The organism is Streptomyces sp. 12E (assembly GCF_055633275.1).
Genome location: NZ_JBVNCJ010000001.1, coordinates 678,458 through 909,143, shown reverse-complemented (window position 1 = coordinate 909,143; position 230,686 = coordinate 678,458). Strand labels below are relative to the sequence as shown.

194 protein-coding genes, 3 tRNA genes and 16 pseudogenes (2 of these 213 cut by a window edge) are annotated in these 230,686 nt (G+C 72.1%); 128 read left to right on the top strand and 85 right to left on the bottom strand.

Translation table 11 applies throughout. The annotated features are described in order from the left end of the window. From lnt to ACZ8ZB_RS04190, 3 genes and pseudogenes are all read left to right on the top strand, one after another. On the top strand, positions 1-591 hold the 3' portion of the coding sequence (gene lnt, locus ACZ8ZB_RS04200) for an apolipoprotein N-acyltransferase (RefSeq protein WP_470736369.1). Its footprint begins 1,023 nt before the window's first position; 591 of the gene's 1,614 nt are visible here — the last part of the coding sequence; the start codon falls outside the window, past its left edge; the stop codon is at positions 589-591. Positions 592-656: 65 nt separating this feature from the next. Next, positions 657-1,136 (top strand): NUDIX hydrolase, encoded by a 480-nt coding sequence (locus ACZ8ZB_RS04195; protein ID WP_470736368.1) that lies wholly within the window; start codon positions 657-659, stop codon positions 1,134-1,136. Between the two features lie 55 nt (positions 1,137-1,191). Beyond that, positions 1,192-1,308: pseudogene (locus tag ACZ8ZB_RS04190) on the top strand (3-hydroxybutyrate dehydrogenase); the annotation flags it as partial. 883 nt (positions 1,309-2,191) lie between these two features. Here the strand turns inward: ACZ8ZB_RS04190 and ACZ8ZB_RS04185 are convergent. Then, positions 2,192-3,172, bottom strand: a complete 981-nt coding sequence (locus ACZ8ZB_RS04185) for a phosphotransferase family protein (RefSeq protein WP_470736367.1) — start codon at positions 3,170-3,172, stop codon at positions 2,192-2,194. A 473-nt stretch (positions 3,173-3,645) separates the two neighbouring features. Continuing rightward, positions 3,646-4,944, bottom strand: coding sequence for a glycosyltransferase (locus ACZ8ZB_RS04180; RefSeq protein ID WP_470736366.1), 1,299 nt, complete (start codon positions 4,942-4,944; stop codon positions 3,646-3,648). A gap of 463 nt (positions 4,945-5,407) precedes the next feature. Between ACZ8ZB_RS04180 and ACZ8ZB_RS04175 the strand changes: the two genes are divergently transcribed. From ACZ8ZB_RS04175 to ACZ8ZB_RS04140, 8 genes are all read left to right on the top strand, one after another. Then, entirely contained in the window at positions 5,408-5,785 is a 378-nt protein-coding gene (locus ACZ8ZB_RS04175) for an ASCH domain-containing protein (protein WP_470736365.1), read from the top strand. A 283-nt stretch (positions 5,786-6,068) separates the two neighbouring features. Beyond that, positions 6,069-8,201 carry a cellulose binding domain-containing protein gene (locus ACZ8ZB_RS04170; RefSeq protein WP_470736364.1) on the top strand — a complete coding sequence of 711 codons (2,133 nt, stop codon included), beginning with the start codon at positions 6,069-6,071 and terminating at the stop codon, positions 8,199-8,201. 160 nt (positions 8,202-8,361) lie between these two features. Beyond that, positions 8,362-8,754, top strand: a complete 393-nt coding sequence (locus ACZ8ZB_RS04165; RefSeq protein ID WP_470736363.1) for a VOC family protein — start codon at positions 8,362-8,364, stop codon at positions 8,752-8,754. Between the two features lie 34 nt (positions 8,755-8,788). Next, positions 8,789-9,334, top strand: a complete 546-nt coding sequence (locus ACZ8ZB_RS04160; protein WP_470736362.1) for a hypothetical protein — start codon at positions 8,789-8,791, stop codon at positions 9,332-9,334. 278 nt (positions 9,335-9,612) lie between these two features. Continuing rightward, complete coding sequence (locus ACZ8ZB_RS04155; protein ID WP_470736361.1) at positions 9,613-12,045, top strand: sensor histidine kinase; 2,433 nt, start codon at positions 9,613-9,615, stop codon at positions 12,043-12,045. After that, a complete protein-coding gene (locus ACZ8ZB_RS04150; protein ID WP_470736360.1) occupies positions 12,042-12,488 on the top strand; it encodes a roadblock/LC7 domain-containing protein in 447 nt (148 codons plus the stop codon). Before ACZ8ZB_RS04155 ends, ACZ8ZB_RS04150 begins: the two co-directional genes overlap by 4 nt. Beyond that, positions 12,485-12,883: a DUF742 domain-containing protein gene (locus tag ACZ8ZB_RS04145; RefSeq protein WP_470736359.1), complete on the top strand. Its 399-nt coding sequence runs from the start codon at positions 12,485-12,487 to the stop codon at positions 12,881-12,883. Before ACZ8ZB_RS04150 ends, ACZ8ZB_RS04145 begins: the two co-directional genes overlap by 4 nt. After that, complete coding sequence (locus ACZ8ZB_RS04140; RefSeq protein ID WP_470736358.1) at positions 12,864-13,454, top strand: GTP-binding protein; 591 nt, start codon at positions 12,864-12,866, stop codon at positions 13,452-13,454. The genes ACZ8ZB_RS04145 and ACZ8ZB_RS04140 overlap by 20 nt, the downstream gene beginning before the upstream one ends. A gap of 156 nt (positions 13,455-13,610) precedes the next feature. On the opposite strand, the pseudogene ACZ8ZB_RS04135 reads toward ACZ8ZB_RS04140, so the two are convergent. Further along, positions 13,611-13,775 (bottom strand): annotated as a pseudogene (locus tag ACZ8ZB_RS04135) (alpha-L-rhamnosidase C-terminal domain-containing protein); the annotation flags it as partial. A 146-nt stretch (positions 13,776-13,921) separates the two neighbouring features. Then, positions 13,922-15,127, bottom strand: coding sequence for a S8 family peptidase (locus ACZ8ZB_RS04130; RefSeq protein WP_470736357.1), 1,206 nt, complete (start codon positions 15,125-15,127; stop codon positions 13,922-13,924). A 224-nt stretch (positions 15,128-15,351) separates the two neighbouring features. On the opposite strand from ACZ8ZB_RS04130, the gene ACZ8ZB_RS04125 reads away from it, so the two are divergent. The 8 genes from ACZ8ZB_RS04125 (at position 15,352) to ACZ8ZB_RS04090 (ending at position 21,664) form a co-directional block, all read left to right on the top strand. Further along, complete coding sequence (locus ACZ8ZB_RS04125; protein WP_470736356.1) at positions 15,352-15,936, top strand: helix-turn-helix domain-containing protein; 585 nt, start codon at positions 15,352-15,354, stop codon at positions 15,934-15,936. A gap of 32 nt (positions 15,937-15,968) precedes the next feature. Beyond that, entirely contained in the window at positions 15,969-16,514 is a 546-nt protein-coding gene (locus ACZ8ZB_RS04120) for a GNAT family N-acetyltransferase (protein WP_470741414.1), read from the top strand. 30 nt (positions 16,515-16,544) lie between these two features. After that, positions 16,545-16,931, top strand: a complete 387-nt coding sequence (locus tag ACZ8ZB_RS04115; protein WP_470736355.1) for an MmcQ/YjbR family DNA-binding protein — start codon at positions 16,545-16,547, stop codon at positions 16,929-16,931. An 81-nt stretch (positions 16,932-17,012) separates the two neighbouring features. Beyond that, positions 17,013-17,086: transfer RNA gene (locus ACZ8ZB_RS04110), tRNA-Pro, on the top strand. A 334-nt stretch (positions 17,087-17,420) separates the two neighbouring features. Next, positions 17,421-18,701 (top strand): ABC transporter substrate-binding protein, encoded by a 1,281-nt coding sequence (locus ACZ8ZB_RS04105; protein WP_470736354.1) that lies wholly within the window; start codon positions 17,421-17,423, stop codon positions 18,699-18,701. A 5-nt stretch (positions 18,702-18,706) separates the two neighbouring features. After that, the gene (locus ACZ8ZB_RS04100; RefSeq protein ID WP_470741413.1) at positions 18,707-19,627 is read left to right on the top strand and encodes a carbohydrate ABC transporter permease; all 921 of its coding nucleotides are present in this window, start codon (positions 18,707-18,709) and stop codon (positions 19,625-19,627) included. Beyond that, complete coding sequence (locus ACZ8ZB_RS04095; RefSeq protein WP_470736353.1) at positions 19,627-20,460, top strand: carbohydrate ABC transporter permease; 834 nt, start codon at positions 19,627-19,629, stop codon at positions 20,458-20,460. Before ACZ8ZB_RS04100 ends, ACZ8ZB_RS04095 begins: the two co-directional genes overlap by 1 nt. Before the next feature lie 25 nt (positions 20,461-20,485). Beyond that, positions 20,486-21,664 (top strand): ABC transporter ATP-binding protein, encoded by a 1,179-nt coding sequence (locus tag ACZ8ZB_RS04090; protein ID WP_470736352.1) that lies wholly within the window; start codon positions 20,486-20,488, stop codon positions 21,662-21,664. Between the two features lie 6 nt (positions 21,665-21,670). On the opposite strand, the gene ACZ8ZB_RS04085 is transcribed toward ACZ8ZB_RS04090, so the two are convergent. From ACZ8ZB_RS04085 to ACZ8ZB_RS04065, 5 genes are all read right to left on the bottom strand, one after another. Beyond that, on the bottom strand, positions 21,671-22,207 hold the full coding sequence (locus ACZ8ZB_RS04085; RefSeq protein ID WP_381229902.1) for an NUDIX hydrolase family protein: 537 nt from the start codon (positions 22,205-22,207) through the stop codon (positions 21,671-21,673). Between the two features lie 22 nt (positions 22,208-22,229). Continuing rightward, positions 22,230-23,039, bottom strand: coding sequence for an SAM-dependent methyltransferase (locus tag ACZ8ZB_RS04080; protein WP_470736351.1), 810 nt, complete (start codon positions 23,037-23,039; stop codon positions 22,230-22,232). A gap of 360 nt (positions 23,040-23,399) precedes the next feature. Then, positions 23,400-23,570 carry a hypothetical protein gene (locus tag ACZ8ZB_RS04075; RefSeq protein WP_470736350.1) on the bottom strand — a complete coding sequence of 57 codons (171 nt, stop codon included), beginning with the start codon at positions 23,568-23,570 and terminating at the stop codon, positions 23,400-23,402. Between the two features lie 59 nt (positions 23,571-23,629). Continuing rightward, positions 23,630-23,962: a DUF3140 domain-containing protein gene (locus tag ACZ8ZB_RS04070; RefSeq protein WP_470736349.1), complete on the bottom strand. Its 333-nt coding sequence runs from the start codon at positions 23,960-23,962 to the stop codon at positions 23,630-23,632. A gap of 43 nt (positions 23,963-24,005) precedes the next feature. Continuing rightward, positions 24,006-24,488, bottom strand: a complete 483-nt coding sequence (locus ACZ8ZB_RS04065; RefSeq protein WP_470736348.1) for a Dps family protein — start codon at positions 24,486-24,488, stop codon at positions 24,006-24,008. A 436-nt stretch (positions 24,489-24,924) separates the two neighbouring features. Here ACZ8ZB_RS04065 and ACZ8ZB_RS04060 point away from each other — a divergent pair, with 436 nt between their 5' ends. Further along, positions 24,925-26,112, top strand: coding sequence for a thiolase family protein (locus ACZ8ZB_RS04060; RefSeq protein WP_470736347.1), 1,188 nt, complete (start codon positions 24,925-24,927; stop codon positions 26,110-26,112). A gap of 76 nt (positions 26,113-26,188) precedes the next feature. Further along, entirely contained in the window at positions 26,189-26,962 is a 774-nt protein-coding gene (locus tag ACZ8ZB_RS04055; protein ID WP_470736346.1) for a sulfite exporter TauE/SafE family protein, read from the top strand. Here the strand turns inward: ACZ8ZB_RS04055 and ACZ8ZB_RS04050 are convergent. Beyond that, positions 26,948-28,351, bottom strand: a complete 1,404-nt coding sequence (locus ACZ8ZB_RS04050; RefSeq protein WP_470736345.1) for a diacylglycerol/lipid kinase family protein — start codon at positions 28,349-28,351, stop codon at positions 26,948-26,950. The genes ACZ8ZB_RS04055 and ACZ8ZB_RS04050 overlap by 15 nt on opposite strands. 121 nt (positions 28,352-28,472) lie before the next feature. On the opposite strand from ACZ8ZB_RS04050, the gene ACZ8ZB_RS04045 reads away from it, so the two are divergent. Continuing rightward, positions 28,473-29,222, top strand: a complete 750-nt coding sequence (locus tag ACZ8ZB_RS04045; RefSeq protein WP_470736344.1) for a cobalt-precorrin-6A reductase — start codon at positions 28,473-28,475, stop codon at positions 29,220-29,222. A gap of 261 nt (positions 29,223-29,483) precedes the next feature. Here ACZ8ZB_RS04045 and cobF read toward each other — a convergent pair whose 3' ends face one another. Next, positions 29,484-30,257 (bottom strand): precorrin-6A synthase (deacetylating), encoded by a 774-nt coding sequence (gene cobF, locus ACZ8ZB_RS04040; RefSeq protein ID WP_470736343.1) that lies wholly within the window; start codon positions 30,255-30,257, stop codon positions 29,484-29,486. Between the two features lie 55 nt (positions 30,258-30,312). Next, positions 30,313-30,846, bottom strand: coding sequence for a DUF309 domain-containing protein (locus tag ACZ8ZB_RS04035; RefSeq protein WP_470736342.1), 534 nt, complete (start codon positions 30,844-30,846; stop codon positions 30,313-30,315). 100 nt (positions 30,847-30,946) lie between these two features. On the opposite strand from ACZ8ZB_RS04035, the gene ACZ8ZB_RS04030 reads away from it, so the two are divergent. Further along, positions 30,947-31,020 (top strand) — tRNA-Pro (locus ACZ8ZB_RS04030). Between the two features lie 81 nt (positions 31,021-31,101). Here ACZ8ZB_RS04030 and ACZ8ZB_RS04025 read toward each other — a convergent pair. Continuing rightward, complete coding sequence (locus ACZ8ZB_RS04025) at positions 31,102-32,025, bottom strand: endonuclease/exonuclease/phosphatase family protein (protein ID WP_470736341.1); 924 nt, start codon at positions 32,023-32,025, stop codon at positions 31,102-31,104. A 207-nt stretch (positions 32,026-32,232) separates the two neighbouring features. On the opposite strand from ACZ8ZB_RS04025, the gene ACZ8ZB_RS04020 reads away from it, so the two are divergent. Continuing rightward, positions 32,233-33,213 (top strand): aldo/keto reductase, encoded by a 981-nt coding sequence (locus tag ACZ8ZB_RS04020; protein ID WP_470736340.1) that lies wholly within the window; start codon positions 32,233-32,235, stop codon positions 33,211-33,213. Positions 33,214-33,281: 68 nt separating this feature from the next. Continuing rightward, the gene (locus ACZ8ZB_RS04015) at positions 33,282-34,088 is read left to right on the top strand and encodes a DUF427 domain-containing protein (RefSeq protein ID WP_470736339.1); all 807 of its coding nucleotides are present in this window, start codon (positions 33,282-33,284) and stop codon (positions 34,086-34,088) included. Here ACZ8ZB_RS04015 and ACZ8ZB_RS04010 read toward each other — a convergent pair. From ACZ8ZB_RS04010 to ACZ8ZB_RS03990, 5 genes are read right to left on the bottom strand one after another with little or no spacing between them, the layout of a single operon-like run. Then, positions 34,078-34,863 (bottom strand): GntR family transcriptional regulator, encoded by a 786-nt coding sequence (locus ACZ8ZB_RS04010; RefSeq protein WP_470736338.1) that lies wholly within the window; start codon positions 34,861-34,863, stop codon positions 34,078-34,080. The genes ACZ8ZB_RS04015 and ACZ8ZB_RS04010 overlap by 11 nt on opposite strands. Positions 34,864-34,895: 32 nt before the next feature. Then, positions 34,896-36,767 (bottom strand): 3D-(3,5/4)-trihydroxycyclohexane-1,2-dione acylhydrolase (decyclizing), encoded by a 1,872-nt coding sequence (iolD, locus tag ACZ8ZB_RS04005; RefSeq protein WP_470736337.1) that lies wholly within the window; start codon positions 36,765-36,767, stop codon positions 34,896-34,898. Continuing rightward, positions 36,764-37,681 (bottom strand): 5-deoxy-glucuronate isomerase, encoded by a 918-nt coding sequence (iolB, locus tag ACZ8ZB_RS04000; protein ID WP_470736336.1) that lies wholly within the window; start codon positions 37,679-37,681, stop codon positions 36,764-36,766. The genes iolD and iolB overlap by 4 nt, the downstream gene beginning before the upstream one ends. Before the next feature lie 28 nt (positions 37,682-37,709). Beyond that, complete coding sequence (locus tag ACZ8ZB_RS03995; RefSeq protein WP_470736335.1) at positions 37,710-38,588, bottom strand: Cgl0159 family (beta/alpha)8-fold protein; 879 nt, start codon at positions 38,586-38,588, stop codon at positions 37,710-37,712. A gap of 13 nt (positions 38,589-38,601) precedes the next feature. Further along, positions 38,602-39,594, bottom strand: coding sequence for a PfkB family carbohydrate kinase (locus ACZ8ZB_RS03990; protein ID WP_470736334.1), 993 nt, complete (start codon positions 39,592-39,594; stop codon positions 38,602-38,604). 316 nt (positions 39,595-39,910) lie between these two features. Between ACZ8ZB_RS03990 and ACZ8ZB_RS03985 the strand changes: the two genes are divergently transcribed. From ACZ8ZB_RS03985 to ACZ8ZB_RS03965, 5 genes are read left to right on the top strand one after another with little or no spacing between them, the layout of a single operon-like run. Next, complete coding sequence (locus tag ACZ8ZB_RS03985; protein WP_470736333.1) at positions 39,911-40,930, top strand: sugar ABC transporter substrate-binding protein; 1,020 nt, start codon at positions 39,911-39,913, stop codon at positions 40,928-40,930. After that, positions 40,930-42,006, top strand: a complete 1,077-nt coding sequence (locus ACZ8ZB_RS03980; RefSeq protein ID WP_470736332.1) for an ABC transporter permease — start codon at positions 40,930-40,932, stop codon at positions 42,004-42,006. Before ACZ8ZB_RS03985 ends, ACZ8ZB_RS03980 begins: the two co-directional genes overlap by 1 nt. 5 nt (positions 42,007-42,011) lie before the next feature. Continuing rightward, on the top strand, positions 42,012-42,923 hold the full coding sequence (locus ACZ8ZB_RS03975) for an ATP-binding cassette domain-containing protein (protein ID WP_470736331.1): 912 nt from the start codon (positions 42,012-42,014) through the stop codon (positions 42,921-42,923). A gap of 1 nt (position 42,924) precedes the next feature. Continuing rightward, positions 42,925-43,827 carry a sugar phosphate isomerase/epimerase family protein gene (locus tag ACZ8ZB_RS03970; RefSeq protein ID WP_470736330.1) on the top strand — a complete coding sequence of 301 codons (903 nt, stop codon included), beginning with the start codon at positions 42,925-42,927 and terminating at the stop codon, positions 43,825-43,827. 22 nt (positions 43,828-43,849) lie between these two features. Beyond that, positions 43,850-44,869 carry a Gfo/Idh/MocA family protein gene (locus ACZ8ZB_RS03965; protein WP_470736329.1) on the top strand — a complete coding sequence of 340 codons (1,020 nt, stop codon included), beginning with the start codon at positions 43,850-43,852 and terminating at the stop codon, positions 44,867-44,869. 60 nt (positions 44,870-44,929) lie between these two features. On the opposite strand, the gene ACZ8ZB_RS03960 is transcribed toward ACZ8ZB_RS03965, so the two are convergent. The 4 genes from ACZ8ZB_RS03960 to ACZ8ZB_RS03945 are packed head-to-tail and all read right to left on the bottom strand — an operon-like array spanning position 44,930 to position 48,977. After that, entirely contained in the window at positions 44,930-45,952 is a 1,023-nt protein-coding gene (locus ACZ8ZB_RS03960; protein ID WP_470736328.1) for a Gfo/Idh/MocA family protein, read from the bottom strand. Next, positions 45,949-46,953: a Gfo/Idh/MocA family protein gene (locus tag ACZ8ZB_RS03955; RefSeq protein ID WP_470736327.1), complete on the bottom strand. Its 1,005-nt coding sequence runs from the start codon at positions 46,951-46,953 to the stop codon at positions 45,949-45,951. The genes ACZ8ZB_RS03960 and ACZ8ZB_RS03955 overlap by 4 nt, the downstream gene beginning before the upstream one ends. Before the next feature lie 52 nt (positions 46,954-47,005). Next, positions 47,006-47,782, bottom strand: coding sequence for an SDR family oxidoreductase (locus tag ACZ8ZB_RS03950; RefSeq protein WP_470736326.1), 777 nt, complete (start codon positions 47,780-47,782; stop codon positions 47,006-47,008). Between the two features lie 19 nt (positions 47,783-47,801). Continuing rightward, positions 47,802-48,977, bottom strand: a complete 1,176-nt coding sequence (locus tag ACZ8ZB_RS03945) for a phytanoyl-CoA dioxygenase family protein (protein WP_470736325.1) — start codon at positions 48,975-48,977, stop codon at positions 47,802-47,804. A gap of 107 nt (positions 48,978-49,084) precedes the next feature. On the opposite strand from ACZ8ZB_RS03945, the gene ACZ8ZB_RS03940 reads away from it, so the two are divergent. Next, positions 49,085-50,119: a LacI family DNA-binding transcriptional regulator gene (locus ACZ8ZB_RS03940; RefSeq protein WP_470736324.1), complete on the top strand. Its 1,035-nt coding sequence runs from the start codon at positions 49,085-49,087 to the stop codon at positions 50,117-50,119. Between the two features lie 53 nt (positions 50,120-50,172). After that, positions 50,173-50,787, top strand: coding sequence for a TMEM175 family protein (locus ACZ8ZB_RS03935; RefSeq protein WP_470736323.1), 615 nt, complete (start codon positions 50,173-50,175; stop codon positions 50,785-50,787). A 206-nt stretch (positions 50,788-50,993) separates the two neighbouring features. Here the strand turns inward: ACZ8ZB_RS03935 and ACZ8ZB_RS03930 are convergent, their stop codons facing one another. Continuing rightward, a complete protein-coding gene (locus tag ACZ8ZB_RS03930; RefSeq protein WP_470736322.1) occupies positions 50,994-52,145 on the bottom strand; it encodes a Gfo/Idh/MocA family protein in 1,152 nt (383 codons plus the stop codon). A gap of 455 nt (positions 52,146-52,600) precedes the next feature. Between ACZ8ZB_RS03930 and ACZ8ZB_RS03925 the strand changes: the two genes are divergently transcribed. From ACZ8ZB_RS03925 to ACZ8ZB_RS03915, 3 genes and pseudogenes are all read left to right on the top strand, one after another. Continuing rightward, positions 52,601-52,674, top strand: a tRNA-Pro gene (locus ACZ8ZB_RS03925). Between the two features lie 154 nt (positions 52,675-52,828). Beyond that, entirely contained in the window at positions 52,829-53,029 is a 201-nt protein-coding gene (locus ACZ8ZB_RS03920; RefSeq protein ID WP_470741657.1) for a hypothetical protein, read from the top strand. Between the two features lie 52 nt (positions 53,030-53,081). Then, positions 53,082-53,231: pseudogene (locus ACZ8ZB_RS03915) on the top strand (LuxR C-terminal-related transcriptional regulator); the annotation flags it as partial. A gap of 144 nt (positions 53,232-53,375) precedes the next feature. Here the strand turns inward: ACZ8ZB_RS03915 and ACZ8ZB_RS03910 are convergent. Beyond that, positions 53,376-55,943 (bottom strand): CHAT domain-containing protein, encoded by a 2,568-nt coding sequence (locus ACZ8ZB_RS03910; protein WP_470741412.1) that lies wholly within the window; start codon positions 55,941-55,943, stop codon positions 53,376-53,378. Positions 55,944-56,109: 166 nt separating this feature from the next. Between ACZ8ZB_RS03910 and ACZ8ZB_RS03905 the strand changes: the two genes are divergently transcribed. Genes ACZ8ZB_RS03905 through ACZ8ZB_RS03895 form a run of 3 tightly spaced genes read left to right on the top strand, consistent with a single transcriptional unit; the run spans position 56,110 to position 58,639 of the window. Beyond that, the gene (locus ACZ8ZB_RS03905; protein WP_470736321.1) at positions 56,110-57,540 is read left to right on the top strand and encodes a S8/S53 family peptidase; all 1,431 of its coding nucleotides are present in this window, start codon (positions 56,110-56,112) and stop codon (positions 57,538-57,540) included. 59 nt (positions 57,541-57,599) lie between these two features. After that, the gene (locus ACZ8ZB_RS03900) at positions 57,600-58,175 is read left to right on the top strand and encodes an RNA polymerase sigma factor (RefSeq protein ID WP_470736320.1); all 576 of its coding nucleotides are present in this window, start codon (positions 57,600-57,602) and stop codon (positions 58,173-58,175) included. Positions 58,176-58,180: 5 nt separating this feature from the next. Next, entirely contained in the window at positions 58,181-58,639 is a 459-nt protein-coding gene (locus ACZ8ZB_RS03895) for a hypothetical protein (protein ID WP_470736319.1), read from the top strand. Positions 58,640-58,798: 159 nt separating this feature from the next. Here ACZ8ZB_RS03895 and ACZ8ZB_RS03890 read toward each other — a convergent pair whose 3' ends face one another. From ACZ8ZB_RS03890 to ACZ8ZB_RS03875, 4 genes and pseudogenes are all read right to left on the bottom strand, one after another. Beyond that, positions 58,799-59,596 (bottom strand): N-formylglutamate amidohydrolase, encoded by a 798-nt coding sequence (locus tag ACZ8ZB_RS03890; protein WP_470736318.1) that lies wholly within the window; start codon positions 59,594-59,596, stop codon positions 58,799-58,801. A 134-nt stretch (positions 59,597-59,730) separates the two neighbouring features. Beyond that, complete coding sequence (locus ACZ8ZB_RS03885; RefSeq protein WP_470736317.1) at positions 59,731-61,950, bottom strand: NADP-dependent isocitrate dehydrogenase; 2,220 nt, start codon at positions 61,948-61,950, stop codon at positions 59,731-59,733. A 333-nt stretch (positions 61,951-62,283) separates the two neighbouring features. Then, positions 62,284-63,381 carry a mechanosensitive ion channel family protein gene (locus ACZ8ZB_RS03880; protein WP_470736316.1) on the bottom strand — a complete coding sequence of 366 codons (1,098 nt, stop codon included), beginning with the start codon at positions 63,379-63,381 and terminating at the stop codon, positions 62,284-62,286. Between the two features lie 185 nt (positions 63,382-63,566). Next, a pseudogene (locus ACZ8ZB_RS03875) lies at positions 63,567-63,947 on the bottom strand (lysylphosphatidylglycerol synthase domain-containing protein); the annotation flags it as partial. A gap of 150 nt (positions 63,948-64,097) precedes the next feature. On the opposite strand from ACZ8ZB_RS03875, the gene ACZ8ZB_RS03870 reads away from it, so the two are divergent. Further along, entirely contained in the window at positions 64,098-65,981 is a 1,884-nt protein-coding gene (locus ACZ8ZB_RS03870; protein ID WP_470736315.1) for an ABC transporter ATP-binding protein, read from the top strand. Positions 65,982-66,044: 63 nt separating this feature from the next. On the opposite strand, the gene secD is transcribed toward ACZ8ZB_RS03870, so the two are convergent. Genes secD through ACZ8ZB_RS03850 form a run of 4 tightly spaced genes read right to left on the bottom strand, consistent with a single transcriptional unit; the run spans position 66,045 to position 70,455 of the window. Beyond that, entirely contained in the window at positions 66,045-68,357 is a 2,313-nt protein-coding gene (secD, locus tag ACZ8ZB_RS03865; RefSeq protein WP_470736314.1) for a protein translocase subunit SecD, read from the bottom strand. Between the two features lie 42 nt (positions 68,358-68,399). Then, positions 68,400-68,798, bottom strand: a complete 399-nt coding sequence (locus ACZ8ZB_RS03860) for a hypothetical protein (protein WP_470736313.1) — start codon at positions 68,796-68,798, stop codon at positions 68,400-68,402. Beyond that, positions 68,795-69,481 carry a response regulator gene (locus tag ACZ8ZB_RS03855; RefSeq protein ID WP_470736312.1) on the bottom strand — a complete coding sequence of 229 codons (687 nt, stop codon included), beginning with the start codon at positions 69,479-69,481 and terminating at the stop codon, positions 68,795-68,797. Before ACZ8ZB_RS03855 ends, ACZ8ZB_RS03860 begins: the two co-directional genes overlap by 4 nt. Beyond that, positions 69,478-70,455 (bottom strand): HAMP domain-containing sensor histidine kinase, encoded by a 978-nt coding sequence (locus ACZ8ZB_RS03850; RefSeq protein ID WP_470736311.1) that lies wholly within the window; start codon positions 70,453-70,455, stop codon positions 69,478-69,480. Before ACZ8ZB_RS03850 ends, ACZ8ZB_RS03855 begins: the two co-directional genes overlap by 4 nt. Positions 70,456-70,726: 271 nt before the next feature. Here ACZ8ZB_RS03850 and ACZ8ZB_RS03845 point away from each other — a divergent pair, with 271 nt between their 5' ends. The 6 genes from ACZ8ZB_RS03845 to ACZ8ZB_RS03820 all read left to right on the top strand — a co-directional run bounded on the left by ACZ8ZB_RS03845 (position 70,727) and on the right by ACZ8ZB_RS03820 (position 75,408). Next, positions 70,727-71,050 carry a TraR/DksA family transcriptional regulator gene (locus ACZ8ZB_RS03845; protein WP_470736310.1) on the top strand — a complete coding sequence of 108 codons (324 nt, stop codon included), beginning with the start codon at positions 70,727-70,729 and terminating at the stop codon, positions 71,048-71,050. A gap of 40 nt (positions 71,051-71,090) precedes the next feature. Further along, positions 71,091-71,462: a TraR/DksA family transcriptional regulator gene (locus ACZ8ZB_RS03840; RefSeq protein ID WP_470736309.1), complete on the top strand. Its 372-nt coding sequence runs from the start codon at positions 71,091-71,093 to the stop codon at positions 71,460-71,462. Beyond that, positions 71,459-72,262, top strand: a complete 804-nt coding sequence (locus tag ACZ8ZB_RS03835) for a rod shape-determining protein (protein WP_470736308.1) — start codon at positions 71,459-71,461, stop codon at positions 72,260-72,262. Before ACZ8ZB_RS03840 ends, ACZ8ZB_RS03835 begins: the two co-directional genes overlap by 4 nt. Positions 72,263-72,304: 42 nt before the next feature. Continuing rightward, positions 72,305-72,928 carry an Rv1733c family protein gene (locus tag ACZ8ZB_RS03830; protein WP_470736307.1) on the top strand — a complete coding sequence of 208 codons (624 nt, stop codon included), beginning with the start codon at positions 72,305-72,307 and terminating at the stop codon, positions 72,926-72,928. Between the two features lie 433 nt (positions 72,929-73,361). Beyond that, positions 73,362-74,366, top strand: coding sequence for a glycoside hydrolase family 11 protein (locus tag ACZ8ZB_RS03825; RefSeq protein ID WP_470736306.1), 1,005 nt, complete (start codon positions 73,362-73,364; stop codon positions 74,364-74,366). Between the two features lie 28 nt (positions 74,367-74,394). Then, entirely contained in the window at positions 74,395-75,408 is a 1,014-nt protein-coding gene (locus ACZ8ZB_RS03820) for a polysaccharide deacetylase family protein (protein WP_470736305.1), read from the top strand. Positions 75,409-75,459: 51 nt separating this feature from the next. On the opposite strand, the gene ACZ8ZB_RS03815 is transcribed toward ACZ8ZB_RS03820, so the two are convergent. Next, the gene (locus ACZ8ZB_RS03815; protein ID WP_470736304.1) at positions 75,460-76,104 is read right to left on the bottom strand and encodes a dienelactone hydrolase family protein; all 645 of its coding nucleotides are present in this window, start codon (positions 76,102-76,104) and stop codon (positions 75,460-75,462) included. 14 nt (positions 76,105-76,118) lie between these two features. Further along, entirely contained in the window at positions 76,119-76,511 is a 393-nt protein-coding gene (locus ACZ8ZB_RS03810) for a DUF2267 domain-containing protein (RefSeq protein WP_470736303.1), read from the bottom strand. A 146-nt stretch (positions 76,512-76,657) separates the two neighbouring features. On the opposite strand from ACZ8ZB_RS03810, the gene ACZ8ZB_RS03805 reads away from it, so the two are divergent. Continuing rightward, complete coding sequence (locus tag ACZ8ZB_RS03805; RefSeq protein WP_470736302.1) at positions 76,658-76,993, top strand: DUF6343 family protein; 336 nt, start codon at positions 76,658-76,660, stop codon at positions 76,991-76,993. Between the two features lie 109 nt (positions 76,994-77,102). On the opposite strand, the gene ACZ8ZB_RS03800 is transcribed toward ACZ8ZB_RS03805, so the two are convergent. Next, positions 77,103-77,423, bottom strand: a complete 321-nt coding sequence (locus ACZ8ZB_RS03800; protein WP_470736301.1) for a DUF2795 domain-containing protein — start codon at positions 77,421-77,423, stop codon at positions 77,103-77,105. A 79-nt stretch (positions 77,424-77,502) separates the two neighbouring features. Beyond that, positions 77,503-78,516 carry a LacI family DNA-binding transcriptional regulator gene (locus tag ACZ8ZB_RS03795; RefSeq protein ID WP_470736300.1) on the bottom strand — a complete coding sequence of 338 codons (1,014 nt, stop codon included), beginning with the start codon at positions 78,514-78,516 and terminating at the stop codon, positions 77,503-77,505. Positions 78,517-78,818: 302 nt separating this feature from the next. Between ACZ8ZB_RS03795 and ACZ8ZB_RS03790 the strand changes: the two genes are divergently transcribed. The 4 genes from ACZ8ZB_RS03790 to ACZ8ZB_RS03775 all read left to right on the top strand — a co-directional run bounded on the left by ACZ8ZB_RS03790 (position 78,819) and on the right by ACZ8ZB_RS03775 (position 83,675). Next, positions 78,819-80,126 (top strand): ABC transporter substrate-binding protein, encoded by a 1,308-nt coding sequence (locus ACZ8ZB_RS03790; protein ID WP_470736299.1) that lies wholly within the window; start codon positions 78,819-78,821, stop codon positions 80,124-80,126. A 92-nt stretch (positions 80,127-80,218) separates the two neighbouring features. Beyond that, the gene (locus ACZ8ZB_RS03785; protein ID WP_470736298.1) at positions 80,219-81,214 is read left to right on the top strand and encodes a carbohydrate ABC transporter permease; all 996 of its coding nucleotides are present in this window, start codon (positions 80,219-80,221) and stop codon (positions 81,212-81,214) included. Between the two features lie 12 nt (positions 81,215-81,226). Beyond that, entirely contained in the window at positions 81,227-82,150 is a 924-nt protein-coding gene (locus ACZ8ZB_RS03780) for a carbohydrate ABC transporter permease (RefSeq protein ID WP_470736297.1), read from the top strand. 88 nt (positions 82,151-82,238) lie between these two features. Continuing rightward, positions 82,239-83,675 carry a GH1 family beta-glucosidase gene (locus ACZ8ZB_RS03775; protein ID WP_470736296.1) on the top strand — a complete coding sequence of 479 codons (1,437 nt, stop codon included), beginning with the start codon at positions 82,239-82,241 and terminating at the stop codon, positions 83,673-83,675. Between the two features lie 283 nt (positions 83,676-83,958). Here the strand turns inward: ACZ8ZB_RS03775 and ACZ8ZB_RS03770 are convergent, their stop codons facing one another. Continuing rightward, complete coding sequence (locus tag ACZ8ZB_RS03770) at positions 83,959-84,912, bottom strand: LacI family DNA-binding transcriptional regulator (RefSeq protein ID WP_470736295.1); 954 nt, start codon at positions 84,910-84,912, stop codon at positions 83,959-83,961. Between the two features lie 207 nt (positions 84,913-85,119). On the opposite strand from ACZ8ZB_RS03770, the gene ACZ8ZB_RS03765 reads away from it, so the two are divergent. The 10 genes from ACZ8ZB_RS03765 to ACZ8ZB_RS03720 all read left to right on the top strand — a co-directional run bounded on the left by ACZ8ZB_RS03765 (position 85,120) and on the right by ACZ8ZB_RS03720 (position 100,984). Next, positions 85,120-86,424 (top strand): ABC transporter substrate-binding protein, encoded by a 1,305-nt coding sequence (locus ACZ8ZB_RS03765; RefSeq protein ID WP_470736294.1) that lies wholly within the window; start codon positions 85,120-85,122, stop codon positions 86,422-86,424. Positions 86,425-86,434: 10 nt separating this feature from the next. Continuing rightward, on the top strand, positions 86,435-87,391 hold the full coding sequence (locus tag ACZ8ZB_RS03760; protein ID WP_470736293.1) for a carbohydrate ABC transporter permease: 957 nt from the start codon (positions 86,435-86,437) through the stop codon (positions 87,389-87,391). Further along, positions 87,388-88,206, top strand: a complete 819-nt coding sequence (locus ACZ8ZB_RS03755; RefSeq protein ID WP_470736292.1) for a carbohydrate ABC transporter permease — start codon at positions 87,388-87,390, stop codon at positions 88,204-88,206. The genes ACZ8ZB_RS03760 and ACZ8ZB_RS03755 overlap by 4 nt, the downstream gene beginning before the upstream one ends. Continuing rightward, positions 88,203-90,584 carry a beta-xylosidase/alpha-l-arabinosidase gene (locus ACZ8ZB_RS03750; protein WP_470736291.1) on the top strand — a complete coding sequence of 794 codons (2,382 nt, stop codon included), beginning with the start codon at positions 88,203-88,205 and terminating at the stop codon, positions 90,582-90,584. The genes ACZ8ZB_RS03755 and ACZ8ZB_RS03750 overlap by 4 nt, the downstream gene beginning before the upstream one ends. A 187-nt stretch (positions 90,585-90,771) precedes the next feature. Next, the gene (locus ACZ8ZB_RS03745; RefSeq protein WP_470736290.1) at positions 90,772-90,930 is read left to right on the top strand and encodes a hypothetical protein; all 159 of its coding nucleotides are present in this window, start codon (positions 90,772-90,774) and stop codon (positions 90,928-90,930) included. A 135-nt stretch (positions 90,931-91,065) separates the two neighbouring features. Next, positions 91,066-92,433, top strand: a complete 1,368-nt coding sequence (locus tag ACZ8ZB_RS03740; RefSeq protein WP_470736289.1) for an erythromycin esterase family protein — start codon at positions 91,066-91,068, stop codon at positions 92,431-92,433. A 118-nt stretch (positions 92,434-92,551) separates the two neighbouring features. Then, complete coding sequence (locus tag ACZ8ZB_RS03735; protein ID WP_470736288.1) at positions 92,552-94,162, top strand: TIGR02677 family protein; 1,611 nt, start codon at positions 92,552-92,554, stop codon at positions 94,160-94,162. Continuing rightward, on the top strand, positions 94,162-95,499 hold the full coding sequence (locus tag ACZ8ZB_RS03730) for a TIGR02678 family protein (RefSeq protein WP_470736287.1): 1,338 nt from the start codon (positions 94,162-94,164) through the stop codon (positions 95,497-95,499). The genes ACZ8ZB_RS03735 and ACZ8ZB_RS03730 overlap by 1 nt, the downstream gene beginning before the upstream one ends. Then, positions 95,496-99,689 carry a TIGR02680 family protein gene (locus tag ACZ8ZB_RS03725; RefSeq protein WP_470736286.1) on the top strand — a complete coding sequence of 1,398 codons (4,194 nt, stop codon included), beginning with the start codon at positions 95,496-95,498 and terminating at the stop codon, positions 99,687-99,689. Before ACZ8ZB_RS03730 ends, ACZ8ZB_RS03725 begins: the two co-directional genes overlap by 4 nt. Next, positions 99,686-100,984 (top strand): TIGR02679 family protein, encoded by a 1,299-nt coding sequence (locus tag ACZ8ZB_RS03720; protein WP_470736285.1) that lies wholly within the window; start codon positions 99,686-99,688, stop codon positions 100,982-100,984. Before ACZ8ZB_RS03725 ends, ACZ8ZB_RS03720 begins: the two co-directional genes overlap by 4 nt. Before the next feature lie 2 nt (positions 100,985-100,986). On the opposite strand, the gene ACZ8ZB_RS03715 is transcribed toward ACZ8ZB_RS03720, so the two are convergent. Continuing rightward, complete coding sequence (locus tag ACZ8ZB_RS03715) at positions 100,987-102,984, bottom strand: N-6 DNA methylase (protein ID WP_470736284.1); 1,998 nt, start codon at positions 102,982-102,984, stop codon at positions 100,987-100,989. Between the two features lie 152 nt (positions 102,985-103,136). Between ACZ8ZB_RS03715 and ACZ8ZB_RS03710 the strand changes: the two genes are divergently transcribed. The 4 genes from ACZ8ZB_RS03710 (at position 103,137) to ACZ8ZB_RS03695 (ending at position 113,149) form a co-directional block, all read left to right on the top strand. After that, the gene (locus ACZ8ZB_RS03710) at positions 103,137-104,078 is read left to right on the top strand and encodes a serine/threonine-protein kinase (RefSeq protein WP_470736283.1); all 942 of its coding nucleotides are present in this window, start codon (positions 103,137-103,139) and stop codon (positions 104,076-104,078) included. A gap of 104 nt (positions 104,079-104,182) precedes the next feature. After that, a complete protein-coding gene (locus tag ACZ8ZB_RS03705) occupies positions 104,183-105,445 on the top strand; it encodes a serine/threonine-protein kinase (RefSeq protein ID WP_470736282.1) in 1,263 nt (420 codons plus the stop codon). Positions 105,446-105,581: 136 nt separating this feature from the next. Continuing rightward, on the top strand, positions 105,582-108,833 hold the full coding sequence (gene drmD, locus ACZ8ZB_RS03700; protein ID WP_470736281.1) for a DISARM system SNF2-like helicase DrmD: 3,252 nt from the start codon (positions 105,582-105,584) through the stop codon (positions 108,831-108,833). Further along, positions 108,830-113,149 (top strand): Eco57I restriction-modification methylase domain-containing protein, encoded by a 4,320-nt coding sequence (locus tag ACZ8ZB_RS03695; protein WP_470736280.1) that lies wholly within the window; start codon positions 108,830-108,832, stop codon positions 113,147-113,149. The genes drmD and ACZ8ZB_RS03695 overlap by 4 nt, the downstream gene beginning before the upstream one ends. A gap of 85 nt (positions 113,150-113,234) precedes the next feature. Here the strand turns inward: ACZ8ZB_RS03695 and ACZ8ZB_RS03690 are convergent, their stop codons facing one another. The 3 genes from ACZ8ZB_RS03690 to ACZ8ZB_RS03680 all read right to left on the bottom strand — a co-directional run bounded on the left by ACZ8ZB_RS03690 (position 113,235) and on the right by ACZ8ZB_RS03680 (position 115,653). Then, complete coding sequence (locus ACZ8ZB_RS03690) at positions 113,235-113,441, bottom strand: DUF397 domain-containing protein (protein ID WP_470736279.1); 207 nt, start codon at positions 113,439-113,441, stop codon at positions 113,235-113,237. After that, positions 113,438-114,298, bottom strand: coding sequence for a helix-turn-helix domain-containing protein (locus tag ACZ8ZB_RS03685; RefSeq protein WP_470736278.1), 861 nt, complete (start codon positions 114,296-114,298; stop codon positions 113,438-113,440). The genes ACZ8ZB_RS03690 and ACZ8ZB_RS03685 overlap by 4 nt, the downstream gene beginning before the upstream one ends. A gap of 440 nt (positions 114,299-114,738) precedes the next feature. Further along, positions 114,739-115,653, bottom strand: a complete 915-nt coding sequence (locus ACZ8ZB_RS03680; RefSeq protein WP_470736277.1) for an NmrA/HSCARG family protein — start codon at positions 115,651-115,653, stop codon at positions 114,739-114,741. 101 nt (positions 115,654-115,754) lie between these two features. On the opposite strand from ACZ8ZB_RS03680, the gene ACZ8ZB_RS03675 reads away from it, so the two are divergent. After that, complete coding sequence (locus ACZ8ZB_RS03675) at positions 115,755-116,387, top strand: TetR/AcrR family transcriptional regulator (RefSeq protein WP_470736276.1); 633 nt, start codon at positions 115,755-115,757, stop codon at positions 116,385-116,387. A 183-nt stretch (positions 116,388-116,570) separates the two neighbouring features. Further along, positions 116,571-117,289, top strand: a pseudogene (locus ACZ8ZB_RS03670) (transposase). Between the two features lie 36 nt (positions 117,290-117,325). Here the strand turns inward: ACZ8ZB_RS03670 and ACZ8ZB_RS03665 are convergent. Then, the gene (locus ACZ8ZB_RS03665; protein ID WP_391663498.1) at positions 117,326-117,772 is read right to left on the bottom strand and encodes a DUF6086 family protein; all 447 of its coding nucleotides are present in this window, start codon (positions 117,770-117,772) and stop codon (positions 117,326-117,328) included. A 324-nt stretch (positions 117,773-118,096) separates the two neighbouring features. On the opposite strand from ACZ8ZB_RS03665, the gene ACZ8ZB_RS03660 reads away from it, so the two are divergent. Then, entirely contained in the window at positions 118,097-118,384 is a 288-nt protein-coding gene (locus ACZ8ZB_RS03660; RefSeq protein ID WP_470736275.1) for a hypothetical protein, read from the top strand. Positions 118,385-118,403: 19 nt separating this feature from the next. Here the strand turns inward: ACZ8ZB_RS03660 and ACZ8ZB_RS03655 are convergent, their stop codons facing one another. Then, a complete protein-coding gene (locus tag ACZ8ZB_RS03655; RefSeq protein WP_470736274.1) occupies positions 118,404-118,610 on the bottom strand; it encodes a DUF397 domain-containing protein in 207 nt (68 codons plus the stop codon). Further along, positions 118,607-119,464 (bottom strand): helix-turn-helix domain-containing protein, encoded by an 858-nt coding sequence (locus ACZ8ZB_RS03650; RefSeq protein ID WP_470736273.1) that lies wholly within the window; start codon positions 119,462-119,464, stop codon positions 118,607-118,609. The genes ACZ8ZB_RS03655 and ACZ8ZB_RS03650 overlap by 4 nt, the downstream gene beginning before the upstream one ends. Positions 119,465-119,640: 176 nt before the next feature. Here ACZ8ZB_RS03650 and ACZ8ZB_RS03645 point away from each other — a divergent pair, with 176 nt between their 5' ends. Next, a complete protein-coding gene (locus ACZ8ZB_RS03645; protein WP_470736272.1) occupies positions 119,641-120,111 on the top strand; it encodes an ATP-binding protein in 471 nt (156 codons plus the stop codon). 185 nt (positions 120,112-120,296) lie between these two features. On the opposite strand, the gene ACZ8ZB_RS03640 is transcribed toward ACZ8ZB_RS03645, so the two are convergent. The 6 genes from ACZ8ZB_RS03640 to ACZ8ZB_RS03615 all read right to left on the bottom strand — a co-directional run bounded on the left by ACZ8ZB_RS03640 (position 120,297) and on the right by ACZ8ZB_RS03615 (position 126,472). Continuing rightward, complete coding sequence (locus tag ACZ8ZB_RS03640) at positions 120,297-120,869, bottom strand: SUKH-4 family immunity protein (RefSeq protein WP_470736271.1); 573 nt, start codon at positions 120,867-120,869, stop codon at positions 120,297-120,299. Between the two features lie 17 nt (positions 120,870-120,886). Continuing rightward, complete coding sequence (locus ACZ8ZB_RS03635; protein ID WP_470736270.1) at positions 120,887-122,425, bottom strand: WXG100-like domain-containing protein; 1,539 nt, start codon at positions 122,423-122,425, stop codon at positions 120,887-120,889. 73 nt (positions 122,426-122,498) lie between these two features. Next, complete coding sequence (locus tag ACZ8ZB_RS03630; protein WP_470736269.1) at positions 122,499-123,062, bottom strand: SUKH-4 family immunity protein; 564 nt, start codon at positions 123,060-123,062, stop codon at positions 122,499-122,501. Between the two features lie 9 nt (positions 123,063-123,071). Beyond that, the gene (locus ACZ8ZB_RS03625; protein WP_470736268.1) at positions 123,072-124,652 is read right to left on the bottom strand and encodes a WD40 repeat domain-containing protein; all 1,581 of its coding nucleotides are present in this window, start codon (positions 124,650-124,652) and stop codon (positions 123,072-123,074) included. Positions 124,653-124,750: 98 nt separating this feature from the next. Next, positions 124,751-125,629, bottom strand: a complete 879-nt coding sequence (locus ACZ8ZB_RS03620) for an SUKH-4 family immunity protein (protein ID WP_470736267.1) — start codon at positions 125,627-125,629, stop codon at positions 124,751-124,753. Positions 125,630-125,809: 180 nt separating this feature from the next. Next, a complete protein-coding gene (locus ACZ8ZB_RS03615; protein WP_470736266.1) occupies positions 125,810-126,472 on the bottom strand; it encodes a hypothetical protein in 663 nt (220 codons plus the stop codon). Positions 126,473-126,617: 145 nt separating this feature from the next. Here ACZ8ZB_RS03615 and ACZ8ZB_RS03610 point away from each other — a divergent pair, with 145 nt between their 5' ends. Next, positions 126,618-126,968 (top strand): deoxyxylulose-5-phosphate synthase, encoded by a 351-nt coding sequence (locus tag ACZ8ZB_RS03610; protein WP_470736265.1) that lies wholly within the window; start codon positions 126,618-126,620, stop codon positions 126,966-126,968. A gap of 100 nt (positions 126,969-127,068) precedes the next feature. On the opposite strand, the gene ACZ8ZB_RS03605 is transcribed toward ACZ8ZB_RS03610, so the two are convergent. Then, positions 127,069-129,090 (bottom strand): serine/threonine-protein kinase, encoded by a 2,022-nt coding sequence (locus ACZ8ZB_RS03605; protein ID WP_470736264.1) that lies wholly within the window; start codon positions 129,088-129,090, stop codon positions 127,069-127,071. 284 nt (positions 129,091-129,374) lie between these two features. Between ACZ8ZB_RS03605 and ACZ8ZB_RS03600 the strand changes: the two genes are divergently transcribed. Together ACZ8ZB_RS03600 and ACZ8ZB_RS03595 are read left to right on the top strand one after the other, a co-directional pair. Continuing rightward, the gene (locus tag ACZ8ZB_RS03600) at positions 129,375-129,767 is read left to right on the top strand and encodes a hypothetical protein (protein ID WP_470736263.1); all 393 of its coding nucleotides are present in this window, start codon (positions 129,375-129,377) and stop codon (positions 129,765-129,767) included. Further along, on the top strand, positions 129,764-130,342 hold the full coding sequence (locus tag ACZ8ZB_RS03595; RefSeq protein WP_470736262.1) for a hypothetical protein: 579 nt from the start codon (positions 129,764-129,766) through the stop codon (positions 130,340-130,342). The genes ACZ8ZB_RS03600 and ACZ8ZB_RS03595 overlap by 4 nt, the downstream gene beginning before the upstream one ends. A 142-nt stretch (positions 130,343-130,484) precedes the next feature. Here the strand turns inward: ACZ8ZB_RS03595 and ACZ8ZB_RS03590 are convergent, their stop codons facing one another. The 3 genes from ACZ8ZB_RS03590 to ACZ8ZB_RS03580 all read right to left on the bottom strand — a co-directional run bounded on the left by ACZ8ZB_RS03590 (position 130,485) and on the right by ACZ8ZB_RS03580 (position 134,711). After that, positions 130,485-131,195, bottom strand: a complete 711-nt coding sequence (locus ACZ8ZB_RS03590) for an 8-oxoguanine DNA glycosylase OGG fold protein (protein WP_470736261.1) — start codon at positions 131,193-131,195, stop codon at positions 130,485-130,487. A 1-nt stretch (position 131,196) separates the two neighbouring features. Continuing rightward, entirely contained in the window at positions 131,197-133,746 is a 2,550-nt protein-coding gene (locus tag ACZ8ZB_RS03585; protein WP_470736260.1) for a GmrSD restriction endonuclease domain-containing protein, read from the bottom strand. 122 nt (positions 133,747-133,868) lie between these two features. Then, the gene (locus ACZ8ZB_RS03580; RefSeq protein ID WP_470736259.1) at positions 133,869-134,711 is read right to left on the bottom strand and encodes a ParB N-terminal domain-containing protein; all 843 of its coding nucleotides are present in this window, start codon (positions 134,709-134,711) and stop codon (positions 133,869-133,871) included. Positions 134,712-134,997: 286 nt separating this feature from the next. Here ACZ8ZB_RS03580 and ACZ8ZB_RS03575 point away from each other — a divergent pair, with 286 nt between their 5' ends. Next, the gene (locus ACZ8ZB_RS03575; protein WP_470736258.1) at positions 134,998-140,817 is read left to right on the top strand and encodes an AAA domain-containing protein; all 5,820 of its coding nucleotides are present in this window, start codon (positions 134,998-135,000) and stop codon (positions 140,815-140,817) included. A 99-nt stretch (positions 140,818-140,916) separates the two neighbouring features. On the opposite strand, the gene ACZ8ZB_RS03570 is transcribed toward ACZ8ZB_RS03575, so the two are convergent. After that, a complete protein-coding gene (locus ACZ8ZB_RS03570; protein WP_470736257.1) occupies positions 140,917-143,088 on the bottom strand; it encodes a UvrD-helicase domain-containing protein in 2,172 nt (723 codons plus the stop codon). 179 nt (positions 143,089-143,267) lie between these two features. Between ACZ8ZB_RS03570 and drmA the strand changes: the two genes are divergently transcribed. The 9 genes from drmA (at position 143,268) to ACZ8ZB_RS03525 (ending at position 154,862) form a co-directional block, all read left to right on the top strand. Further along, complete coding sequence (gene drmA, locus ACZ8ZB_RS03565) at positions 143,268-147,098, top strand: DISARM system helicase DrmA (RefSeq protein ID WP_470736256.1); 3,831 nt, start codon at positions 143,268-143,270, stop codon at positions 147,096-147,098. Continuing rightward, on the top strand, positions 147,095-148,987 hold the full coding sequence (drmB, locus tag ACZ8ZB_RS03560) for a DrmB family protein (RefSeq protein ID WP_470736255.1): 1,893 nt from the start codon (positions 147,095-147,097) through the stop codon (positions 148,985-148,987). Before drmA ends, drmB begins: the two co-directional genes overlap by 4 nt. Further along, positions 148,984-149,748: a DISARM system phospholipase D-like protein DrmC gene (drmC, locus tag ACZ8ZB_RS03555; protein WP_470736254.1), complete on the top strand. Its 765-nt coding sequence runs from the start codon at positions 148,984-148,986 to the stop codon at positions 149,746-149,748. The genes drmB and drmC overlap by 4 nt, the downstream gene beginning before the upstream one ends. Positions 149,749-150,512: 764 nt before the next feature. After that, the gene (locus ACZ8ZB_RS03550; protein ID WP_470736253.1) at positions 150,513-150,977 is read left to right on the top strand and encodes a hypothetical protein; all 465 of its coding nucleotides are present in this window, start codon (positions 150,513-150,515) and stop codon (positions 150,975-150,977) included. Positions 150,978-150,985: 8 nt separating this feature from the next. After that, positions 150,986-152,500, top strand: coding sequence for a hypothetical protein (locus ACZ8ZB_RS03545; protein WP_470736252.1), 1,515 nt, complete (start codon positions 150,986-150,988; stop codon positions 152,498-152,500). Continuing rightward, entirely contained in the window at positions 152,497-153,183 is a 687-nt protein-coding gene (locus ACZ8ZB_RS03540) for a hypothetical protein (RefSeq protein WP_470736251.1), read from the top strand. Before ACZ8ZB_RS03545 ends, ACZ8ZB_RS03540 begins: the two co-directional genes overlap by 4 nt. A gap of 113 nt (positions 153,184-153,296) precedes the next feature. Then, positions 153,297-153,683 (top strand): hypothetical protein, encoded by a 387-nt coding sequence (locus ACZ8ZB_RS03535; protein ID WP_470736250.1) that lies wholly within the window; start codon positions 153,297-153,299, stop codon positions 153,681-153,683. After that, positions 153,658-154,317 carry a ParA family protein gene (locus ACZ8ZB_RS03530; protein WP_470736249.1) on the top strand — a complete coding sequence of 220 codons (660 nt, stop codon included), beginning with the start codon at positions 153,658-153,660 and terminating at the stop codon, positions 154,315-154,317. The genes ACZ8ZB_RS03535 and ACZ8ZB_RS03530 overlap by 26 nt, the downstream gene beginning before the upstream one ends. Next, complete coding sequence (locus ACZ8ZB_RS03525; protein ID WP_470736248.1) at positions 154,314-154,862, top strand: hypothetical protein; 549 nt, start codon at positions 154,314-154,316, stop codon at positions 154,860-154,862. Before ACZ8ZB_RS03530 ends, ACZ8ZB_RS03525 begins: the two co-directional genes overlap by 4 nt. Before the next feature lie 24 nt (positions 154,863-154,886). Here the strand turns inward: ACZ8ZB_RS03525 and ACZ8ZB_RS03520 are convergent, their stop codons facing one another. Continuing rightward, positions 154,887-155,480, bottom strand: a complete 594-nt coding sequence (locus ACZ8ZB_RS03520) for a hypothetical protein (RefSeq protein WP_470736247.1) — start codon at positions 155,478-155,480, stop codon at positions 154,887-154,889. Between the two features lie 182 nt (positions 155,481-155,662). On the opposite strand from ACZ8ZB_RS03520, the gene ACZ8ZB_RS03515 reads away from it, so the two are divergent. Then, the gene (locus ACZ8ZB_RS03515; RefSeq protein ID WP_470736246.1) at positions 155,663-155,899 is read left to right on the top strand and encodes a hypothetical protein; all 237 of its coding nucleotides are present in this window, start codon (positions 155,663-155,665) and stop codon (positions 155,897-155,899) included. A 225-nt stretch (positions 155,900-156,124) separates the two neighbouring features. On the opposite strand, the gene ACZ8ZB_RS03510 is transcribed toward ACZ8ZB_RS03515, so the two are convergent. The 3 genes from ACZ8ZB_RS03510 to ACZ8ZB_RS03500 all read right to left on the bottom strand — a co-directional run bounded on the left by ACZ8ZB_RS03510 (position 156,125) and on the right by ACZ8ZB_RS03500 (position 157,988). Further along, the gene (locus ACZ8ZB_RS03510) at positions 156,125-156,385 is read right to left on the bottom strand and encodes a hypothetical protein (RefSeq protein WP_470736245.1); all 261 of its coding nucleotides are present in this window, start codon (positions 156,383-156,385) and stop codon (positions 156,125-156,127) included. A gap of 725 nt (positions 156,386-157,110) precedes the next feature. Further along, a complete protein-coding gene (locus tag ACZ8ZB_RS03505; protein WP_470736244.1) occupies positions 157,111-157,413 on the bottom strand; it encodes a hypothetical protein in 303 nt (100 codons plus the stop codon). After that, the gene (locus ACZ8ZB_RS03500) at positions 157,410-157,988 is read right to left on the bottom strand and encodes an RNA polymerase sigma factor (protein ID WP_470736243.1); all 579 of its coding nucleotides are present in this window, start codon (positions 157,986-157,988) and stop codon (positions 157,410-157,412) included. Before ACZ8ZB_RS03500 ends, ACZ8ZB_RS03505 begins: the two co-directional genes overlap by 4 nt. A gap of 243 nt (positions 157,989-158,231) precedes the next feature. Here ACZ8ZB_RS03500 and ACZ8ZB_RS03495 point away from each other — a divergent pair, with 243 nt between their 5' ends. Next, positions 158,232-158,372, top strand: coding sequence for a hypothetical protein (locus ACZ8ZB_RS03495; protein ID WP_470741656.1), 141 nt, complete (start codon positions 158,232-158,234; stop codon positions 158,370-158,372). Between the two features lie 170 nt (positions 158,373-158,542). On the opposite strand, the pseudogene ACZ8ZB_RS03490 reads toward ACZ8ZB_RS03495, so the two are convergent. The 4 genes and pseudogenes from ACZ8ZB_RS03490 to ACZ8ZB_RS03475 all read right to left on the bottom strand — a co-directional run. Beyond that, positions 158,543-158,818: pseudogene (locus ACZ8ZB_RS03490) on the bottom strand (IclR family transcriptional regulator domain-containing protein); the annotation flags it as partial. Positions 158,819-159,188: 370 nt separating this feature from the next. Further along, positions 159,189-159,620, bottom strand: coding sequence for a hypothetical protein (locus ACZ8ZB_RS03485; protein WP_470736242.1), 432 nt, complete (start codon positions 159,618-159,620; stop codon positions 159,189-159,191). Positions 159,621-160,510: 890 nt separating this feature from the next. After that, entirely contained in the window at positions 160,511-161,161 is a 651-nt protein-coding gene (locus ACZ8ZB_RS03480; RefSeq protein ID WP_470736241.1) for a response regulator transcription factor, read from the bottom strand. Beyond that, complete coding sequence (locus ACZ8ZB_RS03475; RefSeq protein WP_470736240.1) at positions 161,158-162,339, bottom strand: sensor histidine kinase; 1,182 nt, start codon at positions 162,337-162,339, stop codon at positions 161,158-161,160. The genes ACZ8ZB_RS03480 and ACZ8ZB_RS03475 overlap by 4 nt, the downstream gene beginning before the upstream one ends. 156 nt (positions 162,340-162,495) lie before the next feature. Between ACZ8ZB_RS03475 and ACZ8ZB_RS03470 the strand changes: the two genes are divergently transcribed. Beyond that, positions 162,496-163,131, top strand: coding sequence for a VanZ family protein (locus tag ACZ8ZB_RS03470; protein WP_470736239.1), 636 nt, complete (start codon positions 162,496-162,498; stop codon positions 163,129-163,131). A 125-nt stretch (positions 163,132-163,256) separates the two neighbouring features. On the opposite strand, the gene ACZ8ZB_RS03465 is transcribed toward ACZ8ZB_RS03470, so the two are convergent. Beyond that, positions 163,257-163,745: a carboxymuconolactone decarboxylase family protein gene (locus ACZ8ZB_RS03465; protein WP_470736238.1), complete on the bottom strand. Its 489-nt coding sequence runs from the start codon at positions 163,743-163,745 to the stop codon at positions 163,257-163,259. A gap of 335 nt (positions 163,746-164,080) precedes the next feature. Between ACZ8ZB_RS03465 and ACZ8ZB_RS03460 the strand changes: the two genes are divergently transcribed. Next, the gene (locus ACZ8ZB_RS03460) at positions 164,081-165,451 is read left to right on the top strand and encodes a cellulase family glycosylhydrolase (RefSeq protein ID WP_470736237.1); all 1,371 of its coding nucleotides are present in this window, start codon (positions 164,081-164,083) and stop codon (positions 165,449-165,451) included. Between the two features lie 223 nt (positions 165,452-165,674). Further along, positions 165,675-166,592 carry an RNA polymerase sigma-70 factor gene (locus ACZ8ZB_RS03455; RefSeq protein WP_470736236.1) on the top strand — a complete coding sequence of 306 codons (918 nt, stop codon included), beginning with the start codon at positions 165,675-165,677 and terminating at the stop codon, positions 166,590-166,592. Between the two features lie 12 nt (positions 166,593-166,604). Here ACZ8ZB_RS03455 and nhaA read toward each other — a convergent pair whose 3' ends face one another. Next, a complete protein-coding gene (nhaA, locus tag ACZ8ZB_RS03450) occupies positions 166,605-168,482 on the bottom strand; it encodes a Na+/H+ antiporter NhaA (RefSeq protein WP_470736235.1) in 1,878 nt (625 codons plus the stop codon). A 46-nt stretch (positions 168,483-168,528) separates the two neighbouring features. Beyond that, positions 168,529-168,669: a hypothetical protein gene (locus tag ACZ8ZB_RS03445; protein ID WP_470736234.1), complete on the bottom strand. Its 141-nt coding sequence runs from the start codon at positions 168,667-168,669 to the stop codon at positions 168,529-168,531. A 291-nt stretch (positions 168,670-168,960) separates the two neighbouring features. Here ACZ8ZB_RS03445 and ACZ8ZB_RS03440 point away from each other — a divergent pair, with 291 nt between their 5' ends. Continuing rightward, entirely contained in the window at positions 168,961-170,880 is a 1,920-nt protein-coding gene (locus ACZ8ZB_RS03440; RefSeq protein ID WP_470736233.1) for an ABC transporter ATP-binding protein, read from the top strand. A 121-nt stretch (positions 170,881-171,001) separates the two neighbouring features. After that, positions 171,002-171,919, top strand: a complete 918-nt coding sequence (locus ACZ8ZB_RS03435) for a helix-turn-helix transcriptional regulator (protein WP_470736232.1) — start codon at positions 171,002-171,004, stop codon at positions 171,917-171,919. Positions 171,920-172,064: 145 nt separating this feature from the next. Here the strand turns inward: ACZ8ZB_RS03435 and ACZ8ZB_RS03430 are convergent, their stop codons facing one another. Further along, positions 172,065-172,634 carry a DUF6328 family protein gene (locus ACZ8ZB_RS03430; protein WP_470736231.1) on the bottom strand — a complete coding sequence of 190 codons (570 nt, stop codon included), beginning with the start codon at positions 172,632-172,634 and terminating at the stop codon, positions 172,065-172,067. Between the two features lie 277 nt (positions 172,635-172,911). Then, the gene (locus tag ACZ8ZB_RS03425; protein WP_470736230.1) at positions 172,912-173,220 is read right to left on the bottom strand and encodes a hypothetical protein; all 309 of its coding nucleotides are present in this window, start codon (positions 173,218-173,220) and stop codon (positions 172,912-172,914) included. A gap of 226 nt (positions 173,221-173,446) precedes the next feature. On the opposite strand from ACZ8ZB_RS03425, the gene ACZ8ZB_RS03420 reads away from it, so the two are divergent. Continuing rightward, positions 173,447-173,692 (top strand): hypothetical protein, encoded by a 246-nt coding sequence (locus ACZ8ZB_RS03420; RefSeq protein ID WP_470736229.1) that lies wholly within the window; start codon positions 173,447-173,449, stop codon positions 173,690-173,692. A gap of 60 nt (positions 173,693-173,752) precedes the next feature. Here the strand turns inward: ACZ8ZB_RS03420 and ACZ8ZB_RS03415 are convergent, their stop codons facing one another. The 3 genes from ACZ8ZB_RS03415 to ACZ8ZB_RS03405 all read right to left on the bottom strand — a co-directional run bounded on the left by ACZ8ZB_RS03415 (position 173,753) and on the right by ACZ8ZB_RS03405 (position 176,542). After that, positions 173,753-174,523, bottom strand: coding sequence for an ANTAR domain-containing protein (locus ACZ8ZB_RS03415; RefSeq protein WP_470736228.1), 771 nt, complete (start codon positions 174,521-174,523; stop codon positions 173,753-173,755). A 109-nt stretch (positions 174,524-174,632) separates the two neighbouring features. Then, positions 174,633-175,076 (bottom strand): hypothetical protein, encoded by a 444-nt coding sequence (locus ACZ8ZB_RS03410; protein WP_470736227.1) that lies wholly within the window; start codon positions 175,074-175,076, stop codon positions 174,633-174,635. A gap of 500 nt (positions 175,077-175,576) precedes the next feature. Next, positions 175,577-176,542, bottom strand: coding sequence for a helix-turn-helix transcriptional regulator (locus ACZ8ZB_RS03405; protein ID WP_470736226.1), 966 nt, complete (start codon positions 176,540-176,542; stop codon positions 175,577-175,579). Between the two features lie 63 nt (positions 176,543-176,605). Here ACZ8ZB_RS03405 and ACZ8ZB_RS03400 point away from each other — a divergent pair, with 63 nt between their 5' ends. Next, positions 176,606-176,992, top strand: coding sequence for a VOC family protein (locus ACZ8ZB_RS03400; RefSeq protein WP_470736225.1), 387 nt, complete (start codon positions 176,606-176,608; stop codon positions 176,990-176,992). A 116-nt stretch (positions 176,993-177,108) separates the two neighbouring features. Here ACZ8ZB_RS03400 and ACZ8ZB_RS03395 read toward each other — a convergent pair whose 3' ends face one another. From ACZ8ZB_RS03395 to ACZ8ZB_RS03380, 4 genes are all read right to left on the bottom strand, one after another. Then, positions 177,109-177,936: an SDR family NAD(P)-dependent oxidoreductase gene (locus ACZ8ZB_RS03395; protein ID WP_470736224.1), complete on the bottom strand. Its 828-nt coding sequence runs from the start codon at positions 177,934-177,936 to the stop codon at positions 177,109-177,111. A gap of 297 nt (positions 177,937-178,233) precedes the next feature. Next, the gene (locus ACZ8ZB_RS03390; protein ID WP_470736223.1) at positions 178,234-179,127 is read right to left on the bottom strand and encodes a glycogen/starch synthase; all 894 of its coding nucleotides are present in this window, start codon (positions 179,125-179,127) and stop codon (positions 178,234-178,236) included. A gap of 13 nt (positions 179,128-179,140) precedes the next feature. Further along, on the bottom strand, positions 179,141-180,064 hold the full coding sequence (locus ACZ8ZB_RS03385) for a carbohydrate kinase family protein (RefSeq protein ID WP_470736222.1): 924 nt from the start codon (positions 180,062-180,064) through the stop codon (positions 179,141-179,143). After that, on the bottom strand, positions 180,061-180,840 hold the full coding sequence (locus ACZ8ZB_RS03380; protein WP_470741411.1) for a sugar phosphate nucleotidyltransferase: 780 nt from the start codon (positions 180,838-180,840) through the stop codon (positions 180,061-180,063). Before ACZ8ZB_RS03380 ends, ACZ8ZB_RS03385 begins: the two co-directional genes overlap by 4 nt. Before the next feature lie 501 nt (positions 180,841-181,341). Between ACZ8ZB_RS03380 and ACZ8ZB_RS03375 the strand changes: the two genes are divergently transcribed. Both ACZ8ZB_RS03375 and ACZ8ZB_RS03370 read left to right on the top strand, forming a co-directional pair. After that, positions 181,342-182,289: a tyrosine-type recombinase/integrase gene (locus ACZ8ZB_RS03375; RefSeq protein ID WP_470736221.1), complete on the top strand. Its 948-nt coding sequence runs from the start codon at positions 181,342-181,344 to the stop codon at positions 182,287-182,289. Next, positions 182,277-182,477 carry a hypothetical protein gene (locus ACZ8ZB_RS03370; RefSeq protein ID WP_470736220.1) on the top strand — a complete coding sequence of 67 codons (201 nt, stop codon included), beginning with the start codon at positions 182,277-182,279 and terminating at the stop codon, positions 182,475-182,477. Before ACZ8ZB_RS03375 ends, ACZ8ZB_RS03370 begins: the two co-directional genes overlap by 13 nt. A gap of 788 nt (positions 182,478-183,265) precedes the next feature. On the opposite strand, the pseudogene ACZ8ZB_RS03365 reads toward ACZ8ZB_RS03370, so the two are convergent. After that, positions 183,266-183,487 (bottom strand): annotated as a pseudogene (locus ACZ8ZB_RS03365) (thiamine pyrophosphate-requiring protein); the annotation flags it as partial. Positions 183,488-183,868: 381 nt separating this feature from the next. Here ACZ8ZB_RS03365 and ACZ8ZB_RS03360 point away from each other — a divergent pair. From ACZ8ZB_RS03360 to ACZ8ZB_RS03300, 13 genes and pseudogenes are all read left to right on the top strand, one after another. Further along, a complete protein-coding gene (locus tag ACZ8ZB_RS03360; RefSeq protein ID WP_470736219.1) occupies positions 183,869-184,432 on the top strand; it encodes a hemerythrin domain-containing protein in 564 nt (187 codons plus the stop codon). A 478-nt stretch (positions 184,433-184,910) separates the two neighbouring features. Then, entirely contained in the window at positions 184,911-185,957 is a 1,047-nt protein-coding gene (locus ACZ8ZB_RS03355) for a glucose 1-dehydrogenase (RefSeq protein WP_470736218.1), read from the top strand. 27 nt (positions 185,958-185,984) lie between these two features. After that, positions 185,985-186,494: a gluconokinase gene (locus ACZ8ZB_RS03350; protein WP_470736217.1), complete on the top strand. Its 510-nt coding sequence runs from the start codon at positions 185,985-185,987 to the stop codon at positions 186,492-186,494. Positions 186,495-187,192: 698 nt separating this feature from the next. Further along, a complete protein-coding gene (locus tag ACZ8ZB_RS03345) occupies positions 187,193-187,645 on the top strand; it encodes a DUF4383 domain-containing protein (RefSeq protein ID WP_352379498.1) in 453 nt (150 codons plus the stop codon). Between the two features lie 863 nt (positions 187,646-188,508). Then, positions 188,509-188,817 carry a hypothetical protein gene (locus ACZ8ZB_RS03340; protein WP_470736216.1) on the top strand — a complete coding sequence of 103 codons (309 nt, stop codon included), beginning with the start codon at positions 188,509-188,511 and terminating at the stop codon, positions 188,815-188,817. A 220-nt stretch (positions 188,818-189,037) separates the two neighbouring features. Then, positions 189,038-190,012: pseudogene (locus ACZ8ZB_RS03335) on the top strand (SDR family oxidoreductase); the annotation flags it as partial. Between the two features lie 378 nt (positions 190,013-190,390). Further along, the gene (locus ACZ8ZB_RS03330; protein ID WP_470736215.1) at positions 190,391-190,801 is read left to right on the top strand and encodes a four-helix bundle copper-binding protein; all 411 of its coding nucleotides are present in this window, start codon (positions 190,391-190,393) and stop codon (positions 190,799-190,801) included. 421 nt (positions 190,802-191,222) lie between these two features. After that, positions 191,223-191,726 carry an STAS domain-containing protein gene (locus tag ACZ8ZB_RS03325; RefSeq protein ID WP_470736214.1) on the top strand — a complete coding sequence of 168 codons (504 nt, stop codon included), beginning with the start codon at positions 191,223-191,225 and terminating at the stop codon, positions 191,724-191,726. Positions 191,727-191,827: 101 nt separating this feature from the next. Beyond that, positions 191,828-192,588 (top strand): annotated as a pseudogene (locus ACZ8ZB_RS03320) (IS5 family transposase); the annotation flags it as partial. 103 nt (positions 192,589-192,691) lie between these two features. Further along, on the top strand, positions 192,692-193,516 hold the full coding sequence (locus tag ACZ8ZB_RS03315) for an alpha/beta fold hydrolase (RefSeq protein ID WP_470736213.1): 825 nt from the start codon (positions 192,692-192,694) through the stop codon (positions 193,514-193,516). 66 nt (positions 193,517-193,582) lie between these two features. Beyond that, entirely contained in the window at positions 193,583-193,906 is a 324-nt protein-coding gene (locus ACZ8ZB_RS03310; RefSeq protein ID WP_470736212.1) for a putative quinol monooxygenase, read from the top strand. A 124-nt stretch (positions 193,907-194,030) separates the two neighbouring features. After that, positions 194,031-194,246: pseudogene (locus ACZ8ZB_RS03305) on the top strand (SDR family NAD(P)-dependent oxidoreductase); the annotation flags it as partial. Between the two features lie 211 nt (positions 194,247-194,457). Then, positions 194,458-194,715, top strand: coding sequence for a hypothetical protein (locus ACZ8ZB_RS03300; RefSeq protein WP_470736211.1), 258 nt, complete (start codon positions 194,458-194,460; stop codon positions 194,713-194,715). Positions 194,716-195,225: 510 nt separating this feature from the next. Here ACZ8ZB_RS03300 and ACZ8ZB_RS03295 read toward each other — a convergent pair. From ACZ8ZB_RS03295 to ACZ8ZB_RS03280, 4 genes and pseudogenes are all read right to left on the bottom strand, one after another. Beyond that, positions 195,226-195,885, bottom strand: a pseudogene (locus tag ACZ8ZB_RS03295) (cytochrome c oxidase assembly protein); the annotation flags it as partial. 94 nt (positions 195,886-195,979) lie between these two features. Continuing rightward, positions 195,980-196,243 (bottom strand): hypothetical protein, encoded by a 264-nt coding sequence (locus tag ACZ8ZB_RS03290; RefSeq protein ID WP_470736210.1) that lies wholly within the window; start codon positions 196,241-196,243, stop codon positions 195,980-195,982. A gap of 82 nt (positions 196,244-196,325) precedes the next feature. Next, positions 196,326-196,883, bottom strand: a complete 558-nt coding sequence (locus tag ACZ8ZB_RS03285; RefSeq protein ID WP_470736209.1) for a hemerythrin domain-containing protein — start codon at positions 196,881-196,883, stop codon at positions 196,326-196,328. Between the two features lie 252 nt (positions 196,884-197,135). After that, entirely contained in the window at positions 197,136-198,800 is a 1,665-nt protein-coding gene (locus ACZ8ZB_RS03280) for a RecQ family ATP-dependent DNA helicase (protein ID WP_470736208.1), read from the bottom strand. 249 nt (positions 198,801-199,049) lie between these two features. Between ACZ8ZB_RS03280 and ACZ8ZB_RS03275 the strand changes: the two genes are divergently transcribed. The 9 genes and pseudogenes from ACZ8ZB_RS03275 (at position 199,050) to ACZ8ZB_RS03235 (ending at position 208,188) form a co-directional block, all read left to right on the top strand. Then, positions 199,050-199,625 (top strand): hemerythrin domain-containing protein, encoded by a 576-nt coding sequence (locus ACZ8ZB_RS03275; protein ID WP_470741410.1) that lies wholly within the window; start codon positions 199,050-199,052, stop codon positions 199,623-199,625. A gap of 303 nt (positions 199,626-199,928) precedes the next feature. Continuing rightward, positions 199,929-200,495, top strand: coding sequence for a hypothetical protein (locus ACZ8ZB_RS03270; RefSeq protein ID WP_470736207.1), 567 nt, complete (start codon positions 199,929-199,931; stop codon positions 200,493-200,495). After that, positions 200,488-201,300 (top strand): SDR family NAD(P)-dependent oxidoreductase, encoded by an 813-nt coding sequence (locus ACZ8ZB_RS03265; RefSeq protein ID WP_470736206.1) that lies wholly within the window; start codon positions 200,488-200,490, stop codon positions 201,298-201,300. Before ACZ8ZB_RS03270 ends, ACZ8ZB_RS03265 begins: the two co-directional genes overlap by 8 nt. 70 nt (positions 201,301-201,370) lie before the next feature. Continuing rightward, positions 201,371-202,599 (top strand): annotated as a pseudogene (locus ACZ8ZB_RS03260) (cytochrome P450). A gap of 832 nt (positions 202,600-203,431) precedes the next feature. Then, a pseudogene (locus ACZ8ZB_RS03255) lies at positions 203,432-204,322 on the top strand (IS256 family transposase); the annotation flags it as partial. 344 nt (positions 204,323-204,666) lie between these two features. Further along, positions 204,667-205,360 (top strand): annotated as a pseudogene (locus ACZ8ZB_RS03250) (CBS domain-containing protein). Between the two features lie 125 nt (positions 205,361-205,485). Beyond that, positions 205,486-206,478, top strand: a complete 993-nt coding sequence (locus tag ACZ8ZB_RS03245) for an Acg family FMN-binding oxidoreductase (protein WP_470736205.1) — start codon at positions 205,486-205,488, stop codon at positions 206,476-206,478. A 484-nt stretch (positions 206,479-206,962) separates the two neighbouring features. Then, positions 206,963-207,412: an aspartate 1-decarboxylase gene (gene panD / locus ACZ8ZB_RS03240; RefSeq protein WP_470736204.1), complete on the top strand. Its 450-nt coding sequence runs from the start codon at positions 206,963-206,965 to the stop codon at positions 207,410-207,412. 116 nt (positions 207,413-207,528) lie between these two features. After that, positions 207,529-208,188 carry an aspartate/glutamate racemase family protein gene (locus ACZ8ZB_RS03235; RefSeq protein ID WP_470736203.1) on the top strand — a complete coding sequence of 220 codons (660 nt, stop codon included), beginning with the start codon at positions 207,529-207,531 and terminating at the stop codon, positions 208,186-208,188. Between the two features lie 388 nt (positions 208,189-208,576). On the opposite strand, the gene gndA is transcribed toward ACZ8ZB_RS03235, so the two are convergent. Continuing rightward, complete coding sequence (gene gndA / locus ACZ8ZB_RS03230; RefSeq protein ID WP_470736202.1) at positions 208,577-210,016, bottom strand: NADP-dependent phosphogluconate dehydrogenase; 1,440 nt, start codon at positions 210,014-210,016, stop codon at positions 208,577-208,579. Positions 210,017-210,370: 354 nt separating this feature from the next. Here gndA and ACZ8ZB_RS03225 point away from each other — a divergent pair. Further along, a pseudogene (locus ACZ8ZB_RS03225) lies at positions 210,371-210,661 on the top strand (transglycosylase family protein); the annotation flags it as partial. A gap of 174 nt (positions 210,662-210,835) precedes the next feature. Continuing rightward, positions 210,836-211,666, top strand: a pseudogene (locus ACZ8ZB_RS03220) (M23 family metallopeptidase); the annotation flags it as partial. Here ACZ8ZB_RS03220 and ACZ8ZB_RS03215 read toward each other — a convergent pair. Next, positions 211,656-212,750 carry a DMT family transporter gene (locus ACZ8ZB_RS03215; RefSeq protein WP_470736201.1) on the bottom strand — a complete coding sequence of 365 codons (1,095 nt, stop codon included), beginning with the start codon at positions 212,748-212,750 and terminating at the stop codon, positions 211,656-211,658. The pseudogene ACZ8ZB_RS03220 and the gene ACZ8ZB_RS03215 overlap by 11 nt on opposite strands. Before the next feature lie 210 nt (positions 212,751-212,960). On the opposite strand from ACZ8ZB_RS03215, the gene ACZ8ZB_RS03210 reads away from it, so the two are divergent. The 7 genes from ACZ8ZB_RS03210 (at position 212,961) to ACZ8ZB_RS03180 (ending at position 222,994) form a co-directional block, all read left to right on the top strand. Next, positions 212,961-213,716, top strand: a complete 756-nt coding sequence (locus ACZ8ZB_RS03210) for a (2Fe-2S)-binding protein (RefSeq protein WP_470736200.1) — start codon at positions 212,961-212,963, stop codon at positions 213,714-213,716. Between the two features lie 39 nt (positions 213,717-213,755). After that, the gene (gene glgA / locus ACZ8ZB_RS03205; RefSeq protein ID WP_470736199.1) at positions 213,756-214,907 is read left to right on the top strand and encodes a glycogen synthase; all 1,152 of its coding nucleotides are present in this window, start codon (positions 213,756-213,758) and stop codon (positions 214,905-214,907) included. Between the two features lie 51 nt (positions 214,908-214,958). Beyond that, a complete protein-coding gene (gene glgC / locus ACZ8ZB_RS03200; RefSeq protein WP_470736198.1) occupies positions 214,959-216,179 on the top strand; it encodes a glucose-1-phosphate adenylyltransferase in 1,221 nt (406 codons plus the stop codon). Between the two features lie 205 nt (positions 216,180-216,384). Next, positions 216,385-219,015 (top strand): PA14 domain-containing protein, encoded by a 2,631-nt coding sequence (locus ACZ8ZB_RS03195; RefSeq protein ID WP_470736197.1) that lies wholly within the window; start codon positions 216,385-216,387, stop codon positions 219,013-219,015. A gap of 233 nt (positions 219,016-219,248) precedes the next feature. Beyond that, positions 219,249-220,676: a wax ester/triacylglycerol synthase family O-acyltransferase gene (locus ACZ8ZB_RS03190; protein ID WP_470736196.1), complete on the top strand. Its 1,428-nt coding sequence runs from the start codon at positions 219,249-219,251 to the stop codon at positions 220,674-220,676. A gap of 105 nt (positions 220,677-220,781) precedes the next feature. Beyond that, positions 220,782-222,275, top strand: a complete 1,494-nt coding sequence (locus ACZ8ZB_RS03185) for an SDR family NAD(P)-dependent oxidoreductase (RefSeq protein WP_470736195.1) — start codon at positions 220,782-220,784, stop codon at positions 222,273-222,275. A 545-nt stretch (positions 222,276-222,820) separates the two neighbouring features. After that, entirely contained in the window at positions 222,821-222,994 is a 174-nt protein-coding gene (locus ACZ8ZB_RS03180; RefSeq protein ID WP_470736194.1) for a hypothetical protein, read from the top strand. A gap of 217 nt (positions 222,995-223,211) precedes the next feature. Here ACZ8ZB_RS03180 and ACZ8ZB_RS03175 read toward each other — a convergent pair whose 3' ends face one another. After that, complete coding sequence (locus ACZ8ZB_RS03175) at positions 223,212-223,865, bottom strand: MerR family transcriptional regulator (protein WP_470736193.1); 654 nt, start codon at positions 223,863-223,865, stop codon at positions 223,212-223,214. Positions 223,866-223,951: 86 nt separating this feature from the next. Between ACZ8ZB_RS03175 and ACZ8ZB_RS03170 the strand changes: the two genes are divergently transcribed. Then, a complete protein-coding gene (locus ACZ8ZB_RS03170; protein WP_470736192.1) occupies positions 223,952-224,380 on the top strand; it encodes a DUF3291 domain-containing protein in 429 nt (142 codons plus the stop codon). A 281-nt stretch (positions 224,381-224,661) separates the two neighbouring features. Here the strand turns inward: ACZ8ZB_RS03170 and ACZ8ZB_RS03165 are convergent, their stop codons facing one another. Beyond that, positions 224,662-225,363: a FadR/GntR family transcriptional regulator gene (locus ACZ8ZB_RS03165; RefSeq protein WP_470736191.1), complete on the bottom strand. Its 702-nt coding sequence runs from the start codon at positions 225,361-225,363 to the stop codon at positions 224,662-224,664. A gap of 180 nt (positions 225,364-225,543) precedes the next feature. Here ACZ8ZB_RS03165 and ACZ8ZB_RS03160 point away from each other — a divergent pair, with 180 nt between their 5' ends. From ACZ8ZB_RS03160 to ACZ8ZB_RS03145, 4 genes are read left to right on the top strand one after another with little or no spacing between them, the layout of a single operon-like run. Continuing rightward, positions 225,544-226,890 (top strand): enolase C-terminal domain-like protein, encoded by a 1,347-nt coding sequence (locus ACZ8ZB_RS03160; protein ID WP_470736190.1) that lies wholly within the window; start codon positions 225,544-225,546, stop codon positions 226,888-226,890. Then, positions 226,887-227,642: an SDR family NAD(P)-dependent oxidoreductase gene (locus tag ACZ8ZB_RS03155; protein WP_470736189.1), complete on the top strand. Its 756-nt coding sequence runs from the start codon at positions 226,887-226,889 to the stop codon at positions 227,640-227,642. The genes ACZ8ZB_RS03160 and ACZ8ZB_RS03155 overlap by 4 nt, the downstream gene beginning before the upstream one ends. Continuing rightward, positions 227,639-228,616 (top strand): aldo/keto reductase, encoded by a 978-nt coding sequence (locus tag ACZ8ZB_RS03150; protein WP_470736188.1) that lies wholly within the window; start codon positions 227,639-227,641, stop codon positions 228,614-228,616. The genes ACZ8ZB_RS03155 and ACZ8ZB_RS03150 overlap by 4 nt, the downstream gene beginning before the upstream one ends. After that, positions 228,613-229,452, top strand: a complete 840-nt coding sequence (locus ACZ8ZB_RS03145) for an amidohydrolase family protein (RefSeq protein ID WP_470736187.1) — start codon at positions 228,613-228,615, stop codon at positions 229,450-229,452. Before ACZ8ZB_RS03150 ends, ACZ8ZB_RS03145 begins: the two co-directional genes overlap by 4 nt. Here ACZ8ZB_RS03145 and ACZ8ZB_RS03140 read toward each other — a convergent pair. Further along, a protein-coding gene (locus tag ACZ8ZB_RS03140; protein ID WP_470736186.1) for a lipase maturation factor family protein crosses the window boundary here: on the bottom strand, positions 229,440-230,686 show its 3' portion. 175 nt of this gene lie beyond the right edge of the window; 1,247 of the gene's 1,422 nt are visible here — the last part of the coding sequence; the start codon falls outside the window, past its right edge — the gene reads right to left on this strand; its stop codon occupies positions 229,440-229,442. The two genes, ACZ8ZB_RS03145 and ACZ8ZB_RS03140, sit on opposite strands and share 13 nt — an antisense overlap.

The following is a 230,686-nucleotide window of genomic DNA, read 5'->3' as shown; positions in this document are numbered from 1 at the left end:
GACCCGGCGAAGGGCCCCGTCGACACCTACGACAAACGGCAGATCCAGCCGTTCGGCGAGTACCTCCCGCTGCGCTCACTGGTGGGGGCGATCAACGAGGACTGGACGTCGATGGTCCGCCGGGACTTCAGCCGGGGCGGCGAGCCGGGCGTCTTCACCATGAACGGTGCCGGCGTCGGCCTGGTCACCTGCTACGAGGCCGCCTTCGACTGGGCGGTGCGCGACACGGTCACCGCCGGCGCCCAGCTGATCTCGGTGCCCAGCAACAACGCCACCTTCGGCCGCAGCGAGATGACCTACCAGCAGCTCGCCATGTCCCGGGTCCGCGCCGTGGAGCACAGCCGCGCCGTCACCGTGCCGGTGACCAGCGGGGTCAGCGCGATCATCATGCCCGACGGACAGATCACGCAGAGGACCGGCATGTTCGTCGCCGACTCGCTGGTGCGGGAGGTGCCGCTGCGCACCTCGCAGACCCCCGCCACCCGCCTCGGCGTCCTCCCGGAGACCGCCCTCCTCCTGGTCGCCGCGGGCGGACTGGGCTGGGCCGTCGCCGCCGGGGTGCGCGGGCGACGCGCCGGTGACGTGCGGTAGTACGCCCGACGCACGCCCCCTGAAGTGAGGGGGAAGGCCCTGACCGGCCGGTTAGGGTCGGGGACATGGCTACTCCTGACTTCATCCGCACCCTGCGCGCCTCCGCCGGTCATCAGCTGCTCTGGCTCCCCGGGGTCACCGCACTCGTCTTCGACGACGAGGACAGGGTCCTGCTGAACCGCCGGACCGACACCCGCAAGTGGTCGGTGATCGGCGGCATCCCCGATCCCGGGGAGCAGCCCGCGGCCTGCGCCGTGCGGGAGGTCGAGGAGGAGACCGCGGTGCGCTGCGCCGTCGAGCGGGTCGTGCTGGTCCAGGCGCTGGACCCGGTGACGTACGGCAACGGAGACGTCTGCCAGTACATGGACATCACCTTCCGCTGCCGTGCCCTCGGCGGCGAGGCACGGGTCAACGACGACGAGTCGCTGGACGTCGGCTGGTTCGCCGTGGACGCGCTGCCGGAGCTCGACGAGTTCGCGCACTTCCGGATCAAGCAGGCCATGTCCGACGCGCCCACATGGTTCGACCCCACTGGGCTTGGCTGAACTGCAGGGCCTGACCACACGGGGCGGCATGGGGGTGCTGCCCAGGGCGCGGGACATGACCGCGTCCCGTGCCCTCCCGGCCCTCCACGCCACCCCGCTCGACCCCGGTGGCCGTGCCGCCCTCGTCACCGGTGCCGCCGGCGGCACCGGCCGCGCCTGTGCGCTGCGGCTGGTCCGCTCCATCGAGGAGTTCCCGCCCGACGCCTTCCATACGGGTCTGCCCCGGGTCGGCGCCGAGCCGGGGCAGCGTCGTGGTGGATGACCACCGCGGCAGACCCCGGGGTCCGTGGAGGGTCACCGACGTGCCGGTACCGACCGGACACGCGGCGGCGGTCGCCAGGGAAGGGGGCGAGGATCTCCGCCGCATTTTGCTAGCCTGCCCGCCCGCCATCAGCGGGAGACGACCTCCGATCCCAAGGCGGTGCGCCGTGCCTCGTGCCCAGTCGTCTCCGAAGGATCTCCCATGGCTGCGCTGACCCGGAAGGAAGGACAGCGCACCACAGGCCCGCGAGCCGTCCCTGATCGGTGGGACCGTCCGGCTTTCCGGCTCGATCCTGGTGGGACTGCTGGCGGGACTGGTGCTGCAGGTGTGGACTCTGGCCTTTCTCGGCCGACTGGGCAGCGGGGCTCCGTACATTCGCGCCATTTACGCCCCAGCGGGATTCCTCGTGCTCGCGGTGACCGAGGGACTGGTGGTCGCCGCGCAGGTCTGGTCAACCACGGAGACACACCGGTGACCGCCCGGGACGACGGTCCCCCTCGAAGCGAAGGGCTGGCGCGTGGTGGACCGGCTGGGCACCCTCGATCGGGAGGGGTGAAGGCTCGCGGACGGTCTTCGCGGCATTCGGTGCCGCTGCGGCGTCTCCGGAGTGCTACTGGGAAAGGGCCTGGGCGAGAAGGGCGGCTTCGCTGACGGGTGGTGTGCGGGTGGCCCGCGGCGATGTGCGCCGGGCTGCCCCGGATCCACCTTCTCCGGCCGCCGCGCTCCCCCATCGGGCTCCGAAGGGTTCTCGCACTCCGTGGCCGCGCAGCGTCGAGGGGACCGTCTCCGTTCCTCACCCGCCAAGCAGGGCCACGGTCTCCTGCAGCCGCTCGCACGCCCAGTCGTACTGCTCGGTGCCGGTGTGTGCCCGGAAGTCCGTCTCGATGATCTGGACCAGAGCGAGGTGAAGGTTGTACAGCCGTCGACGGGTCCGCTCGGTGGTGGTGAGCGGCCGGTGGCCGTAGCCGCGGATGAAAGCCGTGGCGTCCCCGAACGCGGCCGACTCACTCGCGGTGAAGCCGAACTCCATCAGCGGATCACCGTAGAACGCCCGCTCGTGATCGAGGATCGCCACGACCTGGCCGTCACGCACCATGCAGTTGCCCGGCCACAGGTCCCACTCGACGAACCGGGGTTCTGTTACCTCGTCCAGCGAATCGGCGTGGGCGGCCACGACTTCGCGGATCACGTCGTAGCCGTGCGGGAGGACGACATTGCGTCGCTTGCCGTCGTCCAGCAGCTCCTCGACCATCCGCAGGAAGGCCGCACGCCACGTGCCTTCGCCCGGTCCGGCCAGCGGGCCGAAGGCGGTGCCGGGGATGGTGTTGAGCTCGCGGGTGATCGCGCCGAGCGCCTCGTCGTACGCGTCGATCTGCGTCTGGGTCAGGGTGTCCCTGATGACGTGGAGGTTGTCCGCATCGACGTACGTCATGAAGAAGTAGTCGGCGTCGCACACCTCATGGGTCCGATCGGCGAACTCGACCTCCGGCACGGGAACCTTCGTGTGCTCTCGGATCAGCCGCAGGGCCTTCAGCTCGGTGGCCATGGCGCCGCGCTCGTAGGTCATGACCTCGACATCCGGTGGCGGCGCGATCTTGAGGACAACCTGCGTGCCGGATCGCAACCGGATCCGGTAGGCCACGTTGAACCAGCCGTCGCTCAGTTCGCTGACCCAGTCCTCGCCCGCGTCGCACACCTCTTCCGGGCCGTAGGCGCGGGCGACCATGGTGCGAAGTACCTCAACGGGCTGCCGGTTCTTTGTGATGCTCTCCATCAATCCTCCGCCCCAAGCATGATCGGACGGTAGCACCAGGGCGCAGTTGTGCACTCGGCCCCCCGGGGGCGCCTTGCTGCTGGTCCCTCGACGTCGTCGACTGTCGACGTGGCGATGATCCTCTCCTCAGCAGCCGTACCACCCCTGCCGCACGATGTCGGTGACGTCCGCACCTCACCGTGTCCGGACGGAGCTTGCCGTGCCGGTACCCGCGGCACTGCCCGGCGCCGCGGAGGCGCAGGCGACACGTTGCCGGAGCAGGCGACGCCATGGCTCGATGGAGTGACACCCGGAATCCCGGTCGCAGGGTCGCGGAGAGGCGACCCTGCGATGGTTCTGGCCGACGGCCGACGCCCTCCGGCTGCGGCCGGGGAGGCTTCGAGAGCCCCGCGCCGCGCGGGTACGCCGGCAGTGCGCCGCGGGACGTGAGCGGGCGGGGGCAGGGGACTCGGTGCGTCCGAGGGCCGGTGGGATCAGCCCGTGGCGGCCCGCTCGATCAGGTCCGCGGCCTTGTGCAGTCCGTCGCGCGCCCGGATCGTCTCACCGGCCTCGGTGAGGGTGCGCCGCAGAGCCGGGTCGCCGAGCAGACGGTCGATCGCGCCGTGGAGCCGGGCGTCGGTGAAGCGGTACGGGTCGAGCCGGACGCCGTAACCCAGTTCGTCCATGCGCTGGGCGTTGTCGTGCTGGTCCCAGAACAGCGGCAGCAGGATCATGGGCTTGCCGAAGTGGAGGGACTCGGTGGTCGTGTTGTTGCCGCCGTGCGTGATGACGAGGTCGACGAGCGGGAGGATCCGGGTCTGCGGCAGGAACTCCTCGCCCCACATGTTCGGAGGCAACTCGATCTCCTCGTGCAGCGGGCCCTTGGAGACGATGTAGCGGTGCGGGGTGCGGGCGAGCGAGGCGATGACCCTGCGCATGAGGTCCACGTCGGCCGAGCCGAGCGAGCCGAGGCTGAAATAGATCAGCGCGCCGCCGACGTCGGCCAGGGCGGGCGGCAGCGTGAAACTCTCCCGCGTCTCACGGACCGAGGAGTCCAGCCGGTGCCAGGCGGGGCCCAGCGGACGGGCGTCCGTGTAGTCGGCCGACTCGGGATAGACGTACAGGTTCAGATCGCCCTCGTGGATGAACTCCAGGTCGGGCAGCGGGCGTGCGCCCTGCTCGGTCACCCAGGCGCTGAAGTCGCTCCACAGGCTCCGGTGCGTGCGGTCGTACTCGGCGCGGAACGCGTCCCACTCGCTCCGGTCCCCGGCCGGGTGTCCGGAGAACGGCGGCGGAACACGCTCGCCCTTCATCTCCAGCGGGTTGCACGAAACGATCCGTACGAAGGGAACGCCCGCCGTGGTCAGCGCCGGGAAGCACACGACGTTGTCCTCGACGATCACATCCGGCCGGACCCGGTCGATGATCTCCTTCAGCCGCGGCTCGCAGTACCGGGCGCCGGAGACCAACTCCTCCCACACCGGCTTGATCCAGGTGCCCAGCTGCTCGATGGTCGGCTTCCGGAACTCGGGCGCGGTGTCGCGTACGAAGTCCTTCCAGAACTGGCCCGCGTCCTGGGGCTTCTCGGACGGCGGGGCCAGGTCGACCAGCTCCTCCTCGAAACCGAGCGGTGCGAGACGGCCCTTCCAGGACGCCTCCGCGGCGAACACCACGCGGTGCCCCCGGCGGCGCAGGACGTCCCCGATCCCCACGCAGTTGTTCGTCGGCCCGTACGCGCTCTCCGGTGCGAAGAGGATGGTCAGGGGCCGTAACGGCCCTCCCGTAGGCGGCAAGCCCAACTCCTTTACACGTGAAGGACGTTCCGGAGTCTCGCACCGGATCCGAGCGTCGGGCAAGACCTCCGGGGCCGCCGTCCGGCGGCGGTCCTCGGTCCGCTCGCCCTCCTGCTCGGCCAGGACGGACGGCGGCGCCGCAGCTCGCGCTGCGGTGAGTGACGGTCATCGGCCCCTGCCACTCGATGCGGTGCCGATGAGATGAGGGGTGCGGCGACGACGCACCGGGGACGTCCGGGGCCGGCGTCACCTGGTCGGTCGTCGACGTCCTCGGCGCACGCGGCGCGTTCGCTCTGTGCACCGGCGTGCTCGACGCAGTCGGCGAAGGCGGTGTGGTGTTTGTTCCTCATGCGGTTCGCGGGGGTGGTGTGCCGGGGCGCATAATGATCGTTTCGAAGTGACCAACGTCCGTAGTGCGGGCGATCGAGTGAGGCGATGAGCTGTGTGGCCACGAGTCGACGGTATGCGCACGATGGAGCTCGGCACCCCGGGCGGGCTGCGGGGCCGGCTCAACTCGCTGGTCCTGGCCGGACGGAAGACCGCCACGACCTGCCTGCTGGCCGAGTACGTCGAGGAGACCGAGGGCCTCGAGTTCGTCGGTGAGCGGCTGGCCCTCCTGGACGACGACGGTCACGCGATCGCCACCCTGGAGATCACGGGGGTGGAGCAGAAGTCCTTCGCCGAGGTCACGTGGGAACACGCTGCCGCCGAGGGCGAGGGCGACGCTTCCCTCGAGGAGTGGCGCACGGTGCACCGTGAGTTCTGGAAGAGCGAGGGCACGCCGGTCGAGGACGGCTCTCCCCTCGTGTGCCTCACCTTCCGTGTCGTGGAGACCTTCTGACCGCAGGCCTCGGCACCGGCGGGACACGGCCGTCACGGGCGGCCGGTGCTCCCACGGGCGGCCCGTCTGTTGACAGGACGTCACACCCCTCCCATCATGGGAGCGCTCCCATCGGCGGGATCCGCCATGCGCAGCCCGTGCACGACCGCACCGCATCCACGCACCGCTTCCTGTGCCGCCGGCGCGGAACGTCCTGCTGCCGCGCCGGCGCTCCGCCCGTCCGGCCGCACGGTCCGGCGTCCGCCGACCCGCCCGCGCCGCCGGACCCCGAGGGAGGACCCCCATGTCCTTGCCGCAGAGATCCGGCCGGCCGGCCGGTACCGGCGTCCGCCACCTCGCACGCGCCGCCGCCGCCCTGGCCGTCGCGCTCGCCCTGCTGTCCCCGCTGAACACCGCCGGTGCCGCGTCGGCCGCCGTGCCCGGGGAACCCGCCGCGGACGTCGACGTCCGGGTCAACGCGCAGGCGTCGCTGGGCCGCATCTCCGACACCGCGCGCGGGGTCAACACGGCCATCTGGGACTCGCACATGAACGATCCCGAGGTCGCCGACCTGATGAAGGCGGCCGACGTCGGGGCGATGCGCTACCCCGGCGGCTCGTACGCGGACATCTACCACTGGGAGACGCACACGGCGCCCGGCGGATACGTCGCCCCCGGCACCGGCTTCGACGCCTTCATGGGCACCGTCCGCGCCGCCGGCGCCCAGCCGATCCTGATCGCCAACTACGGCTCCGGCACGCCCGAGGAGGCGGCCGGCTGGGTCCGGTACGCCAACGTCACCAAGGACTACGACGCGCGGTACTGGGAGATCGGCAACGAGATCTACGGCAACGGTCACTACGGCAACGGCTGGGAGCACGACGAGCACGAGGACAAGAGCCCCCGGGAGTACGCCCGTCAGGTCCGCGCCTACGCCGAGGCCATGAAGGCCGTCGACCCCACCGTCAAGATCGGCGCGGTGCTCACCACCCCGGGCCACTGGCCGGACGGCGTCGTCGGCGAGGGCGATCCGGGCGACTGGAACCACACCGTGCTCTCCGAGGTCACCGACGTCATCGACTTCGTGAGCGTCCACTGGTACGCGGGCGGCGCCGACACCACCGCCGAGGACGCCATGACGAGGCTGACCAGGCTGCCCGGCGAGCTGCGGGAGGTGCGCAACCAGCTCGACCGGTACGCGGGCGCCGACTCCCCGCGCATCGGCATCGCCCTCACCGAGATCAACACCAACACCGGCGGCGCCATGCTCACCGCCCGCCCCAACGGCCTGTTCGCCGCCGACGCGTTCCTGACGGCCCTGGAGAACGGCGTCTTCACCGTCGACTGGTGGAACACCCACAACGGCGTCGGCCGGATCACCACCGTCGACGGCGAGACGGACTACGGCGACATGGGGATGCTCTCCAGCGGCGCCTGCGCCGGCGACGTCTGCGAGCCGGCGCCCAACACGCCGTTCCACCCCTACTACGGCATGAAGATGACCGGCGAACTGGGCACCGCGGGCGACACCCTGGTCGCCGCCTCGTCCTCCGCGCAGGACGTCTCCGCGCACGCCGTACACCGCCGGGACGGACGGCTGAGCGTCCTGCTGATCAACAAGGACCCGGACGCCGCCCGCACCGTGGACCTCGCGTACACGGGCTTCACCCCCTCCGCCGCCGCACCCGAGGTCAGCCGTTACGCGCGCGGCGACACCGACGTCACCGACGTCACCGGCGGCACGGCGTCCGCCTCCCGGGTCACCGTGCCGCCGTACGGGATGCTCGCCGTCACGCTCTCCCCGCAGGCCGGCACCGGGCCGGGCGCCTCCGGCGCCGAGCCCCCGGGAGCGCCGCGGCTGGAGGCGGTGACCGGCACCACCGCGAGCCTGTCCTGGGAGGGCGCCGCGGGCGCCACCCGCTACCTGGTCCAGGAGCGCGACGGCGCGCACACCCACGTGGTGGGCGAGACCACCGGCACGTCGGTGACCCTGCGGAACCTGCCCCCGGGCAGCACCCACACGGTCAACGTGCTGGCGGCCGACGCCTCGGGCCGGCTCTCCGCGCCGTCCACCCCGCTGACCTTCACCACCGGCACTCCGCCGGACGCCCCCTGCGCGGTGACCTACCACCGCGACACGAGCTGGGGCAACGGCTTCGTGGCCACGGTCACCGTCCGGAACCTGTCGGACACCCCGATCACCGGCTGGACCGTGGACTGGGACTGGCCGACCGACCGCCAGTCGGTGTCCTCCGGCTGGAACGCCACGTTCCACCAGACCGGCCGGCACGTACGGGTGACCGCCCCCGAGGGCGCCGGGCCGCTGGCCCCCGACGGCGGGTCGGCGGCCTCGTTCGGCTTCGTCGGCGCCAACGACGGGCCCAACCCGCAGCCGACGGCCTTCCGCCTCAACGGCGCCGTCTGCTCGGGAGGCTGACACCCGGTCCGCCCGGGACCGGTGGCGGGGTGATCCGCTCCCGGACGGACCGGTCTCCCGAGGGGTGAAGGACGTACGACCGTCCGGCCGCCGCCCGCGTGGCGCGCACGGTGTGACCTGGGACGTGCAGGACGGTCCACCCGCGGAGGAGACACGGAGCATGTTCGCTCAAACACAGGCGTTCAGCGGTTTCTCGGTCGACGACCTCGGCGAGGCCCGCCGGTTCCACGGCGGGACCCTGGGCCTTCCGGTGGAGGAGACCGGGCAGGGGGACATGCGGGTGCTGTCCCTCACCCTCGGCGGCGGCGCGCGGGTCTTCGTCTACCCGAAGGAGACGCACACCCCCGCGACGTTCACGATCCTCAACTTCCCCGTCGACGACATCGACGCCGCCGTCGCCGAACTGGAGCGGCGCGGCGTCCCGCTGGAGCGTTACGCGGAGTTCGAGCACGACGAGAAGGGCGTCGTCCGGGGCGCCGGCGAAGGCCCCGCGGCGATCGCGTGGTTCACCGACCCGGCCGGGAACGTCCTCTCCGTGCTCCAGGAGGACTGACCGGGACCGACCAGCGGCACGGTACGGACCGCGCGTGCCGCCCCTCGCCCATGGGGCGTCCGCCGGTCCCGCGGTACGGCGAGCGACGTGTCTCCCGAGTCAGCAGGAACTGCCGCAGGACGACGAACTGCTCCCGCACGACGAGGAGCCGCTCCCGCACGACGACGAACTCCCGCAGGAGGAGGAGCCGCTCCCGCAGGACGCGGAACTGCCGCTGGAACCGCCGCCGGCGCAGTCGCTCGGCGAGCCTCCGCTCGCGCCCGACTCCCACCAGGACGGCTGGTGGAGCGTGCTGCCTGCGTCGTGCGCCGACGCTCCGCCGTGCGTGGCACCGGTCCCGGCCGGCCACGTTCCACGGCCGGGCCCGGCGCCCGGGCCGTACGCGGTCGCCCGCATGCCCAGATCGTCCCAGGCGCGGCGCCACGCCCGGCGCACCATCCAGGTGACCCCCGTGACGAGCACCAGTGCGCACCCGCCCACCCACACGAACACGATCCCCATGACGTCCCCCTTCCGCCGGGCCTGCGCACCGACTGTCCGCAGGCTGCCCCGCCCGCCGGTGACCCGAAGCGCCTTTTGAGCAAGTCCAGAGGTTCGGCGCGGTCGCGCGGGCCGGTGCGGCCGGTCCGGCGGCACCCGCGGGGTCGGCCGGTCGCGGTCGTGGTGACGGGGATGCCGGAACCAAACATTCCGTTACGGGGTGACAGGTCCGTTTCCGTAGGCCGCGTTCCCTCTCGTCGTCGAATGCGCTTTCGGTATTCGCGCGCTGTATGGCTAATATCAAGCCACCAACCGCTACTGTCTGGCGCGTTCTCGTCACCGGTGCGGCAGACCGGTGACGAGGAGGGTGTCCAGCGGGTGAGCGGATCGAACAGGAACGGGCGGCGCGGAAGGAACGGCGCGCGGGCCGCCCGCCGGCACGGGGGCGCGACGGACGAGCGGACGCGGACGGCCGGTGAACGGCGTCTACCGCTGCGCACGATGCTGCTGGTGCTGCTGCTCGTGCCGAGCGTGGCGCTGGTCGGACTGTGGGGCCTGGCCACGTACGAACTGGGCAACGAGTACCGGGTGCAGGCCGCCCAGCACGACCTGAAGACGACCGTGGGCCCGCGCAACGCGGCCCTGTTCAACGCCCTGCAGCGGGAACGGCGGCTGACCCAGGAGGTGCTGGCCGCGCCCGGGGCGTCCCGGACCGCCCTGGCCGGGCAGCGCGTGGTCACCGACCGGGCCCTGCGCGCCTTCGAGCCGCTGGCCTCCGCGGACACCAGCGACGGCCAGCAGGGCCTGGCCGCCGCGATCTCCCGGACCGTGCGGGTGACCGGCAGGCTCGCGCAGGAGCGCCGGGCGGTGGATGCCGGGACCGCCGACGAGGAGCGGGCGTTCACCTACTACACCGAGGCCATCGCGGCCGGCACCGAGGTCTTCGCGGCGATCTCCCGCGGCGCCAACGGTGAGGTGACCGGCCTGTCGCAGGTCCTGTTCGACCTGAACGGGGCCGTGGACATGATCAATCGCGAGGACGCGGTGCTGGCTCGGGGCTGGCCCTCGGGCAGGCTGTCCGACGAGGACCACGACCTGGTCACCGACGCCGTCGGCACCCACGAGTACCTGCTCAAGTCGCGTGTGGCGCCGAACCTCAACGCCGAGGAGAGCCGGCTCTACACGGCGATGACCAAGAGCGAGGAATGGCGGACGCGGGTCGAGCTGGAGGAGCGGCTGCAGGCCTCCGGCGGCGGAGGCGTCGAGCTGTCCCCCGCCCGCGCCAAGGAGTGGCGGGCCTCGGCGGACTCCTCGATCGCCCGTCTCGAGGAACTCATCGGCGTGCACAGCCAGGTCTCCGACGCCGCCGGCGCCGCCGCCGTGCGGCAGCTGAAGCTGTACCTGTACTCCGTCGCGGCCCTCGGCCTGTTCGCCGTCGTCCTGGTCGTGCTGATGACCTGGCGGCTGACCACGCTCCTGCGCCGGCGCGTCCTCGCCGTGCACGGCCAGGCGCAGGACCTGGAACAGCGGCTGCCGCAGGTGGTCACCCGGCTCGTACAGGGCGAGAACGTGGACGTGGACGCCGAGGTCCCGGAACTGTCCCCGGCCGCGGACGAGCTCGGCGAGCTGAGCCGGGCGCTGAACCTGGCCGGCCGCACCGCGGTGCACACCGCGGTGCGCCAGGCGGAGCAGCACCGCGGCTTCGAACGGCTGCTGCAGCGCATCGCGCGCCGCACCCAGCTCCTGATCGGCCTGCAGCTGAAGAAGCTGGACGAGCTGGAGCGCCGGCACGAGGACCCGCAACTGCTGGAAGACCTGTTCGACCTGGACCACCTCACCGCCCGGCTGCGCCGCTACGAGGAGAACCTGGTGATCCTCGCGGGCGGCCAGCCCCGGCGCCGGTGGCGCAAACCGGTGCCGCTGCTGGACGTCCTGCGCGCCGCGCAGGGCGAGGTCCAGGACTACCGGCGCATCGAGATCGACGTCGAGGGCCGGCCGTGGATCTCCGAGCGGGCGGTGGGGCCGTTGATCCACATCCTGGCCGAGCTGATGGAGAACGCGACCGCGTTCTCCAAGCCGCCGGCTCCGGTCGAGGTCAAGGCGGCTCCGGTCAGCCGGGGTGTCGTGGTGGAGATGGAGGACCGCGGGCTGGGCATGGAGGCCGAACAGTACGAGGCCGTCAACGCCCTGATGCAGGAGCCCCCGCAGATGGACGTGATGACCCGCGCCGACGACGTGCGCCTGGGCCTGTACGTGGTGGCCCGCCTGGCGGCGGGCCTGGGCCTGCAGGTGGAACTGCGGCCCTCGGCGTTCGGCGGCACCCGCGTCATCGTCCTCGTCCCGCAGGACCTCGTGGCCGAGCGGCCCCGATCGGTGCCGGACGCGGCCGACGGCCCGTCGCCGGAGGACGTCGGCACCCCCCTCGCCCCGTCGCGCCGGCCCGGCGGACCCCGTCCCGCGGAGGTCTCCCGCCCCGCGGACGGCTCGGACGACCTGCCGGTACGGTCGCGGGGACGGGCGATGGCCGACGTCACCGCACCGGCGCCGCCCCCCGCGGGCTCGTCGGCCCCGCAGACCGGGCCCGTACCCCTGCCCCGCCGGACGCGCCAGGCCAGCCTGGTGGCCGAACTGCGCGCGCCGGCCCCGCAGGACACCCCGGTCTCCCCGACCCCGTCCAGCGCCCCGGCCCGCTCCGGCGCCACCATCGGCGCCTTCCAGCGGCAGTCCCGCAAGAACCGCGCCGCCGGCGCGCGGCCGTCCGCGCCCGGCACCGACCAGTCCGAACCGTCCACGAGGGAAGACCGAGGATGACTCAGCGAACCACCGCCACCGACGCAGACCTGGACTGGCTCCTCGACGGACTGGTCGACCAGGTCGCCGGCGCCCGGCATGCCATCGTGCTGTCCGACGACGGCCTGGTGATCAGCCGCTCGAAGACCGTCGAGCGCTCCGACGCCGAGCGCCTGGCCGCGATCGCCACCGGTCAGCAGAGTCTGGCCCGTGGCGTCGGACAGCTCTTCCAGGGCGGTCCGGTCCACCAGGTCATCGTCGAGATGGCGGACCTGTGGCTGTTCGTCACCGCGGCCGGCCGGGGCACCCACCTGGCCGTGGTCGCCTCCCAGGAGGTCGACGCCGAAGTGATGGCGGTCGCCATGCACACCCTGGTCCAGCAGGTGGGCCAGAGGCTGGGCACCGACGAACGCACCCCGCGGTCCGACCCGCCCCCGCCCGCCGGCGCCGGGGCCGGCGCATGAGGCACTGGACGGAGGACCTGGAGGACGACGCGGACGAACCGCTGGTCCGCCCCTACACCATCACCGGCGGACGCACCACCGCCGGCCGTGACGACCTGACCCTGATCACCCTGATCACGGTACGGGCCACGTCCGGTGCGGACAGCGCGGCCGGCCGGCCCGCACTGCAGCCGGAACACCGCGCCGTCCTGCGCCTGTGCGCGCGCAGGCCGGTCGCGGTGGCCGAGATCGCCGCCGAACTGGACCTGCCGGTGTCGGTGACCAAGATCCTCATCGGCGACCTGATCGACGCCGGCCGGGTACGGGCCAGGCCGCCCCTGGCCTTCGCGCACAACGGCACCCACCCCGACATGACGATCCTTGAGGCGGTGAGAGATGGGCTCCGCGGGCTCTGATCCGGCACAGACGGCCCAGGCCGTGAAGATCCTGGTCGCCGGCGGCTTCGGCGTGGGCAAGACCACCCTGGTCGGCGCGGTCAGCGAGGTCGCCCCCCTGCACACCGAGGAGTACCTGACCCGGGCCAGCGTCGGCGTGGACGACCTGGTCGGCATCGACGCCAAGACCACCACCACCGTCGCCCTGGACTTCGGGCGCATCACCGTCAGCGACGAACTGGTGGTCTACCTGTTCGGGACCCCCGGCCAGGAACGCTTCTGGTTCATGTGGAACGACCTGGTGCTCGGAGCCCTGGGAGCGGTGGTGCTGGTCGACACCCGCCGGCTGGAGGTCAGCTTCGCCTCCATCGACTTCTTCGAGAGCCGCGGTGTCCCGTTCGTGGTCGCGGTCAACTGCTTCCACAACGTCCGCGACCGCACGCCCCAGGAAGTCCGCAGCGCCCTGGACCTGGACCCGCAGGTTCCCCTGGTGATGTGCGACGCGCGCGAACGGACCGACGGCAGGGACGTCCTGCTCACCCTGATCGAACACCTCATGGCCCGCCGCTCCGCACCCCAGCCGACCACGTGATCCCTGCCCGTGCCGCCCCTCCCGGAGCGCGGCACGGCCCCGGCCCCCTGCCGGAACGGGAGGGAGCCGGGACCGGCGGGGCGGAGCGGCACCACCACCGCCTCCCGGCCACTCCCACCGCTTCGTGAACGTGTGCGTGCCCGGCCCGGCCGTCGTCCGTGTTCCACCGGGCAGACGTGTCCCGGCCTCGGTGCCCGGCGGGACGTCCACGGTCAGCCGCGGAGCGCTGCCGCCGAGCCGCCACGCCGAGCGGATGGCGCCGTGCGGACAGATGGGCCGTGCCGACGCCGACGTCAGGCCGCCGCCGGGCCGCGGGGCGATCGTGGTGAACCTGCCCGGGCTGTGCGCGCTCGGGGCCGGGGACGCCCGACCGGCACGGGTGTGCCCCGCGGGCGGGCGGGCCGGCCCGCGGGGCGCCGCGGTTCAGGCCCGGCGGATCACGACGTCACCGCCGGGCCGGGGAACCGTCAGGGGACGAGCTTCAGCAGCCGGTTCGGCGAACCCGAGCCGGGGCCGGTCACCTTGCCGGTGGTCGCGCCGTTCACCAGGGCCGAGGCGACCTGGGCCGGGGTGGCGGAGGTGTGGCCGGCCAGGTAGACCGCTGCCGCTCCGGCGACGTGCGGGGTCGCCATCGAGGTGCCGGAGATGGTGCTGGTCGCGGTGTCACCGGTGTGCCAGCCGGCCGTGATCGAGGAACCCGGGGCGAAGATGTCCAGCACCGAGCCGTAGTTGGAGTAACTCGCCCTGGCGTCCGTGCTGGCCGTGGCGCCCACGGTGATGGCCTCGGTGACCCGGGCCGGTGAGGAGGAGGAGGCGTTGGCGCTGCTGTTGCCCGCGGCGACCGCGTACGTGACGCCGCTCGCTATGGAGTTGCGCACCGCCGTGTCCAGGGTGGTGGACGCGCCGCCGCCGAGCGACAGGTTGGCGACCGAGGGGCCGGAGTGGTTCTTGGTCACCCAGTCGATGCCGGCGATGACCCCGGCGGTGGTCCCGGACCCGTTGTTGTCGAGCACCCGTACGGCGACGATCTTCGCCTTCTTGGCCACTCCGTAGGTGGATCCGGCGATGGTGGTGGCCACATGGGTGCCGTGACCGTTGCCGTCGGAGGCGGTGGTGTCGCCGTCCACGGCGTCGTAACCGTAGGAGGCGCGACCGCTGATCTGCTGATGGGTGATGCGTACGCCGGTGTCGATGACATAGGCCGTGACACCACTGCCCGCGCTGTCCGGGTAGGTGTAGGTGCCGGACAGCGGGAGCGAGGTCTGGTCGATGCGGTCCAGGCCCCACGGCGCGTTGGACTGCGTGGCGGTGACGCTCACCCGCTGGTCCTGCTCGACGGAGGCGACCGCGGGGTCGGCGGCCAGGCGGCCGGCCTCGGTGGCGGAGAGGGTGGCGGTGTAGCCGTTCAGCGCGCTGCCGAACGTCTTCCGCACGCTGCCGCCGTACCGCTCGACCAGGTCCCTGCCCGCGTCCGAGGACGCCTTGAACCCGGCGGCCTTCTTCAGCGTCACGATGTAACTGTCCTTGACCGCGGTGGGGGAGCCGGCGGCGAGCACCGTGCCCTCGGCGGGGGCGGCCTGGGCGGGGGTCGAGGTCAGTCCGGCGGCCAGGGCGGCCGTCGCGACACCGGCGATCGCCGCGAACCGTGTTCTCTTGCTGCGCAGTCGTGCCATGGCGGGGGAGTCCTCCTCCGGGCGGCGCGCCCGGGTGGAGCGCGCGTCTGTGGGGGCGGGTGCGCGTGATCGCACACCGCTGCCTGGAGCGTGGTGTTCCGCTCCCGGCTGCAAGCAAGGCTCATCCATGACTCCCGTGTGGAACAAGGGAGTTGAGCACCTGTCAACAATGTCGTCATGGGCACGACACACAATGATCTCGAATTCGGGATATCGTCCCGGATGTGAGAAACGAGAAGGCCGGGATCGCCCCGGACCCCGTCGACGTCCGGCTCGGCGCGCGACTGGCCGAGCTCAGGGGCGAGCACGGCTGGTCGCTCGGGGAGCTGGCGGAGCGCAGCGGGATCAGCCGGTCCACCCTGTCCAGGGCCGAGCGGGCGGAGACCAGTCCCACCGCCTCCCTGCTCAACCGGCTGTGCGCCGTCTACGGACGGACCATGTCCCAGCTGCTCAGCGAGATCGAGGCGGAGCCCGCGCCGCTGGTGCGGGCCGCCGACCAGCCGGTGTGGCAGGACAGGGCCTCCGGTTTCGTCCGCCGGTCCGTGTCCCCGCCGCACGGCGGGCTGCGCGGCGAGCTCGTCGAGGGCCGGCTCGACGCCGGTGCGGACATCGCCTACGACCGGCCGCCCGTGCCCGGCCTGGAACAGCACATCTGGGTTCTGGAGGGGGCCCTCGCCGTGACGGAACGGGACGTCGAGCACCGTCTCGGCGACGGTGACTGCCTCAGACTCCGCGTCTGGGGACCCACCCGGTTCCGCTGTCCCGGCCCGGAAGGCGTGCGCTACGTACTGGCGGTGGTGCGGCCGTGAACGCCGTGAACGCCGTGAACGCCGTGAACGCCGTGAACATCGAGAGCCTGGACGCCGCTCGGCTCCAGGACCGGATCCAGGGGTTGGCCGAGCTGCTGGCCGACACGGTGGACGGCGGCGCCTCCGTCGGCTTCCTCGTCCCGCTCGACCGTGCGGAGGCGGCCGCCTGGTGGCGGGAAAGGTCCGCGGCCGTCGCCGCCGGCCGGCTCGAGGTGTGGGTGGCGCACGAGGAACCCGGAGGGGTGCTGGGCACCGTGAGCCTCGCCCTTTCCGACAAGCCCAACAGCACCCACCGTGCGGAACTGGTGAAGCTGATGGTGCACCGCGCGGCCCGTGGCCGGGGCCTCGGCCGGCGGCTGCTGGCCGTCGCGGAGGAGGCGGCCGCCGCGCGGGGCATCACCCTGCTGCACCTGGACACCGAGACCGGCAGCCCGGCCGAGCACCTCTACCGCTCCGCCGGCTGGACCCCCGTCGGCTCCATCCCCGACTACGCGGCGGACCCCGCCGGGGTGCTGCGGCCGACGACGATCTACTACAAGCGTCCGGAAGCGGGCCCCGTGCCGGCCGGCCCCGGATGAGTGTCAGTGCCGGCCGCTACGGTGCCTGCCATGCCGGATGCAGAAGACGTACGACGGATCGCCCTGTCCCTGCCGGACACCACGGAGAAGGTCGCCTGGAACATGCCCACGTTCCGGGTGGCGGGGAAGATGTTCGCCACCCTGCCCGAGGACGAGACCTCCATCGCCGTGCGCTGCCCCAAGGAGGAGCGTGACGAACTGGCCCTCGCCGAACCGGAGAAGTTCTGGATCGCCGGTCACGAGGCGCAGTTCGCCTGGGTCAGGGTCCGCCTCGCCGCCCTGGAGGACGAGGGCGAGCTGCGCGACATCCTCGCCGACTCCTGGCGCCAGGCGGCCCCGCCCCGGCTCCTCGAGGCGCACCCCGGGCTGGGCCTGCCGCCCGCGGACGCGCCCGTCGGGGAAGCCCTGCGGCCGTAAACGGGCGCGCGATCCCCGCCTGGAGTGCGGTATGGTTTCCGTGCGCGTTCGGCCCGGGGAACTCCCAGGTCAGACGGGCAACGGGACGTGGCGCAGCTTGGTAGCGCACTTGACTGGGGGTCAAGGGGTCGCAGGTTCAAATCCTGTCGTCCCGACTTGTCGAGCAGCAGGTCGGCAGGCCGTATCGGGAATGCCCGATACGGCCTTTCCGTCGTTTCCCCACGCGCGGGCCGGAAGGGCCACCGGCGCTCCCCGGCGCCCACCGCCCGGGAGCGCGGGGTGCCGCAGCTCGCGGCGAGAGGGCCGTCCCGCGCCGGGATCGCCGGAAGGCTCCACCGGCTGAACCGGCACCCGTACGCCGAACACCGTGAGCGATTCACAAGCGAATGTCCTTGATGTAGGCGTATGTCCTGTTTAACGTTCGCCGGGTAGGCACCGCCGCGGGTTCGGACACCCGCGCCGCGATCCGGGAAGCGAGGTGGGGAGCGCGTGCACGCGAGGCGCGGACGTACCGGGGGGCCGCGACGGACGCGGGCGCTGGTCGCGCTGACCCTGCTGGCATCGACGCTCGCCGCCTGCGGCGACGAGGACACCTCCCGGCCCACCCTCAACTGGTACAACTTCCCCGACGACTCCGGCGCCCTGCAGAAAGCCGCCGACCGCTGCAGCCGGGCGTCCGGCGGCCGCTACCGCATCAGCTACAACAAACTGCCCCGGGGCGCCGACGGCCAGCGCCAGCAGTTGGTGCGCAGGCTCGCCGCCGAGGACGACTCCCTCGACATCCTGGGCCTGGACGTCACCTGGGCCGCGGAATTCGCCGAGGCCCGCTGGATCCGGGAGTGGACCGGCGAGCCGAAGCGCCGGGCCACCGAGGGCACGCTCCGTGTCCCCCTGCAGACGGCCACCTGGAAGGGCAGGCTGTATGCCGTCCCGTACAACACCAACACCCAGCTCCTGTGGTACCGCGAGGACCTGGTGCCCACTCCGCCGAAGACCTGGTCCGAGATGCTGAACATGTCCCGCGGCCTCGCCCGGCAGGGCAGACCGCACTACGTGGAGATCCAGGGCGCCCAGTACGAGGGCCTCACCGTCTGGTTCAACTCGCTGATCAACAGCGCGGGCGGCACCATCCTCGACCCGAGCGCCACCGGGCCCTCCCTCGGCCCGCCCGCCGTACGGGCCGCCTCGATCATGCGGGAACTCGCGAACTCCCCGGCCGCCGACCCCTCCCTGCCCAACCAGATGGAGGACCAGAACCGCCTGGCCATGGAGTCGGGCGTGGCGGCCTTCGAGCTCAACTACCCGTTCGTCTATCCGTCGATGAGGACGAACAACCCGCGGTTGTTCGAGAACTTCCGCTGGGCGCCCTACCCCCGTGTCGACGCCGACCGTCCCGCCCGCCCCACCATCGGCGGCATCGACCTCGCCGTCAGCGCCTACTCCCGCCACCCCGACCTGGCCTTCGAGGCGGCCCTGTGCCTGCGGAACCGGGAGAACCAGCTCACCGCCGCGCTCGAGGGCGGACTGCCGCCCACCCTGCGCGCCCTGTACGACGAGCCCGCCTTCATGAAGGAGTACCCCTTCTCCCAGGAGGTGCTGGCCGCCCTGGAATCGGCGAGCGTACGGCCGCTCACCCCCGTCTACCAGAACGTGTCGACCGCCGTCTCCCACGCCCTGTCCCCGCCGTCGGAGATCAAGCCCGAGAGCGCGGTCGACACCATCGGGGAACAGATCGGCCAGGCCCTGCGATCCGAGGGTGTGATCCCGTGAGCACGATGGCGGAGCCCACCGAGGGCAAGGCGAAGGGCGGGAAGGCCCTCTCCGCCGGCGCCAGGCAGGAGCGCCGCCTGGGCTGGCTGCTGTGCGCGCCGGCCGTCCTCGTCATGACCGCCGTGACCGCCTACCCCATCGGCTACGCGGTCTACCTGTCCCTCCAGCGTTACGACCTGCGCTTCCCCGCACGGGCCGAGTTCGTGGGCCTGAGCAACTACGGCGCGGTGCTGTCCTCCCCGTTCTGGTGGGACGCCTTCTGGGTCACGGTGTTCCTGACCGCCGTGTCCGTGGCCATCGAGCTCGTCCTCGGCATGGGCCTCGCCCTGGTGATGCACCGCACGCTCTTCCTGCGCGGCACGGTGCGCACCGCGGTCCTCATTCCGTACGGCATCGTCACCGTCGTCGCCGCCTTCTCCTGGCAGTACGCCTGGACCCCCGAACTCGGCTACCTCGCGGAGCTGTTGCCCAGCGGCGACGCCCCGCTCACCGAACAGTGGCCGGCGCTGTGGCTGATCGTCCTCGCCGAGGTGTGGAAGACCACCCCGTTCATGGCGCTGCTCCTGCTGGCCGGCCTCGCCCTCGTCCCCGAGGAGACCCTGAAGGCGGCCATGGTCGACGGCGCCACCCCCTGGCAGCGGTTCACCAAGGTCGTGCTTCCGCTGATGAAACCGGCCATCCTGGTCGCGCTGCTCTTCCGGACCCTGGACGCGTTCCGGATCTTCGACAACATCTACGTCCTGACAGCGGGCGCCCAGGGCACCGGCTCCCTGTCGATCCTCGGCTACGACAACCTGTTCACCGCGCTGAACCTGGGCATCGGGTCGGCGATCTCGGTGCTGATCTTCCTCTGCGTCGGGATCATCGCCTTCACCTTCGTCAAGCTGTTCGGCGCCGCCGCGCCGGGCGCGGAGGTGAAGCGCTGATGGCCGCCGTGGGCACGTCGCACGCCACCCGATGGGGCGTCGTCAACGTCGTGGTGGTGCTGTACGCCCTGTTCCCGGTGTGGTGGATCGTCGCGCTGTCGTTCAAGGACCCCGGCACCCTCACCGACGGCAACTACATCCCGCGGGACTGGACCTGGGAGAACTACCGGGGCATCTTCGAGACCTCCGAGTTCACCCGGGCGCTGGTCAACTCGATCGGCATCGCCCTGATCGCCACCGTGATCGCGGTGATCCTCGGCACCATGGCCGCCTACGCGGTGGCCCGGCTGCGGTTCCCCGGCAAACGGCTGCTGATCGGCATGTCGCTCCTCATCGCCATGTTCCCGCCGATCTCCCTGGTTTCCCCGCTGTTCGACATCGAGCGGATCATCGGGATCTTCGACACCTGGCTCGGGCTGATCATCCCGTACATGACCTTCTCGCTGCCACTGGCGATCTACACCCTGTCGGCGTTCTTCCGTGAGATCCCCTGGGACCTGGAGAAGGCCGCCAAGGTGGACGGGGCCACGCCCGCACAGGCCTTCCGGCTGGTCATCGTGCCGCTCGCCGCACCCGGCGTGTTCACCACCGCCATCCTCGTGTTCATCTTCTGCTGGAACGACTTCCTGTTCGCGATCTCGCTGACCTCCACCGAGTCCGCGCGCACGGTCCCCGCCGCGATCGCCTTCTTCACGGGCAGCTCGCAGTTCCAGCAGCCCACCGGGTCGATCGCCGCGGCCGCCGTGGTGATCACCGTCCCGATCATCATCTTCGTCCTGCTCTTCCAGCGGCGGATCGTCGCCGGACTGACCTCCGGGGCGGTCAAGGGATGAGCGTGAAGGCAAGGAGGCGCCACCCATGGCCGAGATCGTCCTAGAGGGAGTCACCAAGCGCTATCCGGACGGATCCCTCGCCGTGCGGGACGTGGACCTCGACATCGCCGACGGCGAGTTCGTGATCCTGGTCGGCCCGTCCGGCTGCGGCAAGTCGACCACCCTGAACATGATCGCCGGGCTCGAGGACATCACCGAGGGCACCCTGCGCATCGGCGGGCGGGTCGTCAACGACCTCGCCCCCAAGGAGCGCGACGTCGCCATGGTGTTCCAGAGCTACGCCCTGTACCCGCACATGAGCGTGCGGGAGAACATGGGCTTCCCGCTGCGGCTGGCGAAGGTGGACAAGGCCACCGTCGACAGCAAGGTCGAGGAGGCCGCCCGGGTCCTCGACCTGAGCGAGTTCCTGGACCGCAAGCCCGCCAACCTCTCGGGCGGACAGCGCCAGCGGGTGGCGATGGGGCGGGCGATCGTCCGCGACCCCGAGGCGTTCCTCATGGACGAGCCGCTGTCCAACCTGGACGCCAAGCTCCGGGTGCAGATGCGCACCCAGATCTCCCGCCTCCAGCGCCGCCTGGGCACCACCACCGTGTACGTCACCCACGACCAGACCGAGGCGATGACGCTCGGCGACCGGGTCGTGGTGATGCGGCAGGGCCTGGTCCAGCAGGTCGGCACCCCCGCCCGGCTCTACGACATGCCGCGCAACCTGTTCGTCGCGGGCTTCATCGGCTCCCCGGCGATGAACTTCCTGGGCGCCTCCCTGTCCGGCGGCGTCCTGCGCACCCCGCTGGGCGACCTGCCGCTCGACGACCGCGTGCGCCGGGAGCTGGAACGGCGGGACGCGCCGCGCGAGGTGATCGTCGGGCTGCGTCCCGAGGCCTTCGAGGACGCGAGTCTGGCGCACGGGACGGGCGGTCCCGTCGTCACCGCGACCGTGGACGTGCTGGAGTCGCTGGGCTCCGACGCGTACGTCTACTTCAGCGCGGAGGGCGGGCCGGTGACCACCGCCGAACTGGAGGAACTCGCCACGGACTCGGGCGCGCGCGACACCGGGGCCCAGGGGGCCCAGCAGGTCGTGGCCCGGCTGAACGCCGCCACCCGGGCGCGCGAGGGCGCACCCGTCGAGCTCCGGGTCGACATGGGCAAGGCCCATGTCTTCGACCCGTCGACCGGCGCCAACCTCACCCGCACGGAGGGCTAGCCGGCGTCAGATCACGCAGCCCGCGTGGGCCAGCGCCTGCTTCAGCAGCACCCCGTGGCCGCCCGGCATCTCGCTCTGCACCGCCTGCGACAGGGCCTCCCGCGGGCTGAACCACACCAGGTCGAGGGCGTCCTGCCGGGGCCGGCAGTCGCCCGTCACCGGCACGATGTACGCCAGCGACACCGCGTGCTGACGAGGGTCGTGGAAGGGGGTGATGCCCTGCGTGGGGAAGTACTCCGCGACCGTGAACGGCTGCAGCGACGCCGGGACGCGCGGCAGCGCCACCGGGCCGAGGTCCTTCTCCAGGTGGCGCAGCAGGGCGTCCCGGACCCGTTCGTGGTGCAGCACCCGGCCGGAGACCAGAGTCCGGCTGACCGTCCCGTCGGGCCCGATGCGCAGCAGCAGGCCGACGCTGGTGACTTCACCGCTGTCGTCGACGCGCACGGGCACGGCCTCGACGTACAGGATCGGCATCTGGGCGCGTGCCATCTCCAGATCGTCGGAGGACAGCCAGCCCGGCGTGGTTTCGGTCATGTCAGACATTGTTTGATCATACTTTCAGCGGTCAGGGCTTCACGGCCACCGCGCCGTACTGCGGCACCGCGGCGGAGTCGGACGCGGCACGCCACTGCGAGCAGGACACCAGGCCGGGCTCGACCAGGTCCAGTCCCTCGAAGAACGCGGTGATGTCCGCGGCGCTCCGGGCGGTGATCGGGGGAGTGGCGTTCTCGTTCCAGAACTCCATGGCCGGGACCTGCAGTTCGCCGCCGACCTCGGGGTCGTACGTGGGGTGCGTGAGGACCAGGAAACTTCCGGAGGGCACCGCCGCCATGATCCGGCGGACGATCTCCCGGGCCTTGTCGGTGTCGAGCACGAAGTTGAGGATCCCCAGCATCATCACCGCGACGGGCCGCGTGACGTCCAGGGTCTGGGCGGCGCGTTCCAGTATGGCGTCCGGGTCGTGCACGTCGGCGTCGATGTAGGCGGTGGCGCCCTCGCGCGTGCCGGTCAGCAGGGTGCGGGCGTGGACGAGGACGATCGGGTCGTTGTCGACGTAGACGATCCGCGAGTCCGGCGCGATCCGCTGCGCGATCTCATGGGTGTTGTCGGCCGTCGGCAGGCCGGTGCCGACGTCGAGGAACTGCCGCACGCCGCGCTCGGCGGTCAGGTGCGTCACCGCCCGGCGCAGGAAGTCCCGGTCCGCGCGGGCGATGTCGCGCACGACCGGGTTGATCGAGGCGACGTGGTCGCCGACCCGCTGGTCGACGTCGTAGTTGTCCTTGCCGCCGATCCAGTAGTTCCACACGCGCGCGTTGTGCGCCACACCGGTGTTCAGCCTCGCCGAGCCGCTCGGCGGGGTGTGGCTCTCACTCACGGTCTCTCCCTCTCCCTCGCCCGTACGGCCGCGATCGGGCCGCCGCGGCCATTGTGCCGCGTGATGATCACGTTGTCCCGTGAACGGGGGAGCGGGAAATCCCCGCCGACGCGAGGACACGTGGAACCGGCCCGGCCGAGGGGCCGGCCCGGGACGCGCGGCAGCCCCAGCCGCCGCGCGTCCCGCGGGGCCTCGGCGTCCAGCCGTCAGCCGTGACGCCGCCTCCGTGCGGACGCGCTGGACCTCGCGCAGGAAGATATCGGCGCCGACCGGACCCACGCCGGGGAACTCCTGCAGCGGACGGCGCAGTTCGCCGACGTCGCCGTCCGCCTCTTCGCGGAGCCTGCGCGGGTCACCGCCTCAGCGCTTGGCCAACTGCGCCGCTCGTCGACGCAGTCGGGCCTCGGTGCGTTCGTCGCGTTGCCGGCAGCCGTCCCGGCCGAGTGCGTCCGCCCGTTCCTGCCCGGCCGCCCCGGCCGTGCGGAGGGGACCGCGCAGCCCCGCCTCGTGCAGGGCACGGGCGGAGGCCACGGCGATCGGCCTCCTGATCCGGGCGCGGGCCGCCCGCCCGTCCCGCCCGGCCGCGGCGGTTACGGCTTGAGCGGGTCGTGGCCGAGGGTCATCAGGCGGTGCCGGCGGGGTGCGTCCTCGGCCACGGGCTCGTTCTCCGGGTCCGTCTGCGCCGTGACGGTGTCCACGACCTCCTCCATCACCCGCAGGTCGTCCTCGGTGAGGTCGGTACGGCGTTTCTGGAGGATGGCGAGGACGTGCTGCCCCGTCTCGCTGCCCGCCCGGTCCGGCAGCGGCTCGGTGGTCTCGTCGGCGTCGCTCACCCGCAGCCAGGCCGCCAGTTCCGCCGAGGTCATGTTCACCACGCGGTGGAAGTCCTCCCACAGCGCGTCCATCTCGAGGGCGTCGCTCATGATGTGCCCCTCACGTGCGTACGGTTCTCCGGTGCCGGGGCGGTCAGGACTCGCCCGGGAAGTTCTCCGCCTCGAACATCCAGCGCTGCTTCTCCAGGTCCGCGGTGATCGAGATCAGCAGGTCCTGGGTGACCAGGTCCGCCTTCTCGGTGGCGTCGATGCGCTCACGCAGGCGCGTGACGGCCGTGCCGAGCGCCTCCGTCATCACCTCCACGGCCGCCGAGTCGCGCAGCCAGCCCTCCTTCGGGGCCGGCAGCGAGAAGACCTTGGCGATGGTCTCCGGACGGCCGTCCGGCGGCACGCCGAGCGCCGCGGCCCGCTCCGCCACCGTGTCGGCGTGGGCGCGCGCGGCGGAGACCACCTCGTCCAGCTGGAGGTGGACGGAGCGGAACCGCGGACCCACGACGTTCCAGTGCGCCTGCTTCCCGATCAGTGACAGCCCGAGCAGGTCCACCAGGGTGTCCTGGAGGGCCTCGCAGGAAACCCGGCGGGCCTCGTCGGGCAGGGTGCTCCTCACAACGGTCATGGGGTGCTGTTCCTCCTTCTCGAATCGTCCGTGGTCCCGCGGAGCGGTGTCCCGCGCCCGTCCCCGCCTGCGCCGCCCCGGACGCCCGGGGCGGGACCGGCGTCGGGCACGGAGCCGGGACGCCGCGCGGTCATCCGCAGCCGTGCGCGGACGCGCCCGGCGGCGACGAGGCCCCGCGACGCCGGCCCCGTCGATCCGACGGGAGGGACGCCTCCGGGTCCTCTCCCGCAAGGGCCGCGCTCCGCAACCACTTCATGAACGCGCGGGTGCCCCCGGCCCCCCGGCACAAACACGGCCCCGGCCGCGGGGCGCGACCGCGGCCACGGGATCTTCCCAGGGGGCCGATCCGCGGTCTATAGTCCAAAACTAGCGGTGCTAATTAAGAGTAGTCGTCGATCCCGCAGCGCAGCCATCGGCATCGGTCAGGAGTCCCCTCGTGCGTCCCGTCCACTTCGCGGCCGCCCGCCGCACCCCCATCGGCAGACTGCGCGGAGCCCTCTCCCCGGTACGGCCCGACGACCTCGCCGCCGCCGTGATCCGCGGCCTGGTCGCCGACGTGCCCGCGCTGGACCCGGCCCGCGTCGACGAGGTCTACTGGGGCGCCGCCAACCAGGCCGGCGAGGACAACCGCAACGTCGCCCGCATGGCCGCCCTCCTCGCCGGGCTCCCCGAGTCCGTCCCGGGCGCCACGGTCAACCGGCTGTGCGCCTCCGGCCTCGAGGCCGTCACCGCCGCCGCCCGCACCATCGCGTCCGGCGAGGCCGACATCGTCGTCGCCGGCGGCTCCGAGTCGATGAGCCGCGCCCCCTTCGTCCTGCCCCGCCCCGACGAGGCCCTCCCGCACCGCATGGAGACCACCGACACCCGCCTCGGCTGGCGGCTGGTCAACCCCGCGATGAAGGAGCTCCACGGCGTGCTGGCCATGGGCGAGACGGCCGAGGAGGTCGCCGCCCGGTACGGCATCGCGCGCGAACGGCAGGACGAGTTCGCGCTGCGCAGCCACCGGCGTGCCGCCGAGGCCCGGAGGAACGGCCACTTCGACGACGAACTCCTGCCCGTGACCCGCCCGGACGGGGTGGTCGTCGACACCGACGAGTGCGTCCGCGAGGACACCTCGCTCGAGAAGCTGGGCCGGCTGAAGCCGGTGTTCCGCGCGGGCGGCTCGGTCACCGCGGGCAACGCCTCCCCGATGAACGACGGCGCCGCCGGACTGATCCTGGTCAGCGAGGAGGCCCTGGACGAGCTGGGGCTGGAGTCGCTCGGCCGCTACGTCGCCGGCGCCTCCGCCGGTGTCCACCCGGACGTCATGGGCATCGGCCCCGTCCCCGCCACGCGCAAGGTGCTCGCCCGCGCCGGCTGGTCGGCCGGCGACCTCCAGGAGGCCGAGTTCAACGAGGCGTTCGCGGCACAGGCCCTGGCCTGCGTCGACCAGCTCGGCATCGACCCCGGCCTGGTCAACCCCAGCGGCGGCGCGATCGCCCTGGGCCACCCGCTGGGCTGCTCCGGCGCCCGCATCCTCACCACCCTGCTCCACCGCATGCGCCGCACCGGCGCGGAGCGCGGCCTGGCGACCATGTGCGTGGGCGTGGGACAGGGGAGCGCGGTCCTGGTCGGGAGGCACTGACCACCGCCCCGGGGCGCCGTCGGGCGAGACGGCCCTCACCGGCGTCGTTTGCCTGGGCATAGCATCTGTCCTCGCAATGAACACGATGACGCTCTGGCACCTCGACGGCTGGGAATTCGCCGCGCTCGCCTTCGCCGCCCTGCTCGTCGGCTTCTCCAAGACCGCCGTCAGCGGGGCCAACACGGTCAGCCTCGCCGTCTTCGCCGCCGTGCTGCCCGCCAAGGCCTCCACCGGAGTCCTGCTGCCCATCCTGATCGCCGGGGACGTGCTCGCCGTCCTCACCTACCGCCGGCACGCCCACTGGCCCACGCTGTGGCGGCTGTTCCCGGCGGTCGCGGCGGGCGTCGTCGTCGGGACCCTGTTCCTGGTGTGGGCCGACGACGGGACCGTCCGGAGCTCCATCGGGGCGATCCTGCTGCTGATGGCCGGGGTGACGGTGTGGCGGCGGCGGACGGCCGACGCGGACCGGGAGCCCGACGCGGTCGCCACCCGGGCGGGCCGCGCCAAGGCCCGCTCCTACGGCGTCCTCGGCGGCTTCACCACCATGGTCGCCAACGCGGGCGGCCCGGTGATGTCGCTGTACCTGCTCTCCGCGGGCTTCCGGAAACTCGGCTTCCTGGGCACCTCGGCGTTCTTCTTCCTGATCGTCAACACCTCCAAGCTGCCCTTCAGCGCCGGTCTCGGCCTGATCGACGCCGACTCGCTGCTCCTCGACGCGGCGCTGGTGCTGTTCGTGGTGCCCGGCGCGCTCCTCGGCACGTGGGCGGCGAGCAGGATCGACCAGCGGCTGTTCGAACGGCTGGTGATCGCGGCGACGGTGGTGGGCGGCGTACAGCTACTGGTGCCCTGAGCGGGGACCGGACGGCCGCTGCGGCCCGTGGGGCGCCTCGTGGGAGTGGTGCAGCCGGCTCGGCGCGGCGGTACGGCCGACCGTCGCCGCCAGCTTGCGCAGCCGCCGCCACTCCAGCCGCGGCGGGGCCTGCGTGACGCCGGGCCGCCTGCGCGGGACCCGGACGCGCAGCGCGCCGGGCGCGATGCGGCAGTGGACGGGGGCGGGCAGCACCATGGCCTCCCCGTCGACCCCGGCCTCGATCTCCGCGCGGTCCGCCTCGACGACGACCTCGGTGGCGGTCGTGATGGTCAGCCCGCCCGGCTCGGGGTTCAGCAGCAGGGCGGCGGCGCTGATGGCCCCCTCCAGCCTCACGCCGAGGACACCGAGCACGGCGGAGTCGAGCCGCTCCCGCCGGCCGAGGCCGAAGGGGTCGCCGGTGCGGTAGGGATTGTTGCTGACCAGCACGGCCTGCGGTGCGACGAGCGTGGTGTCCCCCGCGCGGGCGACCAGCCGGGGCCCCTGCTGGCCGGTGAGCAGACCGGGCAGCATCTCCAGGCTGGTGCCGATCTTGTCGTCGCGGTAGGCGGGGCTCTGCACGATCGCCGCGTACGCGCCGAAGGAGGCGTTGTTCACGAACGGCTGCTCACCCGCGAAGCCCAGGTCGACGCGGAGTTCGACGCCGTCCGTGAGCGCGTCGAGACAGGCGGCCGGGTCGCCGCGGTCCAGGCCGAGGTCCAGGGCGAAGTGATTGCGCGTCCCGGCGCTGATCACCAGGAACGGGATGTCGTGCTCGGCGGCCACGGCCGCTACCAGCGCCTGGGTGCCGTCCCCGCCGGCCGCGCCCAGCAGGTCCGCGCCGTCCGCGACGGCGGCCCGGGCCAGCGCGGTGACATCGTGCTGCCTGCCGGGTTCGAGCAGCACCACCCGGGCGCCCAGGCGTTCCGCCTTCTCCCGCAGCCGGAACCGGCCCACCTTGCCGCCGCCCGACCGGGGATTCATGATCAGCACCGGCTTCCGGGGCGGCGGCAGCCGCCGCTCCCGCACCTGGACCTGCCCGCCGCCCGTGCCCCGCAGCGCGAACCTGCCGCTCCACACCGCCAGCCCCCACAGGGCCAGGGACACCAGCAGCGCCCAGAACAGCGTCACCGCGAACAGGGCGACCAGACCGGCCGGCACGCACACGGCGACCAGCGCGGACCCCCACCGCAGCGGGCCCCGCAGGGTCAGCGTCCACCACACGGCGGCCGCGCTGAGCCCCAGCCCCGCGACCCCGCACACCAGCAGCAGCAGACCGCGCAGCCCACCGTAGACAAGGGGGGTCGCCACCGCGAGCACGGCGGCGGCCAGCGCCCCCCGCGCCGCCCACCGCTGGGCGTGATAGCCCCGCCCGCTCCAGTCCACGGTCATGCTTCCTCCCGTCACCCGGCGTCATCGTAGGACGTGCGCGTACGTGCGCGCGGCCGGACGGTGATCTTCGTCGGGCGGCCCGGCGCCGGACGTGGCGCCCGGGCCCCGTACCCTCGGCGTCATGTCCCCCCACGTCCTGCTCCTCGGCGGCACCACCGAGGCACGCGAACTGGCCGGCGAGCTGTCAGCACGCCCCGGAGTCCGGGTGACGACCTCCCTCGCCGGACGCGTGTCCCGGCCGGGCGCGGTCGCCGGAGAGGTGCGCGTCGGCGGCTTCGGCGGCGCGCGGGGACTGGCGGACTGGCTGCGCGAGCGGCACGTGGACGCGGTGGTCGACGCCACGCACCCCTTCGCGCGGACCATTACGGCGAACGCGGCACGGGCCGCGGCCGCCACCGGGCTGCCCCTGGTGGTCCTGCGCCGCCCCGGCTGGCAGCCGGGCCCCGGCGACCGCTGGCACCCGGTCCCGTCGCTGGCGGCGGCGGCCGGTCTGCTGCCGCACCTCGGACACCGGGTCCTGCTCACCACCGGCCGCCTCGGCCTCGCGGTTTTCGCCCACCTGACGGACCTGCGCTTCGTCGTCCGGTCGGTCGAACCCCCCGAACCGCCCGTGCCGCCGCACACGCACGTGCTGCTGGCCCGCGGCCCCTTCACCGTGGCCGACGAGACGGCCCTGCTGCGCGAGCACCACGTCGACGTCCTGGTGACGAAGGACAGCGGCGGCGCGGCGACCGCCGCCAAACTCACCGCGGCCCGCGACCTCGGCCTCCCGGTCGTCGTGGTTCGGCGCCCGCCGCTGCCGGACGGCGTCACGGCGGTCGAGGACGTGCCGGCGGCCCTGCGCCGACTGGACAGCCTCACCCGGCCCTGAGCCGGACGGCTCACCTCGTGCCCGGCCGCGCGGGACGCGGCCCACCGTCGCCTCCACCGAGGCCCGCAGCCCGGGTCCCCGGGCCGTCGTGGTGCGCCGTCCGCCTGTGCCGTGCGGTGCGACCGCGTCGACGGCGCCCCGGGCCCCGCGCCGGACGGACGCCTCCGGCCGGTCGTGACCGGCAGGCCGTGCCCGGCGGCCCGGCACCCCGCCCGGGTGTGCCCCGGCGGGTCGGCGGCCGGGTCACACCCGGGCGGACGCTCAGCCCTCGGCCGGCCTGCGGCGCAGCAGGTACGTGTCCATGATCCAGCCCTTGCGCTCACGGGCCTCCGTGCGGAGCCGCTCGATCCGGGGAGCCGCCTCGGCCAGCGGCCCGGAGACGAGGATCTCGTCCGGCGTGCCGATGTAGGCGCCCCAGTAGATGTCGACGTCCTGGCCGGCGTACGCGCGGAAGGCCTGGTGGGCGTCGAGCATCACCACCACGTCGTCCACGCCCTCCGGGAACCCCTCGGCGAGCCGCCGCCCCGTGGTGATCTGCACCGGACGGGCGACCCGGTTGAGCCCGGTCCGGTGCCGGGCGACGAGCGCCGACACACTGCTGACGCCCGGCACGACGTCGTAGTCGAAGGCGACACGGCCGCGCTCCAGGACCTCCTCGAGGATGCCGATCGTGCTGTCGTACAGCGACGGATCGCCCCACACCAGGAACGCCCCGGTCTGGGACTCACCCAGTTCCTCGGAGATCATCCGCTCGTAGAGGTCGGCACGGGCGCTGCGCCAGTCCCCGACGGCGGGGGAGTAGGCCGACCCGCCGGCCGTCCGGTCCCGCTCCGGGTCGCGCGCTTCGACGACGCGGTAAGCGCCCCCCGGCACGTGCGCGTCGAGCATGTCCCGGCGCAACCGGGTCAGGTCCGCCTTCGCCTCGCCCTTGTCCAGGATGAAGAACACGTCCGTGCTCCGCATGGTCTTGACCGCCTGCAGGGTCAGCTGGTCGGGGTCGCCCGCGCCGATACCGATGACATGAATCTCTCGCACGCCCCGAGTCTGCCGCACGTCACCGACAGCGCGTGCACCGCACCCGGTCCCTCCGTCAGGAGACGGTCCCCCGCAGCCGGGGTGCCCGCGCCCCCGCGTCCACCGGAACGCCCGCCTCCACCTCGGCGGCCAGCTCCCGGGCCCAGGCGATCACCCCGGAGAGGTCGATCCCGTGCGGCCGGTGACCGGCCCCCGCTCCCGCGGCCCACGTCTCCGCCGCGCCGGCCCCGCGCCGCAGCAGCCGCGCCCCGCCGGTGACGTTCCCCCGGGCGGCGTGGGTGAGCCCCACGGCGAGCTGGGCCAGCCCCCGCCAGAGCTCGCGCTCCTCCTGCGGCCCCGACTTCCAGGCGTCCTCGAACACCTCGTGCGCGTGGAACGGCTTCCCCTCGTCCAGCAGCCGCTGCGCCTCCCCGACGCTCTCCTCCGGCCGCCGCACCACCCCCTCGGGCTGCCGGGGCACTCCCGGCGCGCCGTACGGCAGGGGCCGCCCGAGGCCGTCCCGCGGCCGGGCGTTGCGCGCCCGCCCCTCACTGTCCCGGTCCCGCGCGGCGGCCGTCCGGCCCGACGACCTGCTCTCCATGCTGCCCATGTGCCGATTGTCCCGCGCCCGGCCCGATTCGGGCCCTCCCCGGGGCGTGGGGTAAAGTGCTGTTCACGCGATCACGCGGATTCACCCCACGCGATCGCACCGGGACGTGGCGCAGCTTGGTAGCGCACTTGACTGGGGGTCAAGGGGTCGCAGGTTCAAATCCTGTCGTCCCGACTTGCGACACAGCAGGTCGTCGGGCCGTATCGGAGATCTCCGATACGGCCTCTCGTTCTTTCCCCGCCGGGGACCGCTTCCTCATCGCAGGGTGACCCGCGCGGCGACCGGCAGGTGGTCGCTGCCGGTGGCGGGCAGGGCGCGGATGCGGGCGACGGTCGCCGAGCGGGCCATGACCTGGTCGATCCGGGCCAGGGGGAGGGCGGCGGGGAAGCTGAGGGCGAAGCCCCGCCGCGCCACGTTCATCCGTGAGGTGAGCGGGGCCAGCCCGCGGTCGTCGACCGTGCCGTTGAGGTCGCCCAGCAGGATCACCCTTCTCAGTGACTCGGCGGCGACGGCCCCGCCCAGCAGGCCTGCGCTCTCGTCGCGCCAGGAGGACGCGAGGCCGCTCGCCCCCACACGGACCGAGGGCAGGTGCGCGACGTACGCCGCGATCTCGCCGTGCGGTGTGCGGACCGCGGCCCGCAGTCCGCGACTCCAGGGCTCCGTGATGCCCCGCGGTCTGATGTCCAGGTGACGGACGCCGACGAGCGGATGCTTCGACCACAGTCCGACGGTGCCCCGGACCGCGTGGTACGGGTAGTCCGGGGCGAGCGACTTCTCGTAGACCGCGAGCGCCGGGGGCACCAGCTCCTGCAGCGCGATGAGATCCGGCCCGGCGCCGGCCAGGGCGCGGGCCGTGCCCGCCGGGTCGGTGTTCTCGTCGCTGACGTTGTGCTGCACCACCACCAGGTCTTGCGGGCCGGACTCCCCGCCGGGCAGGAGCAGCCCGCCGAAGTGGTGCGTCCAGGCCGCCGCCGGCAGGAGCAGGGCCACCAGGGCGGTGGCCGAACGGCGCAGCAGGGCCCAGCCGAACAGCACGACGAGCACCAGGCCGAGCCATGGCAGGAACGTCTCCAGCAGACTGCCCGCACGGCCCACGGAGTTGGGCACCGCCCGGTGGAACGCCAGCAGCCCGGCCGTCAGTACCGCGAGGGCGGCGGGCGCCCGCCCCCACGTCCACACCCACCGGTGCCACGCCCCTCGGGACGCTGTTGCCGCTCGCTCCACCTGGTTTCCCGTCCGCTCGACTCGTCGTCCAGGACGAATCGCGGGACGGACCGGTTGCCGTCGGCCCGATGGGACGCGGGAAGGCTTGACTTGGAGCGCTCTTCAAGCGGAAGACTCCCGGTCCGTGCCCCGACGACGGGGTGCGAACGGGAGGGAGCACCCATGAAGTACCGCACCATCGGCACCGGTCCGCACAGCCGTCGCGTGAGCGTGCTCGCGCTCGGGGCGATGCTGTTCGGGTCGGTGACCGACGAGAAGACCTCCTTCGCCCTGCTCGACCGCTATGTCGAGGCCGGCGGGAACTTCGTCGACACGTCCGACAACTACGCCTTCTGGACCGACGGCGGCCAGGGCGGACAGAGCGAGGAACTGCTCGGCCGCTGGCGGCGCAGCCGCGGGGTCGGCGACGAGATCGTCCTGGCGACCAAGCTCGGCGCCCGCCCCCTCGCCCCCGGCACGAGCTACACCGACAACGCCGAGGGCCTGTCCGCGAAGGTGATCCGGGAGTCGTCCGAACGCAGCCGTGAGCGACTCGGGCTGGAGCGGCTGGACCTGCTGTACGCGCACATCGACGACCACACCGTCCCCCAGCGCGAGACGGTCGAGGCCTTCGGGGCCCTGGTCGCCGAGGGCGCGGTGGGGCTGCTCGGGGTGAGCAACCAGGCCGTGTGGCGGGTGGAACGGGCCCGCGCCCTCGCGGCGGCGGCCGGCCTGCCCGGTTACGAGGTCCTGCAGTACCAGCACAGTTACCTGCGGCCCCGTACCGACGTCCCCGAGGACCTCTTCCCCGACGGCAGCCTCGGCCACGCCGGAGCGGAACTGGCCGGCTATCTCCGCGCCGAGCCCGCACTGACCCTGGTCGCCTACTCGCCGCTGCTCAAGGGCGCCTACGCCCACCCCGGACGGCTGCCCCACGACTACGACCACCCGGGCACCCCCGCCCGCCTCGCGGTGCTGCGGGAGGTCGCCCGGGAGACCGGGGCGACGCCGGGCCAGGTGGTGCTGGCCTGGCAGCTCGGCCACGAGCTGCCGATCCTCCCGCTGGCCGGGGTGTCGTCCCTGGCCCAACTGGAGGAGAACCTGGCGGCGGTGGACCTGGAACTGTCGGCGGAACAGCGGGCCCGGCTGAACGCGGCGCACTGAGGCGGACATCCGCGTCCGCCGGTGGGACGGTGGAAGGGGTACCCGCACATCCGGAGGGAGCCCCGGCCATGATCACCCATCCCGCCGCCCGTTCCACGCGGGCGACCCCCGAAGGCCTGCTGTGGGAACCCAGCGAGCGCTGGGTGCGCGGCACCGCCGGTGACGTCACCGTCGTCGACAGCCGCCACCCGGTCCTCGTCTGGGAACCCCGGCTGCCGGTCCCGCAGTACGCCTTCCCCCGTGAGGAGGTGCGCACGGACCTCCTCCGCCCCGCCCGGCGCCCCCGGACGGGCAGCCACACCGGTTCCACGGTCTTCTACGACCTCCACGCCGACGGCGGCCCGCGCCCGAACGCCGCCTGGACCTTCCCCGCCGACGACCTGTCCGGGTACATCGCCTTCGCGTGGTTCGGGCGCACCGACACCGGCCTCGACCACTGGTACGAGGAGGACGAGGAGATCTTCGTCCACCCTCGCGACCCGTACAAACGGGTGGACGCGATGCCGAGCAGTCGTCGCGTCCGGGTCGGGATCGAGGGCACCGTCGTCGCCGACTCGGCGGACCCGGTCCTGCTGTTCGAGACCTCGCTGCCGACCCGTTACTACCTTCCGCGCGAGGACGTCCGCCTGGACCTCTTCGAAGCCGCGGACCACAGCACCCGGTGCCCGTACAAGGGCACGGCCGACGCCTACTGGTCCTGGCGCGGCGGGGGAGCCGTACCACCGCACATCGTGTGGAGCTACCCCGACCCGCTGCCCGCGGTCGCCGTGATCAAGGACCGCCTCGCCTTCTACAACGAGGCGGTCGACCTGACCGTGGACGGTGAGCGCCTGCCGCGCCCGGTCACCCCGTTCAGCGCGGGCCTCAGGACCTGACCAGCAGCTGGAAGTCGAACGAGTACCGGGACGCGCGGTAGACGTGGGTGCCGTACTCCACCGGCCGGCCGGTGTCGTCGTAGGCCGTGCGCTCCATGGTGAGCAGGGCGGCGCCCTCCTTCTCGTCCAGCCGGCCGGCCTCCGCCGCGGTGGCCGCGCGGGCGCCGACGGTCTGGCGGGCGCTGTGCAGGGTGATGCCGGCCGAGCGCATCATCCGGTACAGGCCGGTCGACTCCAGGCGGTCGCCGTCGAGGCCGAGCAGGCCCGACGGGAGGTAGTTGCGCAGCAGGGCGACCGGCCGGCCGTGGGTGCGGCGCAGGCGTTCCAGCAGGACCACCTCGCCGCCCCCGGCCAGTCGCAGGGCGGCCGCCACGTCCGGGGGCGCGGGGACCGTCTCGTTGCGGACCACCTGCGTGGTCGGCTCCTGTCCGGCCGCCTCCAGGTCGTCGTAGAGACTGCTCAGCTCCAGGGGACGCCTGACCTTGCTGTGCACCACCTGTGTGCCCACCCCGCGCCGCCGGACCAGGAGTCCCTTGTCGACGAGGGACTGGATGGCCTGGCGGACGGTGGGGCGGGACAGGCCGAGCCGCACGGACAGGTCGACCTCGTTGCCCAGCAGGTTGCCGGGGGCGAGGACGCCCTGCTCGATTGCCGCCTCCAGCTGCTGTGCGAGCTGGTGGTACAGCGGCACCGGACTGCCCCGGTCCAGGGCGAAGTCCAGGGAGCTGAGCGCGGGTCCGGTCGCGGCACGTGCGGGGTCACCGGTCTTCGCCATGGACGTACCTTCCTGTAGCGGCGCGGACGGGTTCACAGGTGCCGGCGGCGGCCGGCGGCCTCGGAGTCGTACCGTGCGCGGGCCCGCACGGCCGCCTCGCGGGCGGACACCTCGGCCACCGGCACGTCCCACCAGGCCTCGGCCGGGGGAGCGGTGGGAGCGGGGTCGGTCTCGACGTACACGCACGTCGGACGGTCGCAGGCGCGCGCCTGGGCCAGCGCATTCCGCAGCTCCCGCACGGTCTTGGCGCGCAGCACCTCCATGCCGAGGCTGGCCGCGTTCGCGGCGAGGTCCACGGGCAGCGGGGCGCCGGTGAAGGTGCCGTCGTCGGCCCGGTGACGGTAGGCGGTGCCGAAGCGTTCGGCGCCCACCGACTCCGACAGGCCGCCGATGGAGGCGTACCCGTGGTTCTGGACCAGGACCAGCTTGACCGGGAGGTTCTCCTGGACGGCGGTGACGATCTCCGTCGGGTTCATCAGATAGGTGCCGTCGCCGACCAGCGCCCACACCGGTGTGCCGGGCGCGGCCTGCTGCACGCCGAGCGCGGCCGGGATCTCGTAGCCCATGCAGGAGTAGCCGTACTCCAGGTGGTACTGGCGGGGGCTGCGCGAGCGCCACAGCTTGTGCAGGTCGCCGGGGAGCGAACCGGCCGCGTTGATCACCACGTCCGCGTCGCCGACGACCGCGTCGAGCGCGCCGAGCACCTGCGTCTGCGTCGGTACGGCGGTGTCGTCGTCCGCGCGGTAGGCGGTCTCGACGACCCGCTCCCAGCGCTCCTTGCCGGCCCGGTACTCCGCCTCGTACGCCGGTTCCACGCGGTGCCCGGCGAGGGCCCCGGCCAGCTGCTCCAGACCCGTGCGCGCGTCGCACACCAGGGTGCGCGCCGCCAGCTTGTGCGCGTCGAAGCCGGTGATGTTGACGTTGAGGAAGCGCACGTCCGGGTTCTGGAAGAGGGTGCCGGAGGCGGTGGTGAAGTCGGTGTAGCGGGTGCCGACGCCGATCACCAGGTCGGCGGTGCGGGCGAGCCCGTCGCTCACCGCCGTGCCGGTGTGACCGATGCCCCCGAGGTCGGCCGGGTGGTCGTGGCGCAGGGAGCCCTTGCCGGCCTGGGTGGAGGCGACCGGGATGCCGGTGGCGTCCACGAACGCCTTCAGCGCCTCCTCGGCCTCGCTGTGGTGGATGCCGCCGCCCGCGACGACCAGCGGCCGCCGCGCCGTCCGTACGGCCTGCGTGGCCGCCGCCAGCTCCACCGGGTCGGGGGCGGGACGGCGCACGGACCAGACGCGCTCGGCGAAGAACTCCTCCGGCCAGTCGTACGCCTCCGCCTGCACGTCCTGGGGGAGGGCCAGCGTCACCGCGCCGGTCTCGGCCGGGTCGGCGAGCACCCGCATCGCGTTGAGCGCGGAGGGGATCAGGGCCTCCGGGCGGGTGACGCGGTCGAAGTACCGCGACACCGGGCGGAGGGTGTCGTTGACCGACACATCGGCCTCGACCGGGTGTTCCAACTGCTGGAGCAGCGGGTCGGCGACGCGTGAGGCGAAGTAGTCGCCGGGCAGCAGGAGCACCGGCAGCCGGTTGACGGTGGCGAGGGCGGCGCCGGTGACGAGGTTCGTGGCGCCGGGGCCGATGGAGGTCGTCACCGCCTGTGCCGACAGCCGGTTCAGCTGACGGGCGTACCCGACGGCGGCGTGCACCATCGCCTGCTCGTTGCGGCCCTGGTGGTACGGCATGACCCCGGCGTACTCGACGAGCGCCTGCCCGATCCCCGCCACGTTGCCGTGGCCGAAGATGCCCCAGGTGCCCGCGATGAGCCGGCGGCGCACGCCGTCGCGTTCGGTGTACTGGGCGGACAGGAACCGCACCAGGGCCTGGGCGGTCGTCAGTCGACGGGTGGCGGCGCTCATGCGGACCTCTCCGGTGCGGTGTAGAGGGGGAGTCGGGGGTCGACGGACTGGTCCGGCCAGGTGTCGCGGACCCAGGCGTGGTCGGGGTGGTCGCGGATCAGCCAGGCGCGTTCGGCCTCGGGGCCCGCCATGACGTTGAGGTAGTACATGTGGTGGCCGGGCACGGCCATGGACGGGCCGTGCCAGCCGTCCGGGATGAGGACGACGTCGCCGTCGCGCACCTCGGCCAGCACGTCCGTCTCGCGTCCCGGACCGGACGGGGAGACCCGCTGGTAGCCGAGGCCGGGGGTGCCGTCGTGGCCGGCGAACTCGAAGTAGTAGATCTCCTCCAGCACGGACTCCTCGCCGGGCCGGTGCTCGTCGTGCTTGTGCGGCGGGAAGGACGACCAGTTGCCGCCCGGGGTGAGCACTTCGACCGCGATGAGCCTGTCGCACTCGAAGCCCTGTCCGTCACCGCCTCCGGCGGGGGCCGCCGCAGCGAAGTTGTTGACCTGTCGTGAGCAGTTCCCGGTGCCGCGCAGCTCGACGGGGACGCCGGAGGCCGGCCCGTGGCGGGCGGGCAGCCGGCGGGTGCAGCGGGCGCCGGTGAGCGCGAACCGTCCGCCGTCCGTCGAGGCGAGGGTCGCGCGGGCGTCGCGCGGGACGTAGGCGAAGTCGGTGACGCCGTCGAACACGCTGGTGCGGCCGGTGAGTTCGAAGGTGTCGTGACCGAAGTCGTCGTCGGCGGTGACCGTGCAGCCGCCGCTCAGCGGCAGCACGATCCACTCGCTGTCGCCGGTGTCGAAGGTGTGCGACCCACCGGGCGGCAGTCGCAGGACGCGCAGGCTGGAGTACCCCCAGCCGGCGGTCTGTGGGCTCACGTCGACGGCGTAGGGGCCGGCGAGGGCCTTGCCCGCGGGAAGGTGATGTGTCATGCCGTGCCTCCGTCTTCGAACGGGCTTCTCACAACAGGCCGACGGCCGTGTCGACCGCCGTCTCCACACTGCCCTCGGCCGGGTAGAGCAGCGAGCGGCCGACGACCATCCCCATCACGGTGGGCAGTCGCAGCGCCTTGCCCCACCGCTCGTACGCCGCCTCCTGGTCGCCGACCTCGCCGCCGAGCAGGACGACGGGCAGCGTGGAGGCCTCCAGCACCTCCGGCATGGCGTCGACGTCGTCGGTGACCGGCAGCTTCAGCCAGGTGTAGGCGGAGGTGCCGCCCAGACCGGAGGCGATGGCGATGGAACGGGTGACCGCCTCGGCGGACAGGTCGTTGCGGACCCGGCCGTCCCCGCCCCGGCGCGAGATGAACGGCTCCACGAACACCGGCAGCCGGCGTTCGGCCATGGCGTCCACGGTGCGGGCGGCGGACTCCAGGGTGGCCAGCGAGCCCGGGTCGTCGTAGTCGATGCGGACCAGCAGCTTGCCCGCGTCGAAGTCCAGCCGGGCGATGTCCTCCGCGCGGTGGCCGGTGAAGCGGTCGTCCATCTCGAAGGAGGCGCCGGCCAGGCCGCCCCGGTTCATCGAGCCCATGACGACCTTGTTCTCCAGCACTCCGAGGAGCAGCAGGTCCTCCAGGATGTCGGCGGTGGCCAGCACCCCGTCGACGCCCGGCCGGGACAGCGCGGTGCAGAGACGTTCCAGCAGGTCGGCGCGGTTCGCCATGGCCAGTCGGCGGTCGCCGATGCCGAGCGCGCCCCGGGCGGGGTGGTCGGCGGCCACGATCATCAGCCGGCCGCTGTCGCCGATCAGCGGGCGCCGTGCCCGGCGGGCGGCGGCCTCGGCGACGGCCTCCGGATTGCGGGCCCGGACCGTGGTGAGGTCGGGGATGCTGAGGTTCAAGGAAGGGCTCCGTTCAGGACTGGCTCGGCAGGCCCGCCGCGTCCGGCGAGACGGCACGCGCGAGGAGGTCCGCGACCTCCGGCTCGGTCGGCAGGGCGGACGAACAGGCGAGGCGGGAGGCGACGACGGCTCCCGCGGCGTCGGCGTGGCGCATGGTCCGCTCCGGGTCCCGGCCGGGGAGCGGGCCGTGGCGGAGCGGGCCGCCGAAGGCGTCGCCCGCGCCGGGACCGTTGACCACCTCGACCGGCGCCGGGGGCGCCCCGGCCCGGGTGCCGTCGCGGTGCGCGGCGAGCACGCCCTTCGGACCCTGCCCGACCACGGCCGGTTCCGCCCCGGCCGCCGGCAGTGCCTCGGCGGGGGCCCCGGTCTCGCGCACCCCGGCGGCGGCCTCGCACTCGTCGAGGCCGCCGACGGCGACCGTGGCGTGCCGCAGCGCCTCGCGGTGACAGGGGCGGGCCCGGTCCGGGTTCCGCCGGAACACCGGGCGCCGGTCCAGGCCGAAGAGGGTGGTTCCGCGACGGTCGCGGACCTCCGGCGCGCCGGGAGCGGCCGAGCGGCCGGGCTCCTCGCTCAGGCCGGTGCCGGTGGTCCAGGAGGTCCCGGCCGTGCGTACGGCGGTCAGGTCCGGTGCGCCGACGCGGATCTCCGGATCGAGGACCCCGGGGTGGCGGCGGAAGTGCGGCGGGAAGCCGTCCGGCGGGAAGACCCCGCGGAACGTGAGCGGGGCGGGACGGGCGGGGGCCGGCGTGACCCAGCGGCCGTCCGCGCCGAACCGCTTCGGCGCCCCGTGCGGAAAGGCGCTGGAGGAATCCTCACCGGTGCGGGTGATGACCGCCGCGGAACGGCCCGTCCGGGCGGCCGCCACCGCGACATTCGCGGCCGATCCGCCCGGGAATTTCCCGAACGTCTCCACACGTGCCAATGGAACGCCGGTCTCCGGTGGATAAAGATCGACCCCGGTGCGACCCAAGGTGATCGGGTCGAAATACTGTGGTGGGACGGCCATTGAGCGACGCTCCTCGAACTGCAGGGGATGCGGGTCCCGGGGCTCCCTGCCACGGTGGGGGCGTGGATTCCAGGGACCTGCCGCCTCACAGGTGTAGGTCTCGGAGGGCGGCGATGTCAATAGTTTGTACTTACATTCGGACTAGTTAGTGAAATGATGTCTTAACAAAGTATTGACAGCGGGCGGTTCTGGGGATTGGATCGCGTCCCAGCATGACCGCCGTGTTCCATGGCACACCCCGGACTTCCGAGGCTCCGGGCACCGGATCCTCGGATTCCCGCCCTTTCCCCGCGTAGCACAGTGAGGTGCAGGACAGATGGACCGCTCTTCGCACACCCGCTCCCGCAGAACCGCGCCGCTCGTCGCGGTCGCTGCGGCAGCCGCCCTGACCCTCGCCGGCTGCTCCAGCGGTTCCGGTGGCAAGGAGTCCGAGGAGGGCGGAGCGGACGCCTCCGCGGGCAAGGCGAACACGCCCCGCATGAAGGTCGCCCTGGTCACCCACCAGGCGCCCGGCGACACCTTCTGGGACATCGTGCGCAAGGGCGCCGAGGCCGCCGCGGCCAAGGACAACATCGACCTCGTCTACTCCGCCGACCCGAACGCCGGCAACCAGGCCACCCTGGTGCAGAACGCGATCGACCAGAAGGTCGACGGCATCGCGGTCACCCTCGCCAAGCCGGACGCGCTCAAGGAGGCCATAGCCAAGGCGAACGCGGCCGGCATCCCCGTCGTCGGCCTCAACTCCGGGCTGAGCGACTGGAAGGACCTCGACCTGCTGGAGTTCTTCGGCCAGGACGAGTCCGTGGCGGGCGAGGCGTTCGGCAAGAAGCTGAACGAGGTCGGCGCGAAGAACGCCGTCTGCGTCGTCCACGAGCAGGGCAACGTCGGCCTGACCCAGCGGTGCGACGGGGTGAAGGAGACCTTCGAGGGCGAGACCCAGATCCTCAACGTCAACGGCACCGACATGCCCTCGGTGAAGTCGACGATCACCGCGAAGCTGAAGCAGGACTCCTCCATCGACTACGTCGTCACCCTCGGCGCTCCCTTCGCGCCGACCGCGGTGCAGTCGGTGGGCGACGCGGGCAGCAAGGCGAAGGTCGCCACCTTCGACCTCAACAAGGAGCTGACCAAGGCGATCGAGGCCGGTGACATCCAGTTCGCCGTGGACCAGCAGCCCTACCTGCAGGGCTACCTCGCCGTGGACGGCCTGTGGCTCTACAAGAACAACGGCAACTACAGCGGCGGCGGTGAGCAGCCGGTGCTGACCGGCCCGGCGTTCGTCGACGAGTCCAACGTCGACGCGGTCTCCGAGTACGCCGCGAAGGGCACTCGGTGATGAGCATGGCCCCACAGGCTGAGCCGGCGGTGACCCCACCGCCGGCCCCCGGCCCGAGACAGAGCGACGGCCGCACCGTGCGGCGCCCGCTGGCGCTGCGTCTGCTCGCCCGGCCCGAGGTCGGCGTGTTCCTCGGCGCCGTGGCCGTCGTGGTGTTCTTCCTGTTCGCCGCGCCGCCGGTGCGGGACGGCAGCTCCATGGCGAACATCCTGTACCAGTCGTCGGTCATCGGGATCATGGCGCTGCCCGTGGCCCTGCTGATGATCGGCGGCGAGTTCGACCTCTCGGCCGGTGTCGCCGTCGTCACCTCGGCGCTGACCGCGAGCATGCTCAGCTACCAGCTCACCCTGAACGTGTGGACGGGCGTGATCGTCGCCCTGGCGGTCTCCCTGGGGATCGGCGCGTTCAACGGCTGGATGCTGGTCAGGACCGGGCTGCCCAGCTTCCTGGTCACCCTCGGCACCTTCCTGATCCTGCAGGGCGTGAACCTGGCGGTGACCAAGCTGGTCACCGGCAACGTCGCCACCGACAGCATCAGCGACATGGACGGTTTCGACCAGGCCAAGGCGGTCTTCGCCTCCGGCTTCGACGTCGCCGGCGTCCAGGTGAAGATCACCGTGGTGTGGTGGCTCGTCTTCGCGGCCCTCGCCACCTGGGTGCTGCTGCGCACCAAGTACGGCAACTGGATCTTCGCCGTCGGCGGCAACAAGGACAGCGCCCGCGCGGTCGGCGTCCCCGTCACCTTCACCAAGATCTCCCTGTTCATGCTGGTCGGCTTCGGCGCCTGGTTCGTCGGCATGCACAACCTGTTCTCCTTCAACACCGTGCAGTCCGGCGAGGGCGTGGGCCAGGAGCTCATCTACATCGCCGCGGCGGTCATCGGCGGCTGTCTGCTGACCGGCGGGTACGGCTCCGCGATCGGCCCGGTCTTCGGCGCCTTCATGTTCGGCATGGTGCAGCAGGGCATCGTCTACGCCGGCTGGAACCCCGACTGGTTCAAGGCCTTCCTCGGCGTGATGCTGCTCGGCGCCGTCCTCATCAATCTGTGGGTCCAGCGCACGGCGACCCGGAGGTGACCGCAATGACCGACGAGACCACCGGCACCCACGGCTCCGTCCGCGAGGACACCGCGCCCGACGGCGACCGCCCCCTGATCGAACTCCGCTCGGCCGGCAAGTCCTACGGCAACATCCGCGCCCTGCACGGCGTCGACCTCACCGTCCACCCCTCCAAGGTGACCTGTGTCCTCGGCGACAACGGCGCCGGCAAGTCCACCCTGATCAAGATCGTCTCCGGGCTGCACCAGCACACCGAGGGCGAGTTCCTCGTCGACGGCGAGCCCGTGCGGTTCTCCACCCCGCGCGAGGCCCTCGACAAGGGCATCGCCACCGTCTACCAGGACCTCGCGGTCGTCCCCCTGATGCCGGTGTGGCGGAACTTCTTCCTCGGCTCCGAGATGACCAAGGGGCCCTGGCCCGTCCGCCGCCTCGACATCGACCGGATGAAGCGGACCGCGGACGAGGAACTGCGCAACATGGGCATCGTCCTGGACGACCTGGAACAGCCCATCGGCACGCTCTCCGGCGGCCAGCGCCAGTGCGTCGCCATCGCCCGCGCCGTCTACTTCGGCGCGCGGGTGCTGATCCTGGACGAGCCGACCGCCGCCCTCGGCGTCAAGCAGTCCGGCGTGGTCCTGAAGTACATCGCGATGGCCCGCGACCGCGGCCTCGGCGTCATCTTCATCACCCACAACCCGCACCACGCCTACATGGTCGGCGACCACTTCAGCGTACTGCGCCTGGGCACCGTGGAACTCAGCGCCGACCGCAGCGAGGTCGGCCTCGAGGAACTGACCAACCACATGGCCGGCGGCGCCGAACTGGCCGCCCTCAAGCACGAGCTGGCACAGGTCGGCGGCGTCGACACCGAGGAACTCCCCGAGGAGGGCGACCTCCAGGCCCCCGCAGCCGCAACTCCGGAAGGAAAGCCCTGACATGGCAGTCGCGCTCGACCGCATCCGGGTCGGTTCCGCCCCCGACTCCTGGGGCGTCTGGTTCCCCGACGACCCGCAGCAGGTGCCCTGGCGGCGCTTCCTCGACGAGGTCGCCGAGGCCGGCTACTCCTGGATCGAACTCGGCCCCTACGGCTACCTCCCCACCGACCCGGCGCGCCTCGGCGACGAGGTGGAGAAGCGCGGCCTCAAGGTCTCCGCCGGCACCATCTTCTGCGGACTGCACCGCGGCCCGTCCGAATGGGACGCCACCTGGGAGCAGGTCGGCCGGGTCGCCGCACTCACCCGGGACATGGGCGCGAAGCACCTCGTCGTCATCCCGTCCTTCTGGCGCGACGACAAGACCGCGGAGATCCTCGAAGCCCCGGAACTCACCACCGAGCAGTGGGGCCACCTCACCAAGGGCATGGAACGCCTCGGCCGGCAGGTGAAGGACGCGTACGGCCTGGACATCGTCGTCCACCCGCACGCCGACACCCACATCGACACCGAGGAGCACGTCGAGCGCTTCCTCGACTCGACCGACTCCGGCCTGGTCAACCTCTGCCTGGACACCGGCCACTACGCCTACTGCGGCGGCGACAGCGTCAAGCTGATCGAGACCTACGGCGAACGCATCGGCTACCTCCACCTCAAGCAGGTCGACCCGGAGATCCTCGCCGACGTCGTCGAGAACGAGGTCCCGTTCGGGCCGGCCGTGCAGCGCGGGGTGATGTGCGAACCGCCCGCAGGCGTCCCCGAACTGGGCCCGGTGCTCACGGCCGCGCAGAAACTGGGCGTGGACCTGTTCGCCATCGTCGAGCAGGACATGTACCCCTGCGAGCCGGACAAGCCGCTGCCGATCGCCGTCCGCACCCGCGCGTTCCTCCGTTCCTGCGGCGCCTGACCACCCGAGGGGGAGACGAGGGATGAACCGGCGCGAACCGCTCGGCATCGCCGTCATCGGCACCGGCCGCATGGGCGCGGACCACGTACGCCGTATCGACCGGGTCGTCAGCGGCGCACGGGTCACCGCCGTCGTGGACACCGACGCCGAACGGGCCCGGGCCGTCGCCGCGGGCGTCGACGGCTGCACCGCCCACACCGACCCGGCCGCCGCGATGGCGGCGGCCGACGTCGACGCCGTCCTCGTCGCCTCCCCCGGACCGGCTCACGAGGCCGCCCTGCTCGCCGCGTTCGAGCACGATCTGCCCGTCCTGTGCGAGAAGCCGCTCACCCCCGACGCGGCCTCCGCGCTGCGCGTCATGGAGGCCGAACAGGCCCTCGGCCACCGCAGGGTCCAGGTCGGCTTCATGCGCCGCTACGACGCCGAGTACGTGAAGCTGAAGGCCCTGCTGGAGACCGGCCGGCTGGGCCGTCCGCTGATGCTGCACAACCGCCACCGCAACGTGGCCAGCCCGCCCTTCTTCACCAGCTCCATGCTGATCAGCGACTCCGTCGCCCACGAGGTCGACGCCACCCGCTGGCTCCTCGGTCAGGAGATCACCGCCGTGACGGTGCTGCGCCCCACCCCCTCCTCCGGCGCCCCCGCCGGGCTGCGGGACCCGCAGTTCGTCGTCCTGGAGACCGACGGCGGCGCGCTCTGCGACGTCGAGATCTTCGTCAACTGCGGCTTCGGCTACCAGGTGCAGGCCGAGGTGGTCTGCGAACGCGGCACCGCCCGCATCGGCGACGCCCACTCCCTGGTCACCCATGCGGCCGGCCAGTGGGGCGGCGCCGTCGCCCAGGACTGGACCGACCGCTTCGCCCAGGCCTACGACGACGAGATCCGGACCTGGGTCGACACCACCCGCCGCGGTGAGGTCACCGGGCCCAGCACCTGGGACGGCTACGCCGCGGCGGCCGTCTGCGAGGCGGGGGTGCGGGCGCTGGAGGAGGGCGGCCGGGTGGAGGTCGACCTGGTGGAGAAACCGGCGCTGTACCACTGACACCGCGCGGTACGGCCGCCCCCTCGGGGGGCGGCCGTACCGCGCGTGCCCTGCGGCGTCTCAGCCGCCGAGTGCGGTGCGCGGGCGCGGGCCGAGCCCGGCGGCCTCGTAGCACGCGTCGATCAGCCGCATCGTCGCCACCGCGTCGTCCGCGTCCAGCGGGAGCGCCGCGCCCTCCCGCACCCGGGCGGCGAACGCCTCCAGCTGGTACGCGTACGAGGACCGGGTGCCGAGGTGTTCGGTGCGTCCGCCGTCCGGAGTGCGGATGACGACACGGTCGTCCCGCTGCGGGAGCACGAAGTTGGGGGCCGTCGCCTCGCCCCGGCTGCCGACGACCCGCATGCTCATCTCCAGCCGGCCGTACGCCATGTGGCAGCGGGCGCTGCCCGTCGCGCCGTCCGGGAACTCCAGGTCGGCGTCCAGCCACTCGTCCACGCCCGGCGCCCCCTCCCGCTCACCGGCCCGCGCGGACAGCAGGCGCGGGGCGCCGCCCGCCCAGGGGGCGAGCATGCGCAGCGCGTGCACGCCGTAGCAGCCGAGGTCCATCAGGGCGCCGCCGGCCAGGGGCAGCGACCAGCGCGGGTCGGTCGCCTCGGGGGCGGGGGTCGCCACCATGGCCTCCACCCGGCGGAGTTCGCCCAGCTCACCGGAGGCCAGCAGCTCGTGCAGCCGCCGGGTGACCGGGTGGAACAGGTAGTGGAAGGCCTCCGCGAAGACGGTGCCGGACTTCGCCGCCGCCTCCCGCACCTTCGCCGCCTCCTCGGCGTTGCTCGCCGACGGCTTCTCGCTCAGGACGTGCTTGCCGGCCGCCAGCGCCGCCAGGTTCCACGGGCCGTGCAGGCCGTTGGCGAGCGGGTTGTAGACGACGTCGACCTCGGGGTCGGCCAGCAGTTCGGCGTACGAGCCGAGGGCCCGCTCCACGCCGTGGGCCGAGGCGAACGCCTCGGCGCGGGAGCGGTCGCGGGCGGCCACGGCGACCAGGCGGTGGCCGCCCGCCCGGGCCGGGGCGACGAGGGAGCGCTCGGTGATCCGCGCGGTCCCCAGGACGCCGATGCGCAGGGGCTCCCGCCCGGACTCGCTCATGACCGCCGTACCTCCTCGATCGTGACGGGACGGTGCTCGTGCAGGGACAGTGTGCACGCCTCGGCGATCCAGCCCGCCTCCAGGGCGTCGGAGACCGTGCACGGCGAGGGCAGGGAGCCGGCCACGACCTCGGTGAACGCGGTCAGTTCGGCGCGGTAGGCGGCCGCGAACCGGTCCATGAAGAAGTCGTGCGGGGTGCCCGCCGGGAAGGCCGTGCCCGGCTCCACCGACCGCAGCGGCAGCTTGTCCTCCAGACCCACCGCGACGGAGTCCGCGAAGCCGTGGATCTCCATGCGGACGTCATAACCCCGGCCGTTGTGGCGGCTGTTGGAGACCACGGCGAGAGTGCCGTCGTCCAGGGTGAGGACCGCGCCGACGGTGTCGGCGTCGCCCGCCTCCCTGATGTAGCCGGCGCCCCGGTTGCCGCCGGCCGCGTACACCTCGGTCACCTCGCGGCCGGTCACCCAGCGGATGACGTCGAAGTCGTGCACCGAGCAGTCCCGGAAGATGCCCCCGGACGCGCCGATGTACGCGGCCGGCGGGGGCGCCGGGTCCAGCGTGGTCGAGCGCACGGTGTGCAGCGTGCCGAGCTCCCCGCTCCGTACGGCCGCCCGCGCGGCGGCGAAGCCCGCGTCGAAGCGGCGGTTGAAGCCGATCTGGACCGGCACGTCACGGCCCTCGACCGCCTTCAGCACCGCCACGCCCTCGGCCATGGTGCGGGCCACCGGCTTCTCGCAGAAGACGGGCACGCCCGCCTCCACGCAGGCCAGGATCAGCGCCGGGTGCGCGTCGGTCGCGGCGGCGACGACCACACCGTCCACCCCGGCGGCGAGCAACGCCTCGGGGGAGTCCGCGACCTCGGCGCCGAACCGCTCGGCGGCGGCCTTCGCGGCGTCCGTGAACGGGTCGGAGACGACGAGGGACTCGACGGCGCCGAGCCCGGAGAGGGTCTCGGCGTGGAAGGCGCCGATACGGCCGAGGCCGAGGATTCCGATGCGCATGGGGGCGGTGCTCCTTGCTTGCGGGTTCGTACGAGCGGGGCGTGCGGGGAGGTCAGTCGAGGCCGCCGAGGACGTTCTGGTCCCAGTCGATCACGGAGCCGGTGACCACCCCGGAACGGTCGGAGAGCAGCAGGACCACGAAGTCGGCGATCTCGTCCGGCCGGCCGAGCCTGCCCATCGGCAGCCGCGCGGCGGCCTGTTCGCGCCAGTCGTCCCCGGCGCCGTGGAAGGCGCGCTGGGTGGCGTCCTCGCCCTCGGTGGCGGTCCAGCCGATGTTCAGGCCGTTGATCCGGATCCGGTCCCAGCGGTGGGCGTGCGCCGCGTTCCTGGTCAGGCCGATCAGCCCGGCCTTCGCCGCCACGTACGGGGCCAGGAACGGCTGCCCGCCGTGCGCGGAGGAGGTGATGACGTTGACGACCGTGCCGGGCGCCGCGCGCCGCACCATGTCCGCGACGGCGGCCTGCATGGCGAAGAACGGCGCCTTGAGGTTGACCGCGATGTGCTGGTCGAACAGTTCCGGGGTGGTGTCCAGCAGCGTGCCGCGCGACGTCAGGCCCGCGGAGTTCACCAGGCAGTCGATCCTGCCGTACGCCTCCACCACCCGCGCGACACAGGCCTTGGCCTGCTCGGCGTCCGCCAGGTCGGCCCGCAGGAACATCGTCTTGCCGCCCGCCGCGGCCAGCTCGGCCACCAGCGCCTCGCCGGGCTCCGGGCGCCGCCCGCTCACGGCGAGGACCGCCCCCTCGCGGACCGCGGCCCGGGCGACGGCCGCGCCGACGCCCTGGCTGCCGCCGTTGACGAGGACGACCTTGTCGTCGAGGAGTCCCATGTCGGTGTCCGGGTTCCCCTCAGCTCTCGCGCCGCTTGGCGCCGGCCCGCAGTTCGGCCCGCAGGGCCCGGGCGCTCCACCCCTCGTGCAGGGCCCGGCGTACGACGTCGGCCTGCGAGGGCGGGGCCAGGCCCTCGACCGGCGGGTCGCTGTCGAGGTTGGTGGGGAAGGGGTAGCCCTCGGCGCTCGCCGCGATCACGTTCTCCAGCCACCGCTCGCCGGCGCCCTCGGCCCTGCGCTTGAGGAGCACCGGATAGACGGCTCCCGCCACGGCCTCGCGGTCCACCGTCTCCATCGCCCGGCCGAACGCCGAGGACACCTGGAGCAGGTTGGCCATGCGCCGGATGTCCGTCGAGTGGTTGGCGCCGGCGGCGTGGAACAGCGCCGGGTTGAAGAACACCGCATCGCCCTTGGCCAGGGGGAGTTGCACGTGGTGCTCCTCGAAGTACGCCCGGAACTCCGGCAGCCGCCAGGCGAGGTAGCCCGGCTCGTACTTCTGCGAGTGCGGCAGGTACAGCGTGGGCCCGGACTCGACGGGCATGTCGCAGTGGGCCACCGCGCCCTGGAGGGTGAGCACGGGGGAGAGGCGGTGCACGTGCGCCGGGTAGGCGGCGGCGGCCTCGTCGGAGAGGAAGCCGAGGTGGTAGTCGCGGTGCACGGTCTGTGCCGCGCCGCCCGGGTTGACCACGTTGACCTGGGAGGTGATCTGGTAGCCGGGGCCGAGCCAGGCCGAGGAGACCAGCGCGATCACCTCGTTGCCGTAGTAGTCGGCGAACGCCTCGGGGTCGTACAGGGCCGCCTTCTCCAGGGCGTTCCACACCCGGTCGTTGGCGCCCGGCCTGGCGAAGTGGTCGCCGGCGCCGGCGCCCGAGGCGCGCTGTTCGGCGATCAGGGCGTCGAACACGGCGGTGGTCCGGTCCACCACGGCCGGGTCGGCGAAGGCCCCGCGGATCACCACGATGCCGGGGCCGTCCGCGAACGCGCGCACCAGCTCGGCCTGGACGGCACGGCGGTCGGCGAGGGCGAGCCGGTCGGCGTCGTACAGCGGTACGTTCCGCTCGACGGCACTGGCGTGCGGGTGGTCGGCGAGGTCGGTCGACCGTTCCACCAGTGCGCGGAAGGCGTCGAGGTCGCAGTCCTGCTCGGACAGCCGGACGGCCGGTGCGGGCGTCTGCTGGGAGGCGGAGGCGGACATGGGGCCGTCCCTTCGGGTCACGGAGCGACGCGGCTGATGTCATTCTTGTCAGTACAAACCCTTCGAACAACCAGCAGGAAGCCATCAAAAACCCCTCAGGAGCCGATGTGGGCCATCCCTTCCCCATCCGGGAAATCGCACGTCAGGCCGGGTTGAGCGAGGCCACGGTGGACCGGGTCCTCAACGGCCGGGGAGGAGTGCGGGAGAGCACCGCGCGGGAGGTGCACCAGGCGATCGCGGACCTGGACCGGCAGCGCACCCAGGTCCGGCTGGTCGGCCGGACCTTCATGGTGGACATCGTGATGCAGTCGCCGGAGCGGTTCTCCACCGCGGTCCGGGCCGCCCTGGAGGCCGAACTGCCCTCCCTGCACCCGGCGGTGGTCCGTTCCCGCTTCCACTTCCGGGAGACCGGCCCGGCGGGCGAACTGGTCGCCGTCCTGGACCGGATCGGCCGGCGCGGCTCCCAGGGCGTGCTCCTCAAGGCCCCCGACGTCCCCGAGGTCACCGCGGCCGTCGGCCGGCTCGCGGCGGCCGGTGTCCCGGTGGTGACCCTGGTGACGGACCTGCCCGCGAGCGCCCGGATCGGCCACGTCGGCAGCGACAACCGCGCGGCGGGCGCGACCGCCGCCTACCTCATGGGGCAGTGGCTGGGCGACCGCCCCGGCAATGTGCTCACCAGCCTCTCCAGCGGCTCCTTCCGCAACGAGGAGGAGCGCGAGATGGGCTTCCGCGCCACCATGCGCGTCCTCCACCCCGGGCGGAGCCTCGTCGAGATCGCCGAGGGGCAGGGCCTGGACGCCACCCAGTACGACCTGGTCCGGGCCGCGCTGGAACGCGACCCGGAGATCCGCGCGGTCTACTCGATCGGCGGCGGCAACATCGCCACCCTGCGCGCCTTCGAGGACGCCGGACGCGAGTGCGCGGTGTTCGTGGCGCACGACCTCGACCACGACAACACCCGGCTGCTGCGCGAGCACCGGCTGTCCGCCGTGCTCCACCACGATCTGCGGCACGACCTGCGCGAGGCCTGCCACCTGGTGATGCGCGCCCACGGCGCCCTGCCGCCCGCGGGGCCCACCCTCCCCTCCGCCGTCCAGGTCGTGACCCCCTACAACATGCCGCCCCCGACGTCGGCGGGGTGACGGCCGGGCGTGTAACCCCGTGCCGTGGGCCGGGCCCGCCTACCGTCGTGCACATGAGGAAACCGACCCCGGAAGGCGGGCCCGAGCGGCTGATCGCGCTCGCCGACGGAGTGTTCGCCATCGCCATCACCCTGCTGGTCCTGGACATCTCCGTGCCGCAGGGGCTGGACTCCGAGGAGTTCCACCAGGCCCTGAGCGACACGCTGCCCAACCTGGGCGCCTACGGGATCAGCCTGGCGGTGCTGGCCGGCTTCTGGCGCGACCACCGGGCGATCTTCCGCACGGTCCGGCAGGTGGACGGGCAGGTGATCTCGCTGACCATGCTCGGTCTGGGCCTGGCGGCCCTGCTGCCGTTCCCGACCGCGCTGGTCTCCGAGTACGGCGACGAACGCGCCTCGGTGGTCATCTACGCGGTGGCGGTGGCCTCGCTCGGCGCCGTCCACCTGGCGCTGGCCACCCTCGTCGCCCGGCGCCCCTGGCTGCGCGGCGGAGCCGGACCCGTACGGGACGAGCTGCTCTACGCCGTCGACCTGGGGGCGACGGTGGCGGTGTTCCTGGTGACCGTCCCGCTCGCCCTGGCCGTCGGACCCGCCGCCATGTGGTGGTGGCTGGTCCTGGTACCGGTGAAGGTGTGGCTGGGCCGGCGCGAGAACGCACGGGCGGAGTGACCGCTCCTTTTCTCCGCCCCCGCCGCCCCTTCCCGTCCCATCCCTGGGGGCGCTGCCCCCAGACCCCCCTCGCGCAGTTCCCCGCGCCCCTCAAGGGGCGCGGGGAACTGCGCGAGCAACCACACACCCACCCGCACGTCCGGGGTCAAAGGGACAGCGCCCCTTGAAGGACGGGACGGGAAGGGGCCGGGGGGGGCGGGGGAGTGTCAGAGCACCACCCAGGCCCCGCTCTCCGCCGACCGCTCCATCGCGTCCAGCACCACCGCACTGTGCACGGCGTCCGCGAGCCCCGCACCGTACGGAACCCCTTCCGCGACGGAGCGCAGGAAGCGGTACGCCTCGATCACCTTCAGATCGTCGTAGCCCATGGCGTTCGCGGCGCCGGGCTGGAAGGCGCCGAACTCGCCGTGGGCCGGGCCGACGTAGACCGTGCTGACGGGCTGGTCCTGGTAGGCGGCGCCCCGGCTGACGCCCAGTTCGTTCATCCGGCGGAAGTCCCAGAACACCGCCCCCTTGGTGCCGTGCACCTCGAAGCCGTAGTTGTTCTGCTCGCCGACCGACACCCGGCAGGCCTCCAGCACCCCGCGCGCACCGGAGGCGAACCGCAGCAGACAGCTGACGTAGTCCTCGTTCTCCACCGGGCCGAGTTCACCGCCGGCCGCCCGGGAGTGACCGGCCGTGGCGCCCGCCGGACGGGCCCGCTCGGGCACGAAGACCGCCGTGTCCGCGGTCAGCGAGGCGATGTCGCCGAGCAGGAAACGGGCCAGGTCGGCGCCGTGCGAGGCCAGGTCGCCGAGCACCCCGCTGCCCCCGCGCTCCCGCTCGTAGCGCCAGGTCAGCGCCCCTTCGGGATGAGCCGCGTAGTCACTGAGGAGGCGGATGCGGACATGGGTGACGGTGCCGATGTCACCGGAGGCGATCAGCTCGCGGGCCGCCTCCACGGCGGGCGCGTTGCGGTAGTTGAAGCCGACCGCCCCCTGGACTCCGGCCCCGGCGACCGCGTCCGCGACCGCGCGGGCGTCGTCCGCGCCCAGGCCCACCGGCTTCTCGATCCAGATGTGCTTGCCGGCCTCGGCCATCGCCACGCCGATCTCGCGGTGCAGGAAGTTCGGGGCGGTGATGCTGACGGCCCGCACCCGGGGGTCGGCGGCCACCTCCCGCCAGTCGCGGGTCGTCGAGGCGAACCCGAACTGCGCGGCGGCCTCCGCGGCCCGGCCCGGCACCTCCTCGGCGACCGTGACCAGCTCGGGTCGGAGGGCGAGCCGCGGATAGTGGTGCCGCACGCGTGCGTACGCCTGGGTGTGCACCCGCCCCATCCAGCCGAATCCGACGACGGCGACGCCCAGCGCATCCACCATGAAAGCCTCTCTCCGGCCCGGTCCGTGTCCTGTCCGCTCACCTTCTGTGGAGACCCGGCGTCATGTCAACCTTTTGACAGGACAAGCGACGCACCGGAAGCGGTGCCCGCGATACGGCGAACAGAATCACGGCAGCCGGCTGCCACCGGCTGAGCCGTCCCGCCCGCACGGCGCTCCGCGCCCCTGACTCCAGAGGCGCGGAGCGCCGTGCGTTCCAGGGGCCGGTGCCTTCCGGCGGGCGGTTCCACCGTGCGTTCCGGGAGGGGCGGGCTCTCCCGCTTCGCCGGTGGCCTCACCGGCGGTACGGCGGACTTCGCCGCGGCCGTCGACACCGTCCTGTTCGTCAGCCGCCGGCTGCGCGGACGCCGTCGGCCGCGTACCTCCGTCCCCGTGCCACCGTGCACATGAGGTACTGTTGACCTGCGTGATCACGCGGTCCACCGCGCGAACCGCATCGGGACGTGGCGCAGCTTGGTAGCGCACTTGACTGGGGGTCAAGGGGTCGCAGGTTCAAATCCTGTCGTCCCGACGTGCAAGGGGCCATCGGCCCCGATCAGGGTCCTGTCCCACTTCGGTGGGGCAGGACCCTTCGATCGTTCGAGGGACCGTCGATCGGGGGAGCCGGTGGCACGGGCCGGGGACGCCGCCCGGCCCGGCACCACGTCCTGCGGCGACCGTCCGGTGTGCGCACGCTGTTCGTCGACGACGCACATCTGTTCGACGACGCCTCCGCCGCCCTGGTCCACCGGCTCGCCGTGCACGGACGCACCCGGCTGCTGGTCGTCGTCGCCGACGGCGAGCCGGCGCCCGCCGCCGTGTCCCGGCCGTGGACCGGGGAACTGCTGCCCCGCCTCGTCCTGCCGCCGCTGCCGCGGCCGCTGTGAGGGAGCCCGCACACCAGCGCTCGCGGACCTTGCCTTCAGTGAACTCACGGCACGCCGGCGGCAGATCGTCACGCCGGCCGCGGAGGGGCTGAGCAACCGGCAGATCGCGGAACGCCTCACCCCTTCCGTTCGCACGGTCGTAAAACACCTGTACGGGAAGTACACCCGGCCGGGGGCCACCGTGTCCCGCCGGAGCGCCTGACAGCGGCTGCGGGCCGTCGGCGGCCGGTCGCGCCCACGCGGCGGAGCCGTATGCCGGCACGGTCCCGCGCCCTTCGAGGAGGGCGGCTGGGCCGCTTCAAGGGCGCGAGCACGCACGAACCGCCCGCAACCGCCCACGGCGGGATCACGCCGCCCCGAAGGCGGTGAAGGCCCATCCCGTGGCCCGGTGCAGCGCGTCCGACGGCAGCGCGGCGCGGGCGTCGCGCAGGGCCTCCGCCAGGGAGAGGCCGGTGTCGAGGGCCTTGTGGAGGGCGACCATGAGGGGGACCACCGCCGCGTCGTTGACGGGGGCGCTGCACGCCACCACCCCCGCCGTGCCCAGCGGCAGCAACGCCGTGACGAGGCCGAGGAGTTCGTCGGCGCCCACCGTGGCGAACCGCGCGGTGTCGCAGCAGGACAGGATGATGCGGTACGGGCTGCGGTCCAGCCGTTCGAAGTCGTGCACGATCAACGGCCCGTCGGCCATCCGCAGGGACGAGAACAGCGGGCCGTCCGCGCGGAACGCGCCGTGCGCGGCGATGTGCGCCAGCCCCGCCCCGTCCAGTTCCCGCAGCACGCGCGGCACCGTCGCGTCGGCGTGCTCCAGGAGGGTCGCGCCCCCGTAGCGGCCGGCCAGCTCGGGCACCTCCGCGCCACCCGTCGCGAGCCCCGGACCGCGCACCAGCACCTGACGGTCCCCGGCAGGCGGCGCCGTCTCCTTCGCGCGCAGCCAGCTGCTCGCCGACGGCGACACGCTCAGCACCCGCTCCCGCAGCGAGGGCAGCAGCGCCCACGGCACCCGGTGCAGCCGCCCCGGCGGCACGATCACCACCGGGCCGTCACCGAGGTGCGCCGTGGCCGGGCCCAGCAGCAGCTCCTCCAGCCGGCGGCCCGCGGCCTCCACCACCGGCAGCCGCGCCCCCGCCCCCGGATGGGCCAGCCGCCGCAGCCCCGCCTGCACGTGCTCGGCCTCGGTCTCCGCCGCCGCCAGCGGCCCCGCCTCGAACCGCCGCACCCTGCCCCGCCCGCACAGCAGCACCTGCACCCGCCCGTCGAGCACGGCGAGTTCCATCAGCTGCTCGTCGTCGCCCAGCCGTGCGAGCAGCCGGCCGACGTCGAAACGGTCCCCGCCGTCGGGCGCCTCGCCGCGCATGTGCAGCGTCCGGGAACGGATCTCCCGTTCCAGCCGCCGCTGTTCCCGCTCCAGCGCCGGCACGGGCCTGCCCTCCATGCGGGCCTCCTCCGCGCGGGCGGCGATCTCCCGGTAGGCGGTCATGCCGCTGAGCAGCGCCGGGTCGGCCGGCGGCCGGGCGGGCGGTGCGGACAGCGCGGTGGCCCGCCAGCGTTCGCTCCACACCAGCAGCCGTCGCGGCCCGCCCGAGACCAGACTGGCCCTCTGCGCGAGCGCGGCCAGCTCCGCGCCCTGCGCGGTGGCGCGGGCCCGCAACTCCGAGGCGCCCAGCGTCATCCGGTGGTCGTCGAGCACGTCCAGACCGCGCCGGCAGGCCTCCAGTACGCCCCGCGCGGAACCGGCGGCCTGCGCGCGCAGCGCCTGCGCCGCCCAGCCCGTCATCCGTGCGAGCGGCGGCCCGCCGTGTCTGCTTCGCGCGGCGACCGCGAGATGCCGCTCCGCGTCGGCCGTCCAGCCCAGGTCCAGCGCGATCCGGCCCGCGAGCAGGGACGCCTCAGGGGCGGCCGGGGCGCCGAGCGCGGCCAGCCTCTCCGCCACCGCCGCCGCGTCCGCGACCAGTCGGCCCGAACCGCGCCCGGCCGCGTGCCGGGCCCCGATCAGCACCAGCCGCGCGTGCGTCTCCCACCAGGTGCGCCGCTGTCCCGCGAACAGCCGTACCGCGAGCGCCGCGCGCGCGATCGCGGTCTGCGGCTCGCCGGCCAGCCGGGCCGCCCGCGCGGCGGCCAGCAGCAGCTCCGCCCTGCGCGTCGGCTGCCCGCCGATGCCGTCCAGCGCCCGGAGCGCCGCGTCCGCCTCGGCCAGTGCCTCCGCGGCAAGACCGGCCGCCATCAGCACCTCGCAGCGCCGGATGTTCAGCATGAACGTCGGTGTGCCGAGCTTGGCGTACCGTTCCTCGGCCTCGTCGAGCAGCCGCAGTGCCGCCGGGACGTCGCCCGCGCGGAACGCGGCCAGCCCGCGGCTCTCCACCGCGTCCGCCTTGTCGTGTTCCTGGCCGGTGGTGTCCCACAGCGCCTCGGCCGCAGTGAAGTCGGCGTTCGCCCGTTCCACCGAACCCAGCGCCAGATGCACCGTCGCCCGCAGCGTCAGCGCCCGCGCCGTCCAGATCACGTCGCCGGCCTGCCGCAGTACGGGAACGGCCCGCCGCACGTCCTCCAGGGCCTCCTTGTGATGGCCCAGCACCCACCACGAGTACGCCCGGCGGAACAGCACCCGCGCGCGGGTGTGCCCGGTGCCGCGCTCGACACCGCGTCCCAGCGCGTCCATGCCCTGCCGGGTGCGTCCCGCGTGCACCAGCGCGACCCCGAGCGTGGCGAGGACGTCCGCCTCCCGCTCGGCCGAGTCCGCGCGCGCCGCCCAGGCCCGGGCCCGGCGCAGATGGGTCAGGGCCAGCCGCATGTCGCCGAAGTCCCGCTGCCAGATGCCGATCACCTGATGGGCGACGGAGGCGTGCAGGGGCGGCGGACGGTCGCCCAGCACCTCTTCTGCCCTCGCCAGCGCCTCACCCGGGGCGGCGAACACCATCGGCAGCAGTTCCAGCACCGTGTCGCTTCCGGCTGTCACCCCACGATGGTAGTGGTCCGCAACCACGCCCCACACGTGTGGCGTTGTATCAAACGCCCGGTCCACGGCTCTGCATACACGACAACTCCGCGGCACAGGCCGCCGTCGCACCAGTGGAGGAGACGTCATGGCACCACAGCGATTCCGCGAGCAGTTCGCACAGATCCAACGCTCGATGCCCGACGTCCCCCTGGCGATGGGACCGGACGACGCGGGCGAGTTCCTCTACGAGAAGGGCGTGATCCTCGCCCGTGACGGAGAGGAGGCCCGCGTCGTCGAGGACACCGTGCGACAGCACTTCACCACGTTCGCCGGCCTCGCCCCGGACCAGGTGCGCCGGACGGGCCCGCAGACCAACCGCTCGGGCATCACCCGCATCCGGGTCGCCGACCCAGGCCAGGGCGACGGCAGCGGCGACCCGGCGGTCGCGGGAGCGCTGCGCGCGCTGTCGGCGACCGAGGGCCGCGCCGGACGCCGACTGGTCAGCCGCAACCACGTCGTGTCGATCGCGGTCAACGCCTGCCCGGGCGACGAGCCCGTACCCGTGCCGCGCGGCGGGCAGCCCAACCCGGCCGCCGCCGACGCCGCGCACGACCCGGACACCGCCGTCGGCGTGCTCGTCATCGACACCGGCCTCATGCACGACCACCGCTCCTACCCGCCGCTCGCCCACACCCGGGGCGACGCCCAGGTCGCGGAGTGCGACGGCGAGGGGATCCTCCAGCAGTACTGCGGCCACGGCACGTTCATCGCCGGGCTCGTCGCCGCCGTCGCCCCCAACACCGACGTCACCGTCCGCGGCACGCTGAACGACGCGGGCGCCGTTCTGGAGTCCGAGTTCGGGGAGAAGCTCTTCGAGGCCGTCGACCAGGACGGCTGGCCCGACGTCATCAGCCTCTCCGCCGGCACCTCCAACGGCCGTACCGACGGTCTCCTCGGTGTCGACGCCTTCATGCGGGAACTGCGCGAGCGGCCCACCCTGCTGGTCGCCGCCGCCGGCAACAACGGCAGCGCCACCCCCTTCTGGCCCGCCGCCTACGCCGATCTGCCCGGCTACGAGGACGCCGTGCTGTCCGTCGGCGCGCTGCGCGGGGACGGCGAGTTCGGCGCCTGCTTCAGCAACCACGGCGGCTGGGTGAAGGCCTACGCGCCCGGTGAGCGTCTCGTCAGCGCCCTCACCGGTTTCGAGACGCCCGTCCCGTACGTGTACCAGCACTCCACCTACGACGCCTGCCGCTACGGCTTCACGTACGCCTGCACGTGCCACCACCCGCGTCACACCGGCGTGTTGAGCGAGGACGGCGGTTCCGGAAAGCCGGACCAGGTGATGTTCGAAGGGCTCGCCCAGTGGAGCGGGACCTCGTTCGCCACCCCCGTCGCCGTCGGCATGGTCGCCGCCCACATGACCGCGCGGGCGGAGACCGACCCGCGCAAGGCCCGCCGGCAACTGCTCGAGGCCACCACCGAGTACGCGCAGGTGCGCGGGGCGCACGTCCCGGCGCTCCTGCCGCCCACCTGGCGCCCCGTGCAGGTCTCCGCACCCTCGGTACGGGCATGAGGAGCGGAGTCGTCCCCTCCACGGCGTACGATGTCGTGCCGTACACGAGGGGTGGCACCGTGGAGCGTACCGAAGTCGGCGCGTTGGTCCGGTCCGCTGTCGACGGCGACGCGGCGGCCTGGAAGGCGATCGTGGAAGGGCTGGGCCCACTGGTGTGGTCCGTGGTGCGCGCGCACCGGCTCTCCGACGCCGACGCGCACGAGGTCTACCAGACCGTGTGGTTCCGTTTCGCCCAGCACCTGGGACGGATCCGGGAACCCGACAAGGCGGGCTCCTGGCTGGCCAGTACCGCGCGGCACGAGTGCCTGAAGGTGCACAGGAACGCGCGCCGGCTGATGCTGACGGACGATCCGCAGCTGCTGGACCGGGTCAGCGAGGACGGCGTGCCGGAGCAGTCGCTGCTGGAGACGGAGGAAGCGGCGGCGCAGAGCGAACGCGTGCGGCGGCTGTGGCAGGAGTTCGAGGAACTGGGCGAGCGGTGCAGGCAGTTACTGCGGGTGCTGATCGCCTCGCCGCCGCCCAGTTATCAGGAGGTGTCCGCCGCGCTCGACATCGCGGTGGGCAGCATCGGGCCGCTGCGCCAGCGCTGTCTGCGCCGGCTGCGGGCCCGGCTCGAGGCACGGGGGACGATGTGAGCGACATGACCGACGACGCGGAATTCGACGAGGACTTCGACGGCGGGCTGCTGGAGGAGGAGCTCCGGCAGGCGGCAGCCGTCCTGGACCCGCTGCCTCCCGCCCTGCTGCAGGTCGCCGTCGACGCCTACGCGCTGTACGACCTCGACGCCCGCGTGGCCGAGCTGACCTTCGACTCGCTGGTCGACGCCATCCCGGTCAGGGGCGCCGCGGACGTGCCGCGCATGCTCACCTTCACCGCCGGTGAGGTGACGCTGGACGTCGAGGTGACCGAGGAGGGCCTGATGGGCCAGGTGCTGCCGCCGCGGCCGGCCCGCATCGAGGTGCTCGGCGGTCCGCAGACCACCGTCCCGCTCACCGCCGACGACCTGGGCCGCTTCACCGCCGCCCCGCCCTCCGGCCCCTTCGCCCTGCGCCTGCGCACCGACGACGACGTGGTCGTCACGGAGTGGCTCCGCGCCTGAGCCGGCCGCACGGGTGCGGAACAGGCTGGAGGGGCGCTCGGCCGCCGTCGGCGAGAGCCCGCTCCACCTCCCGCCGGGGGGCCGCGCCGCGCCGCGGCGGGGGACGCGGCGGCCGGCCCCGGGACACGCCCGACGCGCCGTACCGCGCCGACGGCGGTGTCAGTGGGAGACGGCGTCGATCAGCGCGGTGAGCGCCGACGCCAGCCGGGCCAGCCCCGGCCCGGCGGGGCCGCCCGGTTCGGTCATGTAGGTGTCCCGGCGGATCTCCACCATCAGGGCGGACACCTCCGCACGCTTGCCGTAGAACTCCAGCGGTACGTACGTCCCGGCGAACGGGCTGTCCAGTCCCGTCTCCCCGCACGGCGCGAACGCCTCGCGGGCGGCGTCGAGCAGCGCGGGCGGGGTGTGGAAGGAGTCGGTGCCCAGGCAGATCTCCGGCCGCGGCCCGTCGCCGTGCAGTTCGTAGGGCAGCGGCGCGCTCGGATACGAGTGCACGTCGATGATCACGGCCCGCCCGGTCGCCGCGAGCCGGCCGGCGACGGCTTCCGTCATCGCCCGCGCGTACGGCCGGAAGTACCGCTCGACCAGCGGCTCGGGGTCGAAGCCGTCGGGCCGCAGCACGTCCTTGTGCGTGGTCCGGGTGTAGACCGCGCCCATCCCGACGGCCAGCATCTCCTCCCGCTCGTCCGGGAACCGCTCGGGATCGACGACCAGCCGCGACAGCCGGTTCACGAACCGCCACGGCGCGAGGCCGGCCGCCCGGGCCGCCTCCTCGGCGATCGACGCGGTGTGCGAGTCGGTGATGTGATCGAGCTCCCGCTCGAGACCGGCGTCCTCCAGCACGATCCCGGCCCGCACGTCCCCCGGTATCTCCCGGGCGGAATGCGGCACGTGCAGGATCACGGGGGACTCCGGATCACCGGAGACGAACGCGAAGGAAGACGGCACATCGGCCATACGGCTGCTCCAGGACTGTCAGTGGTGCACGACGTGATCAAGATGCCATACGCCACTGACAACGCCGCCCCTCGGACGGCTCCGCCCCGGCCGGGCGCCTGGCCGGCCGGGGCGGAACGCGCGGGCTGATCGCGTCAGCTCAGGGAGGCCAGCGCCTCGTTCCACGTGGTGGACGGGCGCATGACCGCGGCGGCCCTGGCCGGGTCGGGCTGGTAGTAGCCGCCGATCTCGGCGGGCTTGCCCTGGACGGCGTTCAGCTCCTCGACGATCTTCGCCTCGTTGGCGGTGAGCGTCTCGGCGAGCGGGGCGAAGGCCTTCGCCAGGTCCGCGTCGTCGCTCTGCGCGGCCAGCTCCTGCGCCCAGTACAGGGACAGGTAGAAGTGGCTGCCGCGGTTGTCGATGCCGCCGACGCGACGGGTCGGGGACTTGTCCTCGTTGAGGAAGGTCGCCGTGGCGCGGTCGAGGGTGTCGGCGAGGACCTTGGCCCGGGTGTTGCCCGTGGCCTCGGCGTACTGCTCCAGGGACGGCACCAGCGCGAAGAACTCACCGAGGGAGTCCCAGCGCAGGTAGTTCTCCTTGACCAGCTGCTGCACGTGCTTCGGCGCGGAGCCGCCGGCGCCCGTCTCGAACAGGCCGCCGCCCGCCATCAGCGGGACGACCGACAGCATCTTGGCGCTGGTGCCCAGCTCCAGGATGGGGAACAGGTCGGTGAGGTAGTCGCGGAGCACGTTGCCGGTCACCGAGATGGTGTTCTCGCCGCGGCGGATGCGCTCCACCGACAGCTTGGTCGCCTCGACCGGGTTCAGGATGCGGATGTCCAGGCCCTCGGTGTCGTGCTCCGGCAGGTACTGCTTCACCTTGGCGATCAGGTTGGCGTCGTGCGCACGGTCCTCGTCCAGCCAGAAGACCGCCGGGTCGCCGGTGGCACGGGCGCGGGTGACGGCCAGCTTCACCCAGTCGCGGATCGGGGCGTCCTTGGTCTGGCAGGCGCGGAAGATGTCACCGGCGGAGACGGCCTGCTCGAGGACCACGTCGCCGTTGCCGTCCACCAGACGGACCGTACCCGTGGTGGGGATCTCGAAGGTCTTGTCGTGGCTGCCGTACTCCTCGGCCTTCTGCGCCATCAGACCGACGTTCGGCACCGAGCCCATGGTGGACGGGTCGTAGGCGCCGTTGGCCCGGCAGTCCTCGATCACGGCCTGGTAGACGCCGGCGTAGCTGGAGTCCGGCAGGACGGCGAGGGTGTCGGCCTCCTGGCCGTCCGGGCCCCACATGTGGCCGGAGGTGCGGATCATGGCCGGCATGGAGGCGTCGACGATGACGTCCGAGGGGACGTGCAGGTTGGTGATGCCCTTGTCGGAGTCGACCATCGCCAGCGCCGGGCCCTCGGCGAGCTCCGCGTCGAAGGAGGCCTTGATCTCGGCGCCCTCGGGCAGGGCCTCCAGGCCCTTGTAGATGCCGCCCAGACCGTCGTTCGGGGTGAGGCCGGCCGCGGCGAGCTTGTCGCCGTACTGCGCGAACGTCTTCGGGAAGAAGGCGCGCACCACGTGGCCGAAGACGATCGGGTCGGAGACCTTCATCATCGTGGCCTTCAGGTGCACGGAGAACAGCACGCCCTCCTGCTTGGCGCGGGCGACCTGCGCGGTCAGGAACTCGCGCAGCGCGGCGACGCGCATCACGGAGGCGTCGACGACCTCGCCCTTCAGGACGGGCACGGACTCGCGCAGCACCGTGGTGGTGCCGTCGTCGCCCTTGAGCTCGATGCGCAGCGCGCCGTCCTCGGCGATGACCACCGACTTCTCCGTGGAGCGGAAGTCGTCCTGGCCCATCGTGGCGACGCTGGTCTTTGACTCGGGGCTCCAGGCGCCCATGCGGTGCGGGTGGGTCTTGGCGTAGTTCTTCACCGAGGCGGGTGCGCGGCGGTCGGAGTTGCCCTCGCGCAGCACCGGGTTGACGGCCGAGCCCTTGACCTTGTCGTAGCGGGCGCGGATCTCCCGCTCCTCGTCGGTCTTCGGGTCGTCCGGGTAGGCCGGAAGCGCGTAGCCCTGGTCCTGCAGCTCGGCGATCGCGGCCTTGAGCTGCGGGATCGACGCCGAGATGTTCGGCAGCTTGATGATGTTGGCCGCCGGCGTCTTGGCCAGCTCACCGAGCTCCGAGAGGGCGTCCGGGATGCGCTGGTCCTCGGCCAGGTACTCCGGGAACAGGGCGATGATGCGCCCGGCCAGCGAGATGTCACGCGTCTCCACGGTGACACCCGCCTGCGAGGCGTACGCCTGGACCACCGGCAGGAAGGAATACGTCGCCAGGGCCGGGGCCTCGTCAGTGTGCGTGTAGATGATGGTCGAGTCAGTCACCGGGTGCTCCGCTCCACGTCTGCAACATTGCTCGACATCAAGATATCTCGTGATCGACCGGGGTTCGACAGGGGTCCGCGCCGACTTCCGGCCCAGGGTCCGTCCTCCGGGTCAGGCCGGCTCCGGGCGACGGCGCCTCGCCGTCGGGCCGAGCGGGGTCCGGCGCGCACGGATGCGGGGCCGAGGAGGGCGTCGGGGCGGAGCCCCGGCAACCGGCGACAACGCCGCGGACGCGCGCGCCGGACCCCGCGACCCCGGCAGGATCCGGAAGGCGGGCTCTTGCTTTCGCCACGGTCCTTCCGGCGCGGCGGGAGACCACCCGGGACGGTGGGCTCAGATCGGCCGGGTGGTGGTCATGTCGTCCGGTGCGGCGTCCGTGTCGCGCTGCTGGGGGAAGACCACGGAGCCCTGCTGGAGCGCCACCGTCCGCGCCGGCGACGGGATGCGGATGCCCTCCTCGCGGTAGCGGCGGTGCAGGCGCTTGATGAACTCGTGCTTGATCCGGTACTGGTCGCTGAACTCGCCGACGCCCAGGATGACGGTGAAGCCGATGCGGGAGTCCCCGAAGGTGTGGAAGCGCACCGCGGGCTCGTGCTCCGGCACGGCGCCGGTGATCTCCGTCATCACCTCGGCGACGACCTCCTTCGTCACCCGCTCCACCTGCTCGAGGTCGCTGTCGTACGACACCCCGACCTGCACCAGGATGGTCAGTTGCTGCTCGGGACGCATGAAGTTGGTCATGTTCGTCTTGGCGAGCTGCGCGTTCGGGATGACCACCAGGTTGTTGGACAGGTTGCGGACCGTCGTCTGGCGCCAGTTGATGTCCTCGACGTAGCCCTCCTCGCCGCTGCTCAGCTGGATGTAGTCCCCGGGCTGCACGGTCTTGGAGGCGAGGATGTGGATGCCCGCGAACAGGTTGGCGAGCGTGTCCTGCAGGGCCAGCGCGACCGCCAGACCGCCGACGCCGAGGGCGGTGAGCAGCGGGGCGATCGAGATGCCCAGCGTCTGCAGCCCCACCAGGAAACCGATCGCCAGGACCAGGATCCGGGTGATGTTCATGAAGATGGTCGCCGACCCGGCGACACCGGAGCGGGACTGGGTGACCGAGCGCACCAGCCCCGCCACCACCCGGGCCGCCGAGATCGTCGCGGCGAAGATGACCGTCAGCGTCAGCACCTGGTTGACGTTGTGCTGCACGGTGCGGGTCAGCGGCAGCGCCGCCGCCGCGGAGGCGGCGCCGCCCGCGATCGCCGCCCACGGCGCGATCATGCGCAGCGCGTCCACGAGGACGTCGTCCCCGCGCCAACTGGTGCGCTCCGCCAGCCGGTCCAGCCGGCGCAGCAGCAGCCGCAGCAGGAACGCCGCCAGCAGGCCGGCCGCGAGGGCGATGCCGGCGTACACCAGGTCGTGGCCGGTGAGCGCGCGGGTCACCGCTCACCCCCGGCGAACGCCCTGGCCGACGGCCGTATGTGAAGTCGTGTCACGTGTCGTCACCTGCTTGGTTTCTACGGGATGTACGTCGCGTCGACCGCTCCCGGCCCGCGGTCGGCGCGATCGCTCATCCTGCCGTATCCCGCGGGGCGGTTCGTACCGGCCCGGCCTCGCCCCGCCGGCCGGATCACCTCCAGCCGGACCAGCGCGCCCGGCGTCAACGCCCCCGGCGGCAGCGGCAGCCACACCGTGATGATCCGGAAGGCCGGCACCACCGCCGTGGCCGGCGCGGCGGCCACGCCCACCGTCACCAGCGCCACGGCCAACGCCGCCTCCACCGAGCCGGTCCCGCCCGGAGCCGCCACCAGCGCCGCCGCGACCGTCGCTGCCGGATGCGCCACCGCCGTGTGCGCCGGCGGCGCCGACAGCCCGAACGCCGGGCCCACCAGCACCAGGGCGGTCGCCTGCAGCGCGGGGAGGGCCGGCGCTCCGCCCCACGGCGCCGGCGCCCGGGAGGGCAGGACGTGCACCGACCGCGCCTCGCCCGGCGCCGTCCGCGGGAACGCGCCCGCCGCAGCCGCCGTACGGCCACGAGCGTGCCCACCGCGACGGCCGCCGGCCACGCGCTGCGGCGGGCCGGACGCCCGTCGACGGCCGGCCGGCGGGACCGGGCCGTCCTTGACCTCAATCATGCTCGAGGTCCTACGGTCGCGTTCATGAGCATGGAGACCACAGCGTGGACACAGTTGCGCGGCGTCATGACCGCGGAGGACGAGCACCGCCCCCTGACCAGGGCGACACTGCGCCGCATCGGCGCCTTCGCCCGCCCCCATCGCCGCCGTCTGGCCCTGTCCGTGCTCCTCGGCACGGCGACCGCGGCGCTCGCCGTCGCCACCCCCCTGCTCGCCGGGCGCGTCATGGACACCATCGTCTCCGGCGGCGACGAGGCCGCGGTGGTCCGCCTGGCCCTGCTCATCGCGCTGATCGCGGTCGTGGAGGCGGCCCTCGGCGTACTCGACCGCAGACTGTCGGCGGCCCTCGGCGAGGAACTCATCCTCGACCTGCGGACCGCGGTCTTCGACCACGTGCAGCGGATGCCGGTCGCGTTCTTCACACGCACGCGCACGGGAGCGCTCGTCTCCCGCCTCAACAACGACGTCATCGGCGCCCAGCGGGCCTTCAGCAACACCCTGTCGAGCGTGGTCGGCAATCTGGTCACCCTGGTGCTCGCCCTCGCCGTGATGCTCACCCTGTCCTGGCGGATCACCCTGCTCGCGCTGGTCCTGCTGCCGGTGTTCGTGGTCCCGGCCCGTCGCATGGGGCGCCGCATGGCCGGGATGCAGCGCGAGGCCGCAGCCCTGGACGCGGCCATGGGCACCCGTATGACGGAACGGTTCTCCGCGCCCGGCGCCACCCTGATCAAGCTGTTCGGACGCCCCGAGGAGGAGTCCGCCCAGTTCGCGCTGCGCGCCCGCCGGGTGCGGGACATCGGCGTCCGCACGGCCACGGCGCAGACGGTGTTCATCACCGCGCTGACCCTGGTCTCCGCCCTCGCCCTCGCCCTGGTCTACGGCCTCGGCGGCGTGCTCGCCCTCGGCGGCGCCCTGGAGCCGGGCGCCGTCGTGGCGCTGGCACTGCTGCTGACCCGGCTGTACGCGCCGCTCACCTCGCTCGCCGGGGCACGGGTGGAGGTGATGAGCGCGCTGGTCAGCTTCGAGCGGGTCTTCGAGGTCCTGGACCTCGAACCGCTCGTCGGCGAGAGGCCGGACGCGCGGGAGGTGCCCGAGGGCCCGGTCTCCGTGGAGTTCGACGACGTCCGCTTCGGCTATCCGTCCGCCGACAAGGTCTCCCTGGCCTCCCTGGAGGAGGTCGCCTCCCTCGACGCGCGCGGCGGTGACGAGGTCCTGCACGGCATCTCCTTCCGCGCCGAACCCGGGCAGACCGTCGCCCTCGTCGGCTCCTCCGGCGCGGGCAAGTCGACCATCGCCCAGTTGCTGCCACGGCTGTACGACGTCGACTCCGGCGCCGTGCGCCTGGGCGGCGTGGACGTCCGCGACCTGTCCGCGGGGTCGCTGCGCGCCGCTCTCGGGATGGTCACCCAGGACGGCCACCTCTTCCACGACACGGTGCGCGCCAATCTGCTCCTGGCCCGGCCGGAGGCCGACGAGTCCGATCTGTGGGACGCCCTGCGCCGGGCCCGCCTCGACGCCCTCGTACGGTCCCTGCCCGACGGTCTGGACACGGTGGTCGGCGAACGCGGCTACCGGCTCTCCGGCGGGGAGCGCCAGCGGATGACCATCGCCCGGCTGCTGCTGGCGCGCCAGCGCGTGGTCATCCTCGACGAGGCCACCGCGCACCTGGACAACACCTCCGAGGCGGCCGTGCAGGAGGCGCTCACGGAGGCGCTGGAGGGCAGGACGGCGGTGGTGATCGCCCACCGGCTGTCCACCGTCCGCGCCGCCGACCTCATCCTGGTCGTCGAGGCCGGCCGGATCGTGGAACGCGGCACGCACGAGCGGTTGCTGGCCGCGGACGGCCGCTACGCCGAGCTGTACCGCACCCAGTTCGAGCGGCAGCCGGGGGAGGCGGTGGTGGCGTAGCGGCGGTGCCGCACGAAGGGGGAGGGCCGCCCGTGCGGGCGGCCCTCCCCCTTCCGCCCGTTCCTACCGTGCCCGTGCGGCCTGGGCCCGGTCCGGGCGCTCCGCGGCGCCGGGCTTCGCCCGCCCGGAACCGCCCCGGCCACGACCCCGGCCGCCCTTGCCGCCGCCGGTGGACGAGCCGAGCACGACGGCGAGCGGCGAGGCGGTCAGGACCGACGAGTACGTGCCCACGAGCATGCCGATCAGCAGCGCGAGCGCGAAGTCGGTGAGCGAGTCGCCGCCCAGCAGCGCCAGCGCGGCCAGGATGAAGATCACACCGATGCCGGTGTTGACCGTGCGGGGCACCGTCTGCAGGATCGCCTGGTTGGTGACCTGGGACAACGGCGCCTTGCCGTCCTTCCGCCACAGCTCGCGGATCCGGTCGAAGACCACCACGGAGTCGTTCACCGAGTAACCGATCACGGTGAGCAGCGCGGCCAGGAACACGCCGTCGATCGGCTTGCCCAGCCAGGCGAAGACGCCGGTGAGGATCACCACGTCGTGCGCCAGGGCGGCCACCGCCCCCGCACCGAACATCCAGCGGAACCGGAAGGCCAGGTACAGCAGCTGGGCGCCGAGGGCCAGACCGAGCGCGATCAGCGCGTTGCGCCGCAGCTCGTCGCCGAGGCTCGGGCCGATCAGCTCGTCACGGACCTTCTCGGCCCCGCCGCCGGCCTCCGCGACGGCGCCGGCCACCTCGACCGCCTCCGCGTTGGTCAGCTCCTCGGTGCGCACCGTCAGCTTGTCGTCGCCGGAGGACTGCACGACCGCCTGCGGGAAGCCGGCGTCGGCCAGGGCCTCACGGGCCCGGTCCGGGTCGACGGTCTCGCTGGTGGAGTACTCGATGAGGCGGCCGCCGGTGAACTCCACGCCGAAGTTCAGCCCGCGCACCACGATGCCCGCGCCGGCGACGGCGAGCACCACGGCGGACACCGCCAGCCAGCGGAGCGGGCGCCGCATCAGCTGCGGGTCGCGGCGGGTGAGGTACGTACGGACCCGGCCGACGGAGGCCAGGCCGGTGACCTTCGGCCGCCGGTGCACCCAGCGGCGGGCCACGGCGAACTCCGCGAGCACCCGGGTGATCACCAGGGCGCTGATCATGGAGGCGAGCACACCGATGCCCAGCGTGACGCCGAAGCCCTTCACCGGACCGGAGGCGAGCAGGAACAGCAGCGCCGCCGCGATCAGCGTGGTGATGTTGGAGTCCGCGATGGCGCTGAACGCGCCCTTGAAACCGGCGGTCAGGGCGGAGCGGCTGCTGGGCCGGCTGCGCTTGCCGTACTCCTCCCGGGCCCGTTCGAAGACCAGCACGTTGGCGTCCACGGCCATGCCGATGGCCAGCACGAAACCGGCGAGACCGGGCAGGGTCAGGGTCGCGCCGAGGGCCGCCAGACCGGCGTAGGAGATCAGGCCGTAGCAGAGCAGGGCCAGGGTGGCCAGGACACCCATGAGCCGGTACACGACGATGATGAAGACCGCGGTCAGCGCGGTGCCGACGACGGCCGCCCAGGCGCTCGCCTCGATGGCCTCGGCGCCCAGCGTCGGGCCCACGGTCCGCTGCTCGACCGTCTCGACCGGCACCGGCAGGGCGCCGCCCTTGACCAGCAGGGCGAGTTCCTTGGCCTCGTCGCTGGTGAAGGAACCGGTGATCTGGGTGGACCCGCCGGTGATGCCCGCGCCGCACGCGACGGACGGGTCGACCTGCGGCGAGGAGATGATCTTGTCGTCCAGGACGATCGCCACCCGGCGCTGCGGGTCGCCCGCCGGATGGCAGGCGGCCTCGCCGGTCAGCTTCGCCCAGCCCTTGTCGTCCTCGAAGTCCACGGTGACGTGCCAGCCGGCACCGCTCTGCGGGTCGAAGCGGCCCTCGGCGTCCTTCACGTCCTGGCCGGTGAGCGCCGCGGCGGCCAGCCGCAGCCGTTCACCGGACTGCTCGTCGGGCAGGACGCGTTCGCCCTCCGCCCGGTCCTCGTCGGACCCGCCGGCGGCGCCGAGCACCGCATGGACGGAGAGCTGCGCGGTACGGCCGAGGACGTCGGCGGCCTTGCGCGGATCCTGCACGCCGGGCAGCTCGACGATGATCCGGTTGTCCCCGGAGCGGACGATGCTCGGTTCGGCGACACCGAGCGCGTCGACACGGCCGCGCAGCACCTCCAGGGTGCGGTCGGTGGCCTCCCCGTCGGCCTTCACGGTTTCGGTGGAACGGGTCTCCAGCACGATCTGGGTGCCGCCCCGCAGGTCCAGGCCCAGACGGACCGGAACGGTGACGGCGATGAACACGGATGCGGCGATCACGGCGAGCGCGAACAACGCCCTGACGCGGGCGGGACGTTTCACAGATGCCTCCAGCAGGCACGCGGAAAGAGGAAGAGGGGAATCTCAGGTGCTGGAGGCCGGGGGCGGGGCGCGCCCCAGGTCCGACGGCATGTGCGCGGCGGCGGGCTGCGCGTGCCCGGCCGCCGGCGCGGGCCGGGCCGGCCGGGGCGGGACCGTCGGCGTGTGCGCCGGGGTGAAGAGCAGGTGTCCGGCGGGCACCGTCCGCTCACCGGTGTCCCGCTCCGGCCGGGTGAACAGGGTGCGGGCGCCGACGTAGGCGTCGTCGCCGTACGGACGGGTGTCGGACTGGTACGCCGACGGGGTGGGTGACGCCGCGGCGCGGGCCGGTCCCGCGCCGTGGGCGAACCCGAGGGCCAGCAGCACGGCGGCGAACGCGGCGAGGGCCGCCGCGGCGGCCCGGTACGGAAGGTGGGCGGAGCGTCCCCGCCGGCCGGCGGTCAAGGCTCGACGAGCCCGGCGCGGATGGCGTAACGGGTCAGTTCGAGGCGGTCCCGGAGCCCCAGCTTGTGCAGCAGGTTCTCGCGGTGCCGCTGGACCGTCTTGACGCTGATGAACAGCAGCTCGGCGATCTCCTTCGACGAGTGGCCCTCGGCGACGAGCTTGAGCACCTCCTCCTCGCGCGGGGTCAGCAGCTGCTCCGACGCCTCCTCGCCGTGCCTCACCCGGTCGAGGTAGTTGCGGATCAGGGCGGTCACCGCGCCCGGGTACAGGAACGGCTCGTCCCGCATCGCGGCCCGGCAGGCGGCGACCAGGTCGCGGTCCGCGACCGACTTCAGCACGTAACCGCCGGCCCCGGCCTTGAGCGCCTGGAACAGGTACTGCTCGTTGTCGTGCATCGTCAGCATCAGGATGCGCAGCCCCGGCTTCAGCGCGGTCAGCTCACGGGCGGCCTGCAGACCGGTCAGCCGCGGCATGGCGATGTCCAGGACGGCCAGGTCGACCTCGTGGGCGCGGGCCATGGCGATCGCCTCCGCGCCGTCACCCGCCTCGGCGACCACCTCCAGGTCCGGCTCCCGGTCGAGGATGAGCCGCACGCCGCGCCGCACCAGCGCGTGGTCGTCGGCGAGCAGGATCCGGATCGTGGGATCCGGCCGGTGGTCGTCGTGGGTGTCCTGGTGGTTCATGACTGCTTCCTGGCGGTGGGCACGGTCAGCCGGATCCGGGTGCCGGCCGGTGGCGCGACGGTCTCGTCGGGACTGGCGATGTCCAGTGTGGCCCCGATCAGCAGGGCCCGTTCCCGCATTCCGCGAAGCCCGGCGCCCTCGTGCGCGGCCCCGATGCCGCGGCCGTCGTCGGCCACCTCGAGGACGACGCACCCGTCGGCGCCGCGCAGGCTCACCTCCACGCACCGTGCCTCGGCGTGCCGCGCGGCGTTGGTCAGGCTCTCCTGCGCCACCCGGTAGATCACCAGCTCCGCCTCGTGGTCGAGAGCGGGCAGCTCGGGCGCGAAGCGGCGCAGCACGCGCAGCCCGGTGTGCGTGGCGAACTCGGTGGCCAGCGAGGTGACCGCACTGACCAGGCCCAGATCGTCCAGCACGCCCGGACGCAGCCGGCGCACCAGCCGGCGGACCTCGTCGAGGCTCTCCCGGGTGATCTCCTGTACCTGCTGGAGCTCGCCGCGCAGCGGCTGGGACGCCTCGTCGGACGCCCGCTTCAGGGCCAGCAGCACGGCGGTCATGCTCTGCCCGACCTCGTCGTGCAGCTCCTGGGCGATACGGCGCCGTTCGCCCTCCTGGGCGAGGATGGCGCGGGCGCTGCTCGCGACGCGTTCCCCCTCCAGCCGCTCCAGCATCGAATTGAACGTGCTGACCAGTTCGGCGACCTCACCGCCGCCGCGTACCGGCAGCCGCTGACCGGGACGCAACAGGTCGACGGTGGTCATCAGCCGCGTCACCCGGTCCAGCGGGGCGAGGCCGATGCGCAGCAGGGCGGCGTTGGCGACGAGCATGACGCCGAGGCCGCCCACCAGGATCACCGCCTCGGTCAGCAGCACCGGAACGGACACGGTCACCGGAGCCCACAGCAGCAGCGCGGTGGCAGCGCCCAGCACCACCGCGTTGAGCCCGAAGATCCGCCAGTACAGGGACACGGAGGTCACGCCTTCCTCTTTCTCGTCTGCCTCTACTGTCGGTCACCGCGCCCTCGAACGCGGCTGCGGCCCCCTTGTCCCGGCGGACACCGGCCAGCGTGCACCAGGGACGGGCTCCGGTCGATGGGCCCCGTGCCCCATTTCCCGCGGCCCGCCCGACCCATGTCGCCCGGGGTGGGTCCTCGGACCCCGCGCAGATGGGTACCGCGCCCGATGGGCGCCGGGACGGAAACGGGCGAGGGTGAGGACATCACCCGTACGTCATCCAGGAGGACCCTCCGTGTCGCTCGACCTGCCCCGCACCGAACCCCGTTCCGCCCACCCGGCCGCCGACGAGGTCCGCCAACGCCTCGAACACGCCCGCACGACCCGGCTGGCGCAGCTCAAGGCCCTCGACGAAACGGGGCAGAGCCCGGGCGACCACCTGATGTCCAACCAGAAGGACGCCATCACCCGTGTCCTGACGGAGATCGACGAGGCGTTCGCGCGCGTCGAGGACGGCACCTACGGCACCTGCCTGGGCTGCTCCAAGGCCGTACCGCCGGAGCGGCTGGAGATCCTCCCGCACACCCGGTACTGCGTCGGCTGTCAGGGCCGGGCCTGACCCCGTCCGTCCTCCTCTCCCGCTCTGCCCAAGGGGTGCAGTGGTGATCCACCAGACCATCGGCGAGCGCGACACGGTCCTCACCCCCGAGGACCTCGCCGCGCTGCGCGAGAACCTGCACGAGCAGCGGCTGTTCCGGCAGGAGCAGCTGCGGCAGTTCGCCGTCCACTCCTCGAGCCGTGCCGACGACCGCCGTCAGACGGACGCCGCGCAGATCGAGGTGGGCGTCAAGCTCGCGGCGTCCGCCCGCATGGTGCTCGCCGACGTCGAGGCGGCGCTCGCCCGGATGGACTCCGGGCAGTACGGCACCTGTCACCTGTGCCGCCGCGCCGTCGAACGCCACCGCCTGCTGATCGTCCCCCAGGCCCGCTACTGCGGGCGCTGCCAGCAGGTGAGGGAGGCCGGTCGGTGACCGTGATCCGGCGTTCCCTTCCGACACCGGTACGGCACCGGCACTGGCCGCTGTGCAGGCGCTGCTCGGGGATCGCTCTCGACCTGGGCAGCGCCCGCACACGCGCGTGGATCGCCGGGCGGGGCATGGTCCTCGACGTGCCCACCGTGACCTTCCCGGGCACCGGCGCGGTCCACCCCATCCAGCGCGGCACCATCGTCGACACCCCCGGCACGGCCCGGATGCTGGAGCGGCTGCTCGGACACCGGCTGCCCCGGCTCGGCCGCCCCCTGGTCGTCGTCACGGCGCCGGTCCTGGACGGGCTCGCCTTCCGGACCGCCGCCCGCACCGCCGTCGAGATCCTCCGTCCGCGCGCCGTGCTGACCGTTCCCGGCGCCCGCGCGGTGGCCCTGGCGGCGGGCGCCGACCACATCCGTCCGCTGCTCGTCGTGGACATCGGCGCCCACCTCACCGAGGTGGTGCTGCTCGTGGACGGCGCGGTGACCGACGCCCGCCGCACCGCGCTGGGCACCGCCGACCTGGCCGACGGCACACCACCCGGCGACATCACCGCCGCGGTGGCCGACATGGTGGCTGCGATGCGGCGCCAGGACCGTACCGCGCTCACCCGCACCGCCCTGCGCCGGGGAGTCCTCCTGGCCGGCGGCGGCGCACTGCGCCCCGACATCACCCGTGACCTCCCCGCCGGCCTCGGCTGCGCGGTCCAGCAGGTCCCGTCGCCGCACACCGCCGCCGTCCGGGGCGCCGCCGGCCTCCTCGCCGCGGCGCACCACCACCCCTCGGTCACCGGAACCGCCTGACCGCCCCTCTGCCCGAGCCCCGGCAACGGAAGGAGACCCGACGTGGCCGGCGAGACACCTCCGGCACAGCCGCCCCCCGGCCCGCCCCCGCGCCCCCTGCTGTGGCGCTGGCGGCACAACCCCCTGCGCCGCCGCACCGACACGCTGCACGCCTGGATCGGCCTCGGGGCCCTGATCGCCGTACTGGCCGTGGCGCCCGTGGCCGCCGTCCTCGTCGGCGACGCCGCCCGCCGGCACTACGAGGACACCGCCCGCCACCAGAACCTGACCCGGTACGAGACCACCGGGACCCTGGTCGAGGACGCGCCCCGTCACCCGGAGCCGGGTTCGGACGAGGAGAAGCAGACCCGCTATCCGGCCGAGGTCCGCGTCGTCACCCGCGAGGGACGCACCCGCACCACGCGGACCGAGGTCCAGCCGGGGCTGACCGCCGACAACACCGTCCGCCTCTGGATCACCGCCGACGGCGAGGCGACGGACCCGCCGCTGACCGCCAAGGAGGTCCGCAGCCGCACCATGGGCTGGTCCCTCCTCGCCGCGATCGGCGTCGCCCTCACCGGTGCCGCCGCCCATGCCCTGGCCGGCCTGGCCCTGCGCCGCCGCAACCTCGCCGACTGGGACACGGCCTGGGCGGAGACGGCCCCGCGCTGGACGACCCCCACATGAGGCACGGTCACCGGGGCCCGGCCGGTGACCGCGGTGGCGACCCATGCCCCCGAGCCTGACCGGCGGCGCCGACGACTCCCCCTCCCGTCGGGTCCGGTGACCGCAAGGCCGGCCTCGCCGGGCAGACGCGTCCTTCCCGCCCACGGAGCCCGGACGTCGAGCAGGCGTCCGGGCTCCGTGGGTGGGGGCGTTCTTCGTTCGAAACTTTCGATGAATCGTCATAGAACTTCGACTGTCATTCCGCACCCGGTGTGATCCGATTCAACTCGACCGGTTCAGCACCCGCGCTGAGCTGTAGATACGTGAATCCATCCGCTTCTTCTGATCGACCGAAGATTTCGAAACATTCACCGAAACTGTTGACGGTTGACGCGCACAGGCCAACACTGTCCGGCATCGAGCCCTCACCGAGCCGTCACAGGAGGCGCACTCCATGCACGTGTTCACCCGACCAGGAAGCCGCAGGCGAGGCCGCCTGCTGCCGAGCGTCAGAAGCGCCTGGACCGTCGCGCTGGCCGCCGTCACCGCGCTGCTCCTGACCGCCACCACCGCGACCGCCGCCGTCACCACGAACCAGACCGGCACCAACAACGGCTGGTGGTACTCGTTCTGGACCGACTCCCAGGGAACCGTCTCCATGGACCTGGGCTCCGGCGGCAACTACGGCACCCAGTGGCGCAACACCGGCAACTTCGTCGCCGGCAAGGGCTGGAGCACCGGCGGCCGCAAGACGGTCACCTACTCGGGCTCCTTCAACCCGTCCGGCAACGCGTACCTGACGCTCTACGGATGGACCACCGGCCCGCTCATCGAGTACTACATCGTCGACAACTGGGGCACCTTCCGGCCCACCGGTGAGTACAAGGGCACCGTCACCAGCGACGGCGGCACGTACGACATCTACAAGACGACCCGGTACAACGCCCCCTCCATCGAGGGCACCAGGACCTTCGACCAGTACTGGAGCGTGCGGCAGTCCAAGCGCACGGGCGGCACCATCACCAGCGGCAACCACTTCGACGCCTGGGCGAGCAAGGGCATGAACCTGGGCAGCCACAACTACATGATCATGGCCACCGAGGGCTACCAGAGCAGCGGCAGCTCCAACATCACGGTGAGCGAGGGCTCCGGCGGCGGCGGTGGCGGCGGCGGTGGCGGTGGCGGTAACCCCGGCGGCTGCACCGCGACCCTGTCGGCCGGCGAGAAGTGGGGCGACCGCTACAACCTCAACGTCTCGGTGAGCGGCTCCAGCAACTGGACCGTGACGATGAGGGTCCCCTCCCCGGCGAAGGTCTCCTCCACCTGGAACACCAGCGCCTCCTACCCCGACAGCCAGACCCTGGTCGCCAGGTCCAACGGCGGCGGCAACAACTGGGGCGCGACGATCATGGCCAACGGCAACTGGACCTGGCCGTCGGTGTCCTGCAGCGCAGGCTGACCCCCCCCCACGAGGAGGACCACCGCAGATGACCACCGGAAAACGACCGCCCGCCACCCGGTCCCTGGTGTCGGGACTGGCCGTCGCCGCGCTGACCCTGGCCGGCACCGCCACCACGGCCCTCGACGCCGCACCGGCACACGCCGCCGCCTGCAACGGCTACGTCGGGCTCACCTTCGACGACGGCCCGTCCACCGGCACCACCATGAGCCTGCTCAACGCGCTGAAGCAGAACGGGCTGCGGGCCACGATGTTCAACCAGGGCCAGTACGCCGCCGCCAACCCCTCCCTGGTCAAGGCCCAGGTCGACGCCGGGATGTGGGTCGCCAACCACAGCTACACCCACCCGCACATGACCCAGCTGAGCCAGGCGCAGATGGACTCCGAGATCGCCCGCACCCAGCAGGCGATCGCGAACGCCGGCGGCGGCACGCCGAAGCTGTTCCGTCCGCCGTACGGCGAGACCAACTCGACGCTGCGCGCGGTCGAGGCCAAGTACGGCCTGACCGAGATCATCTGGGACGTCGACTCGCAGGACTGGAACAACGCGAGCACCGACGCCATCGTGCAGGCCGCCTCCCGGCTCACCAACGGCCAGGTCATCCTGATGCACGACTGGCCGGCCAACACCATCGCCGCGATCCCGCGCATCGCGCAGAACCTGGCCTCCCGGGGCCTGTGCGCCGGCATGATCTCCCCGCAGACCGGCCGCGCCGTCGCCCCCGACGGTTCCGGCGGCGGGGGAGGAGGCGGTGGTGGTGGCGGCGGTGGCGGCACCGCCTGCACCGCGACCCTGTCCGCGGGCAACCGCTGGGGGGACCGCTACAACCTCAACGTCTCGGTCAGCGGCGGCAGCGACTGGACGGTGACCATGAACGTGCCGTCCCCGGCCAAGGTCTCCTCGACCTGGAACGTCAGCACCTCCTACCCCAGCAGCCAGACCCTCGTCGCCAAGCCCAACGGCAGCGGCAACAACTGGGGGGTGACGATCATGGCCAACGGCAACTGGAACTGGCCGACCGTCTCCTGCAGCACGGGCTGAGCCGGGGGCGAGCCGCGGCGTACGGCGCGCCGCGGCTCGCCGCACGTCCCGTCACAGGTGGTCACGGAACCAGTCGGCGGCGAGCTCGGCCACCTGTTCCAGCGCTCCGGCTTCCGGAAAGAGATGGGTCGCGCCGGGCACGACGTGGAGGTGGTGGGCGGCGGCGGACAACCGTCCGGCGGCCCGGCGGTTGAGGTCGAGGACCGTCTCGTCGTCGCCGCCCACGACGAGCAGCACCGGGGACGAGACCAGGGCCAGCGCATCGCCCGCCAGGTCCGGGCGTCCGCCCCGCGACACCACCGCCGACACCCGCCGGGGACGTTCGGCCGCCGCCACCAGGGCGGCCGCCGCCCCCGTGCTGGCCCCGAACAGGCCCACCGCGAGATCCGCGGTGTCCGGGCGCTGCTCCAGCCAGTCGATCGTGTGCGCCAGCCGCCGGGCCAGCAGGCCGATGTCGAAGCGGTGCCGGCCGCTCGCGGCGTCCTCGCCCTCCTCCTCCTCGGTCAGCAGGTCGAGGAGCAGCGTGCCGAACCCCGCCAGCTGCAACGCGGTGGCGACGGCCCGGTTGCGGGGGCTGTGCCGCGAACTGCCGCTGCCGTGCGCGAACAGCACCATGCCCCGCACTCCGGCCGGAATCTCGAGATCACCGGCCAGGGCCGCCCCGCCCGAGGGGACCGTCACGGACTCGGAAACCACGCCCGTTCACCTCCTCAGTCGGTGTCGTCGGCACGTCCGGCGGGCAGCAGACCGCCGATGTCCCTGGGCAGTGCGGCGACCAGCTTCTCCGTCAGCTCCGGGGTGAGGGCCGCGTCGAGCACCTCCAGTACGGCGGCGGCCTCGCGCACGGCCGCGTCCTCGTCCGTCTCCGCGCGGCCGGCGATCCGTCCGGCGAACGCCGTCAGGTCGAAGCGCTCGCCCGAGGTGGTCTGCCGCATGGGCGCGGCCAGGGTCGGCGGCAGCTGGGCGGCCACGTGGCCCGCCAGCCCGGCCGGCAGCCGCTCGGCCAGCGTGCTCAGCACGGCCCGGGTCGCCCGCTCGGACGTCCCCCGGTCCGGCAGCCGGGTGAGAGCCTGCACCTTGCCGATGAACTCGTCGTGCTGCATGAGGCGGTGTCCTTCCTCATGGTCCGGTGGTCGGCGGTCGGTTCCGGGGCGAGTACCCGCAACGGGCGCGCGTCAACGGACAGCGGTTTGTCACCGGAGGCGGCGGCTACCCGGCCCGCGTGCCCCCGACGGAGGAGGTGTCCGGCGTGCGTGACCCACGTACCGATCCCACCCGCGAGCCGGTCTCCCGGGCCCGTTCCGGAACGATCGGCCGCCGCTTCCCGCGGACCGGCACCGAACCGGTCACCGCGCGGAGCCCGCTGCGCCTGCGCCTGCTGCTCGCCGCGGTCTTCCTGCCCCTCTTCCTCGCGGGCGCCGCGCTGTTCGGCGTCTGGGCCGCGGGGGCCGACGCCGGTGACAGCCCCGGCCGGGGCCCGCTGGTCCTGCTCGCCGTCGTCTGCGGCGTGCTCGCGCTGACGGCCCTCCTGGACCTGATGGTCGTACTGCGCCGTCTGCGACGGGAACGGGGCGCCGCCCGCTGAGCACCCCGCGGACACCGGCCGGGGCGGCGGTCCCCGGGGGGCCGGGGCGCGGGCGGGCCCCCGCGCGGGGACGGGTACCGGCGCGGCCCGCCCGTACCGTCTGCCGGGTTCAGCGGTCCAGTTCGTCCTCCACCGGCGGCTTGGGCACCTCACGCAGGTGCTGGGACTGCCCCTGCCGGCCGCCCGCACGGGCCTGCCGCGCCTGCTGCGCGGGGCTCGTGCCGAGGTCGGAATCGGGGTCCACGCGCACCGACCGGGCCACCTCCTCACGATTGGCGTACTGCTCGGCCGGAATGCCGCGCAGCGCCTTGACGACGTCCTGCGAGGCCCCCGACCGGCCGGCCGCCTGGACCAGGTCGTCCTTGCCGGCCGGGAAATCGACGTCCTTGATGGCGTTCACCACGTCCCGGGCGCTCGTCCTGTGGGCCATGGCTCCTTCTCCCTCGTCGCAGTGCTGGGACCCCCCGGGTAACCGCCGTCGCCCGTCCCTCACCTCCGCGGGGGCCCCGCTACGACGACTCCCGCACCACCAGCTCCGTGGGCAGCGTCCGCTGCTGCCGCGGCCCGCCCTGCTGGGTGATGCCGGTGAGGATCCGGGCCATGGTGCGGCCTATCTCCTCCACCGGCTGGCGCACGGTCGTCAGCGGCGGGGCGGTGTGACGGGCGAGGACGGAGTCCTCGTAGCCGACGACGGCGACGTCGTCGGGCACCCGCCGCCGTCGCCGTCGCAATTCGGCCAGGGCGCCGACCGCCATGAGGTCGGAGGCGGCGAAGACGGCGTCCAGATCCGGGGCGCGTTCAAGTAGCGAACGCATGGCCCGGCGGGCGCCCTCCTCCGTGAAGTCGCCTTCTTCCACCAGCAGTTCGTCCGCGGGCACCCCCGCCTCCCGGTGGGCGGTGCGCCAGCCGGCGAGCCGGCTGCGGCCGACGTCCATGTCCAGCGGGCCGGCGATCGTGGCGATCCGTCTCCGGCCGCGGTGCAGCAGGTGCCGTACCGCCGCGGTGGCGCCCCCGGCGTTGTCGGAGTCGACGTAGCTCAGCCGTTCGCCCGCGTCGCGGCGGCCGGCCAGCACGGTGGGCAGGCCCATCTCCTCCAGCATGCCCGGCAGCCGGTCGTCGGCGTGCACGGAGACCAGCAGGACGCCGTCCACGCGGTGCGCCGCCACCGTCTCGGTGAGCTGGTCGCGCTCGGCCTGGTCGCGGACGAGCATCAGCTGGAGCTGGGTCCGGCTCTCCGCGAGGGCGCCGCTGACACCGCGGATCAGCGCGGCGAAGAACGGTTCCGAACCGAGCCGGCTCTCCGACTCCGGGATCACCAGGGCCACCGCGTTGGTGCGGTTGGTCACCAGGCCGCGGGCGACCGAGTTGGGGACGTAGTTCAGCTCCTTGATCGCGGCCAGGACCCTCGCACGGGCGTCGGCACTGACCAGCTCCGAGCCGTTGACGACGCGGGAGACCGTGGTGCGGCCCACGCCTGCACGGGCCGCGACCGTTTTGATGGTCGGACGGCGGTTGCCGCTCATGTGCTCCCCCCTGGGCGGCCGCGGCGGCGATGCCTGCCGCGGAGATGACCTGCGGCAATTCTTGCAGACGCCGCCGTCGGCCCGGCACGCCCCGGGGCCGGGACGGCGACCGCGGGGACCGGCGCGGAACGACGAGTTGGTTTCAAGTTATTGACATACCCATCTGCTTGCCATGAGTCTTCGTTGCGCGGTGGGAACGTGCCCACCCCAGAGTGGGCACGTTCCCATCCTTATCAGAGCCGCTGTAGTCATCGCAGAACTCGTCACTCCGGTGTGTCAGCGCCGTCGCTAGGAGGAGATCCATGGGCACTTACGGTTCATTGCGCAGGAAGACGGTGGCGACCGCCGCGACCGTCGGCGCGCTGGCACTCGTCGTCGGCTGCAGCGGCGGCGACGACTCGGTCACCGGCGGTGGCAAGAAGGACGGCAAGGTCACCATCACCATGGGCCTGTACGGCGTGATGGGCCTCAAGGAGACCGGTCTCCTCGAGCAGTACGAGAAGGAAAACCCCGAGGTCGACATCAAGGCCGAGATCGCCGGTGACGAGCAGACGTACTACACCGCGCTGCAGACCAGGCTCGCCGCCGGCGACGGCCTGAAGGACATCCAGGGCATCGAGATCGGCCGGGCCAAGGAGATCACCGAGACCCAGGCGGACAAGTTCGCGGACTTCGCCGGCATGGCGGGCACCGACCACTTCCTGCCCTGGAAGGAGTCCCAGATCAGCACCGAGGACGGCAAGGTGCTGGGCCTGGGCACCGACATCGGCCCGATGGCCGTCTGCTACCGCAAGGACTACTTCGAGCAGGCCGGCCTGCCCATCGACCGCGAAGAGGTCGGCAAGCTGTGGGAGGGCGACTGGAAGAAGTACGTCGAGGCCGGCCGCACCTTCAAGAAGGACTTCAAGGGCGACAAGGTGGCGTTCACGGACTCGGCCAGCGGCCTGTTCAACGCCATGGTCTACGGCCACCCCAAGCAGTACTACGACGAGAAGGGTGAGTTGATCTACGACAAGAACCCGGTCGTCAAGGATGCCTGGGCCCTCGCCTCCGACGCCGCGGAGGAGGGGCTGACCGCCAAGCTCCGCCAGTTCCAGCCGGGCTGGGACCCCGGTCTGGCCAACGGCACGTTCGCGACCGCCGTGTGCCCGGCCTGGATGCTGAGCCACATCAGCGAGAAGGCCGGTGAGGCCAACAAGGGCAAGTGGGACGTCGCCCGGGCGCCCAAGGGCGCCAACTGGGGCGGCTCCTTCCTCGGCGTGATCGAGAAGAGCCCGGTGAAGGAGGAGGCCAAGAAGCTCGTCGCCTGGCTGACCGCGCCCGAGCAGCAGGCCCACATCTTCAAGGAGATCGGCAACATCCCGTCCTCCGAGAAGGCCCTGGAGAACCCCGACGTGAAGAACGCCACCTCGGAGTACTTCGACAACGCCCCGATCGGCCAGATCTTCGGCGCCGCCGCGCAGGAGATCCCGGACGAGCAGGTCCTCGGCCGCAAGGACGGCACGATCAAGGACACCTTCTCCCAGGGCCTGGCCCTGATCGAGCAGGGCACCAAGCGTGACGAGGCGTGGGAGACCACCACGGAGCGCATCGAGAAGGCGGTCGGCTGACCGACGCCCCCGCGGTCGCCCGGGCCCGCTCGGCATCCCGCCGACGGGCCCGGGCCCCGGCTCACACATCCGCTCTCAGGAAGGAAAGTCCGGTGGCCACCTCCACCACCAAGGCCCTGACCGGCGAGGAGCCGCCGGCCCCGCCCGGCGCCTCGGGCGGCGGGAAGACCGACCGACGGCGCAGCGCGCTGCTGCACCGGCTGGACGTCAAGGGCGCGCCGTTCGCGTTCGTCGCCCCCTTCTTCATCGTCTTCGCCGCGTTCAGCTTCTACCCCCTCGTCTACACCTCGTGGATCTCCCTGCACGACGTGGAACTGGCCACCCTCGACGTCATGGAGTGGGTGGCGTTCGACAACTACGTCGAACTCTGGGGCGACTCGCAGTTCTGGAACGCGCTGCAGAACACCGTCACCATCGGCGTCATCTCCACGGTGCCGCAGCTGATGATGGCGCTCGGCCTGGCACACCTGCTCAACTACCGCATGCGCGCCTCGCTGTTCTTCCGCGTCGCCTCGCTGGTCCCGTACGCCACCTCGGTCGCCGCCGCCGCGCTCGTCTTCACCATGATCTTCGAACGCGACTTCGGCATGATCAACTGGGCGCTCGGCTCGGTCGGCATCGACCCGGTGGACTGGGAGGCCGACAAGTGGCCCGCCCAGGTGGCGATCTCCACCATCGTCATCTGGCGCTGGACCGGCTACAACGCGCTGCTCTACCTGGCCGCCATGCAGGCCATCCCCGCAGAGCGGTACGAGGCGGCGTCCATCGACGGGGCGTCCCGGTGGAAGCAGTTCACCCAGGTCACCGTCCCCGGCATCCGCTCCACCATCGTCTTCACCATCGTGCTCTCCACCATCGGCGCCACCCAGCTGTTCGGCGAGCCGCTGATCTTCGGCCAGGGGCCCAACGGCGTCACCGGCGGCGCCGACAACCAGTACCAGACGCTGGGCCTGCTGCTGTACGAGGAGGGCTGGAAGAACTACCAGATGGGCCGCTCGGCGACCGTCGCCTGGGCGATGTTCATGCTGCTCGTCCTCGCCTTCGCGGCGCAGCACCTGATCAAGCGCCTGCGTTCCCGCACGTCCTGACCTGGAGTCACCATGACCACCAACAGCCTCCCGGTCCGGACGGAGCCCCCGGTCCGGACCCCCGTCGAGAAGCCGGCCGGCCGCGGCGGCCGCCGGCTGCTGCGCCAGGGCGCCGGCCGCCAGCACCACGCCGGGCCGCTCGCCTACGTCCTGCTCGTCATCATGGCGGTGCTGTCGATCTTCCCGCTGTACTGGACGATGGTGGCGGCCTCCACCGACAACACCCGGGTCAGCCAGACCCCGCCGCCGTTCCTGCCCGGCCCGAACCTGTTCAGCAACCTCGCCCGGGCCTGGGACGAGGCGGCGATGGGCAAGGCCATGATCAACAGTCTGATCGTGGCCGGCGTGATCGCCCTGTCCACGGTGATGTTCGCGACGCTGGCCGGATTCGCCTTCGCCAAGCTGCGGTTCAAGGGGCGCAACATCCTGCTCATGCTGGTGATCGGCACCATGATGGTGCCGCCGCAGCTCGGCGTCGTACCGCTGTTCATGATGATGTCCGAGCTGGGCTGGTCGCAGCAGCTGCCCGCCGTCATCTTCCCCACGCTGGTGAGCGCCGTCGGCGTGTTCTTCATGCGGCAGTACCTGTCCGAGGCGCTGCCCGACGAACTCGTCGAGGCCGGACGCGTGGACGGGGCGCACTCGCTGCGCATCTTCTGGAGCATCGTGCTGCCCGTGGCGCGGCCCGCGATGGCGGTCCTGTTCATGATCACGTTCGTGCACGCGTGGAACGACTTCTTCTGGCCGTTCGTGGTGCTCGACATGACCAATCCGACGGTCCCCGTCGCCCTCACCCAGCTCAGCGCGGGCTACGTCCGCGACCAGTCGCTGATCATGGCGGGCGCGCTGCTCGGCACGCTGCCGCTGCTGGCGATGTTCATCGTCTTCGGCCGCCAGATCGTCAGCGGCATCATGGCCGGCGCCGTCAAGGGCTGAGCCGGGGGCACACCCGCCGCGCCCGGCCCCGCACATCCACCCCCACCAGGCATCCGCCTGCGAACCCCCCTACCCCGAAAGGACTTACGTGGTCACCGCACAGCAGACCGCGTCCGCCCCGGACGCCGCCCGCACCTTCCCCAAGGGCTTCATCTGGGGATCCGCGACCGCTTCCTACCAGATCGAGGGGGCCGCCTCCGAGGACGGACGCACACCGTCCATCTGGGACACCTACGCCCGCACCCCGGGCCGGGTCCGCAACGGCGACACCGGTGACATCGCCACCGACCACTACCACCGCTGGCGCGAGGACGTCGCCCTCATGGCCGAACTGGGCCTGGGCGCCTACCGGTTCTCCCTCGCCTGGCCCCGGATCCAGCCCACCGGCCGCGGCCCCGCGGTGCAGAAGGGCCTGGACTTCTACCGGCGTCTCGTCGACGAGCTGCTGGACAAGGGCATCCAGCCCGTCGCCACCCTCTACCACTGGGACCTGCCGCAGGAGCTGGAGGACGCCGGCGGCTGGCCCGAGCGCGCCACGGCCGAGCGGTTCGCCGAATACGCGGCCCTCGCCGCGGACGCCCTCGGCGACCGGGTGAAGACCTGGACCACCCTGAACGAGCCCTGGTGCAGCGCCTTCCTCGGCTACGGCTCGGGCGTGCACGCCCCCGGCCGCACCGACCCGGTCGCCGCGCTGCGCGCCGCCCACCACCTCAACCTGGGCCACGGCCTCGCCGTCCAGGCGCTGCGCGACCGCCTCCCGGCCGCCGCCCAGTGCTCGGTCACCCTCAACATCCACCACGTCCGCCCGCTCACCGGCAGCGACGCGGACGCCGACGCGGTCCGCCGGATCGACGCGCTCGCCAACCGGGTCTTCACCGGCCCGATGCTGCAGGGCGCCTACCCGGAGGACCTGCTCAAGGACACCGCGGAGCTCACCGACTGGTCCTTCGTGCGCGACGGCGACCTCGAGCGGATCCACCAGCCGCTGGACTTCCTCGGCGTCAACTACTACTCGCCCACGGTCGTCTCCGAGGCCGACGGCAGCGGCACCCACACCTCGGACGGACACGGCAACAGCGCCCACAGCCCCTGGCCGGGCGCCGAGCGGGTCGCCTTCCACCAGCCGCCCGGCGACACCACCGCCATGGGCTGGGCCGTCGACCCCACCGGCCTGTACGACCTGCTGAGCCGGCTCTCGTCCGACTTCCCGAAGCTGCCGCTGGTCATCACCGAGAACGGCGCGGCGTTCGACGACTACGCCGACCCCTCCGGGAACGTCAACGACCCCGCCCGGATCGCCTACGTACGGGGCCACCTGGCCGCCGTCCACCGGGCCATCGTCGACGGCGCGGACGTGCGCGGCTACTTCCTCTGGTCGCTGCTGGACAACTTCGAGTGGGCCCACGGCTACAGCAAGCGCTTCGGCGCCGTCTACGTGGACTACCCGACCGGCACCCGCATCCCCAAGGCCAGCGCCCGCTGGTACTCCGAGGTGGCCCGCACCGGCGTCCTGCCCGGCGCCTGACCCCGTGTGCCGCCGGCCCCGGTGTCACCTGTCCAGGTCACCGGGGCCGGCGGCGTCACGGGCGGCCCGTGCGCCGGCGCACCGCGTCGCCGAGGGCCTTCGGGACATCCGGATCCCCCTCGCTCCTCCCGGACTTCGCTCCGCCGCCCCGGGACCACGGCCGGAGGCCGCGGCCCGGGGCGGCGCCCGGTCCGTACGGACGCCGCACCCCCCGCCGGGCCTCCCGCCGACGCGGCGCCGCACAGCGGGCCGGCCGCCCCCGCGGCGGCCGGCCCGGCGCCGTTCAGGCCCCCTTGGGCGCAGCGGTGCTCTGCCGCACCACCAGGCGCGTCGCCAGCTCGATGCGCTGGGCGGCCGTGCCGGGGTCGCCCGGCCGGAGCAGCATCCGGGCGGCCTCCTCGGCCATGTGCCGCAGCGGCTGGTGGACCGTGGTGAGCGGCGGGCTCGACCACTGCGCCAGCGGTACGTCGTCGTAGCCGACCACCGACAGGTCCTCCGGCACGCGCAGGCCCTTGACCCGGGCCGCCTCCAGCACGCCGAGCGCCTGGAGGTCGCTGCCCGCGAAGACGGCCGTGGGCCGGTCGGGACCCTCCAGCAGGTCCATGGCGTGCTCGAAGCCGCCCTGCACGTGGAAGTCGCCGAAGCGCATCAGCCGCGGATCGGTCTCCAGACCCGCCATGGCCATGGCCGAACGGTAGCCGTCCAGGCGCGCCAGTGAGCACAGCACGTCCTCGGGCCCGGTGATGATCGCCACCCGCTCGTGCCCCTGGTCGGTGAGGTGGCGGGTGGCGGCGAGGCCGCCGGCCCAGTTGGCCGAGCCGACCGAGGGCACGTCCGGGTCGGGGTCGCCCGCCGGGTCGATGACGACGAAGGGGATGGCCGCCGCCCTGAGCCGGCGTTTGACGTCCTCCGGGAGCGTGGAGAAGACCAGCACGACACCCAGCGGCCTGCGCTGCAGCACGCCGGGCAGCCAGTCCGGCGCGGGCGCGTGCCGGGTACCGCTCTCGGTGAGCACCACCGTCGCGCGGTTCTCCCTGGCGACGTTCTCCACGCCCCTGATCAGCTCCATCGCCCAGACGCTCTCCAGTTCGTGGAAGACGAGCTCGATGAGCGGGGAGCGGGACGCCGCCTGGGCGCGCCTGCGGTAGCCGTGGACCTCCAGGAGCCGCTCCACCTTGGCCCGGGTCGCGCGGGAGACATCCGAACGGCCGTTGAGTACCTTCGAAACTGTCGGCATCGAAACGCCGGCCTCTTTCGCGACCGCGGCCAGGGTCACTCTGCCGCTCACCTCGTCGTCATCGTGCATACCCGCAGGATAGGGCACCGCGCGTCGATAACGGTTTGGGCGAGTCCCGTTCCGACCGTTGACCGAAACACGGGTCTGACCTACTGTCCCACGGCATGGACTTTCGGTGATGATGCCGAAACTTTCGAAAGGCGAACGATGAAGACACGTGCGCGCTTGCCCAGACTGGTCGCCTGCGGTGCGACGCTCACCCTCGCACTGAGCCTCTCGGCCTGCGGCGACGGGAACGGCGGGGCGTCGGCGGACGACGGCAAGATCCATGTCCTGGTCTACGGGGACGCCACCAACAAGGTCGAGAAGCAGCTCGTCGACAAGTTCAACAAGACCTCCGACGTCAAGGTCGTCCTCGACACCATCCCCGGTGCGGACTACCAGAAGAAGCTGCAGACGATCATCAACACCCCCCAGGCCCCGGACGTCTTCTTCAACTGGGGCGGCGGCAGCATCAAGCCGTTCGTCAACGCCGGCCTGCTGATGCCGCTCGACGACTTCATCAAGAAGAACCCGGACCTGGAGAACAAGTTCCTGCCGTCCGTCTTCAACAACGCCGTCGTCGACGGCAAGCCGTACGGCATCCCGATGCGCGGCACCCAGCCGGTCCTGCTCTTCCACAACAAGGCGGTCCTCGACGAGGCGGGCGTCAAGCCGCCGAAGACCTGGGACGAGCTGCTCGACGCGGTCGGGAAGCTCAAGGACCAGGGCGTCACGCCGATCGCGCTCGGCGGCGGCGACGTCTGGCCGACGCAGATGTGGTTCCAGTACCTCTACGACCGCATCGCCGGTCCTGAGCTGTTCGCGAAGGCCGTCGGGGGCGACAAGAGCGCCTGGGAGAGCGCGGACAGCAAGAAGGCCCTGGACATGATCCGGGAGCTCGTCGAGGCCGGCGCCTTCGGCAAGAACTACGACTCCGTCAAGTACACCAACGGCGGCTCGGTCCAGCTGGTGGCCTCGGGCAAGGCCGGCTTCGAGCTGATGGGCTCCTGGTACTACTCCCAGCAGCTGACGGACCACCCGGAGTTCGCCGAGAAGGACCTCGGCTACACCGCCTTCCCGACCGTCGAGGGCGGCAAGGGCGACCCGGCCAACGTCGCCGGCAACACCAACAACTACTACTCGGTGATGAAGAAGACCAAGCACCCCGAGGCCGTCGCCGAGTTCCTGAAGCTCATGTACTCCGACGACTTCGTCAAGGCGCAGCTGGAGGTCGGCAACCTGCCGACCACGACCAACACCGACAAGTTCGTCGAGACCGCGGGCAACGCCGAGTACTCGCGCTTCCAGTACGACCTGGTCGCCGACGCCCCGTCGTTCCAGCTGTCCTGGGACCAGGCGTACCCGCAGAAGGCCAGCTCGGACCTGCACAAGGCCGTCCAGCAGTTCTTCAACGGACAGCTCGACACGGACGGCTTCATCAAGGCCATGCAGGCCCTCCCCACCGAGTGACGAACGGCTCATGACGACACAGATCACGAGCGCCCGGCCCGCCGCCGGACCCCTCAAGGGGTCCCGGCGGCGGCCGCCCGCCTCGTCCGCAACGAAGGTGGGCCGCCCCGGCTTCGCCTGGGCGCTGCCCGCCGCAGTGTTCTTCACCCTCTTCGCGATCGTCCCGCTGATCATGGTGGCGGTGCTGTCCTTCATGAGCTGGGACGGGCTCAGCTCGCCCGAGTTCGTCGGCACGGACAACTGGTCGCGCCTGATGGACGACCCGGTGATGCTCAAGAGCATCTGGCTGACCCTGCTGCTGACCGTGCTCGGCGTGGTCCTCCAGACCCCGCTGAGCATCCTGCTCGGCGTCTGGGCCGCCGGTCACCAGCGCAACCGGGCCGTGCTGTCCGTCATCTACTTCATCCCGCTGCTGCTGTCCGCGACGGCCGTCTCCGTGCTGTGGCGGGCGCTGCTCGACCCGAACTTCGGCATCCCGGCCGAGGCCGCCTGGCTGTTCGGCGACGGCAACCTGTTCGGTGAACAGGCCACCGCCATCGGGGTGCTGGCGTTCGTCAGCACCTGGCAGTTCACCCCGTTCCACACGCTGATCTACCAGGGCGCCGCCCGCGCGATCCCCCAGGTGCTCTACCAGGCCGCGGAGATCGACGGGGCGGGCCGCTACCGGCAGTTCTTCCACATCACCCTGCCGCAGCTGCGCAACTCGATGATCACCTCGATGATCCTGATGATCGTCGGCGGTCTGACCACCTTCGAGACGGTCCTCATCCTGACCCAGGGCGGCCCCGGCACCGACACCACCATCAGCGCCTACTACATGTACGACAAGGCGTTCAAGAGCTTCGACTACGGCACCGGCTCCGCCATCGCCCTGGCCCTGGTCCTCGCGTCCACGATCATCTCGCTGATCGTCGTCCGGGTCTCCGGCTACGACAAGATGCGCAGCTCCATGGAGGGTGTGTCATGAGGCGCCGACCGAACTACGTGGCCGGCGTCGGCTCCCTCTTCTGGCTCTTCCTGGTCGGCCTGCCGCTGTACGTGATGCTCGCCGCGACCCTGCGCACCCGCCAGGACTACGCCGAGAACGGCCCGGTCTCGATCCCGGACAGCTTCACGCTGGACAACTACACGGGCGCCTTCGACTCGGGGTTCGGCCAGTACTTCTTCAACACGCTCGTCGTCACCGCCTGCGTGATCGGCATCGTGCTGCTGCTGGTACCGCCGCTCGCCTACGCGATCGTCCGCAGCCGCGGCAGGGCCACGTCGGCGATCTTCCGGCTGTTCCTGCTCGGCCTCGCCATCCCGGCCCAGGCCGTCATCGTGCCGATGTTCTACCTGATCAGCGAAGCCGGGCTGTACGACAACCTGCTGGGCGTCATCCTGCCCACGGCCGCGTTCTGCCTGCCGATGTCGGCGCTGATCCTCAGCGGCGCGATGCGCGACATCTCGCCGGAGCTGTACGAGGCCATGGCCATGGACGGAGCCACCCCGCGGCGCATGTTCTTCCAGCTCGTGCTGCCGCTGTCCCGGGGCGGACTCTCCACGATCGTGGTCTTCTCCGCGCTCCAGGCGTGGAACGGCTTCCTGTTCCCGCTCGTGCTGACCCAGTCCGACTCCACCAAGGTGGTCACCCTGGGTCTGTACAACTTCCAGACCGAACACGGCATCGACATCCCCGGTCTGCTGGGAGCCGTGGTGCTGTCCATGGTGCCCATCCTGCTCGTCTACCTGTTCGCCCGTCGCGCCCTGGTCCAGGGTCTGATGGGCGTCGGAGGAAAGTGACTGCCGACGTGGCCGTAGAGACCACCCCCGAAGCCCCCCTCTGGAACGACCCCGACCGTCCCCTCGCCGCCAGGGTCGACGCGCTCATCGGCGCGATGACCCTGGACGAGAAGATCGCGCAGCTGTACGGCGTGTGGGTCGGCGCGTCCGCCAACGGCGGCGAAGTCGCCCCGCACCAGCACGACATGGAGGAGGCCGTCGACCTCGACGCGCTCCTGCCCAGCGGACTGGGCCAGCTGACCCGCCCCTTCGGCACCGCCCCCGTCGACCCGGCCCTCGGCGCGCTCTCCCTGCTGCGCACCCAGTCCCGCATCACCTCGGCGAACCGCTTCGGCATTCCCGCCGTCGCGCACGAGGAGTGCCTGGCCGGCTTCGCCGCCTGGGGCGCCACCGCCTATCCCGTCCCGCTGTCCTGGGGCGCCACCTTCGACCCCGACGTGGTGCGCCGGATGGCCGCCGCGATCGGCCGCGACATGCGCTCCGTCGGCGTCCACCAGGGCCTCGCGCCCGTCCTCGACGTGGTGCGCGACGCCCGCTGGGGCCGGGTGGAGGAGACCATCGGCGAGGACCCCTACCTGGTCGGCACCATCGGCACCGCCTACGTGCAGGGCCTGGAGTCCGCCGGGATCGTCGCCACCCTCAAGCACTTCGTCGGCTACTCGGCCTCCCGCGCCGGGCGCAACCTCGCCCCCTCGTCCATGGGCGCCCGCGAACGGGCCGACGTCCTGCTGCCGCCGTTCGAGATGGCGATCCGCGAGGGCGGAGCCCGCTCCGTGATGCACTCCTACACGGACACCGACGGCGTGCCCTCCGCGGCCGACGAGAGCCTGCTGACCGGACTGCTCCGCGACACCTGGGGCTTCGAGGGCACCGTCGTCGCCGACTACTTCGGCATCGCCTTCCTCAAGATCCTGCACGGCATCGCGGGCGACTTCGCCGACGCCGCGGGCGCCGCGCTGAGGGCCGGCGTCGACGTCGAGCTGCCCACCGTCAAGACGTTCGGCGCGCCGCTCGCCGAGGCCGTCGCCGACGGCCGCGTCCCCGAGGCGCTCATCGACCGCGCCCTGCGCCGCGTCCTCGGACAGAAGGCGGAGCTCGGCCTGCTCGACCCGGACTGGAGCCCGGTCCCGCCCGCGCTCGACGGCGCGGACCTGGACGACCCGGAGGTCCTGCGCGGCACGATCGACCTGGACCGGCCCGAGAACCGGGAACTGGCCCGCGAGATCGCCGAGAAGGCGGTCGTCCTGCTCACCAACGACGGCACCCTGCCGCTCGCCGCCCCCCGCCGCATCGCCCTGGTCGGCCCCAACGCGACCGAGGGCACGGCCGTCCTGGGCTGCTACTCCTTCCCCCAGCACGTGGGCGTGCAGCACCCGGACGTCCCGGTCGGCATCGACCTGCCCACCCTGCGCGAGACCCTGGCCGCCGAGTTCCCCGACGCGGAGATCACGGTCGCCCGCGGCACCGGCGTCGACGACGGGGACCTCTCCGGGATCGGCGAGGCGGTGGCCGCGGCGGGCGGGGCGGACCTCGTCATCGCCGTCCTCGGCGACCGCGCGGGCCTGTTCGGCCGCGGCACCAGCGGCGAGGGCTGCGACGCGGAGTCCCTCGCCCTGCCCGGCGCCCAGCAGCAGCTCCTCGACGCGCTGCTCGACTCCGGCACGCCGGTGGTGACCGTCCTGCTCGCCGGACGGCCGTACGCGCTCGGCCGCGCCGTCGCCGAGTCCGCGGCGATCGTGCAGTCCTTCTTCCCCGGGGTCGCGGGCACCCGGGCGATCGCCGGCATCCTCAGCGGCCGCACGAACCCCTCCGGACGGCTCCCGGTCAGCGTGCCGCGCGGCCCGGGCTCCCAGCCGACCACCTACCTCGGCGCACGCCTCGCCCAGGCCAGCGAGGTCTCCAACATCGACCCGACCCCGGCGTTCGGCTTCGGCCACGGTCTGACGTACACGAGTTTCGCCTGGAGCGACCTCGCGGTGGACACGCGGGAGGCGGGCACGGACGGCGAGTTCACCCTCGCCCTCACCGTCCGCAACACCGGCGAACGGGCCGGCGCCGACGTCGTCCAGCTCTACCTGCACGACCCGGTCGCCTCCGTCGTCCAGCCGGTGCAGCGGCTCGTCGGTTACGCCCGGGTGGAACTGGAGCCGGGGGAGTCCCGTCGCGTCCGCGTCACGGTCCCGGCGGACGTGGCCTCCTTCACCGGCCGCGACGGCCACCGGATCGTCGAACCCGGCGACCTGGAACTCCGCCTGGCCGCGTCGAGCACCGACGCGCGCCTGACGGCGACGGTCACCCTGACCGGCCCGGAACGCCGGGTGGACCACACCCGCCGCTTCCACGCGGTCTTCAGCCAGGAGGCGGCCCCGGAGGCGTGACCCGGACCCGCCCCCGAATCCGGCCGGCCCGGACCGCACACGCGGTCCGGGCCGGCCGGATTCGGGGGCGCCGTGCGGCCCGCCAGCGGTCGCGGTGCACGGCCTCCCCGACCGGGCGGCGGCTCACCGGACCGGACCCGCCGCGCGGCCACCCCGCCGGGACGGCCGCGAAGGTGTTCACGTCCCGGTGAACCCCCTCGGACCGCCCCTGCTCGAGACAGGGGCCATCGGCCCCGGTCCTCCCGCCGCCGTTCAGCGCGTACGCCCGACCCGGGAAAGCGGCGCCGACCGCACCCCGACCGTCACCTCCACGAAGACCGTCCGCGACGACACCTGGCGCAACTGACGCTCCCCGTCTCCCGCCGGTCCGGTGCGTCCCCTCGTGGGGGCAGGCCCCCGGCGTCCGGTAGTGCCTGCGGTACTCACAGGTGGGCAGCACGGGGGTTGGCGCGGACACCCGTGCGCGCGGAAACCTGCTGGCATGACACCACGCAAGGCAGCAGCACTCTCCTCGGCCCTCCTCCTCTCCCTGGGCGCCGTCGCGGTGGCCGGCCCGGCCACCGCCGACACCCCGAAGCACTCCTCCCCCCGGAGCGCGACGAGCGTGGTCGACGCGATCGAGCGCAGCGCCCACACCCTGAGGAGCACCGAACCCGGCGGCAGCCTGCGGGACCTGAGCGCGCTGGGCCGCATGGTGGGGGACGCCGGGGTGGTGGGCCTGGGCGAGGCCACCCACGGCTCCCGGGACTTCTTCCGGATGAAGCACCGGGTCCTGCGCTACCTGGTCGAGCGGAAGGGCTTCCGCGCCTTCTCCCTGGAACTGCCCTGGAGCAGCGGCGTCCGCGTCGACGAGTACGTGCGGTACGGCAAGGGCGACCTCGACCGCATAGCGCGCGAGGAGTTCCAGGGCTCCTACCGCATCTGGAACAACGCGGACTACCTGAACCTCATCGAGTGGATGCGCTCCTACAACCGCCACCACCCCACCGACCCCGTGCGCTTCATGGGCAACGACATGGGCTACGCGGGACCGGAGCTGTACCGGCGGGTGACGGACCACGTGGCCCGCACCCACCCGCACCTGCGGTCACGCGTCACCGCCCTCTACGACGGCCTCGCCCCGACCGCCGACGCCGCCGCCCACCTGGAGCACTACCTCGAACTGCCCCTGACCGAACGCGAGAAGCGCGCCGAGCGCACCCGGAAGGTGCTCGAACTGCTCCGGAAGCAGCCCACGGCCCCCGGCGCGAGCCGGCAGGAGCACCTGTGGGCGGTCCAGCACGCCAGGGCCATCCACCAGATGGCCGAGGGCTACTCCTACGACATCACCGACGAGACCCAGGTCACGGAGATGATGGAGTACCGCGACCGGGTGATGGCCGAGAACACGGCCTGGTGGCACGAGCACACCGGCGACCGGATCCTGCTGTCCGCCCACAACACCCACGTCTCCTACGACGCCTTCGACCCGCGCTACCCGAAGACCCAAGGCGCCTTCCTGCGCGACACGCTGGGCGCCGACTACGTCAGCATCGGCTTCACCTTCCACAGCGGCGCCTTCAAGGCGTTCGGCACCGACGACGACGTGATCCGCACCTACCGCGTGGACGCGGCGCGGCCGGGCTCCAACGAACACACCCTGGACCGGGCCCGCCCCCGCGACTACGTCCTGGACCTGCGCACCGCCCCCCGCTCCCTGCGCACCTGGCTGTCCGAGCCGCGTCCCACCCGGAGCATCGGCGCCGGCTGGCCCGACCCCACGGAGTACCGGATCGCCCTCGGCGAGGCCCACGACGTCCTCATCCACCTGAACGAGGTCGAGGCGACCACGTACCTGGGCAACCCCTGACCGGACCCGGCACAAAACCGATTGAACATCTCCATATTTGATCGAATGGAGGGCCTGATCGGTCGGTCGTCCCCCACCCCGCTGTGCGCCGTCAGTGGCGGTCCGTAGTCTCGGCGGTGTGGAGGGGACAGAAGGAAACGCACCGCAGGGGCAGGAGACGGACGCCGAGGCCTGGCAGCGGCTGAGCGCGTACGCCTATCTCAGCGCGCCCGAGCGCCTGGAGTACATCGCGGTGATGCGCGTGTTCTGCGGCACGCTGCTGGCGGACCTGTCCGTGCCCGACCTGGTCGGCAAGCTGGCCGAGCGGGGCGGCCCGGGCGCCGGGCCGGACGCGGAGACGCTCACCCGCAGGCTCGAGGAGCTCGTGCGCTGGGGCAACCTGCTGCGCAGCACCCACACCGTCAGGGCGACGAGCATCTCCGAGTACCAGCGCTCCCGCTCCCGTTACCAGCTGTCCAAGCTGGGGGAGCGGGTGCAGCGTGACGCGGACGAGGTGCTGTCCGGGGCGGACGCGGCCCGCGAGGTCAGCAGTGAGCTGCTGGCCCTGGTCGACCGCGGTCTGCGCGAGATCGCCGCCATGGCCGCGGCGCCGGGCGGCGCGGATCCGCAGCAGGCGCTGGAGCGGATCAGCACCCTCTTCGTCCAGTTCGCCGGCTTCGCCGAGTCCGTCCGCGACTTCTACGCCTACCTGGGCCAGGTGCTGGCGCGCTACGACCTCGACTCGGCCGAGTACCAGGGGTTCAAGGAACTGCTGCTCGACTACGTGCAGGCCATCACCGAGGACGTCTCCTTCCGGGCCCCGCGCATCGCCGCCCACCTGGACGCGGCCTGGCCCCACCTGCCCGCGCTGCTCGCCCGGATCGACGCGCACACGGCGGGCATCGGAGCACTCGCCGGCGGACTGCCCGAGACCCGGGTGCAGCGCAGCCGCGGCCGGGACCTGGCGGACTGGGAAGGACTGCGCGAGTGGTTCACCACCGGCGGAGCGCACTCCAGCCAGGTGGACCAGCTGCGGGACGCCACCCTGCGCGCCCTGCACTCCCTCCTCGCCAACGCCAAGCGGATGCTGCGCTCGGCCTCCGGCGAGATGTCCCGCCGCAAGGACCTGCTGCGGCTGGCGGCCTGGTTCGACGCCGCGGAGCCGGAGGAGGCCCACGACCTGGCGGTCGCCGCCTTCGGCCTCTACGGCGCGCGGCACCTCGGAGTGGCGCCGGACCCCGACGGGTCCGTGCCGGCCTACGTGAGCTGGTGGACCGGGCCCGTGGTGGACGTACCGGTGGCGCTGCGCGAACGCGGCAGCCGGGCCCCGCGCGGACGCGCGGCGGCGGCCGAGGACCACTCCGAGCAGAAGCACCGCCTCATGGAGCAGGCCCGGCGGCAGGCCGCGGCCCGGCGCGCGGCGGCCGACGAACTGCGCAGCGCCTCGGGCCGGTTCGACCAGGTGCGCCTCGGCGCCCCGGCCATGCGCCTGCTGCTGGAACTGCTCACCACCGCCCTCGGCAACGCCCGGCTGCACCAGGACGCGGGCGGCTTCCTGCTCGACGGCGCGCAGGCGGCCGACGCGGACCTCGGCATCCGGCTGACCGCGTGGCGCACGCCCGGCCGGTCCACCGTCCTGCGGTCCGTGGACGGCGACCTGACCACGGACGACCTCACCGTGGCCGTCGAGAGCACCTCCGCACCCGCGGCGGGCGGGCCGATGTCCGAGGCCGGGGAGGCGAGCGCCTGATGCCCCTGCCCTCCGCCCACGACGTCGCCCTCGCGGCCGAGCGCCGCACCGCCGCCCGGCTCCTGCTGGCCCACCCGCTGGTCACCAGCACCGGACCGCACAGCGACGCGTTCCCCCTGATCCGCCGCCACGCCGACTGGCTCGCCCAGCGCTTCCAGCAGGTGTTCGGCTACCGCCTGCTGGTCGAGGCCTCCTACGCCCGGCTGTTCAAGGCGGGCCTCGGCCCCGGCTCGGGCCACCGCCTTCAGCGGCCGTCGACCGGCACACCGTTCACCCCGCGGACGTACGCCTACCTGGCCCTCGCCCTGTCCGTCCTGGTCACCGCCCCGGAACAGCTCCTGCTGTCCCAGCTCGTCGCCGACCTGCGCGCCGCGGCCGTCGACGCCGGCATCGAGATCACCGACACCGGACGGCAGGCCGAACGGCGGACCCTGGCGGCCGCCCTGCGGCAGCTCGTCGACTGGGGCGTCCTGGTGGAGACCGAGGGCCAGGTGACGGCCGTCGCCGAGGAGCGGGCCGGGGAGGCGCTGCTCACCGTGGACCGCGACATCGCGCGAGCCGTCGTCGCCGGTCCGCTCTCCCGGAGCCGCGACGGGGCGGACCTCGTGCGCCGGGCCGCCGACCCCGGTTTCGGAGGGCCCCGTACGTACGTCCGCCGCCGTCTCGTCGAGACCCCCGTCGTCCACCTCGACGACCTCACCGATGCCGAACGCGAATGGCTGCGCACCCGGCAGCGGCGCGAGGCGCAGGCCTTCTTTGAACTGCTCGGGCTGGAGGCCGAGATCCGCGCCGAGGGCATCGCCCTGATCGACACGGACGACGAACTCACCGACCTGCGCTTCCCCGGCACCGGCACGGTCGCCCAGGCCGCGCTGCTCCTCGTGGAGCGCCTCGTCGACCGGCTGCGCCCCGAGGAGGCCGGCCATCCGGCGGTCGGCGGCCGGCTCGTCATCGGCGTACCCGTCCCGGACGGACTGCTGCCCGGCCTGCTCGACGAACTGATCGAGGAGTACGGCGGGCGCGGCACCTGGCAGCGCGGCCACCTGGAGGACCGGGACGGATTCCTCGCCGCCGTGCTCGACCTCCTCGTGAGGATGCGCCTGATCGCCCCCGCCGGCCCCGTCCGCGCGGACGGCCACGGCCTGCCCGAGGAGTACGACGGGACGGCGGCCGACGGCCGCCCCGTCACCGGCGTCTCGGGCGCACGCGGCCGGGGCCGCGCCGGCAGTGGCTGGATCCTGCTCGCCGCGGCCGCCCGCTACGCCACCACGGTGGCGCTCACCCCGCGTACCGCCCCGTCCCCGACGGACGACCCCGGCAAGGAGCCGCCCCGATGAACCGCCCGCCGTCCCCGCACCGCTACCGACTGCACCGCGCGGGCATCCGGAACGTGTGGCAGTACGACCACCAGGAGTTCACCTTCGGCGAGGGCCGCCTGCTGCTGCGCGGCAAGAACGGCGCCGGCAAGTCCAAGGCCCTGGAGATGCTCCTGCCCTACCTCCTCGACGGCGACGCCCGCGCGCTGGACGCCACGGGAACCGGACGCACCACCCTGGCCTGGCTCATGCTCGACGGCTTCACCCGGACCAACCGGCTGGGCTACCTGTGGCTGGAGTTCGCGCGGACGGACGAGGAGGGCGAGGAGGAGCACCTGACCGTCGGCGCGGCCGTCCGGGCGTCGCAGTCGACCAGGACGGCGAAGCCCTTCTTCTTCACCACCCGGCTGCGGGTCGGCGAGGACCTCGACCTCGCCCCCGCCGGCCAGCCCCTCCCCGTGGACCGCCTGAAGACGCTGCTCGGCCCGGAGAACGTCACCGACCGCGCCGTCGAGCACCGGGCCAGGGTCGCCCGCGACCTGTTCGGCCTCACCGACCCGGCGCGCTACCGCAACCTGCTCCACCTCCTGCACCGGCTGCGCCGCCCCACCATCGGCGACCGCATCGACTCCGGCGGACTCGTCCAGGTCCTCGCCGAGACCCTGCCCGCCCTCGACGACGAGGTCGTGGAGAAGGTGGCCCGCAGCCTGGACGACCTGGACTCCGTCCGGGCCCACCTCGGACGCCTCGAACGCACCGACCGGGCGCTGCACGCCTTCCTCACCGGCTACCGCGGCTACCTCCACGGGGCGCTGCGCCGCCGTACGGACCGGGCCGGCGCGGAGCTGGAGCGGCTGGGGGAGCACCGCAGGGCCGCGGACGACGCGGCCCGCACGGTGGAGGAACTCCGCGGGCGCGAGCGGGAGCTCGACGCCCGCATCGACCACCTCGTGGCGGAACAGGAAGCGGCCGGGACGGACCTGGCCGCACTGCACGCGAGCGCCGGCTACCGCAGCCTGCGGGAACTGGGGGAGAAACGCGCCACCGTCACCGCCCTGCGCAGCGCGGCCGACGCCGCGTTCCGGGCCGTACGCCAGGCACACCTGGGCGAGGAGGAGGCGGGGCGGCGCCTCACCGCCGAGGCCGGGCGGCTCGGCGCGGAGCTGGTCGACCTGAGCACCGCCCACGCCGAGTCGGTACGGGAGGCCGAGCGGGCCGGGCTGGACCCCGTGCACCTCGGGGAGCCCGTCGCGACACCGGTCGCGCCGGTCGCACCGGCCACCACGGCCCAGCTGACCGCCCCGGACGGCGACTTCCACCTGGTCCGGCACGGCGAGGTGCTGGCGGTCGACACCGGGATCTGCACCACCGCGCTGCACGCCTGGGACGCCCGGCTCGACGCCGCACAGCCGGTGATCAGGAACCGCTCCCGCTTCGTCACCGAACTGGCCGCCCTCGTCGAACGGTCGGACGAGGCCCGGCACGAGGCGGACGCGGCCGACGCCGCACGCGAACGCCTGGAGGCCCAGGTGGAGCACGCCCGCACCCGGGCGGAGCAGCGCCGGCGGGAGACGGCCCACGCGTCGGAGACCTACGCGCAGGAGGCCGGAGCCTGGACCGAGCGGCTGCGCGAACTCACCGGGCTGCCCCTGGACGAGGCGCTCGCCCCGCTCGCCCACGACCCGTCCGAGGGACCCCTGCCCGCCCCCACCCCCGACGAGGTGGCGGAGACGGCCCGCTCCGCCGTGGAACCGTGGCTGGCGAAGCTGGGCGAGGAACGCGACACCCTCGCCCTGACCGTCCGCACCCTGGAGACCGAGCGGGAGGACCTCCGCCGCCGGCGCGCGGAGTGGGAACGCCGCACCGATCCCGAACCACCGCCCCCGCCGCACCGCGCGGCTCCCCGCGCCCCCGGCACCGGGGCGCCCCTGTACCGCCTGGTGGACTTCGTCCCCGGCCTGCCACCGGACGCGCGGGCGGGGCTGGAGGCCGCGCTGGAGGCGAGCGGCCTGCTCGACGCCTGGGTGCGCGCCGACGGCACGGTCCTCGACCCGGCCACGCACGACACCCTCCTGACCCCGGGCGCCCCGGTCGCGGGACCGTCGCTCACCCGCGCACTGCGGCCGGTCGCCGCACCGGACAGCGGCGTGACGGCGGAACAGGTCCGGCGCGTGCTGGAGTCGGTGGCCCTCACCGAGGACGCCGCCGCCCCGCACACCGACGCGGACACCGGTGCGCACACCGCGGCCGGCACCGACGGCTCCTGGCGGCTCGGCATCGCCCGCGGCCGCCACCTCAAGCAGGCCGCCGAGTACGTGGGCGCGGAGGTCCGCGCGGAGACCCGCCGCCGGACGCTGGCGGACCTCGACCGCCGGCTGGCCGACGCGGACGCCGCGCTGGAGAAGCGCCGGCAGGACCTGCGCGTGCTCACCGAGCACCGCGACCGGGTCGGCGCGACCCTGCGCAGACCGCCCTCCGCGCGCGCACTCACGGACGCGTGGGCCCGTACCGCCGAGGCCGAGGGCGCCGTCGAGTCCCTCACCGCGCAGGCGTCCACGGCGGCCCGCGAGGCACAGCGGGCACGGGCCCGCGCGGTCGCCGCCCGGCGCGAGACCGAGGCGACGGCGAACGCCCAGGACCTGCCGGCGGACCCGGCCGCACTCGAGACGGTCCGCCTCGCCCTGGACCGCCTCGGACGCGGCGCCCAGCACCTGCGGCGGCGGGTGCGCGCGGTCCTGGCCGCGGCCGAAGGCCACCGCGACGGCCGGACGGACCACGAGCGCGCCGTCGCGGCCCGCCGGGAGGCCGAGACGGACTACGCCGAGCCGCTCGGCCGCCTGGAGACGGCCCGCCGCACCGTCCGGGCCCTGGAGGAGGCCCTCGGCGCCACGGAACAGGAGATCCTCGCCCACGAGGCCGAGGCGAAGCGCCGCCTGGACGCCGTGGGACGCCAGCTCCCGCGCCTGCGGCACGACCGGGACGAGGTGCACGACCTGCGCGTACGGGCGGAGGAGGACGACAGGAAGCGGCGCGAGGCACTCGCCGCCCAGGAGGACGAGGTGCTGGCCTGCGGCAGACGACTGCGCGCGGCCCTCGCGCTGCCGGGTCTGCTGCGCGGAGCGGGGCTCGACGCCGACGCGGACGAAGGCGCCCTGAAGTCCCAGGACCCCGTCCACCACGACGTGCGGGAACGCGTCACCGCACTGGAGCGGCTGACCGGCGCCGTGCGCCGCGGCCTGGACGCCGAGTCCCGCGACCTCTCGGACACCGCCCTCCTCAACCGCCACACCGAACTGCGCGACCAGCTCTCCGGCGGCTACGACGCGACCCTCGAGGAACACGACGGCATCAAGCTGTGCCGGCTCGTCAACGACCAGGGCCCGAGCGACGTCGCCCAGGTCGGCGCGCGCATCGCGGCCGAGGCCGCCGAAGCACGCGACCGCCTCACGGAACGCGAGAGCGAGGTCTTCCAGCGCTTCCTGGCCGGAGAGCTGGGCGACCACCTGTCCGCACAGGTGCTGGCCGCCGGCGCCCTGGTCGCCGCCCTCAACACCACCCTCGCCACGGTCCGCACGTCACACGGTCTGGGCGTCACCCTCGACTGGAAGCTCGCCGACGGGGTGGAGGCGGACGTCAAGGCGGCCGTCGACCTCCTGCGCGGCCCCTCGGGCCTGCGCACCCGCGAGCAGTCCGAGCGGCTCCGCGACGTCCTGCAGCGTCGCATCGAGGACGCCCGCCGCGCCGACCCGGCCGCCGGGTACGCGGCCCACCTGCGCACCGCCCTGGACTACCGCGGCTGGTTCACCTTCACCCCCTGGGTGGTGGACGACGCGGCACCGGCCGGCCGCCGCAAGCTCTCCGGCCGCACCGGCCTGAGCCAGGGCGAACAGCGGGTCCTGTCCTACCTGGTCCTCTTCGCCGCGGCGGCGGCGCACTTCACCGGCCTCGCCGACACCGCCCCGCACACCCCCCGCCTGATCCTCCTCGACGACGCGTTCGCCAAGGTCGACGAGCCCACCCACGCCCGCCTCGGCCGCATCCTGGTCGACCTGGACCTCGACTTCGTCCTCACCAGCGAACGCCTGATCGGCAACTGGCCCGACGTGCCGTCCCTGCACATCTACGAGTGCCTGCGCGATCCGCACGTACGGGGCGTGGCCACGCTCCACTACACGTGGAACGGACGGCAGCGCAGACTGATGTCCGTATGAGCCGCCCCGGACGCGCCGACGAAGGCCCTCTGGATGCCGAGGCCCGCGCCTTCCTCACCCGGCCGGGCCTCACCCGCCTGTGGGCGGCCGTACGCGCCCGCCTCGAGCGCAACGGCCTCCGGCCGACCGGTGTCCTCAGGCTCCAGCACCTGGACGCACCGGAACGCGAGGCGCTCTCCCTCCTCCTGGCCCGACCGGTCACCGGCTCCACCGCCACCGTCCGCCTGCCGGACCTGGACGCCCGGCTGCGCGCCAGCGCGGCCGGCCGGGGCCTGGCCGCGACCCTGGAGGCGCTGGGCCCGCCCCTGACGGACCGCAGGGCGGTCCGCGACGCGGCGGCGGCCGAACGGGCCCGCGTGTGGTCGACGGCCCGGACGGAGCTGGAATCCACCTCCCTGGCGGACCGGCCCTGGACGGCACGGTGGCTGGAGGACCTGCGCCGCGGCGGCGCCCTCACCCGTCAGGACCCGCACACCGCGGCCACGGTCGTCACCCAGGCGATCCGCACCCTGGCGATCCTCTTCCCGGACGGCGACGCGCCCTCCGCCCCGGCCCCCTGGGGCCGCGGCGAACTGGCCACCCGCGCCACCGGCTCCGCCCACGGCCTGGACGACGGCACCCTGCTGTCCCGGCTGGTCCTGCGCGGCATCGCCCTGGCGCACGACACCGCCCTCCCCACGGACGCCCCCGCCCGCCGGGCCCTGTGGCGCGCCGCCTCGGTCACCCCGGACGAGGTCTCCAGCACCGTCCTCACCCACGGCCTGCGCCCCACCGGCACCACCTGGCAGGAGGCGGCCCTGCGCGAACGCGCCGACCACCGCGCGGAGGCCCACCTGACCCTGCGCGAGCTGCGCACCCTCCACCTGACGATGCCGCCCGGCACCCGGGTCCACGTCTGCGAGAACCCCCGCGTGGTCGAGGCCGCCGCGGACGCCGCCCGCACGGCGCCCCTGGTCTGCACCTCGGGCAGCGCGACGACGGTCGTCCTCACCCTCCTCGACGCCCTGGCGGCGGCCGGCTGCGCCTTCGCCTACCACGGCGACTTCGACTGGCCCGGCATCGCCCTCGCCAACCGCGTCATCCGGCGCTACGCCGCCGAACCGTGGCGCATGCGCGCCCCCGACTACGAGCACCTGGCGACCCGCACCCGACTGCACGGCGCCCCGCACCTCCCCCTCACCGGCCCGCCGGTGGAGGCCGCGTGGGATCCGGAACTGGCCCCCGCCATGGAGGCGTCGGGCATCGCCCTGCACGAGGAGGCGGCGCTGGACCTGCTCCTGGAGGACCTCGGCTGAGCTCAGCCGCCGAGCCCGCCCGCCGCGAGCAGGTCGGAGACGTCGCTCACCAGTCCCCTGCCCAGGTCACCGGCCTCGCCGAGGCGTGCCTCGAAGTCCCTCAGGCCCTGGAAGACCTCGGCGTACGCCTCCTGCTCCCGCAGGGGGAGCTGGAGCACCTGCAGGCGCCGTATGTCGACCCGTGACGAGCTGGAGGCGTGGGTGCCCGCCTGACGTCCGTTGGAGGGCGCGCGCAGACAGCCGGCGAGGAAGCGCGCGTTCAGTCTGGCCGAGTCCACCCGCAGGGCGTACAACTGCGGTCCCAGGGCCATCGGGGGCCCTTCGTGCACCCACGCCCGGTACGCGCGCACGACACCGGCGACCACGACGTCGCCCTCCTCGACGACCACGGACGCCGATCCGGCGGCGACGAGCCCGCTGGGAGTGCCGTCCGTCAGCAGGTCGGCGACGGTGAGGAGGGGCACGGAGTCCCTGCCGGGCACCGTCGCGCCGTCCACCGCCTGTTGTCCGGAACGCAACGACAGGGCACCGGCTTTGACGAGGTCGCCCACGCTGGTCGTGGTCTGCGGCGTGCCGGCCGAGAACCGCAGTTCCGACAGCCGTTCGGCTCGACGGGCCAGGTCGGTCAGCGCGGTCGCCGCTTCCCGCCAGGCCGCCGTGAGTTCGAGGCCGGACGGTTCGGCGGTCACCGACACGTGGCGCCCGGGGGTGACGTCCACCTCGTCGTCCAGGAGTTCGATGAGGGGTACGCGGACGGCCCCGTCCGGCAGTTCGGCGTCCGGGCGGTCGAGGGCCTCCAGCGCGGAGAGGGCGAAGGCCCGCAGCGGCTCCCAGTGGGGACCGGACTCACGCGTCCCGGCTTTCGCGAAGCGCGTCGCGTCGACCAGCAGCACGTCCTGCGCGGACGGAACCGCGGCCGTGCCGTCCGGGGCCGCCCTGAGGACCCACAACTGGAGCGAGACGCTGTGCGGCTGGGCGCTGCCGGGCGGGAGGGCCACCACGGCACGGAGCGCGCCGGTCCGCAGCAGGGAGCCCCGGATGCGCCGGCCCGCCTTGCGCGAGGCGACCGCCGGGGGGAGGACGACGACGGCCGCACCGCCCGGCTTGAGATGGGCGAACAGGTGCTGCACCCAGGCCAGTTCCGGCTCGGTCCGCGGCGGGAGGCCGTGCGTCCAGCGTTGGTCGGTGGCGAGTTCCGCGTAGCCCCAGTCGCGTTCGTTGAACGGCGGGTTGCAGAGGGCGACGTCCACCCGCGCCCCGCCGAACGGGTCCTCGCGCAGGGCGTCCGCCGTGGCGATCTCCACACGGACGTCGTGGTCGTCCGTGAGGAACTCCAGCCGTGCGGACGCCAGCGCGGCGAGGGCGGGGTCCCGCTCGCACGCCAGCACCGACAGACGCGAGCCCGCGCCCTCCTGGACGGCCGCGGCCGCCAAGTGCCCGGTCCCGCACGCCGGATCGAGAACGGTGAGCCCTTCTTCGGCTTCCTCGCCGCTCCCGCCGACGCGGACGCCGAGCGCGATCCGCGCCATCAACGCGGCGAGCGGCGGAGGCGTCGTGCTCAGCTGGCGCACGTGCGTCTCGAGCCACCGCTGCAGCAGGAACTCGAACGTCTCGCGCGCCCCCTCGTCCCGCCCCAGCTTCGCCGCCTCGGCCGCCAACTCCTCCGCCTCGGACGTGAGTTCCTTGTACGAGTCGCGCGCCCGGGGTGAGCGCATGCGGTGGGCCGCCTCGGCGATGGCCAGCCCCGACTCGTCCCTGCTGCCCAGCGCCTCGAACCGGGGCCACAGCAGCTCGCGCCCCCCGATGGAGTCGAGTTTGCCGTTGTCCCTCAGCCACCGCTCGACCTCGGCCAGGGAGAACTGGGGGCTGACGTCCGTGCCCCCGATGCGCGTGGGGAACGAGTCGTGGCGCCGCCGCCAGTTGCTCACCGCGGCGCGCCCCACGCCGGCGATCCGGGCGATCTCGGCGAGGCTGACGGGTACGGGACCGGTTGTACTCATCGACAGTCTCCGAAGTGCTGGGGCGCTTGCGTGCGGGCCGGCGGTGGACGGGGCTCTGTGTGGCTGTACATGAGAGGCTACTACGCTCATTAACTCTGTTCACAGTACAAATATCCGGAGTCGCTGTGCGGGAAGTGTGGAGGACGGGAGAAATGCGGGAAATCACGCCGGGGACGGTGCTCCTGGACCGCTATCGGCTCACCTCGGTGCTCGGCCGCGGGGCGATGGGCCACGTCTGGCAGGGGCGTGACCTGAGTCTGGAGCGGCCCGTGGCCGTCAAGACCGTCGCGGCGGACCTGCTCGCCGTCCCCCGGAGCCGGGACGAGGCGCTGCGGCGCTTCCGGCGGGAGGCGAAGGCCGCGGCACGCCTCCACCACCCCAACACGACCACCGTCTTCGACGCGTCGATCACGGACGGCACCTGCTGCCTGGTCATGGAGCTGATCGAGGGCACCACCCTCGAATTCCTCTTCGACCAGCAGGACGACGGCCGGTTCGACGTGCCCACGGCCGCCGCCGTCGCGGCCCAGCTGTGCGCGGGCCTGTCGGCCGCCCACGCGGCCGGTCTCGTCCACCGCGACCTCAAGACCCAGAACGTCATGGTCCGCAGGGACGGCGTGGTGAAGATCCTGGACTTCGGGCTGGTGAAGGTCCTCAGCGACACCGACCCGCGCCTGACCATGACCGGGGAGAGCATCGGCAACATCGCGTGCGCCTCGCCCGAACTGCTCTCCGGCCAGGACCGGCTCGACGGACGCAGCGACCTCTACGCCGTGGGCTGCCTGTTGCACCACATGCTCACCGGCGAGCCCCTCTTCGCCACGGACCAGCCGGCCCTGCTGGCGTCCCACCACCTGACCTCGCCGCCGCCCGCGATCGAGGACTCGGGCGCCGACGTCCCCCGCCCGCTGCGGGAACTGGTCACGGCCCTGCTGGCCAAACACCCGGACGACCGGCCCTCCTCCGCGACCGAGGTGTACGCGGCCCTCGCCCCCTACCTGCCGGCCCCCAGCCCCGGGCTGGCCGTCCGGCCCGCCGTGCCGGAGGACCCCCGCCGCCCCTTCCTGGTCCCGCAGGGGCCGAGCCCCGTGTGAAGGGTGCGAAAATGACCCCGCCGACCGGGTGCGCGAGTCCGCCCCCGGGCGCAGGGGAGTGAAGGGCGCCGCGGGCGCCGGGACTGGGACTGGGGACGAGCGCGATGCGGCGAAGCCTGGGACGGTACGAGCTCACCCGTGAGCTGGGCCGGGGCGGCATGGGAGTCGTGTGGGCGGCGCACGACCCGGTCCGCGGCGGCGAGGTCGCCGTGAAGCTCCTCGCACCGCGCGAGGGAGCCGTGGACTTCACCTCCCTGGAGCGCCGCTTCCTGCGCGAGGCGCGCCTGACCGGACGGCTGCGCCACCCGGGCATCCCCGCCGTCCACGACCACGGCAGCCACGAGGGCCAGCTCTACCTCGTCATGGACCTCGTCCCCGGCCGGGCCCTCGACGCCGTCCTCGAGAGCGACGGCCCGCTCCCCGTCGAGCGGGCCGCGGACCTCACCCGGCGCACGGCCGAGGTGCTCGCCCACGCCCACGCCGAGAGCGTCGTGCACCGCGACCTCAAACCGTCGAACCTGATGCTCACCCCCGACGGCGAGCTGAAGGTCCTCGACTTCGGCGTCGCCGCCGCCCTGGACCCGCAGCCCGGCGAGACCCGCTTCACCGCGGCGAACGGCACGCCCGGCACGGTGATGTACATGGCCCCCGAGCAGGCCGTGGGGGAGACGGTGCCCGCCAGCGACCTCTACTCGCTGGGCTGCGTCCTGTACGAACTGCTCACCGGCGCCCCGCCCTTCGCCACCGGCAGCCAGTTCCTGCTCTACCACCGGCACGCGCACGACCCCGTGCCGCCGCTCGACGAGCGCCGCCCCGGCGTCCCGGCCGGACTGAGGGAACTGGTGGAGGCGCTGCTGGAGAAGAAGCCCGAGGACCGGCCCGCCTCCGCGGCCGAGGTGGCCGCACGGGCGGCCGCCTGGGCGCCCGCCCCGGCGGGCCCCGCGAAGCCGCTGGTCCCGCACCCCCGGCTGGCCGAGATCGACCGTGTCCGCCGGGCGGGCCGGCCCGCCCGCGCCCTGGAGGAGTACGACGACCTCCTGGCCGCCCCTGGTCTCGGCCGGGCCGACGTCCTCGCCGCCCGCGCCGGACACGCCCTGTGCGTGGGGAGCCTCGGCCGCACCCGTGAGGCGCTGGACGAACTGAGGTCGGTCCTCGCCGAGCAGCGCAGCCTCCTCGGCCCGGAGGACCCCGGCGTGCTGGACACCCGCTACGAGATCGCCGTCCTGCTGGCCCGCACGGGCGAGCGCCACGCGGCCAGGGAACTGCTGAGGCGGCTGGCCGACGACGAGGACCGGATCCTCCCCGCCCCCGACCCCCGGCACGGACGCGCCCGCACCCTGCTGGACCGGCTCGGCCGCATCGCCTGACCGGCCCCGCACGCACATTTTCGTAATCTATGTTCACAGTTAATTTTGCGTGTTACGCTGCGACCGCGCCGCCCGGAGGGGAGACGGGACACCGTCGACGGACGGCCGCAGGAGACACCCGAGGGGAACAGCGCCCATGACGCCAGCAGCTCAGCGCGAGACCGAGCGGACCGGGGCCGAGCGGCTCCCCGAGGAGGGCAACCTCGTCGAGGTGCGCGGCCAGTCCTGGGTGGTCGCCCGCGTCGAGCCGTCCCCGGCCGCCGACGCCTTTGACGGCGGCGGGGAGCGCAGGCCCGCCACCCTCGTCCACCTCCAGTCCGTCGCCGACGGCCGCTTCGGCGACACCCTCTCCGTCATCTGGGAGGTCGAGCCCGGCCGCCGCGTCCTGCCCGCAGGATCCCTCCCCGACGCCTCCACCGGCGCCTACGACTCCCCGAACCGCCTCGCCGCGTTCCTCGACGCCGTCCGCTGGTCCGCCGTCGCCTCCGCCGACGCCAAGACCCTCCAGGCCCCCTTCCGCTCCGGCGTCGCCGTCGAGCCGTACCAGCTGGAGCCGGTCTCCCGCGCCGTCGGCGCGCCCCGCGTCAACCTCCTCCTCGCCGACGACGTCGGCCTCGGCAAGACCATCGAGGCCGGACTCGTCGTCCAGGAACTGCTGCTGCGCGGCCGGGCCCGCCGCACCATGGTCGTCTGCCCGGCCGGCCTCACCCTGAAGTGGCGCGACGAGATGGCCGAGAAGTTCGGCCTGGAGTTCACCATCGTCGACTCCGAGCACTGCGCCCGCCTGCGCCGCACCCACGGCACCGCGGCGAACCCCTTCCGCGTCCACCCGCTCACCATCGTCTCCCTGCCCTGGCTGCGCGGCCAGAAGGCCCAGCGCCTCCTCGACGAGGTCATCGGCGCCCCCGAGGAGAGCCCCGACGGCGAGCACAAGCGCTTCTTCGACCTCCTCGTCCTCGACGAGGCCCACCACGTCGCCCCCGCCGCGCCCAAGCAGGTGTACGCGGTCGACTCCCAGCAGACCAAGCTGATCCGGCGGCTCGTCCCGCACTTCGAGCACCGCCTCTTCCTCTCCGCCACCCCGCACAACGGCTACCCCGAGTCCTACACGGCCCTCCTCGAACTCATCGACGACCAGCGCTTCGCCCGCGGCGTCGACCCCGACAAGGAGGCGCTCAAGGACACCGTCGTACGCCGCCTGAAGTCGACGGTCACCAACGCCGACGGCACCCCCCGCTTCCGCACCCGCCGCACCCGCGAACTCCCCGTCGACTACACGCCCCAGGAGCGGGCGATCCACGAACTGCTCGGCTCGTTCGCCGAACTGCGCCGCAAGAAGCTCACCCCCACCGCCCGGGGCGGGCGCCGCGCCGCCGACCTGGTGACCCTGCTGCTGAAGAAGCGCCTGTTCTCCTCCCCGGCCGCCTTCCTGCACACCGTCCAGGTCTACCTCTCCCACCTGGAGGACACCGGCGGCCCCGCCCGCGGACGCTCGGCCGCCGCCGAGGTCCCCGAGTGGCTGGAGGAGTTCGCGGACATGGTCGCCGACCTCGACGACACCGGCCTGGTCGACGCCGAGGACGACGCCCTGACCCGCTCCACCTCCCTCACCCCCGCCGAGGACGGACAGGAACTCGACCTGCTCCAGGAGATGGAGCGCTGGGCGCTGACCCACGAGGCCGCGCCCGACTCCAAGGCGGAGGCGCTGATCGACGAGATCAAGGCCATCTGCCGCCCCGACGGCAAGAAGTGGACCAACGAGCGGATCGTGGTCTTCACCGAGTACCGCGACACCCAGGAGTGGCTGTACGACCTCCTCCAGGCGGAGGAACTCACCGACGGCGGCCGCGTCGAGCGCCTGCACGGCGGCCTGTCCGCCGAGGAGCGCGAGCGCATCCGCCTCGGCTTCCAGACCGAGCCGTCCCGCCCCGAGGGCAAGGTCCGCATCCTGCTGGCCACCGACGCCGCCGGCGAGGGCATCGACCTTCAGAACCACTGCCACCGCCTGATCAACTACGACATCCCCTTCAACCCCAACAAGCTCGAACAGCGCATCGGCCGCATCGACCGCTGGGGCCAGAAGAAGGACCCGGAGATCACCCACTTCATCGGCTCCGGCTGGCAGCAGGCCCAGGCCGGCTCCTACGAGGCCGACCTGGAGTTCCTCTCCCGCGTCGCCAAGAAGGTCGCCCGCATGGAGCACGACCTCGGCTCCGTCAACGCCGTCCTCGCCGACGCCGTCCAGCGCCGCATGACCGGCGACACCGCCCCCGTCGACATCGAGAACGCCAGGCCCAAGCCCATCAAGGGCCGCCGCACGGGCGGCGACGTCGCCCCCGAGCAGAACGTCACGGCGCAGACGAAGCGCCTCGCCGACCAGTACGAGGAGACGGTCGGCACGCTGGGCCTGACGCCCGTCAACGTCAAGCGCGTCGTCGACACGGCCCTGGCCCTCGACCACCAGCCGCCGCTCGTGCCGTCCACGGTCCGCGCCGAGGAGTTCGAACCGGGCGACCTCTTCGACGTGCAGCCGCTGTCCGGCAGTTGGGAGCGGGCCACCCGCGGCCTCGCGCACAAGCTCCGCGAGGGCGAGCAGCGCCCGCTCACCTTCTCCCCGCAGGTCGCCGCGCAGGGCGGCGACGACGTGGTCCTCGCCCACCTCAAGCACCCGCTCGTCGCCCTCTCCACGCGCCTGCTCACGGCCGCCGTCTGGAACGCCGACTCGGTCGGCCTGAGCCGCGTCACCGCCGTCGTCACCGACGACCCGGCCGTCACCACGACCCTCGTCTCCGCGTACGCCCGCTACGTCCTCGTCGGCACGGACGGCACCCGCCTCCACGAGGAAGTCCTGTACGCGGGCGGCTGGTTCGGCGACACCGGCCGCTTCCGCCGCTGGGAGTCGGTCGGGGAGCAGGGCCGCGTCCTGTCCCAGGCCCTCACCCGGGGCACCGAGGCCGCCCCGCACCTGCGCAGGGAACTCACGGAGGCCTGGCCGAGGCTCCGCGACCCGCTCTACCGCTCCCTGGAGGCCCGCGCCGCCGAACTCGGCCGCCAGCTGGAGAGCCGCCTCGCCGACCGCCGGGCGGAGGAGGAGCGCCGCATCACGGCCACCCTCGACCGCTTCGAGAACACCCTGCGTACCAAGCTCAAGGAGGAGGGCGACGGCGAGGGCGAACAGCTCGCCCTGCTCTCCACCCACGAACTGACCGGCCACGAGCGCCGCCAGTTCGAGGAGGACCGCCAGCGCTGGCGGCACCGCCTCGAAGGCCTCCCCGCCGAGCGCGAGCGCGAGCTGGCCGCCATCGCCGCCCGCTACCGCGAGCCCCGCTCGCACCTCTTCCCCGCCGCCGTCGTCTTCGTCGTCCCCGCAAAGGAAGCCCGCCGATGAGCCCCCGCCGCCCCATGAGCCGTGGAGTAGCCGCCGCCAAGGCCCAGGCCGCCGACGGCCGCCGGCAGCACCAGGAGTGGCTGGACCTCACCGAGGTCTCCGGCCCCTTCCTCACCATGCCCGTCCTGCTGCGCGCCTGGCCCCAGCTCGACGCCCTGGAGAAGGAAGAACGCGCCCGCCTGCGCGCCCACCACGCCGACTGGCAGACCGACACCGTCGCCGGGCGCGACGCGTGGGTGGCGTACGTCCTGCGCCGCCTGCTCGGCTGGGACGACGCCCTCACCTTCCGCGAGGGCGAGTCCGAGCACCACGGCCTGGACCGCCTCACCCTGCGCGTCGCCGAGCACAACACCGAGGTCCGCCCCGACTTCGCGCTGGTCGAGCCGGGCGCCGACCTCGCCGCCGAGCCCGACGTGGACTCCGCCGCCAAGCGCGTACGGCTCCTCGGCGTCACCGTCCCGGCCGGCACCGCGCCCACCGCGCGGGCGGGCGGTGGCGGCGACTGGGCGGCGGCCCCCGCCGACCGCCTGGCCCGCCTGCTGCGCCACCACGGCGTCCCGCTGGGCCTGGTCACCGACGGCCGCTGGTGGTGCCTGGTCTGGGCCCCGCTCGGCGGCGTGACGACGACGGCCGTCTTCGACTCCATCGGCTGGAACGAGGCGGCGGAGCGCAACGTCGTCCGCGCGTTCGCCTCCCTGCTGAGCCGCCGCCGCTTCTTCGAGTACGACGAGCCGGAAACCCTGGTCGGCCTGCTCAAGGCCAGCCTCGCGGCGGGCGAGGACGTCACCGAGGCACTCGGCGTTCAGGTCCGGCAGGCCGTGGAACTCCTCGTCGACGCGATCGGACGGGCGGACGTGCGCGCCGTCGAGAACGGCGCGGCAGGACTGCACGCGTCGGGGGTGCCGGCGGGCGAGATCTACCGCGGCGCGGTCGCGGTGATGATGCGCGTCGTCTTCCTCCTCTTCGCCGAGGAGCGCGGCCTGCTCCCGGCCGACAACGAGGTGTACGCCCGCTCGTACTCCGCCCGCTTCCTGCGCGACGAGCTGAAGGCGCGGGCGGACGAGGAGGGCGAGACGTCGCTTGAGCACACGACGTCCGCCTGGCACCGCCTGATCGCCCTCTTCCACGCCGTGCACGGGGGAGTGGACCACCAGGGCTCCGGCTTCCGCCTGCCCGCCTACGACGGCTCGATCTTCGACCCGGACAAGTACCCATGGCTGGAGCGCACCACCCCGCTTCTGCCCATCGACGACCGCACGGTCCTGCACATGCTCCAGGCCGTGCAGGAGGTCCGCGTCGGCAAGGGCAAGGACCGCGAGGTCCGCACCCTCAGCTTCCGCGCCCTGGACGTCGAGCAGATCGGCTACGTCTACGAGGGCCTGCTGTCCTTCGACGGCCGCCGGGCCACCGAGCACATGGTGGGCCTGATCGGCCCGGAGGGCCTGGAACACGAGGTCCCGCTGCGGGAGCTGGAGTCCCTGGCGGCGAAGGCGGGCGGCTCGCCGAAGACGCTGGCCAAGTCCATCCACGAGAAGTGGAAGGACCCCAAACCCCCGGCGACGGCCGGCCAGTTGGAGAAGAAGCTCGCCCCGCTGGGCGCGGAGGACGCGGCCGAGGCCCGTCGCCGCCTGAACGCGGTGACGAAGGACGCGGCCCTGACGGAACGGCTGCTCCCCTTCGTCGGCATCCTCCGCGACGACCTGCGCGGCCTGCCGACGGTCATCCCGAACGGCGCGCTGTACGTCACCGAGTCCTCGCTGCGGAAGAACACGGGCACGCACTACACGCCCCGCTTCCTCGCGGAGGAGGTCGTGCTGCACGCGCTGGAGCCCCTGGTGTACGAGCCGGGCCCGCTCCAGACGGCGGACACGGGGGAGTGGCGCCTGAAGTCGGCCGACCAGATCCTGGACCTGAAGGTCGCGGACATCGCGATGGGCTCGGCGGCGTTCCTGGTGGCGGCCTGCCGCTACCTGGGCGACCGCCTCATCGAGGCCTGGGAGAACGAGGGCCGCACGGACGCGATGGTCTACCGGGCGGGGCGTGCGGTGGACGCCGTGACGGCGGCCGACGCCGAACAGGACCCGGTGGTGGTCGAGGCCCGCCGCCAGATCATCGAGCACTGCCTGTACGGCGTGGACATCAACCCGATGGCCGTGGAGATGGCCAAGCTGTCGCTGTGGCTGGTGTCGATGGACCCGGGACGTCCGTTTACCTTCCTGGACGACCGTTTGGTGGCGGGTGACTCACTGCTGGGCGTGCACAGCATGGAGCAGCTCCAGTCCGTGCACATGAAGCCGGGGCAGCAGACCGACATCCTTGCCGAGCAGGCGCGGGAACTGGTGGACCAACTGACGCGCGAGCGCCTGGCGATCACCGCCATCAAGGGCGTCGACCTGCCGGCGCTTCAGAAGAAGCGGGAGCGGCTGGAAGAGGTCAACCGGCATTCGCGGCGGCTGCGGTTGGTGGGTGACCTAATCGCGGGGGCGGCGCTGGCTACCTGTGCTTCGGGACGGGTGCCGTGGTACGAGGAAGACGGGGGCGAGCGAGTCAGGGATCTGTTCCCGCGCGCTGCATGGATTGTTCAGCAGATCGTTGCGGACGGTGTCGAGGACGATCCGGACGTGGTCCGTAAGGCACGGGCTACGGCGGAGGAGTGGCTTGCGGCGGAACTTCCGGAGGGACTGCTGGAACGACGGCCGGTGCACTGGCCCTTGGTGTTTCCAGAGGTGTTCTCGCGGAGGGGTGGGTTTGATGCGATCGTGGGTAATCCTCCGTTCTTGGGCGGGCAGAAGCTCACGGGCGCGATGGGGGAAGCGTACCGGGAGCATTTGGTACTCCACCTCGCCGGGGGAAAGCGAGGTAGTGCTGACCTGGTGGCGTACTTCGAACTGCGAGCGCATGAGCTGTTGAACGGGGCGGGTCAGACCGGGTTGATCGCGACGAACACGCTCGCGCAGGGGGATTCAAGGGAAGTTGGCCTCGATCAACTGGAGGCGCAGGGCGTCACCATCCGGCGAGCCATCAAAAGTGAGGCTTGGCCTGCGAGTTCGGCAGTGCTGGAGTACTGCGCGGTATGGACGAGTCGGGCCGGGGTAGCGGATGAGGCTACGCGCATGCTAGACGGGGTGGCGGTACCGAACGGGATCACGACGTCGCTGAATCCGGGGACGCGGGAAGCAGCTTGGGTGGTGGCACTAGAGGGGAACGGAGGGGTGGCGTTCCAAGGGGCGATCGTGCTGGGCCTTGGCTTCACCCTGCCTGAGTCGGAGGCTCGATGCTGGATCAGTGAGGATAAACGGTACGCGGAGGTACTGTTCCCGTATCTCAACGGGCAAGACATCAATAACCACCCGAAGCACGGGACCGAGCGTTGGGTTATCGACTTTGGGACGCGCAAGCTTAGTGAAGCTAAGGAGTACCCGAAGGCGTACGAGCAGGTTCTGCGGAAGGTGAAGCCGGAGCGGGACCTGAACAACCGGAAGGTCTACCGAGACTATTGGTGGCAGTACGGGGAAAAGCGTCCGGCGTTGTTGCGAGCTATCGCGCCGCTGGAGCGGTGCATTGTAATCACCCTCGTAAGCAAGGTCGCCATGCCGGTTATGGTGCCAACTGGCCAGGTCTTCTCGCATATGCTCGGCGTCTTCGTCTCCGACGACCCTGGCCTCCTCGCCATCCTCAGCAGTGCCCCGCACTACTGGTGGGCTATTGACCGCGCTTCCACCATGAAGGGTGACCTCCGGTACACCCCCACAGACGTTTTTGAAACCTTGGTCCGCCCCCCGCTCACGTCTCGCCTACGCTCTGCTGGAACTCGCCTTGACGCCTACCGTCGAGACCTGATGCTCGCACGCAACATGGGCCTCACCGCCACGTACAACCTGGTTCATGACCCCAAGTGTCAGGACAAGGAAATTGTCGAACTCCGTAGCATTCATGAGGAGATCGACGAGGCCACCGTCGAGGCGTACGGCTGGCATGACCTCCTGGATGACTCCGGGCGGACTTCACCCACTGACCCGACCCACGAAAGATTTCCGTTCGATCACGGCTTCCATAAGACTGACCAGGGCATTCGTTACACCGTCGGTCCACTTGCCCGGACCGAAATTGTCGACAGATTGCGTCAGTTGAACCATCAGGCGTACGCCGACGAGGTTCACCTCGGTCTACACAAGGGAGTAACGGACAAGAAGGCGCGGGAGAAGCACCCCGATTTGCCCCCGCCCTCTTCCGAGGCCGCGCGGAAGCGCAAGGAACAGCTGGCCGAGCGAGGTGAGTCGGATTTCGGTGAGGGCGCCGAGGGCGCCCTCTTCTGAGCCGGCGGCATGACAACGGGCTGGTTCACGTCACCTCAAGTGATGTGAACCAGCCCGTTGTTCCGCTCGGAAGTACTGGTCGGCGCTATCCCGCCGTGAGCGCGACGAACGCCGCCCACTCGTCCCGGCCGACCCGCAGCACTGGCCCGTCGCCCGCGGCCTTGGAGTCCCGTACGTACACGGCGTCGAGACCGGTAGCCACCTCCACGCAGTTACCGCCGTCGGATCCGCTGTAGCTGCTCTTGAACCAGTGCAGCCCGTCCACGTGCTCGGCCATCCGCTCCACGCTCATGTTTCTCCCACCATCCGCTCGATGAGTCGCGCAGACTCCTCGACGTTCAAGGCCTGCGATCGCAGCTTGCCATATCGCAAGGCGAAGGTACTGACCTCGGTGGGCTCCGAGACGACGCATCCGACACCCTGGGACTCGAAATATCCGAGGTGCTTGTGATCCTGGGTCTCCACTACCACGAACGCACCGTTCTTACCGGGGTGGAAGCCCCGGCAGGCGGGCACGACCTGGACCTCCACGTTCCGCAACGCGCCCACTTCGAGGATGCGTTGCCACTGTTCGCACATGACCTCGGGGCTGCCCACCGGATCGCGTAGCGCCTCCTCGTTGATGATGAAGGAGAGCTCCGTGAGCGGCACCCGATCCAACAGCTTCTGCCGCCCGAGCCGCGCTTCCGTACGTTGGTCGATGATCTCCTCGCTCAGCGGTGGGCAGTGCCCGGAAAACACAGCCCGCGCGTACGCCTCCGTCTGCAACAGCCCCGGCACGAGCAGTGGCTCATAGTCGCAGCGGCTGACCGCCTCCGCCTCAATCAGCGCGAAGTTGCGGAAGAACCGGGGTAGTTTCGCCCGGTCCACCTCGTCCTGGAGCACCTCCAGCACTCCACCCGCCTCCAGCACCCGGTCCGCCGCCCGTGTGAACGCCGCCTTCGCCGGCCGCCGCCCCTGCTCGACCGAGGCGACCTGCTCCAGCGAGTAGTCGATGGCCTCCCCGAGCTGCTGCTGGTTCAGCCCGGCCCGCTTGCGCAGATGCTGGAGCAGCCTCCCGTACGCCGCCCACGCCCCCGGCAGATCACCCCCGCCCTCCTCCTTCGCCTTCCCCGTCCGACCGCCCCGTGTCTCCCGCACCGTGCTCATGCCTCACGTCCTTCCGTCCCGCACCCCGCTCACCCGCACCGCAGCGACGCTCAGCCCGCCGCCGGGACCTTGTTCAACGCGCGTCGCAACGACGGGGGCACGGCCCCGGACCCGTACAACAGCCGTACGGAATCCCGTACAACCAGAGGCAGTGAGCTCTTTCAGCGTGGCCACTGATCGGGTGACGGGCTGAGCCGGAGCACGTAGTTGTCATACAGGCAGGCTTGCTGTCACCGTTGGTTTCGACCAGGCAGTGGTTGCGATAGACGAATCGGTGGTCGGTCGTCACCGTCTCCGGAGTGAAGAACGGCAGGCCGGCCAACGGGTGCCCGGCGAATTTGGCAACCACCGCGGCGGGGATGCCGGGACAGGGCCACTCCAACTTCTCGCCCCAGTCCGCTCCGGCGGGCGCTGCCGAGCGTCACAGCGCCGGATACGCCCTAGCCGGGCACGGGTGTCAGCTGTTCATCCGCCCACTCGGCGAAGGTGGTGACCGGGATGCCCAACTCCCGGGCAAACTCGGGCCGGGCGGGCTGGAGGACCGCGTTGTTCCACTCGTGTCCGGCTCCCCACGCCGGCATGCCCGCGTCGAGGGCCTCTTCCAGGCTCATGGAGGGTGCGGTCACGGGCACGCCCCAGGCGGCGGACAAGGTCTGCGCGATCTGCTCCATCGTGCGCAGGTCACCGGCCAGTTCCAGTTCCACTTGGTGAAACCGGTCAGGGTCTCGCAGGGCGTGCGCCGCAGCCGTGCCGATGTCCCGCACGGCCACCAGGGCCAGTTCGCTCTCCGGCTTCAGTACCGTCAGCAGTCCGCCGCGCGGCCCCTTGGGGGCCAGCAGGGGCAGGTTCTCCATGAAGAAGGCGGGCTTGATCACCGTCCAGCGGGCAAAGCCCGCACCCCGCACCGCCTCCATGATCGCCTGCTTGGTGTGGAAGTAGTCCGCCATCGCCGCCCAGCGGCCCTCCGCCCAGCCGGCGGCCCGGGTGTGCTCACCGACTCCACTGGTCGAGGACTGCACGAAGTGCCGTACTCCCTCAGCCTTCGCCGCGTCCACCAGGTTGGTGGCTTGGGCGAGCTCGCCCGCGAAGTCCACGCTGGTCTCGGTCATGGGCGGCATCTGCACCGAGAACACCGCGCGGACTCCCTCGACCGCTGGGCCGAGGGAGTCCCGGTCGGAGAGATCCGCCCGCACCAGTTCGGCGCCCAGCGCCTCGATCGCTTGGGCGGACTTCGACCGCGGATCGCGTACGAGTGCACGTACGGGCACCTCGGCGGCCAAGAGTGCGCGGGCCGTGGCCCCGCCTTGCCGGCCGGTGGCTCCGGTGACCAGGACGGTATCGCTGTCGATGGGCATGGTTGCTGCTCCTCACGGACCGGAGAAAGGAAACGGCGGGGCCCGCCGCTTTGCCTGCCGCTAAGATATGGCGGGGCCCGCCGTTTAGCAATGAGGAGATCATGACCGGTCAGCGCTCGGACGCCCGACGCAACTACCAGCGCATCCTCGCCGTCGCCGAAGCCGAGGTCGCCGCGCACGGCGCCGAGGCATCCCTGGAGCAGATCGCCCGCACCGCAGGCGTCGGTTCGGCGACCGTGCGCCGTCACTTCCCCACCCGCCGTGCCCTGCTCGAAGCCGTCTTTCAGGAACGCATCGAGGGCCTATGCGAGCGCGCCCACCGGCTGAGTGCGACCGAGGACGGCCGCACTGCCCTCCTGGAGTGGCTTCACGCCCTCGTCCTCTACGCCGTTTCAGCCCGCGGATTCGCCAACACCCTCAGCTATGAGCCTCCCGCCGAGGAACCCTCCCCGCAGTCCTGTGGCAACAGAATCGCAGCGGCCGGAACTCCCCTGCTCCAGCGGGCCATTCGCGACAAGGCGGTTGCACCGCACGTCACCTTTCACGACCTGCTGACCCTCGCCGTCGGCATCGCCCTGGCCACCGAGCACCACAAGGACCCCGAGACCCAGGCCGACCGCCTCTTCCGCCTCGCTGTCGAAGGGATCAGCCCTGAGCACGGCATCGCTGAGGTATCCGAGAACTCAGGATCTTCGGTACTGGTGACAGAAAGTCTGCCGAACGGGCGGTTGTGACAAGTGGGATGCCTCATCGGTGACAACCAACGCGCCTCGCCCGGTCCTCTCCGCCAGCTCATCCGGCGTCACCGGTGACAACTCCCGAGCTTCGGCTCACGGGCTGGCTTCCCGCAACGCACGAAGCTCCCGTGGCGTTGATGGAGGTGTTCTACCTCTCAACCCACCGGCGCGGGAGCCTCGCTGGTCGTCCATCTTGCCGCACTCGACCTGCCTCACGCCCTGGTCGAGTGGGGCACCATGCCCATCGTCACCCATGAGGGTGACCGACGCTGCAAGCTGCCGCCGCATCAGCGTGCCCTGGTCGGCCTGGTGCACCTGCGCCAGCACGACACCCTGGCGCAGATCGCGGCCGGTTTCGGGATCTCGGTCGGCACCGCTCACTCCTACGTCGCCGCCGTCATCCATCACCTGTCCAAGAAGGCGCCGGGCCTGTTGCGGGTGCTGCGGGAGGCCGATCCCGAGTACGTCCTGCTGGACGGCACGCTCGCCGAATGCGACCGGGTCGGCGACAGCCGGGCCGACTACTCCCACAAGCGCCGCCGTCACAGAGTGAACGTGCAGGTCGTGACCGATCCCCTGGGCAGACTGCTGTGAATCTCACCCACGCTGCCCGGCCGCACCCACGACCTCACCGCGGCCCGCACCCACCAGGTCATCCGGATCTGCGAACGCTAGGGCGTCCCCGTCCTCGCCGACCGCGCCTACACCGGCGCCGGCCCCGCCGGGAACTCACACCGACTCGACGCACGATGAACCAGGCACTGTCAGCGGCACGAGCACCGGTCGAGCGGGGTGTCGCAAGGCTGAAGTCCTGGCGGATCTTCCGCAGGGCCCGATGCAGCCCGAACCGCCTGTCGTCAATCACCGCAGCCGTCCTCACCCCGGAGCGTCAGCGCTGAAAACGCTCAGTGAACGACAGTGTCGGGTGAACCGGTTCAGCGAGCCATCCAGCGGTCCACCTCCCGCGCCCGCGTGTCCAGGGCGTCGACGACGGCGGCCGACGAGACCCGGGCATCGCCGGGAACCTGCACGTCGCGTCGGACACCACCCCACGCCTGGTCGGCCTCCGACGCGGGCCTCTCCACCTCGATCCCCGCCCGCCGCGCGAGCGCGACCGCTGTCGCCGCGAACCCCTCGGAGAGCGCGAGGATCACGGAGTGGCTCGTCCCGCAGTGCCAGGCGACGAGGCCGCGCACGAACTCCGCGTACGCGACCGGATCGACGTCGAGTGTGTCCGGGTCACCCCAGTGCTTCCCCTGGCCGATCCCCGAGGGCAGCCCGAGTTCCGCCTCGAAGACCTCCACCTGCCGCATGAAGAGGCGGCCGGCACCGTTCGACGGGTTCCACAGCGTCTCGTCACCCAGCTCGAAGTACATGCTCATCGTCGATCTCCCTGTTCCGGCCCAACCGCTCTGGCGCAGGGTAGGTGTTCAGGTGTTCGGTACGCACTCGGGTAAGACGCGGCCTCGGCGGGTCGCCGCTCGTTGCCCGGTCGCGCCACGCCGGGCAGAGGGGGTGGAGCGAATCTCCAACCGGTCAGCCCGCTCACCTCGCTTTTTTGCGCCCTTCAGGCGGGAAGAACGCTCCCATCACCAGCCGACAGGGCTACAGAGAAGCCCGGATTCGGGGCCGGTAGAGTGCGGATCTTCGGGAGGTGCAGGCCCCCGGAGTCCCAGAGGTGACACATCCTGATGATCCGGCAGTGGATGAGTGATGACTCCGACACCGCAGTGCACGAGGCATGGAGCCTGCCCGCCGCCGATCACCAACCGGACGGCTTCGCCGTCCGCGGCGACCGGGCCGTGCTGACCCGCCGCGACCACAACCGGCGGACCGTCGAGCTCACCCGCGCCGAGTTCGACGGCACCACCTGGAAGGCAACCGACCGCCGCACACTGCGTGTACCCGGCCGGGGCGTCGGACGCTGCGGCCAGGCCCGCGACGGCACCCTCTGGCTCCGCACCGGCGACACCTGGCTGCGCGTCGAGGTGTGAAGGGCTGAACGCGCCGGGACTACCGGGTCGCGTGTGTGACGAACGCGGCCCACTCGTCCCGTCCGACCCGCAGCATGGGACCGTCGGCCGCTGCCTTCGAGTCCCGTACGTACACGGCATCCGCGCCGGCGGCTACCTCGACGCAGTCGCCGCCGCTCGTTCCGCTGTAGCTACTCCTGAACCAGGCGAGTTCGCTGGACTGCTCAATGCCCTGATCGGTGCTCATAGCTCCCCTGCCATGCGCTCGACGAGACGGGAGGACTCCTCGGTGCTGAGGGCCTGCGTGCGCAGCATCCCATACCGCAGGAAGAACTCGCTGACCTCGTTCCGGTCCGACCTGACGCTCACCACGTCCTGTGCCTCGATGTAGACGAACTGCTTGCGGTCGGTCGATTCGATCAGCACCATCGGCCCGTTGAGCCCGCTGTGCGCACCCCGGGCCGTGGGTATGATCTGCAACTCGACATTGCGCGTCTTCGAGCACGCCAGTAGATGCTCCAACTGTTGCCGCATGACAATGGTGTTCCGCACCACGCGCCGGATCGCTGCCTCCTCCACGATGAACACGAAGACCATGGGCGGGCTCTTGCGGCTCAACAACGCCTGGCGCGCAAGACGAGCCGCCACCCTCTGCTCGACGATGTCATCAGGCAACGGAGGGAAGTGCGCTTCGAGTAGCGCCTGTGCGTATGCCTCGGCCTGCAACAACCCCGGAATCAGAAGCGGGTCGTACGAGAACCTGCTCACCGCCTCGGCTTCCAGGAGGGCGAAGTCCTGGAAGAAGACAGGGAGTTTTGCCCGGTCCACGTCCTCCTGGAGCACCCGCAGCGCCCCGCCCGCCTCCAGCACCCGCTCCGCGGCCTCCGTGAAGGCCGCCTTCGCCGGTCTCCGCCCCTGCTCGACGGAGGCGACCTGCTCCAGCGAGTAGTCGATCGCCTCGGCGAGGGCCTGCTGGGTGAGGCCGGCGCGTTCACGGAAGAGGCGGACCAGCTTGCCGTAGGCGCTCCAGGCCGCCGGACGTTCCTTGTCCGGTCCGCGCCGGCCGGTGGTCCCGCATTCCCGCTGGGTCGTCCTGCCCATCGCGCCCCCTCGTGCCGCACGGCGTTCCGTCGTGAGCGACAACGACCGATCCGGTGTTCCGGCCACGGGCCGCACCCGTACACCTGCCGTACGAACCCGTACAGCGGCCGTACCGCGTGACCGGGTACGGAGGTCCGACCTCGCCCCCGCCGTCCGCGTGACGGGACGGTGACCCTGTGAAGTCGACCAACACCAGGGTGGAACCGTCCACCGGCGCCCCCCACCTCACCGTCCGTCTCAGCAGCACCGCACGCGGAGCCCGTCTCGCCCGCCGCCTCGCCGGACAGCAACTCGCGACCTGGGGAATCCCGTACGACTCCGGGACGTCACAGGCCGTCGCCCTCGTCACGGCCGAACTGGCGGCCAACGCGGTCACCCACGGCCGCACTCCCGGCCGGGACTTCCGCCTGACGCTGCTCCTCCTGCCCGAGCACGGCGCCGTCCGCGTCGAAGTGACCGACACCCGCCCGGAGCGCCGCCCCCGCGACCCGGCGGCCGAACCGGCGGCGCCCGACGCCCCGTCGGGGCGTGGACTGCTGCTCGTCGCGGCGTACGCCGAACGATGGGGCTGCGAGGTGCGGGACGCGTACACGAAGACCGTCTGGGCGGACCTGACAGTCGTCGGTCCGTCCTTCCTCCGCACGTGAAGAAGCCTGCCGGCTGAAGGACGCCCACGGTGAGCGGGTTCTCCCCGCACGATCATGGCCCGACACGCGGCCATGGACTCCGCGTCATGGAAGGGGCTTGAGGTTGGGTGACATCCCATGTCCGCCCGGGACCCTGGCCGTCGTCGACGGCGTTCGTCTGGAGGCGTGGAGTGGAGAGGTCCGTCTCAGCCCCACATTCCGAAGCCAATTTCTTCGAAGAGCCTGCTCCACTCACTTTCTTCATCAGCGAAAGGGGTTTCGTCAACCTCGTGAATCTGCTGTCTCATGCGCTCCACGACGCGGGCGCGTTCACCCTCTTCGTCCACCGGAAGTCCCTTGTATTCACTCTTTCCGTGCTCCAGGACGATGAGGGAATGAACGAATGAGGAAAGATCCGCGTTCATCGCGGTATAGCTCTCCTCCCCTTCGGGGAAGGAGTAGACTCGCCCATCGCTCGGGTCGATGGCGATCGTTGCATAGTTGAAGACTCCCAGAATTTCCCACCCTTCGGATTCGGGCGGGCATTCTGCGCCATCTGCCTCGAACACGGTTCTCAGGCTCGGCTTGTTGTCGATCCTCTCCAGGGACTCGTCCTCGAGGTCCAAGCGGCTCGAGAAGAACGAACTCTCCGGCAAGCCGACATCTGACAGGAAGTGCGCCACCTCACGCCGCATGTGGCTGTCGGTGGAGCGAGGGAAGTATGTGACGCAGGCAAGGCCGAAGCTGTCAACCACCTGACGTGGTGTGATGCGGATCAACAATTCTCTGTCTCCTGCTAAGGGTGTCCTTGTTGTCTGTGTGCGCGTGCCAGGTCCCTCATGTAGTCACGGTGCTCCTTGTCTCTACCGCTGGTTCTGTCTTTCTGGTCGTAGTCATTGGCGTATTCTACCTCCAGCTTTGGATTCTTGGATTTGAAGTACTCGTCCAGCCACTGATCACACTTCGGGGACAGTTGGCACGGTTCCCTCTCGGTGTATATCTTGGTGATGTTCTTCTCTTCGCCGTGCCGGAGGACCGGATAGCCTATGAGGCGCTCCGAATGTGGACCTTCGCTGTCGCCTACGAGGATGATGGGTTTCTTGCCGTCGGAGGGCAGGTACTCGGCAGCTGCAAAGTTGGTGCCCCCGTAATCCTTTTTGGCGAAGCGGGCTATTTCCGTGGCGCGCGACAGGGGAGTGCTGCCCGGACTGATTTTCGTGGAACTGACCTTGGGGCCTTTGCGCCCCGAGGGGACCGGATAGGGGTTGCCCCGCTTCGGGGCGCGCCATATGGTGCCATCCGTCTCAAGTATGTTCCATATCCCTGATTTGTCCGCCTTGGAAACGCTGCCCACGGTGCCGTCCGGCATCAGCTGCTGAACTGATCCGTCGGCGTTGAGCAGGTACATCGGCACAACCCCGCTGTCGCAGGCGTCGATGTCCCTCTTGGTCTTCTCGTCCTGCTCCTTGTGATGCTTCTTGCCCTTGTCGATCGCCCCGCCGTGCTTCTCCAGCACGTCGACCGTCTCGTCGGCCTTCTTGTCGACGGCGTCCTCGCACTTGTCCAGGACGGTGGCGAGCTTGTGGAAGCGGCTGTCCTTCTTGACGGAGGAACGGCGTTTGGCGCCGCCGGTCCTGTGGCCGCCCTTCTTCTTCTCGAAGTTCTCGCGAGTCGTGCCGTAGTCGCCGGAAGCCCGGTCGAACTCGTCGAACTCGATGACCAGGTCCTGGGCCATGTCCGAGCCGCCGGCCGCGTAGTGAGACACGTCCTCGTCGCCGGCGTCGAGGCGGTCGGTGAAGACATCCTCGATCTTGGCGAGGATCTTGCCCTCGATGCGGTCCGTGACGATCGCGGTGATCCTCTCGACCGCGTAGTCGATCGCCTCGTTCAGGGCGAGTCGGCAAGCGGCGATCGCCGCCGCACTGAGGAGGCCGCTGAGGCCGACCGTGAAGAACATCCCGATGACGCCCGCAGTCGCGGCGGCGGCCGTGGCGGTGAGTTCGGTGATGCAGGCCACCTTGCAGCCCTCGATGAACCCGGCGCAGTCGTCGAGGGCGTCGCCCAGGTCGTCCAGGGACTCGGCGAAGGTGGACAGGTCCTTGGTGGTGAGCTTGCCCCAGCGGCGGTCCAGTGCGTCGACCGTCTTGCCCTTGCTTCGGCCGCCGACTATGTGCGAACAGGCTTTGTTTCCCTCGGCTATGACGTCCCGGATGCCTTCGGCGAGGTTGCGGTAGTCCTTGGCGGTGTCGCGCACCTCATCCTCGTCGATGTTCGGCCACTGCACACCGACCAGGTCAAGGACCTCGACGAGCTCATCGGGCAGCTTCTTGCCCACGCGTCACATCTCCCCCATGATCACCTCCCTCCACCTTCGCAATCGAGCGTGTGTACGTCAATTGGGATTTTGTTCAGTTGTACTTCTGTTGACGGGCCGTCACGAATTTCACCTCACTTCCCAACATCACACACCCATGGTGATCTCGCCGATGCCGCGGCCCACTCGCCCTCTGGGTGTGCAACTGCAGTGGGTCGCCCTGCGTGACCTGCTGCTGAACCCGGTCGACGGTGGCCTCCTGCCCGCGCGGCGTCCTTGTGACTGCTGTCCCGGGCAGCATCCTCGGCAGCCAGTGGACGGTGTACGCGAGGGACGACACATCCGCGTGCAGCACCCCGGGACATCGAATCCCCGGCAGGCAGGTTGCCCAGGTGATCCCGTCCTTCGCCTCCTCGCACACGTGCCGTTGCCCGCCCTGCACGGCTTCAAAGGCACGGTGGTGCGCATCAGCGCCGGGTGCTCCGGTCTCCGCCTCGGGCATGGAGGGAACGCCGACGTCGCACAGGAAGCCGAGCGTCGGTCCCGCTGAGCCCGGCGCTTTCGCGTGGTCGCGTACGCAGCGCTCAACTCGGCCGGGACCGAGCCGGCTCAGCAGTTCCCGATGGGAGAGGCTGTGAGCATCGACGACTTCACGCACGCGGCCCCGTCAGACCGGACGCAGGCACGTCAACAACTCGTCCGTGCCGATCAACAGTCCCTCCGTACGCGTCAACGCCAACGCGTTCACCGGCTGTCCGGGATGGAAGGTGCGTCGCTCAGCGGTGTCCAGGCGCCGGTACTCGACAAGGCCGTCCGTCCAGGCGATCGACAGGGCCACGCCGGATGTCGTCATTCGCGCCGCCAACGCGCGTACCGAAGAGGCGCGTTCCGCCACCGGCACGTCTGCCGGCTTGTTGCCGGGTCCCCACACGCGCACCCGGCCGTCCGTTCCCCCGCTGTACACCAGGCTGATGTCCGGTCCCGATTCGGCGACCGGTACGTCCGCCGACGCCAGGGCTGTGACCGGACCCTCGTGCAGGTGCTCAGCCGGCAGAACCCGACCGGGGTCGGTGAGGAAGGCGACGTACACCCTTCCCCTGTGATCTGCCACGGCCACCGCGCGCTCGGAAGCCGCGAGTGCGGTGATCTGCGTGTGCGTCACGGCTTTCGACAGGGCCTCGATCGTCTGCTCTCCGGCGCCAGGGCCGTCGTCGAGGAGCGCGGCCAAACCGGAGGGGCGGGGCACGGTCGATTCTCGGTGGGTGTGCAAGCGCCCGTCGCTGTCGAGCACCACCACCGTTCCGTCCGGCAGAGAGACCAGGCCGAGGGCGTCGGGCGCGAGGCCGGGCAGGCGACCGGCCGGGATGGCGTCGGAGCACGATATGGACCGGAGGGTGCCCTGGTGGTCCGTTAGCAGCAGCTGCTCCGGGAGCGGCCCCGAGGTGACTGTGAGAGCCGTGACCGGTCCCGGCCACGGTGGTGTCACGTCCCCGCGTACTCGGGACCATACCGACCGCCATGGGGCCTTGGCCGCGAGTCGCTCAAGTGCGGGGCTCAGGCGTGGATCGGCTCCGTCACCGAGGGCGGCCAGCAGGACCAGGGCCCGGTCGGCTGGTTCCTGATCGCGCGAGAGCGACTGCCCTGCGCGCAGCCACGCTCGCCTCAGTCCGCCTCGCGGTTCCGTGTCCGCTTCATACGCTGACGTCACCTGGTCCGGGTCCGCCGTGCAGACCCCAACGGGATCGTCCAGGTCCAGGGGTGCAGATGTCTCCTCCGGACCCGGTGTCGTCGACTCGCGTCGCGTGGAGTGAACCGCCCGCCATGCCTTGGCGCGGGCCAGGTCCGTCCACTGAGGGTCGTCGAGGTCCATCTCGGCTGGGGCGAGCGCCTTCAACGCTGATATGGCCTCATGGCCGGTCCGCGCCTCCACTGAGATCCGCACATGCTCCAGGCCGACCAACGCGCCGACCAGGTCGGCCAGGGCGTACGGGTCGGTGGCCGCGTGGAGGTCCGGCAGGACGAGCACCGTACGCCGCCGGTCGGCCGACAGACCGACGAGCAGTTCTTCCGGCGCCCTTGCCACCAACCCGAGTTGATCGGCCAGGGTCCACAAAGCCGTTCGTACACCCTGTCCGGCCAGTGGGACGAAGCCGTGTACCCGGCGCTCCGGCGCCGTACCGGGACGGGTCCCGTGTGCCACCAGCCACGCCAGCAACTGCGACTTCCCGCAGTTCTCGCTCCCGGTCACCAGGCACAGGCGGGGTGCCGCCGGGTCGGCCAGCCAGCCGAGCAGCGCCGCACCGGCCGGTTCGCGGCCCGCAGCGGGGCGGGCCCAGGTGTCGGCGGTCAATTGCGGCTCGCCTGCTGGGCGGTGTAGGTGATCAGTTCCTTCAGGCCCCGCTCCCGGGAGTCGGCGTCCTCGCCGTAGTCGAAGCTGTGCGTGAACTCCGCCTGAGGGCAGGCCTGCTGCAGCCACACCGCGCAGTAATGTCCCGGCATCATGCACGGCTGCAGCTCGCAGTACACCCGCCGGACGCGGTCCGCCGGGACTCCCTCCGACTCCAGCCGCCGCCGGATGATCTCCTCGGGGTGGAGGCGTCCCGGTCCGGTGGCCTCTGTGACGATCTGTTTCTCCCCGGCCTCGTCGACGTATTCGAAGGCGGCCGAGAAGGGGAAGTTGAGGGTGTGCCGTACGTCGTCCAGGACACGCGGCCACCAGTTCTCCCGTTCCGCGAAAGCCGAGGGGTCGATGGTGCGCAGCTCCTCGTTCAGCTCCCGGAAGGCTGCGGCGGCCTCCGGCAGGTCCGGCGCGGCGGCGATCGTGGGCAGGGCACGGTCCAGAGCCGCGAGGCAGACGATCAGTGAGGGGAGATCGGTGGCGACGAACATGTCGGCTGCCTCCGCGGCGAGGAAGACCGCCTGTACGGCCCCGTCCGGGCGTACGCAGAGCTGCGCCAGCCGGTCGTGGCCGATGCGCGCCCAGCCCTCCGTCCCGGCCGGCACTTGCTCCGCACCGTGGTGTCCCGCGTAGGTCCCCAGCAGCACGGCGTCCGTCTCCTCCGCGGCGCGGAAGTACGGGGCGACGTGGACCGGGATGCCGGTCTCGGTCAGCAGCCCGCGCGCAGCCTCGGGAAGCCGCAGGCCATAGGCGCCAGTGAGGGAGAAGCGGCGCATCCCGGCGGGGCCGAAGTGGGCGACGGCCTGATCTGGTGAGGGGACGGACATGGATGAACCTCACGGCACAGTTCGAACAAGTGGTCGTTCTCACCTTACTGATCGTCTCAGAGTGAGACGCGCAAGCCGGGCAGCTGTCAGCCGTCGAGGCGTTGAAGGATCTGTGTGAACTCGTCGTCCGGGATCAAACCGGTGAGGAGCCGGGTCATGCTGCTGAGGTCGTACCGTGCGTCAGCCGACTGCCTCCGGCCGTCGGGACGACGCGGAGGGCGGGCCCTGTGCGGGGAGGACCAGGGCGCGGGCGAGGGCCGACGTCACCGGGGCTGCGTGGTCCGGCAGTTGCCGGACGGCCCACGCGGCCGCCAGGGCCAGGAACCCGGTCAGGTCGCGCTCCGCTCCGGTGAGCAGGTGCCGCAGGTTGTCGGCGGCGAGCTCGATCACGGGGCTGTCGTTCCGGTCGGCGTCCACGGTCAGGCGGACGGCGTCGCCGTGGCGTTCGGCGAGCGGGGACGGGTCGTGGCCGAAGGAGGCCCATCCGTCCCCGTCGAGGACGTCGAACCAGTCGCCGCGTTCCTCGAGGCCGTTGCAGCAGCCCGGCAGCAAGGTGACGCCTGAGGCGGTGTCCGTGACCTGCAGGCCACCGGAGGCGAAGAGGTCGTCCATGGTGAGCAGCCCGTGCAGGAAACAGCCGAGCGGGTCCGCGGGCCGCGGCGGGCGGTCGTCGTCCGGTACGACGTCGTTGTGGGCGGCGATGCTCATGACCGCCGTGCCGACCTCGGCGGGAGCGAGCGCGCCGCTGAGCGGCAGAAAGCCGTACGGCTCGATGCCGGCGACCGGCCAGAGCGTGAAGCCGGCGGGATCGGAGACTTCGAGGACGGGCTGCAACACGATCACCCGGAGAGTGTGCGGCACGTCGTCCCCGTTCCGCACGGCCACAGTGCGACAGCCACCGTCCGTGAGGCTCCCCGAAGACCTCCAGGGAGTACCCCGACTCCTAAAATGCGTCGAGCCCTGCACCGGTGCCGCCTACCCTTGCCGCATGGGCCACGGAAAGACCTCCTACGTCTGCCTGCCCTGTCGGGCCTCGTACAAGCAGCCCTACGACAGGGACAGGCCGCACCGCACCTGTCCCCGCTGTGCGGAACCGCTCGTCCACGCGGGATCGGCCTTCGCCGCGCCGCCGCGCCGGGACACCCGGGCCTGGAGGGTGCTGTCCGTCCTGCTCCACGCGGGTGTCCGCTTCCACAAGAGCTGCTGCGGCGGGCCCGGGTACCGTCCGCGCACGTTGAGGGAGGTGCGCGCGCGGATGGAGTACGCCCGCCGGACCGGCGAGCCCTTCGCCAAGGCGCTCGTGCGTTACGAGGTGCCGCGACGGAGGGCCCGGACCTGAAGCGGTTCGCGCCGCCGCCGACCGCCCCCGTCGACGCCCGCGGAAAAGGTCGCCGACGAGGACACGCAGGCGTAGGCGGCGCGTGTCCCGAGGACGCGGCTCAGGCGGGACAGCCGGCCTGCGAGGTGACCGTGCCCCAGCGGATCATCAGGTAGCCCGACCCGCCGATCTCCGCCACGGCGTAGCGGGTGTACGGCCAGCCGTCGCCCGAGGTCCGCCGCTGGTTCGCCAGGGCCCGGCACGCCTCACCGGCGGCCATGTCCGCCCAGGTCTCGATCTGTCCCTGGTTCCACATCAGGTAGTCCGACCAGACGTACATGGCCGAATTCGCGGGGTCGAAGCCCACCTTGATCTCGTCGTGGCCGAGCACCTGGTCGGTGCCGAGCGTCCCGCGCATCGCGTTGGTCCGTTCGATGATCTCCGTGGCGGCACGGTCCGCGACCCGGATTTCGGTGCCGTCGGTGCTGGGGACCATCGCCTCCCCGAGTCCGTTCTCGTCTGGCTCCCAGTCCTGTCCGGTTCCGTAGGCCGCGTCGGTGCCGTCCTCGAGGGCCGACCGGCACCGGGCGTCGGCTGCGAAGTCCTCCCGCCACGTCACCTGCGGGTCGCGGCCCTTCTCCTCCCTCACCGTGACGTAGGTGCGGTAGGGCAGTTCCGGGTGAAGGCGGAGCACGACGTCATTCAGCGTCAGGCACATGGATCTGGCGATCTCCGTTTCCGCGTACACGATCCCGTGCTCGTCCTCGGCGTCCAGCCGGTACGAAAAGTAGACCTCCCCGCGTGACGAGTGGAACTTCACGGCCTCCAGGGAGAGTTCGATCGGGCTGAGGTCCCGGGCGAGGACGTCCAGATCGTGCAGGAGCGCGCTTGCCACGTCGTGCTCGCCCTCGCCCCGAGCCGCACGCGCCTGCCCCCAGCTCTCCGCATCCGCATCCGCCGAGTCGTCGCCCCCGGCCTGCTGTTCCCCTCCCGCCGTGTCGTCCTTCGCGGTGTCCGTGGACGGCCGTGCGGTACCGGCCGAGGCGAGGGGCGACGCCGGGGGAGCGGCGGAGGAGGTCCGTCCGCCGTTGTCGGTGCCGCCGGGCATCAGGGCGGCCGCCCCTCCGGCCAGGCCGCCGACGACGGCGGCGACGAGGACCACGGCGCCCACCAGCCGTCGTCTCGACCGAGGCCGCTCCGGGGGCACGTGCCAGGCCGGATCGGCCCCGGCCGGCACGTCCCAGAGGGCCGTGACCATGTCCACGGCCGTCTCCGGCACCGCGCCGGCCGGCAGCACCTGGGTGATCTGGGCGGCCAGCAGTTCCGTGCACGCTCCGGCGGCCTCGGCCGCCGACGGGCGTTCGTCCGGCTCCTTGGCCAGCGCCTTCTCCACGACCTGGCGCAGCGGCGCGGGGACGCCGTCCAGGTCCGGTTCCCCGGACATCACGCGGAACGCGACCACGTCCGGTGCGCCGGTGCCGAAGGGCGGCCTTCCGGTGGCCGCGCAGGCCAGGAGCGCTCCCCAGGCGAACACGTCGCTCCCGGGGCCGGTGGCCCCCGTGCGGTAGTGCTCGGGACTGATCCAGCCGGGGGTGCCGGTCATGACACCGGTGCGGGTGACGCCGGTCCCGTCGGCGGCGTGGGCGATCCCGAAATCCAGGACGCGCGGGCCGCCGGGGGTGAGGACGACGTTCTGCGGCTTCACGTCGCGGTGCACCACGCCCGCGGCGTGGACGGCGGCCAGCGCCTGCGCGGTGGCCGCCGCGAGCGCGTACAGGCTGCCTCCGGCGAGCGGTCCGTGGGCGAGCAGGTGCTGGTGCAGCGTCGGTCCGGGGACGTACGCGGTGGCCAGCCACGGGGTCTCCGCGTCCGGGTCGGCGGTGAGGAGCGGGACCAGGTACGGGCCGGTGACGCGGGAGGACAGTTCCACCTCACGCCTGAAGCGGGCCCTGAACTCCGGTTCCTGGGCCTGCTCCGGATGAACCACCTTCACCGCGACGCGCGTTCCGTCGGAGCCGACACCGGCGTGGACGGTCCCCATGCCCCCCGCCCCGAGACGGCCGACGATCCGGTACGGGCCTATGCGGGAAGGGTCGCCGGGACGGGGCGACTGGACTCTTCCGCCGGAGCCGTTCTCACTCACAGACTGTTCCTTCGTGTGGTTCCACGGCGGTGTCCCCGCCCGGCGCCGACGAGCCCTCAGCGGTCGGTGTAGTGCTTCGCGAGCTGCTTGATCTCCTTGACCCACAGCTCCGTGTCGTCGCCCGGACGCTCGTACGGCGCGCCGGGTGACGAACCGGCTCAGAGCCCGAGTGCCCTGCGTGCCGAGGGGCAGAGGTGCACACCCGATTTCTAGCATGAATTTGTGAACTCAGTGCACGGGTTCGCATCCTGGGCTGGCCGGTGCCGCCGAGTCAAGTCCGACGCGTGCCGGTGGGGACGCCCGGTGCGGGGCACGCCCACGGCGACCGCGGCTGGCACCTGGCGATCGGCGGCGGAATGACCGACACGACCGGCTCGGTCACCGTCGTGCCGGGGCCCGACGGCAGACCCGAGGTCAGTCTCGACTACCAGGTCGACGTCTGGGACCGGTACAACTGGGACCCCGGAAAGGCCGCTCCGATCGGGCCGACGACCGTCACCGACGCGGACATGGTCCGACTGCACACGACAGGGCCGGCCAAGGAGTACGACATGAGAGGCAGCGGGACGGTGCGGCACCACGGTCTGGGGACCGAACCCGGACCACTCCCCGGTCCGGCCGACCCCGGGCGGGACGGCACGCGCACGGACCCCGGACGCGACGGAGACGCCCGATGAGGCACGTGTCCGCCGGGTCGACCGGTCCCGTGCGCACGGTCGTGTCGCTCGTCGGCGCTCTGTGCGCCGGGACGCTGCTCTGCTTCCTGTCCGCCTGTTCGCCGTCATCGTCCCCGGCCTCCTCCTCGAAGGGGACGGCGACCCGTGACGGGGCCGACGACGGACAGCGGGTCCCCTACTGGGCCAAGGGGGTGACACCGGAGGAGGTCGCCGAGCGACTGCACGTCACGGTCCCCGCCGGGGCCACCGACCGCAGGGCCGCCCACCAGAAGGGCTTCCAGGACGACGGACTCCTCCTCGCGTTCACCCTGCCCGAGGCGGACACCGCGGAATTCGTCGAGGAACTGGCCCCGGAGAACCCCCTGTCGCACCGCAAGGCCCCCCTTCCGTCGGCCGCGGAGGCAGAGCAGACGACGCCCTTCACCCGCCTCGGCCTGGAGGAGCCGGAGGCCCTGGCCGATGTGACGGAAGGCCCGGTCTGCGCCCCCTGCCGGGGCGATCTGAACTCCTTGTTCGTCGCCGTTCACCCGGTCGACGCCCAGCACAGCCGTGTCTACCTGCGGGGAGTGGACTGAGGCGCAGCAGAGAGGGGCGGCATCGTCGGACTCGCGACCTGGGCGGAGAAGAACGTCGAATGACACCACACGTGTGGGCCGGCCCTGGTCGGCGCCGGCCCACACGTGTTTCAGGGGAGCCGTTCGCTCCGGTGGGGGTGGTTCAGCCGGAGGACGGTTCAGGCCCAGGAAGCGACAGGCGCCTGCCGTAGGCGAACCAAGCGGCTTCCACGGCGTCGGGCATGGCTCCCGCCGACTCCGCCTGCTCATGGATGATGTCCAGGTAGCGGGCGTACTGTCTCGTGGTCCAGCCGTTGAGCGGCCAGTCCTCCGTGACGGCCTCCCGGTCCCTGAGCGCACGCGACACGACGCTGTCCAGGATGAGAGGGCGACGGTGGCCGGTGGGGTTCTCGTGGCCGGCGAAGTAGAGGAACTTGGTGAAGAACGCCGGGCCCAGATACGCGATGCGCTGGTCGTTGTTGCAGGCGTAGTACGCGGCGACGGCCCCCTTCTCCCGCAGCACAGCGAGAACGACGGCGATCCGGTCGTCGATGTGTGCGGCTGAGGTGTTCGCGAAGACACGTCCCCGCCGGTCCACCGACTGCGCCTTGGTGCCAGTACCCCAGACCAGGGAGGCGACCAGCAGATGCCTGCGTCCCTCGACGGTGCCGACTCCGCCGGCCATGCCCAGTACGGTGCGGCGGTCCACCCGCGGCCACCGGCCGACACGTGGGCACGCGTCGAGCTCGGCGGGCCACCAGGCGGCGTCGGGGATACGGGGCAGCCAGCGTTCCCGGTCGAAGGGGATCGCCTGGCCGAGGACGTCGTCCCTGGAAGGGACGACGAGGTCGGCCGGGAGCTCCGGTATCGGCACCTCATTCCCTCCGTGCCAGGTCCAGGGCCGCCGCCGTGACGAACCAGTCCAGTACTCCGCAGATTTCCTCCCCGTGCTCCGCGAACACCTGCACCGGGAAGGACGGGCGCAGTGCCAGCTTCGCCTCGGGCAGGTCGATGCCGTCGATCTTGTTGAGGCGATTCAGCAGCTCACGGCGCTGTTCGGTGTCGTCGAAGGGACGGCGGTCCTTGAGGTACTGGAAGACGACCTCGACCGTTCCGCTCACCGGGTAGATCGCCATGGGCCAGATCAGGTGGGGGCGGCGGCTCGTGCCGGCGTCGAGCATCGGGAAGCAGCTCGTCTCCTCGTGGCGGCCGTAGGTGACGTAACCACCCTGGAGACGCCAGAAGTCGAGTGCGCCCAGGACCCCGGCGGACGCCTCCGGCCAGTGCTCCTGCAACTGTGCGCGGAAGCGCTCGGCCGCCGCCGCGTCCTCTCCGTCGGGGAGGGGATCGTGCGAGACGGACTGCGTGACGTCCTTGCCGAGCAGGGTGGCCAGCTCGGCGGCGGTCAGGCGCTGCGACGCGTTGGCACGACCCGACGGATCGAACTTCACCCCTTCACCCATCAGCAGTTCTTGCGGCGGCTGCCGGTCGCTGCCGTCCGCCCAGCGGAACGCCGGGGAGATCCTGCCGTCCGCGGTGAGGACCCGGTGGGCCCCGATCACCGCCGGGTTGGAGCCCAGGTACGCACCGACCGGTACGGGGTGGCTGCCGATCAGTTCGGCGACATCGCCGTACGTCGTCCACGTACCGCTCGGCATCGCCACCAGGGCGGCCCGCAGCTCGGCCCAGCCCGGCCATTCCTCGCCCGTCGGCTTGACCCCGCCGATCGGGCCGGGCCACAACTCCACCGCCCGCTCCGTCAGACGGTCGGCACGGGCCAGGATCTCGGCCTTGCCCCAGCGCTTCTCCGCGGCGATCTCCTGGTTCATGCGCAGGGCGCTGGAGTCGAGGATCTGCTGCTTGCGCTCGAACGGGCTGTTGGACAGCTTGGCGTTGTCCCCGGTGAGGGTGAGGTTGCCGAGCGTGTGGACCAGTAGATCGTGCAGTTCCTGGGGGGTCTGGTTCGGCTCGGTCTCGTCGGCGAGCAGATCGAACCAGGCCGGGGCCGGGCGCTGCGGAAGGATGTGCTCCACGCTGAGGGACGCCTTCACGAAGTCGACCGGCTCGCTCGAACCGTAGCTCTCCTCCAGCCGGCGCAGGATGTAACTCCGCTGTTGAGGCCGGCCGCTCCAGTAGAACGGCTTGCTGCGGATCGCCTCGCGCAGTTCCTCGTCGCTCGGCCACCGGCGGCGTCGGCCGGACAGGAACCGCCGGACCGCCTCGGCAGCGGGACGGTCGGTCTCCAGCTCCTTGGGGGCTTCCATGAAGATGCGGTTGAGGCCAGTGGTCGACGTCTGGCAGACGAGCCGCCGTACCAGATAGGACTCGACGTACTGCAACGCCTCCGCCGCGTCCTCGGGCGTCGTGGTGCCACCGTCGACGAGATCCAACAGATGCAGTGCCAGCGGGTAGTGGGTCTGGCCACCCCATGCAGTGAGGCGTTCCAGCACGGCGCGCAGTACGGGCGACGGTTCCCGCCGGGGCTCGATGATGCGCAGGAACCGCCTTCCCCGCTCCGCCAGTTGCGCGATCTCGCGCTGCAACGCGTCCTCGTCGCCGGCCAGTGGCTGGAGTCGCTTCTGCTGTTCCCGGTAGATCTCGCTCTGCTTGGTCTTGTTGTGACCCCGCACCACCAGGTCCAGCCAGACCAGGAGTTCGAGGTTCTTGGGGCCGAGGCTCTGCTGCATGGGCAGCCACAGCTCCTGGTAGACCCGCTCGCCCTGCTTGGGCAGGAGCATGAACACGTAGTTGCGCAGCAGGTCGCTCTGGCTCAGCCCGACGCCCGTGTTGTTGATCGACTCGAAGATCCGGTAGACGTTGTCGCCCGGCTCCGCGGTGATCTCCACGATGGACAGCAGGTCCTTGAGGACGGTGCCGACCGTCGTGATCCACCGGTCGTCCCCGGAAGCTTCCTGGCCCTCGGCGAGTACGCCGCGGAAGAAGCGGTAAGCGGCCCCGATGTTGTCGCTGCCGCCGGCCTCCGCCCGGGACTGGATGCAGGCCGTGTACGCCTCGCGGTCGGCCTGCGTCGGCAGCAACCGGTAGTGGTCGAGGCCCTCGTGGTACTCGTTCACCAGGAGCTGGTGATGGATTCTGGTGACACCGCGCGTGTCCCCCGTCTCCTTGAGGTGGTCGCGCAAGGCGGCGAACGCCAGCATCAGGGTGGTCAGCCGTTGCTGGCCGTCCACGACGAGCCACCGCTGCACGCCGCCGGCCTGGAACTGGCCGGGCGCGAGCACCACGGAACCGAGGAAATGCGGGGTGGCGCTCTCGCCCGACAGGTGCTGGTCGACGAGTTCGCCGACATCCTCCCAGAGCCGCGTCAGCTGCTCCCTGCCCCAGCTGTAGGTCCGCTGGTAGAGGGGGACTTGAAACTGTTTCTCCCCCTGGATCAGTTTGAGGAAGGTGATTTCCTGCGCGCGCATACGTTTCCTTTCGCTGCCGGGCAGGCAAGGCCTGACGGCTCGTCCAACGGCTTGGGGCCCGAGGCGGTCACTCAATCTAAGGTGTACTCAGTCAACAGCGAGGAGTTTCAGGCCATCTACCGTCAGGCAGTACCCCTGAGAGTGGGGACTGTGGCCGCCCGCTTGGAGATCCGGGGCATCGTCTCGTTGGGGGACCGGCGCAGCAGCTTGATCGACCGGCCCTCGGCCCACGCGTTCCAGGCCTTGAGGTAGTAGAGCAGGTGCTCGCGCGAGTCGTCGCGGCGACGGTGCGACGTGCCCGTGGCGAGACTGAGCATCGTGTTGCGCAGGGTGAGGCGGGGGTCGCCCGGCTCCAGGCGCGCGCCGGTCACGACGCCCTCCTTCCAGGCGCTCTGATCGATGTCGGGCCGCGCCTCGCTGGTCACGTACCAGCCGATGGCCGCCGCCGTGACGGTGATGCGGCACGCGCGGTTGAGTGCGACGCCGTGCTGAAGGGCGTCACGGATGCCGGGATGCTTGTCGAGCATGGTCAGGAGCTGGTCGTTGCTGGTGACCGATGATCCCCCGCTCCAGGAGGAGTTGGGCGCGTTCAGGTAGAGGTGCAGGCCGCGCAGGGCCGCCGCCAGGTGCGTTGCGTTGGCCTCGCCGGCAAGGGCGAGCGCGTCCCGGCCGGTCCGCTTGCGCCCCGTGTCCATCACCGTGAACGCGGTGCGCGGAACGCCGTGGGTGACGGTCAGGGGGACGGGGATCCCCGCCTTGGCGATCGCCGCGAGGCGGTGCTGGCCGTCGATGAGTACGCCGTCCTCGTCGAAGGCGATGCCCTGGTGCGTCAACTGCCACTCGCCGCGCTGGATGCGGCCCGCCAGCTGCTGTACCGCCGCCTTGCTGAGCGGCCGGTTGCTGGTGTTGCGGGTGAGCCACTCCGCCGCGAGCTCTGGACCGACCTGGAGCACTTCCATGTGCATGGCGCGTGGCCTTTCTGTGGCGTCTGCCTGAGGCTGTGCAAGTGATGCCGAGTCATATTGGCTCACTGTTGTGAACAGAGTCAACATGCGAAATGGCTTGTGTTGTGGATTCGAGTGCGGTTCCATGGTCGGCGGTGAAGCTCGGCGTCCTGCTGCTACCCTCGGCCCGTGTGCTCAGTTCACACTTGAGGCGATGCGCTGGGGGGCGGAGACGTACTCGGGTGGGCCGGGGCGGGATGACACCAAGCGGCCACGCATGTGGCTCCGGACAGCAGTGGGGTGGCGTGTGAGCCAGCGTGAGTACGGCCTGGGCGACGAGACGCAGCCGGTCGGATCGGTCTACCGGTACGACGACGGGTTGCACGTGCGCGTGGATGACGTGGAGCCGTACGAGCTGGTCGATCCCGAGGACTCCGACGGGTACCGCCAGGGCGACGACCTGATCCGGTGCACGCTGTACCTGAGCAACGGCACGGACCGGCCCGTCGACGTCGACGGCATCACCCTGCTCGTGCGCGGCGGGCCCCACGGCAAAACGGCACGGCAGGTGCAGGACTACCGGACCGAGCTGCTCGACGACGAGCTCGAAGGCACCCTCCGCAAGGGCCGCCGAGCGTCCGCGACCTGGGCCTACAGCATTCCGGCGGGAACCGCCGCGGAGCTGGACATCGAGGTCCGGTTCCCGTACGGCCACGAGCGCGAGAGCGTCACCTTCACCACGTCGAGGGCCACGGCGCCCGCGCCCGCGCGGGCGGGACGGCTGCCGGACCAGGCGCCGCTGTTCGGCGAGCGGCAGCCGTCCCTGTTCACCGGCGCCGACGACGGGGACCACGGAACGGCCCGTACGGCGCTCGCAGCCGTACCGTCACAGCCCACGGGGCCGGACCGCCGCCCGACCACGCCTCTCGTGACGCCGTCGGCGGGGGCCGCCCCCCGCGCCCAGGGCCCGTCCTCCGACGAGCTCGACGCCACCCGCGTCCGTCAGGTCTTCCGGTTCCTCGCCGAGGCGGAGGAGTCGAAGGCCCGCCCCGTCCGCACCCTCGACGGCGCCGCCGGCGCCGTCTGGTTCGAGGAGCTGCCGGACGCCCCCGAGGTCGCCGTGATGCTCGACGGCGCCCTCGACACCGCGGAGCCGGCCTGGCTGACCCTCGCCCGTCCCGAGCGCGAGGACGCCCCGCACCCCGATCCCCTGCTCGCGCCCTGGATCGACGAGACCCGCGTCCGCGACTTCAAGCAGACCCGTGCCCCGCACCTGCGCCGCCGGATCGAGCCGGAGTTCCCCGACTGGTCCCGGGGCATCCCCCTCGACAAGACCTACCACGAGCTCGACGACCACCCGAAGCGGGAGAAGATCGAGAAGCGGTACGCCGCCTGGGAACAGGAGTGGCTCGCCTGGGCGGAGCGGCGGCGGGCCGTCGACCCGGTCGTGCGGCTGTACGACCGCCTGCACAAGATGCACGAGGACGCCGCCGACCTCGGCGAGGCCTACGAACTCGTCCTCGGACTCGGCCGGCTCACCTGGCAGACGACCACCGGCCAGCGCGTGGAACGCCACCTCGTCACCCACCGCGCCACCCTCCACCTCGACCCGGCCACCGGCACCCTCACCGCCGCCCCCGACCCGACCGGCACCGGGCTGGAACTGGAAGAGGGCATGCTGGAAGGCGCCCAGCACGTGCCCGGCGCGGTGCGCGAGCAGATCGTCGACACGCTGGACGGCGCCTCCGACGTCACCGACCCGGCACACCTCGACGCCGTGCACACCGCCCTGCGCAGCTGGACCAACGCGGCCCACAGCGCAGGCGGGTACACGCCGACCGTGGAACGCGTCCGGCCGCGCACGCTCGACGTGCCCCAGGTGGGACTCACCCCCGCGCTCGTCCTGCGGGAGCGCAACCGCCGTTCCACGATGGACGCCCTCAAGGCCATCGCCCGCCAGATCGACGCCGGCACGCCCCCCACCGAACTGCTCGGCTACATCGCCGGCCGCGACGGGGCGCTGACCGCCGCCGACCTCGCGGCGACCGAGGACGACGGCACGCGGGCCGGCGCCGACGAGATGTACTTCGCACTGCCCGCCAACGAGGAGCAGCGCACCATCGCCGAGCGCCTGCGCGCCAACCGGCTCGTCGTGGTGCAGGGCCCGCCCGGCACCGGCAAGACGCACACCATCGCCAACCTGGTCACGGACCTGCTCGCCCAGGGCAAGCGGGTCCTCATCACCAGCCACACCCCGCGCGCCCTGCGCGTCCTGCGGGACAAGCTGCCCGAGGGCATCCGCGACCTGTGCGTGAGCCGCACCGAGGACGGCGCCGCCGCCCAGCGGGAGCTCGAGGCGTCCGTGCAGAGGATCCTCGGCGAGTACGCCGGCTACGACCCCAACGCCTCGCAGAAGGACATCCGTACGCTCCAGGCGCGGCTGGCCGCGGCCCGGTCGGCCCAGCGGACCATGCTGCGCGACCTCGCCGTACTGCGCGAGCAGGAGACCCACCGCTTCGAGGCGGAGATCGGCGACTACACCGGCAGCCTCCAGGAGATAGCCGAACGCCTCACCGCCGAGACGGAGCGGTACGACTGGCTCGGGCGGGTCCCCCGGGAGCAGCCCGCCCTCACCGCCGACGACGCGCTGAGGCTGCTGCACACCACGCGCGCCTTCACCCCGCACCACCGCGCCCTGGCGGCCGAGGTGCCCGGCCCCTCCGAACTGCCCGCCCCCGGCGACTTCGAGGAAGCCGTGCGGGTCGTGCGCTCCGCCGAGGAGGCGCACGAGGCGGCACGACAGGATCCGCTGAGCCTGCGGTACGACACCGCCGTACGAGGTCTGGACGAGGCCGGACAGCAGCGTCTGACGGCCGCTCTGGACGCGTTCTCCGCCGCCCGCGCCAGGGCCGCGTCCCTCGCCGCGGCCGCCGGCGAGTGGGCCGGCACGCTCCTGGACGAGGTGACCGCGGGACAGGACTGGCAGGCGCGCAGCCGGCACGCCGCCGTCACCGACGCCCTCGCGGCGCTCGACGCCTCGCTCGCCACGCTCGGCACGGCGATGGTCAGCGGCCTGGAACAGTACGACCCGGCCACCGCGCTCGGTCAGGCCACCACCCTGCACGACGGACTGGCACAGGGACAGAAACTGCGCGGACCGCTCGGCACCCGCACGAAACTGGCCAAGGCCGTCGGCGCGTTCGTCCAGGCGGTGCGCGTCGACGGCAGGACCCCCGAGGACCCCGCCACGGCGGCGGTCGTCGTCGCACGGGTCCGGCTCGAACTGCGTCTCGCCCAGGTGGAGGCCGAGTGGGGCACCCCCGCCGGCGCCTGGCAGGGACACGGTCCGCGCCTGGCCCGCCTGCGCCAGGACGCCGCCGTGCTCGAAGCCCTGCTCGCCGTCGCCGCCGCCCGCACCGACGTGCTCACCGCCGCCGCCACCGCGCCCGGACTCGCCGTCGCCGACTGGCACGACACCTCGGTCGAGAACGCCGTGCGCGCCCTGCTGCGCGCGGCGACCACCCTGCGCGCCGCCGAGCGGTCCCGCAAGGTGATCGCGGACGCCGAGGAACTGCTGCGCTCCTGGAACGACCGGCCCGGCACGGCCCCCGCCGTCACCCGCGCGCTCGACGCCGTGCGCGCCCGGGACCCGCGGGGCTACCGGCAGTTCAGCGACGAGATGGCCGAGGTGCGCGAGGCCGCCCGGCTGCGGGCCGAGCAGCACGCCGCGCTCACCCGCGTGCGGGAGGCGTTCCCCTCCCTCGCCGAGCGCATCACCGGCTCCCCGGAGGACACCGCGTGGGACGAGCGGCTGCCGCGGCTCGCCGAGGCCTGGGCCTGGTCGGCGTGGTACGAGCGGATGGAGCGGCTGACCGACCCCGAGGCCGAGCGCACGCTGCGCCGGCACCTGACGGAGGCCGACGACGAGGCGCGCATCGTGCTCGCCCGGCTCGCCGCCGCCCGCGCCTGGCACCGCTGCCTCGGACTGCTCACCGGCGACCAGTCCCGCGCCCTCAGCGCGTACCAGCAGGCCGCCCGCCGCATCAAGGGCAAGTACCAGCACCGCTACCGGCGTGACGCCCAGGCCGCGCTGCGCAAGGCGCAGACGGCCGTGCCGGCCTGGATCATGCCGCTGCACCAGGTGGCGGAGACCGTGCCGATGGACCGGCCCGGCCTGTTCGACGTCGTCATCGTCGACGAGGCCAGCCAGTCCGGCCTCGAGGCCATGCTGCTGAGCTGGCTCGCCGACCGGATGGTGGTCGTCGGCGACAGCAAGCAGGTCAGCCCCTCCAACGTCGGCCTCAAGCAGGACGAGTACTTCCACCTGCGGGACCGGCTGCTCACCGCGCTCGAGCCGGACGTGCGCAGCCTCTTCGGCCCCGACTCCAGCTTCTTCGACCTCACCGAGGCGCTCTCCGCCGGCCGCGGCACCCTCATGCTCAAGGAGCACTTCCGGTGCATGCCGGAGATCATCTCCTTCTCCAACGACCTCTGCTACAACGGCCGGCTCCAGCCGCTGCGGCAGTACGGCGCCGACCGGCTGCCCCCGGTCCGCACCGTGCACGTCACGGACGGGGAGGCCGTCGGCGGCAACGACCGGCTGGTCAACACCGCCGAGGCCGAGGCCCTCGTCGACGCGGTCGTGCGCTGCTGCGCCGACCCCGCGTACGAGGGGAAGACCATGGGCGTCGTCAGCCTCCGCGGCGCCAAGGCACACCTGACGGAACTGGAGAACCTGCTCGCCGAACGCCTCGACTACGAACAGCGCGAGGAGCGGCGGATCCGGGTCGGCGACGCCGAGGACTTCCAGGGCGACGAGCGGCACGTCATGTTCGTCTCCTGCGTCAACTCGGCCACCACCGCGGCCGGGACCGTGCCGGGCGGCTTCAACGGCAAGACGTACGAGCAGCGGCTCAACGTGGCCGCCTCCCGCGCCCGGGACCAGGTGTGGGTGTTCCACAGCGCCCGGCCCGAGCAGTTCCACGAGAACGACCTGCGCCGGCGGTGGCTCGACCACCTCACCCGGCCCGCGGAGGAGGACACCGTCGCGGTCGAGGGCGAGGTGCTGCCCGACGTGCGCCACGAGGCGTTCGACAGCCTCTTCCAGCAGAAGGTGTACCTGGAGCTGACGGCCCGGGGCCACCGGGTGCGGCCCGGCTACCGGGTGGGCCGCCACACGATCGACCTGGTCGTCGAGGGCGGCACCCGCAGGCTCGCGGTCGCCTGCGACGGCGACGCCTTCGCCGACGGCGAGGACGCGTCCACCGGCGCCGCCCGTCAGCGGGACCTGGAACGCGTCGACTGGACCTTCGTCCGGATCCGCGGCAGCCGCTTCCACCTCGACCGCGAGCAGGCGCTCGCCCCGCTCTGGGCGGAGCTGGAACGGCTGGGGATCGAGCCGGTTCCCGCAGGGCCGGAGGAATCCGCCGCTCCCGCCGGCGTGGAGGACGTCCGGCCCGTGCCGGCCGACGGCCCGGACCAGGACGACGGGGCGGGGGAGCCGGGGGACGCCGCCCGCCCGCACGACCCGGGCCCGGCGCCCGACGTGACGCCGGAGGCGGCGGTGACCCCCGTCACCGAGTCCGGGGAACCGCGTACGGCCCGGCCGGTCCCCACCGAGGAAACGGCCCCGGAGCCCGCGCCCGGTCCGGTGGGCCCCGTCCCGCACGGCTCCCTCCCCGTCCGGGAGATCCCAGCCGCCGCCTTCCACCGGCTGGTGCGCGAGATGCAGGGGCTGCAGGCCGCCATCGACGCCCCGGACGAGACACCCGTGGACGCGGACCCGGCGAACCTCGTCTTCCTCAGGAAGACGCAGGCCGACCAGCGGGAGCGCCGCACGAAGCGGCTCGGTTTCCTGCGGTCCTTCCTCGACGCCGTGCGGGTCGGCGGGGAGGACGCGCCGAAGGCGGTGCACCCCGGCGCGCTGCTCGTCCTCGAGTTCGACGGACAGGTCGACGACACGACCCTGTACACCGTCGCCGAACTGCCCACCGAGGATGCGGAGGTCATCTCCCCGTCGTCGCCGTTGGGGCACGCGCTGATGTGGCAGCCGACCGGGCGGAGCATCGTGTACGACGCCTCCGGGGGCAGGAGCCACGAGGTCGTCGTCCGGAAGATCCGGGCCTGACGCCCACGCGCGACGGGCGGGAGCCGGATCTCCCGCCCGTCACGGGGCCCCGGTGTCCCGGATCCCTCGCCGGGTCCGGGACACCGGGGCCCGTGCGTCTCAGCCGGCCACCGGGTCCAGCAGGCGGCTGCGCTCACCGCTCCACGAGACCGCCAGCGCGTCGCGGGCCCGGGTGCACGCCACGAACAGCAGGCAGTGCTCGGCCAGCAGGTCCGACCGGTGCTGGACCGGATCGACCTCGGCGGGCGTCACCTGCGGGGCGAACGGCAGCACGCTCGACGTCACGCCCACCACGGCCACGCACCGGAACTCCAGTCCCTTCATCGCGTGCATGGTGGCCACGCGGACACCGGAGACCTCCGGCCCCGGGTTGTCCTTGACGGCCACCGCCGGGACGCGCTCCCGCCGCAGGCGCGCGATGACCGCGTCGACCAGGGTGTTGAACCGGGCGCACACCGCCACCTCGGACGGCTTCACCCCGTCCTGTTCGATCCAGGTGCGCACCTGTTCGACCAGTGCTCGCAGTTCCTCGTCCTGGCTGCCGTGTCCGCGTGCCGCCGGGACGCGGCCGTGCAGCTGGGACCGGTAACCGCGCAGGGAGTCCCGGCCGCCGTCCTCGTCGTCGTCCTCGCCCAGCCGGCCCACCGGCTGACCGTCGAGCAGGGACGCCGACCAGCGCAGGATCTCCTCCGTGCTGCGGTAGTTCAGGCGGAGCCGGGACGTACGGCCGCGGACGTCGATGCCCAGCGAGCGCAGTGAGACCCGGGAGTCGTAGATGCGCTGGTGCGGGTCACCGACCAGGAACATGTCGTCGGCCCCGGGGGCGACGCAGGCGCGCAGCACCCGCCACTGGGCCGGATGCAGGTCCTGGGCCTCGTCCACGACGACGTGGCGGTAACGCGGCGGCCCCTCGGCCAGGACGCGCGCCGCCTGGTCGCACAGCTGCGTGTACGTCGCCGAGTCGCGCGAGGCGAGGTCCGCCGTGAACCGCTCCATCACCCGCCACAACCGGGCCCGCTGCACCCGGCCCACCTGGGTGCCGCGTCCCCGGCGCACACAGCGCAGGTACTCCTCGGGCGTGCGCAGTCCCTGGGCCAGGACGACGTTGCGGAACTCCTGGGACAGGAACTGCTCCGTCCACGGCAGTTCCTCGCGTGCCGTGGCGCGGGTCCAGGCGCTCTTCTCGGCGGCGGCCGACAAGGGCTTCGGCGAGCTGCCCCGCGCCTCCCGGACGACCCGCGCGGCGAGCGAGTCCACCGTCGTGACGTCGACGCGCTCCAGCAGGTGGGCGTCGGCGTCGCCGAGCAGCAGCGCGAGGCTGTCCCGCAGGGCCGCCGCCATGGCGTTGGTGAAGGTGGTCAGGAGGATCCGGTCGCCCTCACGGCCGGTGCGCAGCAGGTGCCGTACGCGGTGCAGGGCGACCACCGTCTTGCCGGTGCCCGGCCCGCCGGTGACCTGGGCGGGGCCGTTGAAACCGGGGTGGTAGGCGTACCGGCGCTGGGCGGGGTGGAGGAAGATCCGCCAGCGGGTGAAGTCCTCGGTGAGGATGCGTTCCAGCTCGCCGGGGCCCGTCACCTCCACGATGCGGTCGGGCGTGTTGAGGATCGCCTCGGAGAGGGTGACCGCCGGCCGTTCCTGCGCCGTGCGGACGGTCTGTCCGCGCGGCGCGATCAGCTGCTCCCAGACGTCCTCGGGGGACTCGCCCTGCGCCAGGAACCACAGCACCTCGTACTGGTCGGCGGGCATCATGGGCGGTGCCATGACGGCCAGGTCGTCGACGGTGACGCAGACGCGGGCCAGCTTCAGCACCTGGTCGTCGACGCCGAGGTCGCGCAGAACGGTGTCGGAGTGTCCCTCGAAGAGGCGGGTGGGGGTGGTGTGCGCCTTGGTCTCGAAGTAGGTCTCCATCTGTTCGAGGGCCTCGACGTTGCGCACCTCCACGCCGCGGGTGGCGCTGTTGACCGAGTAGGCGCGCTTGCAGGCCCAGTTGATGGCCTCGTCGTGCGGGGCGACCCGCAGGAGCATGAACAGCTCGCTGCCGTCGTCGGGGGCCAGCAGGACACCACGGTAGAACTTGGTGATGCGTATGGTGCGGATCCGGGGGTCGCGTGCCCGCTCGAGCTTCTCCAGGTGCATGCCCTTGCTCGCGTGGAGCTGGGGGACGGTCAGGCTGCGGAACATCTGGATCGCGTCGCCGACTTCCTTCTGGACCGGTCGCTGCAGTGAGATGAGGTCCGCGACGAAGTCGTCGGAGAGAGCGAGTCGGGGCATCGGCGTCCTCGGTGACGGGCGGGCGGTGGTCGGGACCAGACTAGAGACCCCGGCGAGTCGGAGCGAAGGAGCATCCAATAATCGTTGTGTGAACTGTGTCAACGGTCTATTCTTTGTGTGCTGCCGCACGTACGGTTCCCGTCCGTGCTCCATCGGATCCGTCCGGAAGGACCCCTCGCATGCCGGCCCAGCCCGCCCAGGCCGCTGTCCCGCACCCGCTCGACGACGTGCCCCAGACGTTCCGTGCCGGGGACTCGTACGAGGTGCGCGACGGACTCGTGACCTACATACGCCGCGATCTGCTGGGGCCCTGGGACGGAGAGACCGAGACCCTGCCGAGCGCCTCGTCCGGGCCGCGCGACCGGTACCTCGTGGGCATGCTCGGTCCGCGGCCCCAGGACGTCACCGCCGACCGGATCGCGCTCGTGGCCGCCCAGAGCGCGGACGGGGAGTCGGGCGACGAGCAGGAGGGGGACGACACCGAGCTGCAGGACCGGCTGACCCCGCAGGCCGCAGGCCACATCTGGGCCTCCTCCATGGGGCTGTCCTTCACCGTTCCCGCCTCCGTCGGCACACTCAGCGTCACCGTCCGCTGGGGACGCTACACGCAGTCGGAGGAGGCCACCGACCGCGGCACGACCCGCAGGGTCTGGTCGCGCGAGCCCGTCGAGCACCCGGTGGACATCGACGTGACGGACCTGGCGGACCGGATCGTCGCCCTCGAAGGGGGAGCGGCCGTCCTCGACGTGCAGGTGCGCCGGCACACCGGCCGGGCCGGGACCGAGGACCTCCGCGTCGTCGAACTGGCCCTGGTGAACCGGCAGCAGGACAGCCGCGAGGCGCGCGACGCCCACTGGCTCTTCCAGACGGAGATCGACGTCACCGCCTTCCCGGACGACCAGGCGGCGGTCTTCCTCCCGGTCGACGACCCGCTCGACCCCGCCCACCGCGGCAACGGCGCGGAGGACGCCGAGGAACGCAGGCTCCGGCTCCTCTACCGGGACAGCCTCAGCCACGCCAAGGGCCGCAACGTCGCCGTGCACGCCCAGGTGCGGGACGGTGAACGCAACGCGCACCGCCTCACCACCACCTGGCTGCCGGAGTACGACGTCCGGGCCACCACCGCGCCGACCGTTCAGGAGCAGGAACTGCTCCGCGGGCTCGAACTCGGCATGGACGAACTCGCGGCCCTCGCGGTGCCCGCCCGCCGGGCCGAACTGAGCGCGGCCCTCGCCCCGCTCGCCGACGGCTACGGCACCTGGCTCGACGAGCAGCGCCGCAAGGCGCGCTCGCTCCCCGACGACCTGCGCGCGTCGGCCGACGTCGCCGTCGACCAGGCACTGGACGTCTGCGACCGCATCACTCTCGGCATCGACCGGCTCGTGGCCGACGACACCGCCCTGGAGGCCTTCCGGTTCGCCAACCGGGCCATGGCGCTCCAGCGCCGCAACACCGCGATCGCCGCGGCCCGCGCCGGACGCGAGGACGACCGCGCCTCCTACCGCGAGGCGTACGACGAGATCCACGCCAAGGGCAAGGCGGCGGCGAGCTGGCGCCCCTTCCAGCTCGCCTTCGTCCTGCTCAACCTCGACTCCCTCGGCCGGCCCGGGCACCCCCACCGCGGCACCGGCCGCGAGGCACTCGTCGACCTGCTGTTCTTCCCGACCGGTGGCGGCAAGACGGAGGCCTACCTCGGCCTCGCCGCCTACACCTTCGCGCTGCGCCGCCTGCAGGGCACGATCGGCTCGGGCGCACAGGCGCGCAGCGGCGAGGCGGGCGTCGGCGTCCTCATGCGCTACACCCTGCGCCTGCTGACCGCCCAGCAGTTCCAGCGCGCCGCCGCCCTGGTCAGCGCCTGTGAGGTACTGCGCCGCGAGGAGTTCGCACGGGACACCCGCTGGGGCGCCACCCCGTTCCGCATCGGCCTGTGGGTGGGAACCTCCGTCTCACCCAACTGGTTCGACGAGGCCAAGGACCAGATCGCCGAGGCCAAGGAGAGCGCCAGCGACAAGCACGCCCGCGTCCTCCAGGTCCTCACCTGCCCGTGGTGCGGAAGCGGACTGACGGCTCGCTCCCACATGGAGTACGACGAAGCGCGGCGCCGCGTCCTGCTGTACTGCCCGCGCGGGGAGGGCGAGGACCGCTGCCCCTTCTCCCGGCGCGAATCGCCCGGCGAGGGCGTCCCGGTGCTCACGGTCGACGAGGAGATCTACCGGCTCGCGCCCTCCCTGCTGATCGCCACCGTGGACAAGTTCGCCCAGCTGCCCTGGAACGGATACGCCGGCCTGCTGTTCGGCAGGGTCACCGAACTGTGCCCGCGCCACGGCTACCGCCACGACGACCTCGACGCCAAGACCGGCTGCGGGAGCCGCCACAACGCCAGGGGAGACCTGCCCGGCGTCACCGCGCAACCGGTGACGCGGCTGCGGCCCCCGGACCTGATCATCCAGGACGAGCTGCACCTGATCTCCGGTGCCCTCGGCACCACCGTCGGCCTCTTCGAGTCCGCCGTCGACCAGCTGTGCACCTGGAGCGTCACCGACGCCCAGGGGCGGCGCCACGAGACCGGCCCCAAGATCGTCGCCTCGACGGCGACGACCAAGCGGGCCGCCGAACAGGTGCTGGGCGTCTTCGGGCGCAAGGTCGCCGTCTTCCCGCCCCAGGTGCTCGACGTCGGGGACACGTTCTTCTCCCGCCAGGTCGAGCTGAGCCGTACCGACCCCGGCCGGCGCTACCTGGGGGTGTGCGCGCACGGCACCCGCCTCAAGGCCGCCGAGATCCGGGTCGCCGAGATCCTGCTCCTGGCCGCACAGCAGCTCTTCGACGACTACGGCAAGCCGGCCGACCCGTACATGACCCTGGTCGGTTACTTCAACGCGACGCGCGAACTCGCGGGCATGCGCCGGTACATGGACGACGACATCACGACCCGGGTGCGTTCCAACGGCAGCCGCCGGGGCCGGGACACGCTGGCCGACCGCATCGTGAGCCGGACCGGCATGCTCGGCATCCAGGAACTGACCTCGCGCATCTCCTCCTCCGACATCGGCGCCGCCCTCAAGCGTCTGGAGACCGGGTTCGACCCCGAGCGGGACACCTCCGTGCGGCGCCGCGCCTTCCTGCGGGAGTACGCGGCCGCCGTGAAGGAGAAGCGGGAGCCCCGTGCCGCCATGACACCGATCGCCCGGCAGGCGGTGGACGTCGTCCTGGCCACCTCCATGCTCCAGGTGGGCGTCGACGTCTCCCGGTTCGGCCTGATGCTGGTCGTCGGCCAGCCCAAGAACACCGCCGAGTACATCCAGGCGTCCTCGCGCGTCGGCCGTGACGCCTCGCGCCCCGGTCTCGTCGTGACCCTCTACAACTGGTCGCGTCCCCGGGACCTCGCCCACTACGAGGACTTCGAGCACTACCACGCCACCTTCTACCGCCAGGTCGAGGCCCTCTCCGTCACCCCGTTCACCCGCCGCGCCCTCGACCGGGGCGTCGCCGCCACCTACGTGGCGGCGCTGCGCCACGCGGCCCACGACACCTCGCGCAACCTGGACGCCCACCAGGTGGACCTGGACGGCCCCCTCGCCCGGGACGTCGAACGCCGGCTGCTGGAACGCGCGGAACGGGTGGGGGGCGACCTCCCCCGCCAGTACCTGAGCGAACGGCTGGACCGGCTGAAGGACGAGTGGCGCCGCAAGCGGGACGAGAACAGCGCGGCCCTCGGCTACCGCAAGGAGAAGCACAAGACCACCGTCGTGAACGGGCTGCTCCGACGGGCGGACGGGTCCCGCTGGACCGAGCTGACCGTCGGCATGTCGATGCGCGAGACGGAGAACGAGATCAACCTCCTGCTGCCCGGGGGCGGGGCCTTCCTCGAGGACTCCTCGGGCGGCGGCCCGGACTGGAACTTCGGAGCGGTCGGCACGGACGCCGGGACCGACCCCGACCTTGCGGCCACCGTGGACAGCGACGAGTACGGAACCACCGGCGCGGACACCCCCAGGAGGGCACAGCGATGACCACGTGGAGCAACCGCAGGGTCGGAGCGGTCCGCCCCAGCCACCTGATGTTCACCGCCGGCGTCGGCTCCCTCGTCGACCTGCCGAACTTCTCCGTCCTGGTCAGGGGACTCGACGCCTGGAGCTACTCCGGCATCACCGGCTACGACATCGACGAACCCCGGCTGCGCGCCGCCGTCAACCGCTCGCTCCAGCGCTACGGGCGCGGGCAGATCGAGCAGTTGCGTGCGGCCCCCTGGCTGGAGGGCGCGGACACGGATCCCAAGGGGTGGGCGGCGCAGGGGGTCGGCGTGCCCGTCGCCCCGTTCCCGCAGTGGCTGCGCTGCACCGCCTGCAACGTCCTCGCCGCCGTCGACTCCGGCGAGTTCGCCTTCCTCAACGCCAATCCGCGCACGCCGCACGAGGCGAAGTTCGTCCACGACTGCAAGCGGGGCAAGCCGCTCGCCGTGGCCGCCCGATTCACCCTCGTGTGCACGGCAGGCCACCTCGACGAGTTCCCCTACACCCCGTTCGTCCACCACGGGCAGGCCTGCGGAAAGATTCCGCGCCCCAAGCTGCGCATGAAGGACCACGGCGGCAACCAGGCCGCCAACGTCACCATCGAATGCGTCGCCTGCGGCGCGAAGCGCAACATCCGCGAGGCCATGGGCGAACGCGGGCGCCGTCACCTGCCCCGATGCCGCGGTCGCCACCCCCATCTGGGCACCTACGAGCCGAACGGCTGCGACCGCGACGCGGTGCTGATGGTCGCGGGCGCCTCCAACCAGTGGTTCCCGCTCACCCTCAGCGCCCTCGCGCTGCCCAAGGGGCAGGGCGGCGACATCGACAAGCTGCTCGACGACCACTGGCCGGAGCTCGAGAAGGTCGAGGACCGCGGCGAGCTCGCCTTCATGACGCGTCTGCCCCAGTTCGGGTTCCTCAAGGAGTTCGACGCGGACGCCGTCTTCACGGCGATCACGGCCCGCAAACAGGGAATCGACGGACCGGCTCCCTCCGCCCCCGACGTCCAGGCCGACCTCTTCCGCCCCGAGTGGGACGCCCTGTCCGGCCCGGTCCCCCCGCCCAGTGACGACTTCGCCCTCAGGCCGGTCACCGCCCCGGCCCCGCTGGACGAACTCTTCTCGGACGTCCGCCAGGTCGAGCGGCTGCGCGAGGCGCGCGCCCTGATCGGCTTCACCCGCCTCGACGCCCCCGATCCCGAGTCCCCGGAGATCGCCACCCGCGTGGACCTGTCGCGGGGCACGCGGAACTGGGTGCCGGCCAGCGAGGTCCGCGGAGAGGGGATCTTCCTGCGCGTGCGGGACGACCTCATGGCGGAATGGGTGGCGCGCATGGAGAAGTCGCCGCAGATGGAGGCGCACCGGGAGGCCTACGGCCGGTTCCGCTCCAACCGGAAGTCGGATCGCAAGACGAGCGACTTCGACCCCTTCCACGGCTGGCCCGGTGCCCGCTACATCGCCCTGCACACCCTCTCCCACCTGCTGATCCGCACCATCGCCCTGGAGTGCGGTTACAGCTCGGCCTCCCTGGCCGAGCGGATCTACGCCGGAGACGAACAGAGCCCGAGGACGGGGATCCTGATCTACACCGCCGTCCCGGACTCCGAGGGCACCCTCGGCGGCCTGGTCTCCCTGGCCGAGGAGCGCGAGTTCGGCCGGATCGTCCGCCGGGCCCTGGCCGACGCCGGGCACTGCTCGGCCGATCCGCTCTGTTCGGAGCGGCTGCCCCACGATCCGGGCGACTACCTCCACGGGGCGGCCTGCCACGTCTGCCTCTTCGTCTCCGAGACCACGTGCGAGCGCGCCAACCGGTTCCTCGACCGCCGCTTCCTCGTCCCGCTCTCCGGGGACGAGGGACAGGTACTGACGCCGGTCGGCCTGCTGCCGTGAGCCGGCGCGCGTTCGAGACCGCCGCGGAGTCCGCCGTGGCGGTCCTCGGCCTGTCCCGGAGCAAGGACCTCGTCGGTCTGCTGGCGCGGCGGGGAACCAAGGAGCGGGCCCTGGCCGAACTGACCGCGCCGGGGGCCGACGCGGTCGTCGCGGGCCTGTACGACGCGATGGAGGAGGACTCGGTCCCGTTCGCCGAGGCGGCCGCCTATGTACGGGGGTATGTCGCGGCCATGCTGAGCACCCGGGACAGGGTGCGGGTCCGCACCGTGTGGAGCGGCCCCTCGACACCGGGCGTGCCGGTGCGGGCGACCGCCCAGGTGCTGGTCGACGTCATCGACGAGGCCCGGGACGAACTGCTGGCCATGACCTACGCGGCCCGCCCGTATCCGGCTCTGACCCGGGCGCTCACGGCGGCTGCCGGGCGGGGCGTGAGGATCCACGTCGTGGTCGAGACGCTGGCCGGCGCGAGGGGACTCCTCAAGGGCCGGGAACCGGCCGAGGCGTTCGTCCCCGTTCCCGGGGTGAGCCTGTGGCACTGGGCCCGCGACCCGGGCGGCCACCCGCACTCGCGTCAGCACGCCAAGCTCGCGGTGGCCGACCGCCGCACGCTGTTCCTGGGCAGCGCCAACCTGACCGAGTCCGCGGCCCACCGCAACATCGAGGCGGGGGTGCTGGTGAACGGCGGCGAAGCGCCGCGCCGGGCCGCGGAGCACATCGTGGAGCTGCAACGGCTGGGCGCGCTGAGGCCGCTTCGGCCGTGAGCGGGCCGGGGCCTGGGACATGCCCGCTCCCGCCGAATTCGCGGAGGGTGCCGACCAGGGACGACGGGGAGACACGGCTCGACCGTTCCGGTACGGGGAAGGAGCCGTCGCCCGGGCCCGGCCCCGGACCGGTCGTGCGTCCGGGGCCGGCGGACTGATGGCGGCAGGCATCCTGAGCTGCCGTGCCGCAGATCGCGGCGGACGCCGGCTCGGGGAAGCACGGGTCCGAGCCGCCGGGCTCCGACGGAGGCCATAGGGCTTCACCTCGGAGGACGCCCTCGACCGTACGCACACGAGTACACGCCGAAGCGCACCCGCATCCACCTCCGCGCCCATTTCGAACCCTGTATCAGCCCTCTCCCCGCGCCGCTCCTGTCGACGTCAACGGGAGAAGGGTGAACCGGCCACGTCACGCCCGTACACCGAACCGTCCGCACCAGGACAGTCACCCTGCGTACCGTCGTGGTGCTCCTCACGGTAGGACGATTCCGTCACCCCCGGTGGGGTGAACCAGGGAACCGTCACCGCACCTGGTGAACCGACCGCTCTCACGGGCCACTTCCGCACCCTGTTCCCCGCCGTGGTGCCTGGCGCGCACACCGCACGCTATGCCGCCGGATGTCGGCTCACGGCGCAACAGGGCCGGTCAGAAGCGAGGTAAAACCAATCACCGAGCAGGTGAAGGGAGTTGATAAGTTTGTGCGAGCGGCGGCTGACGGCTGCAGTGGAGCCCGCCGCGGTAGGGCGAAGGACGGGGGATCGAAGTGGTCTGGGAAGAGTGGGAGAGGTCCAAGGCTGCGGCATCGGAGGGCCAGGCCGCCCGGATGCAGCTGAACCAGACCGGACCGGGAGGCGCCGGCGACCTGGATCTCGTGGTGTACCAGGACGATCTCGGGGCCGTCGGTCACGAGGCGTTCGTCCTCCACGGTGAGCTGAAGAAGCGAGCGGACATCGCCGGGGTGGGCGCGGACAAGAACGGATCCGGCTCCACCATGCGGGCGGCCGCCGAGCTCAAGAGCCACGATCTCGGGCTCGGTCCGGAACTGGAGTCGACCGTCGAGGTCTGGACCTCGCAGGTGAAGCACGTCCTGCAGGCCTGCGCGCACATCTCCAACCACCTCGACTACAGCAAGAAGCTGTATGCGCGGGAGGACGCCAAGATAGCCGCCGAGGTTCGCAGCCGTACGGGGACGTTGCCCGTCTCGGTGCTGAACGACTACTTCAAGTAGGAAGTGCGATGGGTGGTTTCTCGTACTCGGACCTCATGGCCCTGGACCTCGCCAAGCTGGGGACGGCCGCTTCCGACTGGGTGACGATGGCCGGCGAACTGGCCGACCTCGCGACCGATGTGCGGGACGGCCTGACGAAGAAGTCCGACGGAGCCCGCTGGAAGGGCGTCAACGCCGGCGTGACCAAGGAGTTCGTGCGCAAGACGGCCAAGGAGTTCGCGGATCTGCAGGCGGAGGCCGAGAGCGTCGCCAACGTCCTGACCGACGCACACAACGAGCTGACGTACTGTCAGAAGCGGGCGCGGGCCCTCACGGACGATGCGCGTAAGGGTGACCCGGACCGCACTCCGCCGGACCCGGGGCTCCTCGTCCTCGACGGACCGGACGGGACGGTCCGCGTCACAGAAGCCCTATGCACCCCCGAGGGCCCCGACCAGCGGGCCAAGGACCGCATGCAGTGGTACGCGGACACCCTCACGGGGCTCGTCCAGCACGCCGCCGAGGTCGACGCGGCGGCAGTGCGCGCGCTGCGCAAGAGCCACGGCAGCGACCCGCACAACGCGGGCCACGCCACGTACACGTCCCTCGACGAGGAGCAGCTGCCGCGCGCGGAGGAACTGGCCGGGCTCGGCGGGGACGCGAACCCGGAGCAGCGGGCCGAACTGCGGCGCCTGTGGGAGTCTCTGAGCCCGGGGGCGCGGGCGCAGCTCTGGCTGGCGCAGAAGGACGATCTGATGGCGGCGGGTATCCTGAGCCCCACCATGCCGCAGATCGCGGCGGACGCCGGCTCGGGGAAGCACGGGTCCGAGTCGCCGGGCTTCGACGAGTGGGCCACCAAGCAGAAGATGGAACTGCTGACGGAGGGCGCCGACTGGCAGGGCATGACGGACGCGTCCCGCCACATGGCCCACTATCTGGGAAACAGCGGCAGTCCCATGAACCTGCCCGTGGACAAGATGATGGCGGACGTCCCCTCCTTCAAGGCGTACGTCGACGAGACGGTTCGGCTGAACCAGAACGACTGGCGCAGGCAGGCCCTCGAGGAGTTCAGGGAGAACGGCGGGAAACCGGTCGCCTTCCCGGTCGAGGTGAAGCATCCCGAGGGCTTCTACTTCGCGCAGGAGGACAACTCCAACTGGTTCTACGCTGTGGGTGGCGCCAACACCAACGTCACCGGTGTGGTGACCGCTGTTCCGGACGCGAACGGCAACCCCAGGATCGGGGTCGACTACCAGGCGAACGTCTGGGACCGGTACAACTGGGACGAGGGCAAGGGCGTCAACGTCGGCCCGCTGGAGATTCCCGACGGGCAGATGGCCAAGCTGCACCGGGTCGGCTTCGCCCAGGAGTTCGACATGGCGGGCAGCAGCAGCGTCCACCACTACGACCTCGGCTCCTCGAAACCCAACGGCGACCCGCTACCGGGTCCCGACGACAGCAGGGACGGACGCTTGAACCCCGGCCGTGAACAACAACAGGACCGTGCGACCGGCATGCCGACGGGGAGGGCGGACGGCCGATGAGCGACGCGAATCCCTACCGGGCACCCGAGGAAGGCGCAAGCGGTACCGAAGGCGGCGGCGGTGGTCACCGCCCATGGCTCGTCGCCGGCGTGGCCGCGGGTGTGCTGGTCCTCTCGGGCACCGTGGCGGCGGGGTGGCTCCTCAACGGACCGGACGATGCCGGATCCGGTGACCGCCTGGAGAAGGCGGCGGCGGATGCGCGGTGGGCCGAGGGGATCACGCCGGAGTGGATGAGTGAGCGGATGGGCCTCGACATCCCGGCCACGGCCCAGTCCCCGCAAGCCGCGTACGAGGTCACCTCCCGCTTCGACACGGGTCTCCTCACCTTCACCCTGACCAAGGCGGAGGCGGAGGCTTATCTGGAGGAGCATCCCCCGGAGGGCATGTGGCTCGAACCGACCTCCCCACCGGCCGACGTCACTCCCCACGACTTCGCGCACTTCGGACTCCCGGAACCCGAGACGTTCAAGGACGGCATGCGCTACGGCTACGTCTGCCCCGGCTCCGCCAAAGCCACCGAGAAGCCCGACGTCTCCGGTGTGTACAGCTCCTCCGACGAGCTGTGTGTCAGCCTGTACGCACACGAGTACACGCCGAAGCGCACCCGCATCTACCTCCGCGACCACTTCGAACCCGGCATCAGCCCCCTCCCCACACCCCCCTCGTCGACGTCCACGGGATGAGGGCGAACCGGCCATGTCATGCCCGTACACCAGACCGTCGGCACCGGGACAGTCACCCTGCGTACCGTCCGCGATGCTTCCCACGGTAGGGCGACTCGGTCACCGTCGGTGAGGTGAACCAGGAAACCGTCACCGCACCCGGTGAACCGATCGTCGTCGCAGGGCACTTCCGCATCCTGTTCCCCACCACGGCACACGGTGCGCACACCGCACGCCACGCCGCCGAGCGCTGGCTCGCCGCACAGCAGGAGCGGTCGGAGACCCGCACCGACGACAACAGCGAGGTCACGGCGTCCCTCCTCATCGCGGAACTGACCGCGAACGCCGTCCGGCACGGCCGGGTGCGGGGCAGGAACGCGCGCCTCGCCCTCACTCTGACGTCCGCCACCCTCCGGATCGAGGTCACCGACGCGCGGGGCGATCGGGGAGGAGAAGTGGGAGGAGCTCAACGACGACGGGTGCACCCTGGCGACCTTGTTCAAAGACGCTCTCCGGCCTGAGGACGAGCCTCTGGAGTTCGATCTGGAGAAGACACTTCAACGCAATGTCTCTTCAGTGGACGCGGTGACGCAGGTGGACCTCCTGCCTTCCTCGCTGGACCTCATCGATGTCCAGGACCGCCTGGCGTCCATGCCCAGGGGGCGTTTTCACTCCAACAACCCCACTGATCTTCTGCGCAAGGCGATCCGCAAGATCATCGATGACTACGACTACGTACTGGTCGACTGCCCTCCCAACCTCGGCATCGTCACGCTGAACGGCCTGCGCATCTCCGAGGGATACATCATTCCGACGATTCCCGACGTCCTGTCCACCTACGGCATCCCTCAGATCCAGCGGCGTGTGCAGGCTTTCGCCGACAGCCTCGGGGAGAACATCAACGAAATCGGCATCGTCATCACGAAGTACAAGGCGAACTCGACGGTCCACTGGAACACCGTCAGGCGGCTTCAGGGCGACAAGAAACTCCCCGCCGTACTTCCGACCTTCATCCCCGAGAAGAACGACATCGCCGGTTCGGCGGAGTTCGTCGGTCGCGGTACCCTGCGGCAGAAGTACGGGTACCAGGGCGGATTCGATGCCTTCCGTGCCATGACGAAGGAGTTCATCGAGTTGGTCGAGGAGAAGGCGTGACCGAGCAGAGTGACACTCGGCTCGACGGCCACAGCCCCCTGCACACCCAGGTGCAGGAGACCGAAGAAGCCCTGATCAAGCTCAGTGCGTCCGACCCGGAGCTCGCGGCGACCCTCGCGCGCGTCCTCGGTGTGGTGGCGTCCGAAGCCGCACGCACGCCACGCTTCGCCCGGGCGCTGGGCAAGGTCCTCGCCCCTTCCGGACCGCAGACCACACCCCGCCCGGCCGAACGCCCGAGGCGGAGCCGGCGAGCACCGGGAGTGATCGAGCCGTTCACGGTGTTCACCGAGTCCGGCGAGGCGGGACTCCGTTCGCGCCTGGGCGAACTCGACCTCGAACAACTGCGGGACATCGTCTCGGAACACGGAATGGACCACGACCGGCTGGCGATGAAGTGGAAGGACCCCCAACGCGTCATCGACCGCATCGTGGAGCGCGTCGAATCGCGGACCGCGAAGGGAGCCGCCTTTCGAGGACGGCCAGAGCATTCCACGACGCCGCACGGCGGGGCCGGCGATCCGAAGGCCGAGGATCCGCCTGCGTGAAGTGAAGGAGCGCGAAGTCTTCCCTCATGCCTTGTCAAGGCACGAACACCACAAGGCGTAGGCGCGGTCCATCTCGTCCAGCGCTGCTCGGGTGAACCGGGTGCCGGTGAAGGAGCGGTCGACGACCATCTCCGCGAGGGAGGCGAGGTGGGCGGCGACGCGCTCCACGCGTTCCCGGTCCTGAACCCGCTCGAGCCGCTCCTGGCGCTCCCACAGGTCGGCGAGGCTGCTGCCGGGTTCCTCCTCGTCGTCGTGGACCGAAGGCACCCAGGGCAGGAGGTCGGAAGTGAGGGCGGGGACGGGATCGAGGGACTCGGGCTCGTCCCCGTCGTCGTTGCCGAGGATGCGGTTGGCGACCGTGCGCACCGCTTCGGACCGCTCGACGCGCGCCGCCTGGGCACGCAGAGCGCTCAGCAGGACGGGAATCTCCGCCCGCGCCCGTCGGCCCCAGCCGTCCTCCAACGCCGCCTCGATCTGCTCACCGAGGTCGGAGACCTCGTCCAGAACGGTGTTCGCCCGCTCAACTTCCTCGAACGCGCGCTGAACCGTGCGGGCGGCCTCGAAAAGGAGGCTGACGTCCTCGGGGCTCGGTACGAAGCCGGGCTGGATCCGTGCCAACACTTCGTCCAGCGGATCACCGGGCGGACCGAAGGTAATCGACCGACAGCTCCAGAGCCATGCTCCACTCCCGTATTCAGGGCGCCCACGCGATGTGCGGCATCATGCGCGACGATCACCATGCCTTTCGTGAACTCAGTCAACAGCAGTACCGTGGGTCGACGCCGACGAGGGTGGGGAGCATGCCGCAGATCGCGATCACCAACACGGTCTGGGAGGGCGTCGACCGGCTGGACCGGGCGGCCCGCGCCCGCGTCCACAAGGCGATGGCCAAGTTCCAGCAGCTGACGGTCGCGCAATTGCACGCGGACGAAGTGAGTGGTGCGGACAGCAGACTCGTGCAGACCGCGGCGATCGGGAGCCCGAACTCGGGACGCGCGATCACCCTGCCGACGGACGCCGACGAACTGCTGCGGTGACGCCGCGGTCACCGTTCCTCCACGTACTGGTGCGGAATTCAGCTTGGCGGCTGTGGCAACGAGCTCTCCGACCGCCTGTACCGGGACAAGGTCTGCCACTTCGCACACAGGCCCCCCACCTCCTGCCACCGCACGGCCACGGGCGCCAACAGCGCCGACCACCTCTTCATCAAGGACGACCTCGCCGCCTGGACCGGCGGACTCGGGATCAAAGGACGTGCCACCTCACGCGATCTCGGCTCCGGACCCGGCGACGCCGTCGACTTCCGTGCCGGGAACGGCGGGCAGCAGCACGTACGTTTCCAGTTCAGCAAGATCTCCCATGCCGAGTGGGCCGGTACGTGTGATCGGGTGACGTGTGAGGCGGCCACCCTCGACTGGGTCCTCGGGCCGAGCACCGTGGAACCGGGAACCGTGGAAGAACTGTGCGACGAGTACGGGTATCTGCTTCGTTTCCGCTTCGAGACGCACGGTGCGGTCCGGCACGTCCGTCTCCGGGCGGAGGACCCCCAGAACAGCACCGAATGGGTGCCACTCCAGGCATGCGCCATGACTCCCGAAGAGCTGCGGGGGCCAGGAGCCGATGTGCGGCGCCGCGCCTCCGGTCCGCGACCTCTCGACGCGGCAGGCGCCGCGGCGGCGCCGAGGTCGCGCGACGACCAGGTCCGTGCGCTGAGGGAAGCACTGATCAACGCCGCACGCTTCCGGACCAGGCCCACCTGGGAGGCGCTGTGCTGCACGGCCGGCGGTGACCTGCTGGGAGCCCTCCCCGCAGGACCGGGTCGGCCTGCTCATCGCCGTGGAACGGACCGGCGGGGAGGGCGCACCGCTGCTGTCGGCCCTGTTGAGGACGGGAGAAGGCGAACCACCGCCCTGCATCAGGGAAGTCGTCGCCGCTGTCGGTGGCGGGACACCGGCCACGGCGCAGGTGCTGAAGCGCTGGTGCCAGCGGGAGGCCGACCGGGCGTCCGCGGTGTACGGAATGCCGTCCCGCACTGCTCCGGCGCGTCTGGCGCTCACCGCCGACGGACGGATCGCCGCGCGGAGAGCCGAGTCGGCGGCGCGGCGAACCATCGCCCATGTCGAGGCCCGCGCCTCGGTACTGGAAGTCACACCACTTCACTGGGTGCGCGGCCACTCCGACGTCGTGGTGTGTGAGGCGCAGAACCCGCCCGCCGCTGATGCCTCCCGGGGACTGCCGGGCAGGTGGTTCACGTCGAGGCGGTGCCGCCCGCCTTCGTCAGGGTGCAGACACCGTCCGTGCAACTGCGTTTCAGACGGCCGCGGGAGAAGGTCTGCGTCAGGCCGATCACCCAGCAGGCCGGGCAGCCGCGGAGGGCGATCAGGCCCAGGGGTGCGGCCAGCAGGGTGACGGAGCCGGCGAAGGGCACCAGGGCGATCGAGCCGATGATCAGGCCGAAGCCCAGCGCACCGCGCAGCAGGTGCTCTGGGACGGAGGCGCTCGCGAAGTCCGCTTCCGCACGGACGGGCTCGCCGGTTACGGCGGTCTTCATGGTCGTACCTCTCCTTCGGCTGCCTCACCGGTCGACAGGGCCTGCCGCAGGGCGGCCCGGGCCCGGTGGAGCCTCGATTTCATGGCCGCATTGCTCAGGCCGAGCGACTGGGCTACGAGACGGCCCGGATACCCCTGGACGTCCCTCATGACCAGCACTTGCCGTTGGTCGCGGGGGAGGGCACTGACCGCGACGGCGACCCGCTCGGCGTCCAGCCGCCGCAGCACCGAGGCCTCCGCTGAGGGCGCCGCCTCGCTGCCGGCCTCTTCGGGGACGGAGGCGGAGGCAGAGGCGGAGGCGAGCAGTCGTAGGTGCCGCAGGCATTCGTTGCGCACGATGCGGAACATCCAGGAGGCCAGGGCGCCGGATGCGCGGAGCGTGCCGATCTTCCGGTAGAGGATGATCAGCGCTTCCTGAGCAGCGTCCTCGGCGTCCTGCGGTGTGGCGCACAGCGACATCGCGAACCTGCGCACGTGGGGCTGCGATTCCATGATCACAGCGGTCAGCGAGGTGATGTCGCCGTCCTGGGCGGCTTTGATCAGTCGCTTGTCGGGCCAAGGGGAGCTCCGGCTCATGTGCCCTGCTCGTGTCCGGCGATCCGCCGTCGTGACCGGCGCTGGTCAGCCACGGCGCCGGTTCCTCCGCTTGAGCAACGTCACGCCGCACATGCAGATCAGTAGTACACCGGCCGCGGCAATGATCGCGATCGTCATGCTCGGTTCCTCCTGGTGTCCGCCGGCCCGCTCGGCCGGTTCACGGATAAGAGGCGGCGGATGCGGAAAAGGATTCGGCGCCGTTGCGGCCGGCATCGGAACGCGGTGCCCGTCTCGCCCGCCGACCGGCTCGCCGTGCGGCAGCCCGTGGCCCGGGAGATCCTGTACGGCTCCGGGACGTCACGGTCCGGCGTCCTCGTCACGACCGAACCGGCGGCCGACGCGAGGACGGACCGCACGACGTGAATGCGGGCCCTTGCGCGGGTGTTCGGCCTCCCTGAGGCGGTCAGCCCGGCTGTGCGGGGCCCTCGGCGAACGCGGCCGCCAGGTCCGACCGATGCGGGCCGCGCAGGCGCGCAGTGCGGGAAGGAGGGCGTCCCGGGTGTGCTCGGGCGGTTCGGGGCGGCGTGCAGGGCGATGTTCACGGCTGCGACGGCCCGCCCCTCCCGGTCACGGACCGGTACGGCAAGCGAGCGCAGTCCCGCCTCCGACTCCTGCTCGACCAGGGCGTGTTCCTCGTGGGCGACCCGGTCCAGCCCGGTGCCGAGTGCGTCGGGCGAGGTGAGCGTGTGCGGGGTCAGGGCCTGAGGGCGCGAGGCGTCGACGCGTCCCCGCCGGTCCGCCTCGGGCAGGTCCGCGCGCAGGCCCCGGCCCATGGAGGCGGCGTACGCGGGCAGGCGCGTGCCGGGCACTGGTGATCTGCGGGGCGGCGGCCCGGGCCAGGTGGTGGACCTCGTTGCCGTCGAGGACCGCCGGGGAAGCAGACTCCCTCACCCGCCCGGCCAGTTCGTCCGGGTGGGGCTGGGCGATGTCGGCGAGACCGAGGGGGGACAGCCGCGCGTAGCCGAGTTCCAGGACGCGCGGGGACGGCAGGAAGCGGCGGCCGCGCTGTTCCGCGTAACCCAGGCGACGGGACGTCAGGGGATTGCGGCGGGTGCTCGGGTACGAGAGCCCGGCGCCGTCGTCGGCCGCCGCTGCGACGTCGTTGCGGGCGGCGATGCTCGTGACCGAGCGATCGTCAGGACCTGTGGATCGACCCGGGTGAGGCAGCCGATCGTGCGATCAAGGGCGTGTGCGGCGCCGGTGGTAGTGCACGGTGACGACAGCCAACAGCGGTCCCCATGCCACTATCGGCACGTAACAGATGGTCATCACCCACTCTCCCCACGGCGTGATCGCCATGTCGGCGTGCAGCGTCGTCCACACGAAGAGCACCCCGTAGACCGTGCAGGCGAGTGCGCCCAGCGCCGCGGGTATGACCGCGGCGAGCACGGGGATGCGGCGTCCGCGCAGGCGCGGGACCCACCGCGGCCATACCTCGCCCCACGGCCGCACCAGTCCCCACGTCAGGAAGGCCAGCGCCTCCTGCAGCACGGACAGCAACGGCACGATGAGATATCCCCAGCCGGGAATGAGCATCGCGTCGTACTCGGACTCGGCGAGCCCCAGCGGAACACCGATCACCACGGCGAACCGCCACAGTGCCGACGGCATGGATGTCCATAGGACCGCGGCCGCCGCGCGCCGTGCCCACGGGGGGACAGGTGCAGCGGTCACAGGACGTGCAGGGGTGGGTGGCGACGCGCTGGTGGTCATGAGGCCTGCTCCCTGTTTGCGGACCGAGTGCGACATCTCGGAGGCTGTCACGCACCCTCGCGCGGCCACATCAGACCCCAGGGCGGCAGTGCGTGCGTCCGTGGGCGTATGCGCCCGCAGGGGAGTCGGACCATGGAGTCAGGGAGCAGTCATGCGTCGGTCGGAGCACTCAGGCCGCGCTGAGCTCGGGACGCTCGACGAGCCGGCCGCCTGCGAAGCGGGTGCCGGCGACAGTCCGGCGGTCATCACCGCGCTCGCCCCCACGGTCCACGGTCCGGCCGTCCTCCGGGGCAGCCCCACGGGTGCGACGCTCCTCTCCGCCGCGGCCGTCGCCGCCGAGAAGGACGAGAAGGACGAGAAGGACGAGAAGGACCGGGGGAGGCCGCCCGGCGGTTCCGCCCGCTCCGGTCCCGTGGTCCGGAACGTGTGGGCATCGTCCGGCGGCTTCCGGAAGACGCCGGCCGCCGCGGCCGGTGAGCCTCCTGCCGGCCGGTGGCCGTACGACGTCGGGCATCACCTCCCGTGCTCCGCCGCAGACGACGGGGCGGCTCCCCGGCCACGGCCGGCGAGGGGAGCGGGCCGGGGACCCGCTCGACCCGAACGGCACGCCGCGTGGAGGCGGAAGGAGTCCGACGCCGCCTCCGGGCGGTTCCGGCGGGTTCCCGAACTCCTCGCAGAGCAGGCCGACGAGCCGGACGCCCCGATCGCTCGGGCGCCCGGGCTGACCGCGGGACGCCGAACGGCTGTGCCGGTCCGCCCCGTCCCCAGGGCCGTCGGGTGCGGCTCGGTCAGCGGGTGAGTCCTGATTCCCAGGCCCAGGCCGCTATCTCGACCCGGTTGCGGGCGCCGAGCTTGCCCTGGATGTTGGTGAGATGGGTCTTCACCGTGCCCACGCTGATGTGCAGGGCGGCGGCGACCTCCGCGTTGGTGTGCCCGCGGGAGACGAGGGCGGTGACCTCGGCCTCGCGCTCGGACAGGGGCGAGGGACGGACCGGGGCGGCAGCGGCGGCGGGACGGGCGAACCGCCGGAGCAGGCGGACGGTGATGGAGGGGCTGATGAGGGCTTCGCCGGAGGCGGCGGAGCGGACGGCCTCGGCCAGCAGACGAGGACCCGCGTCCTTGAGGAGGAAGCCGCAGGCGCCGTGGTGCAGGGACTGGTGGACGTACTCGTCGTCGTCGAAGGTCGTCACCATGACGACCTTCGGGGTGTGCGCGGCCCCGGGACGGTGCAGGTGCCGCAGCGCCTCGATGCCGTTCAGCCGCGGCATGCGGATGTCCATGAGGACGACGTCGGGGCGGTGCAGGTCGGCCTGCTGGATCGCGGCGACCCCGTCGGCGGCCTGGGCGACGACCTCGATGTCGTCCTCGGCCGACAGGATCATGGCCATGCCGGTGCGGACGATCGTCTGGTCGTCCGCGAGAAGGACACGGATGGTCATCGGAGCACCTGCCGCAGGGGGAGGGGGAGTTCGAGTACGACGTGCCAGCCGGCCCCGGGACCGGGACCCGCGGTCAGCGTGCCCCCGGCGGCGACGGTGACCTCGCGCAGGCCGCGCAGCCCGTAGCCGGTGCCGTCGGACGGACGGTGGCGTCCGTCGTCGGTGATCCGCGCGGTCACCCGGCGGCGGGAGACGTCCAGGTGCACATGTGCGGTGGTGCAGTCGTGGGCGTGCTTGCGGACGTTCGTCAGCGCCTCCATGACCACGCGCTCCACGAGGTGGGCGGCGTCCGCGGGGAGGCCGTCGACCGGGCCGGTCTCGGTGAGGCCGACCCGGGCCCCGGGGAGCCGGCAGTCGGCGACGAGGGCGCGGACGGCGTCCGTGCCCGGTGCCCGGGTGTCCGGGACGGTGTCCTCGCGCAGGGCGCCGACCATCCGGCGCATGGCGGTCAGCGCCTCCGCCCCGGTGGTCTCGATCAGTTCCAGGGCATCGCCCACCGCCTGGGGATTCCTGGCCGCGACGGCACGGGCGCCCTGCGCCTGGAGCACGATGCCCGATACGTGGTGGGCGACGAAGTCATGCAGGTCGCGGGCGAAACCCAGCCGCTGTTCGAGTCTGATCCGCTCCTCGTGCTGCCGGCGGGAGACGGCGACCAGGCGGACGGTGAGGCCGGAGGCCAGGGCGCCGCCGGCCACCAGCGTCAGGACCAGCGCGACGATGCTGCTGCCCTCGTCCACCTCGATCACCAGCGGACGCAGGACGACGGCGGCCATCAGCAGCGGCAGGGCGACGGCGGTGCCGGCCGGGGAGCCCCGCCGCGCCGTCACGTGCAGCAGCACCATCAGGGCGATCGGCTCGAACAGGGTGTAGGCGTCGGACGCCTGGTCCAGGACCGAACCGCCGCTCGCCGCCACGCGCAGCCCGGCCGAGCAGGCCAGCGACACCAGGGCCGCGCCGCACGCCGCCCACGCCAGCACCGCGGGGGACGGCTTGGTCCCCACGGCAGGGAAGGCGACGGCCGCCGCCGCGGCCGTCGACAGGAACAGCGCGACCCCGGTGCCCTGGCTCTCGAGGGCGCCGGTGTCGACGTCGATCAGCAGGGCCGCTCCGAGGAGGCAGAGCAGCAGGGCGCTGACGGCGAACCGGCCGGCGGCCGGCGCGCGCAGTGGTCTGAGCATGGTGGGAACCCTAGCCGCGCGCGACGGCGGGCCCCCTCTGCCGAAAGTCGTAGCCGTCCACCGGGGAATGCATCCTTCGGGAGATCCGCCGGACCCGGCCCGCAAGGAAGCTGAAGCACGTCAGCACCGCTCGACCCGACCGAAGGACCATCCCTCATGGACATTCGCTTCCAGGTGGACTCCGCACCCGTTCTCGGCCCCGCGCTCGTCCTGTTCGCGGCCGTCACCGTCGTCCGGGTGAGGCGCGGGGTGTGGGACAAGCGCGGCGGTCTGCTGCGGCTGGCCGCCGCCGTCTACGTCGCCGCCGTGCTGTCCCTGACGGTCTTCCCGCTGAACGTGACGTGGGGCGAGTACGCCAACCAGGCTCCCTGGATCGGCCAGATCAACTTCGTCCCGCTGCTCACCGCGGACATCACCATGGTCCCCAACGTCATCATGATGGTGCCGGCCGGCTTCCTGCTGCCCCTGCTGTCCGGGAGCGCCACCTCGGCGTCGCGGGCGACCCTGATGACGGCGGCGGCCAGCCTGTCCGTGGAAGCCGCCCAGCTGCTGTCGTACATCGTCCTGAACAACGGCCGCTCCGTGGACGTCAACGACCTCCTCGCCAACACGCTCGGCGGACTCGCGGGCTACGCCCTGGTGACCCTCGCCCTGCGCGCGCCGGCCCTGCGCGGGACCCTCCTCGCGTCCGCGCTGCCCCGCTCCGCGGCGTCGCAGGCCGACCGCCGGCGGACGGCGACCGCCGACGGCCCCCGGGAGGCCCCGGCCGCGGGCCCCGTCGTCCGCCCCTGACCCAGCCCGTTCCCGCGGCGGAGCACAGGGTGGGACTCCGATGTCCGGGCATGCTCGGGCCGCTTTGGCCCCGAGCAGCCGGGCCCGGCCCGGATCGGCTGATCCCGGGCCGGGCCCGGCGGCGGTCAGTTCCCGGCCGCCGCCGCGAACATGCCCGCCTCGTACGAGCCGCCCTTCCGGTGGGTGATCACCGCGAGGCGGTTGGCCGCGTTGATCAGGGCGACCAGGACGACGAGTGCGGCGGTCTGGTCGTCGTCGTAGTGCTTGCGGACCAGGGCCCACGTCTCGTCGGAGACGCCCCGGGAGGCGTCGGCGAGGCGGGTGCCCTCCTCGGCGAGGGCCAGGGCCGCCCGCTCGGCCTCGGTGAACACGGTGGATTCGCGCCAGGCGGCGACCAGGTGGAGGCGGACCGCGCTCTCCCCGGCCGCCGCGGCCTCCTTGACGTGCATGTCGACGCAGTGGCCGCAGCCGTTGATCTGGCTGGCGCGCAGCGACACCAGCTCCTGCGTGGACTTCGGCAGCGGGGAGTCGTGGACCACCAGGGCGGCGCCTGCGAACCGCTTGGCGAACCGGGCGGCGAGCTCGTTCTCGAACAGGTCGAATCGGGCGTCCATGGTTTCTTCCTCACTCGTGTTCCTACGCGGTGTCGCGTCGGGCTGAACACGAGATGCCGACCGCCCGCTCCCCGTGACAGGGAGGAGGTGTGACGTGCGCCACCGTTCGCGTCGGCGGCTCCGGCCGCCTCCGTCCGCACAGCGGTCACCCGCGCCGCGGCGTTCTCCGGCCGTCGCACGGCTATCGCACACCGGCGCGGCGGTGTACGGTCTCGGGCCGATGGGCTTTGGGAGCGCTCCCATCGTGCTGCATCACGCCGTGCCCGCATCACGCCGTGCCCGCATCACGCCGTGCCCGCACCACGCTGTGTTCGCATCGCACGAGGAGGAACGCTGTGAAACGCTTCTTGGCCCTACTGGCGACCTGTGCGACGGTCCTGGGCCTCACGGCACTGACCGGTCCACCGGCGGCGGCCGCCGCCGGCTGCAGGGTCGACTACACGGTGGCCGCCCAGTGGCAGGGCGGCTTCCAGGCCGCGGTGAGGATCACCAACCTGGGCGCCCCCGTCTCCGGGTGGACGCTCGGGTTCACCATGCCGGACGCCGGGCAGAAGGTCGTCCAGGGCTGGAACGCCACCTGGACGCAGTCCGGCGCCACGGTCACCGCCGCCGCCGTCGACTGGAACCGCACGCTGGCCACCGGCTCCACCGTCGACGTGGGATTCACCGGCTCCTTCACGGGCGCCAACCCGCAGCCCCCGGCGTTCACGCTCAACGGCGTCGCCTGCACGGGCTCCGTCGAGGAACCCCCGCCGGTCCCGGACGACGGCACCCCCGTGGACGTCAACGGGCAGCTGCGCGTCTGCGGAGTGAACCTGTGCAACCAGTACGGCCGTCCCGTGCAGCTGCGCGGCATGAGCACCCACGGCATCCAGTGGTTCAGCCGGTGCTACAACACCGCCTCCCTGGACGCGCTCGCGAAGGACTGGCGGTCGGACCTGCTGCGCATCGCCATGTACGTGCAGGAGGACGGTTACGAGACCGACCCCGCGGGCTTCACCGGCCGCGTGAACAGCCTCGTCGACATGGCCGAGGCCCGCGGCATGTACGCCGTGATCGACTTCCACACCCTCACGCCGGGCGACCCGAACTTCAACCTCGACCGCGCGAAGACGTTCTTCGCCTCCGTGGCCGCCCGCAACGCCGGCAAGAAGAACGTGATCTACGAGATCGCCAACGAGCCCAACGGTGTGAGCTGGGCGGCCGTCAAGAGCTACGCCGAGCAGGTCATCCCGGTGATCCGGGCCGCCGACCCGGACGCCGTCGTCATCGTCGGCACCCGCGGCTGGTCCTCGCTGGGGGTCTCGGACGGCTCCAACGAGAACGAGGTCGTCGCCAACCCCGTCGACGCCACCAACATCATGTACGCGTTCCACTTCTACGCCGCGAGTCACAAGGACAACTACCGCGCCGCGGTGAGCCGGGCGGCCTCCCGGCTGCCGCTGTTCGTCTCGGAGTTCGGCACGGTGAGCGCCACCGGAGGCGGAGCGGTGGACCGGGCGAGCAGCACGGCCTGGCTGGACCTGCTCGATCAGCTGAAGATCAGCTACGCGAACTGGACCTACTCCGACGCCGACGAGGGCAGCGCGGCGTTCAGGCCCGGTACCTGCGGCGGCGCCGACTACAGCGGCAGCGGCGTGCTGACCGAGTCCGGTGCGCTGCTCAAGAGCAGGATCAGCACGCCCGACAACTTCCCCACGAGCTGATCCGAGACGGGGGTCCGCCCGGCCGGACCCCCGTCCCACCGCCCCGCGACCGGACCGGGAGAGCCACGGGACGGGTGACGGCACGCCGTGGTCCGACGACGTGACCGTCGGGTCCGCTCCCACCGGCTGCCGGCGACCGTGATCCCCGGGCGGTCCCTCCCCGCACCTGTCACAGAACCGCGGCGCCCGGCGTCCTGTGCACATGGGATCGTGGAGGACGAACATGCGGGAGCAGCCGGTGGAGAACACGCGCACAGGGCACACGGACGCCGCCACCGAGGCGTTCGTCGCCCACCGCAACCTGCTGTTCACCGTCGCCTACGAGATGCTCGGCTCGGCCGCCGACGCCGAGGACGTGCTGCAGGAGACCTGGCTGCGCTGGGCGGGCGTCGACCTCGAAACGGTGCGGGACCGGCGGGCCTACCTCGTCCGGATCACCACCCGGCAGGCGCTGAGCAGGCTGCGTGCGCTCGGCCGCCGCAAGGAGTCCTACGTCGGCTCCTGGCTGCCCGAGCCGCTGCTCACCGCACCCGACGTGGCCGAGGACGTCGAGCTCGCCGACAGCGTGTCGATGGCGATGCTGCTGGTGCTGGAGACGCTCGCCCCCACCGAGCGGGCGGTGTTCGTGCTGCGCGAGGTGTTCGGCCTCGAGTACGACGAGATCGCCGAGGCGGTCGGCAAGAGACCGGCCGCGGTCCGGCAGATCGCGCACCGGGCGCGGGCGCACGTCGCGGCGCGCCGGCCGCGCGGACCCGTGTCACCGACCGAGACACGGGACGCCCTCGACGCCTTCCGGCGGGCGGTGGGGACGGGCGATCTGCAGGGTCTGCTCGACGTCCTCGCGCCGGACGTCGTCCTCCTGGGCGACGGCGGCGGCGTCAAGCAGGCCGTTCTCAGACCGGTCGTGGGAGCGGACAAGGTGGCCCGCCTGCTGCAGGGCGGGCTGGGCAGGCTCACCGCCGAGATGTCGTTGCAGCCGGCGCAGGTCAACGGCTGTCCCGCGCTGATCGTCCGGCTCGACGGCGCGCTCGACACCGTCCTCGCGGTACGCGTCGACGACGGCCTCGTCACCAGCCTCTACGCCGTCCGCAACCCCGAGAAGCTGTCGTACATGCGGAGGGAGACCACCCTGCGCCGGTGAGGTCGGCGGGCCTCAGGGGGAGGCGCGGGCCTCGGACTTCTCGAGCTCGCCGGCGAGCGTCTCCGCGTCGTACGGCCCGGTGTGCCGCCGGTCGCCGACGAAGAAGGTCGGGGTGCCGCGGGCGCCACTGGCCTCGGCGCCGGCCGCGTCGGCCCGCACCCGCTCGGCGGTCTCCTCGTCGTCGATGTCCTCGAGGAACCGCGCCACGTCGAGTCCGATCTCGATGGCGTACGCGGCGACGTCCTCGAACTCCAGCCGGTCCTGGTGCTCGTACAGCAGGTCGTGCATCTGCCAGAAGCGCCCCTGCGCGCCGGCGGCGACGGCGGCCCGGGCGGCGAGCACGGCGTGCGGGTGGACGTCGGGGAGCGGCAGGTGCCGGAAGACGTAACGGAGCCGGTCGCCGAAGCGCTCCCGCAGCTCCCTGGTGACGCCGGTGGCGCGGGCGCAGTAGGGGCATTCGAAGTCGCCGTACTCCACCAGGGTGAGGGGCGCGTCCACGGGGCCGACGAGGTGGTCCGTGGCCGGGTCGACCGGGCGGTCGAGGACGCGCGGCAGGTCGGCGTCCGTCTCGCCGCGCAGGACGGCGGCGAGGTGGAACGCGAGCCACCCCAGGGCGGTGGAGAACACGGCGGCCAGCAGGACACCGACGACCGCCCGGTCGCGCAGGGCCGGGTCGTCGAAGGCGAGACCGGCGATCAGCAGGGAGACGGTGAAGCCGATCCCGGACAGCACGGCGCCGCCCACGACGTGTCCCGGGCCCACCCCCTGGGGGAGCTTCCCGAGGCGGAGGCGGGTGCCGAGCCAGGCCCCGCCCCACACGCCCAGGAGCTTCCCGGCCACGAGACCGGCGACGACGGCCCAGGTGAGCCGGGAGGACAGGGCGCTGCCCAGGACGCCCCCGCGCAGGTCGATGCCGGCGTTGGCCAGGGCGAACAGCGGGACGACCACATAGCTCGCCCAGGGGTGCAGCATCAGCTGCAGCCGCTCGTTGACCGAGACCGCCCGTTGCAGCCCCACGCGTGCCCACAGCCCCACATCGGCGCGGGGCGACTGGCGGAAGGCGCGGGCGAGCCGGGTGGCGCGGTCCACCGCCTCGGGCGCGGGGGCGTGGGCGGGGATGAGGAGACCGCCGAGCATGCCGGCGATGGAGGCGTGGAGACCGGACGCGAGGGTGGCGAGCCACAGCGCGAGCACGACGAGGAGGTACGGCGCCGCGCGCCAGGCGCCCAGCGACGTCAGCGCGGCGAGGACCGCGCAGAGGGCGAGCGCCGCCAGCAGCGGCAGCAGGCGGACCGTGTCCGAGTAGACCAGACCGATCACGCTGACGGCCACGATGTCGTCGATGACGGTGACGGCCAGCAGGAAGACACGCAGCTGGGTGACGAAGCGGGGCCCCACCACGGCGAGCGCCCCCAGCATGAAGGCCGTGTCGGTGCCGATGACCGTGCCCCAGCCGCCCGCCGCCTCGCCCCACGGGGCGATCGCCAGGTAGAACAGCGCGGGAACGACCATGCCGCCGACACCGGCCGCGGCCGGGAGCAGGACGCGGCGGCGGCCGGCCAGTGAGCCGACCGAGGCCTCGTAGCGGACCTCCAGGCCGACGACGAAGAAGAAGAGGGCCATCAGGCCGTCGCTCACCCAGTGCCCCAGGTCCATGGAGAGCTCGGCGCCGCCGAGCGACACGGACGCATCGGTCGCCCAGAGCGACTCGTACCCCCCGGACCAGGGCGAGTTGGCCCACACCAGGGCCACCACGACGGCCACCAGGAGCAGCCCGGCGCTGCCCGCTTCGGTGGCCAGGTAGGTGCGTACCGGATCGGCGAGCTGGGCCGCCAGCGAACGCCGCCCGGCCCTGGTCTGGGAGGACGGGGCGTTCTCCGCGCGTTTCACTGATGTCCCCCTTCCTGGCCGCCTGTTCCGCCCGGGCCGGAGCTTTTCAGCGGGAGAACGTGCCGGAGGCGGGCCGGGCGGCCTCGGCGGGGGCGGGCGTCCCGCCGCAGGGGCCCCCGCCGGTGAGCGACAGGCCGGGGGCCGGGGCGATCACAGCGGCCAGGGACCCGCGCGGTGCGTGGTGCATGGGTGTCCTTCCTGTCGGCTCCTCACCCGATCGTCGCGTCCCCTCCGTCCGGGGGCACCCGGGGCAACCGCCTGTTGCGCCGTTCGAGTCGCGGGGGCGGCCGAGCGCGAGCAGCGGCGCGGGCCGGGAGCGTCCACCGGCTTCCCCGCCCGCGCCGCGCCGGCCCGGCCGGGTGCCGCGGCCCCCGGCGGCCCCGCTCCCGGTGTCCGGTTGTCGCCCGTACGTGGTAAACGCCTGGACCGGCGCCCTCGTCGGACGGAAGACTTCCGAGTGCCGACCTCCGGGAGTGTGATGGCGACAACGGACAAGCGGGCGCGGGCGCCGGGCAGGAGCGCGGTCGCTCTCGCGCTGCGCCTCTACGGACGGGAACTGTCACGACTGAGACTGCTGGCCCTGCCCGCGCTGCTGCTGCCGGCCGTGGGCAACATCGGCATCCGCTACGTCGCCCCCCTGCTGGTCGCGAAACTGGTGGGGCAGGCCGCCGACGACGGCGGTCTCGCCCTCGCCCCGGCGCTGCCCTACGTGCTGGGCTTCGGCGCGGCGCTGTTGCTCGCCGAGGCCGTGTGGCGGATCGGGCAGCACTGCCTGAACCGCGTGGGCGCCCTCGGCATGGAGCACCTGTACGTGCTCGGCATGGACGAACTCCTCGCCAAGGACGCCGCGTTCTTCCACGACAACTTCTCCGGCTCCCTGACCAAACGGGTGCTGGGCTTCGGCAGGCGCTTCGAGGACTTCGTCGACACGATGACGTACCGGATCGTGGGCAGCCTCGTGCCGCTGGCGTTCGGCGCCGTCGTGCTCTGGCACTACGAACCGCTGCTCGTCGCCGGTCTCCTTGTGATGATCGCGCTGACCGTGGTGGGCGCCGCGCCCCTCGTCCGTCGCCGTCAGGCGCTCGTCCACGACCGTGAGGCGGCGATCGCCCGGGTCTCCGGCCACGTCGCCGACAGCCTCGCGAACATGGAGACCGTCCGGGCGTTCGCGGCCGAGCGGCGGGAGGCCGCCGAACACCGCAGCCGGGTCGCGGAATCCCGGCGCCTGACGCTGAGGTCGTGGGACTACGGGAACCTGCGCGTCGACACCCTGGTCGCCCCCATGTCCGTGCTGACCAACGTGCTGGGCCTGCTGGTCGCCGTCGCCTTCGGCGGCCCGGGCCAGGGAGTGGAGGAGATCGTCGTCGCCTTCACCTACTACTCCAACGCGACCCAGATCATGTTCGAGTTCAACCAGATCTACCGGCGTCTGGAGAGCTCGATGACCGAGGCCGCACAGTTCACGGAGCTGCTGCTGGACCCGCCCACCGTGCTCGACCCGACGGAACCGGAACCGCTCGCGCCACAGGGCAGCGGCGTCCGGTTCGAGGCGGTGACCTTCGCGCACGAAGGCGCGAAGCCGATCTTCGAGGGTCTCGACCTGGACGTGCCCGGCGGCGCACGGATCGGGCTGGTCGGCAGGTCGGGCGGCGGCAAGACCACCCTCACCCGACTCCTGTTGCGGATGTCGGACATCGACGGCGGACGCATCCTGATCGGCGGGCAGGACATCGGCCGACTGCGCCAGGCCGACCTGCGCTCACTGATCGCCTACGTGCCGCAGGAACCCGCGATGTTCCACCGCAGCCTGCGGGACAACATCGCCTTCGCCCGGCCCGGAGCCACCGACGCGGAGATCCACGCGGCGGCCGAGGCCGCACACGTCACGGAGTTCGCCGAGCAGCTCCCCGAGGGCTTCGCCACCCTGGTGGGGGAGAGGGGGGTCAAGCTGTCGGGCGGTCAGCGCCAACGGGTCGCCCTCGCCAGGGCGGTCCTTCGCGACGCCCCGATCCTGCTGCTCGACGAGGCGACCAGCGCGCTGGACTCGGAGAGCGAGATCCTCGTCCAGGACGCCCTGTGGCGGCTGATGGACGGACGCACGGCCCTCGTCGTCGCCCACCGCCTGAGCACCGTCGCCGGCATGGACCGGCTCGTCGTCCTCGACCGGGGACGCGTCGTCGAGCAGGGCACCCACGGCGAACTGCTCGCCGCGGACGGCGCCTACGCCAAGCTGTGGCGGCACCAGTCGGGCGGCTTCCTCGGCGAGAACGCCGGCCGGGCCCCCGGCGACGATCCGCCGACAGCCGGTCTCGCCGGGCTGCCGGGACCGCCCGAACCGGCGCCGGACCGGGGCCGGGAGGCGTCGCCGCAGACCCGCACGAGCCCCGGACCCGCATGACCGGGACGGTTCCCGGCCGGGCGAGGGGACGCGCGCGGCGACGGCGCGGCCGGATTCGTGGGTGCACCTCACCCACCTTCCAGGATGGTCGGCGACCACCGGCGTGCTTAACGTTGTCCGTATGGAAAGCGACGAACGGTCCGGCACGCACACCTCGCTCAAGGATTTCCTGCGCGCCCGGCGCGCCCGGTTGCTGCCCCAGGACGTCGGACTGCCCACCTCCGGACGGCGCCGGGTACCCGGACTGCGCCGCGAGGAGGTGGCGCTGCTCGCGGGAATGAGCACCGACTACTACATGCGCATCGAGCAGGGCCGCGAACGAAGGCCGTCGCCCCAGGTGGTGGAGGCACTCGTGAAGGCGCTGGACCTCGACGAGGAGTCCGCGGAGCACCTGCGCCGGCTGGCATGCCCCACCGGACGGCCGGCGAGGCGCACCCGGCGCGTCGAGCGGGCCGACCCGCACCTGCGGAGCCTCCTCGAACGCTGGGACGACCTCCCCGCCTTCGTCCTCGGACGCTCCCTCGACATCCTCGCGGGCAATCACCTGGCCGGCGCGCTGCACAGGGGCTTCGTCCTCCGCGGCAACCTCGCGCACATGGTCTTCCTCGACCCCGGCGCCCGGCGCTTCTACCGGCAGTGGGACCGGACGGCCGACATGGTCGTCGCGGAACTGCGCAGGGCCACGGGCGTGGACCCCGACGACCCGCGCCTGAAGGAGGTGGTCGGCGAACTGTCCGTCAAGAGCCGGGCCTTCCGCGAACTCTGGGCCCGGCACCACGTGCACGGCAAGACCGGCGGTTCCAAACTGCTCCACCACACCGACGTGGGCGATCTCGACCTGCACTACGAGAGCTTCACCGTCAACCGGGCGCCCGGGCAGCAACTCGTCATCTACCAGGCCGATCCGGGCAGCCGGTCCCATGACGCCCTGAAGCTGCTGGGAACACTGGACGCCGCTCCCCTCCAGCCCGACCGGCCGTCCGTACCCGCTCCCTCCCGCTCCCGGCCGTCCGGGGGAACGGACGCACACGACGGGTGACTCCTCGCCGTCCCCGTGGTCCTGCGACGGATCACGGGCTCCGGTCCCGCGGCGCGGTGCGTCCGCACCACGTTCACGCGGCTGCGGCGGCGCTTCCCCGGGGCGGGGCGCACGCGTTCGCGGCCGACGACGGCGTCCGGGCGCGCTACGCGTCGTCGGCGACGGAACGCCGGGCGGCCCGACGTCGTAGCCACAGCGGCAGCGCGTACCAGCAGAGGCCGAACCACAGCATGACCCCGCCGGCGAGCACTTCGGCGAGGACGCCGGGGACCACGACACGGAGGATCAGCAGGAGCGTGCAGCCGATGGTCAGCGCGAGGAGGACCATGCCGCACATCATCAGGCGGCCGGCGACCCCCACCACCTCGTCCTTCATGCGCTGGCCGGACAGGAGCCGGTGGATGGAGACGGGGGCTATGAGCGATCCCGTGGCCGCCGCGCCGAGCACCACGGTGATGACGTAGACGACGCGGTCGAACGTCTCCAGCTCCCGGAACAGCGGGGTGAAGGCCACACTGAGCAGGAACCCGAAGAGGATCTGCACGCCCGTCTGAGTGACCCGCGTCTCCTGCAGGATCTCGTTCCAGCGTCGATTGACCCGCTCACGAGCTGATTCCGGCGCTTCGGCACCGGTTCCCGGGCCGTGGCCGTCGTGGCGCGCGCAGCAGGCGGTGTCCTCCCCCGCCGTCTTGACCGGCTGCTCCGTCATCGTCATCCGCATCCTCCAAGTCCCAGGCAGACCAGTTGCCCCGTCCGGGCCCTTCCATGCAGGTCATGGGCGGGGCCGGTCGCGGTGGGCGACGGAGGACGTCACGCACGGCCGGCGGCTTCGCGGCACGGGGCATCGTCCCGGCGCCGGCCCACGGGACGGCGCCGGTGGCGGGCGGTTCGGCGGAGACACGGCTTCGGACGCACGGGGTGCGACCGGCGGAACCGCCCTGGGCTCCTGCCCGTGCGGTTCCGCCGACGGGCGGGGTCTCCCGCCCGGCCGCTCACGGCCGGGGGTTCGTGCGGTGCCACCGGGGGCGGGCGTCGCTGCCGCGGCGTCCTGCCACGGAGGCACAGCGGGGGCACACGCGCCGGACGCGGTCCGCCGCGCCCCCGGATTCGGGAAAGGTGTCCTGCCAGACCACATGGGAGAAGCGGATCAGTTCCGAGCGGCTCAGGGACAACCCGCAAACGGTCTGGTTCAGGCCCGGCTCCCAGGCGTGCACCTCGCCCGCGGGCAGCCGGCGGCGGCCTTCTTCCTGGTCCGTCCACTGCCCGGTGGCGGCTACGGCGTACTGCTTCACGCGGGTCATGACGTTCCCTCCTGTGCCGTTCGTAGTACCCGGACCGCCGGACACCACGCCGGACGCACGCCGTCCGCGGATACGGACCGGGGCGGTGCGATGCGCGAGCGGTTCGCCGTCGGCCTGCGGCACGAGTCCCCCCGGCGAACGGTTCGAGTCGCCGGGCGGTTTCGATCGCCGGTCAGGGGCACTCGCTGTCCGCGCCCGTGTGTCAGCCCACCGCCGGAGGCGGCAGATGATCGACGAAACCCATGTCAGGGAACTCCGAGACGCCAGGAACGACGGCGCCGCGCTCGTGCTGCTGGAAGGCAGGGTCCAGGTGGTCGACAGTCCCTCGGGCGAGGAGGGCGGCCCGGAGGGAGCCCTTGTGGTGATCGGCAAGCGGGAACTGTCGGACCGGCTGGGCGCGGCGCCGACCGACCGTGACCTGCGCAATCTCGCGCGGGTCCTCACCGACATGGTGGGCAAACTGGGGGCGTGAGGGGTCCTTCGACGACTGCCGGGGACCGGGTCCCACGCGCCGGTGGACCGGGCGGCGACGTCACCACGTCGAGGGCAGCAGCGGAGCGGAAGCCCCGGCGGCCGCGTGGTGCACGAGTGCGGCCGCGATCTCGCGGAGTTTGACATTGGTGCGCTGGGAGATCCCGACCAGGATCTGGAAGGCGTCGTCCGGAGCACAGCGGCGCTCGGCCTGGACGATCCCGATGGCCTGGTCGATCACCGCACGCGAGGTGAGTGCCTGGCGCAGCTGACCGACCTCGTTCTCCAGGCGTTCCAGCCGGTCGCGTACCCCGTCGGCGTGGGCGAGATAGCGGACGAACCGGGTCTGCGCTTCGGCGTTGTGCGCCGTGGGGGTTTCGGCGCGTTCGTAGGCCCGGCGGATCCGCCGCAGCTCCCTGTGGACGTCGGTCACGTCCTCCACCTGGTGCACGACCCCCACCAGGGCGCCCTCGGGGTCGAGGACCGGACTGTTGACCGGGCTCCAGAACTTCTCCGTGAAGCCGGTGGGAGAATCCTTCCACGGTATGTCGTACTTCTGGACGGGCATGGTGTCGGGTACGCGGTCCTGCATGACGCGCCGCAGCGACATGCCGAGTCTCGCCACGCCGTCCGCGTGGGGGTCGTGCGGGTTGTCCGGGAACGCCTCGAACATGTGCAGGCCCGCCAACTCGTCCCGTTCCCGCCGTGTGACCTGCTCGTAGGCGTGGTTCACGCTCTGGATCCGCAGATCTGTGCGCAGGATCACCATGGGGGCGGGCGAACCGAGGAAGGCGGCTTCGAAATCAACGGTGGGGGGTACGGGCGTGGGCATGGCACCGCTTGTACCCGATGTCAGGATATCGACGCTCGGCGGAGCCGGGGACACGTCACACCGGGACGTCGCCGGCCGGGACCCGGCACGGCCGGTTCCGGCGGGGGAGTCAGAGGTCGGCGCAGATTCCGCGGGCCTCGGCCAGCTCCTTCCTCACCTCGGCGTCGACCTCGAAGACCTGACGGTGGCGGTTGTGCGCCCGGGTGATGGCCTCGGCGAGCGGCTCGTACGAGGAGTCGCCCGCGGCGGCGGCCGTGGCCAGGTCGAAGGCGCCCGCGAAGCGGTACAGCGCCTGCTCGCGTTCCTGTTCGCTCGCCTTGCTCTTCGGGACGAGCTTCGATTCGTCCACACCGGCCAGCGCATCGCACGCGCCTCGGGCATCGCCGTCGGCGCTGCTGTCGGTGTCCGGCGTACCACCGGTCAGCGCCCAGGCCACGCCTACGCCCGCGCCGCCCACCAGCAGTCCGACCAGCAGGGCGGTCACCAGCGGACCCCGGCTGCGAGGCGGCGGGGCGGACGGGGCGGGGGCCTGGTACGGCTGCTGTGCCTGCATGCTCATGACCATAGCGGGCTGTTCGTCCCAGTGCTCCGGCGGGTCATCGGCCGGCTCCCGGCACCGGCTTCGGGCCGTGACGGCCCGGGGCCTGTCCGGCTCGGCTGCCGATATCCCGACAGACGGGCGGCTGCCGCGCCCACTTCTCGGCCAGGGCTCGCTCCTCGTCGATGAGGCGGCCGAAACAGGCCTCCTCGGCGGCAGGGCCCGCCCCGGACCTGGTTCGCGGGCCATCGGGCAGGCGAGGTGGACGCCCGACCGCAGCGCCCTGTGGGCTGCGCGCCCGAACCGCCCGACGGCTCGATTCCGCCGGGCGGAGGGGTCGGCCACTGGCTGCGTCGGACATCGGCGCGCCCCGGACACGGGCCGCACGGACCGGTCCCAGCCTGCGGAAGAGCCCACCTCCTCGGAATCGCGCCTGCTCCCGGCGGAATCGGGCCAAGGTGAGCCGGCCGGAGGCGGCGGGTGCGGCGGAAACCTCGTACCCGGTGCGACGCCCGCTACCGGGACCGACTGTCCTCGTTGTCCTCGAGCAGGTTTCGGGTGCGGCGCAGCAGCGCCTCCCGTACGGCGTCCGGCGACAGGACGCGTAGCCTGGCGCCCAGGCCGAGGAGGTATGTGACGAGCTGGTCGGCGTCGTTACCGCCGATTTCGACGACGGTGGTGTCGGGGCCGTCCGGACGATGGGTGCCGATCGCGGGTGGGACCAGCCGTAGCGCCTGGTCCATGGGGTGCGCCAGCCGGACTGTGACATAGAGCGGGTACACGACACCCGCGATGGACCGGGAGACGAGGAGCGCCGGGTCGGGCGGGTCGACGAGTTCGACGGTGCGTCCGGTCGGTTGTACCCGTACCACCCGGTCGGCCCGGAAGGTGCGCCACTGTTCCCGGGCGATGTCCCGGGCGACGAAGTACCAGCGGCGGCCTGTGTGTACCAGGCGATAGGGAGCGACGTTCCGGACCGTGTCCTTCCCCGCGTGGTCCCGGTACGACAGGCGGGTGAGCTCGCCACGACAGCAGACGGCGGCCAGTTCCAGCAGCACGCCGGGTGAGATCTGACGGCCTTCGGATCTGGGAGTGTGCACGAAGGTCGCATCCATCCTCCCCAGCCGGTCCGCGATCCGGGGCGGCAGGGCCTGCCGTAGTTTCAACAGCGCCGACAGCGCGGCCTGGTCGCTGCCCAGGACGCCGCTGAGCGCGGCCTCCCGCAGTGCGACGGCCACGGCGAACGCCTCCTCGTCGTCGAGGATCAGCGGCGGCACCCGGGTGCCGCCGCCGAGGCGGTAGCCGCCCCAGGGCCCGGGATCGGACTCGATGCCGTAGCCGAGTTCCCGCAGCCGGGCGATGTCTCGCCGGACCGTGCGGTCGGTGACCGCCGTACGCTCGGCCAGCTCGCGGCAGGTCCACGTCGGTCGAGTGGACAGCAACGAGACCAGTCGCAGCAGGCGGGCGGAGGTGCTGATCACATCCCGAAGTGTTCCCCATGACCAGGACCGGAGCTGTCCTGGTTCGGTCATAGCGTCTTCCCCATGAGTACCGAACTCGCATCCGAACCCGCGATCCGCTTGCTGTCCGTCGACTTCGACTGCCCGGACCCCGCCGAGCTGGCCCGCTTCTACGGCAACGCGCTCGGCCTGCCCGTCGTCTGCTCCAGCGACGACTTCGTGCTGCTCGGCCGGGAGAATTCACCCGGACTGGGCTTTATCCGGGTGGCCGACTATCGTCCTCCGACCTGGCCGGACCCGTCCCGGGGCAAGCAGGCTCACATGGAACTGGGCGTCGACGATCTGGACGCCGCCCACGCACGGATGCTGGAACTGGGCGCCGTGGAACCCCCTGTCCAACCGCACCCCGATCAGCGAAGGGTCCTGTTGGACCCCGCAGGCCATCCCTTCTGCATCTCCACGCAGGACTGAGCATCACCGGCCGGCCGACGACCGCGACCGCGAGCCCGCGCGAAGTGGAGAACTCGCCGTCGCCCTCAGCTTGTTCTTCGCCTTCCGGTCGTGAACGGCGTCTCGGACCGGGTCACTCACCCGGGTGGCCGGGGGCCGGGTCGGCTCCCGCCCCGGCGGGCCGCCGTGCGGATCGCCAGCTCGGCCTCTGCCAGACCGTCGATCAGGGCCGTGTCCTCAAGCCCCGGTACGCACACCACCTCGCCGGTGTCGAGCGCGGCCAGTGACGCGTCGACGACCTGGTCCACGGGCATGCCGCCGTCCTCGTGCACGGACTGCTCCCGTCCCGGGACGGGAGCGTCACCGCGCGACCGATGGAACTCGGTGGCGGTCAGCCCGGGGCACAGCACCTGGATCCGCAGCGGTGTGCCGGCCAGTTCGGCGGCGAGCGTGCGGGTGAAGGTGACCACGTAGCCCTTGGTGCCGCCGTACACCGCGCGCTCGGGCAGTGGGCGGGGCGGCAGCGCGCCCGCGAAGGCCAGCTGCGAGGCCACGTTGACCAGGGTGCCGCGCCCGCGTTCCAGCATGGCCGGGACCGCGGCCCGCGTGAGCGCGGTGACGGCGAGGACGTTGACGTCGAGGATCTTCGTCATGAGTCCCGGTTCGAGTCCGGCGAACGGGCCGTAACCGTTGATCCCCGCGTTGTTGAGGAGGAACCCGATGTCGTCGCCCGCCGCGCGCCGCGCCACCCCTGCCAGGTCGTCGGGGTCGGACAGGTCGGCCACGAGGGTCTCCACCACGGTCCCCGTCGCCTCGCGCAGTCGCCGCGCGAGGTCGTCGAGTCGCTGCGCCCTTCTGGCCACGAGGACGGTGTCCCACCCGTGGGAGGCCAGTCGCCCGGCGTAGGCCGCGCCGATGCCGGAGGAGGCTCCCGTCACCAGGGCCGTGTCACGTCGTGTGCTCACCGGTGTGCCGCCTTTCGCGCAAGCGGTACGTGAAGGTCGTGATCGGTGACGGGTACCCCGGGCAAAAGCCCCGTACCTGAAGTAAACGGCCTGGGTGCGGCTGCACAGGGCACCGCCCCGCGCCCGGCGGTGGGACCGCGGACGGGGAGGAGGGACGGGTCCCCGACGTGGCACCCGGTGACGGAGCGGCGTCCCCACTCGTCCCGGGACGACGAGCGGCCGGGAACGCCGCGGGGCGCCCGTGAAGGGTGCGCGCACCGCACCGCCCCCGACCACGAGCGGGAAGGGCCGTGGGGCTCAGCGTGCCGCTGCGAACGCCGGGGCCAGGTACCGGGCGCCCTCCCGCACGCCCCGGACGGTGGTCGTCCCGGTGGCCGGCAGCCGGGCGAGCAGGGAACCGGTCAGGCACGCGTTCTCCGGCCGGGAGGCGTACCGCGTGGCCGCCCGCGGCACCGGCACGACCAGGTGCGCGGGCGCCCCCAGCGTCTCGGCCCGCACGATCAGCTCACGGTGCTCGGTACGGGCGGCGGGCGACAGCGCCTCCAGCCAGCCCCGCTCGACCGGCTCGCCGGCCGGCGGCTGCGCGCGCTCGCCGCGCAGCAGACGCTCGCAGGCGGCCGGGCGCAGGTCCGCGCTGCGGGCCCAGCCGAACGAGCGGCCCAGGCGCCGGGCGTTGCCCGAGAGGCGGGCGTGGGTGTCGGGTGCCGTGCGGAAGACCGTCACGGTCTCGCGTATTCGCTCGGCGAGGGTCCGGGCCAGCCCCGGGTCGTCGTCGCGGAAGGAACCGGGCACGGAGAACCCCAGGTCCCGGCCCTCGAAGGCCGGAGGCGGATAGAGCCGGTCCGGCAGCAGGTCCAGGAAGGCGTCGGACAGCAGGTGGACGTCCACGCCGTCCAGGCGTAACAGGTGGGCGCGGGTGTCGAGGGCGAGAGCGGTCCCGGCGGGCCGGCCGGGCCACACCTTGGGGTCGAGCACCGGCGGCACCGCGTGCTCGTCGCGGTAGTCGAGTTCCCCGACGTCGAACCGCTCCCGCAGGGCCTGGAGGTGACCGTGCGCGGGCGTGACCAGCGAGACGCGGTGGCCGCGTGCGGCGTACTCGCGGGACAGGTTCCACACGAGCGGGGACAGCCCGCCGCGCATCAGCCGGTTGTCGAAGCCGCCGCACTCGAAGGAGAAGGTGACGATGTGCACGCGCAGGGCTCCTTCACTCCGCCGCGGCCCGTGCACGGGCACAGGCCGCGCGCAGGCCGGGCAGGTCGATGAACTCGGTGTGGGTGCCGGCGGCGCCGCAGGCGAAGGCCCCGGACACCGATCCGGCCAGGACGCACTCCTCCACCGGCCGCCCCTCGAAGCGGGCGTGGAGGAACGCGGTGACGAAGGCGTCGCCGGCCCCGTTGGAATCGACGACCGGCCGCTCCGGCCGCACGGCCGGGAAGTGGCGCACCTCCGCCTCCCCCCGCGCGAGCACATGGCAGCCGTCCGCTCCGTCGGTGGCCACGACGAGGCGGGCCCGGCCCTCGTCGACGATGCCGTGCAGGACCTCCCGAAGCCGGTCGCGGACGGCCGCGGCGCTCATGAAGACGTAGTCGGAGGCGAGGGCGTAGGTGCGGTGGTGGGGGTTGACGCCGTCCCAGTCGTGCAGGTCGGTGGAGCTGGTCACCCCGAGCCGGTGGACGTCCTCGTACAGGTCGCGGTTGTGCCCCACGATGGAGAGGTGGACATGGCGCGCCCGCTCCAGGTGGGGCAGCCAGAAGGCGCGCGGCAGCCGGAGGTCCGCGGGGTGCCGGGAGTCGTAGAAGGAGAAGCGGCGGCCCTGCGCGTCGACCAGGTTGACGCCGCGCGGAGTGCCGTGCGGGGACACCACGTGGCTGAAGTCGAGACCGCGCTCGGCGTACGCCGCGAGCACGGCGTGTCCCTGGGGATCGTCGCCGAGGAAGTCGATGAACTTGGTGACGAGGCCCAGGGCGTGCCAGCCCAGCGCCACGCCGTTGCCGGTGTGCGCCACGTAGTCGTACACCGGCGGCACGTGCAGCGAGTCGCCCGGGGGGACCTCCAGTTTCTCGACGCGGACGACGGTGTCCACGCCGACTCCGCCGATCACCAGGACGTCGTAGGGGGACGGGGTCATGTTCGGGTTCCTTCCGTGCCGGCCGCGGTGTCCTCGACCCGCTGCACCTGTCCGTTCTCCAGGACCACCGCCGAGCCGACGTCCTGGCCGGGGCCGACCGTGGCACCGGGCAGCAGCACACTGCGCCGGATCCGGGCGCCCGCCCCGACGGTGACGCCGGGGAAGAGCACGCTGTGCTCCACCCGGCCGTCGTTGACGAGGTCCGCCGGGACCAATGAGGCGACCACGCCCGGGGAGTCGGCCACCCAGCCGCGGTCCACCCCGGGCCGGACGGTCCTGGGCATCCGTTCGACCGGGAGTCCGGCCCGCGGCCCGCCGGCCGCGAGCATCAGGTGCGCCCGGTGGTAGCGCTCCACGGTGCCGATGTCCTCCCAGTGGCCGACGACCTCGTGACCGCGGATGTCCTCACCGCCCGCGAGCATCGCGGGGATGACGTCCCGGCTGATGTCGTGCTGCCAGCCGGCGCCGTCCAGCTCCTCAAGGTAGCGGTGCAGCACCGCGGCGTCGAAGACGCGGAAAGCGGCGAACACCAGGTCGCCGGTCGGTTCGGCGGGCTTCTCCACGAACTCGGTGAGCCGGCCCGCCCGGTCGAAGCGGACCATCCCGAACAGGTGGACCCGGCGCCGCTCGATCCGCTGGTGGGCGACGGTCAGGGCGGCGCCGGAGGCCCGGTGGTCCGCGATCAGCGGCCGGTGGTCGAAACGGCAGACGTGGTCCGCGTGCAGCACCAGGACCTGCTCGCGGTCACCGCCGAAGACGTGCCCGGCCTCGCGGATCAGGCGCGCGGGCCTGGATGGACTAAGGCATGACGGCCCTACTGTTCGAGCGGCCCGGGTTGCTCTTGGTCGGCCCGGACCGTCCTTACCCGGGGATCAGGCGTGGGCCGTCGCCACGGTGGGGTCCGCGAGAATGGGCGAAGCCCTCCTCCGGTCACCTGACGAGGTGCCGGAAAAATTAGCGAGTGGTCAGCACGAGTCCTGAAGAACCTGGGGGCGGATGCCCGGACATGCGACTCGTTGTAGGGTGTCGAAACAGCCCTTGACCTGCGAAAACGCAGGCAGGGAGCCTACTTTTGGGAGTGCTCCGATGTTGCGTACGATGTTCAAGTCCAAGATCTAGCATCTGGGCGTTTTTGCAGGTCAGAGGCGTAACGGGGCCGCTCAGGTCAGCAAATGGTCAGCATCGGGTGCGAGGGCGTCCTGGCTTGCTGACCTGGTGACCGCCGCGGCGCGGTGCCTGGGCGCAGATGCCCGGCTCCCGCTCGGAAGGTGCGTCACGTGGCTCGTCAGCTCGCCCGCGGTATGGGCTCGTTCTTCAAGGACTGCAGCTGTGCCCGGCCGACCCGGTGCCCGCACCCGTACATGATCCGCTTCCGCAACGGTCTGGGGAAGCAGGTCGAGGAGGGCGGCTTCGACACGCAGGATGACGCGATCGAACGCCTCACGCAGATCTACGCGGAGAAGAAGCGCACGGAGCCGTCCGTCGCGGAAGCGCGCCGGGAGCTGGGGCAGGAGACGGTCGCGGAATACGCGAAGCAGTGGCTGCCCCGCCAGCGCCGGATGACCGCATACTCCACGGGCGAGCACGTCAACAGCTCCATCAACGTCCATATCATTCCGCGCCTGGGGTCACGGAAGCTGGTATCCGTAACTCCCATCGTGATGGAGCGTTTCCTGGAGGAGTTGGAGGCCGACGGCGTCGGCCGGGGCAATCAGGTCACCATCCTGCGCACGCTCAAGGCGATTCTGCGAGACGCCTACGACAAGGGAGCGATGGCGGATAACCCGGTCAAGGGAGTGCAGGAGCCGGAGTACGCGCGCCAGAGGGTGGTCATTCCGGACCTGGCCTATCTGAAGCAGGCTCTGGCTGTCGCGGGTGACGACCTTGCCCTGGAGATAGTGATGATGGCGGGTTGTGAACTGCGCAACGGCGAAGCCCGGGCCGTGAACGTCAACAACGTGGTGGCGGACGGCGTGTACCGGGTGCACGAGCAGATCCACTCCAACACGCACCGGCCCGCGAAGCTAAAGCACCGCAGGGTGAGGGGGTTCCGGGAGGTGCCACTGCCCCGCTCGGTACGAGAGGCGATCGAACACCATGAGGCAAAGCACGGCGCGACGCTGGAGGGGTATCTGCTGCGGGGCCGAGCGGGTACTACACGGAGCCGATGGAACGCCGGCGCTTCCGCGCACTCTTCGAGAAGCTGCCCGTCGTGGACGGGATAGGGATGTACGGCTTCCGGCACTACTTCGCCTCCAACGCGCTGGGCAGTGGCATCCCGATCACCGACGTGGCCGAGTGGATGGGACGCAAGTCGATCGAGGAGACGTACCGCACCTACCGGCACCTGATGCCGGGGAGCATCACCAAGGCGGCGCGCGTGTTGGACGCCGGTCTGTGGGATGCGGCCTGAGGCCGCAGCGAAGCCTGACAAAATTGCCCTCCGGTTCGGGCTGCAACAGCACCACGTGGCACAGGTTGTAGGGGCCGTCCGTGGGCGTCCAGGCCAGTCCAGGATGAGCGCATAATGCCAGCTCAGGGCATTCTGGCCCCAGAGGGCCCGCCCAGTTCGTGACAGGTGTGTGACAGCTGGTGATACGGCGAGGCCCCGTCGGGAACCATCCCGACGGGGCCTCTGTGTGGGGGACTGCAAAGGAGTACGGCGTCTGCCATGGAACCACTGTCCTCGGACTCTTCACTCTCGAGCGTCCGGAGCCAAGTTGCCGAGCGCAGTCGGGCCCAGCCTGAACTCGCGTTCGCTCCAGCTCGCGGAAAGTGCTTTGTCTCAGCAATGACTTGGACGAGTCGCTCGACCGTCCAGTGAGCCGTCTGAGCACCGTAGGCCGACGTGGTGCCGGACTGAACGGGGCGCGGTGTACTGACGGTGTCGTCTTGACCCGGTCGGGTGCACGACGGAGTCGTCCGCCCGCGAATCCCCTGCGTACCGGCCGGTGGAAGCCCCGTTTCTTCGGCGCGTGGCGGCGAGCTGGTCGATCTGTGCGTAGCCGGTGCGCAGCAGAAGATGCGGAGGCGGCCGTATGGGCCTTGCGGCCGTGGTACTCGTCCTCGCTGCACATGGTGGCGTCCCAGGCGAGGGCGGCGTCCCCGCCGGAAGGTCGGTGGGGACGCGGTACACGGAGACGGACAGGTGCTCCACGGCAGGTCCGTCGTGGAGTGGACGAGCCGATGGCACCGGGTGGGTCACTTGTTCCCTTCGGTGCTGTCGTGCGGCCCGGCGCCGGGGCGGTCACCGCGGTGCCGGCCGCCCGGCAGCATCTCCTGGACCTTGGCCTTGAGCCCCTGCTTCACCATGGAGCCGCGGTCGCTGTCCCCCTTGAGGATCGCGGTGGCCGCGGCCTCGATCTGGTCCAGCGAGGCGTGCGGCGGGATGGGAGGGACGGCCGGGTCGGTGCGGAATGCGACACGTCGCGGTGAAACCGCTAGCTGCCTCACGGACTTCGACCCCTCTGCCGACATGGTCCACGCGCTGGACACCTTCCTCCAACGGACCACGCGAGTGGTCGCGACCACGCGGACCTTCGGCTCCGGCCATGGACCGTGGCTTTGATATCGGCCGTCGGAGTGAAATGGCGGGTTGTGCGACGTCACCGGCGTGTCGCGTGGCACTCATCCCTTGCCGGGCGCCGAGGGAAGCGCCTTTCCGCCTGTTCTGCTCGGTGGCGGTGTGCGGAGGGCGGTGACGCCGCGGTGGCCGGACGTCGCACGAGACGCGGACGGCCTCGCCATAAGGCGACGAAGCCAGGAATCCACGCCGCGCCGGGAACCGAGATGGAGAGGCCGACCATGGGACATGGCGGAAACGTCATTCAGGAACTGACCACGGACCACCGCGAGGTGGACTCACTCTTCGAACAGATCGAGGCGCTGCCCACGGGTGAGCAGCGACGGCGCGAACTGGCGGACGAATTGACGAGGGAGCTGGTGCGGCACTCGGTGGCGGAAGAGGAACACCTGTACCCGACGGTGCGTCGTTACGTCGACGGGGGCGACGATCTGGCCGACAAGGAGATCGCCGACCACAGCGAAGTCGAGCGCATGCTCAAGGAGCTCGAAGGCTGTGAGCCCGGTGACGGCCGGTTCGACACCTTGATCACGCAGCTGAGGACGTCCGTCACCGAACACGTCGCCGACGAGGAGAACCGGCTGTTCCCCCTGCTGGCCGACGTCTGTTCCGCCGATGCCCTGCGGGAGCTGGGCGAGAAGGTGCGGATGGCCAAGGAGACCGCGCCCACCCGCCCGCACCCCGCCGCGCCCGACACGCCGCCCGCCAACAAGCTCCTCGCCCCGGGCACCGGCATGGTCGACCGGCTGCGCGACGCGCTCACCGGCCGCGGCCGACAGGACTGAAGGCTCACCGGACCGTGTCCGCCGTACCCGTCGCACGAGGGGAATGCGGCATGCCGGGAACGTGCTCAGCTCCTGACCGGAGCAGCGCACAGGGCGCCTGCGCGTCGGCTTGCGCGGGTGGGACGCCCTTGGCCTGCGGCCCCTTCGTGCTCGCCCGGCGCGGACGGTCTCGTCGGAGTCGCCGAGCCGCTGCCCCTCCCGGCGAACAGATTCAGCTCCGCGTCGGCCGAATCCACAGCGGCTGGTGGACCGTTGAGCATGATGTGTTGTGTTCGGACCGGGCACCCTGACGTGGATCCCGGTAGCGGGGAGGGCGCCCGGGGAGGCGAGTCTCCGTATCCGGAGGAGTTCAGGAAGGATGCGGCCGCGTGGCTGGTGCTGAAAAGGTCCGAGCGGGACACCCGTGAAGCCGAGGCGGACGGCAGGCAGTGGCGCGCACGGCATGAGGCGCCGCGTGGTGTGAGGGGCGAGGTGGGCGATGCGTGCACTGACCGTGCGGCCCGGCGAGAAGGATTCCCTGGAGGTGTGGGAGGTGCCCGACCCCGTCCCCGCGGACGGCGAGCTGCTGGTGCGGGGCCTGGCGGTGGGGGTGTGCGGAACGGACAGGGAGATCGCCCGGGGCGAGTACGGTTGGGCCCCGCCGGGCCGTGAGCGGCTGGTGCTGGGGCACGAGTCCCTCGGACGGGTGCGACAGGCACCGCCCGGCAGCGGGTTCTCGGCCGGTGACCTCGTCGTCGGGGTGGTGCGCCGACCGGACCCCGAACCGTGCGGGGCCTGCGCCCGCGGGGAGTTCGACATGTGCCGCAACGGGCGCTACACCGAACGCGGTATCAAGGAGATCGACGGTTACGGCGCACAGGCGTGGTGCGTGGAAGCCGGCTACGCGGTGAAGCTGGACCCGCGTCTGGAACGCGTCGGTGCGCTCATGGAACCGGCCACCGTGGTGGCGAAGGCGTGGGAGCAGGTCGAGCGTGTCGGTGGCCGTTCGTGGTTCGAGCCGCGTCGCGCCCTGGTGACGGGAGCGGGGCCCATCGGGCTGCTCGCCGCGCTGCTGGGGGTACAGCGCGGGCTGGAGGTGCATGTCCTCGACCGGGTGACCGAAGGAGTCAAACCCGCGCTGGTAGGGGAATTGGGCGCGACCTACCACGCGGAGGACGCCGAGCGGGTCGTCTCCGCCGTGCGCCCGGACGTCGTCATCGAAGCCACGGGCGCGAACGAGCCCGTCCTCGCCTCGCTGACGGGCACCGCAGCCTACGGAGTGGTGTGCCTGACCGGTGTGTCACCCGCCGGCCGCAGGATGACCGTGGACGCGGGGGCCCTCAACCGGGAGATCGTGCTGCAGAACGACGCGGTGGTGGGCTCGGTCAACGCCAACCTGCGGCACTACCGCCAGGCCGCCGGGGCGCTGGCACGGGCCGACAGGTCGTGGCTCGAGCGCCTGATCACCCGGCGGGTGCCGCTGGAGCGCGCGATGGAGGCGTTCGCACCGCGACCCGACGACGTCAAGGTGGTCATCGAGCTGTAGGCGGCACGGTACGAAGGAAGGTCCTGGATGTCTCGTCAGACTGCTCCCCTGGTCGTCGTCATGGGCGTGTCGGGTTCGGGGAAGACCACGGTGGGCCGGCTGCTGGCACGGCACCTCGATGTCCCTTACGCCGAGGGGGACGATTTCCACCCCGCGGCCAACGTGGCGAAGATGCGAGCGGGCCACCCGCTCGACGACGAGGACCGCCGTCCCTGGCTGGACGAGATCGCACGGTGGCTGGCCGGTCATGCGGACGGCGGAGGAGTGGTGACATGCTCGGCGCTCAAGCGCCACTACCGTGACCGGCTGACCTCCGCCGCACCGCGCGTCTTCTTCCTCCACCTCGACGGCTCGCCCGAGCTGATCGCCGCACGGATCACCGCGCGACAGGGCCATTTCATGCCGCCCGAGCTGCTCCGTACGCAGTTCGCCGACTTCGAGTCACTGGGCGACGACGAAGCGGGCTCGGCCATCCCGATCGACGGCACGCCGCAGGAGACGGCGGCTCTCGCTCGTGCCGCCGTCACCTCGACCTGACGCTCATGCCGCAGCCCGTCGGTGGTTCCGCCGTCAGGCACGACGACCTCTGGGCTCCAGCGGGGGACTGCTCCACCGCTACCTCCCCAGCGGTCACCGGACGGTCCGGAGCAGCCCGAGGGCGCTTTCGTCCGCGCGGCTTCCGGCGCATGGACCATCCGACAGGGCGGGGTCGCATCGACGCAGCCGCGAACTCTTCGCACAGCACTGCCCGTGACCGGCCCTCCCGGTCCGCTCCCGAGCGGAACGCCCTCGGCACAGGAGCATTCCTGGATGGCTTCCCCGAGCCCCCGCCACATCGCGGGCGCATAGCAGGCACCGTCGTACTCGATCGGGTCCGACGCGGCATCCGGCCCGAACCGCCCACCCGCGCATGGCTCCCCTGACGTGCCGGGCGAGCCACCCGTCGGCATCGACATCTCTGCGGTCACCCAACAGCCTGGCCGCCCGTCACCCGACTGGCCCAGGCGAGCGCAGCTGTTCTCTGCCGGTCCAGGGACGGGGAGCGATGGCGGCAGGCACTTCTCCGCTGCCGGAAGCTCGGCTTCCCTGCTCCGGGAGACAGGCGTGGCGCGGGAAGCCGAGAAGCAACGGCGCGCTGAAAGATGGAAGGTGGGGTAAACGGGCGGTAAAGAGGCAACCAGTGATCACGCTGCGCGGCTCCGGCCGTCCGCACCGTCGGAAGGAGCATCACCATCATGTCCACCCACCACACCACCCCCGCGGCCGGCCGGACCAGGGTCCAGCAGGCCGCGCTCGCCGTCGGAGCGGTATTCCTCCTGGTGGGCCTTCTCGGCTTCATTCCCGGTGTCACGACCGACTACGACACCATGGAGTTCGCCGAGCACCACTCCGAGGCCAAGCTCCTGGGACTTTTCCAGGTGTCGATCCTGCACAACATCGTCCACCTGCTGTTCGGCCTCGCCGGAATCGCCATGGCCCGCGCGGCTTCCACCGCCCGCACCTTCCTCATCGGCGGCGGTGTGATCTACCTGGTCCTGTGGATCTACGGGCTGATCATCGACCACGACAGCGCGGCGAACTTCGTGCCGGTCAACACGGCGGACAACTGGCTGCACTTCGTCCTGGGTGTCGGCATGATCGCCCTGGGCGTCCTTCTCACCCGCCGGACCGCGCCGACAGCCCGCTGATGCACAGCGGCTCGAGCCTGACGGCGAGGGGTGCCCGCGGACGGTGGTGAAGCCGTCCCACCGCCCTTCCCGCACCGTACGGATCTCGGCGTTCCTGCCGACGACTTGCTCACCGTGCGATGCCGCTTGGATTCCGCAGCGTCCGGTCGCCTCTGGTCGGTCTGGCCGACAGCCGGGGAAAGACAGAGCCGACACCTCGGTCCTGTCCGCCGCCGCACTCGCCGGAACATCCGCCCTGCTCCTGGTCTACGGGTGCCCCCGCCGTGGCCCGCCGGGCCGGAGCCCCGATCAGATCGGACATGGCTCAGAACGCCGACCACGCAGGAGGTTCCGGTACAGCCGGGCGCTCTTGAAGCAGGGAAGAGGCATTGCGACCCGCGCGGCCCGCAGCCATCAGCGTTTTCATGGGCGCCCGCAAGCGAACGCCACCGGACGACGAAGGACCGCAGTGACACCGTCGCCCGTACCACCGTGGCGCGCACGGACCGAACCCCTCCGCAGGATTTCGGTCCATCCGGCCGGTCGACGTCTCCGGCTTTGAGCGGGTGATACGCCCGTCTGCCACACCTGAGGTATTGATTTGCCGCGCCGCCGGGTGCCCCACGGCCGTCGACCGGGACAGGGCTCCTGGGACCGGGCAGGACGAGCCGAGTGCGTATCGGTGGGCCGAGAAGTTCGCGGAGGAGTTGGTGCGGTGCTGTTCCTGCCGGCCGCCCGCGCGGTGGTCGCGGTGGCCCTTCCGTGGTGGCGGCGGAGCCTCGGCCGTACGGTGTGGGCGGCGGCGGCCCTGGTGCCGCTGGCGACGGTGGTCTGGGCGGGCACGCGGGCCGCGCGTCCTGGACGGCGGGGAGTACCGGGAGACCTTGTCATGGGCCCTGTCGCTGGGACTGACGGTCGGCCTGCGGCTGGACGCGCTGGTCCTGCTGATGCTGTGGATCGTCGCCGGTGTCAGAGTCCTGGTCCTGCTGTACTGCCGGTACTACGTCGAGCAGGACGCCGCCCGTCAGGCCGCGCTGCTGCTGGCCTTCGCCGGAGCGATAACCGGCCTGGTCCCGGCCGACAACGTCTTCGTGCCGTACTGCCCGAGCTGCTCGCCGCCCCTCGCCCGTCGGCCGGCGCCACCACGCGCATCATCAGTCCCGGCATCCTCACCTCGGCCTCGGAGCCGCTGACCACGGCCCTCGCCGCTCTCCTCGTCACCGCCCTCGGCCCTGCTCCCGACCGCCTGCTCGGCGTCCGCCGGCCGGTGGGGGAGTGAGCCCACCGCCGACCCGTCCGCGTCGTCGTACCCGTCCTCGCGGCTCGTTTTCCCATGCCGCGAACGCGGTACCTGACCGGCCCAGCGCAACGAGGAGTGCTCATGCAGCAGAAGCCGGAGACGGTCGTGGTGACGGGGCCAGCGCCGGTACAGGCCGGGCGGCGGCCAGGATGTTCGCCGCACGCGGCGCCCGGGTGGTGCTGCTCGCCCGGGGCCGGACGGGACTGGAGGCCGCGGCGGCCGAGGTCCGACGGGCAGGTGGGCAGGCGCTGCCCGTCGTCACCGACATGTCCGACCCCGACCAGGTGGAAGCGGCGGCCCGCCGCGCGGAGGAGGAGTCGGGGCCCATCGACGTCTGGGTCAACAACGCCTTCACCTCCGCGTTCGGTACCTTCATGGACCTGTCACCGGAGGAGTTCCTCCAGACGATCCGATCGACGTACCTGGGCTACGTGCACGGCACCCGGGCCGCCCTGGCCCGCATGCTGCCCCGTGACCGCGGCACCATCGTGCAGGCCGGTTCCGCGCTCGCCTACCGCGGCATCCCGTTGCAGAGCGCCTACTGAGGTGCCAAGCACGCCATCCAGGGCTTCACCGAGTCGGTGCGCTGCGAACTGCTGCACGACCGGTCCCGTGTGCGGATCGCGATGGTGCAGATGCCCGCGGTCAACACTCCCCAGTTCACCTGGCTGCGCACGCACCTGTCCCGGCACGCGCAGCCGGTCCCCCCGATCTACCAGCCGGAGGACGCCGCCCGCGCCGTACTGCGCGCCGCCGACCGTCCCCAGCGGCGCGAGTACTGGGTCGGCGCCTCCACGGTGGCGACGCTGCTGGCCAACGCCGTGGTCCCCGGGCTGCTGGAGCGCTATCTGGCCCGGACCGCCTTCGACGCGCAGCAGACGGACGCCCAGCCGTCGCCCGAGGGACCCGGCAACCTCTTCGCGCCGGCCGACGACACGGAGGACTACGGCGCGCACGGAGTCTTCGACGACCAGGCGCGCGCTCGCAGCCCGCAGACGTGGGCGAGCCGCCACCGCATCGGACGCGCCGCGACCGCGGCCGGCCTCGCCGGGACGGGTTACGCGCTGTTTCGTCGCGTCAGGTCCTGAACCGCACGCATCGCCGGTGCTTTACCCCGGGGTATGGGTGCCGGCCAACCGCAAGACCGCCGGCCCAGGGAGGTGATCAGAGCGTTGGCGCCTGTTCGCAGCGTCGGCACGCCTCCGGTTCTGGGACGCGACGTGAGGGGGCCGATCGCCGCGAACCTTCGGCGCATCGTCTCCACGGCCTCCTCGCCGCCGCCCAACCCTGCCCTCTCATCTGCGGCCGGCGCCGTTGCCTCCGTTCGCGCCAGGTTCAGCGCACCGTGACCGCGATCAGGGCCGAGCGGTGCTGACGGAGCGCTCGGCGGTTTGCGGCGTCCGGCGTGGTGTTACCCCTACGTGGACGGCATCAGCCGCCGTTGGACACCACTGAAGGGTTCTTTCATGGCTACTGCAGTCAAGGACATGCTCGATACCTACCCTGCCGATCTGGGCGGGGTGGACCGGGAGAAGCTCGCCCGGTGCATCGAGGAGTGCATCGCCTGTGCACAGGCGTGTACCGCGTGCGCGGACGCATGCCTGTCGGAGGAGATGGTCGGTGAACTGACCAAGTGCATCCGCACGAACGCCGACTGTGCCGACATCTGCAACGCCACCGCCGCGGTGCTGTCCCGCCACACCGGCTACGACGTCAACATCACCCGCGCGATCCTCCAGGCGTGTGCCACCGTCTGCAAAGCCTGTGCCGACGAGTGCGGGCGCCACGCCGACCAGCACGACCACTGCCGCGTGTGCGCCGAAGCCTGCCGCCGCTGCGAGCAGGCGTGCAACGACCTGATCGATTCCCTGGGTTGACATACTCCCCGTCCACTCCGCCGCTGCACCGGGCGGACAGGGGCCGGCTTCGGAGGGCGGCAGCCTGCGGGTTCCCAGTTCCGCCCGGTCGCATCCGCGCGGACCGCACGCGAGCCGGTCGTAAGTGGCCGGATGGTTTTGAGGGAATGTTCGGTGCCACCCCGGGGCACGGAGCGGGCCGGCTATGTCGCGAGGAGGCATCGCATGTCCGTGAGCGAGAGGACGTCGGCGCACGCGGTGATCTCAGCCAGGGGTCGGCGCGGCGGAGTGCACCTGTGCTCGAGAACGCCCTGGCGCTTTTCCGCACCGGAGCGTTCGGGTCGGGTCGGACGCTGTCCGACATCACCGCAGACATTCTGGCCGGCAGGGCAGGGGCACGTCGGATCCGCAATCCGTGCCCGCGTCCAGTCTGCGGGGTCGGGTGGGCAAGACCACGCCGATCTTTGGCATCAGCCGCCGGGGCAGGGGTACGACGGATACGGCGTCAGGAAGCGGCAGCCCGCTGGCCAGGCATGTATCCGAGGAGTCCGTGTTGCTGTTTCCGTGCCACCGCCTCACCGAAGACCAGATCGTGATTGAGATCGACGACGCCATCGATTTCAACACGGAGGACGTCGCCCACGGGCACCTCTGCGGGGAGATCTCGCGGTCGGCCGCCCGCACCGTGATCATCGATGTGCAAACGCCCTTGGTCACCGCCACGGCTGTCACTGTCCTGCTGCGTACCCGGCGATTCGCCCATAGCCGTGGAGCCGTGCTGTGTGTGGTGGCGCGTCGATCGCTGGCCCGCAGGGTCTTCCGCGCAACCGGTGTCTGCCGATACTTGCGCGTGGCAGCCACGCTGCCCGGCGCCGTGAGACTCACCCGCGGATGCCGGCCCCTCCCGGAACCGCCGACCCGGCAGGGTGGCGGTGCCCTGACATGAGTGGACGTCAAGTCCGATCTTCCTCGGTTCGTGATCGCTCGATCGAGGGACTGATCGTCGGGCGGGCCATCTGTTGGGCATGTGCATGCTGAGATGCGGGCATGGAGCGAGAGCCGTGCCCCAGCGACTCAGCGGACGAGCAGTGGGCGTTGATCGAGCCGATGATCACGGCCTGGAAACAGGAGCGGGTGGCACGGTCAGCGACCGGAGATCCCGGATCCTGCGATCTGCGGGAGGTCGTGAACGCGATCTCCTACCAGAACCGGACGGGCTGCCAGTGGCGCTACCTGCCGCATGATCTGCCTTCCTGGTCGGCGGTGTTCCACTCCTTCGGCCTGTGGCGCCAGAACGGCCTTGACCAGCGGATTCAGGAACTCCTGCGCTGCCAGGTACGGGCGAAGGCCCGGCGGTTAGAGGACCCGTCCCTCGTGATCCTCGATACCCGGTCCGTGCGCGCGGCCGAGGGTGTCCCGAAGACCACGACGGGACTGGACGCCAACAAGAAGGTGTCGGGCCTCAAGCGGGGACTGGCCGTCGACGTGCTGGGGCTGGTCATCGGCGTCGTCGTGCCGGCCGCATCCGCCCACGACAACGCGGCCGGCGCCGCCCTGCCCGACCAGGTCGCCGAGCGGCGCGGGATGCGTCTGGAGAAGGCTCTGGTGGACCAGGGCTTCAAGGACGAAGTCCTCATCCGTGGCGCATTGCTGGAGATCGACGTCGCAGTCGTCCGCCGCAACCCGGCCGACCAAGGCAAAGGCTTCGTCCCGCAACCGAAGAGGTGGATCGTGAAGCAGGCCAACGGCACGTTGACGCTGCACCGCAGACTGGCCGCGAGCACGATCACCGGAGCGAGCCGTCGGCCGGATGTCAGTCAGCTGACGGAGGCTGTCGGCACGGTGGCCGAGCCATTCTCGTGGAGACATCGAATCCGCCCGGTACCCGGGCGAGACCACGAGGAGCGGACCATGCCGTTCGTCACCACCGACGACGGAGTCGAGATCTTCTTCAAGGACTGGGGCTCGGGCCGGCCGGTCATGTTCCACCACGGCTGGCCGTTGAGCTCGGACGAATGGGACGCCCAGTTGCTGTTCCTCGTCCGGCGGGGCTACCGCGTCGTCGCCCACGACCGCCGCGGGCACGGGCGCTCCGCCCAGGTCGGCCACGGGCACGACATGGACCGCTACGCGGCGGACGCCGCCGCCGTGGTGGCGCACCTCGGCCTGCGCGACGTCGTCCACGTCGGCCACTGCGCCGGTGGCGGAGAGGTCGCCCGGTACGTCGCCGGGCACGGTGCCGGCCGGGTCGCCAAGGCCGTCCTCATCGCAGCGGTCCCGCCGCTCGTGGCCCAAACGGAAGCCAACCCCGCAGGGCTGCCGGTGGAGGTCTTCGACGGCTTCCGCGAGGGCGTGGCCACCGACCGCTCCCAGTTCTACCTCGACATCGCCTCCGGGCCGTTCTACGGGTTCAACCGTCCGGGCGCGGACGTCTCCCAGGGCATCATCCAGAACTGGTGGCGCCAGGGGATGGCCGGCAGCGCGCAGGCACACCACGAGGGGATCAGAGCGTTCTCGGAGACGGACTTCACCGACGACCTCCGGGCGATCGACGTGCCCACGCTCCTCCTGCACGGCGACGACGACCAGATCGTCCCGATCGCCAACTCCGCCCGGCTGGCGGTCACGTTGGTCGAGCACGCGGACCTGAAGGTCTACCCGGGCCTGTCGCACGGCATGTGCACCGTCAACGCCGACACCGTCAACGCCGACCTCCTCGACTTCATCAAGAGCTGACCCGGCTCGGTACCGACACACAGTCCGTCAGCACGGAACACCACACGGAACAGAAAAGGAATCACCATGACCGCAACACCCACCGGCTACGTGACCGTCGTCTGGGACGCGAAGGCGAAGGCGGGCAGGGAGGACGACCTCAAGGCGTTCATCACCGCCGCCGTCACCCCCTCGCGCAACGACCCCGGCAACATCGACTACGAGGCCCACGAAGTCGAGGGCCGACCCGGCGAATTCGTCATCTACGAACGCTGGGAGACACGCACCCACCTCGACGCACACCTCGCCGCGCCCCGGATGCGGGAACTCGTCCCGCAGATGCTCGAACTGATCGACGGATCCATCGAGGACGGCATCCGCCTGCTGCGCCCGTTCCGCCCCGCCCACTAGAGCAGGACGCCCGCCGACACCGACGCCGGCGGGCCGCACCACCGCGAACCGATTCCGCGGGTGCTCCCGGTGACCGCGTTTCCGGGAGCACCCGCTCCGACGACACGCACAGGAGAGACACGACGTGGCCACCACATTGATCACCGGCGGCAACAGAGGCCTCGGCCACGAGATCGCGCGTCGTCTCGTCCAGGCTGGCCGGACGGTCCGGATCGGAGCCCGGGACGCCGGGAACGGAGGCAAGGCCGCCGACCGGCTCGGCGCCGGCTTCGTCCAGCTGGACGTGACCGACGACGCGTCGGTCGGCGCGGCGGTCGAGACGCTGCGCGCGGGCTCGGGCCCGGGCACGGGCCGGCCGAAGCGCGCACACTCGGCCTCAACCAGGTGAAGTGGCAGACCGCGAGGAGAAGCGACGCCACTTCCCTGTCTGTCGACCAGAAGTCCGTCGTCTGGAAGCCGGTCATCAGACACGACTGGGATCCGATGACGGGTACCCGGGAGGGACGACCGGGCTGCTCGTTCCCGGCCTGAGGGGAACGGAGGAGGAAACCGTGCAGCGGCCTGATGAGGAACTGCTGGATTTCGATACCGGGGAACTGGAGGACTGGGACGAGGAGCGCACCCGAGCGGCCCTCGACGGCGAACACGGCACGCTCTACCGCAACCACCTCGACATCGCCCTCCACCTCGACCAGTGGGCGGAGGCCGAAAGCCGACGCACCGACACCGACGCGCGCTATAAGGCGGGTTATACCCAGGCCCTGCAGGACACCGCCGCGTTCCTGCGGCAGACCTACTACCTTCCCTGAGCCGGGCTAGGGTGTCGCCCGGACGCCCGGCGTCCGGGCCCTTGCCATGATCTGGTCGGTACTGTACCGCCCGTCGTGCTGCTGCCTGCGGGTTTCCTTCGATCGTCCTGCGGGGGACCTGGCGCCCGCGGGGGCACCCGGCCCTCGCAGGACGACCTGCACGGGCTTCCGCCGCGTCGGCCACCGTGGCGTGGGGGTACCGCCCGCGCCCCAGGGCGTGAGGGAGGTCGGAGCCGTTGGGACTCACGTAGCGCCTTCTACGGCTCACCTCCTCCTCGGCCGTCTCGTGCACGGCGAGCAGGCGGACGAGGCGGCGAAAGGCGACCAGCCGCTCGTCCCCGCTGGTCTTCTCCACCTCGTCGAACAGATTGCGGCTGTCGTCGTACCGGCGCCCTGCCGACGGTTGCCGAATGCACCGGCTGCACTGGTCAACCTCTGTTTGGAGCCGGTCGGGGCAGCCCCACGTCGGGTGCGACGGGCGCGGGCACGTCCGCCGGCCGTGTACCAGCCCACCCCCAGCACCACCGCCAAGGCCGCGTCCACCACGTCGCCGCCGTAGTACATCCACTGGACGCCGCTGTGCAGGTCGGCAGGAGTGAAGTCGGTGCCGGGCGGAGGGGATGCGTACAGGGTCTTGGCGAGCACCGCGTGGGCGGCGCCGGCGGCCAGCAAGGCGGCACCGCGTACGGCGACACTCCAGCGGCGGCGCACCGGATCGAGTTGGCACACGGCGAAGGTGAACACGAACCCTGCCGCCGGCATGTGCGCGTGCACGACCCCGTGCAGCAACGGCTGGTGTCGCATGGCCGCGAACAGCTCTGTCCGGTACAGCAGCCAGAGGCCGCCCACGTCCAGCAGGGCCGCCAGGGGTGGGAGGACGAGCCAGCCGACGGGACGGGATCGCGCGAGGACCAGCAGGCGTCGTCGTGCCCGGCCGGGCCTGAGGGCTCGCAGGGCGAGGGTGAGGGGGCGGGCCACGACGAACAGCAGTGGGGCGGCCATGCCGACGACGAGGTGCTGGATCATGTGCCCGGTAAACGGTCCTCCCGGCACAGTTCCCCCCGGCGCCCAGGCCATGCCGATGCCCCCGGCGGTGAACGACACATCCCGCCATCGGGGCCAGGCATCCCCGCGGCGCCGCAGACGCCCCGTGGCCAGCAGGTACGCCACCGCCGCCAGCAGCGCGGCCACGACGGTGAGCAGCTGGCCCGTCCCGGGTCCGGTGGCCGGGCTGGGCGATCAACGATGTCGGGCGGTGTCTTCCCTACGTCGATGTCGTGGTCTCGTCGCCCTCTCCGGTGTCCGGTTCGGCGCGCTTTTCGGCGCCCGTCTCCAGGTAGCCGGGGTCGTCGCCCGCGACACGGCCCACGAAGACGTCATTGGGCGTCGTGCCCGTCGTGCTGTGCCGGTCCGCCGCCTCGGTGTACGGCTTACCGCCGGTGTCCTCCGGCCGACCCGAACGGACCTCTGCGGAGAGCTCGGTCGTGCGACCCCCCAGGTGTTCGCGGACCCATGACCACACGGACATGATGCCTCCCGATCAGAAGATGCGTGCGACGTCGACGGCGTGCCCGCGGTGCCCTCGGCACTCAGCGCCGCACCCGGGTGGTTCACCGTCGTCTGCGGCGCATCGCGACGGCCGCGAGCAGCACCAGAACCCCGGCGAGCCCGGTGAAGACCTTCTTGGCAGTGGCCATGGGCGTGCTCAGTCCGAACGCGTCGCGCATCCGGTCGTGGAGACCGAGCGGCACGCCCAGGACCGCGTTGCCGGGCGGGCGCCGCGGGATGACGGGGTGGGGGCGGGTGGGCGCGCTGCGTCGCACCGTGTCCCATGCCGTGCCGAGCCGGTGCAGTTGCGCGGCGGGCAGCGCTTCCTGCAGTCGGGGTAGCACGAGGTCCTCCTCGTCGCGGATGTCCTGCCGTATCAGCGCGAAGACCCGCCGTACCTTCTCCTCACGCTCAGGAGAACCCGGACTCAGGCGTTCGATGTCGGCGACGAGGTCGTTGATCTGCTGGTGTTCCTCCTCGACCCGCAAGGTCAGCTCGTGCTCGTCCTCGACCGAGCGCCGTACGGCCGGCCACAGCACGGTCTCCTCGGCGAAGGCATGGCTGAAGACCAGCTGGACGGTCTCCTGCAGGACCCGCTCGCGGTCCTCACCGTCCGCCAAGGTCTGATGGCGGGCCTGTCCATCTCGGCATGATCACGGCGTTGCCGGGCCAGCACGCTGCCCGGGCCGCCCAGTTGCTCAATCGTCTGCTCTTCGATCGTCTCGGGCATGGATCTCTCCTCGGCGCAGACCGGCCGCAACGCCCGTCCGCCCCAGCGGCTGACGGCAGTATCCAGTGGCGGGTACCCCCAAGCGGCGCGGCGCACCGACTGTGATGTTTTCACCTGCTGCTTGGCCCGGTCGCCTGGCGCGTCAGGCGCCGGTCAGCAAGTCGCCCTCCTGTACCGCTGTCAGGGACAGCGTCTTGTAGCCGACCTGCTCGAACAGCACGACGAGGCGGTCCTCCTCCGTGCGCATCACCGTGCCCGCACCCCACTCCGCGTGGCGCACCCTGTCGTTCGCCGCGTAGGGCCCGCCGCGCCCGGTCGGGGGAGCGGCGTCCCGGTGCCCGGCACCGGTGGCGGGGAGCCCGTCCTCGCGGTCGCACACGTCGCACCGCCCGCACGGTTGGTCGAGCTGCTCGCCGAAGTAACCCAGAAGGTACTGGCGGCGGCAGGTCGGCGTCTCCGCGTAGCCACGCATCATCTCGATGCGCGAGCGGTCGACGCGCCGCCGCCGCTCGAACACCCGCGCCGCCTCGTCGGCGGCCTCGTCCGCCGTGCGGCCGAGCAGCGCCCGGACCGCGCGGCGCCTGCCCTCGACGGTCACCGCACCCGCCTCTTCCAGCAGGTTCAGCAGATCGCTGGTCTTCCGGCGCGACAGGCCGCACAGCTGCGCCGTGCGGCTACGGCTCTGCGGGGCGTCCTGGCCGAGCAGCGTGGTCATGATCCGGCACAGTGCATCGGTGTCCAGGGCCCGGGCCGTGAGGAACTTCTGCAGGCCCAGGTCCTCGGGGCGGTAGAACAGCACCGCGCGGGCCGGCTCCCCGTCCCGGCCGGCACGCCCGATCTCCTGGTAGTAGGAGTCCAGCGACTCCGGGACGGACGCGTGGGCGACGAACCGTACGTCCGACTTGTCGATGCCCATCCCGAACGCGGACGTGGCCACCACCACGGCGGGAGCGCCGGCCATGAAGCCGTCGTGAATGCGGTGACGGTCGGATGCCTTCATGCCCGCGTGGTACGCCTCGGCGTCCACGCCGTCCTGCCGAAGTCGCCCCGCGTACGTCTCGGCATCCTTGCGGGTGGCGGTGTAGAGGATGCCCGGGGCGCTCGCTCGGGCCGTCCAGCGTGTGACGGCCTCGCGTTTGGCGGGGTCGTCGGTGAAGGTGCGCACCGCCAGATGGATGGTGGGCCGGTCGGTCCCGGTCGTCACGACGTGGGCCTCGCGCATGTGCAGATGCTCGACGATGTCCGCCCTGACCGGGGCCGCGGCCGTCGCCGTCAGAGCGAGTACCGGCGGGCGACCCAGCCGTTCGGCGGCCTCGCCCAGGTTCAGGTAGTCGGGGCGGAAGTCGTGCCCCCAGGCCGAGACGCAGTGGGCCTCGTCCACGACGAACAGCGAAGGACCCAGTTCCCTCAGCTGTTCCACGACACTGTCCTTGGCCAGCTGCTCGGGGGACAGGAACAGGTACTCGGCACCACCGTCCCGGACCGCCCGCCAGCCCCTCTCGGTGGCCGACCGGGGCTGTGCGGAGTTCACGGCCACGGCGTCCGGCGCCGCGCTCTCCCGCAGGCCGGCGACCTGGTCGCGTTGCAGGGCGATCAGTGGTGACACCACGACCGCGGGGCCACCGAGCATGACCGTCGGCACCTGATAGATCGCCGACTTGCCGGAACCGGTGGGCATGACGACCAGCACGTCGCGGCCGTCGAGCAGTGCCTCCATCGCCTCCGTCTGCTCGGCGGCCAGGTCGCTCCACCCGAACCGTTCCCGGGCGACGCGGCGCAGCTCGGCGATCCGGTCTCGCACGCTCATCGCGACACCCCCTTCCCGGCCCGGCACTCCTGCGACCCGCCCCGGGTACCCCCGTGACCGGCCGCGACGCCGGGCAGCCGCGAGGTCGAGGGCGGCTGCCCGCCCTGGGCTACCACCCGCGCCGTTCGGCCCCGCGCGGTCGCGGCCGCCCGTCACCAGGGAGAACCTGAACGAAGCCCAGGTGCCCGCTGTCTGCGGGCCGACGCCGCTCCGGAATCGCACCCCAAGGAGACTCCCTTGACCGGCGCCATGCCCCACCTCGACGACACCGGCGAGAACGCCGACGTCGTGGCACTGCTGAAGCAGCAGCACAACCACATCCGTGATCTCTTCGCCGAGGTCGAGAGCGCCACCGCCGACGACCGGGAGGAGGCATTCCGCAGACTCGTCCGCCTGCTGGCCGTCCACGAGACCGCCGAGGAGGAAGTGGTCCACCCGGCAGCCCGCCGTCTGCTGCAGGACGGTGAGCAGGTGGTCGACGACCGTCTCGAGGAGGAGCGGGCCGCGAAGGAGAAGCTGAGCCGACTCGATGACATGAACCCCGACGACCCCGGGTTCATGCCCGCCTTGCGCGAACTGCGCGCGGACGTGCTCCAGCACGCGGCCTCGGAGGAACAGTACGAGTTTCCCGGGCTGCACGAAAAGGCCGGAGCACAACAGCTCGCCCTGATGGCCACCGCTGTCCGTGCCGCCGAGGCCATGGCGCCCACTCGCCCGCATCCGGGAGTCGAGACAGCGGCGGAGAACATCGCCGTCGGACCCGTGGCAGCCGTGATCGACCGGACTCGTGACGCCGTCCGCAAGGCGATGGGCCAGGACAGCTGATCAGGTCGGAACAGAGTGGTCCACACCGGCCGTGCCTGAGCAGCTCAGCGTCGCGCTCGTTCCGGACGTCGGCCGACGGATCGGCACGACGTGAGCATCGGACGTCGGGGAGATCGCACGCCTGAGTTGGGATACTCGCCGCGCACCACGGCACGCTACGAGGGAGAAGGCCCCCATGACCACGCGCACGCGCACGGGCCTGATCGCCCGGAGCGCTGCTCACCCGTCGTACCTGATCATCTGAGGATGTGACTGCCCGTGACGCTCCGGAAATCATTGTGGGCAGCCGCCGCGGAGCTCACCGTGGGTGCCGTCCTCGCCCTGCGGCGCTCGATGGCGCGTCCGGCGGACCCGGCCGCCGCGGACCGCTGGCTCACGGTGACGATCAACCGTTCACCTGTCGACATCCAGGCCGACAAACTGCCGACGCCGCTGCAGGAGTGCGGCGACCGGATCGAGACGCGGATCCGACCCGCGCCGGGCGACCGGGGCACCGAAGTGGCGGTGCGCCTGAAGGGCGTGTCGTCGGATGCCTCGTCCGTGCCCGCACGGCTCACGGGCCAGGATCCTCGTCAGGACCTGCGCCGTTCCCTGCGTGAAGCGAAGGCGCTGCTGGAATCGGGCGAGGTCCTGCTGCCGGACGCACCGCCCGCCACCCACGACAAACCCGTCACCTCCCGCACGGCCGGCGAGGGGGTGGCGGCTGGGTGGATGCGGGTTGTTTTCCCAGGCGCTACGGCTGGTAAGAGGGCCGCTTCTGTGTTCACGCCGCTCCGTTCTCTGTGGGGACCAGTGGGGCATGTGACACAGCCGCGCGGTTTCCCCGAGGCGTGGCACGGGGCGGGACGGTTACTCGTCCGTCATGACTGACACACGGCCACTTGCCCTGATCACCGGTGCGTCCAGCGGAATTGGCCACGAGCTGGCCCGGCAGTTCGCGCTCCACGGTTACGACCTTGTGGTGAACGCCGAAGACGAGTCGCTGGAGTCCGCCGCCCAAGATCTGCGGAATCCGGGTGTGGAGGTTCGAGCTGTGCGCGCCGATCTCCGGACCAGCGAGGGACGGTTCCGGCTCCTGGACGCGCTCGACGGCCTGACGGTCGACGTCGCCGCCCTCAACGCCGGGGTGGGCCAGGGCGGAGCCTTCGTGGACACCGACCTCGCCGACGACCAAGAAGTCATCGACCTCAACGTCACCGCGACCGTGCGGCTCGCCAAGCCGCTGCTACGAGCCATGGTGGCGCGCAGCGCGGGCCGGCTCGCCTTCACCTCGTCCGTGGCGTCGATGATGCCGGGGTCCTTTCAGCCTGTCTACAACGCGTCCAAGTCGTTCGTTCAGTCCTTCGCCCAGGCGTTGGCGGAGGAGGTGAAGGACACCGGCGTGACGGTCACCTCGTTCTTGCCGGGCCCGACGGACACGGACTTTTTCGACCGGGCGGGCATGGCGGACGACACCCGCATCGGCACCATGGACAAGGACGATCCCGCGCAGGTGGCCGAGCAGGCGTTCCGAGCGATAGTGGAGGGCGAGAAGAAGGCCGTGACCGGGTCGCTGAAGGCCAAGGCACAGGGCTTGGCCGGGAAGGTGCTGCCGGACGGAGTCAAGGCGGCGGCCCACCGACGGATGGCGGAACCGGGAACTGGTACCCAAAAGGGTTCCGGGCGGCAGGAGTGACGCGGGGGTGGCCTTTCGATGGCTGAACCGCGCCGGTATCGCGCGGGAGGCCACGGGCACTCCAAGAGTCATGACTGCTCACCGACTGGTTCCCGAGTCCCTGGTCCTGCTGAGCGAGGGCTACGCCTGGTTGCCCGACCTGATGCGCGCCGAGAACGACACGGCGCTGAACCTCCGCCTTCTCGGCCTCCCGGCCCTGGCCGTACGGGGCCCGGACGCGGTCCGCTTCTTCTACGACGAGGAGCACGTGCGTTGGCACGGGCGCTCCCCGGCCCGGTGCTGAGCACCCTCTTCGGCCACGGCGCGGTCCACACTCTCGACGGCGACGCCCACCGGCAGCGCAAGTCGTTCTTCCTTCCGCTGCTGGAGACCGACGCGGTGACGGGCTCGGCCGAGCACGTCATCGGAGCCTGGGACGATGCCCTACCGCAATGGCGGGCGCGGCCGGAGGTCGTGCTCTTCGACGCCGTGGGCCGGGTGATCACCCGGGGAGTCTGCCGGTGGGCCGGCGTTCCCCTCGCCGATGACGAGGAGGAACCGCTGGCCCGGGACCTGCTGGCCATGGTGGACGGCTTCGCCACGGCGGGTCCCCGACACTGGCGGGCCAGGCGGGCCCGTGCCCGGCAGGAACAGCGGTTCGCCGCCCTCGTCACCGAGGTGAGGTCCGGCGCGGCCCCGGCCCCCGCGGGTTCCGTGCTGGACCGCGTCTGCCGCCACCTCGACGCCTCGGGCACGGAGCTGACGCCCCGAATCGCCGCGGTGGAACTGCTCAACGTCATCCGGCCCACCACGGCCCTGAGCTGGTTCGTGGTCTTTGCCGCGCACGCCCTGCATCTTTGGCCGGAGCACAAGGAGCGGCTCCGGTCGGGCGAGGCGGCGTTCGCCACGGCATTCGCCCACGAGGTCCGCCGGTTCTATCCCTTCGCGCCGTTCCTCGGCGGCCAGGCTGTCACCGACCTGACCTGGCAGGGTCGCCACGTCCCGGTCGGCGGCCTCGTTCTGCTGGACGTCTACGGCCAGAACCACGACGAGCGGCTGTTCAAGGACCCGTATGCCTTCCGTCCCGAGCGATTCCTCGACCACCCGCCCGGCCGTGACGAGCTGATCCCTCAAGGGGGAGCGGATCCGCGTGCCGGACACCGCTGCCCCGGCGAGGCCATGGCCACGGGCATCCTGGAGACGCTCGCCCAGCGCCTGGCCGCCTTGGACTACCAGGTACCGCCGCAGAACCTGATCATCCCCCTGAACCGCATCCCCACCCGCCCACGCAGCGGAATGATCATCCAGGCGTTCGCGTAGCCGGCAGCGGACAAACTATGGCTCGAAGAACGGTGCGTTATGCGAAGCGCGCCGGTTTCCAGACGCCTCAACCGCCAGCCGACCGGCGGAGGCTGCCGAACCTGGAAATTCGACCGAGCGCCAGCTCCGTGTACCAGGCAGGACGAGAACGCCCGGCGAGCGGCACGTACCCATCCGCCCCACTGGGTGTTTCGCACGGATACCATGAGTCACCCGTGTGATCGGCGTACGAATCGATGCGCAGGTGACACAAGGAGGAAAGCTGATGTCGAACCCGCAACAGCCCGAGCTGCGGCGCAGTGACAAGGGTGCAGGCACTCCGCAGGACAGCGAAGCTCGCAAGGCGGCACAGCCCATCCGGGGGAGCGGTGGCCACGCGCATGGGACTGACCGCGGCGACAAGGGCGGGGGAGAAGGCGGCGGTACGCCTCCCGAGCAGCAGCCGGACCACCCGGCCTGAGTCCGCCGCACGGACCGGCAAGCACGAGGCGAACCGGTTTCCCCGGCCGGGCGAGTTCGAGGGGCGCGCTGCTTCGACAGCGCGCCCTGTATCACCGCCGTGACGCTCATTCGACGCCACGAGCGCCCGACGGCCCTCATCCGAGACGTAAGAACCACCTCTGACCTACCGGTTTCGCAGCTGTGTCCAGAGTGACGTGCTTTTGATGCCGCATCACGCGGAGTGCGTGGCCACCCGGTTACATCCAAGGAAGTGGTGTACGGGTTCTCACCTGATCCGGGCGTTTGCCCCGGCGTCGGAGTGAGTGTCCGGATATGAGAACGGCCACCGGCTGATCTTCGAGATGTCGAAAGCTCGAAGGAGATCAGCACGATGACCGCACCCGACAGTCTGCCCCTGCACGCCCTCGCCGAGGACAACCTCGCCTCGGCGAGTCCCGACCTGCTGCGCGCGATGATCAAAACGTTCGCCGACGCGCTCATGTCCGCGGAGGCCGACGCCCTCTGCAACGCCGCATACGGCCAGGTCAGCGACGAACGCGTCAACCACCGCAACGGCTACCGCCCGCGCGAGTGGGACACCCGCGCCGGCACTGTCGAACTCGCCGTCCCCAAGCTCAGGTCCGGGAGTTACTTCCCGCACTGGCTGCTCGAACGCCGCCGCCGGGCCGAACAGGCCCTGATCTCGGTGGTCGCCACCGCCTACCTGCTCGGGGTCTCCACCCGCCGAGTGGAGAAGCTCGCCGAGTCCCTGGGCGTCACCCAGCTGTCGAAGTCCCAGGTCAGCGCGATGGCCAAACACCTGGACGAGCAGGTCGCCGCCTTCCGCAACCGGCCCCTGGACGCCGGCCCGTACTCGTTCGTCTGGGTCGACGCACTCACTCAGAAGGTCCGCGAGGGCGGCCGCATCATCAACGTCCACGCGCTGATCGCGGTCGGCGTCAACGCCGACGGCCACCGCGAGATCCTCGGCCTGGACGTCGCCACCGCCGAGGACGGCGCCGGCCGGCTCGCCTTCCTGCGTTCCCTGATCGCCCGCGGCCTGTCCGGCGTCCAGCTCGTCGTCTCCGACGCCCACGCCGGCCTGGTGGACGCCATCGGCGCCGTGCTGCCCGGCGCATCCTGGCAGCGCTGCCGCACCCACTACGCGAGAAATTTGCTGAGCCAGGTGCCGAAGTCGGCCCAGCCCTGGGTGGCCACGCTGCTACGGACCGTCTTCGAACAGCCCGACACCGACGCCGTGAAGGCCCAGATGACCCACGTCAGCGCGTGGCCCGCGGCCAAGAGCACAGGGCTCATGTGCCGTGAGTGTCAGGTGACGAAGAGCAAGAAGGGCGGGACGGAGAACCACTTCTCGTGGGCCCCGGCTCTGCGCGGCCGCTGCCGTGCGGTTGCGGCGAAGCGCGCAGTCGGCGCAATAGTCCAGCTCTTCGCCCCCCGAGGAGCAAGGGATGCCTTCTGCGCCTCGGTCGTGAAGTCCGCTCACGGACCGAGGGACGGCAGGGCGGGTGGCCCTCTGATACGGCCCATTCGGCCCAAGCCGCCGCAGGCTGGACAGGCCGATCCTGGACACGTGGAGAACGCCGCCCACACGTGCGGGAGGAAGCGATGTACGGCTCCGTATACACCGTGAATGACGTCATGACCCGTTCCGTCGTGGCGCTGGCCGCCGGGGCGGGGTTCAAGGACACCGTGCGGACCATGCGAACGCAGCGGATCAGTGCCTTCCCTGTCATCGACGAGGGGAACCGGATGGTCGGCGTCGTTTCCGAAGCCGACCTGCTGCGCAAGGAGGAATTGCGCGACAGCGACTGGAACGTGCACCCGAGGAGGGGGCCCGTCCCGGCCCACGACAAGGCGCGAGGGGTGACGGCGACGGATCTGATGACGTCCCCCGCCGTCACGGCGCGCCCCGACGAGCCCCTGGCCGGGGCTGCCCGCGTCATGGCGCGGCGTGGAGTCAAACGCCTGCCCGTCATCGACGCCGACGGCGTGCTGCGGGGGATCGTGAGTCGTGGCGATCTGCTCAGGGTCTTCCTCCGGCCCGACCCGGAGATCGCTGAGGAGGTCCGGCACGAGGTCGTCGGCGGCCGCCTTCCGGACGGCATCGGTCCGGGTCGAGGTCCATGAAGGCGTGGTCACGCTGGCCGGACGGGTGCGCGACACGTCGGTCGTCCCGCTGGTCGAACGGCTGGTGCGCTCGGTCGAGGGCGTGGTCGACGTCCGCTGTGAGCTGGCCGGGCCCCGCCACCGGCCGGCGCTCGAGCCCGACCTGGCGGCCGAACGACCGAGCGGGCCGTGACAGCGCCCCCGCGACGGGGCCCGCCGACAGCGACGGTGGCGGCAGTCGCACCCGCGGAGGCAACGGCGGCCGGGCGCCAAGCCAGATCCCGCTCGGTGACGAACGGACTGAGGAGATGGATACCGGTGAACGTTCGACCACCATCCGACGAACACGTGATCAGTCTGGTCGGTGACGCTGTCGCCGCGCCCTCGATGCACAACGCGCAGCCGTGGCGTTTCCGCTACGTGCGTCGAACGCGTACGTTCGAGCTGTACGCCGACTTCGACCGCGCCATGCCGTATTCCGACCCACGCGCCCGTGGCCTGCACATAGGCTGTGGCGCCGCCCTGCTGAACCTGCGGGTAGCCGTGGCCCACGACGGCTGGCACGCGGAAACGCGGCTGCTGCCCCGCCCCGGAGACCCGGCGCTCCTCGCGACCGTGCGGCTGACCGGCCTGGGAGGCGACGACAGCGACCTCGCCGCGCTGCACCCGGCCATCACCGAGCGGCACAGCAGCCGTTTCCCGTTCGAGGAGAAGCGGATCCCTGCCGACCTGTGCGACGCGCTGGTCGAGGCCGCCCGTCGCGAAGGCGCCGCGCTGGCCTTCCCCGCCCCCTGGCAGCTGCAGCATGTGCTGGATCTCGTGCGGGAGGCCGAGGCACGCGGCCTCACCGACCGCGCGTCCGAACGGGAACTGGCGGAGTGGACCCGCACCGACGCTCCGTCGGTGAACTATACGGACGACGGCGTCCCGGACTACGCCTTCGGCCCCGTCAGAAGCGGGGGCCGGGCGCCCCTGCGGGACTTCGCGGGCACACGCCGTGTGGCGGGACGGGACACCGCGGTCTTCGAAGAGGCACCCCAGCTAGCCTGTGTCAGCACGACGCACGACCGTCCGGAGGACTGGCTGCGGGTCGGCCAGGCCATGGAACGTGTCCTGCTGCTGGCCACAGCCGAAGGTCTGGTCGGTTCCCTCGCCACACAACCCCTCGAACGGCCCGACCTGCGATGGCTCCTGCGCGATCCGGTGTCCGGTGCCGGCCACCCGCAGATGCTGCTGCGACTGGGATACGGCCCCAAAGGGCCTCGGACACCACGGCGACCGGTGTCGGATGTGCTCGACGTGCGGCCCTGAGCCCTTCCGAAAAATGCGGGACCCGGAGACCGAACGACCACGGCCGACGCGGTGAAGCACGAGCCCGCCTGCTTCTTGCTGGCCCTCATCGCAAAGTCGCGGTTCTCCGCTCCTCCCTGTCCACTCGACCTCCTAATGCTTTGGGGCCAAATGAAGCCTCAGGCTGACGGATGCGTTGAACGACTTCCAAGTCGATGGCGAGGATGGCTCCGTGCTCAGCGAATGCTTACTTGACGCATCGTCAGGTAAGTCAGCATCTGGTCAGCATGAGTCCTCGGCCACTCCGAGGCAGGTGTTCGAGTGGGTCCTTGGACGGCGATAGCACAGCAGCCGGGCTCTACGCGGAAGCGCAGGTGGGGGTCCTTCTCGCCAAAAAGGGGTCGATGTTCCTGCACATCTTCGACTGTGAGGAGTGTCGGTGTACAGTGAACAACGCCCCTGACCTGCACAAAGCTAGCGGGGAGCCGTCTTCCAGGAGTCCAAAGTGCTGCGTACTCTGTTCAAGTCCAAGATCCACCGTGCCACCGTCACCCAGGCCGACCTGCACTACGTGGGATCCGTGACGATCGACGCCGAACTGCTCGACGCGGCCGATCTGCTCCCCGGGGAGCTCGTGCACATCGTCGACATCACCAACGGGGCCCGGCTGGAGACGTACGTCATCGAGGGTGAGCGCGGGTCCGGGGTGATCGGGATCAACGGGGCCGCCGCCCATCTCGTCCAGCCCGGCGATCTGGTGATCATCATCAGTTACGCTCAGGTGACCGACGCCGAGGCCAGGGCGCTGGAACCCCGGGTGGTGCACGTGGACGGCGACAACCGCATCGTGTCCCTGGGGGCCGACCCGTCCGAGCCGGTGCCGGGGTCGGACCAGGAACGCAGCCCGGGGGCCGTCACCACGGCCCGACCGGCGCGGACCGGGGCAGGAGCGTGACGTGGCGATGGATGACACCGAGCTCCGTGACGACCGGGCCCCGGCGGCCGGGCCGGAGCTGATCCGGGCGGCGAAGGAGCGGCCGACCGCGCATCCCGAGCGGTTCTGAGGCCCACGTGCTCGCCCTGCTGCACACCTCACCCGTTCACGTGCCCGTCTTCGACGCGCTGCGCGACGAGGCCCACCCGGGGCTGGAGCTGCGGCACGCCGTCGCCGAGGACCTGTTGGAACGCGCCCGCGCCGACGGCCCCGCGGCGGTCGCCGACGAGGTGCGGGCGAGGGTGCGCGAGGCCGTCGACCGCGGCGCCCGGGCCGTGCTGTGCACCTGCTCGACCATCGGCGGGGTCGCGGAGGCGACTGCCGCCGGCGCCGGTGTCCCGGTGCTGCGCGTCGACCGGCCGATGGCGGCCGCGGCGGTGGCCGCCGGGCCGGCCGTCGTCGTCCTCGCCGCCCTGGAGAGCACGCTGCGGCCGACGGCGGCGTTGGTCGAGGAGGAGGCAGCTCGCGCCGGACGGCCCGCCCGGGTACGGACCGTGCTGGTCGAGGGCGCGTGGGCACGCTTCGAGGCGGGCGACCAGGCGGGGTACGCGCGCCGGGTCGCGGACGCCGCCGACGCGGTCACCGGCGCCGACGCGATCGTCCTCGCCCAGGCCTCCATGGCCCCGGCCGAACGGCTCACCACGACCCGGGTGCCCGTGCTGTCCAGTCCCCGTCCGGGACTCGCCGCGGCGGCCCGCCTGAGCCGTTTGGCCCCGCGCCGGCACGCGGGCGGGTGACTGGAGAGGCGGCCGTCGGGTAGGCGGGGGAGTAGTCCAGAGCCCACGTCGAGCGACAGGCCGGAGGACACGCGCCATGACGAACCCGTACCCGGACCCCGTCCCGCCGGGTCCGACCCCGGGCCCCACCCCGGACCCGGACCCCTCGCGCCCCGAGCCCTACCCGGACCCCGCCCCTCCGCCCCCGCCGCCGGGCCCCGGTCCGGAGCCGGCCCCGCAGCCGACGCCGCCGCGTCCGGGTCCCCCCGAGCCGTCCCCCTCGCCGATCCCGCCGGGCCCCGAACCGGTGCCGAACCCGGAACCCGGCCCGCCGCTGAGCTGATCCGGACGGGAAGGAAGCAGGGCGGTGGACGGCCCGCGGGCCGTCCACCGCCCTGCCCCGGGGGGCCTAGGCCGAGACCTCCGACCGGTCCCCGCCCCACAACGTGTGGAACGAGCCGTCGCGGTCCGTGCGCCGGTAGGTGTGCGCGCCGAAGTAGTCCCGCTGGCCCTGGGTGAGCGCGGCCGGCAGGCGCTCCGCGCGCAGGGCGTCGTAGTAGGCGAGGGCAGCGGCGAAGCCGGGGGTCGGCACGCCCTGGCGGGTCGCCGCGATCAGCACCTCGCGCCAGTCGTCCTGGGCGTCGGCGATCTCCCGCGCGAACGTCTCGTCCGACAGCAGGCTCGGCAGGTCCGCACGGGCGTCGTAGGCGGCGCGGATGCGGTCCAGGAAGGCCGCGCGGATGATGCAGCCGCCGCGCCAGATGGCGGAGACCGCGCCGAGGTCGATGTCCCAGCCGTACTCCTCGCTGCCGGCCGCGATCTCGTGGAAGCCCTGCGTGTACGACACGATCTTCGACGCGTACAGCGCCTGCTCCACCCGGTCGGCGAACGCCGCCGCCTCCGCCTCGCCCATCGGCGTCGCCTTCGGACCGGCCAGGGAGCGCGAGGCCTCGCGCAGCGCCGCGTGACCGGACAGGGAGCGCGCGAAGACGGCCTCGGCGATGCCGGACACCGGTACGCCCAGGTCGAGCGCGATCTGCACGGTCCAGCGGCCCGTGCCCTTCTGCTCCGCCTGGTCCACCACCACGTCCACGAACGGCTCGCCCGTGGCCGCGTCCACGTGCGACAGCACCTCGGCCGTGATCTCGATCAGGTAGGAGTCCAGCCGGCCGGTGTTCCAGGTGCGGAAGATCTCCGCGATCCGCGCGGGGGAGTACCCGGCGACATCGCGCAGCAGCTGGTACGCCTCACCGATCAGCTGCATGTCGGCGTACTCGATGCCGTTGTGCACCATCTTCACGAAGTGTCCGGCGCCGTCCGGGCCGACGTGCGTGACGCAGGGGGAGCCGTCCATCGCCTTCGCGGAGATCTTCTCCAGCATCGGACCCAGGGAGTCGTACGACTCCTTCGGGCCGCCGGGCATGATGCTCGGCCCGTTCAGCGCGCCCTCCTCGCCGCCGGAGACGCCCATGCCGACGAAGTGGATGCCCTGCTCGCGCAGCGCCTTCTCCCGGCGGCGGGTGTCCGCGAAGTGCGCGTTGCCGCCGTCGATGATCATGTCGCCGGGCTCGAGGAGCGGGGCGAACTCCTCGATCACCGCGTCCGTCGGCTCACCGGCCTTCACCATGACGACCAGCCGCCGCGGCCGCTCCAGCGCCGCCACGAACTCCTTGGCCGTCTCGGCCGCCACGAAGCCGCCCTCGTGCCCGAACTCCTCCACCAGCGCGTGCGTGCGCGCCGCCGTCCGGTTGTGCACCGCGACCGTGTAACCGTTGCGGGCGAAGTTGCGCGCGAGGTTACGGCCCATGACCGCGAGCCCGGTGACGCCGATCTGCGCTGAACTGCTCATTGGGGTGGCTCCTCATGACCTTGACATCGGTGCTGCCGGGGCCGGTGCCGCCGGTCGACGCCCGCCGGCCCTGCCATCGACCATCCTGACGTGCCGCGCCCGCGTGTGCACACGAGGGCCGTACGACGCCGCTCGGACACATACGTGCGGATGCCCCTTCCGCACTCGGCGGGCGCACGCACCCGCGGACGGGGGCATCCGCCCGCGCGCGCTCCCCACGGAACGCCAAAGAGGGCGCAACAGGCGAAGAGTACCGGCCACTTGGCGCATCCGTGCGGCCGATAGCCGTCTTGTCACGGCTGGTTGGCACCGCTTACTTTTGCCCCTCCTGACGCATTGTCGAGGGGGATTTCCATGGCCGTGCGCGGCCGGCACCGCCGGTATCAGCCGAACAGGATCAACCGGGCCTCGCTCACCGTCACCGCGGGCGGGGCCGGAATGGCGCTCCCGCTGCTGGGCACCGGCGCCGCCCAGGCGGCCGACGTGGAGACCTGGGACAAGGTCGCCGCCTGCGAGTCCACCAACGACTGGGACACCAACACCGGCAACGGGTACTACGGCGGGCTCCAGTTCACCCAGTCGACCTGGGAGGCGTACGACGGTGCCCGGTACGCGCCGCGCGCGGATCTGGCCACCAAGGACCAGCAGATCGCCGTCGCCGAGAAGGTCCTCGACGGACAGGGGCCCGGCGCCTGGCCGGTGTGCTCGGCGCGGGCCGGACTGACCAGGGGCGGCGACACCCCCGACATCCGGCCGGCCGGCGACACGTCCGGCGGGAACAAGAAGAGCGGCAGGAGCGACAGGAAGGCCGGCGGGTCCTCGGTCGAGGACGTCAAGCCGCACACCACACCCCAGTCCCGCGCGGGCCGCGCCGAGATGTACACGGTGGTGCGCGGCGACACCCTCTCCGGCATCGCGGTGGAGGAACGCGTCGGCGGCGGCTGGCGGAAGCTGTACGACGCCAACCGCTCCACCATCGGCGGCGACCCCGACCTGATCGTGCCGGGCCAGCGGCTCGCCCTGCCCGACGGAACGGCGAAGACGGTCCGGAAACCGGCCGAGCCGGCCGGGAAGAAGACCGGGAAAGCCGAGAAGAAGACAGAGAAGAAGACCGAGAAGGCCGAGAAGAAGACCGAGAAGGCCGAGAAGAAGACCGAGAAGGCCGAGAAGAAGACCGAGAAGGCCGAGAAGAAGACTTCCCCCCGGCGCACCGAGGACCGTACGGACCGCGCCGTCAAGACCACCGGCGATCTGGTCGCCCCGGTCAGCGCCGCGCTCGGCACGCCGTACCACAAGGCCGGATCCGCCTGGTCGAAGGGCTACCACACCGGCGTCGACTTCCCCGTCCCCACCGGCACGTCCGTGAAGTCGATCGGGGCCGGCACCGTCGTCAGCGCGGGCTGGGAGGGGTCGTTCGGCTATCAGGTGGTGGTCCGGCACGCCGACGGCCGCTACAGCCAGTACGCGCACCTGTCGGCGATCTCGGTGCGGAACGGACAGTCCGTCGGCGCCGGCCAGCGCATCGGCCGTTCCGGTTCGACCGGTAACAGCTCGGGCCCGCATCTGCACTTCGAGGTGCGGACGGGGCCCGGATTCGGAACGGACGTCGACCCGGTCGCCTACCTGAGGGCGGGCGGCGTCAGGATGTGACGCGCGTCCCGCGCCGGTCCACCACCGCCACCGGTACGTACGGGCCACCGTAGAGGGGCCCGTACGACACCAGGGGCACCGGGCCGGCGTCCGTGTCGTCCGGCGCGTCGTGCGGTGTCCGCGCGGGAGCCGGCATCCGTACGTCCTCGGGAAGCGAGAGCGCGGCCAGCAGCCGCTCGGCGGGGTCGGCGGCCGGCTGCTCGTCCGCGGGCTCCGTCACGGGGGCGTCCACCGCCCGCGCCTCCTGGTTCTCGCGCGCCAGCCGCTCCGTCGTGAGCAGGATCAGACCGCCGGCCGCCACCACGCCACAGCTCAGGGCGAGCGCCGTGCCCGTCGTGCCGTAGCGGAAGGTCTCGCCGAACATCGTGATGCCGACCGCGGCCGCCACCACCGGGTTCACCACCGTCAGCGTGGCCAGCGGGGCCGCGAGGCCGGCGCCCCGGTAGGAGGCCTGGGAGAGCAGCATGCCGCCCGTGGCCAGGACACCGATCACCGCCAGGGACGGCAGGTCCGCCGCCGAGACCCCGCCGGTCCAGTCGACCGCGACGGTCTTGGTGAAGACGGAGGACATGCCGAACGCGACACCGGACGCGGTGGCCAGCAGGATGCTGCGCACCGCGGGGTGCCGGTGCACGGCGCGGGCCGCGACCATCAGCGCCACGACCGCCCCGGCCGTCCCCAGCGCCGCCGCCACCCGCTGCGCGGTGTTCAGCGACTGCGCGTCGGACGCGCCGACCAGGGAGAGCAGCCCCGCGAGGCCCACCGTCGCCATGACGGCGCCGCGCCACGCGGTCGCCCCGGCCTTCCGGCCGACGAACAGCGCGGCCATCGGCAGGGCGAACACGATGGTCAGCGCGCCCAAGGGCTGGACGAGGCTCAGCGGGCCGTAGGCGAGCGCCACCACGTGCAGCAGTCCGCCGAGGCCGTTGAGCGCGACCGCCGCCCACCAGCCCGGCCGGCGCAGCGGAGCGAACTGCTGCGCGCCGGGTGAGTCCACCGCGACCTGCTCCTGCACGATCGCTCCACCGGCGTACGCCACGGCGGAGACGAACGACAGCAGCACGGACAACGCGAGGGCGCTCATCGGCTGCTCCTCTGCCTGGGGCCGGGGCGGTGCACCCGGCGCGGCGAACGGTCGGCTTCCATGACCAACACGATGCCGTGTCGGAGTGTTCCCGTCGTCGTCCCTGAGCACCCAATGAGTCCTACTGCCGATGGAGTACGACGGCGGTCCCGTCATCCCCAGGGTGGGCGCCGTCGGACGCGGGGCCCCTGGTTGTCACCCCTAGGGGCCTTGGTACTCCTGTACGTCGTGGACCTCGACCCGTCTCTCACCGCCCTTCACCGCCTCGGTGGTTTCTTCGTCCTGCGCACGGCGGGAACGGCCGACCGCCGCCTGCCCACGCTCGCCCAGGCATACGGACCGCGGTCCCCGGACGTTCAGGGCGACGCCCTGACCTCGCGGGTCCGCCGGGTCGCCGGCGCCCTGCGCGCTCCCGAGACGCGGGTCGCCGCGTCGGTGGCCCAGCAAGGGCTCGCCGCCCGCCTGTGGTCCGTGGCCCTCGGCTCCGCCGCCCTCCACGGGGCGGTCCCCGACCTCGCCCCGCCGCTGCTGCGCTGGGACCCGGAGGGCAGTGCCCCCGACGACCTGTGGCTGACCGAGGTGCGGCCGCTGCCCGGCGACGCGGCGACGATCGCGGAGCTGGTGCTGCACGGCCATCTCCAGCCCCTCGCCGCGGCCCTGCGCTCCCGCCACCGCCTCGCACCGGGCCTGCTGCGCGGCAACGCCGCCTCCGCGCTCGCCGGCGCCGCCCGGGAGCTGGAGCGCTGGGGGCGCCGCCACGGCCGTACGGACGTCGCCGCCCGCGCCGCCTCCCTGACCGCCGAACTCCTCGCACACCCCCTGCTCACCGGCACCGGGAGCCTGGCGGGCACCGCCTTCCGGCGCCGCAGCTGCTGTCTGTACTACCGGGTGCCGGGCGGGGGCGTCTGCGGCGACTGCTGCTTCGCACGACCGCCCCGCTCTTCCCCACGCGCCCCATCCGGGTGACCATGGAGGTCGACGTCCGACCGGACAGGGGGTTCACAGGTGCGAGTGGGACTGCTGACGAGGGAGTACCCCCCGGACGTGTACGGCGGCGCGGGAGTCCATGTGGAGTTCCTCGCCCGGGAACTGCGGCCCCTGGTGGACCTGGAGGTGCACTGCTGGGGTGAGGGCCGGACGGACGGTGTGCTGCGCCACCGCCCCTGGACCGCGCTCGACGGCGCCAACGACGCGCTGCGCACCTTCTCCGTGGACCTCGCCATGGCCGCCGCGCTCCAGGGCCGCGACCTCGTCCACTCCCACACCTGGTACGCGGGCCTCGGCGGTCACCTCGCCAAGCTGTTGTACGGCGTTCCGCACGTGGTGACCGCCCACTCCCTGGAGCCCCTGCGCCCCTGGAAGGCCGAGCAGCTCGGCGGCGGTTACGCCCTGTCCAGCTGGGCGGAGCGCACCGCCGTCGAGGCGGCCGACGGAGTGATCGCCGTCTCCGGTGCGATGCGCGAGGACGTCCTCGCCTCCTACCCGGCCCTCGACCCCGCCCGGGTGCACGTCGTGCACAACGGCATCGACACCGACCTGTACCGCCCCGACCCCGGCACCGACGCCCTGGACCGCATCGGTCTCGACCGCTCCCGCCCGTACGTGCTGTTCGTCGGCCGGATCACCCGGCAGAAGGGCGTGCCCCAGCTGCTGCGGGCGGTGCGCGGCATCGACCCGGCCGCGCAGGTCGTGCTGTGCGCAGGCGCCCCGGACACGCCCGGGATCGACCGGGAGTTCCGCGAGCTGTACGAGGAACTGAGCCGGGTCCGCGCGGGCGTGCACTGGATCCCGCGGATGCTGCCGAGGCCCGAGGTGATCCAGCTGCTGACGCACGCCGCCGTGTTCGTCTGCCCCTCGGTGTACGAGCCGCTCGGCATCGTCAACCTGGAGGCCATGGCGTGCGGCACGGCGGTGGTCGCCTCCCGGGTCGGCGGGATCCCCGAGGTCGTGGCGGACGGCTCGACGGGGGTGCTGGTGGACGCGGACGACGCCTTCGAGACGGGCCTCGCACGGGCGCTCGACTCGGTCCTCGGCGACCCGGAGGCGGCACGGCGGATGGGCGAGGCGGGGCGGGAGCGGGCCGTCACGGAGTTCGGCTGGGACGCGGTGGCCCGCCGTACGGCCGGTCTCTACGAGGAGATCCTCGAACAGGCTTAGTCCCGCCCGTCCGGGGCAGCCTTGGGGAAACTCGGCGTGAGGGGAGCGGCCATGCGTCGTGGTGGTCCTTCGGTCCTGGGAATCGTGCTGGCGGGCGGCGAGGGCAAGCGCCTGATGCCCCTCACGGCGGACCGCGCCAAACCGGCGGTCACCTTCGGCGGCACGTACCGCCTGGTCGACTTCGTGCTGTCCAACCTCGTCAACGGCGACATCCTGCGCGTCTGCGTGCTCACCCAGTACAAGTCGCACTCGCTGGACCGGCACATCACCACCACCTGGCGGATGTCCAGCCTGCTCGGCAACTACGTCACCCCGGTCCCCGCCCAGCAGCGCCTCGGCCCGCGCTGGTACCTGGGCAGCGCCGACGCGATCCTGCAGTCGCTGAACCTGGTCCACGACGAACGGCCGGAGTACGTGGCGGTGTTCGGAGCCGACCACGTCTACCGCATGGACCCGCGCCAGATGCTCGCCCAGCACATCGAGAGCGGGGCCGGCGTCACGGTGGCGGGGATACGGGTGCCGCGCGCGGAGTCCTCCGCCTTCGGCGTGATCACGCCGGGCTCGGACGGACAGTCCGTGGACCGCTTCCTGGAGAAGCCGGCCGATCCGCCCGGACTGGCCGACGACCCCGAGTGCGTGTTCGCCTCCATGGGCAACTACGTCTTCACCACCAAGGCGCTGATCGAGGCCCTGCACCGGGACGCCGAGGACGAGAACTCGGTGCACGACATGGGCGGTTCGATCCTGCCCCAGCTCACCGAGCGGGGCGAGGCCGCGCTGTACGACTTCAGCGCCAACCACGTGCCCGGCGAGACCAGCCGCGACCAGGGCTACTGGCGGGACGTCGGCACGCTGGACGCGTACTACGAGGCGCACATGGACCTGATCGCCGAACGCCCCGCGTTCAACCTCTACAACCGGCAGTGGCCGATCTACACCCACTCCGGCCAGCTCTCGCCGGCCCGGTTCAACGCGGGCGGCATGGCGAGCGAGTCGATCATCAGCGCCGGCTGCCTGATCCGGGGGCAGGTCACCCGGTCCGTGCTGTCGCCGGGCGTGGTCGTCGATCCGGGGGCGGTGGTGCAGGGTTCGGTGCTGCACGACAACGTGCACATCGGGCGGGGCGCGGTGGTGCGCGGCGCCGTGCTCGACAAGAACGTCGAGGTGCCGCCGGGCGCGACGATCGGCGTCAACCCCCAGCGGGACGCGGAGCTGTACACGGTGTCCAAGGGCGGGGTGATCGCGCTCGGCAAGGGACAGCTGGTGCCGTAGACGCCGGTGGGCGGGCCCCGGGCGGCCGTGGCCACCGGGGCCTTTGTCATGTCCCTGGACTCATGACGGAATCCGTGCTGTCATGCCGAGTACTGTTCTTTGACAACGTTGTACGGGCGAGTGCAGCGCACAGAACAGAACACGCACAGCACCAGATCCACGTACTGAGCAACGAGCCGTCACCTTCCTCACCGACGGAGGATCCGTGCGCACCAGACGACTCAGAAACCGATGCGCCCTTCTGCTGGCCGCCGCCCTGGGAGTCACCGGACTCACCGCGACCGGCCCGGCCGCGACCGCGGCGGAGGACGATCCGGTGGAGATCCACGGACTGAAGGGCGAGTACTACGCCCAGTCCGCTCCGGGCGCCTTCGACTTCCACGAACTCAAGGCCACCGCCTTCGACGCCGACCTCGACTTCGACAACCTGGAGCCGCGCCTGAACCTCACCACCGGCCGGTCGGACGACGTCAGCGTCCGCTGGACCGGGAAGATCGTGCCGGAGCGGACCGGCGCCCACACCTTCTCGGTCAGCGCCGACAACGGCTTCCGCCTGTGGATCGACGGCGAGATCGCCATCGACCACTGGATCGACGACTGGGACCGCGAACAGACCGCCGAGCCCGTCGAGCTGACCGCCGGCCGGGCCCACGACATCAAGGTCGAGTACTTCGAGCACTACGGCGGCTCCAACTTCCACCTGCGCTGGACCGAGCCCGGCGGCGGCAAGGAACCCGTACCGCAGTCCGCCTTCCGCCTCCCGGACGGCTTCGACTACGACGGCGCCCTCGCCGCCACCGTCCTCGCCTCCGGCCGCACCCTGAAGCTGGACTTCCCCCGGCCGCTCGCCGCACCCCCGGCCGGATTCACCGACCACTTCGAGGCGGTGATCGGCGGTGCCGACTGGCCCCTGGAGTCGGCGCAGCCCGACCCGGCCGACCCGAAGGCACTGCTCGTCACGCTCGCCGAGCCCGTCGTCGGCAACAGGACCGGCACGGCCCGCGGCAGCGCCGACATCCGTTACGACGGGCAGGGCGGCCTGACCGCCGCCGACGGCGACCCCGTGGACGCGTTCCTGAGCAGCGGCCCCAACCGCTCCACCCACGAGCTGAGCACCGAATGGGCGGACGAGGTGGGCCCGGACAACGCCCTCCCCGAGTACCCGCGCCCCCAGCTCACCCGTGAGGAGTGGCGCAGCCTCAACGGACGCTGGCAGTTCGCCGCCGCCGAGGAGGGTGAACAGCCGCCCGTCGGCAGGACGCTGAAGGAGCGCATCCTCGTCCCGTACCCGGTGGAGTCCCGGCTCTCCGGCGTCCAGCGGCACGAGGACCGCATGTGGTACCGCCGCACCTTCACCGTGCCCCGCGACTGGCGCATCGGCTCCGGCAAGCGCCTCCGGCTGAACTTCGGCGCCGTCGACTGGCGCTCCGAGGTGTACGTCAACGGCGTCAGGGTCGCCGAGCACGAGGGCGGCTACGACAAGTTCGGCGCCGACGTCACCGACGCGCTGAAGCCCGGCCGCACCCAGGAGCTGATCGTCGGCGTGTACGACCCGACCGACGCCGCGAACGGCGAGAACCCGCCGCTCGGCAAGCAGCGCCTGGACCCCAGCGGCATCTGGTACACGCCCAGCTCGGGCATCTGGCAGACCGTCTGGATGGAGCCCGTCGCCCGCGACCACGTCGACTCCCTCAAGCTGGTCCCGGACGTGCCCGGCGAGCGGCTCACGGTGGAGGCGCGGGGCGTCCGGGACGGCGTACCGGTCAGGGCGACCGCGTACGAGGGACGGCGCGAGGTCGCCACGGCCGTCGGCCGCACCGGGGAGCCGCTCACCCTGAGGATCCACGACCCGCGCCTGTGGTCGCCCGACGACCCGTTCCTGTACCGGCTGCAGGTGACCGTCGGCGCCGACCGCGTCGGCAGCTACTTCGGGATGCGCTCCATCGCCGTCGAGCGGATCGACGGCGTGCCGCGCACGGTCCTCAACGGCGAGCCCGTCTTCCTGATGGCCACCCTCGACCAGGGCTTCTGGCCCGACGGCCTGCACACCGCGCCCACCGACGAGGCCCTCGCGTACGACCTGAGGGCCCACAAGGAGCTCGGCTTCAACTCGGTGCGCAAGCACATCAAGGTCGAACCGGACCGCTGGTTCTACTGGGCCGACCGGCTCGGACTGCTGGTGTGGCAGGACATGCCCGCCATGACGGCCGGGAGGAACCCGGGCACGGAGGCCCGCGCCCGCTACGAGCGCGAGATGAAGCAGATGATCGACGAGCACGTCAGCAGCCCGTCGGTCGTCATGTGGGTCACCTTCAACGAGGGCTGGGGCCAGTACGACATCGGCCGCATCGCCGAGCAGGCCAAGGCCTGGGACCCCAGCCGGCTGGTCAACAACCAGTCCGGGCTCAACCTCGGCGCCGACGGGAACGCCGGCGACATCATGGACGAGCACGGTTACCCCAGTCCCGCGCTCCCGCCCCGCCCGGACGGCAGGCGTGCCCTGGTCAGCGGCGAGTACGGCGGCCTCGGTCTGGCGGTGCCCGGACACGCCTGGTCCGTGCAGCAGTCGTACGTCGACGTCGACCCGGCGACCTACACCGACGACTACCTCACCAAGCTCGACGAGGTGCGCGCGCTGGTGTGCCGGGGCGGCAACGGAGCCGTGTACACCCAGATCACGGACGTCGAGGGCGAGCTCAACGGCCTGCTCACCTACGACCGGCGCGTGATGAAGCCGGACGTGGCCCGGGTGAAGGCCGCCCACGAGGCCCTCGTCCGGGACGCCTCACGGGCACGGCCCGCGGGCTGCCCCGCGACGGAGGGCGCCGCGCGATGAACCGTTCCTCCGGTGGGCCGCGCCCGTCCGGGTGGCGTCCGTCACTCCGTCAGGCGGTGATCCTGCCTCGGTAGCCCCGTCCATCACCGCGGTCCCGCCCCTTCCGCCGCACCGGCGGGAGGGGCGAGGACGTCACATGGTGTTAACTGTGGGTAGCCAGATCGTACTTGACCGTAATCGGCCGGGAGCGATTGACTGCTGATCCGTTCCCGTCGTCGACGCGAGGCCCGCCCATGACCGCAGACCCACTCGCCCCTCTCGACCTGGCGTTCTGGAACATCGAGTCCGCCGGCCATCCCATGCACCTCGCGGCGCTCGGCGTCTTCGCCACCCACTCGCCCTCCGCGGCGGCCCACGCCGCCGACCTGCTGGCGTCCCGGGCCGCCGCCGTGCCCGGACTGCGCATGCGCATCCGCGACACGTGGCAGCCGCTCGCCGTGCGGCAGTCGCTGTCGGCGCTGCGCCGCACCCGGCCCGCGCCCGGCGAGCCCCTGGCCGCCGCGCTGCGGCAGCCGCTCGCCTCCGTCCTGCGCCGGTCCCTCGCCTTCGGCGGCGCCACCCGCGAACCCGACCCCGGCTTCGACCCCCTCGACCACGTCCGGCTGCACCCGCCGGCCGCCGACTTCCACACCGCGGCCGGCCGGCTCATGGGACGCCCGCTGCAACGCGCCCGGCCGCCCTGGGAGGCCCACGTGCTGCCGGGGGAGGACGGCCTCTCCTTCGCCGTCCTGTTCAAGTTCCACCACGCCCTCGCCGACGGGTTGCGCGCCCTCACCCTGGCCGCCGCGCTGATGGACCCGATGGACCTGCCGACGCCCCGGCCCCGCCCCGCCGAGCCCCCGCGCGGCCTGCTGCCCGACGTGCGCGAGGTGCCCGGCCTCGTCCGGGACGCCCTGTCCGACGCGGGCCGGGCCCTGGACATCGGCGCCGCCGTCGCCCGCTCCACCCTGGACATGCGTTCCTCGCCCGCGCTGACCTGCGCGCCCAGCGGCACCCGCCGCACCGTCGGCACGGTGATCGACCTCGACGACGTGCACCGCATCCGCAAGAGCGCCGGCGGCACCGTCAACGACGTCACGATCGCGGTCGTCGCCGGCGCGCTGCGCCGCTGGCTCGACGAGCGCGGCGACGGCAGCGAGGGCGTCGCCCCGCGCGCGCTCATCCCCGTCTCCCGGCGCCGGCCACGCACCGCCCACCCGCAGGGCAACCGGCTCTCCGGGTACCTGATGCGGCTTCCCGTCGGCGAGCGGGACCCGCTCGCCCGGCTCGCGCAGGTGCGTACCGCCATGGACCGCAACAAGGAGGCGGGCCCGCACCGGGGTGCGGGCGCCGTCGCCCTGCTCGCCGACCACGTGCCGCCGCTCGGCCACCGGCTCGGCGGACCGCTGCTCGGTCAGGCGGCCCGGCTCTGGTTCGACGTGCTGGTCACCAGCGTGCCGCTGCCCGGCTTCGGCCTGAGGCTCGGCGGCGACCCGCTCGGCGCCGTCTTCCCGCTCGCGCCGCTGGCCCCCGGCCACTCCCTGGCGGTCGCGGTCTCCACCTACCGCGGGCGCGTCCACTACGGCCTGGTCGCCGACGGCGCGGCCGTCCCGGACCTCGACCGGCTGGCCCGCGCGCTGACCGAGGAGGTGGCGGCACTGACCGCCGTCTGCGAGCGCTGAGGGACGCGGTTTGGTGCCGCGGCCCGGCGCTGAAGTAAAATCCCCCGTTCGACAGCGGACGCGAACGGAGCGCCGCGAGAAGCAGAGCGGGAAACGGCAGCGGCGATGACGGTGACACAGGACGGCCCCGGGGCCGCGGACGCGGTGGCATACGGGCCCGGCATCGACCCGGAGCGGCTGGCCGTCTGCCTCAGCGTGCTCGAGGAACTCGACGAGCTCGACGTCGACCACCCGGACGCGATCCTGGTCCGCCGGGCCACCTCGCACATCTACCGCACGGTCAAGCAGCGCCGCCGCCAGGAGCGCCGGGCCGCGAAGACCGCCCACGACAAGGCGGTCACCGAGGCCACCGCCACGGGCTCCGCCGAGCGCATCGACGACGAGACGGAAGGCATCCTGCCCTCCTCCCGCGTCGAGCCCGGCTCGATCGCGGGGATACTCCAGCGCCCGCGCTCCTGCTACACCTGCAAGACCCGCTACGTCGAGGTCGACTACTTCTACCATCAGCTCTGCCCGAAGTGCGCCGCCGAGAACCGGGCCCGGCGCGACGCCCGCACCGATCTCACCGGCAAGCGGGCGCTGCTCACCGGCGGACGTGCCAAGATCGGCATGTACATCGCGCTGCGGCTGCTGCGCGACGGCGCCCGCACCACGATCACCACACGCTTCCCCAAGGACGCCATCCGCCGCTTCAAGGCGATGGACGACTCCGCGGACTGGATGGACCGCCTGGAGGTCGTCGGCATCGACCTGCGCGACCCCGCCCAGGCCGTCGCGCTGGCCGACCGGGTCGCGGAGCAGGGCCCGCTCGACATCCTGATCAACAACGCCACCCAGACCGTACGCCGGCTGCCGTCCGCGTACGCCGCGCTCGTCGAGGGCGAGAGCGCCCCGCTGCCGGCCGGTGAGCTGCCCGTCCACCACGTCATCGGCGCCTTCGGCTCCGGCGCGGTCGACGGGCTGACCGCGCTGCCCGTCGGCGTCAGCGGACTCGACGCGCAGAAGGTGGCCGACCTCGCCCTGGTCGCGGGCAACGCCAGCGTGGTCCGGCACCGGGACGGCACCGCCATCGACGCGGGCGGCCTGCTCCCCGACGTCGTCGACACCAACACCTGGGTCCAGACCATCGAGCAGATCTCCCCGGTGGAGTTGCTGGAGACCCAGCTGTGCAACTACACGGCGCCGTTCATCCTGATCAGCAAGCTGCGTCCGGCGATGGCCGAGGCCGCGCGCCGGGCGGCCGCCGGACGGGCCTACGTCGTCAACGTCTCCGCCATGGAAGGCGTGTTCGACCGCGGTTACAAGGGCGCCGGACACCCCAACACCAACGCCGCCAAGGCCGCCATGAACATGGTGACGCGGACCAGCGCGCAGGAGATGTTCGACACCGACCGCATCCTGATGACCTCGGTCGACACCGGCTGGATCACCGACGAGCGCCCCCACTTCGACAAGCTGCGCCTCGCCGACGCCGGCTTCCACGCCCCGCTCGACCTGGTCGACGGCGCGGCCCGCGTCTACGACCCGATCGTGCGCGGCGAGGCGGGCGAGGACCTGTACGGCGTCTTCATGAAGGACTACGCGCCCGGCCGGTGGTGAGGCCGACGGCCCGGTGCCGCCGGCCGGCCGTCACCGGCCGGGAGCCGCGTGCCGCCGGCGGCTCCAGCACGGTGCGACGGCCCCCCGGGAGTGGGCCGTCGCCGTGCGGCGGCGGACTGTGACGAGCTTTGCGCACCGGCCGACGGGACCCGGACCGCGCCACGACCACGGGGGCCGGTCGAAAGCGTCGACGCCCGTGTAATACGAACGGGTGATTACAGTCAGCCATGTCGATCCGGAAATAGGAGCATATCCCCGCCCATTGGGTACTGTCCGGCGCGTGATGGTCACCGTCGGTTTTGAGCGCCATCGAGCGGGCCCTCGCTCATTTGGTTAATCTGGTCCGGACGGACAGCAGTCAGGGTTCCATCCGCACCCACGGTCCGTCATGGGACCAGCCGGTTCACCACGGCCCGCTCTCCCTCGAGTCGCCGGCGCCACCGCGTCCGAACGGTTTTTCCACTCAGACCCGAGCGGACGTCAGACGCCAGGCACCGGGCCGGCGCAGTACGTCCCGAGGGTGACCGACACATAAGGAGTGCGCGGTGACACCGGAGCAGACGAAGAGCGATCAGCGTCCCAAGGAACACTCCGAGCGCGCCGCCCGTCGGCCGGGGGAGCTCGGCATTCTCGACGTGTGGGCGCGTTCGGCCCCGATCCGCCTCGCCGGCTACGAGGAAGACCTCGCCGAGCCCCACATCCTGCCCAGCGTCGACTGACGGCGCGTGCGGGCGGGACGCGCTCCCGCGGCTGCGGCCGGACGCAGGGCCGGGCCGTGATCTTCATGTCGTGGCCGTCCGGCGCCCGGCCGCGCACGCGCGAGGGCGCGCCCCGCACCGGCCTTACGCCGAGGCCGGGAGCGCCTCACGTCAACGGCCCACGGCCGGCCCGGCGGTCACCAGGCCCTCGCGGCCGGTCACCGCAACGCCGTTCAGGTCAGGCCGGGGCGTGCTCGCCCCCGCCGTGGCGTGCGGTCGACTCGTTCTCCTGGGCGAGCCGGCGCAGGGCCATCAGCGCCGGTTCCAGGAGGAAGGTCAGCAGCACCGCCCGCTCGGCCTTCTCCAGCGGGTCCGCGGCCGTCTCCAGCTGGTCGAGGTCGTACCGGGCCGTCCGCTCCGCGAGCTCGGCGTAAGGGAGGAGCGCCTCCCAGTCGTACGCGACGCCCAGTGAGCGCAGGGTCCGCAGCGTCTCGTCGACGGCCTGCCGGGCCGGGTTGTGCTCGGAGACCGACCAGCCCATCGCGTCGATCAGGGCGGCGGCCTCGGGGTTCGCCCCGGCGGGGGGCCCGCCTTCGGCCGGGCCCGGCGTGCCGCTGCCGGGGGGCCGGACGCCGAAGGCGATGCCGAGCAGTCGATGCAGGTCGGTCCGGTGTTCGGTCATGGCGTCCAGGACGTGCTTGGCCGAGGCGACGGACAGGCCCCGCACCCCCGTCAGCGCGCGGATCAGGCGGAGTCTTCCGAGGTGGGTCTCGTCGTACTCGGCTTGGGTCGCCGCGGTGGCCCGGCCGGGCGGCAGCAGCCCTTCGCGCAGGTAGTACTTGATCGTCGCGTTGGGCACCCCGCTGCGGCGGCTGAGCTCCGAAATTCTCACCTGTTCCCGCTCTTCCTCTGGAAATTGGGTAGTGGCACTGTCTAATCTGGATAGCATCACTATCCAACTATGGAGGCGAGCCTACCGTGCCCACCCTTCCCTGGGTCACGCCGCATCCGGCGGGTCCTGACACCACCCACGCCTTCGTCATGGCCTCCCGCTTCGAGGTGCGGTCGCTGAAGGACGTCCCGCGCTTCTTCCTGAAGTCCCTCTCCGCCTGGGGTCAGGTCCGCAAGGCGCCCGGCGCCCTCGGCGCCTCCCTGGAGGCCCGGCCGTTCGGCAAGGTCTTCCACACGCTGTCCGCGTGGGAGAGCCGGGAGGCGCTCCACGCCTACGCCCGGACCGAACCGCACAAGAGCATCATGACCGGCCTGCGCGAGACGATGCGGGACTCCACGTTCACCTTCTGGGAAGTGCCCGTCGACGCGCTGCCGGTCGACTGGGACGACGCCAAGCGCCGCATCGAGGCCCAGGCGCGGGCCGGCGCCCCGGACGGGCACGGCGCCGCCCGCTGAACGGCGGCCCGGCCCGGACGGGGGCGGCGTGCCGGGTCGTGCCCGATGCCCGGGCCGACCGTGGAGGCGGTCCTCGGCCTCGGCTTCCCGGCGACGCGGTGCGCGGGGGCCGGCGGACCGATCCGGCCGAGCGGCGGCTCACCGGGGGCGGCGAGGGCGGCGGTGGCGTCGCCGGCCGCTTCCACGAGGCCCCTTGCGCCCCGGTCGACGGCGACCGGATCACCGTACGCCTGCGCCCCTTCCGGCTGACGGCGTCGCGGGCCGGCGCGCTCCCGGCCGGCTCAGTCCTCCAGCCGGCCGCGCAGCCACTCCTCCACCGCGCCCACGTGCGCGGCGGCCGCCGCCCGCGCCGCCTCCGGGTCGCGGGCGGCCAGGGCGCGGTGGATCGCGGCGTGTTCGCGCCGGGTGCGGGCGAAGGCGCCCTCCTCCTGGTAGCCGCGCCAGACCCGGGCCCGGAAGGTGCGCGAGGACAGGCCCTCCAGGATCGCGGCCATCGTCTCGTTCTCCGCCGCCGCCGCGATCTCGCGGTGGAAGGCCAGGTCGTGGGCGAGGATCTCCTCCGGATCGTCGGTGGCGTTCATCGCCGCCAGGTGCTTCTCGACCTCGGCCAGCCGTTCCGGGGTGATCCGCGCGGCGGCCAGCGCGGTCGCCGTCGACTCCAGGACGCGGCGCACCTCCAGCAGCTCGACCAGGCGCGGACCCCGGGACAGATCGGCCACCACGCCGAACGTCTCCAGCAGGTCCCCGGCCTCCAGCCGGGTGACGTAGATGCCCGAGCCGTGCCGTGCCTCGACCACGCCCAGCACCGTGAGCGCGCGGATCGCCTCCCGCATCGAACTGCGGGAGATGCCCAGCCGGGCGGCGAGTTCCCGCTCGGTGGGCAGCCGCTCGCCGGGCTCCAGTTCGCCCTCCCGGATCATCGCCGTGATCCGCTCGATGGCGCGCTGCGTCACCGTGCCCTTCTGCGGGGCCGTCTCCTCCACGCCGCTCCTCCGCTCACCCGGTCCGCCGAGTCTAACGACGGGATTGGTCAGACCACTACGGGCCAAAAGTCGCAGGATTTCCACGCGAGGGCTGTTGTGATCGCCAAGTGGTCTGATAAGTATGCGGCCGTGCCCCGGACTGACGTCCTACCGTCCCCGTCGCCCACCGAAAGGTCCTCCGTGCCCCCGCGACCCGCCCGCATCACCGCCGTCGACACCTACGACGTCCGGTTCCCCACCTCGCGTGAACTCGACGGCTCCGACGCGATGAATCCCGACCCCGACTACTCGGCGGCCTACGTCGTGCTGCGCACCGACGCCGCGGACGGACACGAGGGGCACGGATTCGCGTTCACCATCGGGCGGGGCAACGACGTCCAGGTCGCCGCGATCGAAGCGCTCCGCGGCCATCTCGTCGGCCGGTCCGCCGACGAGCTCTGCGCCGACCCCTCCGTCCTGAACCGCGACCTGACCGGCGACAGCCAGCTGCGCTGGCTCGGCCCCGAGAAGGGCGTGATGCACATGGCGATCGGGGCCGTCGTCAACGCCCTCTGGGACCTGGCCGCCAAACGCGCGGGCAAGCCGCTGTGGCGCCTGCTCGCCGAGGCCGACCCCGCGTGGCTGGTCCGACAGATCGACTTCCGCTACCTCACCGACGCCCTCACCCCCGAGGAGGCCCTCACCCTCCTGCGCCGCGGCCGGGAGGGCGCCGAGGAACGCACCGCCCTGCTGCTGGAGCGCGGCTACCCCGCCTACACCACCTCGCCCGGCTGGCTCGGCTACGACGACGAGAAACTCACCCGGCTCGCCGTGCGGGCGGTCGCCGACGGTTTCCGTCAGATCAAGCTCAAGGTCGGCGCCGACCTCGACGACGACCTGAGACGCTGCCGGGCCGCCCGCGCGGCCGTCGGACCGGACGTGCGCATCGCGGTCGACGCCAACCAGCGCTGGGACGTGGACGAGGCGATCCGCTGGACCAAGGCCCTCGCGGAGTTCGACCCGTACTGGATCGAGGAGCCCACCAGCCCCGACGACATCCTCGGCCACGCGGCAGTCCGCCGCGCCGTCGCCCCGGTGAAGGTCGCCACCGGCGAGCACGCGCAGAACAGGATCGTCTTCAAGCAGCTCCTCCAGGCCGGCGCCCTCGACATCGTCCAGATCGACGCCGCCCGGGTCGGCGGCGTCCCCGAGAACCTCGCCGTCCTGCTGCTCGCCGCCAAGTACGGCGTCCCGGTGTGCCCGCACGCCGGCGGGGTCGGCCTGTGCGAACTCGTCCAGCACCTGTCGATGTTCGACTACGTGGCCCTGACCGGCACCACCGAGGACCGGGTCATCGAGTACGTCGACCATCTGCACGACCACTTCCTCGACCCGGTGGTGATCCGCGACGGCCACTACACGGCGCCCCTCGCACCGGGGTTCTCCGCCGCCGTGCGCCCGGAGTCCCTGGCGCGCTACACCTATCCCGACGGCGACTTCTGGGCCGCCGACCCGTACACGCAGAAGGACGAGGAGCGGATCGCATGAGGGACTTCGAAGGCCTGACGGCCCTGGTGACCGGCGGCGCATCCGGCATCGGCCGGGCCGCGGCGGACCTCCTGGCGGAGCGCGGCGCCACCGTGGCCGTGCTGGACCTCGACCCGTCGACGGTCGACGGACCCCTCACCGGACACCGCGCCGACGTCACCGACGACGCCTCGGTGCGTGCGGCGGTGGCCGCCGCCGTCGACGGCCTGGGCCGCCTCGACGTACTGGTCAACAACGCCGGCATCGGCGCCCGGGGCACCGTGGAGACCAACTCCGACGAGGAGTGGCACCGCGTCTTCGACGTCAACGTCCTCGGCATGGTCCGCACCGCCCGCGCCTGCCTGCCGCACCTGCGCGCCTCCGGGCACGCGGCGATCGTCAACACCTGCTCCATCGCCGCCACCGCGGGCCTGCCCCAGCGGGCCCTGTACAGCGCCACCAAGGGCGCCGTGTACTCCCTCACCCTCGCCATGGCCGCCGACCACGTCCGCGAGGGCATCCGCGTCAACTGCGTCAACCCGGGCACCGTCGACACCCCCTGGATCGGCAGGCTGCTGGACGCGGCCGACGACCCGGCCGCCGAACGCGCCGCCCTGGAAGCCCGCCAGCCCACCGGCCGTCTGGTCTCGGCCGCCGAGGTCGCCGGCGCCATCGCCTACCTGGCGAGTCCGCTGTCCGGCGCCACCACCGGCACGGCCCTCGCGGTCGACGGCGGCATGCAGGGACTGCGGCCGCGGCCGGAGGCCCGGTGAACCGCCGCCGGCTCGGCCGCAGCCGCGTCGAGGTCACCGCCCTGGCCTTCGGCTCCGCCGGAATCGGCAACCTGTACAACGAGGTGGGCGAGGAGGCGGCGCACGAGGCGGTACGGGCCGCCTGGCAGCGGGGTGTCCGTTACTTCGACACCGCCCCGCACTACGGCATCGGCCTGGCCGAACGCCGCCTCGGCGCGGCCCTGCGCGGGTACCCGCGCGACGCGTTCACGGTCTCCACCAAGGTGGGCCGACGCCTCGAACCCTCCGACGCCGGCGGCGACGACCTCGCCCACGGCTTCGCCGTCCCCGCCACCCACCGCCGCGTCTGGGACTTCAGCGCCGACGGCGTACGCCGCACCCTGGAGGCGAGCCTGGAACGCCTCGGCCTGGACCGCGTCGACGTCGTCTACCTCCACGACCCCGACGACCACGCCGAACAGGCCTTCCGCGAGGGCTACCCGGCCCTGGAGGGGCTCCGCGCGGAGGGCGTCGTCGGAGCGATCGGCGCCGGCATGAACCAGACCGCGATGCTCACCCGCTTCGTCCGCGACACCGACGTCGACGTCGTCCTGTGCGCCGGCCGCCACACCCTGCTCGACCACAGCGCCCTGACCGACCTGCTGCCCGCGGCCCTGGAACACGGCACCTCCGTCGTCATCGGCGGCGCCTTCAACTCCGGCCTGCTCGCGGACCCGAGGCCGGGAGCGACGTACGACTACACCCGGGCGCCCGCCGGGCTGCTGGACCGCGCCCTGCGGCTGAAGGAGGCCGCCGAGCGGCACGGCACCACCCTGCGTGCCGCGGCCCTGGCCTACTGCGCCGCCCATCCGGCGGTCGCGAGCGTGCTGGTCGGCACCCGCTCGGCCGCCGAGGTCCACGACTGCGCCGACCGGTTCACGGCCCCGGTGCCCCCCGCCCTCTGGCGGGAACTGCGCGCCGACGGCCTGCTGCCGTCCGAGGGGGAGCTGCCGTGACCGTCGACGCGCACCACCACGTCTGGGACCTGTCCGTCCGCGACCAGGACTGGATCACCGGACCCGGACTCCGCCCGCTGCGGCGGAACTTCACCCTGGCCGACCTCGCGCCCGAGGCGAGGTCGGCCGGTGTCGGCCGTACCGTCCTGGTGCAGACCGTCACGGTCCCCGAGGAGACCCCCGAGCTGCTGGCGCTCGCCGAGGCGCACGAGCCGGTCGCCGGGGTCGTCGGCTGGACCGACCTCACCCGCCCCGACATCGCCGACGAGCTGGCCCGGCTGCGGGAACTGCCCGGCGGACGGTATCTGAAGGGCATCCGCCACCAGGTCCAGGGCGAGCCCGACCCCGAGTGGCTGCTGCGCCCGGACGTACGGCGCGGACTCGCCGCCGTCGCCGACGCGGGTCTGGTCTACGACCTGGTCGTCCTGCCGCGCCAACTGCCGGCCTGCGTGGCGGCGGCCGCGTCGCTGCCCCGGCTCACCTTCGTCCTGGACCACCTGGGCAAGCCGCCCGTCGCCTCGGGCGCGCTCGAACCCTGGGCGTCCGACGTCCGGGCCCTGGCCGCGCTGCCCAACACGGTGTGCAAGCTCTCCGGCCTGGTCACCGAGGCCGACCGGGCCTCCTGGACGACCGACGACCTGCGCCCGTACGCCGACGTCGTGCTGGACGCCTTCGGCCCCGGCCGGCTGATGTTCGGCTCGGACTGGCCGGTGTGCACCCTCGCGGCCTCGTACGGCGACGTCCTCGCCACCGCGCGGGCGCTGACCGGCGGCCTCGGCGCCACCGAACGCCGTCGGCTCTTCGAGACCACCGCCACCCGCGTCTACGGCCTCTGAGACGCCCCTGCCAGCCGGGTCGGCGGCAGGAACTCCCGCACGTACGTCCGCTCCCAGCACGCGCCCGTCTCCCGCAGCTCCCGCCACGTCGTGTAGCGGTAGCGGAAGAGACGGGCGCGGATGTGCCGGGGCGGCGCGTCCGCGGGGAACGGGGAGCGGCGCAGCAGCCTCAGCGTGTCCCGGTCGCCCTCCAGCAGCCGTTCCACCAGCGCGCCGAACCACGGACTCGCGTACGCGGGGGACAGCGCGGCGAACCACATCAGCCAGTCGAGCCGCAGGTGGTACGGCGCGAACTGCCGCGGCCAGCGCCGCGGATCACCCGGCTTGCCCTTGAACTCGTACTCCCGCCAGCCGGAGTCCTTCCGGGGCACCTCGTCCGCCGTCCCCTCCACGACCACCTCGTACCGGATCCGGCTGACGCTGCCGAACGCCCCGTAGGTGTTGACCAGGTGCAGCGGGTCGAAGGACCGGTTCATCACCTGGCGGCGGGAGAGCATGTTGCGGACCGGCCGGTGACCGAGGCCGAGCAGCAGCGCGGACACCGCGAGGACGACCACCACGTACCACAGCGGCGCGTCGGGCACCGCCGGCGGATCGGAGGGGAACGCGACCGCCGGCAGGGCCAGCACGATCGTGATCCAGTTCAGCCACGCGAAGTTGCCGGACAGCACCAGCCACAGCTGGGTGACGATCATCAGTGAGGCGGCCGCCGAGGCGACCGGCTGCGGGGCGAACAGCAGGAACGGCACGACGAGCTGGGTGACGTGGTTGGCGGCCACCTCGATCCGGTGCAGCGGCTTCGGCAGACGGTGGAAGAACCAGCTCAGCGGCCCCGGCATCGGCTGGGTCTCGTGGTGATGGTCCAGGCAGGTCAGTTTCCGCCAGCACTCGTCGCCGCGCATCTTGATCAGGCCCGCGCCGAACTCCACCCGGAACAGGACCCACCGCAGCAGGAACAGCACGACGACGGGCGGCGCCACCTCGTCGTTGCCGAGGAAGACGGCCAGGAACCCGACCTCGAGGAGCAGCGACTCCCAGCCGAACGCGTACCAGGCCTGTCCCACGTTGACGACCGACAGGTACAGCGCCCACGGCACCAGCCACAACAGCATCCCGCCCCACAGCGGAAGCAGCGAGTCCAGCCCCGCCAGCAGCGCCGCCGACACCGCGCAGCCCGCCCAGGCGCACACCGCGAAGAACCGGTCCGAGTAGTGCCAGTGGAACAGGCTCGGCG

Coding starts and splice junctions, on each gene's coding strand:
- ACZ8ZB_RS04115 (WP_470736355.1), top strand. CDS start 16,545: ATGCCGGATGCAGAAGACGTACGACGGATCGCCCTGTCCCTGCCGGAC.
- ACZ8ZB_RS03470 (WP_470736239.1), top strand. CDS start 162,496: ATGGACATTCGCTTCCAGGTGGACTCCGCACCCGTTCTCGGCCCCGCG.
- ACZ8ZB_RS04065 (WP_470736348.1), bottom strand. CDS start 24,488: ATGACCGTTGTGAGGAGCACCCTGCCCGACGAGGCCCGCCGGGTTTCC.
- ACZ8ZB_RS04130 (WP_470736357.1), bottom strand. CDS start 15,127: ATGGCACGACTGCGCAGCAAGAGAACACGGTTCGCGGCGATCGCCGGT.
- drmB (WP_470736255.1), top strand. CDS start 147,095: ATGACCACGTGGAGCAACCGCAGGGTCGGAGCGGTCCGCCCCAGCCAC.
- ACZ8ZB_RS03710 (WP_470736283.1), top strand. CDS start 103,137: ATGCGGGAAATCACGCCGGGGACGGTGCTCCTGGACCGCTATCGGCTC.
- ACZ8ZB_RS03355 (WP_470736218.1), top strand. CDS start 184,911: ATGCGTGCACTGACCGTGCGGCCCGGCGAGAAGGATTCCCTGGAGGTG.
- ACZ8ZB_RS04045 (WP_470736344.1), top strand. CDS start 28,473: ATGTCCCCCCACGTCCTGCTCCTCGGCGGCACCACCGAGGCACGCGAA.
- iolB (WP_470736336.1), bottom strand. CDS start 37,681: ATGACACATCACCTTCCCGCGGGCAAGGCCCTCGCCGGCCCCTACGCC.
- ACZ8ZB_RS03910 (WP_470741412.1), bottom strand. CDS start 55,943: ATGGTGTTCGCCGCCCCGGGTGAGGCGCTGGCGAGGGCAGAAGAGGTG.
- ACZ8ZB_RS03500 (WP_470736243.1), bottom strand. CDS start 157,988: ATGAGCCGGAGCTCCCCTTGGCCCGACAAGCGACTGATCAAAGCCGCC.
- ACZ8ZB_RS03275 (WP_470741410.1), top strand. CDS start 199,050: ATGCCCCACCTCGACGACACCGGCGAGAACGCCGACGTCGTGGCACTG.
- ACZ8ZB_RS03540 (WP_470736251.1), top strand. CDS start 152,497: ATGAGCGACGCGAATCCCTACCGGGCACCCGAGGAAGGCGCAAGCGGT.
- ACZ8ZB_RS03415 (WP_470736228.1), bottom strand. CDS start 174,523: ATGCCCACGCCCGTACCCCCCACCGTTGATTTCGAAGCCGCCTTCCTC.
- ACZ8ZB_RS03825 (WP_470736306.1), top strand. CDS start 73,362: ATGCACGTGTTCACCCGACCAGGAAGCCGCAGGCGAGGCCGCCTGCTG.
- ACZ8ZB_RS03435 (WP_470736232.1), top strand. CDS start 171,002: ATGGAAAGCGACGAACGGTCCGGCACGCACACCTCGCTCAAGGATTTC.
- ACZ8ZB_RS03725 (WP_470736286.1), top strand. CDS start 95,496: ATGAACCGCCCGCCGTCCCCGCACCGCTACCGACTGCACCGCGCGGGC.
- ACZ8ZB_RS03485 (WP_470736242.1), bottom strand. CDS start 159,620: ATGCCGTCGGCACTGTGGCGGTTCGCCGTGGTGATCGGTGTTCCGCTG.
- ACZ8ZB_RS03760 (WP_470736293.1), top strand. CDS start 86,435: ATGACGACACAGATCACGAGCGCCCGGCCCGCCGCCGGACCCCTCAAG.
- gndA (WP_470736202.1), bottom strand. CDS start 210,016: ATGAGCAGTTCAGCGCAGATCGGCGTCACCGGGCTCGCGGTCATGGGC.
- ACZ8ZB_RS04100 (WP_470741413.1), top strand. CDS start 18,707: ATGGCGGAGCCCACCGAGGGCAAGGCGAAGGGCGGGAAGGCCCTCTCC.
- ACZ8ZB_RS03345 (WP_352379498.1), top strand. CDS start 187,193: ATGTCCACCCACCACACCACCCCCGCGGCCGGCCGGACCAGGGTCCAG.
- ACZ8ZB_RS03650 (WP_470736273.1), bottom strand. CDS start 119,464: ATGGGCAGGACGACCCAGCGGGAATGCGGGACCACCGGCCGGCGCGGA.
- ACZ8ZB_RS04090 (WP_470736352.1), top strand. CDS start 20,486: ATGGCCGAGATCGTCCTAGAGGGAGTCACCAAGCGCTATCCGGACGGA.
- ACZ8ZB_RS04195 (WP_470736368.1), top strand. CDS start 657: ATGGCTACTCCTGACTTCATCCGCACCCTGCGCGCCTCCGCCGGTCAT.
- ACZ8ZB_RS03465 (WP_470736238.1), bottom strand. CDS start 163,745: ATGGACGCCCGATTCGACCTGTTCGAGAACGAGCTCGCCGCCCGGTTC.
- drmD (WP_470736281.1), top strand. CDS start 105,582: ATGACGCCAGCAGCTCAGCGCGAGACCGAGCGGACCGGGGCCGAGCGG.
- ACZ8ZB_RS03610 (WP_470736265.1), top strand. CDS start 126,618: ATGGGCCACGGAAAGACCTCCTACGTCTGCCTGCCCTGTCGGGCCTCG.
- ACZ8ZB_RS03215 (WP_470736201.1), bottom strand. CDS start 212,750: ATGAGCGCCCTCGCGTTGTCCGTGCTGCTGTCGTTCGTCTCCGCCGTG.
- ACZ8ZB_RS03790 (WP_470736299.1), top strand. CDS start 78,819: ATGGGCACTTACGGTTCATTGCGCAGGAAGACGGTGGCGACCGCCGCG.
- ACZ8ZB_RS03310 (WP_470736212.1), top strand. CDS start 193,583: ATGACCGCAACACCCACCGGCTACGTGACCGTCGTCTGGGACGCGAAG.
- ACZ8ZB_RS03955 (WP_470736327.1), bottom strand. CDS start 46,953: ATGCGCATCGGAATCCTCGGCCTCGGCCGTATCGGCGCCTTCCACGCC.
- ACZ8ZB_RS03895 (WP_470736319.1), top strand. CDS start 58,181: ATGACCGACGACGCGGAATTCGACGAGGACTTCGACGGCGGGCTGCTG.
- ACZ8ZB_RS03890 (WP_470736318.1), bottom strand. CDS start 59,596: ATGGCCGATGTGCCGTCTTCCTTCGCGTTCGTCTCCGGTGATCCGGAG.
- ACZ8ZB_RS04015 (WP_470736339.1), top strand. CDS start 33,282: ATGATCACCCATCCCGCCGCCCGTTCCACGCGGGCGACCCCCGAAGGC.
- ACZ8ZB_RS03855 (WP_470736312.1), bottom strand. CDS start 69,481: ATGAACCACCAGGACACCCACGACGACCACCGGCCGGATCCCACGATC.
- ACZ8ZB_RS03685 (WP_470736278.1), bottom strand. CDS start 114,298: ATGAGCACGGTGCGGGAGACACGGGGCGGTCGGACGGGGAAGGCGAAG.
- ACZ8ZB_RS03975 (WP_470736331.1), top strand. CDS start 42,012: ATGACCGACGAGACCACCGGCACCCACGGCTCCGTCCGCGAGGACACC.
- ACZ8ZB_RS03595 (WP_470736262.1), top strand. CDS start 129,764: ATGAGGCACGTGTCCGCCGGGTCGACCGGTCCCGTGCGCACGGTCGTG.
- ACZ8ZB_RS03820 (WP_470736305.1), top strand. CDS start 74,395: ATGACCACCGGAAAACGACCGCCCGCCACCCGGTCCCTGGTGTCGGGA.
- ACZ8ZB_RS03800 (WP_470736301.1), bottom strand. CDS start 77,423: ATGGCCCACAGGACGAGCGCCCGGGACGTGGTGAACGCCATCAAGGAC.
- ACZ8ZB_RS03990 (WP_470736334.1), bottom strand. CDS start 39,594: ATGGCCGTCCCACCACAGTATTTCGACCCGATCACCTTGGGTCGCACC.
- ACZ8ZB_RS04070 (WP_470736349.1), bottom strand. CDS start 23,962: ATGAGCGACGCCCTCGAGATGGACGCGCTGTGGGAGGACTTCCACCGC.
- ACZ8ZB_RS03720 (WP_470736285.1), top strand. CDS start 99,686: ATGAGCCGCCCCGGACGCGCCGACGAAGGCCCTCTGGATGCCGAGGCC.
- ACZ8ZB_RS03985 (WP_470736333.1), top strand. CDS start 39,911: ATGGACCGCTCTTCGCACACCCGCTCCCGCAGAACCGCGCCGCTCGTC.
- ACZ8ZB_RS03385 (WP_470736222.1), bottom strand. CDS start 180,064: ATGACCCCGTCCCCCTACGACGTCCTGGTGATCGGCGGAGTCGGCGTG.
- ACZ8ZB_RS03360 (WP_470736219.1), top strand. CDS start 183,869: ATGGGACATGGCGGAAACGTCATTCAGGAACTGACCACGGACCACCGC.
- ACZ8ZB_RS03810 (WP_470736303.1), bottom strand. CDS start 76,511: ATGCAGCACGACGAGTTCATCGGCAAGGTGCAGGCTCTCACCCGGCTG.
- ACZ8ZB_RS03190 (WP_470736196.1), top strand. CDS start 219,249: ATGACCGCAGACCCACTCGCCCCTCTCGACCTGGCGTTCTGGAACATC.
- ACZ8ZB_RS03930 (WP_470736322.1), bottom strand. CDS start 52,145: ATGGTGGATGCGCTGGGCGTCGCCGTCGTCGGATTCGGCTGGATGGGG.
- ACZ8ZB_RS03740 (WP_470736289.1), top strand. CDS start 91,066: ATGACACCACGCAAGGCAGCAGCACTCTCCTCGGCCCTCCTCCTCTCC.
- ACZ8ZB_RS03290 (WP_470736210.1), bottom strand. CDS start 196,243: ATGTCCGTGTGGTCATGGGTCCGCGAACACCTGGGGGGTCGCACGACC.
- ACZ8ZB_RS03675 (WP_470736276.1), top strand. CDS start 115,755: ATGACCGGTCAGCGCTCGGACGCCCGACGCAACTACCAGCGCATCCTC.
- ACZ8ZB_RS03770 (WP_470736295.1), bottom strand. CDS start 84,912: ATGCCGACAGTTTCGAAGGTACTCAACGGCCGTTCGGATGTCTCCCGC.
- ACZ8ZB_RS03330 (WP_470736215.1), top strand. CDS start 190,391: ATGGCTACTGCAGTCAAGGACATGCTCGATACCTACCCTGCCGATCTG.
- ACZ8ZB_RS03730 (WP_470736287.1), top strand. CDS start 94,162: ATGCCCCTGCCCTCCGCCCACGACGTCGCCCTCGCGGCCGAGCGCCGC.
- ACZ8ZB_RS03695 (WP_470736280.1), top strand. CDS start 108,830: ATGAGCCCCCGCCGCCCCATGAGCCGTGGAGTAGCCGCCGCCAAGGCC.
- ACZ8ZB_RS04055 (WP_470736346.1), top strand. CDS start 26,189: ATGAACACGATGACGCTCTGGCACCTCGACGGCTGGGAATTCGCCGCG.
- ACZ8ZB_RS03570 (WP_470736257.1), bottom strand. CDS start 143,088: ATGCCCCGACTCGCTCTCTCCGACGACTTCGTCGCGGACCTCATCTCA.
- ACZ8ZB_RS04170 (WP_470736364.1), top strand. CDS start 6,069: ATGTCCTTGCCGCAGAGATCCGGCCGGCCGGCCGGTACCGGCGTCCGC.
- drmA (WP_470736256.1), top strand. CDS start 143,268: ATGCCGGCCCAGCCCGCCCAGGCCGCTGTCCCGCACCCGCTCGACGAC.
- ACZ8ZB_RS04185 (WP_470736367.1), bottom strand. CDS start 3,172: ATGGAGAGCATCACAAAGAACCGGCAGCCCGTTGAGGTACTTCGCACC.
- ACZ8ZB_RS03430 (WP_470736231.1), bottom strand. CDS start 172,634: ATGACGATGACGGAGCAGCCGGTCAAGACGGCGGGGGAGGACACCGCC.
- ACZ8ZB_RS03400 (WP_470736225.1), top strand. CDS start 176,606: ATGAGTACCGAACTCGCATCCGAACCCGCGATCCGCTTGCTGTCCGTC.
- ACZ8ZB_RS03545 (WP_470736252.1), top strand. CDS start 150,986: ATGGGTGGTTTCTCGTACTCGGACCTCATGGCCCTGGACCTCGCCAAG.
- ACZ8ZB_RS03185 (WP_470736195.1), top strand. CDS start 220,782: ATGACGGTGACACAGGACGGCCCCGGGGCCGCGGACGCGGTGGCATAC.
- ACZ8ZB_RS04010 (WP_470736338.1), bottom strand. CDS start 34,863: ATGGCGAAGACCGGTGACCCCGCACGTGCCGCGACCGGACCCGCGCTC.
- ACZ8ZB_RS03440 (WP_470736233.1), top strand. CDS start 168,961: ATGGCGACAACGGACAAGCGGGCGCGGGCGCCGGGCAGGAGCGCGGTC.
- ACZ8ZB_RS03155 (WP_470736189.1), top strand. CDS start 226,887: ATGAGGGACTTCGAAGGCCTGACGGCCCTGGTGACCGGCGGCGCATCC.
- ACZ8ZB_RS03665 (WP_391663498.1), bottom strand. CDS start 117,772: ATGAGCATGTACTTCGAGCTGGGTGACGAGACGCTGTGGAACCCGTCG.
- ACZ8ZB_RS03690 (WP_470736279.1), bottom strand. CDS start 113,441: ATGAGCGTGGAGCGGATGGCCGAGCACGTGGACGGGCTGCACTGGTTC.
- ACZ8ZB_RS03660 (WP_470736275.1), top strand. CDS start 118,097: ATGAGTGATGACTCCGACACCGCAGTGCACGAGGCATGGAGCCTGCCC.
- ACZ8ZB_RS03945 (WP_470736325.1), bottom strand. CDS start 48,977: ATGTCCGCCTCCGCCTCCCAGCAGACGCCCGCACCGGCCGTCCGGCTG.
- ACZ8ZB_RS03965 (WP_470736329.1), top strand. CDS start 43,850: ATGAACCGGCGCGAACCGCTCGGCATCGCCGTCATCGGCACCGGCCGC.
- ACZ8ZB_RS03420 (WP_470736229.1), top strand. CDS start 173,447: ATGATCGACGAAACCCATGTCAGGGAACTCCGAGACGCCAGGAACGAC.
- ACZ8ZB_RS03765 (WP_470736294.1), top strand. CDS start 85,120: ATGAAGACACGTGCGCGCTTGCCCAGACTGGTCGCCTGCGGTGCGACG.
- ACZ8ZB_RS04035 (WP_470736342.1), bottom strand. CDS start 30,846: ATGGGCAGCATGGAGAGCAGGTCGTCGGGCCGGACGGCCGCCGCGCGG.
- ACZ8ZB_RS03515 (WP_470736246.1), top strand. CDS start 155,663: ATGCCGCAGATCGCGATCACCAACACGGTCTGGGAGGGCGTCGACCGG.
- ACZ8ZB_RS03655 (WP_470736274.1), bottom strand. CDS start 118,610: ATGAGCACCGATCAGGGCATTGAGCAGTCCAGCGAACTCGCCTGGTTC.
- ACZ8ZB_RS04145 (WP_470736359.1), top strand. CDS start 12,485: ATGAGGCACTGGACGGAGGACCTGGAGGACGACGCGGACGAACCGCTG.
- ACZ8ZB_RS03870 (WP_470736315.1), top strand. CDS start 64,098: ATGAGCATGGAGACCACAGCGTGGACACAGTTGCGCGGCGTCATGACC.
- ACZ8ZB_RS04085 (WP_381229902.1), bottom strand. CDS start 22,207: ATGTCTGACATGACCGAAACCACGCCGGGCTGGCTGTCCTCCGACGAT.
- iolD (WP_470736337.1), bottom strand. CDS start 36,767: ATGAGCGCCGCCACCCGTCGACTGACGACCGCCCAGGCCCTGGTGCGG.
- ACZ8ZB_RS03445 (WP_470736234.1), bottom strand. CDS start 168,669: ATGCACCACGCACCGCGCGGGTCCCTGGCCGCTGTGATCGCCCCGGCC.
- ACZ8ZB_RS03795 (WP_470736300.1), bottom strand. CDS start 78,516: ATGAGCGGCAACCGCCGTCCGACCATCAAAACGGTCGCGGCCCGTGCA.
- ACZ8ZB_RS03935 (WP_470736323.1), top strand. CDS start 50,173: ATGAGGAAACCGACCCCGGAAGGCGGGCCCGAGCGGCTGATCGCGCTC.
- ACZ8ZB_RS04140 (WP_470736358.1), top strand. CDS start 12,864: ATGGGCTCCGCGGGCTCTGATCCGGCACAGACGGCCCAGGCCGTGAAG.
- ACZ8ZB_RS03905 (WP_470736321.1), top strand. CDS start 56,110: ATGGCACCACAGCGATTCCGCGAGCAGTTCGCACAGATCCAACGCTCG.
- glgC (WP_470736198.1), top strand. CDS start 214,959: ATGCGTCGTGGTGGTCCTTCGGTCCTGGGAATCGTGCTGGCGGGCGGC.
- ACZ8ZB_RS04150 (WP_470736360.1), top strand. CDS start 12,042: ATGACTCAGCGAACCACCGCCACCGACGCAGACCTGGACTGGCTCCTC.
- ACZ8ZB_RS04175 (WP_470736365.1), top strand. CDS start 5,408: ATGCGCACGATGGAGCTCGGCACCCCGGGCGGGCTGCGGGGCCGGCTC.
- ACZ8ZB_RS03755 (WP_470736292.1), top strand. CDS start 87,388: ATGAGGCGCCGACCGAACTACGTGGCCGGCGTCGGCTCCCTCTTCTGG.
- ACZ8ZB_RS03410 (WP_470736227.1), bottom strand. CDS start 175,076: ATGCAGGCACAGCAGCCGTACCAGGCCCCCGCCCCGTCCGCCCCGCCG.
- ACZ8ZB_RS03620 (WP_470736267.1), bottom strand. CDS start 125,629: ATGTCCGTCCCCTCACCAGATCAGGCCGTCGCCCACTTCGGCCCCGCC.
- ACZ8ZB_RS03480 (WP_470736241.1), bottom strand. CDS start 161,161: ATGACCATCCGTGTCCTTCTCGCGGACGACCAGACGATCGTCCGCACC.
- ACZ8ZB_RS03705 (WP_470736282.1), top strand. CDS start 104,183: ATGCGGCGAAGCCTGGGACGGTACGAGCTCACCCGTGAGCTGGGCCGG.
- ACZ8ZB_RS03425 (WP_470736230.1), bottom strand. CDS start 173,220: ATGACCCGCGTGAAGCAGTACGCCGTAGCCGCCACCGGGCAGTGGACG.
- ACZ8ZB_RS03680 (WP_470736277.1), bottom strand. CDS start 115,653: ATGCCCATCGACAGCGATACCGTCCTGGTCACCGGAGCCACCGGCCGG.
- ACZ8ZB_RS03960 (WP_470736328.1), bottom strand. CDS start 45,952: ATGAGCGAGTCCGGGCGGGAGCCCCTGCGCATCGGCGTCCTGGGGACC.
- ACZ8ZB_RS04165 (WP_470736363.1), top strand. CDS start 8,362: ATGTTCGCTCAAACACAGGCGTTCAGCGGTTTCTCGGTCGACGACCTC.
- ACZ8ZB_RS03280 (WP_470736208.1), bottom strand. CDS start 198,800: ATGAGCGTGCGAGACCGGATCGCCGAGCTGCGCCGCGTCGCCCGGGAA.
- ACZ8ZB_RS03970 (WP_470736330.1), top strand. CDS start 42,925: ATGGCAGTCGCGCTCGACCGCATCCGGGTCGGTTCCGCCCCCGACTCC.
- ACZ8ZB_RS03715 (WP_470736284.1), bottom strand. CDS start 102,984: ATGAGTACAACCGGTCCCGTACCCGTCAGCCTCGCCGAGATCGCCCGG.
- ACZ8ZB_RS03265 (WP_470736206.1), top strand. CDS start 200,488: ATGACTGACACACGGCCACTTGCCCTGATCACCGGTGCGTCCAGCGGA.
- ACZ8ZB_RS04095 (WP_470736353.1), top strand. CDS start 19,627: ATGGCCGCCGTGGGCACGTCGCACGCCACCCGATGGGGCGTCGTCAAC.
- ACZ8ZB_RS03780 (WP_470736297.1), top strand. CDS start 81,227: ATGACCACCAACAGCCTCCCGGTCCGGACGGAGCCCCCGGTCCGGACC.
- ACZ8ZB_RS03980 (WP_470736332.1), top strand. CDS start 40,930: ATGAGCATGGCCCCACAGGCTGAGCCGGCGGTGACCCCACCGCCGGCC.
- ACZ8ZB_RS03505 (WP_470736244.1), bottom strand. CDS start 157,413: ATGAAGACCGCCGTAACCGGCGAGCCCGTCCGTGCGGAAGCGGACTTC.
- ACZ8ZB_RS03455 (WP_470736236.1), top strand. CDS start 165,675: ATGCGGGAGCAGCCGGTGGAGAACACGCGCACAGGGCACACGGACGCC.
- ACZ8ZB_RS03350 (WP_470736217.1), top strand. CDS start 185,985: ATGTCTCGTCAGACTGCTCCCCTGGTCGTCGTCATGGGCGTGTCGGGT.
- ACZ8ZB_RS03475 (WP_470736240.1), bottom strand. CDS start 162,339: ATGCTCAGACCACTGCGCGCGCCGGCCGCCGGCCGGTTCGCCGTCAGC.
- ACZ8ZB_RS03950 (WP_470736326.1), bottom strand. CDS start 47,782: ATGGGACTCCTCGACGACAAGGTCGTCCTCGTCAACGGCGGCAGCCAG.
- ACZ8ZB_RS04020 (WP_470736340.1), top strand. CDS start 32,233: ATGAAGTACCGCACCATCGGCACCGGTCCGCACAGCCGTCGCGTGAGC.
- ACZ8ZB_RS04050 (WP_470736345.1), bottom strand. CDS start 28,351: ATGACCGTGGACTGGAGCGGGCGGGGCTATCACGCCCAGCGGTGGGCG.
- ACZ8ZB_RS03315 (WP_470736213.1), top strand. CDS start 192,692: ATGCCGTTCGTCACCACCGACGACGGAGTCGAGATCTTCTTCAAGGAC.
- ACZ8ZB_RS03580 (WP_470736259.1), bottom strand. CDS start 134,711: ATGCACATGGAAGTGCTCCAGGTCGGTCCAGAGCTCGCGGCGGAGTGG.
- ACZ8ZB_RS03585 (WP_470736260.1), bottom strand. CDS start 133,746: ATGCGCGCGCAGGAAATCACCTTCCTCAAACTGATCCAGGGGGAGAAA.